Source organism: Curtobacterium sp. VKM Ac-2887 (assembly GCF_015350935.1).
GTDB lineage: Bacteria > Actinomycetota > Actinomycetes > Actinomycetales > Microbacteriaceae > Curtobacterium.
Genome location: NZ_JADKSB010000008.1, coordinates 1 through 228383 on the forward strand (window position 1 = coordinate 1; position 228383 = coordinate 228383).

The following is a 228383-nucleotide window of genomic DNA, read 5'->3' on the forward strand; positions in this document are numbered from 1 at the left end:
CTCCACACCGCACTCGGGGCGGCACCGCTGGTGCACTCGGACCAGGGCATCCACTACCAGCACCGGTCCTGGCGGTCACTGCTGGCAGCTGCCGGCGCGTCCCAGTCGATGTCGCGAAAGGGCAACTGCCACGACAACGCGATCATCGAGAACTTCTTCGGCCATCTGAAAGCCGAGATGTTCCACCCAACCCATTTCGACAGCATCACCACGCTCGACACCGCGATCCACGACTACATCACCTGGTGGAACACCGACCGCTCCCAGGCACGACTCGAGGGCATGAGCCCGGTTCAATACCGAGCTCACGCCCTCGCGGCCTAATCTGACTTCACGGTCCAACAAACTGGGACCAGTTCACCCGCACCGCGCCTCCAGGCCGCCGTTTGGTCTCGTCCACGGCGTCTGCTACTGTTCTCGAAGCCAAAGACCGCCGGATGTCGTGCTGCGTGCAGCATGACCGAAGGTCCTCACTCGTGAGGCATCCCGCGCAGGTGTTCCGAACCACTCCCACCATCTGGTGAGAGCAGCTCCGAGCCTCTGCGCCGGAGCTTTTTTCGTTCGTGGACCTGGGGCTACCGGCAAGAAACCCCAAGGAGAACCATGGCGAACAAGGAAGCTGCGGTCGCCGAGCTCACGGAGTCCTTCCGTAGCTCGAACGCCGTTCTGCTCACCGAGTACCGCGGTCTCACGGTCGCGCAGCTCAAGGAGCTCCGCAACTCGATCCGTGAGCACGCCACGTACGCCGTGGTGAAGAACACGCTGACCAAGATCGCGGCGAACAACGCCGGCATCTCCTCGTTCGACGAGGAACTCGCCGGTCCGTCCGCTCTCGCCTTCGTCCACGGTGACACCGTCGCCGTCGCGAAGTCGCTGCGTGCATTCGCCAAGGCGAACCCCGAGCTCGTGGTGAAGGGCGGTTACTTCGACGGTAACCCGCTCACCGCGACCGAGGTGGACAAGCTCGCCGACCTCGAGTCCCGTGAAGTTCTGCTCGGCAAGCTCGCCGGCGCCTTCAAGGCCTCGCTGTTCGGTGCTGCGTACCTGTTCCAGGCCCCCCTCTCGCAGGCCGTCCGCACCGTGGACGCCCTTCGCGAGAAGCAGGAGTCCGCGGCCTGATCAGGCTCGCGTTCCACAACCACACGTATTACTGAGTAGTAGGAGAAAATCATGGCGAAGCTTTCGCAGGACGAGCTCATCGAGGCCTTCAAGGAGCTCACGCTCATCGAGCTCTCGGACTTCGTGAAGAAGTTCGAAGAGGTCTTCGAGGTCACCGCTGCTGCCCCGGCCGCTGCTGCCGCTCCGGCCGCCGCTGCCCCGGCCGAGGCCGCTGAGGAGAAGACCGAGTTCGACGTCATCCTCAAGTCCGCTGGTGACAAGAAGATCCAGGTCATCAAGGAGGTCCGTGGCCTGACGTCGCTCGGCCTCGGTGAGGCCAAGGCGCTCGTCGAGACCGCCGACGCCAAGATCCTCGAGGGTACGAACAAGGAGACCGCCGAGAAGGCGAAGGCGACCCTCGAGGCCGCTGGCGCCACGATCGAGCTCGCGTAGTCTCGACCGTTCGGTTCACGAAGGCCGCTGCCCCTCGGGGTGGCGGCCTTCGTCGTTGCCGGGGGTGTGGTGCGTGCGTGCGTGGCCCGAGACTCGGGGTGAGCGACACTTCTCGCGACGAAGAAGCCGAGATCGGTCGCTCACCCCGAGTCTCGATCTGCCGGGCCCGAGACTCGGGGGATCAGACGATGATCCTGTGCTGGCGGAACAGGGCGCGGAGTCGGTCAGGATCGACGAGATGCCACCAGGTCGGACGGACGACACTCCGGACCCCGGGTACCGAACGGATCCGGTCCTCTCGGACCTTCTCGTGCCAGACGGCATCACCCGGGGCGCGGCCAGCGAGCATTCCCCGATCGGTGTACTTTTGCTTGCCGTCGAACTCGACGACGACGCCGGTGTCCTCGAACCAGAAGTCGACCCGGTCCACTGCGCCGCTCGTGTGCCGGAACTCGTGCTGCGCGGCCGGACGAGGGAACCCGAGTTCGACCATCCGTACCGCCGCGTACGACTCTCCGACCGACTCGTGCAGCGGGTCGAGCGCCTCGTAGACCGTTCGGCACCTGACGGATCCGCGTCTGGGGCGCATCGGGAGTGCTGCCTCGAAGTCTTCGACCGAGAGCGTTCCTCGGCGAACCGCGTCGTCGATCGCCACCGCCGCCACGGACGGCTCGAGGGTCGTGGCGAGGTCGACAGCGGTGCGCAGCGCACTGGTGAGCCGCACGCCGGCGAACGAGGACGGCCTCGTGCCGGTCTCCGGAGGACCAGCGTGCCGCACGAGGTGGGCTCGGTGTTCCGTCTTGCGCGTTGCACCGTCGGTCACGTGCACGCGTTGCGGGGGAGAACCGATGAGTGGCCAGCCGTACGCGATCGCGGCCGTCAGGTGGGAGAAGGCAGCGTCGTCACGGAGCTGCGGCACCAGAGCGCGTGCGATCAGGAGGTGTTGTTCGGTGCTGCTGACCTCCCGCCAGACCTGCGCGTCGACGTAGACGCCATCGGTGATCCGGACGAGCTGGCCCGCGCGGTGTCGCCGCTGGAGCAAGCGGGATCCGGTCGGGTCGAGACTCGTCGCTCGGAGAAGGCGCGTTCGTTCGGTCGTCATGGCTGGAGCCTCGCGGCCCGACGTGCGTCAGGTGCTCCGCGCGAGCCGGCCTGTGGAGAGTTCTTCGTGGCGGGGGAATGTGGACGAGACTCGGTGCTGCCCCCGCGATACTCGCGGTGAACGACACTTCTCGCTTGCCTGAGCGCGAGAAGTGTCGCTCAAACCGAGTCTCGGGGCTGGGCCGGGCGGTCAGCGCAAGGTGCTGTGACGGCGGCCGTAGGCCAGGTAGAGCACGGCGCCGACGACCATCCAGATGCCGAAGGCGATCCACGTCGTTGCGCCGAGGAACACCGCCAGGAGGACGCAGCTCAGGGCACCGAGGATCGGCACGACGGGGAACAGCGGGACGCGGTACGAGCGCTCGAGGTCGGGCTGCGAGCGACGGAGCACGATGACCGACACGTTGACGAGCGCGAACGCCACGAGGGTGCCGATGCTGGTGGCGTCGGCGAGCTCGCCCAGGGGGACCAGGGCGGCGACGATCGTGACCGCGATGCCGATGATCAACGTGTTCGCGATGGGGGTGCCGGTGCGCCGCGAGACCCGACCGAAGACCTTCGGGACCAGGCCGTCGCGGGCCATGGTGAGCAGGATCCGGGTCTGGCCGTAGAGCACCGTCAGCACGACGCTCGCGATCGCGACGACCGCGCCGATCGAGAACACCAGCGCGACGAGGGGCTGACCCGTGACGTCCACCACGATGCGGACGAGCGAGGCCTCGGAGGACGAGAAGTCGGTCCACGAACGGGCACCGATCGCGGCGATGGCGACGAGGATGTACAGCGCCGTGATGAGCGCGATCGAACCGATGATCGCCCGGGGGAGGTCGCGGCGGGGGTCCTTCGCCTCTTCGCCGGCGGTGGAGGCGGCGTCGAAACCGATGTACGAGAAGAAGAGCCTGGAGGCCGCAGCGGTCACCCCGGCGGCACCCATCGGTGCGAGCGGTTCGAAGTTCTGCGCCTGGAAGGCCGTGAAGGCGACGACCACGAAGAACACGAGGAGTGCGATCTTCACGACGACCATGACGGTGTTCACCCAGGCGCTCTCGCGGGCTCCGGGGATCAGGACCACGTTGTCGAGCAGGACCAGGACGGCCGCCGGCAGGTTCACGACGCCGCCGTCCCCCGGGGGCGCGGACAGTGCCGTCGGCAGGTGCAGCCCGAACACACGCAGGGTCTCGTCGACGTACTCGCTCGCGCCGACCGCGACCGCTGCCACCGAGACGGCGTACTCGAGGACGAGGCACCACCCGCAGACCCAGGCGATGCCCTCGCCCATCGTGGCGTAGGTGTAGGAGTAGCTCGACCCCGAGGTCGGGACGGCTCCGGCCATCTCGGCGTAGGACAGCGCCGAGAGCAGGGCCGCGATCCCGGCGACGACGAAGGAGATCCACACGGCCGGGCCCGCGAGCGGCACGGCCGTGCCGAGCACCACCAGGATGCCGGTCCCGAGGGTCGCGCCGACACTGATCATCGTCAGGTGCCAGACACCGAGCGACCGGCGGAGCGGTTCGCCGTTGACGCCGACGGCTGCCTCGGACTGCAGTTGCTCGATCGGCTTGCGGCGGGCGAGCTGCTGGCGGAGGGACGTGGGACGGGACGGCGCGGACGTCATGGGACCTCGGTGGTGCGGGGGCGGGGACGGCACATGCTCGCACGCCCCCTGAACGGGGTCAAATACGGCCGTCGGACTGCACCGCGGAACGGCGGTCGTCGAGCGCGCGCCGATGTCCGACCGCGGGGATACGGTTGCTGCATGAGCATGGGCGGCGGGATGCGCGGGGGCGGCGGTGGCGGTGGTCCGCGCGGCGGCGGCCGGATCTCCAGCGGTGACTTCCGTGCGCAGAAGGCCGCCAACGCCGAAGCGCCGAAGATCCCGCACCTGGTGAAGCGGATCGCCGGGCTGTTCGTCCCGCACCGGCGGTCGATCGTCCTGACGGTCGTCCTCGTGCTGATCGGCGCGGCGATCTCGGTGATCCCGCCGCTGTTGACGCAGCAGGCGTTCGACCGGGGCCTGTTCCCACCCTCCGGCAGCCCCGACGTCCCGGTGCTGGTCGAGCTCGTTTCGGCGATGGTGTTCCTCTGGATCGCGAGCGCCGGGGTGGGCGTCTGGCAGACCTACCTGACGGCGACGGTCGGCAACAAGGTCATGGGTGCCATGCGGATGCGCCTGTTCGGGCACCTGCAGCGCATGGAACTCGCGTTCTTCACGCGCACGAAGACCGGTGTCATCCAGTCCCGCCTGCAGAACGACGTCGGCGGCGTCGCGAGCGTGCTGAACAACACGATCTCGTCGGTGCTCGGCAACACCGTCACGGTCATCGCCGCCATCGTCGCCATGCTGTTGCTGAGCTGGCAGATGACCCTGGTCGCGGTCGTGCTGCTGCCGTTGCTCGTCATCGCGCAGCGTCGGGTCGGGCAGGTCCGTGCCCGCATCGCCGGGCAGACGCAGGAGTCGCTGTCCGACATGACGGCGATCACGCAAGAAGCACTGAGCGTCTCCGGCATCCTGCTGGCCAAGAGCTTCAACCAGCAGCGCAGTGAGACCCGCCGCTACGGAGACGAGAACCGCAACCAGATCCAGTTGCAGGTCCGCCAGCAGATGTCCGGGCAGTGGTTCTTCGCGATCGTGCAGATCTTCCTGTCGATCATCCCGGCGATCATCTACCTCGTCGCGGCCTGGCTGATCATCGGCGACGTCCCGATCACCGCCGGCACCATCGTCGCGTTCACGACGGTGCAGTCGCGCTTGCTGTTCCCGACGGTCGGACTGCTCCGGGTGGTGCTCGACCTGCAGACCTCCGGAGCGCTGTTCGCTCGGATCTTCGAGTACTTCGACCTGAAGCCCGCGATCACCGACTCGCCCACGGCGAAGCCCGTCGACGACACCATGGTCGGTCACGTCGCGTTCGACGACGTGACGTTCACGTACCCGGACGGCGAGGCCGACAAGCCGACGCTCCGCGGGGTCTCGTTCGACCTCCGACCCGGGCAGTTCGCCGCCTTCGTCGGGCCGTCGGGCGCGGGCAAGACCACCGTGTCGTACTTGGTGCCACGGTTGTACGAGGCGACCAAGGGTTCCGTGCGGTTCGCCGGACAGGACGTCCGCGACCTCGTGCACGAGGACCTCATGCGCCACGTGGGGATCGTCAGCCAGGAGACGTACCTGTTCCACGCGACGATCGGCGACAACCTGCGCTACGCCAAGCCGGACGCGACCGACGACGAGGTCGAACGGGCGGCACGCGCGGCGAACATCCACGACACGATCGCCTCGTTCCCGGACGGCTACGACACGGTCGTGGGGGAACGTGGTTACCGACTGTCCGGCGGCGAGAAGCAGCGGATCGCGATCGCGCGGGTGCTCCTGAAGGACCCTCCCGTGCTCGTGCTCGACGAGGCCACGAGCGCGCTCGACTCGATCTCGGAGCGCGTGGTGCAGACCGCGCTCGACACCGCAGCCGCGGGGCGCACCACCATCTCGATCGCGCACCGGCTGTCGACGATCCGGGACGCCGACGTCATCTTCGTGCTCGACCACGGGCGGATCGTCGAGCAGGGGACGCACGACGAACTCCTCGCGCTGGACGGCACCTACGCGCTCCTGCACCGGCAGCAGAACACCCCGGCGGACGCCGTCGGCCGCTGACCCCGCCGATCACGGCCACCGACCTGCGGGCGGGCGCGCCGATCGGACACGCGCCCCCAGACCGGACGGGAGGCCCGTGGCGGCCCCGCCACGGGCCTCCCGTCCGACACGGGGCACGACCAGGGCGAGGCGCACGTCACGACCCAGCAGAACGCGGTGTCGGCGTCCTAGACTCGGGCCCGTGCGTTACGCGAACTCCGTGGTCGACCTCGTCGGTGACACCCCGCTCGTCAAGCTCAACCGGGTCACCGAGGGCGTGCGCGCGACCGTCCTGGTGAAGGTGGAGTACCTCAACCCCGGCGGGTCGTCGAAGGACCGCATCGCCACGCGCATCATCGATGCTGCCGAGGCCTCTGGTGACCTCCGGCCAGGCGGGACGATCGTCGAACCCACGTCGGGCAACACCGGGGTCGGGCTGGCCCTCGTCGCCCAGCAGCGCGGTTACCGGTGCGTGTTCGTGCTGCCGGACAAGGTCGGCGAGGACAAGCGCAACGTCCTGACGGCGTACGGCGCCGAGATCGTCGTCACACCGACGGCAGTGGCGCCCGAGCACCCGGAGTCGTACTACTCGGTGTCCGACCGGCTCGTCCGCGAGATCCCCGGCGCTTACAAGCCGAACCAGTACGCGAACCCGAACGGCCCCCGCAGCCACTACGAGACCACCGGTCCGGAGATCTGGCGCGACACCGAGCAGCAGATCACCCACTTCGTCGCGGGCGTCGGGACGGGTGGCACCATCTCGGGCACCGGGCGCTTCCTGAAGGAGGCGTCCGACGGCCGTGTCCGCATCGTGGGGGCCGACCCCGAGGGTTCGGTCTACTCCGGCGGCACCGGCCGGCCGTACCTGGTCGAGGGTGTGGGCGAGGACTTCTGGCCGACCGCGTACGACCCCGAGGTGCCGGACGAGATCATCGCGGTGTCGGACGCCGACTCGTTCGCGATGACCCGCCGCCTGGCGCGGGAAGAGGGCCTGCTCGTGGGCGGGTCCAGCGGGATGGCGGTCGTCGCAGCGCTGCGGGCCGCCCGCGACCTGACCGAGGACGACGTCGTCGTGGTGCTGCTGCCCGACGGCGGTCGCGGCTACCTCGGCAAGATCTTCAACGACCGGTGGATGCGCTCGTACGGCTTCGCCGAGACCGACGAGGCCCGCACCGTCGGGTCGCTCATCGCCGGCAAGGACGGCCGTCTGCCCGACCTGGTGCACGCGCACCCGGCGGACACCGTGCGCGAGGTCGTCGACATCATGACCAAGTACGGGGTGTCCCAGATGCCCGTGCTCAGCGCGGAACCGCCGGTCGTCATCGGCGAGGTCATCGGGGCCGTCGCCGAGAAGGACCTGCTCGAACAGGTCTTCACCGGTGCCGCGAAGATGACGGACGCCCTGACCGGTTTCGTGGGCGAACCGCTCCCGTTGATCGGCGTGGGCGAGTCCGTGTCCGCAGCGCGTCGAGCCCTCGAGACGGTGGACGCCCTGCTCGTCGTCGAGGACGGCAAGCCGGTCACGGTCCTGACCCGCCACGACCTACTGACCTACCTCTCCGAGTAAGGAACGCAGCCAGCATGACCGAGTTCAGCACCCGCGCCGTCCACGCCGGCCAGGAGCCCGACGGCCCCACCGGCGCCGTCATCCCGCCGATCCACCTGACGTCCACCTACGTGCAGGACGGCATCGGCGGGATGCGGAACGGCTACGAGTACTCCCGTGCCGGCAACCCGACGCGCGACTCCCTGCAGACGCTGCTCGCCGACCTGGACGGCGGCGTGGCCGCGTACTCGTTCGCGTCCGGTCTCGCCGCCGAGGACGCCCTGCTCCGGGCGGCGCTCCGTCCCGGGGCCCGCGTCGTGATGGGGAACGACGTGTACGGCGGGACCCACCGTCTGGTCAGCCGACTGCACGTGCCGTGGGGCGTCGAGCTCGTCGTCGTCGACATGAGCGAGCTCGACCAGGTCCGGGCCGCGCTGCAGGGCGCCCCCGAGGACACCGTGCTCTGGGTCGAGACGCCGACCAACCCGCTCATGAAGATCGCCGACATCGCCGGACTCGCGACCCTCGGGCACGAGGCCGGTGCACTCGTCGTCGTGGACAACACCTTCGCGTCGCCGTACCTGCAGCAGCCGCTGTCGCTCGGTGCCGACGTCGTCGTGTACTCGACGACGAAGTACCTGGGTGGCCACTCCGACGTCGTCGGTGGGGCCGTCGTGCTCGCCGACCAGGAGCTCGCGGCGAAGGTGCAGTTCCTGCAGTTCGGCGCCGGTGCGATCTCGTCGCCGTTCGACGCCTTCCTGACCACCCGCGGCATCAAGACCCTGGCGGTCCGGATGGAGCGGCACTCCACGAACGCGCAGGCCGTCGCCGAGGCGCTCGTCGCAGCGCCGGGCATCGAGCGCGTCTACTACCCGGGGCTCACCGACCACCCGGGGCACGACATCGCCGCCCGCCAGATGCGCGGGTTCGGCGGGATGCTGTCCGTCGCACTGTCCGGCGGCCCGGACGCGGCCCGGCGCTTCGCGGAGTCCACGGAGCTGTTCGCGCTGGCCGAGTCGCTCGGGGGTGTGGAGTCGCTCATCGGGTACCCGAGCGAGATGACGCACGCCTCGGTGAAGGGCACGGAGCTCGCGGTGCCCGAGAACGTGGTGCGGCTGTCCGTCGGCATCGAGGGCGCGGGCGACCTGATCGCGGACCTGCAGCATGCGCTGACGCGCTGACGCGGACCTGCAGCAGGCGCTGACGCGCATCGCGCGTGGTCCGCGCCCCGCGTCGTCGGCGGTGTCGCCCCTCGCCCCTACGATGAGCGGGTGAGCACCACGGCGACGAGGACGGGCCTGCTGAGCGGCCGGTACGCCCTCGCGACGATCGGCATGGTCGCCATCGTGGGCGTCGCGGCGTTCCAGAACCTGGCGATGACGACGATCATGCCGGTGATCAGTCGCGACCTGGACGGCGAGGCCCTGTACGCCCTGGCCTTCGCGGCACCGCTCGCGGCCGGGGTGCCCGGCATGGTGCTCGCTGGCAACTGGACGGACCGCGCCGGCGGCCGGATCGTCGCCTGGGTCTCCGCGCTGCTGTTCGCCGTCGGGACCGCCGTGGTCATGCTCGCGCCGACGATGGAGGTCTTCCTAGTCGGTCGACTGGTCGAGGGCTTCGGCGCCGGCGCGATCGACGTCGTGCTGTACGTGCTCGTGGCCCGGATCTTCCCCGCCGAGCTGCACGGACCGGTGTTCGCCGGGTTCGCGGCCGCGTGGGTGGTCCCGGCGCTCATCGGCCCGGCGATCGCCGGCATCGTCACCGACACCTGGAACTGGCACTGGGTCTTCGCGGGTGCGCTCGTGATCGCCGTGGGAGCGTTCACCGTGCTCGTGCCGACGCTCGGGCGGCTGCAGGCACCGGCGGTCGAGCTGCGACCGCCGTGGCAGCGGACCCGGATCGGGTGGTCGGTCGCCGCGGCCGTGTCGATCCTGCTGCTGAACGTCGCGCCGGACCTGACCCCGTGGGGGATGGTGGCCGCGGTCGTGGTCGGCCTGGTCGGGACGTGGTTCGCGCTGCGCCCGCTGCTGCCGACCGGCACCTTCCGCGCCGCCGCGGGCCTGCCCTCGGTGGTGCTGCTGCGCGGGCTCGTGGCGGCGTCGTTCTTCGGCAGCGAGGCGTACGTGCCGTTCCTGCTGCAGGCGAAGCACGGTCTGTCCGCATCGGCAGCGGGGCTCGCGCTGACCGTCGCCGCGCTCAGCTGGGCGGCCTCGAGTTGGGCGCACGGTCGGCTGGGGGAGCAGCGCCTGACCGCACGTCGGACCTTCGGTGTCGGACTCGTGCTCGTCCTGGTGAGCCTGCTGGCGGCCTTCGCGGTGGCGACGCTCGACCTGCCGTGGTGGGTGCTCGTCGCCGGCTGGTTCGTCGGCGGCGCGGGAATGGGGGCGATCTACCCGCGGACGTCGATGCTCACCCTGCGGTTCTCGGGCGAGGGCGACGACGGCTTCGCGAGCTCGGCGCTCACCATCGCCGACGCCGCGGGCAGCGTCATCGGCCTGGCGGTCACCGGGCTGCTGTTCACCGCGACCGGCGGCGCCGAGGGCACGGTGTCCTTCCCGCTGGTCTTCGCGGCGATGATCTGCTTCGCCGCACTGGCGATCGCCGCGGTCCGGCGGCTCGGACCCGTCCCCGCGCCGGTGTCGTCGGCGTCGCCGGACCGCGCAGCCGGGTAGCGTGGCAGACCGGACCGAAGAGGAGACACCCGTGGTGCGCATCGTCGCTGCAGCCGTCGTCCTGACGGCCGCCCTCGCGTTGGCCGGCTGCCAGGGCACGACCTCCGCTGCGCCCACGCCGGTGCAGAGCACGGACCTGACCAGCTCCGACGGCGGGTTCGACAAACAGGCCGTCATCGGCGTCGTGCTGGTCGACGACGACGCGGCCCTGGGCGAGGACCTGCGGACCGGCCTGTCCGATGCCGGGTTCCGTCCCGACGTCCGGGTCGCACCCGCGTCCGGCGCGGCGGCGTCCCAGCGGACCGCGGTCGCCCAGCTCGTCCGCAAGGGCGCCAAGGCCCTGCTCGTGCACGCGGCTCGGCCGTCCGCGCTCACCGGGGTGATCCAGACCGCGCACGACGCCGGTGTCGTGGTGGTGTCCCTGGGCGATCCGCTGCCGGCGAGCGGTACCGGCGGCGACGGTGTGTCGGCCGACTACCGGGTGCCCGCAGCGGCGGACGACGCAGACCTGGCGGCCACCGCGGTCGAGGTCGTGCAGTCGTTGCAGCGCGGCGAGAAGCCGGAGACCGAACCGAGCGACGGCGAGTCGACCGACGCCGAGTGAGCCGAGGCGAGCCGCGCCAGCAGGCCGGTCAGCGCCGTGCCACCAGGCGGCTCAGCTCAGCTCCACCAGGCCGGGAACGACAGCGTGATCGTCTCGACCAGCGCCTTCCGCGACCGTCGGGGCCCGGCGAGCCACGCTTCGATCGCCCCGACGAAGCCCTGCGCGACGTAGCCGGCGGCCACGTCGTCGAGGAGCTCCGGGCGGCGGTCGGCGTCGAGTTCGCGGATGTGCAGGGCACTCGACTCGGTGAAGTGGCCCACGAGCAGCCGGTGCAGTGACGCGTCGTTCGGGTCCGGCAGTGCCTTGGCGTAGATGTCGCGGTGGGTGGTCACGTGCTCGACGACCGCGTTGATGCCCCGCCGTGTGATGGTCGCGAGCTCGGCCGCGTCGGCTCCGCGGGCGGCTGCGGCCCGTCGGTCGTCGGCGTCGTCCTGCCGGATGCGGTCGAGCTCCGGCGTCAGCACGTCGGCGAGCAGCGATCCGGGGGAGACCGCGTGCGAGTAGAACGTCGCGCGGTTGATGCCGGCGGCACGGGTGACGTCCGCGACGGTGATCTCGGAGACGGGGCGGTCGGCCGCCAGTCGCAGGATCGCTTCGCGCAGGGCGGCGGTCGTGTGCAGGATCCGGGCATCCACCATGACGCCCACCCCCTTCTGATCCGGTTCACCCGGAGGCCCCCGAGCAGTCCGACGGTACCGCATGGCACGGGATCGGCACGCTGACGGCGGGTGGCAACACGCGGGCAATCCGAGCCGACCGCGTCGGGAGCGCTCCTGCGGCCCGTAGGATGGTTCCGCGGACGAATCGATTCGATCGACGCCGCGATCACCTCCCCGCCCCTCACCGCCGAAGGACTCCTGCTCGTGACCGCGCCCGCCACCACCGGTTCGCTCCGGGTCGTCCTGCACCCCGGAGACTCCCTCTCCCGTGGGCAGCGACTCGTCTACGTCTTCGTCCTGGGCGCCCTGACGGCGCTCGGGCCGTTCACGATCGACCTGTACCTGCCGGCGTTCCCGGCGATCAAGGAGCAGTTCGGCGTCACCGACGGCGCCGTGCAGCTGACGCTCACGGCGACGACGCTCGGGTTCGCGTTCGGGCAGCTGCTCGTCGGTCCGTGGAGCGACAAGGTCGGCCGCCGGCTGCCGCTCATCATCGCGACGACGGTGCACATCGCCGCGTCGATCGGCGCGGCGACCGCTCCCGACATCGAGCTCCTCGCGGTGTTCCGCGTGCTCCAGGGCATGGGCGCGGCCGCCGGCGGTGTCGTCGCGATGGCCACCGTCCGCGACCTGTTCGGCGGCAAGCCGCTCGTCCGGATGCTGTCCCGCTTGGCGATGGTGAACGGGCTGGCGCCGATCCTCGCGCCGCTCATCGGCTCGCAGATGCTCCAGTTCACCAGCTGGCGTGGCATCTTCGTCTTCCTCGCCTGCTACGGCCTGGCCGTGGTGATCGCGTCGATCCTGCTCATCGTCGAGACCCTGCCCCCGGCCCGTCGTCGCGAGGCCGGGCACTCGACGATCGGTCAGCGGTACAAGGCGCTGTTCTCCGACCGGATCTTCGTTGGGGTCGCGCTCATCGGGGCGATGGTGTTCAGCGGGTTGTTCTCGTACCTCAGCTCGTCGCCGTTCCTGTTCCAGGGCGTCTACGGACTCGACGCCCAGCAGTACGGGCTGCTCTTCGCGGTGAACTCGGTGGGCGTCGTGCTCGGTGTGCAGATCTCCGCGCGGTTGGCGCAGCGCGTCGGGCCGCAGTGGATCCTGGCGTGCTCGACGGCGACGCTGTTCCTGGCGTCGATCGCGATCATCGTGCTCGACCAGCTCGGCGCGGGGCTCGTGGGCGTGCTCGTGCCCCTGTGGTTCTTCATCGCGGCGTGCGGGTTCTCGTTCCCCCTCGTCCAGGTCATCGGCCTGGCTGCGCACGGCAAGGAGGCCGGAACGGCGGCGTCGCTGCTCGGCGCCCTGAACTTCGGCGTCGCCGGCCTGATCTCGCCGATCGTCGGTTGGCTCGGCATCACCACCGCGACCCCGATGGCGATCGTGATGGCCTCGACCTCGGTGATGGCCATCCTGATCCTGTGGTTCGTGGTGCGGCCCCGGACGGTCCCCGAGCTCACGCACTGACGCGTTCTCCACAGCTGCCCGGATCAGCCGGACAGCGGCCCCCGCGCGTCCATAGGCTGTGCCCATGAGCGACGCGGTGGAGCAGGCACGGGCAGCGGCCGAGGCCGCCGGGCAGGCAGCGGACGAGGCACGCCGGCTGGCCGACGAAGCCGTGCAGCGGGCCGAGGAGCTCGCCGCCGCACTCGCCGGACAGGAGGCCCGGCTCGCCCCCGACGCGGAGCCCGCCTCCGCCACCCCACCGGCTCCAGAGCCCACCACCGCAGGACCCACCGCAGCCGTCCCGGACGACGCGACGGCGGCTCCCGACGCGGCCGTCCCGGCACCGGCGGACGCCCCGGCGGCCGGCACCGCGCCTCCCGGCAGTGGCGCAGCCCCGCTCGGGCCGGACGCCGTCGCCGCGATCCGCACCGGCTACACCGTCGAGGGGCAGGCGCTCGAACTCGGTGCCCTGGTGAACGGCGAGGCGCAGCCCGACGTCCAGGTCCGCATCCCGCTCGGCATGCTGAACCGGCACGGGCTGGTCGCCGGTGCGACCGGCACCGGCAAGACCCGCACGCTGCAGGTCCTCGCCGAACAGATCGCGGCGAACGGCGTGCCGGTCTTCGCGGCCGACATCAAGGGCGACCTGTCCGGGCTCGCGGTGGTCGGGCAGGGGAACGAGAAGCTGCTCGCGCGCACCGCGGGCATCGGCCAGCAGTGGCAGGGCGTCGCGAGCCAGGCGGAGCTCTTCTCACTCGGTGGCCAGGGCACGGGCGTGCCGATCCGCGCGACGGTGTCCGGGTTCGGGCCGTTGCTGCTGTCGAAGGTGCTCGGCCTGAACGACACCCAGGAGTCCTCGCTCGGACTGGTGTTCCACTACGCGGAGCAGGCCGGGTTGCCGCTCGTCGACCTGGCCGACCTGCGGAGCGTGCTGACGTTCTTGGTGGGCGACCAGGGCAAGGGCGAGCTCGCCGAGCTCGGTGGTCTGTCGAAGCAGACCGCCGGGGTGATCCTGCGCGAGCTCATCACGTTCGCCGACAAGGGTGCCGACCAGTTCTTCGGCGAGCCCGAGATCGACACGCAGGTGTTCCTGCGCACGGCGGCGGACGGCCGGGGGATCGTGAGCCTGCTCGAGGTCCCGGGCGTGCAGGACCAGCCCGAGGTCTTCTCGACGTTCCTGATGTGGCTCTTGGCCGACCTGTTCAACGAACTGCCAGAGGTGGGCGACCAGGACAAGCCGAAGCTCGTGTTCTTCTTCGACGAGGCGCACCTGCTGTTCAGCGGGGCGTCGAAGGACTTCACGGACCAGATCGTGCGGACCGTGCGGTTGATCCGGTCGAAGGGCGTCGGGATCTTCTTCGTGACCCAGACCCCGAAGGACGTGCCGAACGACGTCCTGGCGCAGCTCGGGTCGCGCATCCAGCACCAGCTGCGGGCGCACACCCCCGACGACGCGAAGGCGCTCCGGGCGACGGTGTCGACCTACCCGTCGAGCGACTACGACCTGGGCGAGGTACTGACTTCGCTGGCGACCGGCGAGGCGATCGTCACCGTCATGAACGAGAAGGGTGCGCCGACGCCGGTCGCGTGGACCCGGTTGCGCGCGCCGCAGGGATCGATGGACCCGATGCCCGCCGCCGAGATGCTGTCGCGGGTGCAGGCATCGCCGTTGCTCGCGACCTACGGCACCCGGGTGGACCCGGACTCGGCGCACGAGATGCTCGCGCGCCGGATGGAGGCAGCTGCTGCCGAGGCCGCGGCGGCGGACGCGCAGAAGGACGCAGCCATCGCGGCGGCCGAGGCCGAGAAGGAAGCCGCGCGGGCGGCGGCGACCGCGGCCAAGGAAGCCGCGGCGCGGGCCAAGCAGGAGGAACGCGAGCGGGCTGCTGCGCAGAAGGAGTACGAGCGGACGCAGCGCGAGTTCGAGAAGGCCGAGCGGGCTGCGGCGTCGCGGCGTTCGGGCCGGTCGGGGCGGAGCACGCGGGCGACGACCTCACGGAAGGCGGACGACCCGCTGTCGGACCTGCTCGGGTCACGGCTCGGCGGCACGATCGCGAAGGAGGTCGTGCAGGGGATCTTCTCGACGCTGCGCCGACGTCGGTGACGTCCAGCAGCTCCGAGCGTCAGCGACCGAGCAGACCGGTGAACTCGACGACGAGCAGACCCAGGACGACGAGTGCTGCCACGCCGCCGACGAGCAGGTAGGCCGGCCGCTGTTCGTACCAGGCGCGGCTCGAGGGGTAGCGCTTCGCGAAGACCCGGGCCGAGACCGGACGTGCCTCTTCCGTCACCTGGACGCCCAGGGCGTCGACGACCTGGGCGAGCCCGTCGTCGCCCCACACGTCGGCACGGATGCGGAACAGGTGCGCACCCGTCGCGTCGAACGCCACGAGTTCGCTCATGGTGCGGTCGACCGAGCTGCCGTAGGTGGTGGCGAGCACCAGACTGTGCACGCGGTCGCGGGGGATCCGACGGTGCGCGGTGACCACGCCCCGGATCGTCAGGCCGTCAGGGTCGATGCCGATGTACGCCGTGCTCAGTCGGACGAACACGACGCCCACGAGGACCGCCAGCGCGACGACCACGGTCGCGACCATCGCCCACGTCCGGAACGGGAACGACACCCAGACCAGGGCGACGGCGAGCGGCACGGCCGAGAACACGATGCTCAGCGCCGTCGAACGGACCAGGGACCGGCGGGGGCGGAGGACGACGTCGTACACGGTGGCACGCAGGTGCGGCGTCGCTGGCACCGTCATGTCCCCCATGCGCTTCTCCTGAACCCTCGGGTCTCCCGGGCACGCCGAATCGGCCGCCCTGCGAGCGACGCCCCTGCCGCTCGATGCACTGCGGTCGACTCGTCCCGGAGTCGTCCGCTCCGGCAAGCATAGGTGCACGACGGGGACCGGGGACAGCCCGTTCCACCCCGGATCGGCGTTTGACGGCCAGTCCTTGGCGAACAGGGGACAGGTGGGTCCGCCGCGTGGGGGACCGGCGACGAGGAACGCCGCGAACGAAGAAAGCCCCGCACCGGAGTGCGGGGCTTGCTCGGCGGAGAATGGGGGATTCGAACCCCCGAGGGCTTGCACCCAACACGCTTTCCAAGCGTGCGCCATAGGCCACTAGGCGAATTCTCCTTGTGCCGTCTCGCGACGGCGACACCCAATGGTACAGGTTCTCAGGGGTGCTCACGACCGTGTGTCGTCGAGGCGGGTGCTCCCAGTTGTCGTGACATGTCCGGCGACTACCCTGAGACGCGTGTCGACCCGCATCTACATCACGTCAGCAGAAGGGCACACGGGCAAGAGCACCGTCGCCCTCGGTGTCCTCGAGACCCTCGCGCGCTCCGTCGGCCGCGTCGGCGTGTTCCGCCCGGTCGCCCGCTCGGTCGCCGAACCCGACTACGTGCTCGAACTGCTGCTGCAGCACACCGCGGTCGGGATCTCGTACGACGACGCCGTGGGGGTCACCTACGACGACGTCCACGCGGATCCGGACGCCGCGCTCGGCACCATCGTGAACCGCTTCGCCCAGGTGGAGCGCCAGTGCGACGCGGTGGTCGTGCTCGGGTCCGACTACACCGACGTCGGCAGCCCCACCGAGCTGTCGTTCAACGCGAAGGTCGCCGCGAACCTCGGTGCCCCGGTGCTCCTCGTCCTCGGTGGTCGTGACGCCGCCGAGCGCGGTGCCCGCACACCCGAGGGGATGGCGCAGGTCGCGGACGTCACGACGAGCGAGCTCCGGGCGGCGCACGCGCAGCTGTTCGGCGTCGTCGTGAACCGCGCCGACCCGGAGGCCCTCGCCGCGATCGTGGCGAGTGTCGAGCGGGCCGTGCACGACGACCACCCGGACGTGCCCGTGTGGGCGATCCCGGAGGACCGCGTCCTCGTCGCCCCGACCGTCCGCGCGCTGCTGCAGGCGACCGACGCCACCCTGGTGCGCGGGGACGACGCCCTGCTCGACCGCGAGGCACTCGGCACCGTCGTCGCCGGCATGAGCATGGAGAACGTCCTGCCGCGCCTGATCGAGGGCGGCATCGTCGTGGTCCCCGGTGACCGCAGCGACGTGCTCATCGCGACCCTGCTGGCGAACCAGTCGGACACGTTCCCGAGCCTGGCCGGCGTGATCCTGAACGGCGGGTTCGAGACCGCACCGCAGATCTCCCGGCTGCTCGAGGGGCTGTCGAGCTCGCTGCCGATCGCGCAGAACGACCTGGGCACGTACGACACCGCCCTCCGCATCACGCAGACCCGCGGGCGCCTGGCGGCGGACTCGCCCCGCAAGGCCGACCTCGCGCTCGCCCTGTTCGAGCAGCACGTCGACGCCGAATCCCTGCGCGACCGTCTGCAGCTCACGCCGTCCGGCGTCGTCACGCCGCTCATGTTCGAGCACGGGCTGCTCGACCGGGCACGAGGGTACGGCAAGCACATCGTGCTGCCCGAGGGCGAGGACGACCGCATCCTCCGCGCGGCGTCGACGCTGCTCGCCCGCCAGGTCTGCGAGCTGACGATCCTCGGCGACCCCGTCGCGATCCGCACCCGCGCGACCGAGCTCGGACTCGACCTCGACGCCGCCCAGCTCGTGTCGCCGTTCGACCCCGAGCTCCGCGAACGCTTCGCCGAGGAGTACACCCGGCTCCGCGCACACAAGGGGATGTCGATCGAGCTCGCGCGCGACACCGTGACCGACGTCTCGTACTTCGGCACGATGATGGTCCAGCTCGGACTCGCCGACGGCATGGTCTCCGGTGCGAAGCACACCACCGCGCACACCATCCGGCCGTCCTTCGAGATCATCAAGACCCGTCCGGACACCTCGATCGTGTCGAGCGTGTTCCTGATGGCGCTCGCCGACCGGGTCCTGGTCTACGGCGACTGCGCGGTGATCCCGGACCCGACGAGCGAACAGCTCGCCGACATCGCGATCTCGTCGGCCGAGACGGCCACCCAGTTCGGCATCGACCCCCGCGTCGCGATGCTCAGCTACTCGACCGGCGACAGCGGCACCGGCGCCGACGTCGACAAGGTCCGCGCCGGCACCGCCTTCGTGCGCGAACGCCGTCCCGACCTGCTCGTCGAGGGCCCGATCCAGTACGACGCCGCTGCGGACCCGACGGTCGCGAGCACGAAGATGCCGGACTCCCCGGTGGCCGGCAAGGCGACCGTCTTCATCTTCCCCGACCTCAACACGGGCAACAACACGTACAAGGCCGTGCAGCGCTCCGCCGGAGCGGTCGCCATCGGGCCGGTCCTGCAGGGCCTGCGCAAGCCGATCAACGACCTCTCCCGCGGCGCCCTCGTCAGCGACATCGTGAACACCGTCGCGATCACCGCGATCCAGGCCGGCACCGCGTCCGACGCGGCCTGACCTGCGCGACGCACACCGCGCCTCCCGTCCGGCCGACCAGGCCATGAGCAGAAAGCGACACCACCCGTGACCGCAGCCCTCGTCGTGAACTCCGGATCGAGTTCGTTCAAGTACCAGCTCATCGAACTCGAGGGGGAGCGCACGCTCGCCTCCGGGCTCGTGGAGCGCATCGGCGAGTCGGCCGGCGCGTGGAGGCACACCAACGCGCTGACGGGGGAGTCGTCGTCGAACGACGCCGCGTCCGTGCCGGACCACGCCGCCGGGTTCCAAGCGATGATCGACGCGTTCGCCAAGGTCGGTCCGTCGTTCGACGAGCACCCGCCGGCCGTCGTCGGCCACCGCGTCGTGCACGGCGGCACCACCTTCGACCGCGCAACGGTGGTGACGGACGACGTCGAACGACAGATCGAGGCGCTGAACAGCCTCGCGCCGCTGCACAACCCGGCGAACCTCGAGGGGATCCGGGCCGCGAAGCAGGTGTTCTCCGACGTGCCGCACGTCGCCGTGTTCGACACCGCGTTCCACCAGACCATGCCGCCGCACGCGTACACGTACGCGATCCCGGCCGACCTGGCGGCGAAGTACTCCATCCGCCGCTACGGCATGCACGGCACGAGCCACAAGTACGTCTCCGAGCAGGCCGCGGTCTTTCTCGACCGCCCGCTGTCCGAGCTGAAGACCATCGTGCTGCACCTGGGCAACGGTGCCTCGGCCGCAGCGATCGACGGTGGGAAGTCGATCGAGACATCGATGGGCCTCACGCCACTCGAGGGCCTCGTCATGGGCACCCGCTCCGGCGACCTCGACCCCGCCGTCCTGCTGCACCTGCACCGCGAGGCCGGGCTGTCCTTCGACGAGCTCGACACCATGCTCAACAAGCAGTCCGGGCTGCTCGGCCTGACCGGCAACGGCGACATGCGCGACGTCCAGGACGCCGCCCTCAACGGCGACGAGGTCGCCGAAGCGGCGCTCGCCGTGTACCGCCACCGCATCCGTCGCTACGTCGGCGCCTACACGGCGCAGCTCGGCGGGCTCGACGCGGTGGTCTTCACCGCCGGCGTCGGCGAGAACAACGCGCTGCTGCGCCGGCGCGTGCTCGCCGGGCTCGAGCACCTGGGCATCGAGATCGATGCGGACCGCAACGAGCTGGGATCCCGGGAGGCCCGGGTCATCTCCACGGACACCTCACGTGTCGCGGTGCTCGTGATCCCGACGAACGAGGAACTGGAGATCGCCCGACAGTCGGCTGCGGTCGCGCTCTGACGCGGAGCGCGCTGCGCGGTGCGCGCTGCGCTGCCTGGCGCCAGCACGGTGCGGCCTGGCTGGGCTGGTGCGGGGTTGGTCGCTGGGTGCGCGCTTGTAGCGCGGCACGGAGCGTGCAAGCTCGCACGGGGTGTCGAGGTGTGCACGGTGCGGACGGGAGGCGCGGGGCGGGCTGGCGCCGTGCCTCCCGTCCGGCGCTGGGTCGCGGTCACCGCACGGTGTGGCCTGCGTGGGCTGGTGCGGGGTTGGTGGCTGGGTGCGCGCTTGCAGCGCGGCACCGGGCGTGCAAGCTCGCACGGAGTGACGAGGTGCGCACGGTGCGGACGGGGCGGACGGTGCGGACGGTGCGGACGGGAGGCGCGGGGCGGGCTGGCGCCGTGCCTCCCGTCCGGCGCTGGGTCGCGGTCACCACACGGTGCGGCCTGCGTGGGCTGGTGCGGGGTTGGTCGCTGGGTGCGCGCTTGTAGCGCGGCACGGAGCGTGCAAGCTCGCACGGGGTGACGAGGTGCGCACGGTGCGGACGGGGCGCGCGCCTCAGGACAGGGCGTCGAGGGCCGCGGGGATCGGCGTGTTCCCGCTCGTGACCTCGAACTGGACCCCGACGGCCGAGTCGTCGAGCAGCGCGTGCAGCACGACCGTGGCGACGTCGGCGCGGGGGATCGAGCCGCGCGGCACGGTGCGCCCGACGTCGACCGTTCCCTGCGGCGGCGTGTCGAGCAGGCCTCCCGGCCGCACGATCGTCCACCGCAGCCGTCGGGCGCGCAGGTTCGCGTCGGCCTCGGCCTTCGCCCGGAGGTAGACCTGGAACACGGCGGCGTCGTCCTTCGCAGGGACCACCGCGGCCTCGGCGTCGTAGGTGTCCGCCGCCATCGCCGACACCATCACGTACCGGTCGATGCCCGCGCGCTCCGCGGCGTCCGCGAGCAGGATCGCGCCGTCCCGGTCGACGGTGAGCTTGCGCTCCGCACCGCTGTTCGGCCCGGCGCCGGCGGCGAACACCACGGCGTCGACCCCGCGGAGGCGCAGTGCCAGGTCGTCGTCGCCGAGCTGTTCGAGGTCCGCGACGATCGCCGTGGCACCCTGCTGCTCCACGTCGGCGACGTGTGCGGGGTTGCGGACGATCGCGACGGCGTCGTGTCCGGCGTCGGTGATCTGGCGGGCGAGGAGCAGTGCGATCTGGCCGTGTCCTCCGGCGATGGCGATCTTCATGTGTCAATCCTGCCTGGTCGCATCCGGTAGAGTTGTCGGCGGCTCCTCACGTGACGCCATCCAGGTGAACTCCCCCAGGGCGGAAACGCAGCAAGGGTAGCCGGGCTCTGGCGGGTGCGTGAGGAGTCTTTTCGTCGTTCGAGGCAACGCGCACAGACCTGTGGAGGGGCACGCGGGTGTCGGTCGTCCCGGCTACCCTGGTCGCGTGGTCACCGCCCTGTATCGCCGTTACCGGCCCGAGAACTTCGCCGAGCTGATCGGGCAGTCGCAGGTCACCGACCCGCTCCGCACGGCGCTCCGCACCAACCGCGTCAACCACGCCTACCTGTTCAGCGGTCCGCGCGGCTGCGGCAAGACGACCTCGGCCCGCATCCTGGCGCGGTGCCTCAACTGCGCCGAGGGGCCGACCGACACTCCGTGCGGCGTCTGCCCGAGCTGTGTCGAGCTCGCCCGTGACGGCAGCGGTTCGCTCGACGTCATCGAGATCGACGCCGCGAGCCACAACGGTGTCGACGACGCGCGCGACCTCCGTGACCGCGCCGTGTTCGCCCCCGCGCGCGACCGCTACAAGATCTTCATCCTCGACGAAGCGCACATGGTCACCCCGCAGGGGTTCAACGCGCTGCTCAAGCTGGTCGAAGAGCCCCCGGAGCACGTCAAGTTCATCTTCGCGACGACCGAGCCGGAGAAGGTCATCGGCACCATCCGGTCGCGTACCCACCACTACCCGTTCCGGCTCGTGCCGCCCGCGGTCATGCTCGAGTACATCGAGCAGCTCTGCACGCAGGAGTCGGTGACGGTCGCACCCGGCGTCCTGCCCCTGGTCGTGCGCGCCGGCGGCGGTTCCGTCCGCGACACCCTGTCCCTGCTCGACCAGCTCATCGCCGGCAGCGAAGACGGCGCGATCGCCTACGAGCGCGCGGTCGCCCTGCTCGGCTACACCGATGCCGCGCTGCTCGACGACGTCGTGGACGCCCTCGCCGTGGCCGACCCGGCCTCGGCCTTCGCTGCGATCGACCGGGTCGTGCAGACCGGTCAGGACCCGCGTCGGTTCGTCGAGGACCTGCTCGAGCGCTTGCGCGACCTGATCGTCGTCGCGGCGACGAACGAGAGCGCCGCAGCGGTCCTGCGCGGTGTCTCGCCGGACGAGCTCGACACCATGACCCGGCAGGCCGGTGTCTTCGGTGCCACCGGGCTGTCCCGTGGCGCGGACATCGCGAACAAGGCGCTGACCGACATGACCGGAGCGACCTCGCCCCGGCTGCACCTCGAGCTCATGACGGCGCGCATGCTCGTGCCCGAGGCCGACGACACCCAGCGCGGTGCCCTCGCCCGGGTCGAGCGGCTCGAGCGCCGCGTCGGAGTCGGGGACGCCGGCGGCCACCAGGCGCCGTCCGGCGCGGTCGCGGCGCAGGGGTCGGCACAGCCGGCCGCCACCAGCACGGCGCCCGCACCGGCCCCGTCGTCGGCTGCGGCACCGCGTCGGCAGGAGCCCGCAGCGCAGCAGATCCCCGCCGCCCAGCAGGCCCCGGCCGTCCAGCAGGCCCCAGCGGCGCAGCAGGAGCCCGCCGCGGCGTCGGCGAACGCGGCTGCGGCGGCTCAGTCCGACGCCGGAAGTGCGGCACGTGACGCCGCAGCCTCCTGGGCTGCAGCCGTCCCGAGCGCTCCCGAGCCCGCTGCTCCGACCACCGAACAAGTCAGTGCTTCGTCCACGGGCCAGGGCACGACGATCGGTGACGAGCCGGCGGTCCGGACCGTCGGCGCCGTGGGCTTCCAGCAGATGCGCGACGCCTGGCCACAGATCGTCGAGCACGTGCAGCACGCCAAGCGGTCGGCGTGGTCGGTGGTCGTCACCGCACAGGTGACCGCGCTGCGCGACGACGTGCTGACCCTGACCTTCCCGAGCCAGCAGGACGTCGCTTCGTTCAAGGAGATGTCCGACCCCTCGGCCAGTGTGAGCGAACTGCTCCGCGCCGCGATCATGGACGTCATCGGGCTCCGCGTGAAGTTCGTCGCCCGCGGTCCCGGAGGCCCTGGTCAACAGCGCACCCCGGCCCCCACGCAGCAGCCGTTCGCGCCGGCCGGCCGTCCGGCGCCGACGAGCCAGCCCGCTGCGCAGCCGCAGGCGTCGTCGGCGCCGCAGTCCACCGGGCCCGCTCCGACGTCGGCCCCGGCCTCCGAGGCTGTTGCAGCCACCGGGGACGGTCCAGCCGCCCCTGCCGCGGCCGCCGCCTCCGCAGCGCCCGCCACGACGGCGGCAGCCGAAGCCGCGGCGTCCACGCCCGAGTCCGGTCCCGCCGCCACCGAGCCGGAGCCCCGCCCGGCGCAGGCAGCTGCTCCGGCGCAAGCACCCGCTCCGGCGCAGGCACCCGCTCCGGCGTCGGCACCCACTCCCACGGGGGCGCCGGCTGCGGAGCAGGCGCCGGCTCCCGCTGCTGCGTCGGCACCCGCTCCGACGCAGGCACCCGCTCCCGCGCAGGCGCCCGCACCGTCCGGCGCACCCGTCACCGACTGGGCGGTCGCGACGATCCCCGCGAGCGACCCCACCGCCGACGCCGTGCCCGAGTCCGTCGAACCCGGCTGGGCGGCTCCCTTCGGCACCGCTCCGGCTGCCGCGCCCGTCGCCCCGGCCGAGTCCGTCGACCCGCAGCAGCCCCGGTCCGAGGCACCCGCGCAACCCGCCGGTGCCACCGCACCGCAGGGGGTGCAGCCGACCGACGGTCAACCGCAGGCGGCGTCGTCGGCGGTCGCCGCGCCTCCCGGAGGACCCGTCGTACCGGGCGTGCCCGTCGACGACTACCCGCTGGACGACGAACCGTACGACGACGGCGCGCCGTTCCCGGACCCCGGTCACGGCCGATCCGCCGCAGCACCCGCGCAGGCGCCGGTCGCCCCGCGCGCGCAGACCGCTCCGCCGGCCGCACCGCGGACCGCGCCACCGGCACGTCGTGCGCCGGTCGCCGGTCGCTACGGTGAGGCCGTGGTGCGTGAGATCCTCAATGCCCAGTTCATCGAGGAGACCGCTCTCCACCAGGACGGTGCCTGATGTACGACGGGATCGTCCAGGACCTCATCGACGAGTTCGGTCGCCTGCCGGGCATCGGGCCGAAGTCGGCACAGCGCATCGCGTTCCACATCCTGCAGACCGAGTCGTTCGACCCGTCGCGGCTTTCCGAGCTGCTGGCGGACGTCAAGGAGCGCGTGCGCTTCTGCGAGATCTGCGGCAACGTCACCGAGAACGTCCAGTGCAGCATCTGCCGCGACCCGCGCCGGTCGCCGACCACGATCTGCGTGGTGGAAGAGGCGAAGGACGTCGCGGCGATCGAACGCACCCGTGAGTTCCGCGGGCTCTACCACGTGCTCGGTGGCGCGATCAGCCCGATCGACGGCATCGGCCCGGACGACCTGCGGATCCAGCAGCTCATGACGCGCCTGGCCGACGGCACGGTCGAAGAGGTCATCATCGCGACCGACCCCAACCTCGAGGGCGAGGCGACGGCGACCTACCTGAGCCGGCTGCTCGTCCCGATGGGCATCCGGACGACCCGGCTGGCCTCGGGCCTGCCGGTCGGCGGCGACCTCGAGTACGCCGACGAGGTCACGCTCGGCCGTGCGTTCGAGGGCCGTCGCGTCGTCGGCGGTTGAGCCCCACGCAGGATCGTTGCGTGTGGGGCGGCTCGCACGCAACATCCTCGAAACACCGACTACCATTGTGAGACCGCGTGACCTCGCGGTGTCGCCGTCTCCGGGAGTACCAGCCAGTGGCCTTGATCGTGCAGAAGTTCGGTGGATCCTCCGTCGCGGACGCCGAGAGCATCAAGCGCGTGGCGAAGCGGATCGTCGAGACGAAGAAGGCCGGAAACGACGTCGTCGTGGCGGTCTCGGCGATGGGCGACACCACCGACGAACTCGTCGACCTGGCGCACTCGGTCACCCCGATCCCCGCCGGCCGTGAACTCGACATGCTCCTGACCGCGGGGGAGCGCATCTCGATGGCGCTGCTCGCGATGGCGATCAAGAGCCTCGGGGTCGAAGCCTCGTCGTACACCGGCAGCCAGGCGGGCATGCTCACCGACGCGCAGCACGGCAAGGCGCGCATCGTCGACGTCACCCCGAAGCGCGTGCGCGAGGCGCTCGACTCCGGCCACGTCGCGATCGTCGCGGGGTTCCAGGGGTTCAACCGCACGACGGGCGAGATCACCACGCTCGGCCGGGGCGGCTCGGACACGACGGCCGTCGCCCTCGCCGCCGCGCTCGACGCCGACGTCTGCGAGATCTACACCGACGTCGACGGCATCTTCACCGCCGACCCTCGGGTCGTGCCGAAGGCCCGCAAGGTCGACCGCATCACGAGCGAGGAGATGCTCGAGCTCGCGGCGTCCGGCGCCAAGGTCCTCTACATCCGTGCCGTCGAGTACGCCCGCCGGCACGGCGTCACCCTGCACGTCCGGTCCTCGTTCAACAACACCGAGGGCACCATCGTCTACAACCCTGCCGAGGGGGAAACCGTGGAAGAACCGATCATCACCGGGATCGCCGGAGACCTCTCCGAGGGGAAGATCACCGTCGTGGGCGTCCCGGACCAGCCGGGCAAGGCCGCCGAGATCTTCACCAACGTCGCACGCGCCGGGGCGAACATCGACATGATCGTCCAGAACGTGTCGGCGGCGTCGACCGGGCGGACGGACATCTCGTTCACCCTGCCGAAGGACCAGGGCCAGACCGTGCTCACGGCGCTCGAGGTCGCGAAGTCCGACATCGGCTACGAGAGCATCCAGTACGACGACCAGATCGGCAAGCTCGCCCTGGTCGGTGCCGGCATGCGCACGAACGCCGGCGTCTCGGCGAAGCTCTTCCGCGCGCTGCACGACGCGTCGATCAACATCGAGATGATCTCCACCTCGGAGATCCGCATCTCGGTCGTCACCCGCGCCGACACCCTCAACGAGGCGATGCGGGTCGTGCACAACGCGTTCGACCTCGACGCCGAGGCCGAAGCCGTCGTCCACGCCGGCACCGGCCGCTGACCCACGCTGACCCGCTGAACCAGGAGCACCGCATGAGCACCCTCACCGTCGCCGTCGTCGGCGCCACCGGACAGGTCGGCGCCGTGATGCGTCGTCTGCTCGAAGAGCGCGCGTTCCCGGCCGACCAGGTCCGGTTCTTCGCGAGCGCCCGGTCCGCCGGCACGACCCTGCCGTTCCGCGGCGAGCAGATCGTGGTCGAGGACTCCGAGTTGGCCGACCCGTCGGGCATCGACATCGCCCTGTTCTCGGCTGGTGCGACCGCCTCGCGGGCCCTCGCGCCGAAGTTCGCCGCAGCCGGGGCACTCGTCGTCGACAACTCGAGCGCCTGGCGCATGGACCCCGAGGTCCCGCTCGTCGTGAGCGAGGTCAACCCGCACGCGATCGACCAGGCCCCCAAGGGGATCATCGCGAACCCCAACTGCACCACCATGGCGATCATGCCGGTGCTCAAGGTGCTGGACACCGAGGCCGGGCTCCGCCGTCTGGTCGCCACGACCTACCAGGCCGTCTCCGGCTCCGGGCTCGCCGGCGTGGAGGAACTGCTCGGCCAGGCGCGTGCCGCCCTCGAGCAGGACACCGCAGCGCTCACCCACGACGGTTCCGCGGTGACGTTCCCCGAGCCGGTCAAGTACGTCCGCCCGATCGCCTTCGACGTCGTGCCGCTCGCCGGCAGCATCGTCGAGGACGGCCTGGGGGAGACCGACGAAGAGAAGAAGCTCCGCAACGAGAGCCGCAAGATCCTCGAGCTCCCCGACCTGCTCGTCGCCGGCACGTGCGTGCGTGTGCCGGTCTTCACCGGCCACTCCATCTCGGTGCACGCCGAGTTCGAGCGTCCACTGTCGCCCGAGCGTGCGACCGAGATCCTGTCGAGCGCACCGGGCGTGGAGCTGTCGGACGTGCCGACGCCGCTGCAGGCCGCCGGTCAGGACCCCGCGTTCGTCGGGCGCATCCGTGCCGACCAGTCCGCGCCCGAGGGGCGTGGGCTCGCACTGTTCGTCAGCAACGACAACCTGCGGAAGGGTGCAGCGCTCAACGCGGTGCAGATCGCCGAGGCGATCGTCGCGCGTCGTACCGTCGCCGCGTAGCGGCAGAGTCGCCGCTCAGCGGCGCGGCCGCGCGCAGCGACTCGGTCACCGCGCGCGGCTGACCGGCCTGTCGGTCGACGCCGGTAGGATCGACGGGTGGCAGTGAAGCAGGTGGACCCGATCGATGTCGTCCTCGTCGGGGGAGGCATCATGAGCGCCACCCTCGGCGCGATCATCCACCGGCTCGAGCCTTCGTGGAAGATCCGCGTGTACGAGCGTCTCGGCGCCGTCGCGCAGGAGTCCTCGAACCCGTGGAACAACGCCGGCACCGGGCACTCCGCGCTCTGCGAGCTGAACTACACGCCCGAGCTCGCCGACGGTCGCGTCGAGATCGCGAAGGCCGTCACGGTCAACGAGCAGTTCCAGGTCTCGCGGCAGTTCTGGTCGCACCTGGTCGAGACCGGTACGCTGCCCGACCCGTCCAACTTCATCAACCCGACCCCGCACATCTCCTTCGTCTGGGGTGCGGACAACGTCGAGTACATGCGCAAGCGGTACGAGGCGATGCGGGGACACCCGCTGTTCGCCGGGATCGAGTTCTCCGACGACCCCGCTCAGATCCGCAAGTGGGCGCCCGCACTCATCCCCGGCCGCAAGAAGGACCAGCCGATCGCGGCGACCTACTCGGCGGCGGGCTCCGACGTCGACTTCGGGTCGCTCACCCGGCAGCTGTTCGACCAGCTCGAGCTCGACGGGCTCGAGTTCGAACCGAACCACCAGGTCAAGAACATCTCGCGGGGCAAGGACTTCGACGGCTGGGCGATCGACGTCCTGAACGAGGTCGGTCGGTCGACGCAGAAGATCGCCGCGAAGTTCGTCTTCGTCGGTGCCGGTGGTGGGGCCCTGCAGCTGCTGCAGAAGTCCGGCATCCCGGAGATCCGCGGGTACGGCGGCTTCCCGGTCTCCGGCGAGTTCCTGCGCACAGACGACCCCGAGGTCGTGCAGAAGCACGCAGCCAAGGTCTACGGCAAGGCCAGCGTGGGGGCGCCGCCGATGTCGGTGCCGCACCTGGACACCCGCATCGTCGACGGCAACGCGTCGCTGATGTTCGGGCCGTACGCCGGGTTCAGCCCGAAGTTCCTGAAGCAGGGGTCGATGCTCGACCTGTTCAAGTCGATCCGACCGCACAACCTGCGCCCGATGCTGAGCGTCGCGTTCTCGAACTTCGACCTGGTGCGCTACCTGATCGGCCAGCTGCTCGCCTCGAAGCAGACGAAGTTCGACGCGCTGCGCGACTTCATGCCGAGCGCCGAGCCCGAGAACTGGCACAAGATCATCGCGGGCCAGCGGGTGCAGGTCATCAAGCCGGACAAGGACAAGGGCGGGGTGCTGCAGTTCGGCACCGAGGTCATCACGGCTGCCGATGGTTCGATCGCCGGGCTCCTCGGAGCCTCGCCGGGGGCGTCGACCGCCGTGCCGATCATGCTCGGCCTGCTCCGGAAGTGCTTCCCCGACCGGTGGGACGGCTGGCAGGACGCGGTCCACGAGATGGTCCCGACCTACGGGCAGGACCTCGGTGACGACGCCGCCCTGGCCGACGACACCCTCGAGCGCACGGCGAAGGTGCTCGGCCTGCACCACTGACCAGCTCCGGCTTGCGGCCCGTTCGAACATGTGTTCGAATGACGGCATGCGGTGGAGTGGACAGGCGATCGATGCCGAGCAGAGCGACGCACTGCCGGGCATGGAGTCGAACAGCGGGTTCGTCCGGAGTGTGACGACGCCCGAGTTCGCGGGTGTCACGTTCCACGAGGTGCTGGCGAAGAGCGCGCTGAACCGGGTGCCGAGCGCCGACGGTTCCGGCACCTACGGGTGGACCATCAACCCGTACCGGGGGTGCAGTCACGCGTGCGTGTACTGCTTCGCGCGGCCGACGCACACCTACCTCGAGTTCGACGGCGGAGCCGACTTCGACCAGCAGATCGTCGTGAAGACGAACGTGGCCGACGTCCTGCGGCGTGAGCTCGGCAAGCCCACGTGGGACCGTCACCCGATCGCGCTCGGCACGAACACCGACCCGTACCAGCGTGCCGAGGGTCGGTACCGACTGATGCCCGGGGTGATCCAGGCGTTGGCAGACAGCCGCACACCGTTCAGCATCCTGACTAAGGGCACGCTGCTCCGGCGCGACCTGCCGCTCCTGGCCGAGGCGGCGAAGGTGGTGCCGGTCGACCTCGCGATGTCGATCGCCGTGTACGACGACGACCTGCAGCAGTCGGTGGAGCCCGGCACCCCCACGACGGCTGCGCGGCTCGCCACCGTGCGGGCGATCCGCGACGCCGGGCTCGACTGCACAGTGTTCCTCATGCCCGTGCTGCCGTACATCACCGACACCCGTGCACACCTCGACGACGCCGTCGGTCGGGCGGCGGCGGCCGGTGCCACGAGCGTCATGTACTCCGCGCTGCACCTGCGGCCGGGCGTGAAGCCGTGGTGGTTCGAGTGGCTCGGACGCGAACGGCCCGACCTGGTGGCGCGCTACCGGGCGATGTACCTCGACAACACCTTCGCGCCGAAGGACTACCGCCGCTGGCTGTCGGAGCGCATCCGACCGATCCTGGCGGCGCACGGCGTCGGCCTCGGGCGCGTGGACCCGGCGACGGGGTCGATGGGCTTCTCGGACCCCTCGACGGTGCCGCAGGAACAGTCGATCCCCACGACGTCGCCGCTCAAGCGCGCGGATCCGGGCTTCGACCGCCGTCTGCTCCGACCGGTCGCGCCGCAGACGTTGTTCTGAGCAACGAAGGTTGCGCGTTCGGGGGACATCGGTGCGTGGTGGGGGCCGGTATCATCGACCGGGTCGCCGAACGGACGCTGTTTCGGGGTACACGGTCAGCACCGAGGTGTTTGATCGTGGGCGGCATTCCCGCCACCCGGAAGGACCCATCTCGTGCTCGGCATCCCCACGCACCTCGCTCCGCGAGTGAACGCGTGGTCGACGGTGCGGGCCTTCCACGCCGGTGCGATCGGATCGTTGGTGGCGGCGGCGATCGCGCTGCTGCTGTACCGGCTGTCCGAGCCCGACGTGCAGGTGATCAGTGCGGTCCTGGCGCTCGTCCCGATGCTCGGCATGATCGGCGTGCACGTGCAGTTCGGCACCTGGCGCTCCGCGGTCGCGTTCCTGATCGTCGGCGGCGTCTGTGCGTGGTGGTTCGCGATGGTCGTGCAGCAGCAGGTCCCGTTGGGCTGGGTCACCTCGTACCTGCTGTCGTTGGCGGTCATCCCGCTCATCCTGGTCGGCGGTGCCGGCGCGGTGCCGAGCCGCGTCGTGCTGTGGTCCTTCCTCGGCTTCCTGACCGGACGGGTGGCGACGTGGATCGCGGTCGTCCAGGCCGACGGCCCACCGCGTCCGCTCGTGCTCGCCTGGGTGACGCTCGGCTTCGTGGTCGTCCTGGTGCTGTTCACGAGCCGGAGCACCGGTCGGTCGGAGCGGGTGCAGCCGGAGCTGCTGCGCTCGGCGCGTGAGGAGCACGTCTCCGCGTACCGTGCCGGGGTCGAGGCCGAGGCGGCTGCGATCCTGCACGACACCGTCCTGAACCACCTCAACGCGATCGCCCTGGCGCCCGACGGACCGATGGACCCGCACCTGGCACGGACCGTCGAAGCCGACGTCGCCGTCCTGACCGGCAAGGGGTGGCTGGCACCGGCCGCCCGGCAGCGACCGGGTGCAGCCGTCGACGCGTTCGCCGTCATGGTCGACGAGCACCGTGCGGCCGGTCTCGATGTCACGGTTTCCGGTGATCCGTCCGCCCTCGACCGGCTCGACCAGCGTGCCGTCACCGCGCTCGTCCGCGCCGTGGGGCAGTGTCTGGCCAACGTCCGCAAGCACGCCGGTGTCGACGCGGCCGAGGTCAGCGTCTTCGACGACGGTGCGTCGTGCACCGTGATGGTGGTCGACGACGGTCGCGGTTTCGACGAGGACTCCACGGGCTCCGACCGGATGGGCCTGCGTGGCTCGGTCCGCGACCGCATCGGGCGGGTGGGCGGCGACGTCCAGATCTGGTCGTCGCCCGGTTCGGGGACGAGCGTGATGATGACGGTGCCGTTCGGACCGGTCACCGCCACGACCGACGCCGTGGCCACCGACCACGTCGGCACCGTGGTCCCCGACGAGGTCGGCGGCGTGCACGGAGCCGACCGGTGAGCGCCACGACCGAGGCCCGTCGGACCGCGCAGCAGTACGACCCGCTCGGTGCGATGGGGTCGCGTCCGCTCGCGATCGGGCTCGGCGCCGCCAGCATCGTCTGGGCACTCCTGGTGTCCGTGTTCGACCGTGACGTCGTGGGCAGCCCCACCCTCAGCGCGCTCACCGTCATCCTGGTCGCGGCATCGGCAGCGGTCGTGTTCACCGCCTCGAGTCCGTTCCGCGCACCGTTCCCGCGGTGGGCGTTCGTCGCGCACGTCGGGCTGCTCGGCCTGGCGTCGGTGACGAGCGTCGCCGCGCAGTGGGGACCCGACCGCAGCGCCCTGAACGACTTCATGTCGCTCATCACGGCGACCGGCATCGTGATGGTCGCGCCGTACCGGCCCTGGACGGACCTGACCATCGGCGGCGCCCTGCTCGCCGTCGTCAACGCCGCGACCTGGGGCGTCGGTGCAGCGACGTTCCCGCACGAGATCCCCGTCGCCGTCGCGGCCTTCCTGGCGGCGGCACCGACCCTGGTGCTGACCGCTGCGTCGGCCGTCTTCGCGTGGACGTTCGCGGGTCTGGCCGAGCGGGTGCAGATCCGGGCTGGTTCCTACTCGGTCGAGCGTGCGGAGCGGGACGGCATCGCGGCGAGCGTGCAGCAGGACCGGTCGACGATCCTCGCCCGCGACGTCGCACCGTTCTTCGCCGAGCTGCGCACGCGCGAGGTCATCACCGATGCCGACCGCGAGCGGGCACGACTGATCGCCGACGGCATCCGCCGGGCGATGGTCGCCGACGCGGACCGCACCTGGTTCGAGCAGGCCGTGCGGGTCGAGGGCGGGGACGCCCCGGTCGTCGACGACCCGGACGGGCTCGCCGCGATGCTCGACGCCGACCAGCGCTCCGTGGTGCGGACGTTCCTGCGGGCCGCGTTCCGTGCCTCGACCGTCGACCCGGCCGGGTTCCGGGCAACGCTCCGACGCGCGGACGGGCAGGACGACGCGGCCACACGCGGCGATCCAGCGCGCACCGACCCGGCCCGCACCGACCCGGCCCGCACCGACCCGGCCCGCACCGACCCGGCCCGCACCGACCCCGCCCGCACCGACCCGGCCCGCGATGCCCGCGTGCTGCTCGAACTCGACCTCGCCGTGGCCGACTCCGACATCGGGATCCACCGCACCTTCGACCCCTACTTCGCCGTCCTCCGTGTGACGTTCCCCGACCTCGACGTCGCGGTTCGTCCGTCCGCCCTCGCACTAAGGTTCTCCTATGACCAGCACTGACCCGAACAGGCTCTCGGAGGGGTCCCCGTCCCTCCCGAACCCGGGGGCACGACGTGTGCGGTTGGCCATCCTCGACGACCACGAGGTGCTGCTGGACAGCCTGTCGAGCTGGATCGCGGTGAACGCGTTCGACTTCGACCTGGCCCTGACCGCGCACACCTGGCTCGAGATGGTCCACAGCGACAGCTTCCCGACTGACCTGGTGTTCCTCGACTTCCAGCTCAAGGAACCCGTCTCGATCGAGGCCCGTGTCCGCACCTGCCGTGCCGCCGGCGCGAAGGTGATCGTGCTCTCCAGCGTCGACAGCCGCGAGTCCCGCGATCGTGCCCTGGCAGCAGGCGCCGCGGCGTTCCTGTCGAAGTCCCTGCCGATGCGCGAGGTCATGGACGTCGCCCGCGAGATCATGGGCGTCGCACGCGAGACCCCGCAGCCGCGCGAGTGGCGTCCGCTGCCCACCGGAGCGGCCGCGCACCAGCGTCCGAAGCTCAGCCACGGCGAGGAAGAAGCGCTCCGGCTGTACGTGTCCGGCTACTCGACCAACGAGGTCGCCGCGCAGATGAACGTGCAGTACGAGACCGCGAAGACCTACCTGCGCCGGGTCCGCGAGAAGTACAGCAAGGTCGGCCGTCCCGCCTCGAAGAAGTCCGACCTGATCCGGCGGGCCGCCGAGGACGGGTTCCTCGCGTAGTGGCGAAGCTCTACTTCCGCTACGGCGCGATGAACAGCGGCAAGAGCACGGGGCTCCTGCAGGCTGCCTACAACTACGAAGAGCGCGGGCATCGGGTCCTGCTCGCGAAACCCGCGGTGGACACCAAGGGCGACCGTGAGATCGTGTCCCGCCTCGGCGTGACCCGCACCGTCGACCTGGTCTTCGCCCCCGACGCCGACGTCCGGTCCGCGGTCGCCGCGGCCGGCGCCGTCGACCCCGAGTCCGACCGCCTCGACGGCATGGTCCGCGCGGTCAGCTGCGTCCTGGTCGACGAGGCGCAGTTCCTCACTCCGCAGCAGGTCGACGACCTGCTCCGCATCGCGGTCCTCGACGAGATCCCGGTGATCACGTACGGCATCCGCACCGACTTCCGCACCGAGGCGTTCCCGGGCAGCGCCCGCCTGCTCGAGGTCGCGCACTCGCTCGAAGAGCTCAAGACGATCTGCCGCTGCGGTCGCAAGGCCGTCTTCAACGCCCGCACGGTCGACGGCCGGTTCGTTTTCGACGGCTCGCAGGTCGCCATCGACGGCGTCGACGTCGCCTACGAGTCGCTCTGCGCCAACTGCTACCTGACGGAGTCCGGCGGCCGGCTCGACGGCGCCTGAGCGGTCGCGCCCGCTGGCCGGTCACGACACCCCGCTCGGGTTCGTCGAGCGGTCGCGTCGCGTCGCCGGTGCGCCCGTCGGGCGACCGGACGCGACCAGTTCGCGAGGTGCGCGCGGCAGGTCGTGACCGCTCGGCGCTCGAGACGCGACCGCATACGGCCTGGAGGCGCGGTGCAGCCCCGCCACGGGCCTCCCGGCCGTCGCGCCTGACGTCCACGGCGCGCCGCATGCGTCCGCCGTTCGGTCGCGAACCGTCGCTTGTGCGACGTCCGGGCGACGCCTGGTGACCGGTCGGCCGGCGGACGACGGCGTGTCCTGACCGGTGGAGGAGGCGGTCTCGTCGTGGAATGCGTGCGCCGCGGAGCGCGTTGGTGACCACATGAGCGACGACACCCTGCGCCTGTCCGTCCTGGACCTGGCGACGCGCGAGTACGGCCAGTCCAACACCGAAGCCCTGCAGGGCTCGATCGACATGGCAGTCCACGCCGAGAAGCTCGGCTACGAGCGCTTCTGGGTCGCCGAGCACCACGGCATGCCCGGCATCACCTCGTCGGCCCCCGCGGTCCTGCTCAGCGCCGTCGGCGCGGCCACCTCGACCATCCGCATCGGCTCCGGCGGCGTCATGCTGCCGAACCACGCGCCCCTCGTCATCGCCGAGCAGTTCGGCACGCTCCGAGCCCTGTACGGCGACCGCGTCGACCTCGGGCTCGGCCGTGCGCCGGGCACCGACGGCGCGACCGCGATGGCGCTGCGCCGCACCGATCGGCTCGACGTCGACGACTTCCCCGACCGCCTCGCCGACCTGATCGGGTTCTTCACCGGCATGTCCTCGGACAACCCGTTGTCGGGCATCCGGGCGGTGCCGGGCTACGGCGACGTGCCGGAGTTCTGGCTGCTCGGGTCCTCCGGGTACAGCGCCCAGGTGGCCGGGGCGCTCGGCGTCTCGTTCGCCTTCGCCCACCACTTCGCGTCGGACAACACCGAGGCGGCGCTCGCGCTCTACCGCGATTCGTTCCGGCCCTCGCGGTTCCGCCAGACGCCGAACGCGCTCATCGGCGTGCAGGTCGTCACGGACGAGGACCCGGCCGTCGTCGACGAGCAGAGCGCTCCCGGGATGATCTCGTTCATCCGGATGCGACAGGGGGCGAAGCCCGAGCCGGTCTCGATGGACGAGGCCCGAGCGTACGAGTTCAACGACCTCGAGCGTCGGTTCATCGCCGCCCGCACCGAGCGTCAGGCCTACGGCACAGCGGACCAGGTCGCGGACAAGATCAACGCGCTCGTGGCGTCCACCGGGGCGAACGGCGTGATCGTCGCTCCGGGTGCTGCGCAGGCGCGGTACCGGCACCAGGCGCTCGACGTCGTGGCCGGGCTGCACGCCGCCGGGCGGCTCGTGCGCGCTGGCGCGTCGGCGTCGGTCTAGCTCGCTCGCTCGTTCGTTCGTTCGCTTGGTGAGCAGAAATGGTCGGGTCGCCGTCGGGCACCCGACCATTTCTGCTCACCGAGTGGAGCGGAGCCTCAGGTGAGCAGGCCCAGGCGCGTCGCTGCAGCCACGGCGCCGACCCGCGAACCGACGTCGAGCTTGCGGAACACGTTGTAGACGTGCCGCTTGACCGTGCCGATCGCGAGCTGCAGGTCCGCCGCGATCTCGGCGTTCGTGCGCGCAGCCGCCAGCAGCCGCAGGACCTCGAGCTCGCGGTCGCTGAGCGGTGATCCGGCACGAGCCTCGGTGACCAGGTCGACCGGGAACGTCACCGGCGCGGCGTCGGCGTGCGCGGCCCGGGCGATGCGGTCGACGAGCTCGCGGCTCGGGGTGTCCTTCGTCACGAAGTCGACCGCGCCGGCGTCGAGCAGCGTCCGGCGCAGGACAGCATCGCGGTGCATCGTGAGCACCACCACGCGGACGTCCGGACGAGTGCGGCGCACCGTGGCGATCGTGGTGCGCGCCGGCGGACCGTCGAGCTCGACGTCGAGGAGCAGGACATCGATGGCGGCAGCCTCGGGGGAGTCGAGGACGTCGGACGGACGCTCGCCGTGTGCGACCACGCGGATCGTGGGGACGGCGGCGAGGATCGTGGCCAGTCCTTCGCGGAACAGCTGGTGGTCGTCGACGATGGCGACGTGCGTGATGGTCACAGCACGCCCCTCGGGATCGTCAGGCGGACGGTGGTACCGGTGCCGGGTGTGCTGTCGACGTCGAGCCGCGCGCCGATGACCGCGGCTCGCTCGCGCATGGTCTGCTGACCGAGGCGCCCATCGGTGTCGGCGGCGGGGTCGAAGCCCGGTCCGTCGTCGGAGACCGTCACGACGAGGGCGGCCGGTGTCCACGCGAAGTGCACCTCGGCGGCGGAGTCCGCAGCGTGCTTCCGCCGGTTCGTGAGCGCCTCGAGCAGGATCGTGAGTGCTTCCTCGGCCTGCCAGTTCGGCAGGTGCTCGGGCGTGCCCGTGGTGCTGAACGACAAGCGGTCGTCGTCGGAGAACAGGTCCCTGGCGTGCCGGGCGAGCGCATCGTCGAGCAGGGCGGCGCCGACGCGGGCGTGCAGGCTCACCGCCAGGTCCTGCACGTCGCCGAGTGCTCCGCGCAGCAGCCGTGCGGCGTCGTCGAGCTGGTCGGCCCGTTCGCCGGCCGGGGGATCGGTCAGCAGCACCAGGTCGAGTCGCTGCAGCCCGGCGAGTATGCCGTGCGCCACGCGGTCGTGCAGGTCTCGCGCGATCTGCGTGCGGGAGTCCAGGTGCGCCGTCGTGACGCGCTGGCGCAGCGCCTCGGTGTAGGCGACGGCTCCGGCGGGGAACCGGCTCCAGATGCCGGCGTGGAGCGCCCTGGTGGCACGCAGGACCTCGGCGGTGGACTCCGCGCCGACCTCGTCCACGAAGAGCGGCAGGTAGGCGTCGAAGAGCATCTCCGCGGCGAGCATCGCGCCGGCGGGATGCTGGGACTGCTCGGCGTGCAGCGATCCGGTGGCCAGGTGCTCCGGATCGAGGTAGGCATTGCTCACGACGCTGTCCTCGGCACCGGTGGCGTAGCGCTCGTGCGCCTCGGCGATCATCGACGTCACGTTGTCGACGAGGTTCTGCGTGAGGACCGGGTCGTCGGCGAGCTCGGGGAACTGTGCGGCGATCCGTTCGAGGACCGGGCGGAGGTGGTCGGCGGGTGACATCGCTGTCGAGGCTATCCGCGTCGTCGCGGCCGGGGGAACGGCCGCCACGACATGTGTCGCAAGGTGGAGTGCCGAGCACCGACCACGGAAAAGCAGAAGGCCCCGGTTCCGGAGAACCAGGGCCTTCTTCGTACTGTCTCAACACAGTGTCGGGGTGACAGGATTTGAACCTGCGACCTCCTCGTCCCGAACGAGGCGCGCTACCAAGCTGCGCCACACCCCGCGGTGTGATCACTCCGTACCGGAGCAACCCGACAATACTATCCGATGATCCAGGGTGCTCACGACCATCCGGCGAACTCCCGGGCGCGTCGGCTCAGGAAGCCCGTGCAGTCAGGGTGACGACGACGGCTTCGGGCCGGCAGGCGAACCGCACCGGCGCGTAGATCGAGGTGCCGAGACCGGCCGAGACCTCGAGCCACGACCAGTGGTTCCGGTGCTCCCACTTGTGCAGTCCGCTGACGTACCGGCGGGGCAGGTCGCTGTTCGTGACGAGCGCACCGACGCCGGGCACCTGGATCTGGCCGCCGTGGGTGTGCCCGGCGAAGATGACGTCGGCGCCCTGGGTGACGAAGGCGTCGAGCACACGGCGGTAGGGCGCGTGCGTGACACCGATCGCGACGGGAGTGGGGCCGTCCTCGTCCTCTGACCAGGGCACCTCGCCGCGCATCTCGTCGACGTTCGTGGGGAGCAGGTCGAGGCGGTCCCAGTCGCGGTGGGCGTCCGAGGTGCCGAACAGCTCGAAGCGCGAGCCGCGGAGCTCGACGGCGTGGGCGTGGTCGTTCAGGTCGAGCCAACCGAGGGACTCGAAGAACGCCGTCTGCCGGTCGATGTCGAGTTCGACGGGCTTCGCTCCGCCGTGCATCCGGCTCGGACCGGAGAAGTACTGCAGCGGGTTGCGCGGCGACGGCCCGAAGAAGTCGTTCGACCCGTACGCGAAGACGCCGGGGACGCCGCGGAACGGCTCCAGCGCGTACTCCACGGCCGCGTTCGCCGTAGGGTGCCCGAGGTTGTCGCCGGTGTTGACGATGAAGTCCGGCTCGACCAGGGACAGGTCGCGCAGCCACTGCTGCTTGTCGGCCTGCCACGGGGCCATGTGGATGTCGGACAGGTGCAGGACGGTCACGTCACGTGACCCCGGCGGGAGGACCGGGACGGTCTCCCACCGGATCCCGAAGCGTCGGCGTTCGACCAGGGAACCCCAGGCGAACGAGGCGGCGCCGACGGCCGCTCCGGCTGCGAGGACCCCGAGGGCGGCGCGACCGCGCGTCACTTGCACTCCTTCGGCGCCTTGCCGTCCTTGTCGCCGTAGAGCTTGATCCGCACGTCGGTGTTCTTGTCGGCTGCGGCTCCGATCGCCGGGTCGACGGCTGCGACCTTGCAGGTCTTGTTGCCACCGCCCTTGGCGTAGTCGTCCGTCACGGCGACGTTGCCGAAACCGGCGTCGTTGAGGGCGGAGCGGGCATCACCGAGCGAGTCCCCACCGATCTCGGGAACGGTCCCCTGCGAGCCGTCCGACGTGTACACGGTGACGGCGGAACCCGACGACAGGAGCGAGCCCGCTGCCGGCGAGGTCGTCGTCACGGAGCCCGCCGCGCCGCCCCCGGTCTGCTGCCCGCCGTCGACGTACGAGAAACCGGCGCCGGAGATGGCGGCGCGGGCCTCGTCGGCGCTCTTGCCGCGGACGTCCGGGAGCGCCTTGGCGTTGCCGCGGAGCGCGGACGTGTTCGGGTCCGTGAACGGTCCCGCGGGGTAGACCGCGTTGATCGGGGTCATCGCCTGCCTCCACACGTCCGCACGGACGCCGGCGTAGGTGCCGTTCACGCCGTTGCTGTAGTGACGGAGGTTGTTGAGCTTGCCGTCGGTGTTGCCCTGCCAGTACGCCGTGGCGACGCGCGAGCTCGACCCGACGAGCCAGATCTGGTTCGCGGTGTCGGTCGTGCCGGTCTTCGCGAACAGCTGCGTGCCGTCCGGCGTCTGCGCCCCGCGTGCGGTTCCGCTGGTGATCGTGCCCTTCATGGCGTAGACGGCTGCGTGTGCGACCTCGGGGTCGATCGCCTGCTTGCAGTCCTTGGTCTGGCCGCCGAGCTGCTTGCCGGACGGCGCGGTGATCTGGTCGATGGCGATCGGCTTGCAGTAGATCCCGTTGTTGGCGACGGCAGCGTAGGCCGCGGCCATCGTCATCGGGGCGATGTCGTTGGTCCCGAGGACCGCGGACGGGTTGTACTGCAGCTCGCCGCCGTCGGCACGGTGCACGCCGAGGGACTCCGCGGTGTCGCGGATGTCGCAGAGGTCGAGCTTCTGCGCCATGTTCAGGAACGCGAGGTTGATCGACCCGGCGGTCGCAGCGGCGACGGTGTAGTTGCCGCTCTCGCCGGGGCTGTCGTTCTTCGGGTTGTAGTTGCCGGCCGTGATGGGTGCGCCACAAGCGGTCCACCCCGTCGACATGTTGCGTGGAGCGCCGCTCACGACCTCGTTCAGACCGTGGCCGGCCTTGAGCCATGCGAGCAGGGTGAAGAGCTTGTACGTCGAGCCGGTCTGGAACCCGCCGGAGTTGCCGTACTTGTAGTCCACGCTGTAGTTGATGGACGTCGACGTCGGGGCGGACTTCAGGGACTGGTCGTAGTCCTTGTTCTGCGCCATCGTCACGATGCGGCCGGAGCCGGCCTCGATCGAGTTGAGCGTCGCACCGAGCGCGAGGTTGGTCTCGGCCTTGTTGTCGTAGGTGTTGACGAGCTGCTTCTGCTCGGCGTTGAGGTCGATGTTCAGCGACGTCTGGACCTTGTAGCCGCCGTTCCGCCACGCGGTGTCGCGCGCCTTCTGCGACGAGCCGAGCTGGGACATCTCCTTCACGACCTTGACGGCGTAGTCGCAGAAGAACTGCGAACCGTCGCCGACAGATGCCCGGCAGCCCTGCGACGGCTCGGTCAGGTGGACGTAGTCCTTCGGGCTCGCCGCGATGGCCTGGTCGTACTCGGCCTTCGTCAGGTTCTCCTGCGCGTACATCGACTTGAGGATGACGTTGCGCCGGGCGACGTTCGCCTCGTACTTCTTCGGGTTCGACAGGTTGCGTGCCTCGGGGTACTGCACGATGGCCATGAGCGAGGCGGCCTCGGCCGGGGTCAGCTTCGTCGCGCTCTTGTTGTAGTAGTGCTGCGCGGCGGCCTGCACACCGTAGGTCTGGTCGCCGAAGTACGCGATGTTCAGGTAGGCGGTGAGGATCTCCTTCTTGGAGTACTTCTTCGCCAGCCCGATCGCGAGCTTCATCTCCTCGAGCTTGCGGGGGATGGTCTGCTCGACGGCCTCGTTGTAGGCCTTCTGCTGTTCCTTCTTGGTGGGGAGGTTCAGCGCTTCGTTCATCTTGATGTTGCGCACGAGCTGCATGGTCAACGTCGACCCACCGCCCGACTCGCCGAGCCCGCCGGCGACACTGCCGACGCCCGCGCGGATGAGCGAGGTCATGTCGACGCCACCGTGGCTGTAGAAGCGCTTGTCCTCGCCGTCGATGGCGGCGTTCTTCAGCTGCTCGCTGATCTGGTCGAACTTCAGTTCCTGCCGGTTCTGGTCGTAGACGGTCGCGAAGTGCACCGACTTGCCGCCCGAGTACGCGTACAGCTCGTTGCGCTGCGGCAGGTCACCGATCTCGATGTACTCCGGCAGGGACTCGAACACACCGATCGTCGACGTCGTCGTGACACCGGCGACCGCGATGGCCGGGGTGACCCCGATCGTGACCAGCAGGCCGGCGAGGGCACTGAACCCGACGAATCCGATGAAGGCGCCGACTGCTGAGACGGGCTTGGTCCGCGAGGCAGACGTCTTCTGGGCAGACATAGGATGCAGCCTAAACGACACCCACGACTGAAAGGCTGGCAAGGAACCGCATGACTCGCTGGGAGTACTTCACCACGCCCCTGATGATCCACAACACCACCGCCATCCTCAACAACTACGGGGACGAGGGCTGGGAGCTGGTCCAGATCGTCAGCGGCCCCGAGGGTGGGCTCGTCGCGTACCTCAAGCGCCCGAAGGCCGACGCATGAGCATCGCGGACCGCCTCGCCGAGCTGGGGCTGACCCTCCCGCCGGTCGCCGCCCCCGTCGCGGCGTACGTCCCCGCGGTCGTCACCGGCCACTACGTCTACACGGCCGGGCAACTGCCGTTCGTCGACGGCGCGCTGCCCGTCACCGGCAAGGTCGGGGCGTCGGTCGACGCCGAGACCGCCACCGCGCAGGCCCGCGTGGCAGCGCTCAACGCACTCGCCGCCGTCGAGTCGGTCGCCGGCTCGCTCGACCGCGTCGCCCGTGTCGTCAAGGTCACCGTGTTCGTCGCCTCGGAGCCGTCCTTCACGGGCCAGCCCGGGGTCGCGAACGGCGCCTCCACGCTGGTCGGCGAGGTCTTCGGCGACGCCGGCGTCCACGCGCGCAGCGCGGTGGGCGTGGCGGTGCTCCCGCTGGGCGCTCCTGTCGAGGTCGAGCTGGTGGTGGAGCTCACCGCCTGACGGCAGCGACCGACGGAACGAACGTGAGCAGGGCCTCCAGTCCGAGACGGACGGGAGGCCCTGCTTCCGTTACCGGGACTCCATGAGTTCCGCGATGGTCGCCATGATCGTCGGGTCGGCCAGCGTCGTCGTGTCGCCGATGCGGCGGCCCTCGGCCGCGTCGCGGAGCAGGCGCCGCATGATCTTGCCGGAGCGCGTCTTCGGCAGCTCGGGGACGATGACCACCTGGCGGGGCTTCGCGATCGCACCGATGCGCTTGCCCACCCAGTTGCGGAGTTCGGTCGACGCCGATTCGCGGTCGACGTCGGCGGCGGCTTCGGCGGTCAGGATGACGTACGCGACGACCGCCTGTCCGGTCGTCTCGTCGGCGGCCCCGACGACGGCGGCCTCGGCGACGCCCTCGTGCCCGACCAGTGCGGACTCGATCTCGGCCGTCGACAGGCGGTGGCCCGAGACGTTCATGACGTCGTCGACGCGGCCCTGGATCCAGATGTCGCCCTGGCCGTCGAGCCGTGCACCGTCGCCGGCGAAGTACCGGCCGGGGAACCGCGACCAGTACGTCTCGACGAAGCGGTCCGGGTCGCCCCAGATGCCGCGCGCCATCGACGGCCACGGTTCCGTGATCGTGAGGTAGCCGCTCTCGCCGGGATCGGCGCGGTTGCCGTCGTCGTCGACGATCTCGGCGACGATGCCGGGCAGCGGCGTCTGCGCGGCACCGGGCTTGAGCTTCGTGACGCCGGGCAGGGCGGAGATCATGATCGCGCCGGTCTCGGTCTGCCACCACGTGTCGACGATGGGCGTGCGGTCGTGGCCGATGACCTGGCGGTACCAGTTCCACGCCTCGGGGTTGATCGGTTCGCCGACGCTGCCGAGAAGACGGAGGGTCTCGAGACTGCGGGCCTCGGGGATCTCACGGCCGGCCTTCATCGCCGCACGGACCGCCGTCGGCGCGGTGTACAGGACGGTGACGCCGTAGGAGTCGACGATGTCCCACCAGCGGCCGGGCTTCGGCTCGTCGGGCGTGCCCTCGTAGAGCACCTGCGTCACGCCGTTCGCCAGGGGGCCGTAGACGACGTACGAGTGCCCGGTGATCCAGCCGATGTCGGCGGTGCACCAGTAGACGTCCTTCTCCGGGTGCATGTCGAACACGTTCTTGTGCGTGTACGCGGCCTGGGTCAGGTACCCGCCGGAGGTGTGCACGATCCCCTTCGGCTTCCCGGTCGTGCCCGAGGTGTACAGGATGAAGAGCGGGGTCTCGGCGGGGAACGCCTGCGGCTCGTGGGTGGCGTCCGCCTTCGCCAGTTCGTCGTGCCACCACAGGTCGCGGTCGTTCCAGGCGATCTCGTTGCCGCCGCGCTTGACGACCAGGACGTGCTCGACGCTGTCGGTGCCCTCGCCCTCGAGTGCCTCGTCGACCGCGGGCTTGAGCGCGGAGACCGCGCCGCGCCGCCAACCGCCGTCGGCCGTGACGACGAGCTTCGCGCCGGCGTCCTCGATGCGCGCACGGAGACTCTCGGCGCTGAACCCGCCGAACACGACGGAGTGCACGGCGCCGATGCGGGCGACGGCGAGCATCGTCACGACGGCCTCGGGGATGAGCGGCAGGTAGACGACGACGCGGTCGCCCTGCCCGACACCGAGGTCGGTGAGCATGTTCGCGGCGCGCTGCACGTCGGCGGTGAGTTCGGCGTAGGTGATGCGGCGGGTGTCGCCGGGTGCGCCCTCGAAGTGGATCGCCACCCGGTCGCCGTTGCCCGCGCGGACGTGCCGGTCGAGGCAGTTCTCGGCCACGTTGAGCGTGCCGTCGGCGAACCACTTCGCGAACGGGGCGCCGGACCAGTCGAGGGTCTGCGTGAACGGGGTGCGCCAGTCGAGCAGGCTGCGGGACTGCTCGGCCCAGAAGGCCTCGCGGTCGGCGGCGGCGGCCTCGTGCAGGTCCTCGTGCGCGACGGCGTCGGCGACGAACTCGGGTGTCGGCGGGAAGGTGGCGCCGTCGTCCTCGCGGTGGTCGGTCTGGGTCGGAGTGGACATCGATGTCCTTTCGCGTCGTTGCGTCCTCAGGGTGCGCCACGGAGACTACCCCTCGGCCGGTGCGCTGCGTGGTTCCGTGACCAGCGGCGGCCCGGGTGCGGGCCAGCCGGGCCGCGACGGTGGGGCCGGCGGTGTCCTCGTCGCGGCGGCACGTCGGGCGGGGTCGGCTGTCCCGGTCGCGGCGGCACGCCCGGCGGTCGTGTCGGGGGTTGCCCCGAGGGGCGGATCGTGGGGTACAGTAGTTCCTGCTGGACTCGTTTCCGGCGGCACCGAATCGGATTCCCCCCAATCCTTCGGTGTCCAGGCGGCACCAGTTCCCCCCAACCGGTGCCGCCTCTTCTTTTGTCCGGGTCCGGCTCGAGCGGTCAGCGCTCGCCGACCGCCGACGATCGGCGGCGATCCGCACGGGGAAGCCGGTCGAGTGGACAGACCGGTACATGCTCACGCATGGAACGGTCGGCGGGCTCGTAGCAATTGCTACTCCGTCTCGGCGCCCGCGATCGACGGGACCTGCTCGTGTGGTCTGCCGTCGCGCCGTGTCGGGCACTCCTCACTGAGTGGGGTACGGCTTTCCGTTTCGGGGGACAAATCGGTCCGTTGGTGCCATCGGCGCTTACCTCTCCACAGGCTGGTTGTGGCACCGGATGCCGAAAACGGCTCTCCTCCTACGCTCTGGCGTCATGCGCCGTCACCGTGCCACGCCGTCCCTGCCCGGGTCCGGGCCCTTCCTGCCGGGGGCCGGGCCGTCCCTGCCCGGGGCGGGGGCTCTTCCGCCGGGGGCTCGTCCGCCGGGGGCTGCCGCTGCCGCCCTTCGGCGCCGGACGCACGGTGTCGTCGAGTTCGAGGAACTCGCCGGGCTCGTGACGGACGCCCGGGTCACCGACGTCCTGGTCGTCGGCGGCGTCGGCACCTGGATCGACCGTGGTGGCGGACTCGAAACCGCCGCGCCGCGCCTGACCGAGACGCGCACCCGCGAGCTCGCCACGCGCCTGGTGGCGCTCGGCGGACGCCACGTCGACGAGACCACGCCGTGCGCCGACGTCCGCCACGGCGACGGGATCCGGGTGCACGTCGTGCTCGCCCCGGTCTCGGTGGGCGGCACGGCGATCTCGATCCGGCTCCCACACCCCGCCCGGCCGACCCTCGCCGCGCTCGAGCGCGCCGGCACCTTCGAGCACGTGCCGCGTTCCGTCGTCGAGGACGCCGTGCACCGGCGCCGCAACGTCCTCGTCACCGGCGCAACCGGCAGCGGCAAGACCACCCTGCTCGCCGCGATGCTCGGCGCCGTCCCGGCCGACGAGCGGATCGTCACGGTCGAGGACGTCGCCGAGCTGCGCATCGCCCATCCGCACGTGGTCGCACTCGAAGCGCGGCAGGCGAACGCCGAGGGCGTCGGCGCGCTCGGCCTCGACCGGCTCGTGCGTGAGGCCCTGCGGATGCGCCCGGACCGGATCGTCGTGGGGGAGTGCCGCGGTGCCGAGGTCCGCGAGCTCGTGTCCGCGCTGAACACGGGCCACGACGGGGGCGCCGGCACCGTGCACGCCAACGGTGTCGCGGACGTCGCCGCTCGGCTCGAGGCGCTCGGCGCCCTCGCCGGGCTCGGCGTCGAGGCGCTGGCCCGACAAGCGGTCAGCGCGTTCGACCTGGTGCTCCACGTCGAGCGTCGGGCAGGCGGACGACGGCTCGTCGCGGTGGGCGCGTTCCACGTCGGGTCGGACGGGAGGCTCGTGGTGCGCCCGGTGGACGGAGCACCGTGAGCACGGGGTCGCTCCTGGGGCGTCGGGCCCGGCGTCCTGTGCGGTTCGACCCGGCGCGCGTGGCCGGCACCCTCGACCGGGTCGCGACGCTCGTCGCCGCCGGGGTCCCGCCGCCGCGGGCCTGGGAACTCGTCGGCCGGCTCCCCGCAGGGACCGCTCCCGCGTCCGCGGACATCGCCGTCGTCCTGCGGGTCGCGGACCGGACCGGCGCCCCCGTCGCCGAGACGCTCGGGGCCCTCGCCGGAGCGCTCCGCCGATCGGCAGCGTCGGACCGGGCGATCCGGGTCGCCCTCGCCGGCCCGCGCACCAGCGCCCGCGTCGTCCTGGCGCTGCCGTTGTTCGGCCTCGGACTCGGGGCCACGTGGGGCTCCGGAGCGGTGCAGGTCCTCACGAGCTCACCGCTCGGCTGGGTCTGCTCGGCGCTCGCTGCCGTGCTCGTCCTGTCCGGGCGTGCCTGGACCGCGCGGCTCGTCCGGTCGGCGACGCCGGACGGACGCGTGCCCGGAATCGTCCTCGACGCCTGGGCGGTGGCCGTCGCGGGCGGCGGTTCGTGGATCGACGCCGGCGAGGCGGTCCGTCGTGCCGCCGACGGGATCGTCCCGCCGGCTGCCGACGTGGTCCGCCTCCGCGAGGTCCTCGACCTGGCCAGGCGAGCGGGCGTGCCCGCGGCGGGACTGCTGCGCCGCGCCGCCGAGGACGTCCGTGACGACGCTGCTGCCGCAGGCCTCACCGCGGCCGAGCGCCTGGCCGTCCGACTGGTGCTGCCGCTCGGTGTCTGCATCCTGCCCGCGTTCGTGCTCGTCGGGGTGGTCCCCGTCGTGGTCGGCGTCCTCTCCTCCACCGTCGTCGGTGCGCGATGACCTCTCCACAGATGCCGATCGAGGCCCTGATCGCCCGGTCGCCACGCGCCACGCTGGGATGACCGCAACAGAAGGGACGAACCCATGAGCACCACCTCGAACCGAATCCGTCGGGCCAACCGCGTCGTCGAGCGGCTCCGCGCCGTCGCACAGGACGACCAGGGGTCCGCGACCGCCGAGTACGCGGTCGTCATCCTCGCCGCCGTGGCGTTCGCCGGCGTGCTCGTCGCCGTCATGCGCTCGGGCGAGGTGCAGACCATCCTCACCGAGCTCGTCCGCGGTGCCCTCTCGCTGTGACCACGAGCGGCGCTCCGACCGGGGCTCCGACCGGGGATCGGTCACGGTCGAGTTCGCGGTCGTGCTGCCCGCCGTCGCGCTCGTCCTCACCCTGCTCGTCGCGGCCGTGCTGGTCGTCGACGGACAGGGACGCCTCCAGTCGGCCGCCGCGGCGGCTGCGCGGGGCGTCGGGCGTGGGGACGACGCCGTCGGACTCGCCGCCGCCGAGCAGATCGCGCCGGGATCCTCCGTCACGATCCGGCGTACCGACGACCTGGTCTGCGTCGACGCCACGCGCGGCGGCACCGGTCCGTTCTCGGCGCTGCCGCTCCGGGCGACGGCGTGTGCTGCGGCCGGGGGACGCTGACCCCGAGCGCGGTTCGGTGACCGTGCTCGTCGCCGCCGTCCTCGGCGTCGGGGTGCTCGTCGCGTCGTCGGCGCTCGCCGCCGCCGGACACCGCACGCAGGCGATCCGGGCGGGGGACGCCGCTGACGCCGCCGCGACCTCGGCCGCTGCGACGTCCATCGGACTCCTGACGGGGTCGCCGTGCGACGTCGCCGAGCGGGTCGCACGGGCGAACGGCTCGACCCTCGTGGCCTGCGACCTCGCTGCCGCGACGGCCCGGGTGCGGGTGGTCGTCGGCTCCGGACCGTTCGCCGTCGGCGCATCCGCGGTCGCCGGTCCGGCGGACGACCACCCCGACCACGGTGTGTATGGTGTGCCTGTCGGCCACCGGTCACCGATGTCCCGGGCGACCCGGACACGCTCGTGTCCAGGGCCGACCAGCACCACGGATCAAGGAGACACGTGCCAGGCACGAAGAAGCTCGTGATCGTCGAGAGCCCTGCGAAGGCGAAGACGATCGCGCAATACCTCGGTGACGGATACGAAGTCCAGGCCTCGGTCGGACACATCCGCGACCTCGTCGAGCCCAAGAACCTGCCGGCCGAGCTCAAGAAGGGCTCCCTCGGCAAGTTCTCGGTGGACGTCGACAACGGCTTCGAGCCGTACTACGTCGTGTCCGACGCCAAGAAGAAGACGGTCGCCGAGCTCAAGCGTGCGCTCAAGGATGCCGACGAGCTCTACCTCGCAACAGATGAAGACCGCGAGGGTGAAGCGATCGCCTGGCACCTGCTCCAGGTCCTCAAGCCGAAGGTCCCCGTCAAGCGGATGGTCTTCCACGAGATCACGAAGGAGGCGATCCAGCGTGCGCAGGAGGCCACCCGTGAGCTCGACACCGCCCTCGTCGACGCGCAGGAGACCCGCCGCATCCTCGACCGCCTCTACGGGTACGAGGTCTCGCCGGTCCTGTGGCGCAAGGTCGCTCCCGGCCTCTCCGCCGGTCGCGTGCAGTCCGCCGCGACCCGGCTCGTGGTCGACCGCGAACGCGAGCGTCTCGCCTTCGTCTCGGCCAACTACTGGGACCTCTCCGCTCGGTTCGAGAAGGCGGGGGAGTCCTCCTTCTCGGCGCGACTCGCCCGGATCCAGGGCACCCGCGTCGCCTCGGGGCGCGACTTCGACGACCGCGGTGCGCTCAGCGGTGACGTCGTGCGTCTGGACGAGGCCGCAGCCGCCTCGCTGACCACCGTGCTCGAGCGCGCCGGGGACGCCACCGTCCGCAGCGTCGACTCGAAGCCGTACACCCGCCGTCCGGCTGCACCGTTCACCACGTCGACCCTGCAGCAGGAGGCAGCGCGCAAGCTGCGTCTGTCGCCGCGGCAGACGGCGCGTGCGGCGCAGACGCTGTACGAGAACGGGTACATCACCTACATCCGTACCGACTCGGTCTCGCTCTCGAAGCAGGCGATCGACGCGGCCCGCAAGCAGGCGGCCGACCTGTACGGCGCCGCGACCGTGCCGGACAAGCCCCGTCTGTACGCGAGCAAGAGCAAGAACGCGCAAGAGGCGCACGAGGCGATCCGTCCCTCGGGCGACACCTTCCGCACCCCGCAGGAGCTCCAGGGCACGCTCACCGGTGTCGAGTGGCGGCTCTACGACCTCATCTGGAAGCGCACCGTCGCCTCCCAGATGGCGGACGCCAAGGGGTCGACCGCATCGATCGTGCTCGGCATCGCATCGACCGAGTCGGTCGAGGGCATCACGTCGACCGCGAACGGCACGGACGCCGAGTTCACCGCGTCCGGCACCGTCATCACCTTCCGCGGGTTCCTCAGCGCCTACGAAGAAGGCCGCGACGAGGACCGCCACGAGTCGAGCGAGCGTGCCGGTCAGGACGTCGCGCTGCCCGACGTCAAGCAGGGCGAGCACCTCGAGGTGCACGACGTGCTGGCGAAGGGGCACGACACGACGCCGCCGCCGCGCTTCACCGAGGCCAGCCTCATCAAGACGCTGGAAGAGCTCGGGATCGGGCGTCCGTCGACCTACCCGACGATCAGCCCGACGATCATCGACCGCGGCTACGTGTCCCTGCGCGGCACCCAGCTCGTGCCGAACTGGATCGCGTTCAGCGTGGTCCGGCTGCTCGAGGAGTACTTCGGCGAACTGGTGGAGTACGACTTCACCGCCGAGATGGAAGAGGACCTCGACCGGATCGCCCGCGGCGACGCCGACCGGGTCGACTGGCTCAAGGGCTTCTACTTCGGTGGCGGCGACGACGACCAGCGTGGCCTGCGGACCGTCATCGACAACCTCGGTGAGATCGACGCGCGTGAGATCAACTCGGTCGAGCTCGCACCGGGCCTCACCCTGCGGATCGGTCGCTACGGCCCCTACATCGAGGTGCCGAGCGACGACCCGGAGAAGCCGCGTCGCGTCAACGTCCCCGAGGACCTGGCACCCGACGAGCTGACCGTCGAGAAGGCCAAGGAACTCGTCGACGCCCCCGTCATCGGCGACCGCGTCGTGGGCATCAACCCGGACACGGGCAAGGAGGTCCTGGCGAAGGACGGCCGCTTCGGTCCCTACGTCACGGAGCGCACTCCGGAGCCCGAGCCCACCGTCGACCCGAAGACCGGCGAGGTCGTCGACGCCGCAGCCGCCGCCCCGGAGCCCGCAGCGGCCGAGGCCCCCGCCGAGACGACGACCGGCAAGAAGGCCCCGGCGAAGAAGGCCCCGGCGAAGAAGACGACGAAGAAGGCCGCGGCGCCCAAGGAACGGACCGCCTCGCTCTTCAAGTCGATGGACCCGGCGACCGTCGACCTCGAGACCGCGCTGAAGCTCCTCGACCTGCCCCGAGTGGTCGGACAGGACCCGGAGACCGGCAACGACATCACCGCGCAGAACGGTCGCTACGGCCCGTACTTGAAGAAGGGGACGGACACCCGGACGCTCCCGGGCGAGGACGCGATCTTCGACATCGACCTCCCCGGTGCACTCGAGATCTTCTCGCAGCCGAAGTACGGCGGCAACCGTGCCGCGAGCTCCGCGCTCAAGGAGTTCGAGGCGGACCCCGTGTCCGGCAAGCCGATCAAGATGAAGGACGGCCGGTTCGGCCCCTACGTCACCGACGGCGAGACGAACGCGACGATCCCGAAGGGCGAGGACGTCGAGGCGGTAGACCACGCCCGTGCGGTCCAGCTCATCGCGGACAAGCGCGCCAAGGGCCCCGTCAAGAAGAAGACGCCGGCCCGACGGGCACCGGCGAAGAAGAAGTGACCGGACGGTTCATCACGCTCGAGGGCGGCGACGGCGCGGGCAAGACGACCCAGGCCGAGCTGCTCTCGGCGTGGCTCGTCGAGCACGGCCGCACGGTTCTGCGCACCCGCGAGCCCGGCGGCACCGACCTGGGTCTCCGGATCCGTGAGATCGTGCTGCACGAGCGCGGGCACGTGTCGCCCCGCGCCGAGGCGCTGTTGTACGCGGCAGACCGGGCACACCACGTCGAGACAGTGGTTCGTCCCGCGATCGCCCGTGACGAGGTCGTGCTGCAGGACCGGTACATCGACTCGTCGGTCGCCTACCAGGGCGTCGCGCGCGGTCTGGGCTCCGAGCACATCCGCTCGGTGTCGGAATGGGCGGCGGACGGCCTGGCGCCGGACCTGACGATCCTGCTCGACCTCGACGTGACGGTCGGACGCGCCCGGGTCGCCGCGGCCCGTGGTGACACGTTCGACCGCCTGGAGTCCGAGGCCGAGGCGTTCCACGAGTCGGTGCGACGAGCGTTCCTGGACATGGCGGCGGCCGAACCCGACCGCTTCCTGGTGGTCGACGCCGGCGGCTCCACCGAGGACGTGCAGCGTGCGATCCGTGCCGCGGTCGCCCCACTCGTCGCGATCGACCCGGCATGACCGTGGTCGCCCGCGTGACGGTGGTCGCCCGCGTGACGGTGGTCGCTGACAGGATGGTCCCGTGAGCGTGTGGGACGGCCTGACCGGGCAGGAAGAAGCAGTCGCCTCCCTCCGGAACGCTGCGGAGTCGACCGACGGCACCGGCGGCATGACGCACTCGTGGCTGATCACGGGTCCCCCCGGGTCCGGACGGTCGAACGTGGCGACGGCGTTCGCGGCGGCCCTCGTGGGCAACGGTCCCGATGACGACCACACCCTGCAGCAGATCACCGCGAAGACCCACCCCGACGTGTCGGTCCTGACGACGCAGCGCGTGATCATCACCATCGACGAGATCCGGCAGCTCGTGACGTCGTCGTACTACTCACCCTCGGTCGGGCGGTACCGCATCGTCATCATCGAGGACGCCGACCGCATGACGGAACGCACCTCGAACCTGCTGCTCAAGGCGCTCGAAGAACCTCCTGAGCGCACGGTCTGGATCCTCTGCGCCCCGAGTGAAGCGGACCTGCTGCCCACCATCCGCTCGCGCGTCCGCTCTGTCCGCCTCCGGGTCCCCGGGATCGAGTCCGTCGCCGACCTGCTCGTCGCCCGCACCGGCATCGACCGTGCCCTCGCGATGGACGCAGCGCGGCAGGCACAGAGCCACATCGGCATGGCGCAACGCCTGGCGACGAGTGCGGACGCCCGCGATCGTCGCCGCCGCACCCTGACGACGGTGCTCGGCGTCCGGAGCGTCGGCGACGCCGTGATGGCCGCTGCCGACCTGCTCGCCGTCGCCGACGAAGACGCCAAGGCCATCACCCAGCAGCGCGACTCCGAGGAGCGCGACGCCGCACTGCGATCGCTCGGCATCGAACCCGGCGGCACGATCCCACCGGCCCTCCGCTCGCAGCTCCGGCTGCTGGAGGACGACCAGAAGCGCCGTGCGACCCGCAGCCTGCGCGACGGTCTCGACCGCATCCTGGTCGACGTGTCCTCGCTGTACCGCGACCTGCTCCTGCTCGGTCTCGGTGCCCCGGCGGAACCCGTCAACCTGGCGATGCGCGACCACCTCGACCAGGCCCTGCAGTCGGTCACGCCGGCCGCGGCGCTCGAGGTGCTCGACGCGATCGCCCTCGCCCGGCAGCGGATCGCCGCGAACGTGGCGGCGTTGCTCGCGCTCGAGGCGCTGCTCGTCACGATCGCCCGCGTCCGGCACTGACCGTGACGGACTCTCCCCGCGGCGAGTGGGGCATGGGACAATCACGGCATGCCCGACGCTGAACCCGGCCTGCGCGAACGGAAACGCCGCGCCACCCGCCGCGCCATCCAGGCGGCGGCGCTCCGCATCGCGATCGAGGACGGCCTCGGAGCGGTCACCGTGGACGAGATCTCGCGTCGAGCCGACGTCTCACCCCGCACGTTCTTCAACTACTTCCCGAGCAAGGAACAGGCGATCCTCGGGGACGACCCGGAGCTGCCCGACGACGCCGCGCTGCAGGAGTTCGTCGACGGCGGACCGGACGGCGACCTGCTGTCGGACCTCGGTGCACTGCTCGTGCACTCGACGCAGGAGCTCATCGAGGAACGTGGACTCATCGAGGAACGACAGCAGGTGCTCCGGGCGAACCCCGAGCTGTTCAGCCGGCGCATGGAGTCGATGAAGGAGTTCCAGGCCGAGATCCAGGCGGCGGTCACCCGGCGGCTCGAACGCGAGGACCCCGAGCTCGCTGCGGACCCCGATGCGCTCCGCCGTCGGGCGCGCCTGGCGTCGATCGTGGCGCTCGGTGCGCTCCGGCACGCTTGGTGGGAGTGGTCCGGGTCCGAGGCCGGTTCGCACCTGGTCGACGAGCTCCGCAGGTCCTTCGCCGAGCTCGGCGTGCTCGTTTCGCGTTCACTCGTCTGAGCCTGTATAGTCATTGATCGTGCCGCTCCGGGTTCGGAGCGAGCGCGCCGCCTTAGCTCAGTCGGTAGAGCGATTCACTCGTAATGAATAGGTCGTCGGTTCGATTCCGACAGGCGGCTCAGCACACATCCCCGGTCACGGACCTGCATCAGGTCCTGACCGGGGATTTTTCTGTTGGCGGAAAGCCGCACGCTTCGGCTGCAGGACAGACAGGGGCACGGGGCCCGGGATAGCGTGACGACGTCGCGGGGCTCCCTGCGGCGCAAGAACCACATCGCCCAGCCACCTCCGGCGGACGATCGATGGAGGCACCGTGCTCACCCGTGTGACGATGATCGTCCTCGTGGGTGCGGCGGCAGCGGCACTCGCCGTGAGCGCCGCCGCAGTTCCCGAATCCAGCCGCTCGGCGGCAGCCGCCGCGTCGCAGGGGCAGGGCGCGAACGCGACGCCACTGCGCGCGGACGGCCCGGCCGTGCGCTCCGACCCGACGATCGGCCGGGTGCCGACCTTCTCGGTCGACTTCGACACACCGGCAGCGGCGAACGGACCGTTCGCTGCGACCTACGCGCAGTCGTGGCAGCCGTACCCGGACGGCACCGGTGGACGGTACTGGTCGGGTTCGCAGGTCAGCGCGCACGACGGGTACATGGACGTCGCCCTGGACGGCGAGCACGGTGCGGCTGGCACCTTCGGCACCCCGGAGGATGCCTGGTCCCACGTGGGCGGGACGTTCAGCATCCGAGCGCGCGCGACCGGCGGCGCCGACAACGGCGTCGCGGTCATGCTGTGGCCGACGTCGGACGACTGGGGCGACGGCGAGGTCAACTTCCCCGAGGGCAACTTCGACAGCACGCCCCGCGTGTTCCACCATTCGATGGTCCCCGGTCACGAGAAGCGGTTCGACCACTACAACACCCGCGTGTCCTGGAGCTCGTGGCACACGTACACGATGGAGTGGATCCCGGGCCGAGCGGTCAACTACTACCTCGACGGCGAGCTGGTGTACACGGTCGCCCGGAACGTCCCGTCGTCCCCGCACCGCTACATGTTCCAGGTCGGCAACTGGGGTGACCCGGGCCACCTCGAGATCGACTGGGTCCGCACGTACGATCCTCGGTGACGGGTGCGGATCACCGCACGTTCTTCCCCGTTCTGGGGATTCCCGGAAGCGACGTCCATCGGCCACGATCGAGACCGAGCCCACTCCGCGCGTCGAAAGGTCGTCAGGTCGTCATGCTGTTGTCCCTCCTCTACATGAGTGCCGCTGACGAGCCCTTCGACCAGGAACGGCTGGACGCGCTGCTCGAGCACGCCAGGTCACGCAACGCCGCGTCCGGCCTGTCCGGTCTGCTCGTCTACAAGGACGGCCGCTTCATGCAGCTGTTGGAGGGCCCGGAGGACGCCGTGCTCGAGACCTACCAGCGCATCATCGACGACCCTCGCCACACCGACGTCGGCCTGCTCGTCGAGGAGCGCATCCACACGCCGCGCTTCGGCGAGTGGACGATGGCGTTCGACCGCGACGCGGAGACGCCGCTGCCGGACGGGTTCGACGCGTTCCTGGTCGACGGCGACAGCAGTGCGGACACGAGCAAGGCCCGCGCCCTGCTGCGGTGGTTCCGCAACCACCCGCTGGCGGCGCCGGACGCGGCGCTCGGCAAGCACCGCCGCTGAGGGCGTGTGTCGGCCTCAGGGCAGGTAGTACGTCGGGTTCGGCAGCTTGACGCTGCGGTCCGCCGAGCCCCCGAGCAGGTCGCTGTACTGGTCGCCGAAGTTCGCGACCACGTCGTACCGGCCGCCCGATCGTGACTCGATGTGCGCCCGGGTCTGCGACTTGTACTCGACGGTGGTGCACTTCGCCGTGGCGCAGGTGATGTACGACGGCTGCTGCGACGCCCCGACCCCGGTCCACTTCGTGTAGTACGTCTCGGTGCCGCGCGTCGTCGCCGAGAACTGCGGGTAGCCGACGCGCTGCAGGTTGTCGATGGTGGCCTTCTCCTGATCGGCGTTCCGGCCGGTCAGCCCGATGACCGTGCAGCCGGAACGCTGTGCGATCGACACGAGCGAGGTCATCGACGGGGTCGCGGGGAACCGTTCGTCCTGCACCCACTCGTCCTGCAGCGCGGGGTCGAAGACGAAGTGCATGTCCGCGACCTCCATGTCGTACGTCCACAGGGTGGTGTCGTCGGCGTCGAGCACGATCGCGGGGTTGCGGTGCAGCTTGCGGCCGACGGCGCACTGGGCGGCGACGACGGGGGCCTGCCGCCGGACGAGGGACCGCATCTCGCGGATGTACGGGGAGTCGGTGCGGTTCGCCAGGCCGGTGCCGGGGTCGCCGTAGTACGTGGCGATGGTCTTCTTGACGGAGTCGATGTTCGGGATGCCCTCACCGGACTGCGTCGCACCGGAGGAGCCGTCGGCCGCCATCGTGAACTGCGTCCGTGGGGACAGCCGGGGCTCGGAGACGCCGGGCAGGTCGGCCGAGGGCAGGGAGTAGGTGGGGTTCGGTAGCTTGAGGGACCGCTCGGCGTACCCGCCCTGCAGGTCGCTCCACTGGTCGCCGATGTTCAGCGTGATGTCGTAGCCGAGGTCCTGCTCGATGTGCTTGCGGGTCAGGGCCTTGTACTCGACGGTCGTGCAGCTCGCGGCGGCGCAGGTCACGTACGACGGCTGCTGCGAGGCGCCCTTGCCGGTCCACTTCGTGAAGAAGTGGTCCTCGGTGAAGGCGGTGTAGCCGACCTTCGACAGGTTCTGCACGGTCGCGGTCTTCTGGTCGTCGTTCCGGCCGGTCAGTCCGAAGACGGTGAAGCCCATCGCGGCGGCGCGGTTGACGAAGCCGACCATGGACGGGGTGGCGGCGAAGCGTTCGTCCTGCACCCACTCGTCCTGCCGTGCGGGGTCGAAGACGAAGTGCATGTCCGCGACCTCCATGTCGTACGTCCACAGGGTGGTGTCGTCGGCGTCGAGGACGATCGCGGGCTTCTCGCCGTGCTGGACGGCACGGTCGTGGATGCGCTGCAGCGACGCTCCCTGGCGGGCGACGATCGATCGCATCTCGCGGATGTAGGGGGAGTCGGTCCGGTTCGCCAGGCCCGTGCCGGGGTCGCCGTAGTAGGTGGCGATGGTCTTCTTGACGGAGTCGATGTTCGGGATGCCCTCGCCGCCCTGCGTCGCACCGGACGTGCCGTCGGCAGTCATCGTGAAGTGCGTCCGCGGCGTCAGGCCGGCGTCGGCCGAGTGCCCCGGTCCGTGTCCTGGGTCGCCCCACCCGTGTGCGCTGGCCGGACCGCCGACGAGGGTGGACGTGAGGACGATCGCGGCGCTGGTGGCGACGACGGAGAGGACGGAACGGCGCATGGAGGACCTGCACACCTTCGACTCGGGGAGGAGTGACCCCCGGATGGGGGATCTCGCAGCACGTTAGCTGGCAATCACCCGTGGAGTCCATACCAAAGTGCTGCGGCCAGTCCTGGTAGACATGGCCCCATGACGGTTCGCTGGGGAGTCATCGGCACGGGCGGCATCGCCCGGTCCTTCGTCGGCGACTGCGTCGCCGCGGGCATCGAGTTTACGGCGGTCGGCAGCCGCACCCGCGACGGTGCCGAGGCGTTCGCGGCGGAGTTCGGCATCCCACGGGCGCACGGCTCCTACGAGGACCTCGTCGCCGACGACACGGTCGACGCCGTGTACGTCGCGACCCCGCACGTCCGGCACGCCGAGGACGCCCTGCTCGCGATCCGCGCCGGCAAGCACGTCCTCGTCGAGAAGGCCTTCACGATGACGGCGGCCGAGGCGCGGACCGTGGTCGATGCCGCCCGTCGAGCCGGTGTCGCGGTGACCGAGGCGATGTGGACCCGGTTCCTGCCGCAGATGGCGATGATCCGCGAGGTCCTGGCCGAGGGGCGCATCGGCCGGCCGGTGCTCGTCGAGGCGACGCACCACCAGGCCCTGCCCACCGACCCGTCGCACCGGCTGCGCGATCCGGCCCTCGGCGGTGGAGCCCTGCTGGACCTGGGCGTGTACCCGGTGTCGTTCGCGGTGGACGTGCTCGGTGTGCCCACCTCGCTCGTCGCGGCCGGCACGCTGAGCGAGCAGGGCGTCGACACGCAGATGGGCATGGTCCTGACGCACGAGGGCGGCGCGCAGTCGATGGTGCACTTCGGGATGGACCTGCGCAGTCCGAACACCGCCTCGGTCATCGGGGAAGCGGGGCGCATCGACGTCGACTCGACCTGGTACACCCCGACCACCTGGCGGATCCGCGACCGCGACGGTGTCGTGGTCGAGGAGTTCGACGCGCGCGAGGAGCTCGCCGGCTACGGCCACGAGGCGCGCGCGTTCGAGGCGATGGTCACGTCCGGCGTGCACGAGGGCGGTCCGATGGACGCCGAACAGTCGGTCGCGATCATGGCCGTCATGGACGAGGCCCGCCGCCAGGTCGGCGTGCACTACCCCGCGGACGACGCCTCCACAGCGCCCTGATCCGGGTCGCGTCGTCCACATCGGGACGATCCGGCCTGGAGGCTCCTGCCGCAGTTCCGTAGAATCGGTCACGATGTCCGAGCAGCAGCCCACCCCGCCTTCCGTACCGGAGCGTGTCCGCGCCGCCGTCGCAGCCGCGCGCGCCTCCGCCGTGCGCCGCCCGGTGCCCTGGATCGCCGGTGGGCTCGCAGCCCTGCTCGTGATCGGTTCGGGCGGGGCCGTCGCGGTCGCCGCCGCGATGACACCGGACACGGGCACGACGGCCGCGCCGGCGACCACGTCGCGCGCGACCTCGACCCCGAGCCGGTCGACCGCCACCACGAAGCGACCGACGAGCACGCCGACACCCACCCCGGACGCCCGCGCCGTGCCGAGGGACCCGGCCGGCCCGTCCGCGCTGCGCACCTGCTCGATCGCCGGTGCGGCGTCGGCGAGCGGTCTCGGCGCGTTCGAGGGGTACGTCATGGACGCGAAGACCGGCGAGGTCCTGTTCTCGAAGGACGGCGACAAGGCCGCCCAGACCGGCAGCGTCATGAAGACCCTGACGACGGCGACGGCGCTCGCGGTGCTCGGCGGCGACCACCGCATCCCGACCACCGTCACACAGGAGTCCGGCGGGACCATCGCGCTGGTCGGGCACGGCGACGCCACGCTGTCCGCCGGCAACGGCACGGTCTACCCGGGGGCCCCGACGCTCGCGCAGCTCGCCCAGCAGGTCAAGGCGAAGGTCGGCAACACCCCCGTCACCACCATCGTGACCGATGACACGTACTGGAGCGACGCCGACGCGTGGGACCCCACGTGGCCGGTGTCCGAGCGCACCATCGGGTACCAGCCGAAGGTCACGGCGCTCATGGTCGACGGTGACCGGGCGAACCCGGCCGCGGCGACCTCGCCCCGGTCCGAGGACCCGGTCGGCCGTGCGGGCACCGCGTTCCGGACGGCACTGGCGAACGCCGGGGTCGCCGGGGCCGGGTCGGCACAGATCGTCAAGCGCGCCACGACCAGCACGAACACCATCGCGACGGTCTCGTCGCAGCCGGTGTCGACGCTGATCGGGCAGATGATCCCGAACTCGGACAACACCCTCGCCGAGATGCTCGCCCGGGTGTCGTCGAAGGAGTCCGGCTCGAACGGGTCGGCGGCCTCGCTGACCTCGGTGTACCAGTCGGCGCTCGGCTCCTACGGCGTCGACCCGGCCGGCATCGTCATCAAGGACGGCTCGGGCGAGAGCGCCGCCAACGCGGTGTCGCCGAACTTCGTCGCCCACCTCATGGTGCAGGTCGCCGCCGGTGCGAAGGGTCTCGGCACCCTCGCGAACGCCCTGCCCGTGTCGGGCCAGTCCGGCACCCTCGCCAGCCGCTTCACCGGCGCGAACGCCGTCGCCCGCGGCAAGGTGCACGCGAAGACCGGGTGGATCGACAGCGCGAACACCCTCGGCGGGTACATCGACGCCGCGGACGGATCGCGCCTGACCTTCGCGTTCTACGCCATCGGGTCGTCGCGCGCGGCCGCGCTGCCGGCGCTCGACGCGGTGACCGCTGCGGCCTACTCGTGCGGGAGCAAGCTCACCGACTCCTGAGTCACCGGGTGTTGGATGGGCCCATGGCACGGGCTCTCCTCATCGTCGACGTCCAGAACGACTTCACCGAGGGCGGTGCGCTCGGTGTCACCGGGGGCGCGGCCCTCGCGGAACGGATCAGCGCGTTCCTCGGCCGGCACGCCGAGGAGTACGACCTGATCGTCGGCTCCCGCGACTGGCACCACGGCGACGACGACAACGGCGGACACTTCGCCGGACCCGAGGGCCCCGACTTCGTCGACACGTGGCCCGTGCACTGCGTGGCCGGCACACCGGGCGCCGAGTACCACCCGGAGCTCGACACCGAGCCGATCGACGTCGACGTCTTCAAGGGCCAGGGCACGCCGGACTACTCGGCGTTCCAGGCCCGGACCGAGTCGGGCGTGCCGTTGCCGGAGATCCTGACCGAGCACCGGGTGCACTCCGTCGACATCGTCGGCATCGCCACCGACCACTGCGTCCGGGCCTCGGCCCTCGACGCCCGCGCTGCCGGCATCGACGTCGCGGTCTACGAGGACCTGGTGGCCGGCGTCGACGACGAGCGCAGCGCCCGCGCGCTCGACGACATCCGAGCGGCCGGCGGGCACGTCGACCGCAGCGACATGGACGAGGGGCTCGCGAACCCCGGAGGAGCACAGCTGTGACCGAGACCAGCACCGACACCAGCACCGACACGAGCACCACGACCGGCGACCTCACCACGACCGTGGGCGACGACCACGTCACCGTGCAGGGCGTGCCGACCGGCCTGTTCATCGGCGGGTCCTGGCGCCCGTCGACGAGCGGCGCGACGTTCGCCGTCCGCGACCCCTCGACCGGCGACGTCCTGGCCGAGGTCGCCGACGCCACCCCCGAGGACGGAATCGCCGCGCTCGACGCCGCGGTCGCCGCGCAGCAGGAGTGGGCGGCCACCGCACCGCGCCAGCGCTCCGACGTGCTGCGCCGCGCGTTCGACCTGGTGCGCGCGCACGAGGACGACCTGGCCGCCCTGATGACGCTCGAGATGGGCAAGCCCCTGGCCGAGGCCCGCGGCGAGGTGGTCTACGGCGGCGAGTTCCTCCGCTGGTTCTCGGAGGAGGCCGTCCGCATCGGCGGCGACTACCGCACCAACCCCGAGGGCACCGGTCGCGCGATCGTCCTGAAGCGTCCGGTCGGCCCGGTGTACGCGATCACCCCGTGGAACTTCCCCCTCGCCATGGCGACCCGGAAGATCGGCCCCGCACTGGCGGCCGGCTGCTCGGTCGTCGTGAAGCCGGCGGAGCTCACGCCGCTGACCACGCTGTTCCTGGTCGAGCTGTTCCGCCGTGCCGGGCTGCCGGACGGCGTGCTCAACGTGGTGCCGTCCCTCGACGCCAAGGGCCTGTCCGAGCCGATCATCGCCGACCGTCGCCTCCGCAAGCTCACCTTCACCGGATCGACGCCGGTCGGGTCCGCGCTCCTCAAGCAGGCGGCGGACAACGTGCTCAGGACGAGCATGGAGCTCGGCGGCAACGCCCCCTTGCTGGTGTTCGACGACGCCGACCTCGACGCCGCCGTCACCGCTGCGATGCTCGCGAAGTTCCGGAACGTCGGCGAGGCCTGCACGGCCGCCAACCGGTTCTTCGTGCAGGACGGCATCGCCGACGCGTTCGTGGCCGCCCTCACCGCGAAGGTCGACGCGCTCCGCATCGGCCGGGGCACCGAGGACGGCACGACGATGGGCCCGCTCATCGACGACCGTGCGGTGGACAAGGCCGCTGGACTCGTCGACGACGCGGTCACCCGCGGCGCACGGCTCGTCACCGGCGGACACCGCGTCGAGCGGCCCGGCACCTACTACGCGCCCACGGTGCTCGACGACGTCCAGCCGGGATCGGAGATCCTGACGACCGAGATCTTCGGACCGGTCGTGTCGATCACCCGCTTCGCGACCGAGGACGAGGGCATCCGGCTCGCCAACGACACCGAGTTCGGGCTCATCGCCTACGCGTTCACGACGGACTTCCCGCGCGGGCAGCGGCTCGCCGAACGCCTGGAGACCGGGATGCTCGGACTGAACACCGGCGTCGTGTCGAACGCAGCGTTCCCGTTCGGCGGGGTGAAGTCGTCCGGGCTCGGCCGCGAGGGCTCGCACGAGGGCATCGAGGAGTACCTCGAGACCGTGTACGTGCTCACCCCGGACCCGTTCGCCGCCTGAACGGGCCCGACGGCGGGGCTCAGACCAGCAGCTGGTGCTTCGCCAGGTCGCGGTAGAGCGGCGTCGACTCGACCAGCTCGGAGTGCGTGCCGGCGCCGACGACCCGGCCGTGCTCGAGCACGACGATGACGTCGGAGTCGACCACGGTGGACAGCCGGTGCGCGATGACGAGCAGGGTGCGGTCTTCGGCGACGGCGTCGATCGCCAGCCGCATCTTCTGCTCGTTCACGCCGTCGAGCGACGACGTCGACTCGTCGAGCAGCAGGATCGGGGGAGCGGCGAGCAGCGCGCGGGCGATGGCCAGCCGCTGACGCTCGCCGCCGGAGAGCATCACGCCGTCCTCGCCGACCTGGGCGTCGAGCCCACGCGGGTCGCGGTGCAGGACCTCGCCGAGGTTGACCGCCTCGAGCACGCGGACGCAGTCGTCCTCGGTCGCGTCCGGCGAACCGAGCAGCAGGTTGGCGCGGATGGTGCCGGCGAGCACCGGGGCGTCCTGCTCGACGTAGCCGATCTGGGCGCGGAGCTCCTGGCGGTCCATGCCCCGGACGTCGATGCCACCGAGCCGGATGACGCCCTCGGTCGGGTCGTAGAACCGCTCGATCAGGGCGAGGGTCGTCGACTTGCCAGCACCCGACGGACCCACGAGTGCGACCCGCGAGCCGCGGGGAACACGGAACGACACGTCGTGGAGCACCACGTCGTCGGCCGGACGCTCGTCGGCGAGCCGATCCGGGCCTCCCGGTCGATCCACCGCGCCGGACGCGACGGCGCCGTCCGGACCGGACGCATCCGCTGCAGCCGAGTACCGGAACGTGACGTGCTCGAACGTGATGGCGTCGTCGGAGGCCACCGCGGCGGCGGGGCGCGCAGCGGCGTCGTCCTGCGCCTCGGTCGGCAGGTGCAGGATCTCCTCGATCCGGCCGAGCGCACCGAGCGCCTGGGCGACCGCGACGGCCGCACCCATCGCCTGGCCGAGCGGCATGATCATCATGAAGAGCAGCAGGATGAACGTGATGAGCGTGGCGATGGTGATGGTGCCCGCGGCGACCTGGGCCCCGCCGACGCCGAGCACGGCGATGAACGCCACCTGCATGACGATGCTCGCGACCGGCACGACGAACGCGGACATCTTCGCGATGTCGAGGCCGCGCTGGTAGGCCTCGGTCGCGTGTCCGTCGACCTCGTGCACCTCGCGCTCGGTGGCACCGGCCGCGCGGATGGTGCGGACGGCGCCGATGCCGCGCTCGACGGCCGCGGTCAGGTCGCCGACCTTCTCCTGCGCACGCTTCGACGCGACCCGGATGCGCCGGCTCAGTCCGCCGACGACCACGATCGCGACCAGGACGATGACGACCACGATCACGAGCAGCAGCGGGTCGATGATCGCCATCGCGATGATCGCGCCGATGAAGGTCAGCGCGCCGCCGATCGACTCGATCAGGCCCTGGGTCAGGACGGCGCGCAGGAGCGTGGTGTCGCTGCCGACGCGGGACACCAGGTCGCCGGTGCGACGGGTGTCGAACTCCGAGATCGGCAGGTTGAGGATGCGGGCGATGAGCTTGCGGCGCGTGGAGAGCACGACGCCCTCGCCCGCACGCTGCAGCAGGAAGTGCTGCACACCGTTCAGGACGCCGGCGACCAGGACGAGCCCGACGAGCAGCCAGACGAGCGTGCTGAGCGTGTTGCCCTGCTGCACCGCCGTGACGACCTGGTTGACGAGCAGCGGCTGCGCGAGCGACGCCCCGGCGCCGAGGATGCTCAGCACGATGATGACGACCATCGCCGGCTTGTTCTCGAACAGGTAGGACAACAGGCGGCCGAAGGTGGCGCGGGGGCCGTCGGTCTTCTTGGGGCGCGCGAAGGGGAGACTCATCGTGTTCCTAGTTTCTGCCGTACTTCTTGTGCACTGCCTGTCGGCTGACACCGAGCAGGGTCGCGATCTCCTGCCACGACGCCCCGGCGTTGCGGGCGGCACGGGCAGCGAGCTCTTCGGTCCGGTCGAGTTCACGGCGGAGCTCGCGCACGTTGGCGAGGGCGGAGAACGGGTCGTCCCCGGAGGCTCCGGCCGCGAGGCTCGTGATGGTCGGTCGGTCCATGGCTGTCAACCTACATTGACGTGCCGACAACTGTCAACCTGAGTTGACGGACAGGGTTGCGCCGTGCGGTGGACGCGACGACGGACGGACGGGAGGCCCGGTGCCAGCTGGCACCGGGCCTCCCGTCCGTCCGTGGTGACGCCTCAGGCGTCGGTGAAGTCCTTGCTCTTCGTCTCACGGACGAAGAGCAGCGCGACGAGCGTCACGACGGCGGCGATCGTCAGGTACAGCCCGACCAGGAAGATGTTGCCGTCGGCCTGCCACAGCGCCAGGGCGATCGTCGGTGCGAGCGAGGCACCGAGGATCGACGCGACGTTGTACGCGATCGCCGAGCCGGTGTACCGGACGTTCGTCGGGAACAGCTCCGGCAGCAGCGCACCCATCGGCCCGAAGGTCAGCCCCATCAGGGACAGCCCGACGATCAGGAACGTCACCACCGTGATCGGACCCTGCGACGCCGCGAACCAGAACTGGAACGTCAGACCGAACAGCGCGATGCCGATCGTGGTCGGGATGAGGGTCTTCCGGCGCCCGAACTTGTCGGCCAGGATGCCGGCGATCGGGGTGAAGATGCCGAAGAACACGACGCCGATCATGAGCAGCGTCAGGAACTCACCGCGGCTGTAGCCGAGGCCGACCTTCGGGACGAGCGGACCGGCCTCGGCACCGGTGGTGCCGTACGACAGCGTGAACGTGGTCATGAAGTAGAAGAGGACGTACGTCGCGACCATGCCGAACGTGCCGACGATGAGCGCCTTCCACGAGGTGCGGAACACCCGGCCCAGCGGGATCTTCGCGACCGTGCCGGACTCCTGCACGCCGCGGAACACCGGCGACTCGACGAGCTTGAAGCGCACGTAGAGCCCGACGATGACCAGGACCGAGGAGAGCAGGAACGGGATGCGCCAGCCCCACGCCTGGAAGTCGGCGTTCGGGGTGCCGTCGGCACCGGCGGGCATCGCGGCGTTGATCGCGATGAACAGGCCGTTCGCGAGCAGGAAGCCGATCGGTGCGCCGAGCTGCGGCATCGAACCGAAGACGCCGCGCTTGCCCTTGGGGGCGTTCTCGGTGGCGAGCAGTGCCGCACCGGACCACTCGCCGCCGAGGCCGACGCCCTGGGCGAAGCGCATCACGGCGAGCAGGACCGGCGCCCACACGCCGATGGTGCTGAAGGTCGGCAGGCAGCCGATCAGGAACGTCGCGGTGCCCATGACGAGCAGCGACGCGACGAGGGTGGTCTTGCGGCCCACCCGGTCACCGAAGTGCCCGAAGACGATCGACCCGATCGGCCGCGCGAAGAAGGCGAGGGCGAACGTCACGAACGACGACAGCTGCGATGCCGTGGGGTCCTCGTTCGGGAAGAACAGCGTCGGGAAGACGAGGACCGCGGCCGTCGCGTAGACGTAGAAGTCGTAGAACTCGATCGAGGTGCCGACGAGGCTGGCGATGACGACGCGCGAGCGCGGGTTGCCTGCTGGTGCCGGAGCTGAGGTCGGGGTTGCTGGTGCCGGTGCGGCGGTCATGGGTGTCGTGTGGTCTTCCGTGGTGCGCGCTCCTGGCAGGGAGCACGGATACCCGAAACGGCGGACACCGATCGGTTCGCGCAGGGTGGCGCGGGCACCGATCGGGTGCGTTCGGTTGGTGGGGGACCGCTTGTGACGGAAGACAACATCGTACGACAGATGTCGCCCACCTGCGAATCAGCCCAGAGTCAGCTGGCGGCTCCTGCGCCGGCGCCCGCCCCGGCGCTGGCGCCGGCCTCGAGGTGCGCGGGCAGCTGGTGCCCCATCCGGTCGCGCTTGGTGTCGAGGTAGCCGGCGTTCTGCGCCGAGACGCCGACGACCAGCGGCACGAGCGACTCGACGGTGATGCCGTGCTCCTCGAGCTGGCGACGCTTCTCGGGGTTGTTCGAGAGCAGTCGCACGCGGGTGATCCCGAGTTCGGCGAGGATGCCCGCGGCGCCGCCGTACGCACGGGAGTCGGCCGGCAGCCCGAGCGCCAGGTTGGCGTCGAGCGTGTCGAGGCCGTCTTCCTGCAGGCGGTAGGCCTTGAGCTTGTTGATGAGCCCGATGCCGCGTCCTTCCTGCCCGCGCAGGTAGACCACCACTCCGCCCTCGGCAGCGATGGTGTCGAGCGCGGCGTCGAGCTGGGGCCCGCACTCGCACTTCAGCGAGCCGAACGCCTCGCCGGTCAGGCACTCGGAGTGCACGCGGACCAGGGCGCCGTCGGACGGGGCGGACCCGTCGGGCAGCGCGCCGATGATCGCGACGTGCTCCGCGCCGGTCACGAGGTCGCGGTAGGCGCGCATCTGGAACGTGCCGTGGGTGGTGGGGACGTTCGTCGACACCTCGAACTGGACGGGGCTGCCCGGGGTGGAGGAGGTCAGCGCGTCGGTCATGGGGTGCTCCGGTCGTTCGTGGGCCCGTCGTCTCCGAACCCGGGTGCTGCGTCGTGCTGCTGCGGTGTCTGCTGCTGTGGTGGCGCTGGCTGCGGCTGCGCTGTCGCGCTGCGTTGCGGTCGGGCTCGGACCAGCAGGTCAGGGCCCAGGCTGGTGGTCGATAGTACGTCCAACCGCCGACGCCCGGACATGCTTCCCACCCCGAGGTCGTCGAGGGCGACCCGGGGTCCACCGAGCAGGATCGGGGCGACGTACACGAGGTACTCGTCGACGAGCCCGGCGGCGATGAGCGCGGACGCGACGGTGGGGCCGCCCTCGACGAACACCGAGTGCACGCCGTGCCCACGCAGGGCGGCGAGCGACGCGGCGAGGTCGTGCCCCGGCAGCGTCACGAGCCCACGGGGGTGTCGACGGACCGCGGCGTCATCGGTGACGGCGCGGTCACCGAGCACGACCGCGAGCGGCTGGTCGGCGAGGAGTTCGCCCGCGTCACCCCGAGCGGTCAGGCTCGGGTCGTCGGCGAGCACGGTGCCGGTGCCGACCAGGATCGCGTCGTGCGCGGCACGCTGCTCGTGGACGTGCTGTCGGGCTGCGGCGCCGGTGATCCACTTGCTCGTCCCGTCGGCAGCCGCGGCGCGGCCGTCCAGGCTCGAGGCCCACTTCACGGTCACCCACGGGCGTCCGAGGCGGACCGACAGGAGCCACCGTTCGAGGAACGCCTCGGCCTCGTCGGCGAGCACACCGGACACGACGTCGACCCCGGCGGCGCGGAGTCGGTCGGCACCGCCGTGCACGTCCGCGCCCGGATCGTCGATCGCGTACACGACACGGGCGACCCCGGCCTCGATCAGGGCGACGGCGCAGGGGCCGGTGCGGCCGGTGTGGTTGCAGGGTTCGAGGGTGACGACGGCCGTCGCGCCGCGGAGCTGTGCCGGATCGACCTTCGCCATCGCGTCGACCTCGGCGTGCGGGGTTCCGGCGCCCTTGTGCCACCCTTCGGCGAGGACGTCGCCGGCGGGGGAGAGGATCACGGCGCCGACTCGTGCGTGGTCGCCCACGACGGGCCCGAGGGCCGCGAGTTCGAGCCCGCGGCGCATCGCCCGGACCTCGGTGGGTCGTGCCGTGTCGCTCACGGATCGAGCCTACCGGCGGTAGATCGGTGACGCGTCATCGTCGGGAACGCGGCGTCATGCGGGACTGGGTCACGAGGCGCTGCGTCATGCGGGACCGGGTCACGGAGCGCTGCGTCACGGAGCGTCGGGCCACGGGAGGTCCGATGCGAGCGCACCGTCGGCCCGGCGCAGAGCGGTCCAGGCGGTCGTCGGTCCGCCGTCGCGTCCGGGGATCCGGGCGGGCCCGACGCCGGTGAACGAGAACCCGGCGCTGCGGGCGACCGCGGCCGACGCCGTGTTGCCCTCGTAGCACTCCCAGTAGACGTCCGGAGCACCATCCTCGAACGCCCAGTCCACGACGAGCTCCACCGCATCGTGCATCAACCCGGCACCGCGGGCCGAGGGCGCCAGCCAGAAGCCGAGGTCGCGGCCGGCGGTGCGGTAGCCGATGATCCCCTCGAGCCAGGAGGACCCACTGCGACGGATCGCCCAGGTGTACTCGCGGTCCGACGCCCAGCCGGGGCCGACCAGGGCGTCGACGAAGGTCCGTGCGTCCTGTTCGCGGTACGGCGTGGGGATCGTCGTCCAGCGGACGATGTCCGGGTCTTGACAGGCGTCGGTGATCGCCGCGGTGTCCGCCCGGGTCGGGACGTCGAGTCGGACCCGAGCGGACTCCAGCGTGACCGGCAGCACGGTCAGCCGCGCGAGCGCGGGACGAACCCGATCCGGTCGTACACGCGCGCCAGGGTCTCCTGCGCGATGGACTCGGCACGGTCCGCGCCGACGGCGAGCAGCCGGTCGAGCTCCGCCGGGTCGTCGAGCAGCTCGAGCGTGCGGGTGCGCACCGGCTCGAGCTCGGCGACGACGGCGTCGGCGACCGCGCCCTTGAGGTCCCCGTAGCCCTTGCCCGCGAACGATGCCTCGAGCTCGGCGACGGGGGTCCGGCTGAAGGCGGACAGGATCGCGAGCAGGTTCGTCACGCCCGGCTTCGCCTGCCGGTCGGAGCGGATCTCGCGCTCGTCGTCGGTGACGGCCGACTTGATCTTCTTCGCGGTGCGCTTCGGGTCGTCGAGCAGCCGGATCAGGCCGCTGTCGGACGCCGCCGACTTGCTCATCTTGCTCGTCGGGTCCTGCAGGTCGTAGATGCGCGCCGTCTCGGTGCCGATCCGGGCCTCGGGCACGACGAACGTGTCGCCGAACCGCGAGTTGAAGCGTCCGGCGAGGTCGCGGGTGAGCTCGACGTGCTGGCGCTGGTCGTCGCCGACCGGCACGACCTTGGTGTCGTACAACAGGATGTCTGCGGCCATCAGGACCGGGTACGTGAAGAGCCCGACCGATGCGGCCTCGGACCCCTGCCGCGCCGACTTGTCCTTGAACTGGGTCATCCGGCTCGCCTCACCGAACCCGGTGAGGGTGTTGAGCACCCAGGCGAGCTCGGCGTGGGCCGGCACGTGCGACTGCACGAACAGCGTCGACTTCGTCGGGTCGATGCCCGACGCGATGTACTGCGCGGCCGTCGCCCGGGTGCTCGCGCGGAGCTCGGCCGGGTCCTGCGGTGAGGTGATCGCGTGCATGTCGACGACGCAGTAGATGGCGTCGAAGTCGTCCTGCAGGTCGCGCCACTGCATGAGCGCCCCGACGTAGTTGCCGAGGTGCAGCGAGCCGGCGGACGGCTGGATGCCCGAGAAGATGCGGGTCTTGGTCATGGTGGTGTTCCTGTGGGTCAGGTGGAGCGCAACGAGTGGGGATCAGAGTTCGTAGTCGACGACCACGGGGGCGTGGTCGGACCATCGCTGGTCGTACGCCGCGGCGCGGTCGACCGTGTACTCCGTGACCTTCGCCGCGAGGTCGGGCGTGGCCATCTGGTAGTCGATGCGCCAGCCGGTGTCGTTGTCGAACGCCTGGCCGCGCCAGGACCACCACGTGTACGGCCCCTCGACGTCGCCGGCCTGCGCACGCCCGACGTCCACCCAGCCGAGCCCCGGGCCCGTCGAGCCGTCAGCGCCCTCGACCGGTTCGCCGTCGGCACCGAAGAAGCGCGAGAAGTAGGCACGCTCGCGCGGCAGGAAGCCCGCTCGCTTGACGTTGCCCTTCCAGTTCTTGATGTCGCGCTGGTCGTGCCCGACGTTGAGGTCACCGACGACGACGGCGAGCGGGTTGTGCGCGCGGAGGGCGGGCAGCCGCTCGGTCATGGCGTCGAGGAACTTCCACTTCTCGTCCTGCTTGGGGGTGTCGACCTCGCCCGAGTGGACGTAGGTGGACACGACCGTGACCGTGGTGCCGCCGATCTCGTAGTCGGCTTCGAGCCAGCGGCCGGCGGAGTCGAACTCGTCCGGTCCGAGGGCGACGCGGTGGATCTGGGCCGAGTGCCTGGACGCGATCGCGACACCCGCCCGGCCCTTGGCGGTCGCGGGGTCGTGCACGATGTCCCACTCGTCGCCGAGCAGACCGGCCAGGTCCTCGCTCGACGCACGGACTTCCTGCAGGGCGAGCACGTCGACGTCGCGGGTGGCGAGCCAGTCGCCCATGCCCTTGCGGAAGGCGGCGCGGACGCCGTTCACGTTGACGGATGCGAGGCGCAGGCGTGTCATGCCGACCACCTTATCGGCGGGCGCCGACAGCCCCGGACCGCACCGGTTCGAGGTTCCACGACTCGCCGCGTGCCGTCCGCCGAGGTTCCACAGACCGACGTGGGGGACGCCGAGATGACGAGATTTCGGAACCTCGGGGGCGCGGGCCGGCCGTCGGATCCGCGCGATCAGGCCGCGTCGTGGTCCGTCTGCAGGAACTCGACCAGGCTGTCGGCGGTGGTCTCGGCGTCGTCGCCGGTCACGGTGAGGCTGACCTCATCACCGTTCTCGATGCCCAGGCCGAGCAGGGCGAGGATGCTGCCGGCGTTGCCGGACTTGTCGCCCTTGGCGATCGTGACCTGGTGGCCGGAGGCCGTCACGGTCTGGACGAAGAGGGACGCGGGGCGCGCGTGCAGGCCGGACGCGCTGGCGACGGTCACGGTGCGGGTGGCTTCGGACATCGATGTACTCCTGTCGATGGGTGGTGCGCTCATGCTAGCGAGCGCCGGATGGGCGGGTCGGGCGAGCGGTCAGGGTCGACCGGGCCAGAACACCTCGGTGCCGGCGGCCTCGACCTCGCGGACCAGGTCGAGGTTGACGGCGGGGTCGGTGATGATCGTGTCGATGGCGGCGAGGGGTGCGACGCGGCCGAACTCCTCGCGGCCGAACTTGGTGTGGTCGGCGAGCAGGATGCTGCGGCGGGCGGACTTGATCATCGCCGACTTCACCGCGGCCTCGGCCATGTTGTGGGTCGTCAGGCCGCGCTCCGGGGTGATCCCGTTGATGCTCACGAAGGCGACGTCGACGCTCACCATGCCGATGAGCTGGTGCGTCCACGTTCCGACGCCGGCCAGGGAGTCGCTGCGGATGTTGCCGCCGAGCAGGTGCAGGTCGATGCCCGGGCGGTTCGCGACGGCCATCGCGACAGGAAGGGAGTGCGTGACGACGGTGAGTCCGCGGTCGGTCGGCAGCATCTCGGCGAGGCAGATGGTGGAGGTGCCGGCGTCGATCATGATCGAGCCGTTCTCCGGCAGCTCCTCGAGCGCGGCCTCGGCGATGACCATCTTCTCGGCCTGGTTGATGCCGCCGCGGTCGCCGACGCCGGGGTGGATCGTGATGCGCTCGACCGGGATCGCGCCGCCGTGGGCGCGTCGGACCAACCCGCGGCGCTCGAGGCTCGTCAGGTCGCGGCGGATGGTCTCTGGCGTGACCTCGAGCAGCTCGGCGAGGTCCTTGACGTCGACCCGCCCCTGCGCGCGCGCCTGCTCGACGATGCGCTGGTGGCGTTCTGGTGCGTACATCGGACCTCGTCGTCTCCTGGTCGGAACGGAACGGACATGACCGGGCACGAACCTGACGGAACCGAGCCGGAGCGGCTGGCCGCCAGACGCAAACGGGCATCTGTTTCTGCATTTTTATCCCCGGATGTGTTTGTTTGTCAACGCGGATCGGGGTAGTGTGCTGCTCAGCCGCACCGGCGAGGTCCCGTCTCAGCCGTGCGCGCACCGAACGAACACCCCACCGCAAGCGCGTGTGAGATGAAGGAGTCTCGAATGTCCGAACTGCTCGGCACCGGCGTCGGTCGTGGCGTCGCCCACGGCCCCGTGCTCCGCATGGCGGACCCGCTCGGCGAACCGTCGAAGGACGCCCTGACCGGTTCGGCGGACGACGCGAAGCAGGCCGTGCACGACGCACTGGCCGCGGTGGCCGAGGACCTCAACAAGCGCGGACAGCTCGCCGGCGGCGACGCCCAGGCCGTGCTCGAGGCGCAGGCGCTCATGGCGCAGGACCCGACCCTCCTCGACGACGTGCACACGCGCATCGACGGCGGCACCAACGCGGAACGCGCCGTGTACGAGGCGTTCGCGCAGTTCCGCGACCTGCTCGTCGGCATGGGCGGCTACATGGGGGAGCGCGCAGCCGACCTCGACGACGTCGCCCAGCGCATCATCGCGAAGCTCCGCGGCGTGCACGCCCCCGGTGTCCCCGAGTCGGACACCCCGTTCGTCCTCGTCGCCCGTGACCTCGCTCCGGCCGACACCGCACTGCTGGACCTCGACAAGGTCCTCGCGCTGGTCACCCGCGACGGCGGCCCGACCTCGCACACCGCGATCCTCGCCCGCGCCAAGGGCATCACCGCGATCGTCGGCGTCACCGGTGCCGACGACCTGGCCGACGGGCAGCCGATCGTCGTCGACGCCGTCGCCGGCACCGTCGTCACCGACCCGTCCGAGGCCCTGGTGGCCGACGTCGAGCAGCGCATCGCCGACCGGCTCGCCGCGGCCGCTGCACCGCTCACCGCCGGTGCCCTGGCCGACGGCCACGTCGTGCCCCTGCTCGCGAACCTCGGCAGCCCCGCCGACGCCGCGGGCGCCGTTGCTCTCGGTGCGGAGGGCGTGGGGCTCTTCCGCACCGAGTTCCTCTTCCTCGACTCGCCGAAGGCGCCGACCGTCGACGAGCAGACCGAGTCCTACCGTCAGCTCCTCGCCGCCTTCCCGGGCAAGAAGGTCGTCGTCCGTGCGCTCGACGCCGGTGCCGACAAGCCGCTGCCGTTCCTCACCGACAAGGACGAGGAGAACCCGGCGCTCGGCCGTCGCGGGCTCCGTGCGCTGCGCAACCACCCCGAGGTGCTGCGCGACCAGCTCGTCGCACTGGCCCAGGCGGACGCCGCGACCGAGGCCGACCTCTGGGTCATGGCGCCGATGGTCGCCGACGCCGAGGAGACCGAGTACTTCGTCACCCTGGCCCGCGAGCTCGGCATCCGCACCGCCGGCGTGATGGCCGAGGTGCCGTCGCTCGCCCTGATGGCCGAACAGGTCTTCCAGAACGCGGACTTCGTGTCGATCGGCACGAACGACCTGACCCAGTACACGATGGCCGCCGACCGCATGCTCGGCACCGTCGCGTCGTACCAGGACCCGTGGCACCCCGCCGTCCTGCGCCTCGTCGCGCAGCTCGGAGCGGCCGGTGCCGACGCGGGCAAGCCCGTCGGCATCTGCGGTGAGGCCGCAGCCGACCCGCTGCTCGCCGTCGTGCTCGTCGGCCTCGGCGCCACCACCCTCTCCATGACCCCCGCGGCCCTGGCCGACGTGCGCGCCGAACTCGGTCAGCACACGCTCGAGCAGGCCCGCGAGATGGCCCAGGCGGCACTCGCCGCGTCCACGGCGGCGGCTGCGAAGTCCGCCGCGGCGGCCGCGCACGCCGTCTGAGCCGCACCATCCCCACCACCCCGTCCGCACCAGCAGCAGCTCCACCACACAGAAAGTCACCGCACATGACAACGTCGTCCGTTGCAGCGCCCGACGCACCCGCGAAGTCGCGGGGCGGCGCACGCGTCGCCGTTCAGAAGTTCGGCACGTTCCTCTCCGGCATGGTCATGCCCAACATCGCGATCTTCATCGCGTGGGGCATCATCACGGCCTTCTTCATCCCGGACGGCTGGACGCCGGTCGCCGCGCTCGGTGGATCCCGTGACGGCAGCGTCGTCGGTGTCGTCGGCCCGATCCTGACCTACCTCATCCCGCTCGCGATCGCGATCCAGGGTGGCCGGATGGTCTACGAGACCCGCGGTGCCGTCGTCGGGTCGATCTTCTCGATGGGCGTCATCCTCGGGTCCGACTCGACGATGATCCTCGGTGCGATGATCTGCGGGCCGCTCGGTGCGTACATCATCAAGCAGCTGGACCGTCTGTGGGACGGCAAGATCAAGCCGGGCTTCGAGATGCTGGTCAACAACTACGCCGCCGGCATCCTCGGGTTCGGGTTGTTCCTGGCCGGGTTCTTCTGGCTGTCGAAGGTCTTCACCGGGATCGCGACCGCACTCGGTGCGGCCGTCGAGTTCCTGATCAACCACTCCCTGCTCCCGCTCGCGAGCGTGTTCATCGAGCCGGCGAAGGTGTTCTTCCTGAACAACGCGATCAACCACGGCGTGCTCGACCAGCTCGGCGTGGACCAGGTCAAGGAGTCGGGCAAGTCGATCCTGTTCCTGCTCGAGGCGAACCCCGGCCCCGGCCTCGGCCTGCTGCTGGCGTTCACCATCTTCGGTGTCGGCATCGCCCGTTCGACCGCCCCCGGCGCGATCATCATCCAGTTCTTCGGCGGCATCCACGAGATCTACTTCCCGTACGTGCTGCAGAAGCCAGTCATGTTCATCGCGGTCATCCTCGGTGGCGGCACGGGCGTGCTGACGAACGTCATCTTCAACTCCGGCTTGACGGCACCTGCGTCCCCCGGATCGATCTTCGCGGTGTTCCTGAACACGCCGCGGGACAGTTTCCTCGGCGTCACCCTGTCGGTCGTCCTGTCCGCGGCAGTCACGTTCGCGGTCGCGTCGTTCTTCCTCCTCGCCACCCGCAAGCGTGACCGCGAGATGGGCAACGACGGGGACATGAGCGCCGCCATGGCGAAGCTCCAGGCGAACAAGGGCCGCGACGTGAACTCGGCGACCGCGGGTCTGCTCGGGAACAACGCCCCGGCCAACACCGAAGAGGCCGCCACGTCGGGCACCACCGCCACTGCGACGAGGGTCCAGAACCTGGTCTTCGCCTGCGACGCCGGCATGGGGTCGAGCGCCATGGGCGCCAGCGTCCTGCGCAACAAGATCAAGAAGGCGGGCATCGAAGGGGTCACGGTCACCAACAAGGCGATCGCGAACCTGTCCGGTGACGAGGACCTGATCATCACGCAGGAAGAACTGACGGACCGCGCCAAGCAGAAGAACCCGAACGCGCAGCACGTGTCGGTCGGCAACTTCATGAACGCGCCGCAGTACGACCAGGTCGTCGACCAGCTCAAGAACCAGTAACGCCACCACCAGTAACGAAGTGCAGTATCGGAGGGGACGGGGACATCCCCGTCCCCTCCGTCACGTCCTCGAACACCAAGGAGAACCACGATGCCCGTCCTGCAGGAGAGCCAGATCCGGATCCACACCGAGGACACCGCGCCGACCAAGTCGGAGGCGATGAAGGAGGCGGCCGAGATCCTCGAAGCTGCGGGCGCGGTCACCGCTGACTACTACCCGGCGATGCTCGAGCGTGAGAAGAGCGTTTCCACGTACATGGGCAACTTCCTCGCCATCCCGCACGGCACGAACGACGCGAAGGACGCCATCAAGTCGTCCGCGCTGTCGTTCATCCGCTACGCCAGCCCGATCGACTGGGACGGCAACCCCGTGCGCTTCGTCGTCGGCATCGCCGGCGTGAACAACGAGCACCTCGACATCCTGTCCAAGATCGCGATCGTGTTCTCCGACGAGGACGAGGTCCAGAAGCTCACCGACGCGGCCGACACCAGCGCGATCCTGTCGATCCTCGGCGAGGTCAACGAGTGAGCACCACCGATCGGGGCACCGCCGTCCACTTCGGTGCCGGCAACATCGGCCGCGGCTTCGTCGGCCTCCTCCTGCACGAAGCGGGCTACGAGGTCGTGTTCGCCGACGTCGCCGCGCCGCTCATCGACGCCCTCGCCGCCGCCGACTCGTACACCGTGCACGAGGTCGGCACCGGAGCGCAGGACCACGAGGTCACGAACTTCCGCGCCCTCAACAGCGCGCAGGACGAGGACGGCGTCGTCGCCGAGATCGCCACTGCCGCGATCGTCACCTGCGCGGTGGGCCCGAACGTCCTGAAGTTCATCGCCCCGGTGATCGCGCGGGCGCTGCAGCAGCGCGACGCGGACGCTGCGCCCATCGCCGTGATGGCGTGCGAGAACGCCCTGAACGCCACGGACCGTCTGCGCGAGTTCATCGTCGACGCGCTCCCGGCCGAGGGCCGTGACGCGGCACTCGCGAAGGCCGTCTTCGCGAACACCGCCGTCGACCGCATCGTGCCGGCCCAGCCCGAGGGCGCCGGACTCGACGTCACCGTCGAGACCTACTTCGAGTGGGCCATCGACCGCACGCCGTTCGGCGGCAACGAGCCGGAGATCCCCGGCGCGCACTACGTCGACGGCCTCGCCGCCTCGATCGAGCGCAAGCTCTTCACGGTGAACACCGGGCACGCCACCGTCGCGTACCACGGCTTCGTCGCCGGGGCCGACAAGATCTCCGACGCCATCGCGATCCCCGCGGTGCGCTCCGAGCTCGAGTCCGTCCTCGCCGAGACGAGCGACCTGCTCGTCCGCCGCCACGAACTCGACCCCGAGGTGCACCGCGCCTACGTCCAGGCGATCATCGCCCGGTTCGAGAACCCGCACCTGCCCGACACGGTGACACGCGTCGGCCGGCAGCCGCTCCGCAAGCTGTCGCGTGACGAGCGCTTCGTCTCGCCCGCCGCGGCGCTGGCCGAGGACGGCACCGAGCCGACCGCACTGCTCGACGCGATGGGCGCGGCGCTCCGCTTCGACGTCGCCGACGACGAGCAGAGCGTCGAGCTGCAGGCGTTGCTGGCCTCGGACGCGTCCGATGCCGACGTGGTGACGCAGGTCACCGGCCTCGCCGCGGAGCACCCGCTGCACGCAGCGTTCGCGGACCGGGTGCGTGTCGCGCGCGGCTGACGCTCTCGACGTGGCCCGGTGAAGACGGGAGGCCCGGTGCCAGCTGGCACCGGGCCTCCCGTCTTCACGTGGTCACCGCGACGGCCCCACCCGGATGGTGAGCCCGCCGTGGTCCACCGTCAGCCGCACCGCCACCACGGTGCCGAACGGGTCGCCGTCGAGCTGGACCTGCTCGGGCTGGTCCAGCTCGAGGTCGAGGACCCGTGCGCTCGTGTACCGAAGCGTCCGGGTGGCCGGGATGAGCCACGACAGGAACCGGCCGAACCCGGTCCGGTGGAAGAAGCGGTTCAGCGACAGGCCGTAGCCGACGCCGGCCCAGCCGACCGTCCGACCGGGGCGGAACGCGACCGCGTCGAGCACCCCGTCGTCCGGCTTCGCGGCGGGCAGCAGCAGGACGCCGGCGGTCAGGGTGCCGCAGTTGCCGACGATGACCGTGTGCGCCCGCATCGTCCGGGTGTCACCGTCGTCGAGGCGGTACCGCAGGTCGATCTGCCGGTTGCCGATCACGGACCGCATGATCGGGTCGGAGTACGCGAGCCACCCGAACCGCTTCTTCAGGCGTGCGTTGGTGTTGGCCGCCATGTTCGCGTCGAGGCCGATGCCCGCCATCACCAGGAAGGCGTGGCGCGTCGTCGTGCCCTGCGGGTCGGTGAGCTCGGCGAACGCGAGGTCGACCGGCCGATCGGTCCCACTGAAGGCGGCTCGGACCGACCCGGCGACGTCGTTCAGCGGGATGCGCAGGTTCCGGGCGTACAGGTTCCCGGTGCCGACGGGGAGCACAGCAAGGGGCACGCCGGAACCCTGCAGCACCTCGGCTGCGACGCGCAGCGTGCCGTCGCCGCCGACGACCAGGACGACGTCCGGCGCGCTGGCGAGTGCGTCGGTCGCGGCGGCGCGGCCGTCGTCGGACGCCGCGGTCTCGAACCAGGTCGTGGGAGCCCAGCCGCTCCGGTCCTCCTCAGCCGCGACGGTGTTGCGGAGCACCCGCAGGTCAACCTTGGACGGGTTGACGACGATCGCGGCGCGCGGCATGTGAGGACGATACCGAACAGCCGTCGTCGGCCGGAACGGACGGGTCCTGTCCGGTATCGGCTGATCCGGGCGAACCTGGGAGTCAGGACCTCGGAACACATGCGATCCGGACACACTCGGGACACGGTGAACGCCGGGTGTCTCCGATGCCCGATCGGCTCTTCGCCATCTCAGGCAGGGGCCTCCGTGGCCAGAACGCCCATCCTCCGTCCGCTCATCGTCGTCAGCACCGGGATCGGGTTGGCCGCAGCGCTCGCCCTCGGCGCCTCCTCAGCCGCGTCCGCCGCCACCATCATCGACGGCCCCGTCGGTCTCGGGACCGCAGCGAGCTACGGCGTCCTCGGCGCGCAGACCGTGACGAACACCGGGCCGACCGTGGTCAACGGTGACCTCGGCGTTTCGCCCGGTACCTCGATCACCGGCTTCGGCGGCACCGGCAACGGGACCGTGAACGGCACCGTGCACCAGACCGACGCGGCGGCCGCGTAGGCCCAGTCGGACACCACGACCGCCTACAACGTGGCCGCTTCGCTGACGCCGACGCAGACCGGCCTCCAGGAGCTCAACGGGCTCAGCCTCAGCCCGGGCGTCTACAACGGCGACACGCTGCAGCTCGCGAACACCGGCCAGCTCACCCTGGCCGGCAGCGCGGACTCCGTCTGGGTGTTCCAGGCCGCGTCGACCCTGACCATCGGGTCCGGCACGAGGATCGTCATCACCGGTGGCGCGAGTTCGTGCAACGTGTTCTGGCAGGTCGGCAGCTCAGCGACCATCGGCAGCGCCGCCCAGTTCCAGGGCACCGTCCTCGCCGACCAGTCCGTGACCGCCACGACGGGTGCGACGGTCGTGGGCCGACTGCTCGCCCGGAACGCAGCGGTGACGCTCGACGACAACACCATCACCCGGCCGACGAACTGCCCGGCTGCGGGGACGCCGTCCGAGAGCGTCGCACCGACGATCACCTCGGGCACCCCGACCGACGCGACCGCCGGCACGCCGTACTCGTTCCCCGTCACCGCGACGGGCAACCCGGCACCGACGTACTCCGATGGCGGAACCCTCCCGCCCGGACTCACGATCAACCCGGACACGGGCGTCATCTCCGGCACGCCGACCACGCCCGGCACCACGACGGTGACGATCACGGTGGACAACGGCACGGCACCGCCGGACACCGAGACCTACGTCGTGACCGTCCGTGCGCCGGCACCGACGCCCACGGCGACGCCGACCGCTTCGGCTCCCGTGCTCACCGCTCCCACGTCGACAGCACCCGCGGTACCGGTGGTCGGTGGAGGCGACAACGGCGGCGGTACGACCGAGCTGGCCTTCACCGGCAGCGACCCGACGATCCCGCTCGCCGCGGCAGGCGCGATGCTGCTCGGCGGCATCGCCGTGATGGTGCTCCGTGCACGGACCCTCCGCGCACGCCGCCGGCGGATCGGGGCGTAGCGTCGGCCGCATGACGAAGCACTGGGTGGCACCGCGGTTCGGCGGCAGCGAGGTCCTCGAGTTCGTGGACACCGAGGTCGCCGCACCCGGACCCGGTGAGGTCACCATCGCGGTCCGCGCCGCCGGCATGAACCCCGCCGACACGAAGCACACGCGGCAGGGCGACCCGGCCGACCTGCCCGTGCCCGTCGGCTACGAGGTCGCCGGCGTGCTCACCGCCCTCGGACCGGACACCACCATCGCCTCCGGCGGGGGAGCGGTCGGCGACGAGGTCCTGGCGTTCCGGATCGCCGGCGGTTGGTCGTCGTCCCTCACCGTCCCGGCCGCGGACGTCTTCGCGAAGCCCGTCGGGCTCGGCTTCCCCGAGGCGGCGAACCTGTTGCTCGCGGGCACCACCGCAGCCGACATGCTGCGCGTCACCCGTGCCGCGGGGCGCGACACCGTGCTGGTGCACGGTGCCTCCGGAGCAGTCGGCGTCAGCCTGCTGCAGCAGCTTCGCCTGCTCGGCGCGCGCGTCATCGGCACCGCCTCCGAGCGGGGTGCGGACGTCGTGCGACGCTTCGGCGGCGAGTGGGTCGCGTACGGCGACGGCCTGGAGGCACGGGTCCGGTCGCTCGCACCCTCCGGCATCGACGTGGCACTGGACTGCGTGGGCACCGACGAGGCCGTCGACGTCTCGCTCGCGGTGGTCGCGGACCGCGACCGGATCGTCACCATCGCCGCGCAGGCGCGCGCCGCCGAGGCGGGGTTCGCCGCCGTCGGTGGGGCGCAGCCAGCGAGCAAGGCGTTCCGCGACTCGGTGCGGCAGCGACTGATCGACCTGGCCGGGGCCGGACAGCTCGAGGTCCCGGTGGCGCGGACGTTCCCGCTCGCCGAGGCGAAGGCGGCCGCGGAGCTGCTGGAGTCCGGGCACCCCGGCGGCAAGCTGGCACTGCTGCCCTGAGTCGGTCGGAGCGCCGGTCGGAGCCCTGTCGGAGCGCAGTCGCTGCGCTGTCCTCCGCTGGGGGGACGCGTCCTGCCGCCGCCGCTGCCAGACTCGACGGTGATCGCAGTCGGCCTCGGAAGGAACGAACCAGTGAGTGACCAGTACCCGCCGCAGAACCCGTACGGCCAGCAGCCCGGACCGTACGGCCAGCAGCCCGGACCGTACGGACAGCAGCCCGGACCGTACGGCCAGCAGCCCGGACCGTACGGCCAGCAGCCGACCGGCCCGCGCCAGCCCCCGCTGTGGGCGCCCTGGTACGGGATCCCGTTCGTGCAGGCGTTCCCGCGGTTCTGGAAGAAGTACGTCCGGTTCGACGGCCGCGCAAGCCAGTCGGAGTTCTGGTTCTGGGCCCTCTGGTACGTCATCGGCTCGGCGGCCACCGGCATCGTCGGCGGGTTCTTCAACGTGCTGCCGTTCTTCGACGACGCGTCGAACGGGTTGAGCGGGCTCTGGGCCCTGGCCTGCGCTCTCGGCTTCATCGCCCTGACGGTGCGACGACTGCACGACGTGAACCTGAGCGGGTACTTCGCCTTCCTCTTCATCATCCCGCCGCTCGGCGTCCTGTTCTCGCTGATCGTCGGTCTGATGGGGTCGAACCCGCAGGGACAGCGGTACGACGAACCGCACCGCGGGTAGCGAGCGACGGCCGCGCGACGGTTCTGGTTGACTCGGACCCGACTACCAGCCAACGATCGAGGGGGACACCGTGAGTGACCAGTACCCGCAAAACCCGTCCGGCCAGCAGCCGGGCGGCCAGCCGAACCCGTACAACGGAACGCCGCAGTACGGCCAGCAGCCGGCGACCGGCCCGAACGGCGAGCCGCCGATCTGGGCCCCCTGGTACGGGATCTCCTTCGGCAAGGCCGTCGGACGCTTCTTCAAGAAGTACGCGACCTTCAGTGGCCGCGCGAGCCGCAGTGAGTTCTGGTGGTGGTACCTGGCGAACGCGATCGTCGGCATCGTCCTCGGCATCCTGTACGGCATCGGCTTCGCCACGTCGGAGCGCTCGACGGTGTCGATGTCGACCGCGACCTCGGCGAGCGTGCAGTCGACCGTCACCAGCCCGTCCGCGCTCTTCGTGATCGCCGGCATCCTGATCGGGCTCTGGAGCCTCGCGATCATCATCCCGACGCTCGCCCTCGGCTGGCGACGCCTGCACGACGCGAACCTGCCCGGTGCCCTGTGGATCATCGCGATCTTCGTCGGCATCGTCGGCATCGTGTTCGGCCTGCTGCCCTCGAACCCGCAGGGCGAGCGCTACGACCGACCGACCGGCGCTCGATGAGCAACGACACACCGCAGTGGGGCCAGCCCGGCGGCGACCAGCCGTCCGGGCAGCCTGACCCTGGGCAGCAGCAGCAGCCGCAGCCGCAGCAGCCGCAGCAGCCGCAGCAGCCGGGGTACGGGCAGCAGCCCGGTCCGTACGGCCAGCAGCCTGGTGCCTACGGGCAGCAGCCCGGTCCGTATGGCCAGCAGCCTGGTGCCTACGGGCAGCAGCCCGGGTACGGCCAGCAGCCTGGCCAGTACGGCCAGCAGCCCGGCTACGGCCAGCAGTACGCCGACCCGTACCCGCAGGCCGGTCCGCCGATCCCGGTCGGGCCCGACGGAGCTCCGCCGCTGTGGGCACCCTTCTACGGTGCAGGGTTCCTCGACGCCTTCACGCGCTTCTTCAAGAAGTACGCCCGGTTCGACGGACGCGCCAGCCGCAGTGAGTACTGGTACTGGGTCCTGGCGAACGCGATCGTGACCCTCGTTCTGTACGGCGGGTTCATCGCCGGCATCATCTCGTGGAGCGTCTCGGCCTCGACCACCGACGAGTACGGCTACACCCAGACCGAGGGTGCACCCCCGGCGTGGATCTTCATCCTGCTCGTCCTGTACGGCATCTGGTGGCTCGGGACCCTCATCCCGAACATCGCACTGGGGTGGCGCCGCGTGCACGACGCGAACCTCGCCGGTCCGCTCTGGCTCATCGGGATGTTCGTCGGCATCGCCGCGATCGTGTTCGGTTGCCTGCCGCCGAACCCGGCTGGTGCGCAGTACGACCGCCCCGACCAGGCGTAGCAACACTGAACGGCAGTCGGCCCGCACTGCGCGAAAGCGCGGTGCGGGCCGACTTTCGTCGTGCGGGGTGTCAGACCACGCGGAGTCGAGCCAGTGCACCGTCGACGACGAGGTCGCGCACGGTGACCGTGGGATCGGCGATCTGAAAGCGGAGCGCGCCGCCCGGCTGCTCGAACCACGGCTGCACGAAGCGGACGTTCACCATGAACGGGCGCTCGACCAGGTAGCGATGGGTCTCCGGGACGCCGGCGACGTGCGGCGGCAGCGACCGGCTCGGCAGCGGGGTGTCGAGCGGGTGCAGCAGGTAGCCGTCCGGACCACCGATGCGGTCGACGGGGACGCCCGCGGGGATCTGGATGGTCAACCCCTGTTCTCCGGCCTGCGACACCTGCTGCGCCAGCTGCGGGTACGTCGACGCCGCACGGTCACGGAGCCCGTCGAGCTCGTGCCGGGCGATGTCGCGCGGAGCCGGGAACGGCCGGTTCAGGAACCGACGGAGCATCTCGACCGCGTCCTCCTCGCCGCGCGCGGTGGCGAGACGACGGGCCGTGCCGTAGTCGACGACCTCGAGCGCGAACTCGTCGGACGCCTCGGCCGGGACCACGCGGAGCGCGCCCTCGACCGGCGGCTCGTGCAGGGTCTCTCCGGGGAGCTGCACGTAGCGGATCGTGTAGCCGAGCTGGTCGAGGATGGGGCGGGTGGCCGCGAACGTCATGGAGCGGAGCCTATCGGTGGAGTCGATGTCGAGTCTTGGACGACCCCGAGTGTCAGGCGCGGCCCCGCATGACGGCCTGCTTGACCTCGGAGATCGCCTTGGTCACCTGGATGCCACGGGGGCAGGCGTCGGTGCAGTTGAAGGTGGTCCGGCAGCGCCAGACCCCTTCCTTGTCGTTGAGGATGTCGAGGCGGACCTCGGCGGCATCGTCACGCGAGTCGAAGATGAAGCGGTGCGCGTTCACGATCGCGGCCGGGCCGAAGTACTGCCCGTCGGTCCAGAACACCGGGCACGACGAGGTGCACGCGGCGCAGAGGATGCACTTCGTGGTGTCGTCGAAGCGTGCGCGGTCGGCCACTGACTGGATGCGCTCCTTGCCCGGGGTGGGCGCCGTCTTCGGCTGCAGGAACGGCTGGACCTCGCGGAAGGACTTGAAGAACGGCTCCATGTCGACGACGAGGTCCTTCTCGAGCGGCAGGCCCTTGATCGCCTCGACGTAGATCGGCTTCGAGACGTCGAGGTCCTTGATCAGGGTCTTGCACGCCAGCCGGTTCCGGCCGTTGATGCGCATCGCGTCCGAGCCGCAGACCCCGTGGGCGCAGGAGCGTCGGAACGTCAGGGAGCCGTCCTGGTCCCACTTGATCTTGTGCAGGGCGTCGAGGATGCGGTCGGTCGGCAGCATCATGACGTCGAAGTCCTGCCAGCGCGGCTCGTCGTCGACGTCCGGGTCGAAGCGCCGGATGATGAGCGTGACGGAGAAGGACCCGGGAGGCGCGTCGGTGGTGTCGGTCCGGGGTGCGTCGGAGACCAGGGTGTCGGTCATCTCAGTACTTCCTCTCCATCGGCTGGTACCGGGTCACGACGACCGGCTTCCAGTCCAGCGTGATGTGGTCGTCGGCGAGTGACGAGTGCGGGTCGCCCGTCAGGTACGCCATCGTGTGCTGCATGTAGTTCTCGTCGTCGCGCTTCGGGTAGTCGTCGCGCATGTGGCCGCCGCGGCTCTCCTTGCGGTTGCGGGCCGAGTAGACGACCACCTCGGCCAGGTCGAGCAGGAACCCGAGCTCGACGGCCTCGAGCAGGTCGGTGTTGAACCGCTTGCCCTTGTCCTGCACGGAGACCTGCATGAAGCGGTTCCGGAGCGTGTGGATGGTCTCGGTGACGCGGGCGAGGGACTCGTCGGTGCGGAACACCTGGGCGTTCTTGTCCATCTCGTCCTGCAGCTCCTTGCGCAGGACGGCGATGCGCTCGGTGCCGGTCGAGGCGCGCAGCTGGTCGAGCATCGCCCGGACGCCGGCAGCGGGGTCTTCGGGCAGCGGGAGGAACTCGGCGGTCTTGACCCACTCGGCGGCGTTGTTGCCCGAGCGCTTGCCGAAGACGTTGATGTCGAGGAGCGAGTTCGTGCCGAGACGGTTCGAGCCGTGCACCGAGACGCAGGCGCACTCGCCGGCGGCGTAGAGGCCGGGGACGACGGTGGTGTTGTCGTAAAGCACCTGCGCGTCGGTGTTCGTCGGGATGCCACCCATCGCGTAGTGCGCGGTCGGCATCACCGGCACCGGCTCGACGACGGGGTCGACGCCGAGGTAGGTGCGGGCGAACTCCGTGATGTCCGGGAGCTTGGTCTCGAGGACCTCGGCACCGAGGTGCGTGCAGTCGAGCAGGACGTAGTCCTTGTTCGGGCCGGCACCGCGGCCCTCTGCAACCTCTTGCACCATGCACCGGGCGACGATGTCGCGTGGGGCGAGGTCCTTGATGGTGGGGGCGTAGCGCTCCATGAAGCGTTCACCAGAGGCGTTGCGCAGGATCGCACCCTCGCCACGAGCACCCTCGGTCAACAGGATGCCGAGGCCTGCGAGGCCGGTCGGGTGGAACTGGAAGAACTCCATGTCCTCGAGCGGCAGACCCGTGCGCCACACGATGCCGACGCCGTCGCCGGTCAGGGTGTGCGCGTTCGAGGTGGTCTTGTACATCTTGCCGAAGCCACCGGTCGCGAAGATCATCGCCTTGGCGTGGAACACGTGCAGCTCACCCGTGGCGAGCTCGAACGCGACGACGCCGGCCGGCTGCTTGCGCGTGACGCCGTCCTCGCCCACGACGTCGACCATGATGAGGTCGAGCGCGTAGAACTCGTTGTAGAACTCGACGCCGAGCTTGACGCAGTTCTGGAACAGCGTCTGCAGGATCATGTGGCCCGTGCGGTCAGCCGCGTAGCAAGCGCGACGGACCGGTGCCTTGCCGTGGTCGCGGGTGTGGCCGCCGAAGCGACGCTGGTCGATCTTGCCCTCGGGCGTGCGGTTGAACGGCAAGCCCATGTTCTCGAGGTCGATGACGGCGTCGATGGCTTCCTTCGCCAGGATCTCGGCGGCGTCCTGGTCGACCAGGTAGTCGCCGCCCTTGATCGTGTCGAAGGTGTGCCACTCCCACGAGTCCTCTTCGACGTTCGCGAGGGCCGCGGCCATCCCGCCCTGCGCCGCACCGGTGTGCGAGCGGGTCGGGTAGAGCTTCGAGATGACGGCCGTCTTCGCCTTCGGGCCGGCCTCGATCGCGGCACGCATGCCCGCGCCTCCTGCGCCGATGATGACGATGTCGAACTGGTGGTGGTGCACGGTGGTCTCGGTCACAGGGGTCTTTCCGTAGACGGTGGGAAGGCGGTCGGCAGCGGGGATGGTGCTACTGCGCCGGGCAGAAGGAGGGCAGGTCCGCGGCGGCTGCGCCGGCGGGGCACGGGTCGAACGTCCAGCAGACGAGCAGGCCGAGGACGATCAGCACGACGCACGCGATGAGGATCGCGGCGAGGAGCGTCTTCCGGATGCCCGGCTTCGACACGTAGTCGTTGACGATCGTGCGCATGCCGTTCGAGCCGTGGATGAGCGCCAGGACGAGCATGAGGGAGTCCCACACCTGCCAGAACGGGTTGGCCCACTTGCCGGCGACGAAGGCGAAGTCGATCTGCTTGACGCCCTCGCCCGCAACCATGTTGACGAAGAGGTGGCCGAAGATCAGCACGACGAGCAGGACGCCCGAGCCGCGCATGTAGATCCAGCCCCACTTCTCCCAGTTGGTGGAGCGGCGGGCGGCCGAGGCGGAACGGGGAGGTTCGACGATCTGCGTGGTCATCAGGTGCCCCTCTAGTTGAAGTCCGCGAAGAGGTTCATGAGCTGGCGGGGCAGGAAGCCCGCGATCGCGATCGCCCACAGGACGATGACGACCCAGAACATGGCCCGCTGGTACTTCGGCCCCTTGGACCAGAAGTCGACGAGGATGATCCGGAGCCCGTTGAACGCGTGGAACACGATGGCCATCACCAGGGCGATCTCGCCGATGTTCATGATCGGGGTCTTGTACGTGCCGATGACCGCGTTGTACGCCTCGGGTGAGAGGCGCACGAGTGCCGTGTCGAGGATGTGCACGAGCAGGAAGAAGTAGATCGCGACACCGGTGATCCGGTGCAGGACCCACGACCACATGCCGGTCGATCCGCGGTACAGCGTGCCCTCGAGCTTCCGAGAGGCGCGGGGCGCCTCGATCGTGACGTCGGGGACGGCGGTCGCCGTACCGCCGCCGGTGGGCTCAGCCATGAGCTCGTCCTTCCATAGGACGGGCTCGCCCGATCGGCGAGCCCTTGCCGTTCGTGTTCGTGTGGAACACGTCCCATCCTATGCGCGGGTGCTGACCTTCTCGTCCCGACCGGCCCGCAGGCCCCGACCCACGGGCGGCGCGCCGATGTTCCTGGCCGTGTCGTGGTGCCCCAGGAGCTGGTCGCCGACGGCCTCCCACGTGGTGCCCTCGACCCGGAGACGGCCCGCCGATCCCATCCGTTCCGCGAGTGCGCGGTCGTGGTGGAGCCGCAGGACCGCCTGTCGCAGGGCCTGTGGTGCGTCGGTGTCGTAGAGCTCGCCGTCGAGTCCGGGGGCGACGAGGTCGAGCGGACCACCCGACGCCGGCGCGATCACCGGCAGCCCCGAGGCGTGCGCTTCCTGGAGGGTCTGCCCGAAGGTCTCGGCCGGACCGGTGTGCACGAAGAGGTCGAGCGAGGCGTACGCGTCGGCGAGGGCGTCGCCGCGCAACGGTCCGGTGAAGGTGACGTCGAGGTGCCGCAGTCGCCGTTCGAGCAGCGCGCGGGACGGTCCACCGCCGGCCACGACGACGCGGATGCCGGGGATCCCGCCGAGCTCGGCGAGCCGTTCGACCTCCTTCTCCGGGGCCAGCCGTCCGACGTAGCCGACGATCGTCTCGCCGTGCGGCGCGATCCGGCGTCGGAGCGCTCGGACGTGGGCGGACTCCCGTCGGGCCGGGTGGAAGAGCTCGGTGTCGACCCCGCGCCCCCAGCGGGCGACGCGGGGGACCCCGTCCTCGGCGAGCATCGCGGCGGTCGCGCTCGACGGCGCGAGCGTCAGCGAGGCGCCGGCGTGGATGCGGCCGAGGATCCTGCGGACCAACGGGACGGTCGCCGTCAAGCCGTTGCGGCGGGCGAAACCGGCCACGTCGGTCTGGAAGACGGCGACGGAGGGGATGCCGAGCCTCCCGGCTGCCGTGATCGCGCGCCCGCCCAACAGGAACGGACTCGCGGCGTGGAGCACGTCGGCGCCGGAGGCGGCGAGGATCGTGTCGAGGACGGGGTGGGGGAGTGCGACGGGGAACTGCCGGTACGCGACGGCGGGGATCCGGTGCACGTCGAAGGAGCGGTAGCGCTCGACACTGCTGCGGGACCGGAACTGCGCGAGCCCCGGGGTGTCCGGTGCGATCACGACCGCGCGGTGGCCTCGGCGTTCCAGGTGGTCGAGGACCGCCAGGACGCTGGTGGTCACGCCGTTGAGGGTGGGCAGGAAGCTCTCGGTCACGACGGCGACGGTCCGGGGGGACGTGCCGTGCTCCACGCTGCGTGCGCTCATGGTGCTGCCCATGCTCCGGGCGTCACGTGACCCCGCGGGGCCGACGACGTGAACGGGGCGGAGGCGACGGGTGAACAACGCGACGCCGTCGCCGCGCGCACGCCGACGATGCCCTGCGGGAGCCCGCATGCGGGAATCGTGCGGAGACCACCCAGGATCCGCGCGGCAGGACCGGTACGGTGAGCGCGTGGCTGACGCTCTCGAAGACTTCTACGCGATCATCCCCGCAGGGGGCATCGGATCGCGCCTGTGGCCGCTGTCGCGCGCGGACGCACCCAAGTTCCTGCACGACCTGACCGGGTCCGGCACCTCGCTGCTCCGGCAGACCTGGGACCGGCTCGCCCCGCTCGCGGGCGAGCAGCGGATCATGGTCGTGACCGGACGGGCGCACCGCGTCGCCGTCGAGTCGCAACTGCCGGGGGTCGAGGACCACAACGTGGTGCTCGAGAGCGAGCCGAAGGACTCCACGGCGGCCATCGGCCTCGCCGCGGCGATCCTCGTGCGCCGCGAACCCGACGTCGTCATCGGCTCCTTCGCCGCCGACCACGTCATCGGTGACGCCCGCGGCTTCCGCCGTTCGGTGCGCGAGGCCGTCGCCGTCGCCCGCGCCGGGTACATCACCACCATCGGCATCACGCCGACCGAGCCCGCGATCGGCTTCGGGTACATCCACGCGCACGGCGACACCCTGGACATCGAGGGCGCACCGACCGCGCACGCCGTCCGGTCGTTCGTCGAGAAGCCCGACCTGGACACCGCACGCTCCTATGTCGAACAGGGCACGTACCTGTGGAACGCGGGCATGTTCATCGCCCGCGCCGACGTGCTGCTCGAGGAGATCGGCCGGAACAACCCGACGCTGCTGGCCGGCATCAACGAGCTGGCGGACGCCTGGGACACCTCGGCCCGCGGCGCGGTCGTCGACGCGGTGTGGCCCACGCTCGAGAAGATCGCGATCGACTACACGGTCGCCGAGCCTGCTGCCGCGGCCGGACGCATGGCGGTCGTGCCCGGTGACTTCGACTGGGACGACGTCGGCGACTTCGCCTCGCTCGCCAAGCTGCAGTCCGGTGGTCGTCCGAACAACCTCGCCGTGCTCGGTGACGGCGCCCGGATCCTCGCCGACTCGTCGAGCGGCATCGTGATCTCGCACAGCCAGCGGCTCATCTCGCTCATCGGGGTCGAGGACATCGTCGTCGTGGACACCCCCGATGCGCTGCTCGTGACGACCAGCGCGAACGCGCAGCGGGTCAAGGGCGTCGTGGATGCGCTCAAGATCAGCGGCCGCGGCGACGTCCTCTGACGACGTCGTCCCGGGCTCCCGTCCGGTGATGTGTCAGGTGTAGGGTCGCTGGGGAGCGACACGGGGGAGACACGGGGGCGATGGTGGACATCGAGTTCGACGCGGGGGACGCGTCAGCACTGGCAACGGCGGTACGGGCAGCAGCAGCGACCCTGCGCGGGCAGGGCGGGAGCCGTTCGGGAGCGGCGGGGTCGGCACTGGCGGACTTCGCAGGCTCGTACGCCGACCGGTTCCGTGACGCCGTCGTCATCGAGGCCGAGGATCGCGGCAAGCTCGTCGGGGTCCTGACCGACCTCGCGTCCGGCGTCGACCGAGCCGTCGAGCGCGCCGAGCAGGAGCGCGAGCGTGCCCGCGCGCACGCCGCCTGGAAGGTCCGAGAGTCCGAGCGTCAGCGGACGGCCGTTGATGCGCTCGCCGGACCGTTCTCCGGCGCGGCGGTCGATCTCTGGGGGACGTTGACCGACCGGGAGCCCTCGAACGAGCCGCTCACTCGACCAACCGTGGACGCCGAGTTCCGCGGCCGTGAACGTGCTCGGTACGGAGCGGGTGCGAGCCGGGGGAAGAGCTCCGCCGACCCGACGGCACTGCGCGCGTTCGTCTCGACGGTGGCAGGGCTCGACACCGCGGCCTCGGCTGAGGCGGCGCGAGTGCGTTCGGCCTGGTCGTCGTTCCGGTCCTCGTGCGCATGGGTGCAGGTCGACCGCGGCAGCATGCCGGCTGGGTTCGACCGGTACGTCGCGGAGAACGACGAGGACCGGTCCTGGATCGCCAAGACCGCCAAGGCGTTCGAGGATGCAGGCGGCGGCGCGCTCGCCGACGCCGTGCTCGACATCGCTGCCATGGGCCGGGCAGCGCCCGCGGTGCAGGGTCTGCTGGCGCCCGGACTGACGCCGACGCAGGTCGCAGCGAAGTGGGCGGCGCTCGGTCTGACCACGGCCGACGCCGATGCGCTCCGTGCGCTGCCGACGTCGGTGCTGTCCGAGCTCGGCAACCTGGAGGGCATCCCGTACTGGGCTCGGAGCACGGCAAACGTCGTGGTGTTGAACCAGCGATTGGGCGACGTCGAGCTCGAGATCGAGAGTCTTCTGGCGTCCGTGGCGTCCACGGGCGACGAGGGCGCCGCACGCGCGGCGGCACAGCGGATCGCGGCGCTGAAGAGCGAGTTGAAGTCGCTGCGCAACATCAACGCCGCCGTTCGCGAGGACCAGTTCGACGGCCCCCGCTATCTGATCTCGTTGACGGATGACCACCCCCCGCTTGCCGCAGTGTCGATCGGTGACCTCGACACGGCCGACTCCGTGACCTGGGCCGTGCCAGGCATGAACACGACGACCGCGGACATGACTTCGTGGACGACTGCGGCGCAGAACGTCTACGAGCAGCAGACGCGTCGTGGGGATGCCGCTGGTCGTGCCGTGGTTGCCTGGATCGGGTACGACGCTCCGACCCCAGCGGACGTCCTGCTCATGGGGAAGGCCGATCGTGGCGGCGAGAACCTCGCCGCGTCGATCCGCGGGTTGAACGCCGTGCGTGCAGGGCGGATGCCGGAGACGAACATCGTCGGGCACTCCTACGGAACGACCACTGCGGCGGTCGCGCTCTCGAAGCCGGGCGTCCACGTCGACCGGTTCGTGGCGCTCGGTTCGGCAGGGCTGCCGGATGACGTCCGTTCAGCCGACGACTTGCACGCCGGACGCGTCTACGCCGCGCAGGCAAAGGACGCGCCCGTGGGCAAAGTCGGCAAGGGCGACGAGTGGGCTTCCTTCGGGCGAGACCACAGCATCGGGCACCGCGTGGATCCTATGTCGGAGGCCTTCGGTGCGACGGTGTTCGGCGCCGACGGCACGACGGTGCAGGGCGGCGAGAAGCTGAACTCGGTCCTGCACCACGATCCACTGAACGGCGACCGGCGGGGGTATCTCGACCGTGGCACCGAGACGCTGCACAATGTCGGACTCGCGATCAACGGGCGGGATGACGAACTGACCCCGGCTCGAGCCAGGTGAACGCATGGAACGACTGAGGAGAACGATGATCGTCGCAACGCCCGTCCGACGCGTGGCAGGGAGCGCACTTGCGCTCGTGATGGTGATCGCAGTGCTCGCCGCTTGTGCCCGGCAGCCAGAGGAAAGGAAGTCCTCCGTGGACCCTGACACCGCGAAACAGCAGATGATCGATGCGATCGACGACGTCACGAAGCATCTGGGCGGCGTGTGGAAGCCTCGCACCGGCCCTGACGCTCCTGAGCACTGCGAGCTGCCTGACGGGACGCAGGGCGCCCACTGGGTGTACCTCACCGGCCGGACTTCAAGCGGCGACTCGGAGGACCCGGAATCTGACGCGAAGGCGACGCTCGCCCGCTGGAAGTCCCAGGGAATGAAGATCGAGCGCTGGGCTGACCCCGATGGGCCTGCGATCGTCGGCCGCGGAGGTGGTTCGATCGACTCCATCAACCTCTACGCGTTCCCGGGCAACTACACCGTCGAAGCCATCTCGCTGTGCTTCCCTGGTGACGCCGACAGCTTGTGACACGTGGACGGGCTGTGGGACGCAGCTTCGTCGGTTCTGTGCTCCTCGTCGGCATGCTGCTGGTGGGGGCGACCGGTTGCGACGCGCAGAGGACCGGCACCGGTGCATCTGAGTTGCGGGAGCCACAGGTGAGTGCGGACGCCGCGAAGCGACAGATGGTGGAAGCGGTCGACGATGCGACCGAGCGCCTCGGCGGCGATTGGAAAGCGCGCACCGGGCCGGACTACGCGGAGGATTGTGTCCTCGCGGACGGCGAGGCGGGCGCGCAGTGGCGCTACCTCACGGGGAGCACGCTGGCCGGGCGACCCCAGGCCGACGCCGCTCGGATGACCGAGCACTGGGAAGCGCAGGGGATGAAGGTCACCCGGCGTGATTCCAGTGACGGGCCCGCGAACTTCGGCGACGGCGCCGGCAAGGTGTCCTCGATCAGCGTCTACGCCTACTCGGGGAACTACACCGTCCAAGCCGTCTCGCTGTGCTTCCCGGGTGACGCCGACGAACTCTGATCTCCAGAGATCCGCCGGTCCGGCGACGTCCTGTAGCGCTCCACCGACAAACCCCTCGAACTGGGGGTCCGAGCGTGACCCCGCGTTACGAGCGCGTTTCGGCGCGGTCGCGATCCCGTAACTGATCCGTCCTGTGCTCAGAACGGGTCCTGTACCGGCCGGGCGGTCGTGTACTGTCGCCACGATCGCCCGGAACGCACGTGGTCCGGGCACGCTCCCCGGAGGAACCCACCCGTGACATCTCGTACCCGACGCGTCGTCCTCAGCGGCTTCGCGCTCCTCGGCACCGCCGCCGTCCTCGCAGGCTGCGCCTCGGCGCCGTCCGAAACGACGACCGCCAAGAAGACCGACTTCCGCCCCTGCATGGTCTCCGACGCCGGTGGCTTCGACGACAAGTCGTTCAACCAGCTCGGCTACGAGGGCATGAAGGACGCCGCCAAGGACCTCGGTGCCACCTACAAGGAAGCCGAGTCGAAGGACGCCACCGTCTACGACTCGAACATCCAGCAGCTCATCGGCCAGAACTGCAACCTCGTCGTGACCGTCGGCTTCAACCTCGCCGACGCCACGAAGAAGCAGGCCGCGGCGAACCCCGACACCGACTTCGCGATCATCGACGACAGCTCGATCGACGCGAAGAACGTCAAGCCGATCACGTTCGACACCTCGCAGGCCGCGTTCCTCGCCGGCTACGCAGCGGCGTCCTACTCGAAGACCGGCGTCGTCGGCACCTTCGGCGGCATGCAGATCCCGACCGTCACCATCTTCATGGACGGCTTCGCGGACGGCGTGAAGTACTACAACGAGCAGAAGGACAAGGACGTCCAGGTCAAGGGCTGGAACGTCGACACCGGCAAGGGCTCCTTCACCGGTGGCTTCGAGGCCGGCACGCAGGCCAAGTCGGTCGCGCAGACGCTCCTCGACCAGGACGCCGACGTGATCCTGCCCGTCGGCGGTCCGATCTACCAGTCCGCTGCCGAGGCCATCAAGGACGCCGACAACGGCTCCGTCCTGATCGGTGCGGACAGCGACCTCTACGAAGCCGACCCGCGCTACAAGGACATCGCCTTCACCTCGGTCGAGAAGGGCATGCGCCCGGCCGTGAAGGACGTCGTCGAGCAGGCGGCCGACAAGAAGTTCTCGAAAACCCCGTACGTGGGCACGCTCGAGAACGAGGGTGTCGGCATCGCGCCGTTCCACGACTACGAGTCCAAGGTCGACAAGGGCCTGCAGGGCGAACTGGACGACATCAAGGCCGGCATCATCGACGGCTCGATCAAGGTCAAGACCCAGTCCTAACCCGATGGACGCGGGCGGGGGATCTTCCCTCGCCCGCGTTCTCGTGCGCCCGCGTGGCGCGCGCGAGACAGAAATAGACTCCCGAACATGAAGCTCGAACTCCGCGGCATCACCAAGCGGTTCGGCGCCCTGGTCGCCAACGACCACATCTCGCTCACCGTCGAGCCGGGTGAGGTCCACTGCCTCCTGGGTGAGAACGGCGCCGGCAAGTCCACCCTGATGAACGTCCTCTACGGCCTGTACGACGCCGACGAGGGCGAGATCCTGCTCGACGACGTGGTCCAGGACTTCGACGGCCCCGGTGACGCCATGCGCGCCGGCATCGGCATGGTGCACCAGCACTTCATGCTCGTGCCCGTCTTCACCGTCGCCGAGAACGTCATGCTCGGTCAGGAGCAGACCACCTTCGGTGGACGGCTCGACCTGGCCGGCGCCCGCAAGCGGGTCAAGGAGATCTCCGACCGCTTCGGGTTCGACGTCGACCCCGACGCCAAGATCGAGGACCTGCCCGTCGGCGTCCAGCAGCGCGTCGAGATCATCAAGGCGCTCTCCCGCGACGCCTCCGTGCTGGTGTTCGACGAGCCGACGGCCGTCCTCACCCCGCAGGAGACCGACGAGCTGATGGGCATCATGCGGCAGCTCCGCGAGGCCGGCACCGCGATCGTCTTCATCACCCACAAGCTCCGCGAGGTCCGCGAGGTCGCCGACCGCATCACGGTGATCCGGCTCGGCAAGGTCGTCGGCGAGGCCTCGCCCGCGGCGACCAACAACGAGCTGGCCGCGATGATGGTCGGCCGTGCCGTCTCCCTCGTCGTCGACAAGACGCCGTCGACCGGCGGCGAGGACGCCCTGGTCGTCGAGGGCCTCACCGTGACCGACCCGTCCGGCATCGTGCTCGTCGACGACGTGTCGTTCTCGGTCCGTCGTGGCGAGGTCCTGGCGATCGCCGGGGTGCAGGGCAACGGGCAGACCGAGCTCACCGAGGCGATCCTCGGTCTCGAGCCCGTCCACGCCGGCCGCATCACGCTGGACGGCAAGGAGCTCACCGGCCGCAGCGTCAAGCAGGTGCTCGACGCCGGCGTCGGCTTCGTGCCCGAGGACCGCAAGGAGGACGGCCTGGTCGGCGAGTTCACGATCGCGGAGAACCTCATGCTCGACCGGTCCGACCACGACGCGTTCGTCCGCGCCGGCACCATCCGCGCCGCCGAGCGCGACGCCTTCGCCGACGAGAAGATCGCCGAGTTCGACATCCGCACGCCGGGCCGCGCGACCGCTGCCGGTCGGCTGTCCGGCGGCAACCAGCAGAAGATCGTCCTCGCCCGGGAGCTCAGCCGCGAGCTCCGGCTGTTCGTCGCCGCGCAGCCCACGCGCGGCATCGACGTCGGGTCGATCGAGTTCGTGCACAAGCGCATCGTCGCCACCCGCGACACCGGTGTGCCCGTCATCGTCGTCTCCACCGAGCTCGACGAGGTCGTGGCACTGGCCGACCGCATCGCCGTCATGTACCGCGGCGGCATCGTCGGGATCGTGCCGGCGACCACCCCGCGAGACGTCCTCGGCCTCATGATGGCCGGCGAGATCCCAGAAGGAACGGAGCTGGCCGCATGACCGGTTCGGCCGGCGAGATCCAAGCCACATCCACGACCGGAACGGAGCTGGCAGCGTGACCGCGCAGGACCCAGACAACACGCAGCCCACTGCCGGCACCGAGGCAGACGCCCCGCTCACCGACGACCGTCTGCAGGAGGCGCCGGAGACCCCGCACCTGATGACGGACTCGGCGGACGACACCGAGCGCCGCAACGGCGCCCCCGGCACCGACCGCTGGCACGCCGCGATGCAGAGCATCCTGAACGGATCCGTGCTCGTCACGGTCCTCGCGGTCGTCCTTGCCCTCGTCGCCTGCGGCATCCTCATCGCCCTGACCGACGAGAACGTCCGCGCCACGGCCGGCTACTTCTTCGCCCGTCCCGCCGACATGCTCCAGGCCATCGGCACCGCGGTCGGCGGCGCCTACGCCTCGCTGTTCCAGGGCTCGGTGGTCAACTTCGGCGCCACCAGCTTCCAGCAGGCGATCGCCCCGCTCACCCGGTCGATCGACTACGCGGTGCCGCTCGTCGTCGCCGGCCTCGGGATCGCGTTGTCCTTCCGCGCCGGGCTGTTCAACATCGGCGGCCAGGGCCAGATCCTGATGGGGGCCGCGGCCGCCGGCTGGGTCGGGTTCTCGTTCGACGGCCCTGCCGCGATCCACATCCCGCTCACGATCGTCGCCGGCATCGTCGGCGGTGCGGTCTGGGGCGGCATCGTCGGTGTCCTCAAGGCGCGCACGGGTGCGAACGAGGTGGTCGTCACGATCATGCTCAACTACGTCGCGCTCTACCTGGTCAGCTACCTGCTCCGGACTCCCGGTCTGCTCCAGGCTCCGGGCAGCAGCAACCCGATCTCCCCGGCAACGAAGGACAGCGCCCTCCTGCCGCAGCTCTTCGGCGTGCGGTACGGCGTGGACCTCGGCTTCATCGTCGCGATCATCGCGGTCGTCGTGGTCTGGTGGCTCGTCAACAAGTCGTCGCTCGGCTTCCGGTTCCGCACCATCGGTGAGAACCCCCGCGCCGCCCGCGTCGCCGGCATGAGCGTGCCGGCGCTGACGATATGGGTGATGGTCATCTCCGGTGCCCTCGTCGGCATCGCCGGCGCCTACCAGGTGCAGGGTGCGGTCACGACGGGCTTCACCTCGGGCATCGACGCCGGCATCGGCTTCGACGCGATCACCGTCGCGCTGCTCGGCCGCTCGAAGCCGTGGGGCGTGTTCTGGGCCGCGATCCTGTTCGGTGTGCTGAAGAACGGCGGCTACGCCATGCAGGCCGCCAACGGCATCCCGATCGACATCGTCGGTGTCATCCAGGCCCTCATCGTCCTGTTCATCGCGGCGCCGCCGCTCGTCCGCGCGATCTTCCGTATCCCGCAGCCGGGAGCCCGCCAGCGCACGAAGACGAGCAAGAACAGCAAGAAGGCGGTCGCCGCGTGAGCACCCTCAGCCCCACCGCGGCGCCCGCGTCGCCCCTGTCCGACCGTCCGGTCGAGACGACCCGCAGCTGGAAGCTCCCGATCGGGTACGCGGTGTTCACGCTGCTCGCGGTCGTGTTCTTCGTCCTGCTCAGCCGTGCCGGCACGACTACCTTCCGGCTCGCGAACGCCGGCGACTTCGTCGCGCTGCCGAACGTCCCGCTGTCGGCGGCACCGACCGGCTACGTCGTGGTCGTGCTCCTGGCGATCGCCACGGTCTACGCCTTCGTCGAGGTCCGTGCGTACCGGCACGTCCCGCTCTGGGTCACGTCGGTCTTCGCCATCGTCTTCGTCGTCGGCTTCCTGACGTGGGCAGCGGCCGGCGCCACGATCCCGCTGCCCGGCCTGCTGGTCGGCGCACTCGGGCTGAGCGTCCCGCTCGTGTTCGGTGCCCTCGGCGGCGTCATCTCCGAGCGGGTCGGCGTGGTCAACATCGCCATCGAGGGCCAGTTCCTCGCGGGCGCGTTCACCTCGGCGCTCATCGCGTCGCTCACCGGCTCCGCGTGGGTCGGACTCGTCGGTGCGCTCGTCGCCGGTGTGCTCGTCTCGTTCATCCTGGCCGCGTTCAGCATCAAGTACCTCGTCGACCAGGTCATCGTCGGTGTCGTCATCAACGCCCTCATCTCGGGGCTGACCGGCTTCCTGTACTCGCAGGTGCTGTCCCCGAACGAGACCACGCTCAACGTCGGCGTCCGGTTCCCGAAGTTCGAGATCCCGCTGCTCCACCAGATCCCGGTCATCGGTCCGGTGTTCTTCGAGCAGAGCGTCATCGTCTACCTGGCGTACGTGGCCGTCGCGGTCGTCACCTTCGGCCTGTTCAAGACCCGCTGGGGCCTGCGCCTCCGCGCGGTCGGCGAGCACCCGCAGGCGGCCGACACGGTGGGCATCAACGTCACGAGCACCCGGTTCTGGAACGTGTCGCTCGCCGGCGCGATCGCCGGCCTCGGCGGTGCGTACTTCACGCTCGACGCGGTCGGACCGTTCACGAAGGACATGACCGCGGGCGCCGGCTACATCGCCCTGGCCGCCGTCATCTTCGGCCGCTGGGACCCGATCAAGGCCACGCTGGCGGCGCTGCTGTTCGGCTTCGCGTCGAACTTGCAGAACACGCTCGGGGCGATCGACTCGCCCGTGCCGAGCGAGTTCCTGCTGATGCTGCCGTACGTGGTGACGATCTTCGCGGTGGCCGGCCTGGTCGGGCAGTCGCGCGGTCCCGCCGCGTCCGGCAAGCCGTACATCAAGAGCTGACGGCCAGGAGGCACGGCACATGACCGAAACGCACGCTGCGGACGACGGCACGGCCGCGTCCACCGACGCGATCGCCTGGACGGACCCGGCCACGGCCCTGCGCGCGGGAGGCGGCGACACCGCCGCCGACGGGGCGGACGCAGCCACGGGCCTCCCGGTCGACGTGGACTGGGGCGCTCTCCGCGACGCCGCCACGGCCGCGATGCGGCGTGCCTACGCGCCGTACTCGTCGTTCCCGGTGGGCGCCGCGGCGCTCACCGACGACGGCCGGATCGTCTCCGGCTGCAACGTCGAGAACGCGAGCTACGGGGTGACGCTCTGCGCGGAGTGCTCGCTCGTGTCGCAGCTGCACATGACCGGCGGCGGCAAGCTCGTCGCGTTCACGTGCGTCGACGGCGACGGGGCGACCCTGATGCCGTGCGGCCGCTGCCGCCAGCTGCTGTTCGAGCACTCGACCGAGGGCATGCTCCTCGAGACGGTCTCGGGCATCCGCACCATCGACGAGGTCCTGCCCGACGCGTTCGGGCCGCGCACCCTCGCCACCTACCAGCAGGAGCACTGATCCCCATGGCCGTCGAGCCGTTCGACACCGTCGACCTCATCCGTACGAAGCGATCCGGCGGCGCCCTGAGCACCGCCGAGGTCGACTGGCTCGTCGACGCGTACACGCGCGGCTACGTCGAGGACCCGCAGATGGCCGCCATGGCGATGGCGATCTTCCTGAACGGGATGGAGCGGCGCGAGGTCAAGGACCTCACGCTCGCGATGATCGCGTCCGGGGAGCGGATGTCGTTCGGGTCGCTCGGCAAGACGACCGTCGACAAGCACTCCACGGGCGGGGTCGGCGACAAGATCACGCTGCCGCTCGCACCGCTGGTGGCGTCGTTCGGCGTCGCGGTGCCGCAGCTGTCCGGCCGTGGCCTCGGCCACACCGGCGGGACGCTCGACAAGCTCGAGTCGATCCCCGGGTGGCAGGCTGCGCTGTCGAACGACCGGATGATGGAGATCCTGTCCGACGTCGGTGCGGTCATCTGCGCCGCCGGCTCGGGTCTCGCACCGGCCGACAAGAAGCTGTACGCCCTGCGCGACATCACCGGCACCGTCGAGTGCATCCCGCTCATCGCGTCGAGCATCATGTCGAAGAAGATCGCCGAGGGCACCGGTGCGCTCGTGCTCGACGTGAAGTTCGGCTCCGGTGCGTTCATGCCGACGTACGAGGCGTCGCGCGAGCTCGCGCAGACGATGGTCGACCTCGGGAACGACGCCGGGGTGAAGACCTCGGCGCTGCTGACCGACATGGAGGTCCCGCTCGGCCTGACGATCGGCAACGCACTCGAGGTGCGGGAGTCGGTCGAGGTGCTTGAGGGCGGCGGTCCGGCCGACGTCGTGGAGCTGACCGTGGCACTGGCCTCGGAGATGCTGACGCTCGCCGGGATGCCGGACGCCGATCCTGCGGCTGCACTGGCCGACGGCCGGGCGATGGACACCTGGCGTCGGATGATCTCCGCGCAGGGTGGGGACCCCTCCGCCGCGCTGCCGGTCGCCCGCGAGCAGCACGTCGTCACGGCGCCGTCGTCCGGTGTGCTGGCGCAGCAGGACGCCCTGCCGTTCGGCGTCTCGGCCTGGCGCCTCGGTGCCGGTCGTGCCCGCGCGCAGGACCCGGTGCAGGCCGGGGCGGGCATCGAGCTGCACGTCAAGCCCGGTGACACCGTGACCGAGGGGCAGCCGCTCTGGACGCTGCACACCGACGACGCCTCGCGGATCCCGCGGGCGCTCGAGTCGCTCGAGGGTGCGTGGTCGATCGGCTCGTCCGACGCTGCCGTGACGGCCCGCGGGCCGATCGTGCGGGAGCGCATCGCGGGCTGAACGCGACTGTCCGACCGACTGGAGGCTCTCTGCACACGTGTGGAGAGCCTCCAGTCGGTTCGTCCGTCTGTTGTGCACAGGTGCCTGCGCGCGGTCGGTGACCACCGATAGCCTGGACGCATGAGCGCCGACGCCCCGACCTACCGCCTGCCCGACGCCGGGGCGGTCATCAACGACCTGCCGAAGGTCTCGCTGCACGACCACCTCGACGGCGGCCTGCGCCCCGCGACGATCGTCGAGCTGGCTGGTGCTTCGGGTGTGACGCTGCCGACCACCGACCCGTCCGAGCTCGGGCAGTGGTTCGCCGACCAGTCGAACTCGGGCTCGCTCGTCGAGTACCTGAAGACGTTCGACGTCACCACCTCGGTCATGCAGACGGCTCCGCAGCTGCACCGCGTCGCGAAGGAGTTCGTCGAGGACCTGGTCGCCGACGGCGTCGTCTACGGCGAGGTCCGGTGGGCCCCGGAACAGCACCTGCAGGGCGGGCTGACGCTCGACGAGACGGTCGAGGCCGTGCAGGCCGGCATCGAGGAAGCGGTCGACGCCGCCGGCGGCAGCATCCGGGTCGGCCAGCTCGTCACCGCGATGCGCCACGCCGACCGCTCGCTCGAGATCGCCGAGCTCGCCGTCCGGCACCGTGACAACGGGGTGGTCGGCTTCGACATCGCCGGTGCCGAAGCCGGGTTCCCCGCCTCGAACCACCGTGCCGCGTTCGACTACCTCGCATCCGAGCTGTTCCCCGTCACCGTCCACGCGGGCGAAGCCGACGGACTCGCCTCGATCCGGTCCGCGCTCGTCGACGGCCGCGCGCTGCGCCTCGGGCACGGCGTCCGGATCTTCGAGGACGTCACCCTCTCCGACGCCGGTGACGGGTCGACGCTGGCCTCCCTCGGCGAGGTCGCGTCGTGGGTCCGCGACCGCGAGATCCCGCTCGAGGTCTCGCCGTCCTCCAACCTGCAGACCGGTGCGATCGCGGCCTGGGGTGACGACCTCGCCGACCACCCCTTCGACGTGCTCTACCAGCTCGGCTTCCGGGTCACGGTGAACACCGACAACCGCCTGATGAGCGGGACGTCGCTGTCGAAGGAACTCGCACTGCTCGCCGGCACGTTCGGCTACGACCTCGACGACCTGGCGGCGTTCCAGATCAACGCGGCGCTCGGTTCCTTCCTGCCGCTCGAGGACCGCGAGGAGATCATCGCGACCATCACCTCCGGGTACTCGGAGGCCTGACGCATGGGACTGCCGCCGCTGCCGGACGCCGCCGTGCTCCTCGGGGCCACCGCGCCCACCTGGCGTGACGCGATGCGCCTGGCCGGCGGCGCGCTCGTCGCGTCCGGGGCCGCGACCGACGAGTACACGGACGCCATGATCGGCATGGTCGAGGAACACGGGCCGTACATCGTGATCTCCCCGGGTCTGGCGTTCGCGCACGCCCGACCGGGTGGCGCGGTCCTGCGCGACGGGCTCGCCGTCGTGACCCTCGAGACACCGGTCGCGTTCGGCCACCCGCACAACGACCCGGTCCGCGTGGTCCTGGGGCTCGCGGTCGCCGGGGTCGGCACGCACCTCGAGTCCATCGGCGAGATCGCGAACCTGTTCAACGACCAGGCCGTCACGGGGCGGATCGCCGACGCGACGACGGCGGACGAGGTCCGCACGATCATGGGGGTGTCCGCGTGAAGATCGTGACCATCTGCGGCGCGGGCATCGGCTCGAGCGGCATCCTGAAGGTGAACGCCGAGAAGGCGTTGTCCGCCCTCGGCCTGCAGGCATCGGTCGTCGCAGCCGACGTGGCCTCGGTGCGCGACGTGTCCGACGACGCCAACGTGATCCTCACGAGCCAGGAGTTCGTCGAGGCGATCGGCGACACCTACGCCGAGGTCATCGTGATCCGGAACCACTTCGACCAGGGCGAGATCACGGCGGCGGTGGACCGGGCGCTCGGCGAGCACTGAGGCGGGTGCGGCGGCGGCCGCTGGGGCGGGAGCGGCGGCGGCCGCTGGGGCGGGAGCGGCGGCGGCCGCTGGGGCGGGAGCGGCGGCGGCCGCTGCGGCGGGCGTCGGCCCTTTAGAGTTGGGGCATGAGCACCGAGAACCCGCTGAACGACCCCGCTGCCGACCCGTTCGAGGTCGCGCGGGACGCCGCCGCCGTCATCGCCGCGAAGTCCGGCATCGAGCGGCACGACATCGCCCTGACCCTCGGCTCGGGCTGGGGCAAGGCCGCCGACATCATCGGTGAGACCGTGTCCGAGATCCCGGCGGACCAGGTCCCCGGGTTCAGCGCCTCGGCCGTGCCCGGACACTCCGGCACCATCCGGTCGATCCGCCTCGACGACGGCCGCCACGCGCTCGTCATCGGCGCACGCACGCACTACTACGAGGGCCACGGTGTCCGCCGGGTCGTGCACAGCGTCCGCACCGCCGCGGCCACGGGTGCCACGGTCATGGTGTTGACGAACGGTGCCGGTGGCATCAAGGAGCACTGGACGCCCGGCACGCCCGTGCTCATCAGCGACCACATCAACCTGACCGCCGACAGCCCGCTCGAGGGCGCGACGTTCATCGACCTCACCGACCTGTACTCGTCCCGGCTGCGTGACGTGGCGCGGTCGGTCGACCCGACCCTGGACGAGGGCGTCTACACGCAGTTCCGCGGCCCGCACTACGAGACCCCGGCAGAGGTCCAGATGGCCAAGGCCATCGGCGGACACATCGTCGGCATGTCCACCGCGCTCGAGGCCATCGCCGCCCGACAGGCCGGCATGGAGGTCCTCGGGTTCTCCCTCATCACGAACCTCGCCGCCGGCATCCAGAAGACGCCGCTGTCGCACACCGAGGTGCTCGAGGCCGGCAAGCAGGCCGAGCCCGTGATCGCGGACCTGCTCGCCCGCGTGGTGACCGCCCTCGGGCAGCCGGCGTCGTGAAGATCGACCTCGACCACGTGCTCGGGACCGCTCGGTCCTGGCTCGCGCAGGACCCGGATCCGCAGACCCGCGACGAGCTGACCGCCGCGATCGACGCCGCGTCCGACGGCTCCGGTCCGGCTGTGCAGGCCCTGGCCGCGCGGTTCGGCGGCCGGCTGCAGTTCGGTACTGCCGGACTCCGCGCCGAGCTCGGCTACGGCCCGCTCCGCATGAACCGGGTCGTCGTGTCGCAGGCCGCTGCCGGTCTCGCACGCTTCCTGATCGACACGGGCCGGTCGCGCAGCGTCGTGATCGGCTACGACGGCCGGGTGAACTCCGACGTCTTCGCGCGCGACTCCGCCGAGGTCATGCGTGGCCTCGGGCTCGAGGTCACGCTGCTGCCGGTCGCCCTGCCCACGCCGGTGCTCGCGTTCGCCGTGCGGCACCTCGACGTCGGCGCCGGGGTGATGGTCACCGCGAGCCACAACCCGCCCCGCGACAACGGGTACAAGGTCTACCTCGGACAGGACGACGACGGGTCGCAGATCGTGCCGCCGGTCGACGGCTCGATCGCTGCGGCCATCGAAGCCGTCGCTGCCGGGTCGATCACGGACCTGCCCCGGGGCACCGACTACACCGTCGCGTCGTCGGCGCTGCTCGACGCCTACGTGGCCGCGACGGCCGCCATCGTGCCGGCCCCGACCCTGGCGCCGCAGGAGCAGCCGAAGGTCGTCTACACGGCGATGCACGGTGTCGGGTGGGAGACCGCACGCGCGGTGTTCGCCGCCGCCGGGTTCGCATCGCCCGCGGTCGTGCCGGAGCAGATCGAGCCGGACGGAGCGTTCCCGACCGTGTCGTTCCCGAACCCCGAAGAGCCCGGCGCGATGGACCTGGCGATCGCCCGCGGGCTCGCCGTCGGCGCTGACCTCGTCATCGCGAACGACCCCGACGCCGACCGGCTCGCGCTCGCGATCCCCGCGGTCTCCGACTCCGGGGACCCGACCTACCGCCGCCTGTCCGGCAACGAGGTCGGGTGGCTGCTCGGGTGGCAGGCTGCCGTCCGTGCGTCGGAGACCGGCGCCACGGGCACCCTCGCGGCGTCGATCGTCTCGTCGCCGGCGCTGGCCCGCGTCGCCGCCCGCCACGGCCTGGAGTACCGCGACACCCTGACCGGCTTCAAGTGGGTCTCGCGGGTCCCCGGGCTGCTCTTCGGGTACGAAGAAGCCCTCGGCTACCTGGTGGACCCGTCGGTCGTGCGCGACAAGGACGGCATCTCGGCGGCACTGTCGCTGCTGTCGTTGGCGTCGGACCTGGCCGCTGCCGGATCGTCGATCGCCGGGCAGCTCGACGCCTTCGCTGCCGAGTTCGGGGCGTTCGCGTCGGGGCAGGTCGCGACCCGCGTTGACGACCTGTCCCGCATCGGCGAGATCATGGGCTCGCTCCGGTCCGCGCCGCCGTCGTCGCTCGGCGGACTGGAGGTCCGCACCGTGACGGACTACGTCGAGGGGGTGGAGGGCTTCCCGCCGTCGGACATCCTGCGGTACGACCTGACCGGTGACGCGCGCGTGATCGTCCGACCGAGCGGCACCGAGCCCAAGGTCAAGGTCTACATCGACACCGTCGCCGAGACCCCCGCCGAGGCCCAGCGCCTCGTCGACGCCCTCGCGGAGTCCGTCCGCCCCTTGGTCTCGTAGCGCCGCCGCCCGCCGCCCCCCTCGTTCGCGTCGCGCCCCGGTAGCGCTCGTTCGTGTTGCGCCCCGCTGCGGGCATCGCGCCCCGACTCTTCGGGGCGCGATGCCTGCAAGCGGGTGCGCTGCCCCGTGGCCTGTCCACAGATCGCGCAGACCCCGCTCGCGACGGACCGTGCGTCGCGATCATCGGAGCATGGAACACGAACCCATCTCGACCGTCGGCCTCGCGCAGGACCCCGGTCGTGCGTCGGCGATCCGTCGCGCAGCGGATGCCGGCGCCCTCGTCCGGGTGCACCGTGGCACGTACATCGGGTCGGGCGAGTGGGCGTCGATGACGGAACGCGAACGACATCGCATGCTCGTGCGGAGTGTGCTCGTGCGGAGTGTGCTCGCCGGCGGGACGGGCTCCGTCGTGGTGTCGCACCGGTCAGCGGTCGCCATGCTCGGACTGCCGTGGATCGGGGCGTTCGGCGAGCGTGTCACCGTGACCGACCCGTCCCGGGACCGGGGCCAGGTCAAGCGGAGCATCCAGCGCATCGGCAGCGCCGGCAGGCGACCGTCCTCCGTCGAGGTCGACGGTGTACCCGTCACGACGTTGACCGAAACCGCGGTCGACGTCGCCCTTCGCGAACACCCGTGGCGTGCCATCGTCGTGCTCGACGCCGTCCTGCGGCGCGGCGTCGAGCGGGCGACGATCCTCGAAGCGCTCGGCAGTCGCTGTGCTCGCGGGCATCGACGCGCACGGGAACTGGTCGAGTACGCGGATCCGCTCGCCGAGTCACCGGGGGAGAGCATCACACGGTGGGGTGCGCACGTGCTCGGCGCACCGGACCCGGTACTGCAGCAGGAGTTCCGGCACGACGGCCTGCTGCACGACCGGGTGGACCTGTGGTTCGCGGAAGCCGGGGTGATCGTCGAGTTCGACGGCCGGGTGAAGTACGACGACCCGCGGCGAGGACGCACAGCGGCAGACGCCCTGGTCGACGAGAAGCGCCGTGAGGACCGTCTCCGCCGCCGCCGTGGGGTCAACGGCTTCGCACGGGTGATGTGGTCGGACGCGATGCCCGCGGGGCAGCTCCCACGGATCCTGCACGACGCCGGGGTGCCGCTCGGTCCGAACTGGGGTACTGCCTGGCGTCATGCTGCGAGCCGCGCCCTCTGACGGTCATCGCGCCCCGAAGAGTCGGGGCGCGATGACCGCAGCGGGGCGCAACCCGAGCCGACGGCCCGCGACGGCCCGCGACTCCGCTCGCGCCTACGCCAGCTCGAGCAGCACGTGACCGGAGGAGACCGTCTGGCCGACCGGGGCGTTCAGCCCGGTGACGACGCCGTCCTTGTGGGCCTGCACGGGCTGCTCCATCTTCATGGCCTCGAGCACGACGAGCAGGTCGCCCTTCACCACGGTGTCACCCTCGGCGACCGCGAGCTTCACGACGGTCGCCTGCATCGGCGACGCGACGGACCCGCCGGACTTCGCGATGCCGCCCTTGACCGCCGACGAGCGGCGCTTCGGGGGAGCGGAGGGACCGGCCGGACGACGACCGGCGACACCGGCGGCGGCACCGCCACCGACGATCGACGGCATGGTGACCTCGATGCGCTTGCCCTGCACCTCGACGACGACCGAGTCGCGCGAAGCCGGTGCCGGCAGTTCTTCAGGAGAACCGCTCCACGCCGGGATCTCGTTGACGAAGTCGGTCTCGATCCACTGCGTGTACACGGAGAACGGCGAGGAGTCGTCCGTCGCGAACGCCGGGTCCGACACGACCGCACGGTGGAAGGGCAGCACGGTCGGCAGGCCGGTGACCTCGAACTCGGCCAGTGCACGACGCGAGCGTTCCAACGCCTCGGCGCGGGTGGCACCGGTGACGATGAGCTTCGCGAGCATGGAGTCGAACGAACCGGACACGACGTCGCCGCTCACGACTCCCGAGTCGACGCGGACGCCGGGGCCCGACGGCGCGTTGAACGCGTGTACGGGGCCTGGCGCGGGGAAGAAGTTGCGGCCCGGGTCCTCGCCGTTGATGCGGAACTCGAACGAGTGCCCGCGGGGCGTCGGGTCGGAGTAGTCGAGCACGCCGCCCTCGGCGATGCGGAACTGCTCGCGCACCAGGTCGATGCCGGTGACCTCTTCGGACACGCAGTGCTCGACCTGCAGGCGGGTGTTGACCTCGAGGAACGACACCGTGCCGTCGGCGCCGATCAGGAACTCGCACGTGCCGGCACCGACGTAGCCGACCTCGCGCAGGATCGCCTTCGACGACTCGTACAGTCGCTCCTGCTGCGCGTCCGTCAGGTAGGGCGCGGGTGCTTCCTCGACGAGCTTCTGGTGCCGGCGCTGCAGCGAGCAGTCACGCGTCGACACGACGACGACGTTGCCGTGCTCGTCCGCCAGGCACTGGGTCTCGACGTGGCGCGGCTTGTCGAGGTACTTCTCGACGAAGCACTCGCCCCGACCGAACGCAGCGATGGCTTCACGCGTCGCCGACTCGAACTGCGAGGCGACCTCGTCGCGCGTCCGTGCGACCTTCAGGCCACGGCCACCGCCGCCGAAGGCCGCCTTGATGGCGACCGGCAGGCCGACCTCGTCGGCGAACGCGATGACCTCGGAGGCGTCCTTGACGGGCTCGATGGTGCCGGGCGCGAGCGGCGCGCCGACCTTCTCGGCGACGTGCCGCGCGGAGACCTTGTCGCCGAGGCGCTCGATCGAGTCGGGCGACGGGCCGATCCAGGTCAGTCCGGCGTCGATGACGGCACGGGCGAAGTCGGCGTTCTCGGCAAGGAATCCGTAGCCCGGGTGCACGGCGTCTGCGCCGGACCGTCGGGCGACCGAGATGATCTTGTCGATGACGAGGTAGGTGTCGGCGCTCGTGGTGCCGTTCAGCGCGTAGGCCTCGTCGGCGAGGCGGGCGTGCAGGGCGTCACGGTCCTGGTCGGCGTAGACGGCGACCGATGCCTTGCCTGCGTCGCGGGCCGCGCGGATGATGCGGACGGCGATCTCGCCGCGGTTCGCGATGAGGACCTTGCTGATACGGGGCATGAGACATCAGCGTATTCGTGCAACGGGAGCACGAATTGACTGGCACCGACAAAGAACCGTGCCGAACAAGTGCGGATGTCTACAGTGACCAGAGCTCGTGCCAGCGGACACCGAAGCCGCGGAGCAGCATCGACCGCAGCACCGGCAGGGACAGCCCGACCACCGCGGACGGTGCCCCGTCGATGCGCGAGATGTACGCCGCCGCCCGCCCGTCGATGGTGAACGCCCCCGCGACCTCGAGCGGCTCGCCCGTCGCCACGTACGCGTCGATCTCCTCGGCGGACAGGTCGTCGGCGAACGTCAGCACGGCGCTGTCCACGGCGACCACGCGGTCGCCACCGGCGGCCAGGGCCGACCCGCCTGGAGCGACGTCCCCCAGCTCCGGCACGCCGGCAGGAGACGTCACCAGGCTGCGGACGGGAGGCACGGGGCGGGCCGCATCCGGGCCTCCCGTCCGTCCCGTGGCCGGGTCCAGGTCGCGGCGCCGGTCGTCGCGTCGTCGATCGATCACGCAGTGTCCACTCCACAGCGTCCCGCCGCCGGCGGCGAGCATCTGCCGCCAGCGTTCCCGGGCCACCGACGGGTCGTGCGGCTTGCCGTACAGGCGCCCGTCGACCTCGAAGGCGGAGTCGCCGCCGAACACGAAGCCGTCGACCGGCGACCCGGCGACGTCGGCGTCCGCGACGGCCGACGCCTTGGCGACGGCCAGCAGCGACACGAGCTCCGGGCCGGTCAGGTCACGGCCGAGCGCGGCGGCGGCCGCGGACGCCGCGGCGTCCTCGTCGACCCCGGGCGACACGAGCACGGGCTCGATCCCGGACTGGGCGAGGAGTGCTCGGCGGGCGGGGGATGTACTCGCGAGGTACAGACGCATGGGACCATCGAACCATGGGTGAATCTGTCGGAACGCTGCTCGAACTCGACGTCACCGGGATCGCCCACGGCGGCATCTCGGTGGCACGGCACGAAGGCCGGGTGGTCTTCGTCACGGACGCGATCCCCGGGGAGCGCGTCGTCGCCCGGGTGACCGAGGACCGGAAGAAGTCGTTCTGGCGCGCCGACACCGTCAGCGTCGTCACCCCGAGCGAGCACCGCGTCGACCACGTCTGGGCCGAGGCCGCGCTCGACCGCGACCCCGAGACGCGCCCGGGCGGTGCCGAGTTCGGCCACATCGCCCTCGCACACCAGCGCACGCTGAAGCACGACGTGCTCGTCGACTCGTTCTCGCGGTTCGCGCACACGGACCTGGCATCGGTGCTCGGCTCGGACGTCGTCGTCGAGGCCGCACCCGGTGACGACGCCGCGAACGGCCTCGGCTGGCGCACCCGGGTCCGGCTGCACGTCGACGAGCACGGCACCGCCGGCCCGTTCGCCGCGCGCTCGCACTCCGTCATCCCCGTCACCAGCCTGCCGCTCGCGAACGACGCCGTGCAGGAGAGCGCGCCGCTCGGCCGTGGCGTGATGCCCGGCTCGTCGGTCATCGACGTGCTGGCACCGAGCGGCTCCGAGGGGGCGCGCCTCGTCATCGACGAGCAGAAGCCCACCGTGGTGACCGAGGTCGTGGGGGAGCGCACCTTCGCGGTGGACGACAACGGCTTCTGGCAGGTGCACCGTGCCGCGGCGTCGGTGCTCACCGAGGCCGTGCAGGACCTGGTCGACCGCGACCGGCTCGACCCCGAGGGCACCCACCTGGACCTGTACGGCGGCGTCGGCCTGCTCGCCGCCGCACTCGGCGACCTCGTCGGGCCGAAGGCGCGCCTCACGAGCGTCGAGAGCGCCGCACGCGCGACCGAGCACGCGCAGGAGAACCTCGCCGAGTGGCTCGGCGCGCGCGCCGAGACCGGCCGGGTCGACCGCTGGCTCGCGAACACGGTGGCGAACGCCTCGCGCGCCGAGCAGGACCGGTTCCGCGCCGGCACGATCGTCCTCGACCCGCCGCGCGCCGGTGCCGGTCGTCAGGTCGTCGAGCAGATCGCGGCCCTGCACCCGTCGCAGGTCGTCTACGTCGCCTGTGACCCGGTCGCGCTCGCCCGCGACGTCGCGACGTTCGCCGACCTGGGGTACAAGCTCGAGGCGCTGCGGGCGTTCGACCTGTTCCCGCACACCCACCACATGGAGGCTGTGGCGCGCCTGACGCCCGCGCGCTGACGGGCAACCGGGCGGTTTCGTCCGCGTGGCGCGTCCGGTTTCCCCGGACCTGAGTCCAGCCTGGGTATCCTGGGCGCTGATGGCGATCCGGTTTCAGGGGCCGGGGACGCACATCGGAACGAGAGGCCACAGTGGGAGCAGGAACGACAACCGCAGCCGAGACGTCGGGCACGGCCACCAGGCCGGTCCGGGTCGCGATCGTGGACGACCACGAGTCCGTGCGACTCGGGATCCAGGCGGCGTGCCAGAACGAGGGCTTCGAGGTGGTGCTCACCGCCGCGAGCGTGCCCGAGTACGTCCAGAACCTCGACGGGCGCGAGGTCGACGTCGTCGTCCTCGACCTGTCCCTCGGAGACGGCTCGACCGTCACCGAGAACGTCAAGGGCGTGCAGGGGACCGGCTCCGCCGTGCTCGTGCACTCCATCGCGGACCGCGTCGCCAACGTCCGTGAGGCACTCGCAGCAGGGGCTGCCGGTGTCATCCCGAAGTCGTCCGCCACGAAGACGGTGATGGCAGCGGTCGCCACCGTCGCGCGTGGTGACGTGCTGAACAACCTCGAGTGGGCGAGCGCCATCGACGCCGACCGCGACTTCGCGAAGGCCCAGCTCGGCCGGCGCGAACGCGAGATCCTGCACCTGTACGCCTCGGGCCTGCCGCTCAAGCTGGCGGCGCAGCAACTCGGCATCGGGTACTCCACGGCTCGTGAGTACCTCGACCGCATCCGCGTGAAGTACGTCGAGGTCGGTCGCCCGGCCCCGACGAAGGTCGACCTCCTGCGGCGGGCGGTCGAGGACGGCATCCTCCCCGGGCTCGACTCGGGCATCGACCCCGACGGTGACGGTCGCTGAACACGATGGCGAGCGCGGCTGAGCCGGCGTCGCGCCGGGGGACCGGTCGGGGGAGCGTCCCGGGGACCGGTCGGGGGACCGGTCGGGGGACCGGTCGGCGGTTCGGCCGCGTCGCAGCAGGCTCGAGCCGTGCGCCTGCTGGCGACCCGGTCGGCTTCGGGGACGGAGCGCCCTTCGGTGCCGATCCGTCACGCAGCGTCCGCGCGTCGATCACGCAGGCGTCGGTGGAGCGTGCCTTCGCGATCCTGCTGGCGATGACCGCGGTCGGCCTCGGCGTCGTCGACACCCCGGCGGTCCTCGCCCAGTTGCCCTACCTCGACCCGTTCTGGGGCCCGGTCGTCGCGATCGCGCTCGGGGCGTCGTTCGTCCTCGTCGGGGTCTCGGCGTTCGTGCCGCGGGTGGCGCAGTTCGCGCAGATCCTGTGCGCCCTGCTCTTCCTGGTCGCGTTGACCACGTGGCCGCTCACGGTGCAGGACCCGATCCCGTCGACGCAGCAGCCGTGGCCGTGGTGGTTCTGCACCGTCGGCTCGACCGCGGCGGCCATGGGCTTCGCCACCTGGCGGGCGACGATCTACACCGCACTCGTTCCGGCGGTCTACGTCGTCCTCCGGCTCACCCCGGTCGGCGGCGACGCCGGGCTCGTCCGTGCGCTGCTCGACGGCGTGTACACGGCGCTGCTCAGCGGTGCGGTGCTCGTCATCGCCGTGGTCCTCCGCCGTGCCGCTTCGTCGGTCGACACGGCGCAGTCGACCGCGGTCCGCCGGTACTCGCACGCCATCCGCGAGCACGCGGTCGAGGTGGAGCGCGTGCAGGTCGACGCGATCGTGCACGACAGCGTGCTGACGACCCTGCTCTCCGCCGCGCGGGCCGACACGCTCGAGGCGAAGACCCTCGCCGCCCGCATGGCGCGGAACGCCATCGACCACCTCGAGGCCGCGGCAGCCGACGGCCCGGACGACGACACCCCGGTCTCGCTCGCCGACCTCCGCGCCCGCATCGGCGAGGCGATCGGTGCCCTCGCGGCACCCGTCCGGCTCGTCCCGGCGCCGACCGGCTCGGTCCGACTGCCGGCGTCGGTCGCCGACGCCCTCGCGTCAGCAGCACTGCAGGCGGCCGTCAACAGCGTCCAGCACGCCGGTGGGCCCGACGTCGCCCGGTGGGTCCGCGTCGAGCAGCACGACGACGGTGTGCACATCGAGGTCGGTGACGACGGTCGCGGCTTCGACGTCGCGACGATCCCGTCCGAACGACTCGGGGTGCGGCGGTCGATCATCGAGCGCGTCGCCGCCGTCGACGGCCGAGCCGAGGTGCACACCGCCTCGGGTGAGGGCACGCGCATCGAACTGACCTGGTCGCCCGTGACGCCCACGACGACGGGAGCCGCAGCGTGAAGGTCTCCCTGCCCGCGAGCATCGCGCTCGGCCTGGCGTCGCTGTTCTCCCTCTACCACCTGGTCCTCGCCGTCGCGTCGCTGCAGCGCGTGCAGGACGTCGGCCCCGTGATCGCCTGCATGGTCCTCTACGCCGCGGCCACCGGCACCGCGCTGTTCGTGCCCGGCAAGGTCCTGCCGGTCTGGACGGCGTGCTTCTCGCTCGCCACCGCGATCGTGATGCCGCTGGTCGCGGCACCCGTCGTCGACCTGTCGAGGCCGCCGGGGCCCGCCACGTGGTGGATCGCCGCCGTCGGCACCCTGATGGTCGTGCTCGTCGTGCGGGGACGCGGCCCGTTCGCCTGGGCAGGGGTCCTGTTCCTCGCCGTGTACACGGTCGCCTGGGCCGGTCTCGATGCGCTGGGCGCACTCGGGGTGCTCGGCAGCGTGGCCTGGGTGGCGATCGCGACGGTGTTCGCCATCGCCATGAACCGTGCCATCCGCAACACCCGCGAGCTCGTCCGTGCCGAGCAGGAGACCGCCGACTGGCAGGCGGCGCAGGACGCCCACGTCTTCGAACGGCAGTTCCGCCTGAGCCAGACCACGCGGATGGCCCTGCCGATGCTGCAGCGGATCATCGACTCGTGCGGTGACCTCGACGACGCGGACCGGGCCGAGTGCCTGCACCTCGAGCAGGCCATCCGTGACGAGATCCGCGGCCGTTCCCTGCTGTCCGAGGACGTCCGCGACGAGGTCATGCGCCTGCGCCGCCGGGGTGCGACGGTGCAGCTGCACGACGACGGCGGTCTCGACGAGCTCGAGGTCGACGACGTCCGCCGCATCCACGCCCGCATCGCCGAGGCGCTCCGCCAGGCCCGCGAGGCCGACAACGTCATCGTCCGCACCGTCAGCGAGGGGTCCGACTCCGCGGTGACGGTCGTCGGGCTCAAGCTCGACACGGCCGCGAGTGAGTCCGCGGCCCTCGGAGCGGGCATGGAGGACGACGACGGCGACGAGGACGACTCCGTGGCCCTCTGGCTCGAGATCCCCCGGCACGAGCCCGCCTGAGGCGCGCTGCGCCCGCTCGAGCTGGCACCCGCTGCGTGTGCATCTTCCGACGGACCACGAGGTGATCGACGCGTGGAACGTCGGAACATGCGCACGCATGCGGTGCGTACGCATGTTCCGACATTCCACGAGGTGATCGACGCGTGGAATGTCGCGAAAGTGGTGCGCGCGGCGGTGGACGCGGGGCGTGGCGGCCGGGAGGCGCGTGGCGGCGCCGCCACGGGCCTCCCGGCCGCAACGTGGTCGCGCCGGGCTGGCGCCGACGGCTGACGCGACAACACGGACGTCGTACGACGTCGGGGGCGTCGCTCGTGCGCGGGTGCAACTGTTGCCGGCGCCGGGGGACGACACTGTGGACGTCGTACGACGTCGAGGATGTCGTTCCGCATCAACGGCCGGCGCGAACGCCCCCGGAAACGGGGAACGGGCCGGTCGTATCCGACCGGCCCGTTCACGACCCGAGGCTGAGCGACAACCCGAATGTCGCCCTGCCTCGCAGCGGGCGGTGGCGTCGTACCCTAGTCGGCCACCGACCTGCGATGTTCTTCGTTGAAGGACACCGAACACCAGTAACTATGCCAACCCGCAACCCCGGTGTCAGTCGTCATTATGGGGGACAATTTCGGCATTTCCGGCCCGCTTCGGCGATTCGTGTCCCCCGTGCGAGGGGATACCGACCGGGAAGTGCAGCCTGCAACGTCCGCCTGGTCGGGGACCCCAGGGGTACAGCGGAGGCCAAGGTCCGTCAGCGGAGCGAACGGCCCCAGGCGCCGGGACCGTGGTCGAGCGGGCGACGCAGCCCGCGGGCCGAGGCCTGCCACCCGGTGCGCGGCTCGTCGACGACCTCGGCGCGACCGGCTGCTGCGGCCTCGTCGGCCTGGCGCTGCAGCACGGCGACGACCGCTGCGAGCTCCTCGGGGGTGGGCTCACCGGAGACCACCCGGACGTCGGCCACCGAGGCGGGCTCGTCCGAGGGGACCGGTGCTGCGTGACGACCCATCAGTGCGCACCCATCAGAGGGGGATGTTCCCGTGCTTCTTGGGGGGCAGCGTCGCACGCTTGCCACGCAGGGCACGCAGGGCCTTGATGACCGAGACGCGGGTGGCGTGCGGCTGGATGATGCCGTCGAGCTCACCGCGCTCGGCCGCCAGGTACGGCGACGCGACGTTGTAGGTGTACTCGTTCGCGAGCTTCGTGCGGACCGCTGCGACGTCCTCGCCGGACTCCTCGGCGCGCTTGATCTCGGCGCGGTACAGGATGTTGACGGCGCCTTGACCACCCATGACGGCGATCTCGGCGGTCGGCCAGGCGAGGTTGATGTCGGCGCCGAGCTGCTTCGACCCCATCACGATGTACGCGCCGCCGTAGGCCTTGCGCGTGATCACGGTGACGAGCGGGACGGTGGCCTCGGCGTAGGCGTACAGGAGCTTCGCGCCGCGGCGGATGACCCCGGTCCACTCCTGGTCGGTGCCGGGCAGGTAGCCGGGCACGTCCACCAGGGTCAGGATCGGGATGCCGAACGCGTCGCAGAACCGCACGAAGCGGGCTGCCTTCTCGCCGGCGTCGATGTTCAGCGTGCCGGCCATGGCCTGCGGCTGGTTCGCGATGATGCCGACGGTGCGGCCCTCGACCCGGCCGAAGCCGATCAGGATGTTCGGCGCGAAGAGCGGCTGGACCTCGAGGAACTCGCCGTCGTCGACGACGTGCTCGATGATCGTCGTGACGTCGTACGGCTGGTTCGTCGAGTCCGGGATCACGACGTCGAGCTCGTGGTCGGCGTCGGTGGTCTCGAGCTCGGGGGCGACGTCGTAGGCGGGGGCGTCGGACAGGTTGTTGTCCGGCAGGAACCCGATGAGCGAGCGGGCGTAGTCGAGCGCGTCGGTCTCGTCCTCGGCCAGGTAGTGGGCCACGCCGGAGACCGCGTTGTGGGTCTGCGCGCCGCCGAGCTCCTCGAAGCCGACGTCCTCGCCGGTGACGGTCTTGATGACGTCGGGGCCGGTGACGAACATGTGGCTGGTCTTGTCGACCATGATCACGAAGTCGGTGAGCGCGGGGGAGTACACCGCGCCGCCGGCCGCCGGGCCCATGATGATCGAGAGCTGCGGGATGACGCCGGACGCCTGGGTGTTGAGGCGGAAGATCTCGCCGTACTTGCCGAGCGCGACCACGCCTTCCTGGATCCGGGCCCCGCCGGAGTCGAGGATGCCGATGATCGGCACGCCCGTCTTCAGCGCGTGCTGCATCACCTTGATGATCTTCTCGCCGGCGACCTCGCCGAGCGAACCACCGAAGACGGTGAAGTCCTGCGCGTACACGGCGACGTTGCGGCCGTGGATCGTGCCGACGCCGGTGACGACCGCGTCGCCGTAGGGGCGCTTGGCGTCCATGCCGAACGAGGTGGTGCGGTGGCGGACGAACTCGTCGAACTCCACGAAGGAGTTCTCGTCGAGCAGCTGCTCGATGCGTTCGCGCGCGGTGCCCTTGCCCTTGGCGTGCTGCTTGGCGATCGCGGACTCGCCCGCGGCGGTCACGGCCTCGTGGTACCGCTCGCGGAGGTCGGCCAGTCGGCCTGCCGTCGTCGAGAGATCGGGGGTGTCTCCTGAAGTCACCCGCTCACCCTACCGGCGGCGGGGGCGGGGCCGGTTGGAGGACCCCCACGGTTCCTGCCCGTACATTTGCGTGCATGTCCACATCCCCGTCGTCGTCGTTCCCCGTCACCAGCGAGGCGGTCCGGTCGGCGGGCGCGACCCTCACCGTCCCCGACGAGACCGGCTCGACCAACGCCGACCTGCTCGCCGTGGCACCCGAGCAGCAGCACGGCAGCGTGGTCGCGACCCTCCACCAGACCGCGGGTCGCGGACGCCTCGACCGCACGTGGAGCGCACCGGCCGGCGAGGCGCTGGCCGCGAGCCTGCTCGTGCGCGCCGACCTCGCCGACGACGACCGTGGTTGGCTGCCCCTCGTCGCCGGGGCCGCCATGCGTGACGCGATCGCACGGGTGCTGCCCGCCGGCGCCGACGTCGCCGTCAAGTGGCCGAACGACGTCCAGGTCGCGGACGACAAGGTGTGCGGCATCCTCTGCCAGGTCGCCCCCGACGGCAGCATCGTGGTCGGCGCCGGCGTGAACCTCACGATCCCCGCCGACCGCCTGCCGACCCCGACGTCGACGTCGCTGCTCGTGGCGGGCGCGGTCCACGACGCCCCAGCGTTGGCCGACGCGGTCCTGTCCGCCTTCCGGGCAGCCGTCCTGGAGGCGGTGGCCGCCCTGGTCGCCGGTGGTCCCGCCGCCGAGTCGGTCCGGTCCCACGTCCGCGCCGCGTGCGGCACGATCGGTCGCCGCATCCGCCTCGAGCTGCCCGACGGCACCGTGGAAGAGGCCGACGCCACCGGCATCGACGACGCGGGCCGCATCACGATCCGGGATCGAGCGGGTGACTCCAGGGGCGTCGCCGTGGGGGACGTCACCCACCTGCGGTATGCATGACGGCATGACCGCCGAGCCGCCGCCCGAACGCGTCGTCGCTCGCCTGCGACCGCACGCTCGTCGGCTCGTGCGCCCGGCGGTGTTCGTCGTGCTGGTCATGGTCGCCGGCGGGTTCGGGTTCGGTGTGTTCCAGGCGCAGCTGGCGTGGCTGAACGCCGTCGTCGCCGGACTCGTCGTGGTGCTCGTGGTGTTCGGCGGCGCCGTGCCGCTGTTCCGCTGGATGTCCGAGCGGTACGTCGTCACGACCCGGCGGCTCGTCGTCGTGCACGGGCTCGGCACACGGACCCGGCAGGAGCTCCTGCACTCCCGCGGGTACGACGTGACGGTGCGCCGGCGCGGCCTCCAGGGGGTGTTCCGCTCCGGTGACGTCCTGGTGTTCCCGGGAGACGACCCCGCCGTGGTGCTCGCGGACGTCCCGCACGCCGACCTCGTGGTGGCCGTCCTGCACGACCTGGTCGAGGCGTACGAGGCCCGGCGACGCCACCGCGAGCCGGACTGGGACGAGATCGTCGGCGGCCCGGACCGACCGCCGTGGGGCGACGTCCGCGCCTGACGGAGCCACGACACCCGGGGCACCGCGGTGCTGGAACTCCCACGAGAAACCGGTACCTTCTTCGTCGTGCGTATCTCTGTCATCGGCTGCGGGTACCTCGGTGCCGTGCACGCCGCCTCCATGGCCAAGCTCGGACACGAGGTCGTCGCCGTCGACGTCGACCCGACCAAGATCGAGCGGCTCGCTGCCGGCGAAGCCCCCTTCTTCGAACCCGGGCTCCCGGAGATCCTGACCGAGGCGCTCGCCTCCGGCCGGATCCGCTTCACCACCGACATGGCCGAGGTCGCCGGTGCCCGCGTGCACTTCCTCGCCGTCGGCACCCCGCAGAGCCCGACCGGTGCCGCGGACATGACCTACGTGAACGCCGCGGTCGCCGCGCTCACGCCGTACCTGTCCGCCGGCGAGTTCGTCGTCGGCAAGTCGACCGTCCCGGTCGGCACGGCCGCTCGCCTCGCCGCCGAGGTGTCCGAGGCCGTGCCCGGGGCGACGCTCGTCTGGAACCCCGAGTTCCTGCGTGAGGGCTTCGCCGTGCAGGACACCATCAGCCCGGACCGCTTCGTCTACGGTGTGCCGGACGGTGACGCCGGGCAGGCCGCCGTCGACGCCCTCGACGAGGTCTACGCCGAGGCGCTCGCGTCCGGCACCCCCCGGCTCGTCGTGAACCTGCCCACCGCCGAGCTCGTCAAGATCAGCGCGAACGCGTTCCTCGCCACGAAGATCTCGTTCATCAACTCGATGGCCGAGATCGCCGAGGTTGCCGGCGCCGACGTCACCGCGCTCGCCGACGCCATCGGTCACGACGCCCGCATCGGCCGCAAGTTCCTGAACGCCGGCCTCGGCTTCGGCGGCGGCTGCCTGCCCAAGGACATCCGGGCGTTCCAGGCGCGGGCGAACGAGCTCGGCGTCGGGGAGTCCCTGGCGTTCCTGGCCGACGTCGACGCCACGAACCTGCGTCGTCGTGCGCACGTCGTCGAGCTGGCGCAGGAGCTGCTCGGCGGTGTCGTGACCGGCAAGCGCGTCGCGGTCCTCGGTCTGGCCTTCAAGCCGAACTCGGACGACGTCCGTGACTCGCCCGCCCTCGACATCGCCGCACGCCTGCACGAGCTCGGCGCCACGGTGTCGGCCTACGACCCCGAGGCCGTCGTCACCGCGCGTCGCGTGCACCCGCAGCTCGACTTCGTCGAGACGGCGGCGGACACGCTGTCCGGCGCGGACCTGGTCCTCGTGCTGACCGAGTGGACCGAGTTCCGCGAGCTCGACGCGACCACGGTGGCGTCCCTGGTGTCGAGCCCGGTCGTCATCGACGGCCGCAACTGCCTCGACCGCGACGCCTGGACCGCCGCCGGCTTCACGTACCGCGGCATGGGGCGCTAGCCGCGACCGACAGCAGGCCCGGTGCCGGTCCGTGGGACCGGCACCGGGCCTCCTGTGCGTCTGCCGCGTCGTCAGCCGATGGCTGCGCGCAGCACCGCCCGGTAGCGCTCGCCGATGCGCTCGGTGGAGAAGTCCGCCGCCGACACGACGGCCTGCTCCTGGTACCTCGCCCGTGCGGCGTCGTCGGTGAGCACGCGGCACAGGGCGTCGCGGAGGGCGTCGACGTCACCGGGGGCGACGAGGACGCCGGACACGTCGTCGTGCACGACGTCCCGGATGCCCGGCAGGTCGCTCGCGACGATCGCGGCGCCGACGGCAGCGGCCTCGAGCAGGGTGACCGGCAGCCCCTCTTGGTCGCCGTTCGCCGCCGGGATCGACGGCACCGCCACGACGGTGGCCGCAGCCAGGGTCTCGAGCACCTCGGTGCGCCCGCGCTGGCCCAGGAACGTCACCGGCAGTCCGGCGGCCTGTTGCTCGAGCTGCGCCCGGTAGGGGCCGTCCCCGACCACGGTGAGTCGCCACGGCACGTCGTCGCCGAGTCCCCGGAGCGCCTCGATCAGGTTGCCGAAGCCCTTCTTCTCGACGAGCCGGCCGACCGCCACCACGTGGTGCTCCTGCGCGGCGACGCGGGCGCGGGTGGCGCGGGCCGGACCGAGGTCGACGCCCATCGGGATGAGGGTGGAGCGCGCCTCGGACACGCCCCACTCGGTCAGGCGCTCGCGCATCTCGGAGTTGACGGTGGTGACGTGCGCCGAACGGCCGAAGACCCAGCGCTTCAGGCGGACCAGGGGAGCGGCGCGGAGCGCGTAGATGTCCCCGCCGTGAGTGGTGACGACGATGGGCACGCCCGGGGCCGCCAACGTCGCGACGAGTGCCTGCGGGATCGCCCAGTGCGCGTGGATGACGTCGGGCTTCGCGGAGCGGACCACGCGACGGATCGCGAACCACTGCGCGAGCACCAGGGCCGGCACCTGCACGATGCGCGAGCGGCGTTCCTTGAGGTTGTCGAGGATGGCGCCGTCGGCCAGGTCCTCGAACGCCTTCGGGAAGTACGGGAACCGCCGGACGCCGACGTCGCCGATGCGTTCGGTGGTGGCACCGCCGGGCACCCGCGGGGTGAGCACCATCGTGTCGAACTCGAGGGCCTCTTGGTGGGCGAGGTCGAGCACGAACGCCGGCACACCGTCGTCCGGGCGGGCCGGGAACGTCGATCCGAGGACGAGCAGGCGGGGGCGGGCAGAGGGGGTGGGGCGGGACATCGTGCCTTTCCGGGGGTCGCGGGGGACGGTCCGGTAGGCTCTCCACCCGTGCGCGTTCTGATCCACAATAGCGATTCGCCCCACAACCGCGGGGACCGGGCGATCCTCGCCGGCAACGTCGAGCTCGTCCGCCGACGGTGGCCCGACGCCGAGATCGTCTCGCTGTCGCAGTACCCCGAGCGGGACGCCGCGTGGTTCGGGATCCGGTTCCTGCCGGTGTCGCCGTACAGCACCGGCATCGGCGACCTGTTCGCCCTGCTGCGTGCCGCGCGCAGCGCCGACGTCGTCCTGTGGGGTGGCGGCGAGATCCTCAAGGACTACACGAACAAGCTCGGCCTCGTGTACTGGTTCGGCAAGATGCTGCTCGTCCGTGCGGTCAACAAGAACCTGGTCGGGGCCTTCCAGGGCATCGGTCCGACCACCGCAGGCGTCAGCAAGCGCCTGATCCGCGCCACCGTCGACCTGTGCCGCTCGTTCGCCGTCCGCGACGACGAGTCCCGCGAGAAGCTCCTGGCGTGGGGCGTGACGACGCCGATCGTGTCGTCCTTCGACCCGGCCGTCGTCGGCACCGTCACGGCGCCGGACGCCGGCGTGCTCGAGCGCCTGGAGCGCACCACGGGCCTCACCGCCGAGCGTCTCGACGGTTCGATCGGGTTCGGCGTCCGCCGCTGGTTCCACTACAAGCGCAGCGGCTGGATCCCGTTCCGCTTCCTGCCGAAGCGCTTCCGCCAGACCGGCGTCGACAGCGACCGCCTCGTCACCTACCGCCAGGCCGTCGCGGACCTGGCCGACCGTGTGATCGACCGCTGGGACGCCGACGTCGTGTTCTACCCGATGCACATGGAGGCCTCGGAGGGCGATGCCGCCTTCGCGCGCGAGGTCATCGCCCTCATGCAGCACGGCGACCGCACCCACGTGGTCGAGGCCGACGAGTTCTCGCCCGCCGAGTACGCCGGCCTGATGTCTCGCAGCCGCCTGTTCCTGGCGAGCCGCCTGCACTCCGCCATCGTCGCGACCATCGCGGGCGTCCCGGCCGCCGTGCTCTACTACGTCGACAAGGGCCGACTGTTCTTCGAGCAGATGGGCCAGCAGGAGTTCTCGAAGCCGATCGAGGCCGCGCTCGAACCCACGTTCGTCGACGACGTCACGGCACAGCTCGAGGCACTCGACGCGAACCGCGACGCGGTCCGCGAGCAGCTCGCCGACGGCGTCGCCCGGATGGCGACCGCCCTCGACGCCGACTTCGCCGAGGCCACCCGCCAGACCCGCTGACGTCCGGCGGGGCTACTCCGTCTTCTTGGCGAACGCGCGGAGGTTCGCGCCGTCCGCGCTGCGGTAGACGTCCTGGTCGCCGGGGAGCGTCCCACTGGCCGCCCACTGCCAGAAGCGCCATCCGGTCGACTTCCAGCTGGCCCCGAGGGTCCCGGGGCCGGAGAAGTCCTTGACCGGGTAGATCGCGACGAACAACGGGTTCTTCGAGAACCGGATGCTGTTGTTCGTGCAGCGCTTCCACCAGTCGGTCGTCGTGTAGATCGCCGGGTAGCGGTGCGTCTTCTTGTAGACGGTCGCCGAGAAGTCCGCGATCCACGACCGCATCTGCGGCCAGCTCTTGCCGTAGCAGACGCCCTGGGCCGCGGTGCCGTACTCGATGTCGAGCAGCGGGGGGAGCGTGACGCCGTCGGCCGTCCACTGCCCGCCGTGGGCGAAGAAGTAGTTCGCGGTCGCCGCGCCGCTGGCCTTGCTCGGCTGGGCGTACACGTAGCCGCCGCGGATGAAGCCGGCGTTCTTGGCGTTCCGGTACTGCGACGCGTACGTCGAGCTGACGTACGAGACGCCCTCGGTCGCCTTGATGTAGGCGAAGCGAGCGCCGAGCCCGTAGGCCGCCGTGAAGTCGACGTTCGGCTGCCAGGCGCTGACGTCCATGCCGTTGATCTTGCCCGTCGGGCGCTTCGCCGCGGCGGCGACCTTCGTGTTCGTGCCGAGGGGCGTCGGCCCGACGGGCAGGTCGGCGGCCACCCGGGTCTGCCCGGCGTGTGCTGCGATGCCGGCACCCATCACGTGGTTGCCGCTCGCGTCCATCTCGGCGACGGACGGCCCGGTCGTGGTCGTGCTCCCGGTCGCCGTCGTGCCCGCGCTGGTGCCGGCGCTCGGGCTGGTCGAGGCCGTCGCGGTGCCTGCTGTCTCGGACCACGCCGGACCGGCCACCAGTGTCATCGCCCCGGCCACCACCGTCGCCGTGCCCAGGCCGAGGAGTCTTCTGCTGGATCTGCGCATGCGTTCTCGTCTTCCTCGTCGAGATGCGTGGAGCCCTGTCGCCCACGTCGCGTCCGAGCCATGGTAGCCGCCGAGTCGCGGGGCCTGGCCGCTCAGCGCACGCTGGACTCGCGCACCGGCTGGACGGTCTCGACGGTGGGGATCGGCTCCCGCGAGGCGACCTCGGCGGCGGCGTGACGCTGCCGCTGGTTGAGGAAGTTCCGCTCGACCAGCCACCAGAAGCCGACGCAGAGTGCGATCGTCACGGGCACCACGACGACGACCATGACGAGGAACTGCCACTTCGTCGAGAGCCCCAGGGGCAGCAGGAGCAGGTTGCCGAACGCCAGCAAGGGGCTGTGGAAGAGGTAGACCGAGTACGAGACGAGTCCTGCGAGGACGAACGGCCTCCAGGCGAGGAACCGCGAGAACCAGGTGTGGTGGCCCGTGACGGCGGCCACGCCGAGCCACGTGAGGACAATCCCGGAGAGCACGCCGATGGCGATCTCCGACGGCCAGGTCTGCTGCTGGAAGTACAGACGACGCGAGGCGAACATCAGGACCATCGCCGCGGTCGCCGCGACGACGAGGGTGCCGGTCACCCAGCCGGTCCACCGCGGCGCGAGGAACCGGAGCCGTCCCTCGAGGTGCGCGTCGCGGGCCCGTACGGTGATCGCCGCCGCGAGCATGCCGATGGCGAAGAGTCCCACGAACCACGGGTGCATCGAGGCGTACCGGTTCTCGACGCCCATCCAGAGTCCGGCCGCGACGAGGACCGAGGTCGTCACCCATCCGCCGAGCAGGCGCCACATCGGCAGGATGAGCAGCGCCATGAGGAAGTAGATCTGCCACTCGATCGCGACGCTCCACATCGGCCCGTTGATCTTGCCGATGTACGTCGGGAAGAAGTCGTGCACCAGGAACAGGTGCGTCAGGAACGCGCCCCACCCCATCGGGAGCTTCGTGTCCCACTGCGTGCCGTTCGGGTTGTGCATCACCGGTACGAACAGGACCACCACGGCGAAGAGCACGAGCGCCGCCCAGTAGGGCGGGAGGATCCGTCGGGCACGTCGCCAGATGAACTTCCAGAAGCCGCCGGGCACGCGGTAGCCGTCGGAGCGGGTCATCACCGGCAGCATGAGCACGTAGCCGGACAGCACGATGAACAGTGGGACACCGAGGTAGCCCCACCCGATGATCGGACGCATCCAGGGCATGTCCGTCTTCGCGGCGTCGGTGAGGCCGGTGAACAGGTACGTGTGGTGGAACACGACGGCGAAGGCTGCGAGTCCTCGAAGCCCGTCGAGGTACGTGAACTCGAGTCGGGCGCTCTCCCGTGGCTGGTTGGGCAACGGCATCCTCGTGTCGGTGTTCGGTCGGTCGTGTCGGCGGCAAGTTTCGCACACACCGGAGCGGCTAGCATGACCTGAGCTCAGCAGCACCGGCAGGAGACCCGTTTGTCAGGAACCACCAGCGACGCCCCGGCCCCCGAGGGGAAGCGTCCGCCGTCCTGGCGACGGTTCCTCGTCAAGGCGGTCCCGATCGTCTTCTACGTGCTCCTCGCGGTCTTCCTCCTGCTCTACGTCCGCAGCGTCGACTGGGGCCAGCTCGCCGGCCTGGACTGGCAGTGGTCCTGGGTCGTCGTGGCGACGCTGATCAGCCTCGGGTTCCGCTACTGGGGCGTCGGCATCTGGTTCTACCTGCTGCGACGGCTCGGCGCGACCGGCCTCAAGGGCTCCGGCGTGACGCTCACCTACGTGTACGCCAAGTCCTGGATGGGCCGCTACATCCCCGGGGCCGCGACCTGGATCATCGGCAAGGTCTACTTCGCCTCGAAGCACGGTGTCTCGAAGGCCCGGCTCGGCGTCAGCGGCCTGCTCGAGGGTGCGCTGCAGATCGCCGCCACCCTGGCCCTGGCGCTCGTGCTGCTGCTCATCGACCCCCGCACGCACGCGCTCGACCCGTGGCTCATCGCGCTCATGGTCGCGGCGTTCGTCGGCTGTGTCGTCTGCCTGATCCCGCGGGTCTTCGTCTTCCTGATCGGCATCGCGCTGAAGATCCTGCGCCGCAAGCCGCTCGAGGCCGACGTCCGCCCGAACCTCGGCACGGTGCTCGGCGGCGCCGGGCTGTACGTCGCCGGTGCGATCCTGTCGGGCACCGCGTACTACTTCATCACGCTGGCGGTGTACCCGACGCTCCAGCTCAGTGACGCAGCGTTCGTGATCGGTGCCGCCAGCATGGCCTCGGCGATCAGCATGCTCGCCGTGTTCGCCCCCGGTGGCCTCGGCGTCCGCGAGGGCGTGCAGGCGCTGCTCCTCGCCATCGTGATGCCGGTGCCCATCGCCCTCGTCGTGGTCGTCGTCACCCGCGTCTGGAGCCTGGCGGTCGACGGGCTGTTCCTGCTCTGCGCCGCAGCACCGACCTGGTTCCGCCGCGGCCGCCCGACCGACGACCCGTCCGCGGTGGAGGGCAGCGCCCCCGCCGCGTGACGCCAGGTCACGACGCGGGCACGGCCACCCGACGGTCGGCGCGGGCGACCTGAACGACCGACGTGACCAGGCCGACGGCCACCAGCGCGACCACGACCACGAGCACCGCTGGCGGCACCGGCCCGATCTCGGAGTAGCGGAGCAGCCCGCGGCCCGTCACCGGGAACAGGGCGGCGTTCCAGAACCACGCCGACGCCACCGCGAACCCGTACACGCCCACGGCGGGCAGCAGGACGGCCAGGGCCACCGCGACCCACGAGCGTGCGCGTCCGGCGGGTACCAGGCGACGCCAGGCCAGAGCGCTCAGCACGATCAGGCACAGGATCGCGGGGAAGTAGTAGCGGCCCTGGGTGGCGGCGACCTCGGTCGTCCGGAGGTACGCGCCCGCGCTCGTCTCGTTCTGGATGCCGATGAGCAGTGCCGGGAACACCGCCAGGCACAGGGCAACCCGCAGGTCCGGGCCACGCCGGAACGCCCAGCCGACCAGGACGACCAGGACGATGATCGTCAGGACGGCGGTGAGCAGGTCGCCCATGCTCACCTGTGCCCGTGCACCGAAGCTGCCCCAGAACGTGCGTGCCAGGGTTCCCCAACTGACGTCGAGGAAGTGTCCCAGGGTCGGGTGCTCGCCCGGTGGGAAGTCCTTCGGCGGCCGCATGGACGCGTAGCCGTTCGGCTGGATCCGGCCGTAGGCGAACCAGTTGTGGACCCACCACCAGGCGCCGATGCCCCCAGAGACGGCCATCGCGACGACGGTGCGCACCACCCGTTGCCGCAGGGACAGCACCCCGGCACCGGCGAAGAGCACGACGACGGCGACGAACGGCACCGCGGGCAGACCAGTCCCCTTGATCCAGACCAGGGCACCGAGGACCGCCGCCAGGGCGATCGTGGTGCGCCACCGGGTGTCGCCGGTCAACAGCCGGGTGGCGAGCCAGACGACGACGCCGGCGACGAGCAGCACGGGGGCGTCGTTCGAGAACGATGACCCGATGGACGCGAGCTCGGGCGTCGCGAACACCGCGAGCCCGCCGACGAGCGCGGCGCGCGGGGAACGGGTCACCCGGCGGACGGATGCCCACGCGAGCAGGGGGAGTGCGGTGACGGCCAGGACGTCGGCGAGTCGGAGCGCGATGAACGCCCGGTCCCAGCGCAGGTCGCCGAAGTCCACGGCCCGGAGCACGGCGGCACCGGCGAGGTAGGCGGTCGGCGGGTGCTGGGTCATCTGGTTCACGGTCGCGGACGGTCCGGGAGCGTTCTGCAGCAGCTCGCTGACGGTCGACCACTGGCTGGACGGCTTCGTGGCCAGCTCGGTCTTCGCGGCCTCGACGGCGTTCGTGACGTGCAACGCACCGGGGGCGGCCCAGGCGTCGCCGAGTGCGACGTGCACGGCGGCGTCGATGTGGGCGGTCTCGTCCGGAGCCTGGAAGACCGGGACGACCAGCGCCCAGGCGACGAGCCACAGGCCGAAGGTGGCGGTGACGACCGCGATCGCCACACGCTCCCAGGGAGCGGTGCGGGGTGGCGCGGTGGTCGGGGTGCTGTCGCGGGTGCGGGTGGTGGTCTCGTGGGCCGTCACCCGATCGATCCTAGAGCGCGTCCTGACGTGCGACGTCGGCGGCCGCGGGCACCGTGGCGGTGCGTTCGGGGTGGTACACCCACACCTTGTAGAGCCAGAAGCGGAACACCGTGCCGAGCACGAGGCCGACGATGTTCGCGACGTTGTCGGCGAAGACCGAGGTGAGTCCCATCGCGTAGTGGGACACCCCGAGGCACGCGAGCGCGATGACCATGCCGCCGAGCGACACGACGACGAACTCGACGCCCTCCCGCGTCGCGACCGCACGGCGCTGCTCACGGAACGTCCAGTACCGGTTGCCCATCCAGTTCACGAAGATGGCGACCACGGTCGAGATGACCTTCGCCCAGAACGGCCCGGAGTGCACGTCGTCGGGGTTCAGGACGGTGATGCGCAGGACGTTGAACACCGTGGTGTCGACGACGAAGCCGACGGCGCCGACCACGCCGAAGCGTGCCAGCTGGGCAATGAGGCGCCGCACGTGCCCTCCAGGATCCGTAGAGTTGTCGCGGGTCGTGCACAGTGCGACCCGAACAGCGATTGTAGACAACGCGTTCACCCCGGTCGGTGTGAACGCCGGAAGGATCACACAGCATGGCGTTGCGCGTCGGGGTCATCGGCGGAGGACAGCTGGCACGGATGATGGTGCCGGCGGCCGTCGAGCTGGGGATCGACATCCGGGTGCTCGCCGAGGGGCCGGGCATGTCGGCCGCGATCGCCGCCACGGCCGAGGGCGACTACCACGACGTCGAGACCGTGCTGGCGTTCGCCCGCGAGGTCGACGTCGTCACGTTCGACCACGAGCACGTGCCGCAGGACGTCCTGCGCGCCCTGGTCGACGCCGGTGTGGCGGTCCGCCCCGGCCCGGGCCCGCTGGCCGTCGCGCAGGACAAGATCACGATGCGCTCGAAGCTCAGCGAACTCGGTCTCCCGGTGCCGGACTGGGCCGCGGTGCACGACCCCGACGAACTCCGAGCGTTCCTCGACGAGCACGGCGGCCGCGCGGTCGTGAAGACGCCCCGCGGTGGCTACGACGGCAAGGGCGTCCGGGTCGTGTCGGACCCCTCGGACGTCGACGACTGGTTCATCGCGGTCGCCGAGGCCGGCGGCGGGCAGGCGCTGCTCGCCGAGGAGCTCGTGCCGTTCACCCGCGAGCTCGCGCAGTCCGTCGCCCGTCGCCCCTCCGGCCAGGTCGTCGCGTGGCCGCTGGTCGAGACCGTGCAGCGCGACGGGGTCTGCGCCGAGGTCATCGCCCCCGCGCCCGACAGCGCCGGACGCATCGCCGACGTGACGGAGTCGATCGCGGTCCGCATCGCCGAGGAGCTCGGGGTCACCGGGGTCCTGGCCGTCGAGTTGTTCCAGACCGCCGACGAGCGCATCCTCATCAACGAACTCGCGATGCGACCGCACAACACCGGCCACTGGACGATCGACGGTGCGACGACGAGCCAGTTCGAGCAGCACCTGCGCGCCGTCCTCGACCTGCCGCTCGGTGCCACCGGGTCGTTCGCCCGGGCCGCCGTGATGGTCAACGTGCTCGGCGGACCGGCCGACGGCGACCTCGCCGCCCGCTACCCGGCCGCGCTCGAAGCGTTCCCCGAGGCGAAGTACCACTTCTACGGCAAGGCACCGCGCCCCGGTCGGAAGATCGGCCACGTCACGGTGATCGGCGACGACGTCGACGACGTCGTCTACCGGGCGCGCGCCGCGGCGGCGCACTTCGACGACTGACACCGGGTCCGTCGACCGGGCGGATGACGGACTGGGCCCACGCCGCCGGTAGCGGAGCGACGCGCAAGCGGTGGTCCGGCCGTGCCGGTGGGGGGAGGCCCGTGGCCACGCCACCACGGGCCTCCCGTCCGTCTGCGGGTCGCGTCCAGGGCGCAGGTGCGTCCCCAGGACTGCCGACACCCGCTCGGGTGGCACCCGCACTGGCGGGTGGTGACCGGCAGCGGCCCGTGTTCCCATGGACCGGTCAGGGGTCGACCGTCCGAGGAGTGTGTCCATGCGCCGCCGTCCGCGCCGTGCTGTCGTCTGCGGCACCGCCGTCGCACTCACCGCCCTCGCCGGCGCGCTGCTGGCGGTGAGCGGCGCGTCCGCTGCCACGTCCGCCCCGACGATCCGGTCCGCATCGGCTGCGTCGCTGTACGGTGCCGGTCCGTACCGGTCACCCACGAGCGAAGCAGCCAAGGCGGCCACCGCGCTCGCCACCGCGGACCCCGCCGGTGCCGCCGCAGCCTCGACGATCGCGCGGTACCCCGTCGCGACCTGGCTCGGCGAGTGGACCCAGGGCGCCCAGTTGACCAAGACGATCAGCGCTGCGGTCACCGGCGCCGACGACTCCGGCACCACCCCGGTGTTCGTGTTGTACGCGATCCCGGACCGGGACTGCGGCGGGTACTCCGCCGGCGGGTTCTCGGAATCCTCCTACGACGCCTGGGTCGACCAGGTGACCGCCGCGCTCACTGGGCACCGCGCCGCCGTGATCGTCGAGCCGGACTCCCTCGCGATGCTCAGCAACGCGAAGTGCAGCACCTCGCTCGACGACCAGCGCTACCGGATCCTCTCCCGCACCGTCGCCGGGCTCACCGCCGCCGGGGTGCCCGCGTACCTGGACGCCGGCAACTCGAACTGGGTGCCGCCGGCGACCATGGCGGCCCGGCTGGACAGCGCGGGCGTGCAGCAGGCCCGCGGGTTCTTCACGAACGTCGCCAACTACTACCCGACCGCCCAGGAGCAGGCCTACGCGCAGAAGGTGTCCGCTGCGACCGGTGGCTCGCACTACGTGATCGACACCTCGCGGAACGGACAGGGCTGGCGCGGGACCTGGTGCAACGGTCCCGGCGCCGGACTCGGCACCTCGCCCCGGGTCGTCGCCGACGGCACCGCACTCGACGCCCTGCTGTGGGTGAAGACCCCCGGCGCGAGCGACGGCACCTGCAACGGCGCCCCGGCCGCGGGCAAGTGGTGGTCCTCCTACGCCCAGGCCCTGGTCGCGAACGCCCGCCTCGGAGTCCCCGCGGCCGACCTCGCTCCGCAGGGATCGCTCGAGGTGGTCGCCGGCACCGGTGGTGGTGTCCGGGTCCGGGGTTGGGCCTTCGACGAGGACGACCCCACCCAGCCCGTCCGGGTCCGCGCCACGGTCGACGGCGTCGCCGCGGGAGCCGTGACCGCCGGACTCCGCCGCAGCGACGTCGACGCGGCCGCTGGTGTCGGGGCGACCCACGGCTTCGAGGCCGTCGTCCCCGCTGCTGCCGGCGCTCGCCGGGTCTGCGTGACCGCGGTCAACATCGGCGCCGGCTCGGACACCACGCTCGGGTGCGCCACCGTCCGCGCCTTCCGGCACGATCCGTACGGCTCCCTCGAGTCGGTGCAGGCGGTGTCCGGCGGTGTGGCCCTGCGCGGCTGGGCGTTCGACGGCGACGCCGTGACGACCGCGACCTCGGTGGTGGTCAGCGTCGACGGACGGCGGGTGCAGTCGTTGTCAGCGGGCCGGACGCGCGCCGACGTCGACCGGACCTGGGGTGCCGGTGCTGCGCACGGGTTCGCCGGTACGGTGTCCGTCACGGCGGGCAAGCACAAGGTCTGCGCGGTCGCCCGGAACGTGGGGCTCGGGGCGGACCGGCTCGTGGGTGCCTGCCGGACGGTGACGGTCGGGCGGCGCTGACGGTGCGGCGCTGACGGTGCGGCGCTGACGGTCCGGCGTGGCGAGGTCGCTCCGTGCGGGATGATGGGCGCATGCCGCGTGATCTCGTCCGCCGGGCCGCTCGCCGACTGCGCCGAGCCGTCATGGGCGCACCCGCCACCGCACCCGCCGCCACCGCACCCGGGCCGCGAGTCGCCGTGCCCGTGCCCACACCGCTGCCGGTCCTGGGCTACGTCGTCGCGGGCGGCGGCGGCGCGCACCCCGCGTCCGCCCACGTGCGGGTCGTCCGGCGGACCGAACACCTGGCCGCGAGCGGGACCGCGGGGGTCCGGCAGGTCGACCCCGGCGCGTTCGTCGACGGGACGGACACGACCCCGTACACCGCGGTCCTCGTCCAGCGGGACAACCTGCCGCGCAACGCGGTGCAGACGTTCCTCGACGTGGCCGCAGCACGGGGGATCCGCGTCGTCGCAGAGGTCGACGACGACTTCTTCACCGACTCCGGACGCGAGCGGTTGTCGCGGGCCGAGTACGACCCGGACCGCCTCGCCTCGATCGATGCACTGGTCCGCGGCGCCGACGTGGTCGTGGTGAGCACGCCGGAACTCGCCGACGTCGTGCGTCCGGTCGCGCGCGAGGTCACGGTGGTACCGAACGCCCTCGACCCCGGACTCTGGACACCCGGATCGACCGAGGACGACGACGAGCGCCCGCACGGCGAGCACCGGGTGCTCTACATGGGCACGCTCACCCACGCGGCCGACCTCGAACTGCTGCGCGACGTCTTCACCGACCTGGCCACCGCCGACGGCACACCGATCCGGCTCGAGGTCATCGGGGTCACCGACGAGGGCGGCGCCGACTGGTTCCGCCGTGTGGAGGTGCCGGACGGCCACTACCCGGCGTTCTCCCGCTGGCTCGTGGCGCACCGCGAGCGTTGGCGGGCCGGCGTCGCGCCCCTCCGCGACGAGGAGTTCAACCGCGCCAAGAGCGACCTGAAGTTCCTGGAGTACACCGCGCTCGGCCTGCCCGCGGTGGTCTCCGACCGGCCTTCGTACGCCGTGGCACGAGCCCACGGCGCCGTCGCGGTGCCGGACGACGTCGGGGCCTGGCGCGATGCGGTGCGCGCCGCCGTCGAGCGCGGGACGGCCGATGACCGGGCCGTCCGGTGGGTCACCGAGGAGCGCACGATCGGCCGCGACGACGACGCCTGGCGCCGCGTGCTGCTCGGCTAGGCTCGTCGCGTGACCGACACCGACGCACCCGTCCAGCCGCTCGTCTCGATCATCATGGGGTCGGACTCCGACTGGCCGACGATGCGTGCCGCGGCCGACATCCTCGCCGAGCTCGGCATCCCGTTCGAGGCGGACGTCGTGTCGGCGCACCGCACGCCCGACAAGATGACCCGGTTCGCCCGCGGCGCCGCCGAGCGTGGCATCCGCGTCGTGATCGCCGGTGCCGGTGGCGCCGCGCACCTGCCGGGCATGGTGGCGTCGATGACCACGCTGCCCGTGATCGGCGTCCCCGTGCAGCTCGCACGGCTCGACGGCCTCGACTCGCTGCTGTCGATCGTGCAGATGCCGGCCGGCATCCCGGTGGCGACGATGGCCATCAACGGTGCCGCGAACGCCGGACTGCTCGCCGCGCGGATCATCGGCACCTCGGAGCCCGCGGTCGCAGCTCGCCTGACCGACTACGCCGACGGCCTCGAGCGACTCGTCGAGGAGAAGGCTGCGCGTCTGCGCGACTCCCTCTAGGGACCCGCACGACGGCGTCTCCGCAGCAGACCGCAGCGACAGACGGCGTCTCCGCAGCACACCAGAGGCTGCTGCGCTCCTCCCCAGAACGGGGGACGCAACACGGTGCTGATCAGCACTTTCTCGGCGTGGACGGAACGTTCTGCAACCCCCGCGTACTGGGGATACGTCGGCGCTGTCAACCCCGCGCGCGGGCTGCACTTCGCAACTACGGTGAACGGCGGGTGGTCGAGATCCGGCCACCCGGCACCCACGGGAACGGGTGCGAACCGTCACGTCAGGGAGTGACAGCTCATGCAGCAACACGCAACCAAGCGGGCCGCGCTCACCGTCGTGCTCCTCGGCGCCGTGCTCGTCGCAGGACCGTTCGGGTCGGGGACCGCAGCGTCCGCCAGCTCGGCACCGACCGCGGACGTCGGGGCGTTCAAGCTCACCTTCCGCGAGAACTTCAACACCCCTGCGGCCGCCAACGGCGTGTTCGCGAAGACCTACGCGAAGTCGTGGCAGCCCTACCCGGACGGCACCGGGGGGATGTACTACTCGGGCGCGCAGATCAGCGCGCACGACGGGTACATGGACGTGAAGCTGGACGGCAAGCACGGCTCCGCCGGGACCTTCGGCACCCCGACCGGGGCATGGGGACACAAGGGCGGGAAGTTCATCGTCCGCGCCAAGGCCCTCGGCGGCAACGGGAACGGCGCGGCCTTCATGCTGTGGCCCTCGTCGGACAAGTGGTCGGACGGCGAGATCGACTACCCCGAGGCGAACTTCGACCAGAAGCCGATGCTGCACCACCACTCGATGACGCCCGGGCAAGAGGCCAACGCGACGAGCATGAGCACCGGCGTCACGTGGCGCTCCTGGCACACCTACTCGATCGACTGGGTGCCGGGGAAGTCCGTCAGCTACCGCCTCGACGGCAAGGTGATCAAGAAGATCACCAAGCACGTGCCGAAGACCGCGCACCGCTACATGTTCCAGGTGGGCAACTGGGGCGCCACCGGGCACCTGTGCATCGACTGGGTCGCCACCTACGCCTACAAGGGCTGACGCCCGAGGCGTCAGAGGTCGGCGTGCAGCTGCCAGGTCTCGGCGGCCGAGTCGCTCCAGTCATACATGCGGGCCCGGTCGGGTCCGGCGACGGCGAGCTGCCCGGCCAGCATGGGGTCGTTGACCACCTGGTAGACCGCCTGCGCGATCCGTTCCGGGTAGGAGTCCCGCGGGCTCCGTGCGACGGTCACGCCGGCGTCCGACGCGACTTCGGCCACGGCGGGGTCGTCGGAGTGGATGACCGGGGTCCCGAAGCTCATCGCCTCGATCACGGGTAGCCCGAACCCCTCGGCGAGGCTCGGGAACACGAACACCGTGGCTCGGTCGTAGACGACGGCGAGGTCGGCGTCGTCGATCCGTCCGAGCACCTTCACCCGGTCGCGGGCGAGCCCGGCGCGTTCGGCGGTGCCGTACACGTCGACGTCGCCCCAGCCGTCCGGGCCGGAGATGACGAGCGGGATGTCGGCGGGGGCGTCGGGGTGCGCGAGCGCCTCGATCAGGGACCCGAGCGCCTTGCGCGGTTCGAGCGTGCCGACGGCCAGTACGTAGCGGTCCGGCAGGCCGAGACGCTCGGCGCGCAGGTCGGCGTCGACGGGCAGCCGCAGCCGACCGCTCGGGGCGCCGCCGATGACCCGGAGTCGGTCGTCGAACCGGTGGATCTCGTTCAGCGCGCTCGCGACCGCGTGGGTGGGCACGACGACGGCATCGGCGTGCTTCCACGCGCGCTTCACCATCGCCTTGTGGAAGTGGACGCCGCGGGGCGTCAGGGTCTCGGGGTTCGTCCACGGCACGGTGTCGTGCACGGTGACGACGGTCTGCCGGCCCGGGTCCTGGAAGCGGTCGTGCTTGACCAGGGGAGCGAGGACGCTCGGCGCGTGCACCATGCCCTTCGCGATGCCACCGACGAAGCCGCCCTGCCACGCGAGCGAGAGTTCACGGCGGGCCAGCGGCAGACGCTGCAGGTCGGACAGACCGGGCAGCAGCGTGCGCAGGTGGGCCATCTCGTCGGAGCCGACCGCCGACACGACCCCGGCCACGTCGCAGCCGGTCGGCGCGTTGGCGACGAGGTGCCGGGCGAGCTCTTCGGCGTACCGCCCGATGCCGCCCGGAACGGGGGCGACGACCTGGTCGACGAGGACGTGGAGGGTGGTCATGGTGCTGGTCTCCTCGTCGTGGTGATGGGGCCGAGGACCGGCCCGGCGCCCGGCTGCCCGACCCTACCAGGGCGGGCGGGCCGGCCCCTGAGCGCCGCCGGCGGGGTGCGGCAGGGGACCGAGACGGGAGGCCCGGATCACGTCCGCGACGCGGCGGACGTGATCCGGGCCTCCCGGCCGACTGCCGTGCCTACGCCGTCAACGCTCCTGCGGCCACCGCGGCGCGCAGCGCCTCACGCCAGTCGCGCATCGGCGCGAGGCCGGCGCGCGACCAGCCGTCGTGTCCGAGCACGCTGTACGCCGGGCGCGGCGCCGGACGGACGAACGCCGCGCTGTCCGTCGGCAGGACGCGCTCGGGGTCGAGCCCGAGCTCGGAGTAGATGGCGCGGGTGAAGTCGAACCACGACCCCTGCCCGGCGTTCGTGCCGTGGTAGACGCCAGCGGGGGCGTCCCCGTCGACGAGCTCGACGATCCGCGCGGCGAGGTCGCCGGTCCACGTCGGCTGACCGACCTGGTCGGTGACGACGCTCACGGTGTCGTGCGAGCCGGCCAGCCGGAGCATCGTCGCGGCGAAGTTCGGCCCGTGCGCACCGTAGATCCAGGCGGTGCGGACGACGTACGACGTGTCCGGAGCGATCTCGCGCACGAACGCCTCGCCCGCGGCCTTGGTGCGGCCGTAGGCGTTGATCGGGTCGGTCGGCGCGTCCTCGGCGTACGGGGCGGTGCCGTTGCCGTCGAAGACGTAGTCCGTCGACACCGTGACGAGCTTCGCACCGTGGCGGACCGCGGCCTCGGCCAGGAGCTTCGGGCCGGTCGCGTTGACGGCGAAGGCGTCGTCCTCGTGGTCCTCGGCGTCGTCGACCTTCGTGTACGCGGCGGAGTTGATCACGACGTCGTGCCCGGCGACGGCGGCGTCCACCGCGGCCGGGTCGGTGATGTCGAGCTCGGCGCGCGAGCGTGCCGTGACGTCGCGGCCGGCGAGCGCGGCCTGGAGGTCACGGCCGAGCATGCCGGCGGCGCCGGTGATGAGGTACCTGGTCATGCGATCGCTGCGCGCTCCTTGAGCGGCTCCCACCACGAACGGTTGTCGCGGTACCACTGCACGACGTCGGCCAGGCCCTGCTCGAAGGGGACCTGCGGCTCGTAGCCGAGCTCGGCCTGGATCTTCGAGATGTCGACCGAGTAGCGCAGGTCGTGCCCGAGCCGGTCGGCGACGCGGTCGACGTACGACCAGTCCTTGCCGGTGGCGTCGAGCAGCAGCTGCGTGAGCTCCTTGTTGGTGAGCTCGGTGCCGCCACCGATGTTGTAGATCTCGCCGGCGCGGCCGCGGGTCAGGACCATCGCGATGCCGCGGGTGTGGTCGTCGACGTGCAGCCAGTCGCGGATGTTGTTGCCCTCGCCGTAGAGCGGGACGTGCACGTCGTCGATGAGGTTCGTGACGAACAGCGGGATGACCTTCTCGGGGAAGTGGTACGGCCCGTAGTTGTTCGAGCACCGCGTGATCGACAGGTTCAGCCCGTGGGTGCGGTGGTAGCTGCGGGCGAGCAGGTCGCTGCCGGCCTTCGACGCCGAGTACGGCGAGTTCGGTTCGAGCGGGCGCTCCTCGTCCCACGAACCCTCGCTGATGGAGCCGTAGACCTCGTCGGTGGAGACGTGCACGAAGCGCTCGGTGCCGTGGCGGAGCGCGGCGTCGAGCAGACGCTGGGTACCGACGACGTTCGTCTCGACGAAGATGCCGGAGTCGCGGACCGATCGGTCGACGTGGGACTCGGCGGCGAAGTGCACGATCGCGTCGACCGTGGGGACGACCTCGTCGAGCTTCGCGGCGTCGCGGATGTCGCCGTGCACGAAGGTGTAGCGGGGGGAGTCCGCGACCGGGGCGAGGTTCGCCTCGTTGCCGGAGTAGGTGAGGGCGTCGTAGACGACGACCTCGGCGCCCTCCAGGCCGGGGTAGGCGTCCTGCAGGGTGCGACGGACGAAGTTCGAGCCGATGAATCCGGCTCCGCCGGTGACGAGGATCTTCACGTGGTCTGGTTCCTTTGCGTTGCCGTTGGCGTTGGATCGACTGCTGATTCTAGGGTGTCGGCCGAACGGTCGTCGGGACCGTCCGTCGCGTCGCCGTCGGGACCGGTGACCGGGCCGTCGCCGGGGTCTGCCGGTCGGCGTCGTCGGCGGCGCCGGACGGACACGGACACGAGCACCGAGGCGGCGACGGCCACCAGGATCGCGCCGCCGGAGACCAGGCCGCCGATCGCTGCGCGGGGGACCGCGTAGTGCAGGCGGACGGTGTGCTGGCCCTTCGGCACCCAGACCGCGCCACCGGCGTTGTCCGCCGTGACGAGGTCGCTGGGTTCGCCGTCCACCGTGGCGCTCCAGCCGGGGCGCAGCACCGAGTCGGCCACGACGAGCCAGCCGCCCGCGGACGCGTCGACGTCCGCCACGGTCTCGTTCGTGTCGCCGTCCTGCAGATCGACGGCGGCGTCGCCGCCCCCGGCCGTGTGGTCGGGCGTGCGGTTCAGGACGACCGTGTCGTCGGGCAGTGACGGGTCCGCGAGCGTGCGGATCCGGTCGGCGGCCGTGGTCACGACCTGCTGGTCCGACGCCCACCGCACCCGGTCGAGCGCCGAGTCACGCTCGTAGACGGTGGCGTCGCCCGTGTGCACGACGGACACGCCGTCGCCGGAGACCGGTCGGGTGATGCTCATCACCGCGTGGCCGTCGTCGTCGGTGCCGATCGGCACGAGCTTCGACTGCCCAGTGATCGTGATGCGGACGTGCCACTTCGTGTCCGCGGGGATGTCCGAGCCGGGCAGGGCGATGTTCCGTCCGCCGCCGAGCGCCGGCACCCAGCTCTCGGTCTTCGCCAGCGTCTTGCCGGTGCCGTCGGCGATCACCGCGACCGTCATGGTCATGCCGCCCTTCGACGTCGTCAGCGCCGGGGGGCCGGTGATCGTGATGCCGTTGAGCGGTCCGCTGTTCGTCGCCGAGTCGACCGACGGGTTGTCCGCGGTGAGGTCGGACCACTTCGTCTGGGAGTCGCCGTCCTCGGTGGTCCCGGCGAGCGGTGCCGAGGGGTCGGCGACGAGGTACTTCGTCGCGACGCGGTCGAGGATCGGCGACTCGACGAGGGACGGGATCAGGTTGGGCGAGAAGCTCAGGTACGTGGCGGTGGGGTACGTGTCCGGGTCGAGCGACCGCATGAGCTGCTTCCACTCCTTGGTCTGGAACGCGTGCCCCGTGACCGAGCGGATCCCGTAGTACGTGGCCGAGCCGGGCAGCGTGGCACTGCCGGTGGTGGCGTAGCGCTCCTGGTCGGAGACGTTCTGCTGCAGGTACGCGAGCGCCGGCGTCGTCGGGTAGAAGGTCGAGAGCGACGCGATCGGCCACCACTTCTGCGTGGCCGAGATCGCGGGGACGACGACCATCGCGGCGATCGCCACGGCCACCAGGACGTGGACCACGCGCGACCGGAAGAACCAGGCGAGCAGCACGGCGACACCCACGGCGGCGCCGATGATGCCGACCGTCAGGGCCTCGACCTTGGTCTGGTGGACGTACTCGGTCGGGACCGCCTCGAGCGCGAGCATCGTCTGCAGCCCGATGGACAGCGTGAACAGCACGACGAGGACGATCGCGACGATCCGGCCGGTCCGGCGGAGCGGGCTCGCGGCACGGAAGCGGGCGAGTTCGTCACGCAGGGTCTCCGGCTCGACGACGCGACCGAAGCCGATGCCGGCGAGTGCCGCTGCGAAGAACCCGACGACCACGCGGGCGCGACCGATCGGGTTGCTGTCGAAGACGGGGAGTTCCCGGGCCGCGGCGAGGATCGGGCCGCCGAGGAACACGAGCACGACGCTGAAGGCCAGCATCGCGGCGACGATCGTCAGGACACCACGGGTGCGACGGCGGGCGAGGACGCCTCGGTCGGCCGACAGCTGGCTCGTGGCCGGACGGATGAGCACCGCGGCGGCGATGAGCACGACCGCGGCGATGCCGATGTAGGAGTACTCCTCGACCGGGTTGCGGTTGCTCCACGCGGCACCGGAGCTGCCGAGGAACGAGACGTCGGGGATCCACGACGTGACCATCGGCCGCGACCCGAGTCCGCTCCCGCCGTGCTGTCCACGGCCGCCGAAGTCGACGACGTTCGAGGCGCTGATCGCGAAGGGCAGGAGTTGCCACGCCGAGAGCAGCAGGCCGAAGACGATGCCGCCCACGGCGATCAGTCCGCTGAGGACCACGCCCCGCAGCGCACGGTGGGCGACGATCGTGCGGGCCAGGAAGAAGATCCCGCCGACGAAGAGGCCGTAGCCGACCACGGCGGGGAAGCCGCCGAGCAGCATCGAGGCCACGACGGCCCCGACGCCGATGACGTCGCGCGCCCGGAGCTCGACCGCGGCACGGTCGATGGCCCAGAAGAGCAGGGGGATGAACGCGGCGACGCGGGTCTGCGGCCAGTTCGACCACGCCACCATGAAGCCAGACGAGGCGAAGACCAGCGAGGCGATCGGCCAGGCGGCTCGTGGGACGCTCCACCGGCGCAGCAGGAGCGACATGCCGACGGTGACGGCCACGATCTCGAGCAGCTTCACCGCACCCGGCGCGTAGCTGAACGGCAGGATCCACCACGGCAGCGACAACGGCGACCACGCGCCGGAGTTCGGCACCCCGCCGAGTTCAACGCCACCGGCGACGAACGGGTTCCACGCGGCGAACACGCCCTCGTGTGCGCTCCGCACCAGCAGCGTGGTCTGCGGGAACACGCTGTCCAGCGTGTCGCTCGTCAGGATGTTGGTCGACCCCGTGGTGGTCTCGAAGGACTCACCCCACGGCGTGTACCGGTTGAGCAGGCCGGTGTTCAGGAAGGTGCCGTGGCCGATGAGCGCGGGCCCGATCGTGAACACCACGAACGCCACCAGTGCTGCCCATGCGACGATCTCCACCCATCCCTGGGGACGGCGGAGCCAGAGCGCGAAGCGGGTCCGTCGGTCGAGGCGGTCCGCCACGCGCTCAGTCGCCATACCGCTGCAGCTTCTGCAGGTCGAGCTGTTCCTCGGCCAGGGTGCGGTTCAGTCGCGTCAGGTCGGCGACGACCCCGATCACGACCGCCAACAGGGCGGTGATGAGCAGGACCACGCCGAGGATGATCGACTGCAGGTGGTTCCCGCCCGTGTGCATGGCGAGGAGCACCAGGTAGCGGACGAGCGGCCAGGCGCCGAGCGCACCGAGGATCGCGGCGACCCAGGCGAACAGCGCCATCGGGCGGTACATCAGGTACACGCGGGCGATGGCGGACCCGGACTGGAACATGTGCTGCCAGATGTTGCTGAACAGCCGCGACTCGCGGGTCTTCGGGTTCGTCGTGATCGGGATCGAGGCGATCGCCAGACGCTTGTACCCGGCCTGCACGATGGTCTCCATGCAGTAGCTGAAGCGCGTCACGATGTTCAGACGGATGAGCGAGTACTTGGAGTACGCACGGAAGCCGCTCGCCGCGTCGGGCAGGTCGAGTCCGGCTGCGCGCGACGCCACCCAGGAGCCGAAGCGCTGCATGAGCTTCTTGAACCCGGAGAAGTGCTCGATCGTGCGCGTCTGGCGGTCGCCGATGACGATCTCGGCTTCCTGGCGGAGGATCGGCTGCACGAGCTCGGCGATCTGCGCCTGGGGGTACTGGTTGTCGCCGTCGGTGTTCACGACGATGTCGGCGCCGTGGAGCAGGGCGTAGTCCACCCCGTCGCGGAACGACCGGGCGAGACCCATGTTCGTGGTGTGGTGCACGAAGTGCCGCACACCGTGCTCCTTCGCCACCTCGACGGTGCGGTCCGTGCTGCCGTCGTTGATGACGAGGACCTCGATCTCGTCGATGCCGTCGATCTGCCGTGGGATGGAGTCGAGGACGCTCGCGAGGGTGTTCTCCTCGTTGAGGCAGGGGATCTGGATGAAGAGCTTCACGGGTACGCAGTGTCTCGTTTCTGGGTTCCGGCAGGTGCGCGAGGCCAGGACAGCCTATGCGACCGCAGGGATCGGTGCAGGTCCGGCCTGCCGCCGGTGGGCGTCCGGGCGGCTTGGTAGGGTGCAGCAGTGCAGATCCGCGAACTCAAGATCCCCGGCGCGTGGGAGTTCACGCCCGTCCAGCACGGCGACGCACGAGGAGCCTTCCTCGAGGCGTACCGCGCCGACGTCCTCGAAGAGACGGTCGGCCACCCGCTGGACCTCCGCCAGGTGAACATGTCGATCTCGTCGGCCGGCGTCGCCCGCGGGATCCACTACGCCCTCGTCGCCCCGAGCCAGGCGAAGTACGTGACCGCCGTCCGCGGCGCCTTCATCGACTACATCGTCGACATCCGCGTCGGTTCGCCGACGTTCGGGCAGTGGGACTCGGTCCGCATCGACGACGTCGACCGCAAGGCCGTGTACCTGTCCGAGGGCCTCGGTCACGCGATCGTCGCGCTCGAGGACCAGTCGACCGTGAACTACCTGGTCAGCGCGCACTACGACCCCGAGCGCGAGAAGGGGATCACGATCCTCGACCCGACGGTCGGACTCGCGCTGCCGGACGGCATCGGCGACCCGGTGCTGTCCGAGAAGGACACCAGCGCCCCGACGCTCGAAGCGGCCGCGGCCGCCGGTCTGCTGCCGACGTACGAAGAGTGCGTCGCCTACACCGAGTCCCTCCGCACGACAAAGTAACGAAGTAAGGAAGCGATCCCGATGAAGGGCATCATCCTCGCCGGTGGATCCGGCACGCGCCTCTGGCCGATCACCAAGGGCATCAGCAAGCAGCTCATGCCGATCTACGACAAGCCGATGGTCTACTACCCGCTGTCGACGCTCATGATGGCCGGCATCCGCGAAGTGCTCGTCATCACGACGCCGGAGTACAACGAGCAGTTCAAGGCCCTGCTCGGCGACGGCTCCGCCCTCGGCATGGAGATCCAGTACGCCGTGCAGCCCTCCCCGGACGGGCTCGCGCAGGCGTTCGTCATCGGCGAGGACTTCATCGGTGACGACAGCGTCGCCCTCGTCCTCGGCGACAACATCTTCCACGGCACCGGCCTCGGCACGAGCCTGAAGAAGAACACCGAGGTCGCGGGTGCGACGATCTTCGCGTACCACGTGGCCGACCCGAAGGCCTACGGCGTCGTCGAGTTCGACGACGACTTCTCGGCCGTCTCCATCGAGGAGAAGCCGGCCGAGCCGAAGTCGAACTACGCCGTCCCCGGTCTGTACTTCTACGACAACAAGGTCATCGAGATCGCGAAGACGATCGAGCCGAGCGCCCGTGGCGAGCTCGAGATCTCGACGGTCAACGAGCGGTACCTCGAAGCCGGCGAGCTCGGCGTCCAGGTCCTCGACCGCGGCACGGCCTGGCTCGACACCGGCACGTTCGAGTCGATGATGCAGGCGTCCGAGTACGTGAAGGTCATCGAGGACCGTCAGGGCTTCAAGATCGGGTGCATCGAGGAGATCGCCTGGCGCAACGGCTGGATCGACGACGCGCAGCTCGCCGAGCTGGCCGCGCCGCTCGTCAAGGGCGGCTACGGCGTCTACCTGCAGCGTCTGCTCGGCTCCTGACCCGCACGTGACCCCCGGTCCTGGTTGGTTCGGTCGTCGTCGTCGCGGTACGACGGCGGCCGTCCAGCCCGACCAGGTGTCCCATCCCGTGCCCGCACCGGCGGCTGCCGTCGTCCGCGTATCCGGCTTCGACGGCCCGCTGCCGCACCTGGACCGCGACGTCACGGTCCTCATCACGACCCGGTCCGACCGGCACGACGAGGTCGACCGCCTGGTCACCGTCGCCCGTCAGGCCTTCGGCCCCGCTGCCGACGTCCGTGCGGTGAGCTACGTCGCCGACGCTTCGCCGCGTGACCCGTTCGACCGCGGACTGCCGTGGGTGCGCCCGGAACCGGTCGACGGCATCGGCTCGGCGATCAACGCCGGGGTCGCTGCCGGTGTGGGGCGGACGCTGGTGCTGCTCGACACCTCGGTGACGATCGACGCCGAGGGGCTCCTGGCGCTCGCGACGGCCGACTCGGTCGCCCAGGCCCGGGTGCTGCTGCCGGACGGCTCGGTCCGGTCCGGCGCTCGTCTCCTCCGCCCGGGTGCCCTGCCGTGGTCGGGGAGCAGCGCCGACGTCGACACCGTGTTCGCGGTGGACCAGCCGGTGCTCGCGGTGCCGGGCTCGTCCGTGGTGCCGGCACCGTGCCTCCCGGACGAACGCATGACGCTGACGGCCTGGACCCGCGCGGCCGCGGACGTGCACGGCGGGCCGGTGCGCGTGGTCGCGGCGGCGAGCCGTTCGGTGGAGCCCGGTCGCACGGTCGACGCCGCGACCGTCGACGCGTTCAGCGTGTGGCGCGACCGCGCGCCGGAGGCAGGGCGCGTCGTGGCCGGGCCGCCGCTGCCGCCGTGGGGGGCACGCCCCGTGTCGCCGACGACTCGATCGGCCGGCGACACCGAGGCCCTCGTCTGGTCGCTGAAGATCGCCGCGCCGGCCGGACCCGGGGGCGACGGCTGGGGCGACGTGCACTTCGCGGCCGAGCTGGCGGGTGCGCTCGAACGGCTCGGACAGCGTGTCCGGATCGACCGGCGCGACGCGCACGTGCGGGACGACGACGCCGCGGACGACGTGACCCTGGTGATCCGTGGGCTCGACCGCGTGCCGCCGAACCCCGCGTCGGTCAACCTGCTCTGGGTGATCAGCCACCCCGACGACGTGGCGGACACCGAGTTGCGGTCGTTCGACCGTGTGTTCGCGGCCGGCCCCGCGTGGGCGGCGGCGGCGTCCGCACGCTCCGGTGTGCCGGTCGCCCCGTTGCTGCAGGCGACGGACCCAGCCGTGTTCCGACCGGTCCCTGCGCAGGGTCCTGACGCTGGTCGCGTCGTGTTCGTCGGGTCGACCCGCGGTGTGGTCCGGCCCCTCGTGGCGGACGCCGTGGCGCTCGGCGCGGACCTCCGCGTGCACGGCCCGGGATGGGACGGTCTGGTGCCGGCCGGTTCGCTCGGCGAACCGTCACTGGCGCGCAGCGAGGTGGCGACCGCCTACGCCTCGGCGAGGGTGGTGCTCAACGACCACTGGGACGACATGGCGGCCGGCGGGTTCGTGTCCAACCGGGTGTTCGACGTCCTCGCCGCCGGCGGGGTCGTGGTCACCGACCCGGTGGAGGGGATCGCCGACGTCCTCGACGTCCCGACGCTCGCGGTCGCGCGGGGCCGTGGCGACCTGGCGGCGCTGCTCGCGCCGGACCGTGCGTGGCCGTCGGCCGCCGAGCGCGCCCGCGTGGCCGCCCGGGTCGCCGCTGACCACTCGTTCGACGCCCGGGCGCGCGTGCTGCTCGACGCCGCGTCGGCCGGCCTCCGGAAGCTGCGCGGCGCGGACTGATCGTCCGGGAGCACTGCGGGTCAGTCGACGCTCACGCGTTCGCCAAGGACCCGCGCTCGAGCTCGGCGACGAGCTGGTCGGGGTGTGCGAGGTCCATCGCGCGGGTGTTCACGTAGAGCAGGCGGTCGAACTGCACGAGCAGGCGGACGATGACGTCGTGCTCGAGCGCCACGAACGCCGCAGCCCGGTCGGCGTCGTCACCGAGGATGGCCAGCATGCTGTCGTTCAGGTCCTCCGACGCGGCGATCGCGTCGGCGAGCTCGTCGACGTTCTCCGCCGTGATCCGCACCTGCTCGACCGCGGGTCCGGTCTTCCGGAGGAACCCGATGGCCGTGTACGGGACGGCGTGCGCGAACACGTCGCCCGAGTAGAGCTCGTCCGCGTGGATCCGTGTCGAGATGAGGAACTCGCGGCGCAGCACACGCTCGAGCACCCACCGCAGGACGTTCTTGGTGTAGACGGCGACCTGGTACTTCGTGGGGATCCGCGCGTTCACCAGGTTGCGGATGTTGTAGGTGAAGACGTGCAGGGGTCGTGCGTACGGGTGCACGCGGCCGGTGGCGAGTTCGACGAACAGCAGGTCGTCGCCGAGCAGCTTGTAGCCGGCCGCCATCAGGGACATCGAGAGCGTCGTCTTGCCGGTGCCGCCGTACGCGGGCAGCAGGAAGCCCTTCTCGGTCGACGCGACCCCGCCCGCGTGCAGGAGCAGGACGTCCTCTTCGAGGAGCTTCGCGTAGACGATCGGCTCGAGCACCTGCGCCTGCAGGTACACACCGATGGCGTTCATGTAGACGCGGTCGACCGGGTGGTGGCGGAACCAGATCGAGACGTGGTCCGTGTCGATGCCCCGGACGATGTACGAGTAGCGGAACAGGCCCTTGAAGCGATCGGTGCGCACGATGTCGCCGGGCTCCGGCTTCGGTGGCCGCTTGGTGACGTGCACGTCGACGCGGAGCGACGCCGTCGTCGTGGTGCCGTCGTCTGAGATGCGCGCGTACTCGTTGTCGAAGTACCGACGCCAGCCGGCGTGCTCCGAGTGGAGGACGACGTCGAGGATGCCGTAGAAGCGGTAGGTCAGTGCGCTGCTGGAGCGCACGCGGTGCGGGGCCATGGTGTCCTTCCGTTCACGGCCCGTTCATCTTACGGGCGTCCGGCGGTCACTCCGGCGACACCGGGGATGATCACTTCCGTGTCACCCAGCGGGCGCGGACGGACAGGCCCGCGTGCAGGACGGCACGGAGCGGCCAGAGCCACCACGCGCGGTACTTGCGCGACAGGAACCGGTACGCGCTGCGGTGGTGCTCGATCTCCATCCGGCGCCGGTTCGACGACGTCGAGTGCGCCCCGGTGTGCGTGACCACGGCGCTCGGCACGTACACGTTCGCACGACCCGAGCGACCGACGCGCTGGCCCAGGTCGACGTCCTCGAAGTACATGAAGTACGACTCGTCGAAGCCGTCGAGCTGCCGGAACAGGTCGGTGCGGATGAGGAAGCACGCGCCGGACAGCCAACCGGCCTCGCGCTCGACGACCTGCGTGGTCGACCAGTACCGCTGGCTCCACGGGTTCGCCGGCCAGAACCGCGAGAACGCCGCGTGCCCGAGCCCGGTCCGGAGCGACGGCAGCTGGCGGGCGGACGGGTACGTCTCGCCCTGCTCGTCGAGGATCCGCGGTCCGAACGACCCGCCGGACGGCAGCCGGTCGGCGGCGCGCACGAGCTCGTCGACGGAGCCGGGTGCGAGCACGACGTCGGGGTTCGTGACGAGCAGGAACTCGGGGCGGACGTCGGGCAGGACGTCGTCGAGGGCGCTCAGCGCGGCGTCGATGCCCCCGCCGTAGCCGCGGTTGCCCCCGGAGGACACCACGACGGCACCGTAGGACTCGCCGATCGCCCGCAGCGCGTCGATGTCGGTCGAGCCGTTGTCCGCGATCACGACGGCGACGGGCTCCGACGACGCCGCTGCGACGCTCGCCAGGAACGGCCGGATGGTCTCGCCGGTGTTGTAGGTGACCGTCAGCACCGCGACGCGGATCACCGGAGACCCCCGACCGGAGCGACCCCGGCGACGGCCGAGTAGGCCTCGACGTGCACGGCTGCCGTGGCCTCCCACGTGAACGAGGCGGCCCGGGCCAGCGCGGCCGCCCGGTGCGACGCGACGAGCGACGGGTCGTCAAGCAGCCCCGTCATGGCGGACGCCAGTGCGGGGGCGGACGGCTCGGTGTACACGGCTGCGTCACCGCCGACCTCGGGCAGCGACAACCGGCGGGTGGTCAGGACGCACGCGCCGGAGGCCATCGCCTCGACCACCGGCAGGCCGAAGCCCTCGCCGAGGGAGGGGTAGACGACGAACTCCGCGCCGCCGAGGTAGCCCGCCAGGTCCTCGAGGGGAAGGTACCCGGCCTCGATCACGTGGTCGTCGGGCTGCAGGGCGTCGAGCCGGGCGATCGCGGACTCGTCCCAGCCCCGGGCACCGGAGAGCACCAGCCACGGCGTGTCGGTGCCCGCCGCCGTCCGCGCGGAGCGCACCGCGGCGTAGGCGTCGAGCAGTGCGGTGACGTTCTTCCGCGGTTCGATCGTGCCGAGGAACGCGATCCAGGGCGCGCCCTCGGGCAGCGTCGCCGCGATCCGGGCGTCCTCGACCTCGGCAGTGGACGGCTCGTGGAACACAGCACGGTCGACGCCGAGCGGTGCGACCCGGACGTCGGCGCGGATGCCGCTCACCACCCGTGCGGCCTCGGTCGCGGTGGCCGCACTCGGCACGATGACGACCGGGCGGGAGCGCAGGGACCGACGGCTCCACCAGGTGAAGAACGTGCGCTTCAGGCGGGAGTGCCACTCGGGGTTCGAGAAGAACGTGGCGTCGTGCAGCGTGACGACCGATCCGCCGCGCCACGCGAACGGGAACGTGTAGTGCGGGGAGTGCAGCACCCGCGCGCCGAGCCGACGGCCGAGCGCCGGCAGCCCGGTCTGCTCCCACAGGAACCGGAGCGGCACCGAGTCGGTCCAGCCCGGCGCGGTGTGCACGGTCGCGTGCGGCGCGACGGCTGCGAAGTGCGGAGCGTGCACGGGTCGGACCACCAGGTGAACGTCGAGCGCCGGGTCGGTCAGGTGCGACACGACCCCCTCGACGTAACGGCCCACACCACCGAGTTCGCGCGGTACCGCGGTCCCGTCGACGAGGACGGTGAGCTGCGGCACGCGTGGGTCCTTCCGGACGGGGACGCCGTGGTCGGGACCGTCGGCGGGGGAGTGGGAGTGGGAGTGGGCTCGGGAGAGACCAGGATAGCCCTCCGCGCTCATGCGCCCGGGTCCACGCTGCGGCGCGGGACGGACGCGCGCCGCGACTCGCGGAGCCGCCGCGCGAGGTGCGAGGGGAGCGCCCCGACGACGTCCGCGAACGCTGCCAGGACGAGCCGGGCCTCCCGTCGGGTGGAGGCGGACAGCAGCCCGCGCAGGCCGCGGAAGAGGGTGCGGGCACCGGCACGCAGGACGGTGGCCCACGGTGCGTGCCAGAGTGCGACGACCATCCGGTTCCGCGCGTTGCGGAACAGGAACAGGTCGCTCTGCACCCCGGACGACGCCGAGTGGTCGTGCTCGACGACCGCGTCGGCCGCGTGTTCCACGCGCCAGCCGCGTCGGCGGAGTCGCCACGCGAGTTCGGTGTCCTCGTAGTACATGAAGAGCGACTCGTCGAGCAGGCCGACGTCGTCGAGGGCGCTCCGCCGCAGGGCGGAGGCCCCGCCGGAGAACCCGAAGACATCGACGTCGGCGACCCGGTCGACGGGCGCGAACCAGTCGCGGTCCATGCCGTTGCCGGCGCGGTCGACGCGCACACCGGTCGAGTTCAGGCGCACCTCGCCGTCCGCCGACGGCGTCCAGAGGCGGCCGTCGTGGCCCCGCAGCACGCGCTGGCCGGGTGCGGGCGTCGCGTCGACCGGGAGGCCCGTCCAGCGTCCGGCGAGCACGATGCGGCCCGTCACGGCCGCGACCTCGGGCCCCGCCTGCGCCAGGTGGCCGCGGAGCGCCCGGACGAAGCCCGGCGCCGGGACGGCGTCGTTGTTGAGCAGGACGACGACGTCGGCGTCCGCGTGCCGGATGCCGGTGTTCGCGCCGGCCGCGAACCCGCCGTTGTGCTCCCGCGCGATCACGGTGACACCCGGCAGATCGCGACGGAGCTCGGCGATCGAGTCGTCCGACGACCCGTTGTCGACGACGACCACCTGGTCGGCCGCGCCGTCGGCGAGCACGGCGCGGACGGCCGCGGTCGTCAGGTCCGCGCGTTCCCAGTTGACGACGACGACCGCGGTGCGGGACGCATCGTCGACGGGCGTCAGTCGAGCTCCTCGATCGAGGGCTTCGCGTAGACACTGCCGACCGCGTCGCCGAACGAGGGGACCTCGAACGAGTCGCATTCGGGCAGGTCGTGCAGGTGCCGGCCGGCCGAGTCCATCATCGAGACGTTGATGAAGTACTTGCCGGTGCCGAAGTTCGTGTCCGCGATCCGCAGGCGGAGCTTCTTGCGGCCGTGCAGCGGCTCGAGGTGGATGCCCATGATGCCGGTCGTGGTGCCGTAGACGACCTGGCCGGACGTGTTGTTGACCTGGACGGCCGCTTCCCAGTCCTCGACGCCGTCGAGGTGCTCGAACTCCATGTCGACCAGCAGGTCGTCGCCGGGGGTGACCCCGTCGCGCGGTCCCTTGCCGTCGGCGTGCACCGACGCCTGCAGCACGGTGCCGCGACCGACCGCGACGTCGGCGCTGAGCTCCCCGGCACGACGTTCCTCGAGCACGTCGCGGAACAGGCTGACGGCACCGATCGGGTCGCCGTCGTGCAGGACCTTGCCCTTGTTCAGGAGCACGACGCGGTCGCACATGTCCTGCACCTGGCTGAGGGAGTGCGTGACGATGATGATCGTCTTGCCCTGCTCCTGGAACGAGCGGATGCGGTCGAGGCACTTGCGCTGGAACGCCTCGTCGCCGACGGCGAGCACCTCGTCGACCAGCAGGACGTCGGGGTCGGTGTGCACGGCCACCGCGAAGGCGAGTCGCACGTACATGCCGGACGAGTAGAACTTCACCTGGGTGTCGATGAAGTCGCCGATGCCCGAGAACGCCAGGATGTCGTCGAAGCGCTCCTCGGTCTCCTTGCGCGTCAGGCCGAGCAGGCTCGCGTTCAGGAAGACGTTCTCGCGGCCGGACAGGTCCGGGTGGAAGCCGGCGCCGAGCTCGAGCAGGGCTGCCAGGCGCCCGCGGCGCGACACCGTGCCGGAGGTCGGCTGGATGATGCCGCCGATCGCCTTGAGCAGGGTCGACTTGCCGGATCCGTTCTGGCCGATCAGCCCGACGGTGGTGCCGGCCTGGATCGACACGGTGACGTCGTCGAGCGCCCAGAAGTCCTGCCGGTGCTTGCGGCCGGCGCGACCGAGCGTGACGATCCGTTCGCGGATGGTGTTGTCCTTGCGGACGACGAAGCGCTTGCGGACGTGGTCGATGACGATGACGTCGGGGCGCTCGGCGGTGGCGCCGGACGTCGACGGGGCGACGGGGGTGCTGATGGCCATGGTCTAGAGCTCCTGCGCGAAGTTGCCCTGCAGGCGGGAGAAGACCCGCTGCGCGCCGATGAGGCAGAACAGCCCGATCACGAGGGCGATCCCGAGCCGCATCATCAGGTGCGGCGGGTAGTCGACGGGGGTCGGGTGGATCCAGATCGCGTTCTGGAGTCCGAGCACCGACAGGGTGAGCGGGTTGTTGGTGTAGATCGCCAGCAGCCACTGCACCTTCAGCTCGGCGACGACCATCGAGTACGAGTAGACGATCGGCGACGCCCAGAGGAGCACCATGAGCCCGACGTCGATGACGAACTGCACGTCGCGCAAGTACACGTTGAGCGCCGACAGCACGAGACCGATCGCGGCGCCGTAGACCAGGATCACCAGCAGTGACGGGATGAGGTAGATCAACCCCTCGTGCCAGGGGAAGACCCCGAGCACGATCGTCGCGGCGATGAGGATCGCGAACTGGATGAGGAAGTTGACCAGGGCCGCGCCGACGCTGGCGAGGGGGAAGACCTCGCGCGGCACGTAGACCTTCTTGATCAGCCCGCTGTTGCCGACGATCGACCCGGTCGACCCGGCGACGATCTCACTGAAGAGCGTGTAGGCGGTCAGGCCGGTGAAGACGTAGATGGCGAAGTTGTCGATCGCACGGGACGAGCCGAGGATCTTGCCCATCACGAAGTAGTAGATCATCAGCTGGGTCAGCGGGCGCACGAGCGTCCACACGAACCCGAGTGCCGAGTCCTTGTACCGCGCCTTCAGGTCGCGGCGGATGAGCATCCCGAGCATCTCGCGCTGTCCGAAGACGTCGCGGAGTTCTCGCCAGGTACCTCGGAAAGCGCTCGTCGGAGCGCCGATCACGACGAGGGGCTCCTTGGCGAGCGCCGCCATGCGGGCTTGATCGACCATACGTCTCTTCGTTCGGTGGGGGCGGGACCGGAACAGCATACTCACTGGACCGCTGAGGTCGGGGCGCGCACCGCCTGCCGGACGACACCCGTCGTCCGCCCCCGTGCGGGGGTGAAAGTGCGCGACAACAACCCTCAACCTTCACTTTCGGGTTACCGTTGACGCAACCCGGACCCTTGTCAACAACCACAGGACGGCCCGAAAGCATGCAGCTTGTTCCACGGTCGATCGCTGCGCTCGCGGTGGTCGGTGCTCTCAGTCTCTTCACGGCGGGGTGTTCTGCCGGCGACGATCCCGGCCCCTCGTCGAGCCCCTCGCGCACGGTCAGCCCCTCGCCCAGCGCGACGGGTCCGTCGTCCGTCCCCTCGTCGTCCGCGTCCGCGTCCTCGTCCTCGACTGCGGAGCCGTCCGACGACGACGTGCCCACGGCGTTCCCCGGCAGTGGGCAGACCCCCGAACCGGACACCGACCCCTCGGACTTCCCGGCCACGGCACTCGTGACGTTCTCCGGTTGGGACACCGCCAGCAAGACCCTGCAGGCGGGCGGCCTGGTCTCCGGCACGACGGACACCTCCGGCACGTGCACGTTCGTCGCCACCAAGGGCGGCACCACCCGCACACTGACGAGCAAGGCCGAGGCGAGTGCGTCCTCGGTGAACTGCGCGCAGGTGTCGTTCCCCGCGAACCAGGTGTCCACCGGGACCTGGTCCATCACCCTCGAGTACTCGGTCGGGTCGAAGTCGACCACGTCCGAACCGATGACGGCGGAGGTGCCGTGATGCGTTCCATCCTGACCGACGGCGATCGACGCCGTCCCCTGCGCTCGGTGCTCGGTATGGTCGCCGCACTCGCCATCGCGGTGAGCGGCCTGACCATCGGCACGATCGTGTCGGAGCGGACCACGACGGAGTCGGCGTCGGCCGCCGTCGCCGCGAACTTCGACCCCGGCAACATCATCAGCGACGCCAACTTCTACAACGGCGGCGCGATGAGCGGGTCGGCGGTGCAGTCGTTCCTGAACAGCGTCGCCCCGAACTGCACGCCGCGGTCCGGTGGCCCCGCCTGCCTGAAGAACTTCACGCAGAACATGAGCGCCATCGGCGCCGTCGCGAACCGGTGCTCGGCGATCCCGGGCGGCAACAAGTCGGCCGCGACGATCATCGCGCAGGTCGGTGCCGCGTGCGGGATCAGCCAGAAGGTGCTGCTCGTGCTGCTGCAGAAGGAGCAGGGCATCGTCGCGACGAGCTCGCCGACGAGCTACATGTACCTGCACGCCACGGGCTTCGCCTGCCCGGACACCGCTCCGTGCGACCCCGCGTACTACGGCTTCGGCCAGCAGGTGTACGCCGCGGCGTTGCAGTTCAAGCGCTACCAGGCCTCGCCGACGTCGTGGGCGTACCAGGCCGGTCGCAACAACGCGATCCTGTACAACCCCAACGCCGCGTGCGGCCGCAAGACGGTCAACATCAAGAACCAGGCGACCGCAGCCCTGTACATCTACACGCCGTACACCCCGAACAGTGCCGCGATGTCGAACCTCTACGGTTCCGGTGACTCCTGCTCGGCCTACGGCAACCGCAACTTCTGGCGCATGTACACCGACTGGTTCGGATCGCCCACGGGCGGGTCGTCGCCGATCGGGAGCGTCGACTCCCAGAGCGGCGCCGCCGGCGGCACCATCACGGTGCGCGGCTGGACGGCCGACCCGGACTCGACCGAGTCGATCAAGGCGCAGTTCTACGTCGACGGCGTCGGCAAGGCGTCGATCCGCGCCGACACCGTCCGCTCCGACCTGGCCTCGTTGCTCGGCGCGAACAACACGGCGCACGGCTTCCAGACGACGCTCTCGGGCATCGCACCCGGCAAGCACAACGTCTGCGTGTTCGGCATCAACGTCGGCGCGGGTGCGAACACGCTGCTCAACTGCGGGGACGTGACCGTGCCCGCCTCGGCCCCGGTCGGCAGCCTCGAGACCGTCACCGGCGGGACCGGCTCCATCGCCGTCAGCGGGTGGGCGCTCGACCGCGACTCGTCCGCAGCCACCGCGTACAAGGTGCAGGTGGACAGCGTCGGCGCGATCGCCGCGACCGCCGACGTCGTGCGCACCGACATCGCCGCGAAGTACCCGGGCGCCAGCTCCACCGTCGGGTTCTCGAAGACGATCCAGGACGTCGCCGCCGGTTCCCGCACGGTGTCGCTCTGGACCCAGGACAAGCCGGGCGCGACCTGGGTCAAGGTCGCCTCGAAGACGGTGACCGTCACCGCGGCGACCGGGGCCTCCGGTGCGGTGAAGGGTGCCTTCGAGTCAGCCACCGGCGGCGTCCGCTCGGTCGCGCTGAAGGGGTGGGCGATCGACCCGGACACGTTCGCACCGGTCAAGTACAAGATCCACGTCGACGGTGTCGGCGCGGCGGCCGGCAGCGCGAGCGCAGCCCGGAGCGACGTGGCGCAGTCGTACCCGAAGTGGGGCTCCGCGCACGGTCTGACGGCCACCCTCAACGACGTCGAGCCGGGTCGGCACACGATCACCGTGTGGTGGCAGGACCTGCCGAGCGGCACCTACGTCAGCGCAGGCTCGAAGACCGTGACGGTGGCCGCCCCGCCGTCGTCCGGCGCGACCGGCAAGACCGGTGCCGTCACCGGCGCGTTCGAGAAGGCGACCGCCGGCCCGAACACCGTCGCGCTCACGGGCTGGGCGATCGACCCGGACCGGTACGACCCGGTCAAGTACAAGATCCACCTCGACGGTGTCGGTGCCGCGGCGGGCAGCGCGAACGCGGCCCGCACGGACATCGGCGCCGCCAAGCCCGGCTGGGGGAACGACGTCGGGCTCGCGGTCACACTGACGGGCGTCAGCGCGGGCAGCCACACGGTCACGGTCTGGTACCAGGACCTGCCCGGCGGCAACTACGTCAGCTTCGGCACCCAGCGGGTGACGGTCCAGGACGCCGTGCCCGCACCGACGGGGAAGACCGGGGCCGTGTACGGCGCCTACGACACGGCGACCGGCGGCAAGGGCACGGTCGCGGTGAAGGGTTGGGCCATCGACCCCGACACGTTCGACCCCGTCCGGTACAAGATCCACGTCGACGGCGTCGGCGCTGCAGCGGGCAGCGCGAACGCGGTCCGCGCCGACGTCGAGAAGGTCCACCCGGGCTGGGGCTCCGACGTCGGACTCGCGGTCACGCTCACCGGCGTGAAGCCGGGCAAGCACGCCGTGCGGGTCTGGTACCAGGAGCTCCCGGGCGGCGTCTACAAGGACTTCGGCACGAAGACGGTCACCGTCTCGTAACGGGCCCACCAGACGGACGGGAGGCTCCCCACCGGCACTGCCCGGTGGGGACCCTCCCGTCCGTCTGCATCGCCGTCTCGGGCGCCCGGCCGGTCCCGTCGCCGGCCCTGGGTCGTCAGGCGCGTCGGCGGCCCGGCGTCGTCAGGCGCGTCGGCGGAGCGCGCGGGCGACGCCGCCGAGGCGGTCGAGGGCCCGGAACTCGGCGGAGTGGGTCAGCGTGTCGTACCGGGTCGCGATCGCGTCCCGTTCCGCCTCGGCGTCGTGCTGCGCCTGTTCGGCGTCCTTGCGTGCACGGTCGAGGACGGCGACCGCCTCTTCCGACACGATGAGTCGCCGGTTGATGTCCTCGACCCCCGCGCGGTGCACGTCGCGCTCCTGCTCGGTCGCACGGAGCAGCTCGCGCTGCTGCGCGGCCCAGCGGAGCAGCGGATCGACGGCGCCGGTCCGTGCCGAGGCGTGCGAGGTCGCCGCGTCGAGCAACGGGCCGACCTGCACGGCGCGGGCTGCGTAGGAGTGCCGTTCCAGCACGACGGCGCCCAGCCGCGCGACCAGGGCGTCCCGTTCGGCGGTCGACATCGCGATCGCACGTTCCAGGGACGGGGCGTCGGTGAAGACGGGGACGTCGGCCAGTCCGAGTTCGTCGAGGCCGAGGGCGCAGGAGGTGACCGGCAGCGCCCCGCACGCCAGTGACTCGTAGAGCCGCGAGTTGAGCGTGCCGAACTCCGCGGCGGGTGCGATGACGTCGTCGACGACGAACGCGGCTGCGCGGTAGACCTCGGGCAGCGCGAAGTACGACACCGCCGGTCGGAGCTCCACACCGGGGGCGGCGTCGACGTGCTCGACGTTCACGGCGAACCAGACGATCGGCTCGGGCGGGGCGACCTGCTGCAGCACGTCCTGCACACCGCGGCGCGCTCCCCAGAAGTTGACCGTCGTGACGGTGCGGCCGGTCCGCGACGGCGTCGTCCCGTCGGCGTCGGTGGTGAAGAGGTCGAGGTCGACGCCGATCGGCACCACCTCGACCGGCACGTCCACCACCCGGGCCAGTTCGTCGCGGGCGATCGTCGACGACGCCCACACCGCGTCGAACTCGGCCAGGTACGGCACCGACGCCCACTGCGCCGTCCAGTTCCGCACCCACGCGACGGTGGCGGTCCTCGCCGGCACGAGACCGGGGACGAACGACTCGATCATGCTGACGAGCACCGTCGTGTCCTCGGGGACGGTCTCGGCCCAGCGCCGGATCGGCCAGACGTCGACGCCCCAGCCCTCGGCCCGGAGCGCCCTGGCCAGACCGAGGGCGACGAACAGGTCGCCCTTGCCCTCGGTCGGGTCGTCGGTCGACACCGCGAAGCGGATCGTGCCCCTGGTCCCCGTCGCGTGGTCGCCGCGGGCGATCTCCTGGTACTCGGCTGCGAGGGGGGACGAGGCGGGGGAGGACGGGATCGCGGGGTGCATCACGGTGCCATTGTGCACGAAGCACACCCGACCTCCGCCGAGCGCCGTGCTGCGCCTTGTAGGGTGTTGTCGGTCGCCGGGCACCCCCGACGTCCGGATCACCGAACCGTGCCGCAGGCGCGGCATCAGCTGGAGGAACTCGTCGTGACAGAGCGCAAGCCAGGAGTCGTTTCCGTCGTCCTCGTGAACTACAAGGGCACCGACGACACCCTGACGAGCATCGCCGAGCTCCGCAAGCAGGACTGGCCGCAGGACCGGCTCGAGGTCATCGTCGTCGACAACGGCTCCGGCGCCGAGCACGTCGGGCGGCTGAAGGCCTCGGACCTCGACTTCACCTTCGTCGACTCCGGCCAGAACCTCGGCTTCACCGGCGGCTGCAACCTGGGCGTCGAGCACTCCTCGGGCGAGATCGTGGCGTTCCTGAACAACGACGCCCGCCCGGACACCGGCTGGGTGCGCGAGGCGATGGCCACGTTCGCGTCCGGCGCCGACATCGGTGCCGTGGCGTCGAAGGTCCTCGACTGGGAGGGCGTGAACATCGACTTCACCGAGGCCGCCATGACCTGGTACGGCATGGGCTACAAGCCGTTCGCCGGGTCGCCGGACACCGGCCGGTGGGAGAGCGAGACCGACGTCCTGTTCGGCACCGGTGCCGCGATGTTCATCCGCGCCGAGCTCTTCGAGCAGCTGGGCGGCTTCGACGACCGCTACTTCATGTTCTACGAGGACGTCGACCTCGGGTGGCGCCTCAACCTGCTCGGCTGGCGTTTCCGGTACCAGCCGAAGTCGGTGGCGTTCCACAAGCACCACGCTTCGATGAACAAGTTCGGCGACTTCCGAGAGACCTACCTGCTCGAGCGCAACGCCCTCTTCACGCTCTACAAGAACCTCGGCGACGAGCAGCTCGCCGCGGCCCTGCCCGGGTCGCTGGCGCTCGCGGTCCGCCGTGCCGTGGGTCGTGGCGAGCTCGACTCCACGTCGCTCGACCTGCGGAACCCCGGCGACGACAGCGTCCCGACCGTCCCGGTCCCGAAGACGAGCTTGGCCGGCGTCTACGGTGTCGACCAGTTCGTCGAGCAGCTGCCGTCGATGACCGAGTCGCGCCGCGAGATCCAGGCGAGCCGGGTCCGCAGCGACCGCGAGCTCCTCCGCCTGTTCGGCAACCGCGACGAGCCCGCGTACCCGATCGAGAACTACCTGGCCGGCTACGACAAGATCGTGCACTCGCTCGGGGTGCTCGAGGTCGGTGCGCGCCGTCGGATCCTCATCGTCACCGGTGACTCCATCGGCGAGAAGATGGCCGGCCCGGCGATCCGCGCGACCCAGATGGCGAAGCAGCTCGCGAACGAGCACGACGTGCGCGTGATCAGCCTCACCCGCTCGACGCAGATCGACCCGTCGTACGACGTCGTCACCGTCCCGCACCGTCACCCGCGCCAGATGGTCGAGCACGAGGCCTGGGCCGACGTGATCATCGTCCAGGGCCACGCGCTGCGCCTGTTCCCCGTCCTCGAGTCGACGCGCAAGATCCTGGTGGTCGACGTGTACGACCCGCTGCACCTCGAGCAGCTCGAGCAGGGCCGCAGCGACGACGTCGACCAGTGGAACCGGCAGATCCTCGACGCCTCGGACACGCTCAACCACCAGCTCGAACTCGGTGACTACTTCATCTGTGCATCCGAGCGGCAGCGCATGTTCTGGCTCGGGCAGCTCGCGGGCTCCGGTCGGGTGAACGCCCGCACGTACTCCCGCGACCCCGACCTCCGGTCGCTCATCGGTGTCGTGCCGTTCGGCCTGTCCTCGACGCCGCCGGTGCACGACCAGCCGCGGGTCAAGGGAGTCGTGCCGGGCATCGGCAAGAACGACAAGCTCGTCGTCTGGGGCGGTGGCATCTACGACTGGTTCGACCCGATCACGCTGGTGCAGGCGATCGGTCAGCTCGCCGAGCGGAAGCCGACCGTCAAGCTCTTCTTCATGGGCGTGCAGCACCCGAACCCGGACGTGCCCGAGATGGACATCGTCGCGAAGGTCCGTGCCGAGGCCGATGCCCTGGGACTCACCGGCAAGAACGTCTTCTTCAACGACGCGTGGATCCCGTACGAGGAACGTGGCGCCTACCTCCTCGAGGCCGACGCCGGCGTCTCGACGCACTACGAGCACCTCGAGACGACGTTCTCCTTCCGCACCCGGATCCTCGACTACCTGTGGGCGCGTCTGCCCATCGTGACGACCGCCGGTGACTCGTTCGGCGACCTCGTCGCCGCCGAGAAGCTCGGCATCGCCGTGCACGAGCAGGACATCGACACCCTCGCTGCCGCGCTCGAGACGGCTCTGTTCGACAAGAAGGCGCGCGCCGAGTTCATCGGCAACGTCGACCGCATCCGCGAGCAGTTCACGTGGGAGAACGTCCTCGCGCCGCTCGTCGAGTTCTGCCGGAACCCCGTCCGCGCCGCCGACAAGTCGGTGCGGGACACGGTGGCCGTGGCCGAGGCACACCAGATGCGGGTGCGGGTGCCGGAGCGCAAGAAGCTCTCGGGCGTCCGGTACGACGTCGGCCGTGCCGTGCACTACTTCCGGACCGAGGGCCCGCGCAGCGTCGCGGGCAAGATCAAGCGGCGCCTGACGAGCCGGTGACGACGACGGACGCCGCGGCCCTCGTCGTCGTGCCGACGTACGACGAGGCCGAGAACATCCGGTCCGTCGTCGCAGCCGTCCTGACGGCCGTGCCCCGCGCACACGTCCTCGTCGTCGACGACGGCAGCCCGGACGGCACGGGGGACATCGTGCGGTCGCTCGCGGCCGACGACCGGCGGGTGCACCTGCTGCAGCGCGCCGGCAAGGCCGGCCTCGGCACCGCCTACGTCGCGGGGTTCCGGTGGGGCCTGGAGCGCGGATACCCCTTGCTCGTCGAGATGGACGCCGACGGGTCGCACCCTGCCGACCGCCTGGCCGCGCTCATCGACGCCGTGGAGTCCGCGGACGACGTCCTGCTCGCGATCGGGTCGAGGTGGGTGCCCGGAGGGACGGTGGTCGACTGGCCGCTCCGCCGCCGGGTGCTGAGCCGCGGCGCCAACGCGTACGCCCGGCTGGTGCTCGGCCTGGACGTCCGTGACATCACCGCGGGGTTCCGCGTCTACCGCTCCCCGGCCATCGCCCGCATGGACCTCGGGTCGATCGACTCGAAGGGGTACTGCTTCCAGGTCGACATGACCCTGCGGGTGGACGCCCTGGGCGGCCGGGTGGTCGAGGTTCCGATCCGGTTCCGCGACCGCATGCACGGGGTCTCGAAGATGAGCCGGTCGATCGTCCTCGAGGCCATGCTCCGTGTCACGCAGTGGGGCCTGCAGCGCCGGCTGGGTCGTCGCACGCGTCCGTGACCACGTGGCGCGTGCGGGCGCTGCGGTTCAGGGGCGCGGCAGGTGCCGGCGCCACGAGCGCCGCCGGGCGGCGATCACGAGCACCGTCACGAAGACCATCAGGCCCGCGCCGTGCAGCAGGTAGCTCTCCGCCGTGCTCGTGACGGCCAGCAGCACCAGTACAGCGGCCGGCCACACGTACGCCACCCCCGGGAACGTCGTCGCGGTCACCCAGGCCCGCGCGAACGCCAGGAGCGCCGTCACGCCGAGGATGATCGTGCCGGCGAGCCCGATCTGCAGCCAGGCGTCGACGAAGGCGTTGAGCCCTGAGGGGAACCGCATCCCCGCCGGGTCGAGCAGGGTCACGTAGGGCACCACGGCTTCGCGCGGCCAGGTGCCGACCCATCCCCAGCCCTGGATCGGGTAGCGCTCGGTGAGCACGCGGATCTGCGACCACAGGTCGATGCGCGTGGCGGTGCCACCGGCGGCGCCGATCTCGGCCAGCAGTCGCCCGCGGGCGAGGACCGCGACGACGAGGGCCAGCAGGACGGCCGCGCCGAGGACACCGTTCACCACCGGGCGCGTCGCGGGTCTGGCGTGCCGGAGTGACCACAGCGCGAGCGCCGTGACGGCCAGGGCGATCATCGCGAGCCCGGTGATGGGGGACTGGACGAGCATCAGGGCGATGACGGCCAGGGCGGTGGAGCCGACGGCCCGCCAGACCGTGACGGAGCGGGTGAGGAACTCGACCACGAAGGTGACGAGCGCCATGGCAGCGATGAAGCCCATGAAGTTGCGGGTGCCGCCGATGCCCTGGATCGGGCCGCCGTAGGCGATGTCGCCGCGGATGCCGAACGCCGGGAACGGGACGTCGAGCACCAGGCCGGAGAGCACCTCGAGGCCGAGGGCGGTCACGAGGAGGATCCGGAACGCATCACCCGAGGCACGGATCACCTGGACCAGGTCGCGCCCGAGCGCCAGGTACAGCCCCAGGCCCATGAAGCACACGGTCGCGACGAGCCCCCGCAGCGCGACCCACGAGTACTCGCTCCAGAGCACGCTCAGCGCGCAGTACCCGACGAACGCCAGCAGGGACAGCGGCAGCACCCCGTGCCACTCGATCCGGTACCGCTGCCCGAGCAGGCTCAGGCCGGCGAGCACGAACAGCGTGACGAGCACCGCCCATGTGCCGGCAGTCCCGACCACGGCCCCGACGGTGGGCTGCCCGAACGCGAACAGCACGATGACCGTCGCGAGCGCCTGGCTGAACCGTCCGCCGGCGGAGAACCCGATCCAGGCGGAGAGGTAGCGGCGCGCGCGCACCCGCTTCGTCAGCCGTCCGTCCGTCACCCCACCATCTTGGTGCACGCACCTCGGTACCGGGCCATCGCGGAGCGTCGATATCGCTGATACGCGATGAACCGGCTACCGTCGACGGACCATGCAGCGCCCCGCGAGTCCGACCCACCGCCGTCTCGACGGCCTCCGCGTGGCCGCCGCCGCGGTCCTGGTCGGCGTCGCCACGACCGCGCTCGCCTGGTGGCGGCTCGGGCCGACGGCCCGCAGTACCGTGTGGGCGGAGGACGGCGGCCTGTTCCTGCGGGAACGCATCGCCCTCGGCCCCGTCGACTCCCTGCTGCACCCCTACGCCGGGTACCTGCACCTCGTGCCCCGGTTGCTCGTCGACGTCGCCTGGGCCCTGCCCGTCCAGGACTACGCCCGGGCACTGTCCGCCGGGGCCTGCGTCGTCGTCGGCGCGGTGAGCGTCACCGTGTTCCTGCTCGCGCGCGACGTCGTGCCGCAGTGGCCGCTCCGGGCCCTGCTCGCCGCGGTGCCGGCCCTGCTCCCGCTCGCGCCCTACGAGATCAGCGGGAACGCCGCGAACCTGCACTGGTACATGCTCTTCGCCGCCCCCTGGCTGTTCGCGTACCGCGCGCGGACGTGGTGGGCGTCCGGGACGGTCGCCGTCCTGACCGCCTTCGCGGTCCTCACCGAGCTGCAGACCGTGCTGTTCCTGCCGCTCCTGCTCCTCGCGTGGTTCCCCCTGCGGAACGGTCCGGGCGACCGGGCGTGGCCACGCGCGGTCCCGGTGACCATCGTCGCCCTGATCGGCGCCGGTGCGCAGGTGGGAACCGCCCTCACCGACCAGCGATCGCAGCCGCCGGGCAGACCGGCGTTCACCGACGTGGTCGCCGGGTGGCTGCTGCAGCCCGTCGCGGGGACCTGGACACCGGACGTCGGTGCTGCCGTCCGCGCCGTCGTGACCCACGGCTGGGGCGTCGTGCTCGTGCCCGTCCTGTTGGTCGCCGCCACGGTGGTGGTCGCGCTCGTCGTCGGGACGTGGCGCGCACGCTGGGTGATCGTCGCGCTCGCCGCGGTGTCCGGCGGCGTGTGGTGGGCTGCGCTGATCGCCAACGGGGGACAGGGCCAGGCGTGGGCGCACCCGATCCCGGCACTCGCAGCGGTCCCGCCGCTGCGCTACGCCGCGGCGTCGGGCATGCTCCTGCTGGCAGCGGTGGTCGTCGCGGCGAGCGTGCTCCTCGATGCACGTCCGGCGCAGCGGGGAGCGCGGCCGACGCGACGTGGGGCGCGGCCGGCAGGCGCCCTCCGCTTCGTCCGCGTGCTGGCGGGCTGGTCCGTGGTCGCCGTCCTGGTCGTCGCGGTGGTGGGCAACCTGGCCCCGGGAGCCACACGGCGCAGCGACGGCCCGGTCTGGGCGACGCAGGTCCCCGGCGCGGTCGCGGCGTGCGCGGGCGACCCGACGCGGGACGTCGAGATCCGGAAGGCGCCGTGGACGGCCAAGGTGCCGTGCTCGAGACTGCTCGAGCGGTGACCGCCCGGTGCGCCCGGGTCAGCGAACGGCCGGCAGCCGCCACTCCCGCCGTGCGGGCGGGGTGCGCGGGCCGTCGCCGGCCGACCGGGGTTCCTCGCTGACCAGGACGATGCGGGACTTGATCGCGATGAGCGCGAACAGGACCCAGTTGCCCTGGTACAGCAACCGCGACTCGGCGACGGACTGCACGAGCAGCGCCACGACGACGAGGAGCGGCAGGAGCGACACCGGGTCGAACGACCTGGGGGACCCTGCGGCGTCGTACCCGATCCTGGTCGCGGACGACCACGACCGGTCGAGTGTCGTCACGACGTAGAGGGCGAACAGGACCAACCCGATGATGCCGGTCTGCATCCACACGTCGAGGTACGCGTCGTGCGCCTGCAGGTACGTCACGCCCTTGCGGTGTGCGAGGTCGGCGAGCGTCGGGATGTCCGGCCACCAGTACCCGATCCACCCCCAGCCGACGACCGGGTGCTGGCCGATCAGTTCGAGCACGCGCTGCCAGATGTCCCCGCGGCCCGTCGCGTCCGCGCCCTTGCCGAGGAGCTCCGACACGGTCCCGCGTGCTGCGAACGCCCCGACGCCGACGACGACGGCACCGACCAGGGCGAGCAGGTAGCGCGGCGTCCGCTGTTCGGTGGGGACGCGACGGATCCAGAGTGCGACGAACAGTGCGGCGGCGACGACGAGCGCGGCGGCGAGGACCGTCGACGAGCGGGTGAGCACCAGGACCCCACCGGCCACGACCAACCAGCCGACGGCGCGGTTCCGGCTCATCCGACCCTCGGCGAACTGCAGGGCGATGGCGATCGCGGCGAGCAGGGTGACCATCGCCAGCAGGTTCGCGTTGCCCGGCAGCCCCTGGATGCGGCCGCCGGTCAGCAGCTCGGCGCGGGAGAAGTAGAAGGCGTCGGGGATGTCCCGGTCGCCGTAGTCGGTCCAGACCGGGACGATCGGGTGCCGGACGACGACGGCCACGACCGCCTCGAACAGCAGCGAGCCCATCAGCACCCAGCGGAACGCGAGGCTCATCGCGTCCAGGATCCGACGCCAGGTCAGGGTCGACGCGATCGCGAACGCCATCGCGGCGCAGATCACCTGCGCGGCGATGCTCGCGAGCGTCGCCGGGCGCCAGTGCGACCAGGCGACGGACACCAGGCACCAGGCGAGGAAGAACCAGAGCGCCCACGGCGTCCGGACCAGCGGTGGCTTCGCCCGGACCAGGATCGTCACGCCCCACGCTGCGACGAGGGCCCAGACCGCCGCGGCCCCGAACCAGGTCAGGGTGTTCGGGAAGGCGTCGCCGGCGAACAGGACGAAGAGGAGCGTCGCACCGAACGCGAACGCCTCGCGCTCGGGTACGGTCCCGCGCGAGAGCGGCCAGGTGTTCGTCACGACGTCAGGGTACGTGGTCATCCGCGTCCGTCCTTGCGGAAGGCAGCGAGCGCGCGGGCGATCTCGTCGCCGAGGTACGGCGCCAGGGTCGTCGCGAAGGTGTTCGTCAGGTGGGTGCGGTCCCGGTGCACGAGCACGCCGCCGATGACCGCCGGGCAGGTGGTGTCGGTGCAGTAGTACTGCGTCAGGTCGATCACCCGCGCCGTGCCGGGCATCCGGGCGGCGGCCTGCTCCGAGCCGTCGAACAGGCCGAGGCCGAACGAGCGGCTCGAGTCGCACGCGCTCGTCGTCGGGCCCGACATCTGGCCGACGCACGCCACCACGTCGGTCCGAGCGGTCGGGTTGTCGCGGAGCGCCAGGACCGGGATGCCGGCGTCGGCCGCCGCCTGCCACGCCGCCACCATGCCGTCGACGACGGTCTCGCTGTCCGACTGCCCGGGCACCGAGGCGACGGGACCGTTGCCGGTCGAGTGCGTGACGATCACGCCGTCCAGGTCGCCGTGCGCGCGCAGGTACGCCATCGCGTTCTGCTTCCAGGCGGTGCAGTCGTCGACCTGCTTCTCCGTGTTCGCCTTCTGCACCGCGGTGGTGAGGTAGCAGCTCTGGTGCCCGGCGACGTCGATGCGCCAGTTGTTCGCCTTCGCGATCGCCTCGTAGGTGTCCACGAAGACGTTGTTGTGCGAGTCGCCGATCGCGATGAGGTGCTCCGTGTACCCGGTCTTCGGGCCGAGTTCGCAGACGTTGAACGCACTCGAGTCGTTCGACCAGCACGCTCCGCGGTTCGAGTCGTCGTCGAGCGCGTTCGCGGCCGCGGGTACTCGCACGTCCGCCAGGGCGGGGTTCACGCACGGGTCGGACGACGAGATCAGTGCGGCGGCACCGAAGCAGCGCACGTCGCCGGTGCTCAGGCGCTGCTGGAACTCGGCCGCCTGCACCTGCTGGACGTGCAGCGCCGTCAGCGAGGCGGCCCCGAGGGCCACGACGAGCACGGTGCTCAGGGCGCCGTAGAGCGCGACCCGGCGCGGCCGCAGCGCGCGCACCCATCCGGAGAACCGGAGCGGCTCCTCGATGCACAGCGTGGTGACCGAGCCGACGAGCACGGCGCCGACGAGGATCGCGACCTTGTCCTTGGTCGTGAGCTCGTGGCGGAGCACGATCGGCAGGATGACGACGGCAGGCCAGTGCCACAGGTAGACGGCGTACGAGATCCGGCCCAGGAACCCGACGGGGGTGATCCTGCCGATGCGCTGCAGCCCCGAGTGCGCGCCGAACAGCACGACGAGCGTCGCCGACACGACCGGCAGCGCGGCGGCGATGCCGGGGAAGGGCGTGGACCCGGTGATCAGCACGAGCGACGCGACGAGCCCGGCCGCGCCGACCCACGCCCCCACAACCCGCACCGACCGAGCCGGTCCGGTGCGCGGCGCCGCCAGCGGGATGGTCGCCGCGAGCCCGCCGAGCGCGAACTCCCACGCCCGGGTCGCCGTCGAGAAGTACGCGACGCCCGAGGCGGTGTGGGTCTGGACGATGCTCCACGCCAGGGACAGGACCACGACGGCGCCGAGGAGCACCTGCGCGACGACGGCGGGGGAGACGCCGTCCCGACGTGCACGCCGAGCGACCCACAACGCGAGGAGCAGCAGGAGCGGGAGGGCGATGTAGAACTGCTCCTCGACCGACAGCGACCAGAAGTGCTGGAAGGGCGACGCCTGGTTGCCCTGCGCCAGGTAGTCGACCGAGTCGGCGGCCAGCTGCCAGTTCTGCACGTAGACCGTCGACGCGATGAGCTCACGGCCGTACTGGCCCCACAGCGCGCTCGGGACCCACACCAGCACGGCGGTCCCCGTCGCGGCGATCGTGAGGAAGGCCCCGGGGAGCAGCCGCTTCGCCCGCCGCGACCAGAACCCGGCGAGCCCGATCCGGCCGGTGGTGGTCAGCTCACGGAGCAGGTGTCCGGTGATCAGGAAGCCCGAGATCACGAAGAACACGTCGACGCCGACGAAGCCGCCCGGCAGCCGGTCGGGCCACAGGTGGTAGAGCACGACGGCGAGGACCGCGAACGCACGGAGCCCCTGGATGTCCCACCGCGTGGGGTCGGCCGTGCGGCGGGGGGAGGAACGCAGGGACCCTCGGGGCGGTGACTCCACCGTGCTTGCAGACATCGCGGAGATTCTAGTGTCGCGGGCCGCGCCGGTAGGCTCTCGCCCATGTTCCTCGGCATCACGAACACCCCCCGCGACTACGCCTGGGGGTCGGTCACCGCGATCCCGGAGCTCCTCGGTCGCACCGTCACCGGCGCCCCGCAGGCAGAGCTCTGGCTCGGCGCGCACCCGGGCAGCCCGAGCGTGGTCGTCAACCCGGCGATGGTCGGCGGTGCCGACACGCTGCTCGACTGGATCGCCGCCGAGCCGCAGGACGCCCTGGGCGGCGACCGCACCGGCCTGCCGTTCCTGCTGAAGGTGCTCGCAGCGGCGGCGCCCCTGTCGCTGCAGGCGCACCCGACACCGGAGCAGGCCGAGGCCGGCTTCGCGCGCGAGGAGCGCGAGGGCATCGCGATCGACGACCCGGCGCGCAACTACAAGGACCCCTTCCCGAAGCCCGAGCTCGTCGTCGCCCTGAGCGAGCGGTTCGAGGCCCTGAGCGGCTTCCGCCCGGTGGAGGACACCCTGGCCGAGGTGCGCGTGCTCGACGCCGGCAGCGGTCGGCTCGGCCCGCTCGAGGTGCACCTGCAGCACGGGCTCGAGGACACCGTCCGGTGGCTCGAGACGGCCGACGAGTCCGCGCTCGCCGTCGTGCAGGCCGCGAGCGACCTCGCCCTCGCCCTCGACGACGACGTCCTCACCCCGAACACGGCGACGGTCCGCGACCTGGCGACGAGCTGGCCGGGCGACCCCGGCATCGTCGTCTCCCTGCTCATGCACCGGGTGACGCTCACCGTGGGGCAGGCGATGTACCTGCCCGCCGGCAACATCCACGCCTACCTGGACGGCCTCGGCATCGAGCTGATGGCGCCGTCCGACAACGTGCTGCGCGGGGGACTGACGCCGAAGCACGTCGACGTGCCCGAACTCCTGCACGTGCTCGACTTCACGGCGTACCCGGCACCGGTCCTCGAGCCCGAGCGCCTGGCTCCCGGCGTGGACCGCTTCGCGCCGGAGGGCGTCGGGTTCGCGCTGCTGCGGGTCGACGGGGACGGACGACCGGTCGGACTGAGCACCGGCGGCGTGGCCCCGCTGACCGGACCGTCGATCGCGATCTGCACCGAGGGCGTCGTGACGCTCGTCGGCGCGACGTCCGCCACGCTGCTCCGCAAGGGCGAGTCCTGCTTCATCACGCCGGACGAGGGTGACGTCACGGTGGAGGCCGACTCGTCGAACGGCGTGACGTCCACGGTGTTCATCGCCACCGGTCGGTAGTCCGCAGTGACCCGGGCACCGGACCCCGGGCAGCACCGGACCGGCGCGGAGCCGCACGCCCTGGCGCGGTCCCGCACGCCCTGGCGCGGTCCCGCACGCTGCCACCGGGGCGCCGCGTCCGTCCGCTAGCGTGGCGACCATGAGTTGGCTGGTCACCGGCGGTGCCGGGTACATCGGGTCCCACGTCGTCCGAGCACTGCGCTCGGCCGGCATCGACACGGTCGCGTTCGACGACCTCTCGAGCGGCTTCCGCGCGTTCGTGCCGGACGACGTGCCGTTCGTCGAGGGCACGATCCTCGACGGCGAGCTCGTCGCCCGCACCCTGCGCGAGCACGACGTCACCGGCGTGGTGCACGTCGCGGGCTTCAAGTACGCCGGCGTCTCGGTCGAGCGTCCGCTGCACACCTACGAGCAGAACGTGACCGGGATGGCCACGCTGCTCCGCGCGATGGCCGAGAACGGCGTCACGAAGGCGGTCTTCTCCTCGAGCGCCGCGGTGTACGGCACCCCGGACGTCGACGTCGTCGTGGAGTCGACCCCGAAGGCGCCCGAATCGCCGTACGGCGAGTCGAAGCTCATCGGCGAGTGGCTGCTGCGCGACATGGAGGTCGCCGCCGGCTTCACGACGACCTCGCTCCGCTACTTCAACGTCGTCGGGTCCGGCGAGCCCGACCTGTACGACGCCAGCCCGCACAACCTGTTCCCGCTCGTGTTCGACGCACTGCTGGCCGGCCGTACGCCCCGCATCAACGGCGACGACTACGCCACCGAGGACGGCACCTGCGTCCGCGACTACATCCACGTCGCCGACCTCGCGCACTCGCACGCCGTCGCGGCGCAGAAGCTCGAGGCGGGAGAGCCGCTCGAGCAGGCGTACAACCTCGGCAGCGGCGACGGTGTGAGCGTCCGGCAGATCATGGACGCCATGGCGAAGGGCACCGGGATCGCCTTCGAGCCGGAGATCGCTCCCCGCCGGCCCGGTGACCCGGCGCGCATCGTGGCCACCGGCGAGGCCGCGACGCGCGACCTGGACTGGGCGATGCGCCACACCCTGGACGAGATGGTCACGAGTGCGTGGGAGGCCCGCCGCAGCGCCTCCTAGTGGCTGAGGACGTGTCAGTTGTCCCCCGAAACCCCGACAGACCGGGTGCGACACGCCCAGACGGGGGACATGACACGCCGAAGCGGTCGGTGCCTTCTATGATCCGCGACTTGACTCAGGCGAATGACACCGCTGTAATTACAGGCAACGACTTCAATCGTTGTGGTCCCGTTATCGAGACGTCAGGGGTGATCAGGGTGAACAGTTCCGACTTCCACGCCGGAGTTCCGGAGGACTGGCACGTCGACCCCGTGGCGCTCGGCGTCCCGGGTGTCCGACGGCCGGAGACGGACGACGAGGAGAACCCGCTCGCGTGGCAGGTCGACTCGCTGTGCGCGCAGACCGACCCGGAGGCGTTCTTCCCCGAGAAGGGCGGCTCCACGCGCGAAGCGAAGAAGATCTGCACCTCGTGCGAGGTGCGGGCGCACTGCCTCGAGTACGCGCTCGAGAACGACGAGCGCTTCGGCATCTGGGGCGGCCTGTCCGAGCGCGAGCGCCGCAAGCTCAGGAAGCGTGCCTAGGCACACACCACTTTCCTGGAGGCACGGATCGCCTCCGACGCGCACCGCGCGTTGATGGCCTCCACAGGTTCACGGCGCGCCGCCGTCCGCAGCGGACGCCGTGCCTCCAGACCGTAGAGTGACGCCCGTCATGCAGCCCAGAGTCACCGCGATCCTCGTCGCCGCCAACGGAGCGGCCCACCTCGACCGGACCCTGGACGCACTCGCGGCCCAGACCCGCCACCCGGAGAACCTGGTGGTCGTCGACGTCGGGTCGACCGACGGCTCCACCGCGGGCCTGTCCTTCGGCGGGTCCGCCGAGCTCCTGCGCCTGCCGGCCGGACGCCCCTTCGGCGAGGCCGTCGCCCGCGGGGAGCGCGAGGCTCCGCCCGCCGTCGCGGACGAGCCCGTCGACGAGTGGCTGTGGCTGCTCGGACACGACAACGCACCGTCGCCGACCGCGCTCGCCGACCTGCTCTCCGCCGTCGAGATCGCGCCGTCCGTCGTCGTCGCGGGTCCGAAGCTCGTCGCCGACGACGACCCTTCGCTCATCCGCGCGTTCGGCGAGAGCATGACGCGCTTCGGTCGCTCCATCGGCCTCGTGCAGGACGAGCTCGACCAGGGCCAGCACGACCGGCACACCGACGTACTCGGCGTCGCCGCCGGCGGCATGCTCGTGCGCCGCTCGGTGTGGACCGAGCTCGCCGGCTTCGACCCGGCGCTGCCCGACGTCGACGCCGCCCTCGACTTCTGCGTCCGGGTCCGCCTGGCCGGGCACCGCGTGGCCGTGGTCCCCGAGGCGAAGGTCACCACCGCCGGTCCGGTCGAGGAGTTCGGCCGCAAGCGCGTCTCCGAGGCCCGCCGTGTCCGCATGCACCGGCAGGCGCAGCTGCACCGCCGGATGACCTACGCGCCGGGTGGACTGCTCTGGCTGCACTGGCTCACCCTCGTCCCCTTCGCGGTCGGCCGGGCGATCGGCCACCTCGTCGCCAAGCACCCGGCGGCCGTCGTCCCCGAGCTCGCCGCGGCGTTCGCGGTGGCGTTCGGTGGTGGCACCGGTCGGGCGCGTCGGAACCTCGCCCGCACGAAGAAGCTCGGCTGGGCCGCCGTCGAACCGCTCCGGGTCAGCTGGCGTCGGGTGCACGAGCACCGGACCACCTCGCGGGACGTGGAACTCGCCCGGGTCGAGGACGCACCGATCGCACGGGCGTCGTTCCTCGGCGACGGCGGGATCTGGGTCGTGCTGGCCGCGGCGGTCCTGAGCGTCGTGACGCTCTACCCCCTGCTCGGCTCGCCGGCGCTGACCGGCGGCGGCCTGCTGCCCCTCAGCACGAGCGTCGGGCAGCTCTGGCAGAACGTCGGGTACGGCTGGCACTCGCTCGGCACCGGGTTCACCGGACCCTCCGATCCGTTCGCCGCCGTGCTGGCGGTCCTCGGTTCGATCGTGTTCTGGTCGCCCTCGACGTCCGTCGTGCTCGTGATGCTCGTCGCCTTCCCCGTGTCCGCCCTCGGCGCGTGGTTCGCCGTCCGCAAGGTGACCACCCGCAAGTGGGTGCCGGTGATCGGGGCCGCGCTGTACGCCATCGCGCCCTCGCTCGTCGGCGCGGTCACGACGGGTCACCTCGGTGCCGTCATCGCGCACCTGGTGCTGCCGTGGCTGTTCGTCGCCGTGCTCGAGGCACACCGCTCGTGGGCGTGGGCGTCCGGCGCCTCGCTGCTGTTCGCGGTCACGGCGGCCTCGGCGCCGTCGTTGCTGCCGGTCCTGCTGGTCGGGTGGCTCGTCGCGCTCGTCGTCGGGTGGCGCCGTGCACACCGTCGGGCCTTCATCCCGGTGCCGACCGCGGTGCTCTTCCTGCCGCTCGTCCTCGCCCAGGTCGCCCGCGGCAACGTCCTCGCCGTCTTCGCCGATCCCGGCGTCCCCTCGGCCACCCGGGCGCCGTCCGCGCTGCAGCTGGCCATCGGACAGCCGCTGCCGGACTGGAGCGGGTGGCTGCCCGCAACGTCCGGGCTCGCCGCCGTCGGCACGTGGCTGCCGATCGTGATGGCCGTCTTGGCCGTGCCGATCGCCGCCGCCGCGATCGGCGCGGTGCTCGGACACCGCTGGGCCGTCGCCGGCTCGGCGCTCGTCGTCGCACTGCTCGGCTTCGGCACGGCGTTCGCCGCCACCCACGTGACCGTCACCGGTGTCGGGTCGACCACCACCATCGTGTGGCCGGGCAGCGGCCTGTCGGTGTACTGGCTCGCGATCGTCGTGGCTGCCTGCATCGGGATCGACGTGCTGCCGAAGGCCGCACCGGTCACCGGGCTCGTCGCGACGGTGCTCGCCGGTGTGGCGGTGGCCCCCGCGTTCGCCGCGTTCTACCTCGGCAACGCCGCCATCCAGCCGACCACCGGCCGGGTGCTCAGCGCGTACGTGAACGCCGAGGCGCAGGCGAACCCCGACGTCGGCACGCTCGTCGTGGTGCCGCAGGACGACGGGTCGCTCGCGGTCGCGCTCGAACGCGGCCAGGGAGCCACCCTCGACGACCAGTCGACCCTCGACGCCACCGCCCTGCGGTTGAGCGAGTCCGGCGCCCGGCTGACGACGCTCGCCGGCAACCTGGCGAGCCGCAGCGGCTACGACCCCCGGCCGGCACTGCAGGAACTCGGCATCAGCTTCGTCCTGCTCGACGACGCCGGTGACGACCCCGAGGCGCAGACCGTGCACGACCGTGCCGCTGGCGCGATCGGGCAGAACGCGCTCTTCACGAGCATCGGTGAGACCACGAACGGCCAGCTGTTCCACTACGAGGGCGACGTCGACCGGACCACCACCGGGTCCGCCGCCGCCCGTGCCACGCACGTCCTGTACCTGGTCGTGCTCGGCGTGGTGTTCGGGGCGGCCGCCCTGCTCGCAGTGCCGACGGCCCCGCGCCGTCGCCGCGCCACCTCGAACGTCATCGAGGCCGAGGAACCCGCGACCACCTTCGACGAGGAGCGCGACGAATGAGCACCACCACCCGCTCCGTCCGACGCTGGGTCGTCCGCGGCACCGCGACCGCGATCGCCGTCGTCGTCGCTGCCGGCGCCGTCACGGCCGCGCACGCCTACGGCACCGCGGCCGAACCGGGTCGCCCGGCCGGCCGCACCGTCACCCCGGTGCCCGCCGACGCCGAGCGCGTCTGCGCCGGCAGCGCCCTGCGCCTGTCCGACGACTCCGGCAACGACGCCACCCAGGCGAGCACCGTCGGGTCGGCGACCGTGGCCACCGCGACGACCGGTTCGACCGTCGAGCGGACCTCGCTCGACCCGTCGTCCACCGGCGGCAGCGACCCGCGCCTGCTCACCGCCCCCGCGGGCGACACGACACCGCAGGTCGCGGGCAGCAGCTACCAGAGCGTCTCCAGCGGCGACCTGGTCGGTGCCGGTGCGGCGTCCTGCGACGACCCCTCGCAGTCGACCTGGCTCGTCGGCGGCTCGACCGAGACCGGGCGCACCAGCCTCGTCACCCTGTCGAACCCGACCGACGTGAACGCGACCGTCGACCTGGCGATCTACGACGGCACCGGCACGGTCAGCGCCCCCGGCACGACCGGCATCGTCGTCGCCCCCAACACCCAGAAGGTCGTCCCGTTGTCCGGCTTCGTGTCCGACCAGGGATCGACCGTCGTGCACGTCTCGTCCTCTGGCGGGCAGATCGTCGCCCACATGCAGGAGACCGTCGTGCGCACGTTGACCCCCGGCGGCTACGACATCGTCTCCGGCGGCGCCGCCCCCTCGCGGTCGCAGGTCATCCCCGGCGTCGTGCTCGCCGGCGCGCAGGAGGCGCAGCGCGGTGACGACACCGCGGACGCCGCCCCCGTCGTCCGGCTGTTCGTCCCCGGTACCCGGTCGGCACGCGTCACGCTCGGCATCAGCACGGCGGACGGCGGCGGCACGACCGTGAACGCCACTGCCGAGCCCGGGGTCGTGACCGACGTCGCGCTCGACGACTTCCCGGACGGCCGGTACTCGTTCACCGTCACGTCGACGCAACCGGTCGTCACCGGTGCCCGGACGACCTCGCCGACGGCCGACGGCAACAGCGACCTCGGCTGGTTCGCCTCGGCCGAGCCCCTGGGCGACCAGGTCATCACCGCGGTGGCACCGGGGGAGGGCGTCCGCCTGAACCTCGTCAACACCACGCGCGAGGACCGTTCGGTCACGATCCGCTCCGGCGACGAGGAGACCACGCTCCAGCTGCTGTCCGGCGTCACCGCGACCCTGCCGGTGCAGACGGCGAAGCAGCTCTCGATCTCCGGGGCCGAGGGCATCGTGGCGGGTGTGACCTACCGCGGGGACGACGGCATCGCCGGGTTCCCGATCCGACCGTCCACCCAGGTGTCCACGCCGGTGCGCGTCTACCCCTGACGACGAGGCCGGAGCGCCGCCGCCCGGCGCCGCGTCGTCACCAGTGGCGGTAGCGGTCCGGGGCGAGGTCCCACGGGTCCTTGCCGATCAGCTCGCCGACGGCCCGGAACACGGCCGTCTCGATGATGATCCGCCGGTCCGCGTCGTCCTTCTCGGGGCTGCGGTTCACCCGCTCGACGGGGATCCTGAACACGGTGACCCTGCGGGTGTCGCGGTCGATCCGCCACCGGGGCATCGCGTCGGGCAGGGTGGCGTCGGTCGGCATGTCGGCCACCTGGAACACCACGCCCGACAGTTCCTCGGGCCACAGCCCGATCAGGTAGTGGGCGCTGTCGCCGACGATGCGGTCGAAGGCCTCGGCGCGGGTCGTGATCGGCGCGAGTTCGGGACCGGTCACGCTCGACCGCCCGCCGCGTCCGTGCCGGGACCGGCCTCGACCGCGGTCGACGGGAGTGACGAGGCGGGGCTTGCGACGCATCCCCACATCGTACGCGCGCACCGGGTGCTCCCGGGCGCTCCGCTAGGCTCCGTGTCGACATGGACGTGAGGATCTGCAGCAAGGTCGCGTGCGCCGCGAGCGCTTCGGCGACCCTGACCTACGACTACGGGGACTCCATGGTCGTCGTCGGGCCGCTCTCCACGCGGGTCGAACCGCACGGCTACGACCTCTGCGCCCGGCACGCCGCCGGCCTGCGCGTCCCGCGCGGCTGGCAGGTGGTGCGGCGCGAGCCGCTGCAGCGCGAGACCGACTGACGGCTCGCGTCCGCGACGCACCAGCGGTGGTGGACGGGAGGCCCGTGGAACGTGACCGACGTCGGCTGGGGACCCGCGCCTCCCGGCATGGAAGACTGATGGGCATGCCCACCGAAGCCCAGACCGCAGCACCGTACCGCGTCGCCGACCTCTCGCTCGCCGAGGCGGGCCGTCACCAGATCCGCCTCGCCGAGAACGAGATGCCGGGCCTGATGGCCCTGCGCGAGGAGTTCGGTGCGTCGCAGCCGCTGGCCGGCGCGCGCATCGCTGGGTCGCTGCACATGACGGTGCAGACGGCCGTCCTGATCGAGACGCTCGTCGCCTTGGGTGCGCAGGTGCGGTGGGCGAGCTGCAACATCTTCTCCACGCAGGACGAAGCCGCCGCGGCGATCGCGGTCGGGCCGACCGGCACGCCGGACGCACCAGCCGGCGTCCCCGTGTTCGCGTGGAAGGGCGAGACGCTCGAGGAGTACTGGTGGTGCACCAGCCGCATCTTCGACTGGACCGCCGAATCCGCTGCCGTCGGAGCCGAGTGGGCCGGTCCGAACCTGATCCTGGACGACGGCGGTGACGCCACCATGCTCGTGCACACCGGAGCCGACGCCGAAGCCGCTGGTGCTGCGCCGGTCGCCGGTGCCGATGCGAGTGCCGAGTGGAAGATCGTGCTCGACACCGTCGCGGCGTCGCTCGAGACGTCCTCCGACCGCTGGACCCGCATCGCCGCGGACATCGAGGGCGTCACCGAGGAGACCACCACGGGCGTGCACCGCCTGTACGAGCTGTCGCGCAACGGACAGCTGCGGTTCCCCGCGATCAACGTGAACGACTCCGTGACGAAGTCGAAGTTCGACAACAAGTACGGCATCCGCCACTCCCTGCCCGACGGCCTCAACCGTGCGACCGACGTGCTGATGGGCGGCAAGGTCGCGTTCGTGGTCGGCTACGGCGACGTCGGCAAGGGTGCGGCGGAGGCACTGCGCGGCCAGGGCGCCCGCGTCATCGTCAGCGAGGTCGACCCGATCTGCGCGCTGCAGGCCGCGATGGACGGCTACCAGGTGGCCCGTCTGGCCGACGTCATCGAGACCGTCGACATGGTCATCACGTGCACGGGCAACCTCGGCGTCGTGGGCGTCGACGAGATGCTCGGCCTGAAGCACCTGGCGATCGTCGCCAACGTCGGCCACTTCGACAACGAGATCGACATGGCCGGGCTCGAGTCCCTGCCCGGTGTGGAGAAGGTCGAGATCAAGCCGCAGGTGCACGAGTGGCGCCTGCCGACCGGCCGCTCGATCCTGGTGCTGTCCGAGGGGCGGCTGATGAACCTCGGCAACGCCACCGGGCACCCGTCGTTCGTGATGAGCAACTCGTTCACGAACCAGGTCCTGGCGCAGATCGAGCTGCACACCCGTCGTGACGAGTACCCGACCGGGGTCTACGTGCTGCCGAAGCACCTGGACGAGAAGGTCGCACGCTTGCACCTCGGCGCCCTCGGGGTGGAGTTGACGACGCTGCGCCCGGAGCAGGCGGCGTACATCGGTGTGCCGGTCGAGGGCCCCTTCAAGCCCGAGCACTACCGGTACTGAGCCGGGGCGCGGCTCGCACCGCGCTAGCGCGGGAAGCCCGGGGGCCGCGCCGACGCTGACGCTCCAGCCTCGGTGAGCAACCCGACGCGGGAGCGCAGCGCCTGCACGTCCCGCCCACGGCGCAGCACGACGACCCCGGCGAGGAACACCTCGGCGGGCACCGGCGGCACCGGGTGGGCGAAGGGTGCGATGTCCGCGGCCAGCGCACGGGCGGCGGACTCCCGGAGTTCGGGGCGCATCACGGCGGCCCCGCGGAAGAACGCGCCGAGCCGGTTCTCGAGTCGCTGCGGCAGCGCCGAGACGTCCGCGACCGTGGCCCAGGCCGTCAGCTCGGGTGGCAGCAGCACCTGGGGGTCGCGCTGCTTCGGCAGCCGCTCGTGCTGCACCACAGTGCCGGCGAGCAGGTCCCCGAGGCGCCGCGGACGACTGCCGAACAACGCCACGAGCAGTGCCACCGACCCGAACGTCATCCACAGCTCGAACAGCCCGACGAGCGCGCGGGTGAAGGCGTGCCGGAAACCGATCGCACCGCCGTCGACCCGGACGACCCGCGTGCCGACGGCGTACCGGCCGACGCTGCGGCCCCGGGTCACCGTCTCGACGGCGGCCGGCACGAGCACGAGCACGGCGACGAACAGGGCGATGCTCAGCGCGGCGCCCCACGCCTCGTCGAGGCCGCTCGGCCACAGCCGGGACACCCCGAACAGCAGCAGCAGGTACAGGACGAGCAGGCACACCCCGTCGAGGAGCGCCGACGCCAACCGCAGGACGAGTCCGGCCGGCTGCACGTCGAGCGCGACCGCCTCGCCGACCACGAGCTCGTCGGCGGTCTCGTCCAGGGCGAGCGAGAACCGGGCATCGGCGAGGTCGCGCGGCGTGCGGGGCTTCGACATGGGATCATTCTGTCGGAAGTCGGCCGACACGAGGGGGAACACGTGGACCTGGACGCCTACGCCGAGGTGCACCGCGATCGGTGGCAGGAGCTCGACCGCCTCGCGCGCGCTCGGCACACCACCGGTGCCGACGTCGACCAGCTCGTCTCCGGCTACCAGGCCGCCGCGACGGACCTCGCCCGCATCCGCGGCGCCGCACCCCGCACCGCGACCGGCGACCGGCTGTCCCTCACCCTGTACCGCGCCCGCCTGCGCTTCACCGGCACCCCGGTCGACCCGCTCACCGCGGTCGCCCTGTTCTTCACCCGGCAGCTGCCCGCGGCGCTGTACCGGATCCGCTGGGTGACGATCTGGGTGGCGCTGGCCACCGTCGCGATCGGCGCGATCGTGGCCGTCTGGATCACGACGACACCGGGGGCGACGGCGACCTTCGGCACGCCGGAGGCGCTCCGCCAGTACGCCACGCAGGACTTCGTCGACTACTACTCCGACCACGGTCTCGGCGCGTTCACGGCGCAGGTGTGGACGAACAACGCCTACATCGCGGCCACCATGGTCGCGTTCGGCATCACGGGCGTCTTCGTGCCGTTCTCGATCATGCAGAACGCCGTCGGGCTCGGGGTCTCCGCGGCGATCATGCACTCGCAGGGCCGCCTGGCCGACTTCTTCCTCTACATCGCCCCGCACGGCCAGCTCGAGCTGTACTCGGTCTTCCTCGCCGGCGGGGCGGGCCTGATGATCTTCTGGTCGTGGGTCGCTCCGGGGCCGCACCGGACCCGTGCGCAGGCCCTCGCCGAGGACGGCCGAGCCCTCATCACGATCGCGGTCGGCCTGACGCTGACGCTGCTGCTGTCCGGCCTGGTCGAGGGCATCGTCACCCGTCAGGACTGGCCGTGGCCGGTCAAGATCGGCATCGGGACGATCGCCCTCGCTGCGGTCCTGGCCTACCAGTGGGTGCTCGGCGGTCGCGCGTACCGGGCCGGGGAGCGTGGCGACCTCGACGAGTTCGAGCGCGGCACGTCGGCCCTGGTCGCCGGGTAGCGTCCGCCCGGTTTCAGAGCCGGCCGGTCGCCTTCGCGCGCAGGTAGGCGTCGGCCACGAGCGGTGGGACGTCCTCCGGTGCGCCACGGACGACCTCGGCGCCACTCCGGCGTGCGACGTCGGCGACGCCGTCGGCATCGAGCAGGGTGCGTTCGGCGGCGGCCCGCCGGTACACGTCGCGCTCCGCGCCGGTGGGGAGGCCCGGCACACGTCCGCCCCGCGCCGTGCGGATCGCCGTGGCCGGGTCCACCCCGCCGCGCGCGGTCCGCTGCACCGCCGGGTCCTCGATGCTCGTCACCACGACGGCGTGCCGCCGGGTGAGCCGGGGCAGCACCGCCAGCAGGTCCCCGGAGGCGCCGACCGAGTCGAGGCTCGACGCCAGCACGACGAGCGCCCGTGAGGTCGTGATCGAGTCGACGAGCGCCGGCACGGCGGACCAGTCGGTCGCGGCGAGCCCGGGTTCCGCCATCGCGAGGGCCTCCCCGAAGCGCTGGACCACGTCGGTGCGGGTCGCCCCGTGCACACGGTCGTGGACGGTGTCGTCGAGGACCGCCAGGTCGACCCGGTCGCCGGCGGCCGCGGCCAGGGCACCGAGGAGCAGTGCGGACTCGATGAAGGTGTCGAGGCGCGGTTCGTCGGCCACCCGTCCGGCGCCGGCGCGTCCGGCGTCGACGACGACCACGACCCGACGGTCGCGCTCCGGGCGCCAGGTGCGGACCACGAGGTCCTGCCGTCGGGCGGTCGCTCGCCAGTCGATCGAGCGGACGTCGTCGCCCCGGACGTAGTCGCGCAGCGAGTCGAACTCGGTGCCGTGGCCGCGGAGCTGCAGGGTGGTCTCGCCGTCGAGTTCGCGCAACCGGGCCAGCCGTGACGGCAGGTGCCGTCGCGAGCGGAACGGCGGGGTGACGACGAGTTCGCCCGGCGCCGTGACGACCCGCTGCCGGGCGGCGAGACCGAGCGGACCGAACGCCCGGACCGCGACGCCGGCCGTGCGGCGTCGACCGCGGCGGAACGGGGTGAACCGCATGCGGGCGGTCCGTCGTTCGCCCGCGGGCACCGTCATCCGGACCCGGCGCGGCCGGTGTCCGGCCGAGGGCTCCCACATGTCGCGGACGATGCCCCGGAGCACCCGCCCGCCGTCGTTCGCGAGCACGAGCGTGCCGTCGGCGGTGCTGTCCCGGCGGGCCAGTCGCGGCATCCGCCGTTCGACCCGCACGCGTGCCAGGTCGGCGGCGAGCAGGACGTCGAGGGCCGCGGCGAGCAGCACGACGACGACCCACGCCAGGCCGGCCCACCCGCTGGCGAGCAGCACGGTGGGCACGACGGCGACGGCGAGCAGCGCGACGAACCGGCCGGAGACCGCCACTAGATCGGCACCCGCACCTGCTCGAGCACCTGCTGGAGCACCCCGTCTGCGCCGACGCCCTCGAGCTCGGCGTCGGCGGCCACCCGGAGCCGGTGCCGCCAGACCGGCAGGGCCATCGCCTGCACGTGGTCGGGCGTGATGGCGTCGTAGCCGGTGAGCCACGCCCAGGCCTTTGCGGCGGCGAGCAGGGCCGTCGCACCGCGCGGGCTGACCCCGACGCGGACGGACGGTGCCTGACGGGTGGCACGGGCGAGGTCGACGATGTACGCCAGCACGTCGTCACGAGCACCGACGGCCCGGACGGCGCGCTGCGCGGCGAGGACCTCGTCGACGCCGACCACGGGGGTGATGCCCGCCGACCGGACGTCCCGCGGCACGAAGCCGTCGGCGTGCCGGCGGAGGACCTGCCACTCGACGTCGCGCGGCGGGATGTCGAGCGTCAGCTTCACCAGGAAGCGGTCGAGCTGCGCCTCGGGGAGCGTGTACGTGCCCTCGAACTCGATCGGGTTCATGGTCGCGGCGACGAAGAACGGGTCGGGCAGCAGCCGGGCGTCGCCGTCCACGCTGACCTGGCGTTCCTCCATCGCCTCGAGCAGGGCGGACTGGGTCTTCGGGGGTGTGCGGTTCACCTCGTCGGCGAGCAGCACGTTCGTGAAGACGGGGCCCTCGCGGAACGGGAACGTGCCGGTGGAGGCGTCGTACACGAGCGAACCGGTCACGTCGCCGGGCATCAGGTCCGGCGTGAACTGGATCCGCTTCGTGTCGAGCGACATCGCGGCGGCCAGGCTGCGGACGAGCAGGGTCTTGGCGACGCCGGGCACGCCCTCGAGCAGCACGTGCCCCTGCGCCAGGAGTCCGACGATCATGCCGGACACCGCGCCCTCCTGTCCGACGACGGCCTTGGCGACCTCGGCCCGGACGCGCCCGAAGGCGTCGCGGAGCCCGGGGTCGTGCTGGTTCCGGTCGTGCGGGGCGCGGTCGCCCGGTGCGGGGTGCTGGTCGGGGGCAGCTGGCAGGTCGGTCACGGTCGTGCTCCTGGTCGGTCGTGGTCGGTGCTGGGACGGTCGCCCGAGGTGGATCGTCGGACGGCCCGTTCGAGGTCGTCGAGTGCCCTCGTGCCGTCGACGAGCGCGCGGTCGTCGGAGGTCGGACCGCCGACGAGGACGGCGCCGACGCGGTCGTGCGGGATGCCGGTGGCGCGGGCCGCTGCGCGGACGACGTCGTCGACGTGCGCGGACCGGGGGAGTCCGAGCAGCCGGCCGATCCGGCGCACCGCGGCGACGCGGAGGGTGTCCAGGGCGTGGGTGCGGTCGTGGGTGCGGGCGTACATCCGGGCCCGGCCCTCGGTGGTCTCGGCGGCGCGGACCACGACGGGCATCCGCTCGACGACGAGCGGCCCGAGACGTCGGCCCCGCCACACCGCGGCGGCGACGGCCACCAGGGCCAGCAGCGCGAGGCCGCTCGGCACCCACGGCGGTGCGAGCTCCCCGAGTGTCGGGGCTGCGTCGGGGGCGCCGACGGTCGGCGTGTACCAGGTGAGCCGGTCGTCCGAGCCGAGCAGGCCGAGGGCGAGTGCGGCGTTCCCGGCGGTCGTGATCGTGTCGTTGCGGAACGCCGACGTGGTGCCGACGAGGGTGACGTCACCGCCGGGCGTCGCCGCGCGGACCAGGCCCCAGGCGCGGTCCGCGCCGCTGCCGGACGGCGCGCAGCGGTCCGCGTCGGGGTCGTCGACCGTGTAGCCGTACCCGGCGGTGGACACCCGCGCAGCCGACGCCGCGGCCGGGATCGCACAGGACGCGGTGGACACGGTGTCGTCGCCCTCGGGCGCGGTGGCCGTGGTGACGTCGAGGCCGAACGACGCGAACGGCGTGGAGTCGACGCCCACCAGGACCACGTGGTCGGCGGTCCGGGCGAGGCGCTCGGCGACGCCTGGGTCGAGGACGCCGTCGGAGTCGTCGACGAACACCGTGCCACCGTCGATCCCGTCGGCCCGGTCGGTCACCCGGACGGAGGTGCCACGCTGCTCCAGGACACGGACCAGCGCGGCCGATCCGCTCGCGGTGGTCGAGGTGGGGTCGAGCGGCCGGCGGTCCGGTCCCTCGGCGCCCTGCACCACGGCGGTGAGCACGGCGAGCACGAGCCCGACGAGCACGATCGCGACCCAGAAGCCGACCCGGAACCGGCGGTCCTCTGGCTGGTCCGGCGACGGCGCACCCGTGCGCGGCGCGGCGGCGGTGGCAGTGCTGGCGGTCATGCCGCTACCACCGGCCCCGAGGACCTGGCCGGACGAGCCTGGCGCACGGCACGCTCGGTGTCGAGGACCCGGCGAGCGGTGCCCTCGTCGGCGTCGAGCCCGAGGTAGCGGACGGCGTCGAAGGCCGTCGCGGCGTCGTCGAGCGCCGCGGCCTCGGCGGGGAAGGGCACGGCTGCGCGGGCGGCGATGGTGCGTGCGGTGGCCCCGGGGACGTCCGGGACCAGGTCGCGCTCGCCGAGGCCGCGGGCGGTCGCACGGAAGCCGTCGAGGACCGCGGCCGACCAGTCGCCCCGGCGGATCGCGGACTGTGCGGCGTCGAGCAGTTCCCGGGCGGACCGGAGGTCGTCGTCGTCGAACACCCCGCCGGCGTCGTCCGCGCCGCTGCGTGCACGACGTCGGGGGAGCCCGCGGGCCACGACGACGAGCACGACGACGGCGACGAGCACCACGATCGCGATCACCAGGGCCGTGCGCGCCGCGACGGGGGAGTCGAGTCCGTCGGCGCGGAGCGACCCGAGCCAGTCCAGGAACGTCCGTGACGCCCGGTCCCACCACGTCACGTGCGCGCCGTCGTACGCGGGCCGGTCGAGTTCGCGTTCGAGCAGACGGCGGGCCTCGTCGGGGTCGACCGCGGTCATGCGGTCCCGTCCGGCGGGCGGTGCTGCCCCTGCTGCGGCGGGTGTTGCGGCCACGGTTGCTGCTGTCCGGGCCAGGGCTGCTGCGCCTGCTGCTGTCCGGGCCACGCCTGCGGGGGCTGCCCGGGCCACTGCGGCTGCTGCTGCGCCCACGGCTGCTGCTGCCCGGCCCACTGCTGCGGCGGCCACGGCGGTCGGGCGACAGGTGCGGACGGTGCGAACGGGTCGGCCGGCTGCCCCGTGTCGAGGTGCGAGGCGATGCGCTGGTCGAGGGCCTCGGTCCGGATCCGCCGGTCGATGGTGAGGAAGGTGACGACCGCCGCGCTCAGCACGTCGGTGACGCACTGCACCGCGATCGCGAGCAGGCTGCCGATGACGATCAGGACGAGGGCGCCCGCACCGATGCCCGAGGACGCGTCGGTCTGCCCGAGCGGGTCGAACACCCCGCCGACGAGCACGGCCCCGATGGTGAGCGGCGCCGTGGCGATCGACGCCGCGACCCCGAACATCACCTGCACGAGCAGCAGGATGCCGAAGGTCCGCCAGAACGCACCTCGGGTGAGCCGCCACGACTGCGCGGCGGCGGCGAAGACCGGTCGGCCCTCGAGCGCGATGGTCGGCACGGTGAAGGCGAAGCGGATGCCGAGCCACGTCAGCACGACACCGAAGCCGAGCACCATCACGAAGACCGCCAGGACGAACCACCCGGCGCCGGCGTCCCCGGCACCGAGCGCAGCGAAGAACCCGAAGAACACGACCGCGACGATGATCCCGACGACGAGTCCCGCGCCGATCTGCACGAACATCCACCCGACGACCGGCCACCGCCGCCCGGCGAGCAACGCCCAGAGACCCCGGAAGGTCGCGCGTCGGCCGAGCACCCGCTGGCCGGTGTCCGCGGCGACCGGTGCGACCAGGAAGCCGCGCCCGAGGTACGCCAGGAACGGCAGGCCGATCGTCAGCAGGATCCACAGCGTCACCGAGCCCGCGACGATCGTGTCGCCACCACCGCTGCCGTCGAACGCCGTCATCATCCGCGACTGCAGCGCCTGCTGGCCGAACGTGCTGACGAGGGTGGAGAGCAGCCCGAGCACACCGCTGAGCAGCACGCTCCAGAGCAGCAGGACGCGGGCGTTCCGGCGGAAGACCGCGAAGGCGCCGCCGAGCACGTCACCGAAGCCGAGCGGGCGCAGGGGGATCACCGGACGCGAGCCGGACGGCGGACGACCGCCGGGGGGTCGACCCGGCCCCGGGGCGGGCGGCGGCGGCGCGGAGAAGCGGGGCGGGCCTCCCGGCTGTCCCTGCCACGCGCCCTGCTGCCCGGCGCCCTGCTGCCCGGCACCCTGCTGCCCGGCCCCCTGCTGACCACCGCCAGGCGTCTGCCAATCGGACATGACCTCTGCCCCCTTCGTCGTGTCGGTCCGCGCTGCGACGCGCGGTCCACCTCCATCCTGGCGGAAAACGCCGCGTGACGGGGCCTCGGCTATCGTGTGGGGACACGTGCCGACCCGGCACCACCCGCACGCCACACGGAGTCCACATCACATGACACCGCGCATCCTCGTCGTCGACGACGACCAGGCCCTCGCCGAGATGATCGGCATCGTCCTCCGCTCGGAGGGCTACGAACCCGAGTTCAGCGCCGACGGCAACGACGCCGTCGACGCGTTCCACAGCACGAAGCCGGACCTCGTCCTGCTCGACGTGATGCTCCCGGGCATCGACGGCATCGAGGTCTGCAAGCGCATCCGTGCCGAGAGCGGTACGCCGATCATCATGCTCACCGCCAAGAGCGACACCGCCGACGTCGTCCTCGGCCTCGAGAACGGTGCCGACGACTACGTCGTCAAGCCGTTCAACCCGAAGGAGCTCGTCGCCCGCATCCGCACGCGGCTGCGGCCGAGCGCCACCGACGCCACGGTGCTGCACGTCGGTGACGTGACGGTCGACGTCGCCGGGCACGAGGTGCGCCGCGGTGACACCGTCATCGCGCTGACCCCGCTCGAGTTCGACCTGCTCCGCGCGCTCGCCGAGAAGCCGAACCAGGTCTTCACCCGCGAGATGCTGCTCGAGCAGGTCTGGGGCTACCACTACAAGGCCGACACCCGCCTGGTGAACGTGCACGTCCAGCGCCTGCGCGCGAAGATCGAGCACGACCCGGACAACCCGAAGACCGTCACCACGGTCCGCGGCGTCGGGTACCGGGCCGGAGGAGCCTGACCACCGTGCCGCCCGCCCCGCCCGCCGGTACCGCTCCCGGCACGGCAGCCGGTGCCACCCCCGGCACGGCCACCGTGTCGATCGGGGTGGTCGGCCGTGGCCGACGACGGATGCGCCGCTGGGTCCGCCGTGGCTGGCGGCCCGTCGCGTACGTGTGGCGTCGGTCCCTGATGTTCCGCTCGGTCGCCATCACCGTGATGACGACCGGACTGGCGGTCGGGATCATCGGCACCGCCGTCATGGTGAGCATCTCGACGAACGTCTACTCGCAGCGCCGCGACCAGATCGAGTCCGAGTCGGCCCGCGCGACCATCGTCGCGCAGGGGATCTTCGACGCCGCCACCGCGGCCGAGGACAACAACCAGTCCGAGCTCGAGACGCTGCAGAACGAGGCGCAGCAGGCGATCCTGTCGAACACGACGAGCCCCGGCGGCACGAGCATCGCGATCGAGCGGAGCCCGGACCAGTCCACCCCGCAGACGCTGCAGACCATCGCGAGCCAGGACTTCCCGGACGCCGTCATCACGGACGCCCTGCGCAAGGAGGTCGGCGCGAACACCGGCAAGCTCAGCCTGCAGCCGGTGCAGCTCGACGACGACGGCCGCCGCGTGCCCGGGTTGGCCGTCGGCTCCACGCTGCAGATCCCGAGTGCCGGCCAGTACGAGCTGTACCTGGTCTACGACCTGTCCGATGCCCAGCAGACCCTGGACTTCGTGTCGCAGACGCTCTCGATCGGCGGCGTCGCGCTCATGGTGCTCATCGCCCTGGTGACCTCGCTCGTCGTCCGGCTGGTCGTGGTCCCGATCCGCGAGGCGGCGGAGACGAGCCGCAAGATCGCCGCCGGACGCCTCGACGAACGCATCCCGGTGCGCGGCCAGGACGACCTGGCGACCCTCGCGCGGAGCTTCAACGGCATGGCCGAGGCCGTCAGCCGGCAGATCACCCAGCTCGCCGAGCTCTCCCGCGTGCAGCAGCGCTTCGTGTCGGACGTGTCCCACGAGCTGCGCACGCCGCTCACCACCATCCGGCTCGCCGGTGACATGCTCTTCGACTCCCGGCACGCGTTCGAGCCCTCGGTCGGGCGCTCGGCCGAGCTGCTGCACGCCCAGGTGGAGCGGTTCGAGCTGCTGCTCGCCGACCTGCTCGAGATCTCCCGCTACGACGCGCAGGCCGTGCAGCTCGACACCGAGCCGTCGGTGCCGGCGGCGCTCGCCGCGGACATCGTCGAGGAGTTCCGCCCCCTGGCCGAACGCGCCGGCATCGACCTGCAGCTCGCCACCCCCGGCGGCCACACCACGATGCGACTCGACGCCAAGCGCGTCCGCCGCATCCTGCGCAACCTGGTCGGCAACGCGATCGAGCACGGTGACGCCAAGCCCGTCCAGGTCGTCGTCGACAGCGACGCCCGCACGGTCGCCATCGCGGTGCGCGACCAGGGCGTCGGTATGCCGCCGGAGGACGCAGCACGGGTGTTCGACCGGTTCTGGCGCGCCGACCCGAGCCGCAAGCGCACCATCGGCGGCACCGGCCTGGGTCTCGCGATCAGCCTGGGCGACGCGAAGCTGCACGGCGGTCGGATCGACGTGTGGTCGCGCCCCGGTCAGGGGTCGACCTTCGTGCTGACCCTGCCCCGCAACGAACAGGTCACCGCCGCGACGTCGGCGATCCCGCTGCCCGAGCTCGACGAGTCGTACGACGGCCCCCGTGCCGTGCGAGAGGAGTCCTGATGCGCCCCCGTCTCCGTCCCCGCTTCCGGCACGTCGTCGCCGCGGCACTGGCGGCCGTCAGTGTGCTGGCGCTCACCGCCTGCGCCGCGATCCCCGTCGACGGCGCCGTCCGCACCGGGCAGACGATCAAGGACGAGTCGCTCTCCGGTGTCGACTTCCGGCCGGACAAGCCGATCACCGGCTCCGACCAGACGGCGATCCTGCGCGGGTTCATCGCGGCGGCCACCGGTGCGCAGGACAACTACGCCATCGCCCGGCAGTTCCTCGCCTCGGACTTCTCGCAGCAGTGGAACCCGCGGCAGGGCGTCACGATCCGCGACGGCAGCGGCACCGTCGAGCGCGCCGACGACCGCGAGCTGACGTACACGCTCACCGCGAGCGCGACGGTGGACTCCGAGGGGGAGTACACCCAGGCGGTCCGCCCGACCTCGTCCACCCTGACGTTCCAGTTCACCCGCGAGGACGGCGAGTGGCGCATCGCCTACGCCCCGGACGGCATCATCCTGTCCCCGGTGAGCTTCGACTCCGTCTTCCAGCAGCACGCCCTGTACTTCTACGACCCGACGTTCCGGTTCCTCGTGCCCGACGAGCGCTGGTTCCTCGCCCGCTCGTCCACCAGCACCCGCATCGCCAGCGCCCTGATGGCCGGTCCCGCCGACTGGCTGAAGGGCGCCGTGGTCTCGTCGTTCCCCGAGGGCACCCAGCTCTCCCTGAACGCGGTCACCATCGACAGCGGCACGGCACTCGTCGACCTGTCCAGCGACGCCCTGCGGGCCAGCACCGTCGACCGCGTCCGGATGCGCGAGCAGCTGAGCAAGTCGCTCGCCTCGGTCGCCACCATCTCGTCGGTGTCGATGACCATCGAGGGCGCGAGCCTGTCCGTCCCGGACTCGAGCGGGGCGAACGCGCAGCAGAACCCGGACGTCGACCCCCGCCCCCTCGTCGACGAGGACGGTGTGGTCGGCTACGCGGCCACGGGCACCGGCAAGGTCTCGAAGCTCGGCGGCGGCGTCGGCGACACCGTGGCCGGCCTCGACCCGACCTCGATCTCGCTGTCCGCCTCCGGCACCACGGCCGCCGTCGGCAACCGCGACGGTGCCGTCGTCGTCCGCGGCGACGACCACCTGCGCGTCGACGCCCGCGAGGACCTCGTCGCCCCCGCGATCGACGACCTCGGGTTCGTGTGGGTCGGCCAGTCGTCGGACACCCGCCGGATCACCGCCTACGGCCTCGGCGGCGACCCGCACCAGGTCGCGACGTCGTTGCCGCGCGGCGACCTCGTGTCGTTCCAGGTCTCCCGCGACTCGACCCGTGCACTCGCCCTGATCCAGACCGCCGACGGCCCCGGCCTGTACGTGATGGCGATCATCCGCGGGTCCGACCGGTCCCCGACGTCGTTCGGCGCGGCCGTCCGGGTGCAGGCGGCCACCGGCGACGCGGTCGGGGCGACGTGGGTGAACGACACCGACGTGGCCTCGGTCGGGCAGACCACGGCCGGGCCGAACGTCGTCCGGACCACCATCGGCGGGCAGTCGAGCACCCTGCCGAAGCCGGACGGGCGCGCGACCTCGATCAGCGGCGGGAGCGGTGGTGCGCTGCTGCTCCGGATGTCGAGCGGGTCGGTGCTGCAGTCCACCGGCGGCGGTTGGGACACGACCGGCGTGACCGCGGACGTGCTCGGCGTCCAGCGCTGACGTCGCGGTCACCCCTCCACACCCACCCCGGCCGGGAGGCCCGTCCACCGTCCGCACCGTCGGCTCACGCCCGCCCTCCGGTCGCCACCACACTCGTTGCATGCGCACCGAGGACCGGCCCACCGAGGACCGGTCCACGGCGGGCTCGCTCACCGAGGACCGGTCCACGGTGGACCCGCTCACGCCGTGGCGCGACGCGGTGCTCGCGGTGCTCGGCCTGTTCCTGCCGGTGGACTGCCTGGGCTGCGGACGCCCCGACCGTGCGCTCTGCCGGGCCTGCCGCGCCGCCCTGGCCGTACGCCCGCGTCGGGTCCGACTCGTCGCGGGCGTGCGGCTCGACGCCGCCTTCGAGTACGAGGGACTCGTCCGGACCCTGCTGCTCGAGCTGAAGCTCCGCGGTCGGGTGGACGTCGCACGACCGCTCGGCGCTCGCTTCGGCTCGCTCGTGCGTGCCGCGCTCGCCGAGGCACCCGTGGACACCGTCGTGCTGCGGGTCCCGCCGTCGCGGGCGGGGGCACGGCGTCGGGGGTTCGACCCCGTGGTGCTGCTGCTCGCCCGCGGCGGCGTCCGTGGCACCGGGCGGCTCCGACGGGTGCGGGTCCGGGGCGGACCGGCGAGCGGTGGGCCGGGCCAGAAGGAACGGACGGCGATCGAGCGGGTCGCCGCGACCGTCGGCACGCTGCGGGCGTGCGGGGTCGACGGGCGGGACGTCGTGCTGGTGGACGACGTCGTGACGACCGGCGTGACGATGGCCGAGGGGGTGCGGGCGGTCCGCGCCGCGGGCGGCCGGGTCGTCCGGTGCGTGGCCGTCGCGAGCGTCGAGGACTGACGGCTCGGTGAACACCGGGTGACCGCTGTGCGTCCGGTGGGTGTCCGGCAGACTCGCCGACGCACCGTGACGTGGGACCTGCGGCGGGTCTAGCCTCGCGGCAAGGCGTTCGGGTTCGCCGGATGGAGGCGACGCGCCGAAGCTCGATGGGAGCCGCGACATGGACGTGACGATCACAGGCCGGAACGTCGGGGTCACCGACCGATTCCGCACCTACGTCGAACAGAAGTCCGAGAAGATCGACGTGCTCGCTGACCGTGCGCTCGCCTTCGAGGTGCGCATCAGCCGCCACCACGAGAAGTCGGGCGGCAGCCAGGGCGAGGACCGCATCGAGCTGACGCTCATCGGTCCCGGGCCCCTCGTGCGGGCGGAGTCCGCGGCGTCCGACAAGTACGCCGCCTTCGACCTCGCCTTCGCCCGCATCATGGAACGGCTGCGTCGTGCTCGTGACCGGCGCAAGGTGCACCGTGGTCGTCACCGCCCGACCTCGGTGGCCGAGGCCGCAGGCAGTGGCTTCGACGGCATGGGGGTGGTCCCCGCTGACGGCCGCCTCATCGAGGACGTCGCCACCGGCGCGGTCACGGTCGTCGACGCCGACGCACCGGAGGACGAGGACGACGAGGTCTACAGCCCCGTGGTCATCCGGCACAAGGTCTTCGAGGCCGCCCCGATGACCGTCGACGACGCCCTGTACTTCATGGAGCTCGTCGGACACGACTTCTACCTGTTCGTGGACGCCGAGACCCACCGCCCGAGCGTCGTCTACCGACGCAAGGGCTGGGACTACGGCGTGATCGGCATCGACGACCAGACCGGTGCCGCGGCGTCGGTGGACGCCGAGCCGGCCGCCGCGCTCGCCTGACGCGATCGCTGCGGACACCTTCCGACCCGTGTGTGCGCGGTCCGTTCGCGGGCCGCGCACACCGCTGCCCCCACACCGACGCCCCTCACAGCGCACGGCACCGGGGGGTTGCTAGCATGACTGGTCGATCGGGCGCGCAGGTCGCGCACGACGACCCCGTAAGGAGCTCACGTGGCAAACGTGCTGGAGAAGGTCCTCCGCATCGGCGAAGGACGCACCGTCCGCCGGCTGAAGGCGTACGCCTCGGCGATCAACGACCTCGAGGACGACTTCTCGAGCCTCACCGACGAGGAACTCCAGGACGAGACGAAGGAGCTGCGCGAGCGGTACGCCAACGGCGAGACCCTCGACGACCTGCTCCCCGAGGCGTTCGCCGCCGTGCGGGAAGCAGCGAAGCGCACCCTCGGCATGCGGCACTTCGACGTGCAGCTCATGGGCGGGGCGGCCCTGCACCTCGGCAACATCGCCGAGATGAAGACCGGTGAGGGCAAGACCCTCGTCGCGACGACGGCGGCCTACCTCAACGCGATCCCGTCGCGTGGCGTGCACGTCATCACGGTCAACGACTACCTGGCGTCGTACCAGTCCGAGATCATGGGTCGCGTCTTCCGCGCCCTCGGCATGACGACCGGCTGCATCATCGCCAACCAGACGCCGGCCGAGCGCCGCGAGCAGTACGCCGCGGACATCACCTACGGCACGAACAACGAGTTCGGCTTCGACTACCTGCGCGACAACATGGCGTGGCAGGCCTCCGACATGGTGCAGCGCGGCCACTTCTTCGCCGTCGTCGACGAGGTCGACTCGATCCTCATCGACGAGGCCCGCACGCCGCTCATCATCTCCGGCCCGTCCTCGGGCGAGGCCAACCGGTGGTTCACGGAGTTCGCCTCGATCGCCAAGCGCCTGACCCCGGGCGAGGACTACGAGGTCGACGAGAAGAAGCGCACCGTCGGCGTGCTCGAGCCCGGCATCGAGAAGGTCGAGGACTACCTCGGCATCGACAACCTGTACGAGTCGGCGAACACCCCGCTCATCTCGTTCCTCAACAACTCCATCAAGGCCGTCGCCCTGTTCAAGCGCGACAAGGACTACGTCGTGATGAACGGCGAGGTGCTCATCGTCGACGAGCACACCGGCCGCATCCTGATGGGCCGTCGCTACAACGAGGGCATCCACCAGGCGATCGAGGCGAAGGAGAACGTCGAGGTCAAGGCGGAGAACCAGACCCTCGCCACGGTCACGCTGCAGAACTACTTCCGGCTGTACCAGAAGCTCTCCGGCATGACCGGTACCGCCGAGACCGAAGCGGCCGAGTTCATGTCGACCTACAAGCTCGGCGTGGTCCCGATCCCGACGAACAAGCCGATGCAGCGCATCGACCAGACCGACCTGGTCTACAAGAACGAGAAGTCCAAGTTCGAGCAGGTCGCCGAGGACATCGCCGAGCGCCACGAGCAGGGCCAGCCCGTCCTCGTCGGCACCACGAGCGTCGAGAAGTCCGAGTACCTGTCGAAGCTCCTCGCCAAGAAGGGCGTGAAGCACGAGGTCCTCAACGCGAAGAACCACGCGCGTGAAGCCGCGATCGTCGCCCAGGCCGGTCGCCTCGGCGCCGTCACCGTCGCGACGAACATGGCCGGCCGAGGCACCGACATCATGCTCGGCGGCAACTCCGAGTTCCTCGCGGTGCAGGAGATGCACGCCAAGGGCCTGTCGCCGACCGAGACCCCCGACGAGTACGAAGCCGAGTGGGACGAGGTCTTCGCCCGCGTCAAGGCCGAGGTCGAGGTCGAGGGTGACAAGGTCCGCGAGGCCGGTGGGCTCTACGTCCTCGGCACCGAGCGCCACGAGTCGCGCCGCATCGACAACCAGCTGCGCGGTCGTTCCGGTCGTCAGGGTGACCCGGGCGAGAGCCGCTTCTACCTGTCGCTCACCGACGACCTCATGCGCCTGTTCAACTCCGGTGCCGCCGAGAGCCTCATGGGCCGCTCGAACGTGCCGGACGACCTGGCGATCGAGAACAAGCTCGTCGGCCGTGCGATCCGTTCCGCCCAGGCACAGGTCGAGGGCCGGAACGCCGAGATCCGCAAGAACGTCCTGAAGTACGACGACGTCCTGAACCGGCAGCGCGAGGCGATCTACAGCGACCGCCGCCACATCCTCGAGGGTGACGACCTGCACGACCGCGCGCAGTCGTTCCTCAAGGCCGTCATCGACGACGTGATCGACACCCACACCGGTGAGGGCTCGCCGGACGACTGGGACCTCGACGCCATGTGGACCGAGCTCGGCACGCTCTACCCGATCTCGATCTCCATCGACGAGGTCATCACCGAGGCCGGCTCGAAGGGCAAGGCGTCGCGCGACTTCCTCGGTCGCGAGATCCTCTCCGACGCCAAGCTGGCGTACTCCACGCGTGAGGAGCTCCTCGGCGACGAGGCGATGCGCGAGCTCGAGCGTCGTGTCGTCCTGTCGGTGATCGACCGCCGCTGGCGCGACCACCTGTACGAGATGGACTACCTCAAGGACGGCATCGGCCTCCGCGCGATGGCGCAGCGTGACCCGCTCGTCGAGTACCAGCGCGAGGGCTACGCGCTGTTCCAGACGATGATGGGCCAGATCCGCGAAGAGTCGGTCGGCTACCTGTTCAACCTCGAGGTCCAGGTGCAGTCCGACGGCGAGAACGCCGTCATCGAGGCCAAGGGTCTCGGCGAGGACGAGGTCTCCGGCCTCGAGTACTCGGCACCGTCGATCGACGGCGAGGTCGAGGTGCGCGACGAGAAGGGCCGCCTCGAGCAGGCCGCCACGGCGCGTGCGCAGCAGGCCCAGGCCGAGGCCGAGGCAGCTGCCGAGCCCGAGCAGGGCTCCGCGTTCGGCAACGCAGCCACGGCCTCCGGCCAGGCTGCCGCGGCCGGCAACCGTGCCGAGCGCCGTCAGGCGTCGAAGAAGTAGTCCGCGTGCGCGTGAGCGCATCGTGAGCAGCAATGGTCGGGTCCCGCGTCGGGACCCGACCACTGCTGCTCACCAAGCGCACCGACCGGCGGACGGGAGGCCCGTGGCGACACCGCCACGGGCCTCCCGTCCTTGCCGCGCACCTACAGGACGCCGATCGCGGTCGCCCGCCACCTGCCGTCCCGCGTCTCCAACCGCATCGCCACGGCGCGTGCATGACTGCGCGTGTGCACGACGACGGTCGCCTCGGCGACGCCGTCGGCCGGTCGGCAGACGAGCACGCTGCCGACCCGCAGCACCGCTCGGCTCCGCGACCGTCGGCGCACCGAGCGCGCGTGCGCGGCCACGGCTGCACGTTGCTGCAGGTGTCGGTGCACGTCGTCGGTGATCCAGCGGGCGATGCTGTCGACCTCGCGGGCCCCGGTCAGGACTTCGGCGACGCACAGTCCCAGGGCGCGTGCGGTGTCCGCCGGGTCCGGTGGGTCGCTCGCCGGTTCCTGGACCGGTTGCGGTTCGACGATCGTGAGCGGCGGCGAGTGCGCCGTCGTCGTCGTGTGGTCGATCCGGCGTGCCTGCTCCGCCACCCCTGCCCCTTCCGTTGCTGGAGCGAGCGTATGGGGCGTGCAACATGAGAAATACAAAGCTGCTGGGCCTGTGGAGAGGACGACGTTGTCCACAAGTCGACGCACCTAGACTGGCTGGGTGTCGACCCTCAGTGACCTCGTCCTCGCGCAAGGCCGTTCCTCCGAAGCCGACGTGGAGTGGCTCCACCTGCTGGTAGGGGACTGGCAGCTCCTCGCCGACCTGTCCTTCGCCGACATGGTGCTGTGGGTGCCCACTGCCGAGGACGGATCGTTCGTCGCCGTGGCACACGCCCGACCGAGCTCCGCGGCCACGCTGTTCTACCGCGACATCGTCGGGCAGGAGATCCGCGAGGAGTGGCGCGGTCAGGTGACCGAGAGCTTCGCCGGCGCCCGCGTCGTCGACTCCGCCGAGCCCGACTGGTACGAGGACACCCCCACCCGGGTCCGTGCGATCCCGGTGCTGCGGCGCCTCAGCGCCAAGAGCGCAGAGACCACCGAGCGGCCGATCGCCGTCGTCACGCGGCACTCCAACCAGGACGAGATGCGGACGCCGAGCCGTCAGGAACTGAACTTCACCGCGAGTGCGAACGACCTGTTCGGCATGATCGCGACGGGCGACTTCCCGGACCTCGGCGCACCGGCCGGTCCGCGCCGCGGCGCCCCGCGCGCCAGTGACGGTCTGCTGCGCCTCGACACCGCCGGCATCGTGACGTTCGCCAGCCCGAACGGCCTGAGCGCCTTCAACCGGATGGGCTTCGAGGGAGAGCTCGAACGGAAGTCCCTCGCCGAGGTCACCACCGAGCTCATCGGCGCGCAGCTCGACGTCGACGAGTCCCTGCCCCTCGTCGTCACCGGTCGCGCTCCGTGGCGGGCTGACATCGAGTCGAAGGGCGTGACGGTGTCGCTGCGGTCGATCCCGCTCCGCGACCACGGCGACCGCATCGGTGCGATCGTGCTCTGCCGCGACGTGTCGGAGCTCCGGCACCAGGAGCGCGAGCTCATCACCAAGGACGCGACGATCCGCGAGATCCACCACCGCGTCAAGAACAACCTGCAGACGGTGGCGTCGTTGCTGCGCATCCAGGCTCGTCGGACGCACTCCGACGAGGCACGGACCTCGCTGCAGAACGCCATGCGCCGCGTGGCAGCCATCGCGGTCGTGCACGACACGCTGTCGAGCGGCCTGAGCCAGACGGTCGACTTCGACGACGTCTTCGACTCGGTGCTCAAGCTCGTCACCGAGGTCGCCGCGTCGCACAACACGACCGTGCACCCGAAGAAGACCGGCGAGTTCGGGGTGCTGCCGTCCGAGGCTGCCACGCCGCTCGCACTCGGGCTCACCGAGCTCGTCACGAACGCCGTCGAGCACGGGCTGGACGGGCGCGACGGTGAGGTCGAGATCGTCGCCCGCCGGTTCGACGACCACCTGGAGATCGAGGTCCGTGACAACGGCGTGGGTCTGCCCGAGGGGAAGGTCGGGTCGGGTCTCGGCACCCAGATCGTCCGCACGCTCATCCAGGGTGAGCTCGGCGGAACGATCGACTGGCACACCCTGACCGGCAGCGGCACCGAGGTGACGATCACCATCCCGTTCCGCTGGCTGACCGCTCCCGCCTAGCCCCCGCGCCGCGCCGCGCCCGCGGGAGTTGCGCCGTCGGGTCCGCGCCCGCGCGTGAGGTTCCGAGATCTGCGAATCTCGCGTGCGATCGCGGTGTGTTGCGGAACCGCCGTGATCAGCGCACGGCGTGTTGTGGAACCCGGGCGGCTGTCGGACGGGAGGCCCGTGGGCGCGTCGCCACGGGCCTCCCGTCCGTCGTTCGGTCGCGTCTCGGGCCGCGCCGAGGTTCCGAGATCTGCGCATCTCGGCGTGCGATCGCGCGTGTTGTGGAACCTCGACGGTCAGCGCGCGGCATGTTGTGGAACCCCGAGGACCAGCGCACGGCGTGCCGCCCCGCCCCGCGCCCCGCGCGCACGACGACGCCCGCCGCCCCTGAAGGGACGACGGGCGTCGGTGTGTCCTGCGGGAACCGGCCCGGGTCAGGAAGCGCGGCGGGCGCGGGCGGCGCGACGCTTCAGCGCACGACGCTCGTCCTCGCTGAGGCCACCCCAGACACCGGAGTCCTGGTTGTTCTCGAGTGCGTACTGCAGGCACATCTCGGTGACCGTGCAGCGCGCACAGACCGACTTGGCCTTCTCGATCTGATCGACGGCGGGCCCGGTGTTCCCGACGGGGAAGAAGAGCTCGGGGTCCGCGGTGAGGCAAGCTGCCTTGTCACGCCAGTCCATGTGTGGTGCTCCTTGATGTCGATGCTCGAACGGCAGGCCGGGGCCGGGGTTCGGGGGATCGGAACGCTGATCATGCATGAGGCATGAGGGGACAACTGTGGGGAGGAGTCCGCTGGAAGCGAGTCTGACGCCCGCGTGACGCTCGGGGGAGGAGCGACGAACCACGGGAGACGCACACCACATCGTGCCGTCCAAACGACCTCGAATATCGTTCCATACTGGTAGGGGCAAATCAAGGGTTCCGATGCTGGAGGATCACTGTGCACGATGACGACCCGACCGCGGTCGACCGTCCTGAGCGACGCTCACGCGCGCTGATCGGCCTGCTGGTGGTGGTCGGCCTCGAGTTCGCGGCGCTCGTCGTGGTCACGGTCGTCCTGGTCGTCGAGCTGATCGTCGCGCCGGCGTCGAGCCTGGCGTCCGGGATCGCCCTGACGATCCTGTCGGCCGTCGCGGCGCTCTGGCTCGGTGCGCTCCTGAACGGCCTGTGGAAGCGTCGCGCCTGGGTGCGGTCGGGGATCATCGTCTGGCAGGTCCTGCAGGGTGCGATCGCGATCGGCGCGTTCCAGGGTGTCTTCCGCGAGCCGGCGGTCGGCTGGGTCCTGCTGATCCCCGCCCTGCTCGGCATCACGTTCGTGCTGTCGCGGTCGGTGACGGCCGCGCTCGCGCGTCCGGCCGAGTAGACGCGACCGAAAGACGGACGGGAGGCCCGTGGCGACGCCGCCACGGGCCTCCCGTCCGTCTTGTGGTCCGGTCCTCAGACCAGGCCGAGCTTCTTCCGCAGGCTCGCCACGTGTCCGGTCGCCTTGACGTTGTAGAGCGGCAGCTGGACGCTGCCGTCCTCGTCGACCACGATCGTGGAGCGGATCGTGCCGGTCACGATCTTGCCGTAGTTGTTCTTCTCGCCCCACGCGGCGTAGGTCTTGTGCACCGCCAGGTCGGGGTCGCTCAGCAGCGGGAACGTGAGCGCCTGCTCGTGCTGGAACGTCTTGAGCTTCGCCTGCTCGTCCTTCGAGACGCCGAGGACCTCGTAGCCGGCTGCCTGCAGCGACGACATGTTGTCGCGGAAGTCGCAGGCCTCGGTGGTGCACCCCGGGGTGGACGCGGCCGGGTAGAAGTACACGATGACCTTCTTGCCCCGCAGTGCGGCGAGCGAGTGTTCGACGCCGTCCTGGTCCGGCAGCGTGAAGTCGGGGGCGGTGTCGCCGGCGGCGAGACGGTCGGTCATGGTGCTCCTGTTCGCTTGGTGCCCACGAGTGGTCGTGAGCGCGCAGAACCCATGCTATTGTTGATTCCCGTTGCGGCACGGAAGCCGGAACATGCACCTCTAGCTCAATTGGCAGAGCAACTGACTCTTAATCAGTGGGTTCTCGGTTCAAGTCCGAGGGGGTGCACCACAACCACGAAGGCCCCGACTCATCGAGTCGGGGCCTTCGTGCGTTCCGGGGGTGCGAACGCGTTCCGAGCGGGACACGCCCGAGGTGCTTTCGGCGGTCGGATTCAGTCGGCGGCGACGTCGACGATCCGTTCCGGGCCGACGACGAGGTCGACGGCGCCGGCGGAGGCCGCTGCGAGGTCGGCGGTCAGGGTCTCGAGCGCGTCGGCGGGCACCCAGACCTCGAACGTCGCCGCACGCCCGTAGACCGTCGCACCGAGGGTCGCGTGGTGGTGCCGGACCCAGTCGCGCAGGACGTTGTCGAGCCGGCCGGCCTCGGCGTGCGGGGCGTCGAAGTGCACCTGCGTGAGCGCCTCGCGCCGGACGAGCGCGGCGGTGTCGAGGGCCTCCGAGACCGAGGTCGAGTAGGCGCGGACGAGTCCGCCGGCGCCGAGCTTCACGCCGCCGAAGTAGCGCGTCACGACGGCGACCACGTCGGTGAGGGCGCGGCGGCGGAGCACCTCGAGCATCGGCACGCCAGCCGTACCCGACGGTTCTCCGTCGTCCGACGACCGGGCCTGGTCGCCGAGGGTGCCGGTGACCATCGCGGTGCAGTTGTGCCGGGCGTCCCAGTGGCGGCGTTTCACCTCGGCGATGACCCGCTCGGCGTCCGCGACGTCCGACACGGGGGCGACCGTGGTGATGAACCGCGACTTCGTGATGACGATCTCGTGCTCGACCGGGTCGGCGATCGTCGCGGGGAAGCTGCGGGCCATGCCCACGAGGCTAACGGCGTGCACCGTGTCCGCCGCGCTACGATGTCGTGCACGCACGGCTGGGGAGGAGTCCGACATGGAGACCGGTGATCCGAGGGGCGGGGTCCTGGAAGCCGCCGAACTCGCACGGCGCATCAACCTGCTGCTCGACTTCGAGGAGTCCCAGCGTGGCGCCCCGGTGCCGTTCGCCTCGATCGAGGAGTACGTCGCCGCCCACGGCGGTTCGCTCTCGCGAGCGAAGTGGACCTACATGCTCTCCGGTGACGGCCGACGCAACCGCGACACCGAGCTCCTGCGACTGCTCGCCGGGTTCTTCGAGGTCGACGAGCGCTTCCTGCTCGAGGACAGCGACGTCCCCGAGCGCATCGGCGCCCAGCTCGCCCTCGTCCGCTCCCTGCGCTCCGCCCGCGTGAGCGGGTTCGCTGCACGCACCTTCCCCGGCGAGCTCTCACCCGAGGCGCTGCGGCGCATCGCCGAGGTGCTCGAGGAGGAATCACAGCGCGGGAGCGTGGCGTGACCGACCCGCTGCTCGAGTCCTTCTGGGCACGCGGCGCGGTCGAGGGGTGGTCCGACGTCGACCAGGCCGTCGCCGCCGCAGCCGTCGTCGTGGACAAGCCCATCGTCGTCCGCGAAGAGGCGTTCCTGGCGACGGAACCCGTGTGCGGCTTCGTCGCGACGCTCGAGCACGCCCACCTGATCATGATCTCGCCGACCGCGTCGCCGACCTTCCGGGCGTTCGTCATCGGCCACGAGCTCGGCCACGTCCTGCACCGGCACCAGGAGCACGCCCCCCAGTCGGCCTACATCCGCGACGTCATCCCGGACCTGCCCGAGTACAAGGTCGAGCGGGCGCTGGCGCGGGGGATGTTCTCGAACGCGTACGAGCACGAGGCCGAGGTATTCGCCGACGCACTCGCGACGCTCATCCGGCGACACCGCGGCCGCCCGAGCGCCTTCCGCGGGGTCTTCGGGTGATCGTCGCCGTCGTCCAGGCGGTGCTGCTCATCGCCGGGACGATCGCGCTCTTCGTCCTGCAACGCAGACAGGACCGCACCCTGGCGGTGACCTTCCTGCTGTTCGCCGGCACCATCGTCACGAACGTCGACCCGCTGTACCGGTGGCTCGACCCACTGCTCGGCGGCTCGAACGTGGTGACCGTGGTCAGCGACTGCCTGATGGTCGCCGGCACGAGCACGCTGCTCTGGGGCGTGGCGAAGGCGGTCGGCGCGGCGCGGCCGTGGCTCCGGAACGCGATCGTGGTGTCGTGCGCCGCGGTGGTGGTCGTGGTGGTCGTCGCCTTCTCGGTGCTGGACAAGCCCGCCACCACGACGACGTTCATGCTCGACGCCGGGTCGCACCCGGCCGCGACCGTCTACTCGATCGCGCAGACGGTGTACCTCGGGGTGGCGCTCGGCGCGACGGGCCTCATCTGCGTCCTCCGCCTGCGCGAGGCCCGGACGACGACGGACCTGGTCGGGCTGTGGGTCCTGGTGCTCGGCGGCGTGCTGGGGGTCGTCCGGATGGTCGTCGTCGTGGTCATGGACCTGGCGCACGTCACGGGGGACCTCGACCGGATGCGCTCCCTCGCGCTGCCGTACGACGTCACGACGCCCGGCGCCGTGATCTGCGTCTCGACGGGGATGCTGCTGCTCGTCGTCGGACACCGGGTCTCGCGACGCCGACACACCCGGCGGGTCGACGCGGCGCTGCGGCGTCTCGCGCCGCTGCACGAGCGGATCGGTGCCGACAACGCCTACCCGTCGACCGAGGACCCCGCGACGCGGTTGAGCCGCGCGATCGTCGAGGTCAACGACGGGCTCCGGCGGACGCGTACGCCGTTGACCGATGCCGAGCGAGCCGTCCTCGCCGAGGCCGAGTCGGCGCTCGACTCCGCGTAGCCCGAAGGGGTGACTCGACGGTCTCCCGACGCCCGTGTAGGGTTTGTAGCAAGTGCTACAGATCCTGTGGCTCGTCGGTGGGACTCGGCCGCGTTGGGGGCGGCCGAGCACCACCGACACTCGTTGTCTAGACTCGGACGGTGCTCGTCTTCGCCGCAGTCGTCCTGTTCATCGGTGCCGTCTTCAACGTCGTCACCTGGCCGCGCTTCTTCCAGCGCGTCGCGAAGGACACCCGCGCGCGTGACGCCGCGGGCAAGCCGACGACGTTCTACACGGTGCACCTCGTGCTGCTGCTCATCGCGCTCGCCATCGCCGTGGCCGCGGTCGTCGCCGGGATCCTGCTGCTGGTCTGAGCTATTCGCCGTCGGGCGTCGCTTCAGCGCTGCTTCAGGACGGCACGGCAGGATCGTCGCCATGCGTGTCCTGGTGGTCGACGACGAGGTGCGGCTCGCCGACGGTGTCCGTCGCGGCCTCGAGGCCGAGGGGTGGGCGGTCGACGTCGCCCACGACGGCGTCGACGGCCTGTGGCACGCCCGCGAGTTCCGCTACGACGCGATCGTCCTCGACCTGATGATGCCGGGGATGAGCGGATGGGCGGTCTGCGCCCAGCTCCGGGCCGACCAGGACTGGACGCCGGTGCTCATGCTCACCGCCAAGGACGGCGAGTGGGACCAGGTCGAGGCCCTCGACGCCGGCGCCGACGACTACGTCACGAAGCCCTTCTCGCACCCGGTCCTCGTCGCCCGGCTGCGCGCGCTCGTCCGCCGCGGTGCTCGGGAACGCCCGGCGGTGCTGACCCTCGGCGACCTGGTCGTCGACCCGGCCGCACGGACGGTGACGCGTGCCGGGACCCCGGTCGACCTGACGAGCCGGGAGTTCGCGGTGCTCGAGTACCTCGCGCGGCGCTCCGGGCAGGTGTGCTCGAAGCGCGAGGTGATCGAGAACGTCTGGGACGTCGACTTCGAGGGCGACCCGAACATCGTCGAGGTGTACGTCGGGCACCTCCGGCGCAAGCTCGACCGGCCGTTCGGACGGACGTCACTCGAGACCGTCCGCGGTGCGGGCTACCGACTGGCGGCCGACGGTGGCTGACCGGGGGACGGGGCGCACGCGCCGCTTCCGGTCGGTGCGCGCGCGGACCACGCTCGGCGCCGGCGTGGTCGTGCTCGCCGCCCTGGTCGTCGGTGCCGTGGGGTTCGTCGTGGTGCTCCGCCTGGTGCTGTTCGACGGGGTACGGACGTCCGCCGAGGCCGGGCTCGAACAGGTGTCGTCACGGGTCGAGTCCGACGGTGCCGGTGCGGTGACCGACTACGAGGACGTCCTGGTGCAGGTGGTCGGTGCCGGCGGCTCGGTCCTCGCACACGGTGAGGACGCCGACGCTCCGGCCCTGTCGACCGCCGACGAGTCCCGGTGGTCGCACGACGGCGAACGCTGGCTGCTCGTCGCCGACGACGTCGACCTGCCCGGTGGGGGTGAGGCGACCCTGGTGTACGGCGTCTCCCTCGAGCAGACCGACACCGCCATCCGGACCGCCGTGGTGCTCCTCGCCGTCGGGGTGCCGGTGCTCGTCCTCGTGCTCGGGATCGTGACCTGGTCCGTGACCGGGCGGTCGTTGCGGCCGGTGGAACGGATGCGCACCGAGGTCGAGACGATCCGTGCCGCGCAGCCCGATGCCCGCGTGGTCGTGCCGGACACCGGCGACGAGATCGCCCGGCTCGCGACCACCATGAACGCGATGCTCGACCGGCTCGACCGATCCGCGGCGGGGCAGCGGCAGTTCGTGTCCGACGCCTCGCACGAGCTGCGGTCGCCGATCGCGTCCCTCCGCCAGCACGCCGAGGTCGCCGTCGCGTACCCGGACCGGACGGACGTGGCCGAGTTCTCCGACGTCGTGCGGTCCGAGGCCGTGCGCCTGCAGGACCTCGTCACCGGGCTGCTCGAGCTGTCACGGCTCGACGAGGGTGGCACGGGTGTCCGTCGTCCCGTGGACCTCGACGACCTCGCACTCGACGCCGTCGCCCGGGCCCGGGCCCGGGTGCCGGGTGGGGTGAGCGGCGACCGCGTGATCCGGGTCGACGGCTCCGGGATCTCCGCCGCACGCGTGCTCGGCGACGAACGGCTGCTCACCGGCGTGGTCCGGAACCTCGTCGACAACGCCGTCCGGCACGCGACGTCGCGCGTCGCAGTGGCCCTGGTCGAGCAGGACGGCGCCGCGGTGCTGACCGTGGACGACGACGGCTCCGGGATCCCGGCGGCCGAGCGCGACCGGGTGTTCGAGCGGTTCGTCCGGCTCGACGAGGCCCGCAGCCGCGACGCCGGTGGTGCCGGCCTCGGTCTGGCGATCGTGCGGGATGCCGTCCGGGCACACGGCGGCGAGGCGACGGTGGCGGACTCGCCGCTCGGCGGGGCGCGGTTCGTCGTGCGCATCGCACTCGGCGGCTGAACAGGCGGCTTCAGGTCTGCTTCAGCACCCCGCCGACATGCTCGTCCCATGACCTTCCGCACCCAGCTCCAGAAGCCCTCCGCCCGCCGTGTCGCCGCCCTCGCCGCCCTGCCCGTCGTGGCCGCGCTCGCCCTCACCGGCTGCTCCACCGACGGGTCGTCCGGCTCGGCGGCGTCGTCCTCGAACGGATCGGCCGCGACGGGCGCCACCACCGGCACGTCGGGTGGCGCGTCCGCGACCGCCGCCTCGGCCACGTCGAACGACGCCCTGCTCGCCGCCGTCGCGACCGCACGCGGGAGCGTCGGCTCCGGCACCGTCATCTCGGTCGAGCAGGAGCAGCGTGGCAGCGCGTACGAGGTCCTCGTCGTGACGAAGGACGGCGCCGAGCACGAGGTGCACACCGACGCCGCCGGCACCGGGGTGACCGGTACCCCGCATACCGAGACCGCGGACACCGACGACCGTGCCGAGCACGACCGGTTCGTCGCAGCGGCCGACCTCGACGTCACCAGGGCCGTCAGCGCCTTCGAGGACCTGCACGCCGGTGCGATCACCGAGCTCGGCCTCGACGACCACCTCGGCAAGGTGGTCTGGGAGGGTGACGTCGTCGACGGGTCCGGCACCAAGCACAGCGTCCGGATCGACGCCGGTTCGGGCGACGTCGTCACCGACCAGGTCGACACCGACGACTGATCCGACGAACGACCCGGCGACCGACCCGGCCGACGTCGGCGGTCAGCGGTAGACCTGTGGCATCCGACCTGGGCGTCGGCGACCTCGGGAGACACCATGACGGACCAGACCCCTCGCACCTACCCGCAGGGCGTGCCGAGCTGGATCGACGGACGACACCCGGACCCCGACGCCGCGCAGGCGTTCTACGGCGGTCTGTTCGGCTGGGACTTCGAGGAGCGCCTGCCGCCCGGGGCCCCCGGCTCGTACCGGATCGTGAGCATCGACGGACGAGAGGTCGGTGCGATCGCCTCGGGTGACGAGCCGGCGTCGTGGACGACGTACATCGCCGTGGACGACGCCGACGCGGTGGCCGCTCGAGTCGTCGAGCTCGGTGGCACCGCCGCTCCGGCGGAGGACGCCGGGCCGGGTGGCGCCGCGGGCCGCAGCGTCGACTGCGTCGATCCGCGCGGTGCGGCGTTCGGACTCTGGCAGGCGCGCGAGCGGCTCGGGTCCCAGCACATCAACGCCCCCGGTGGTTGGGTCTTCAGCGACCTCCGCTCGACCGAGCCGGAGCAGGCGATCTCGTTCTACGAGCAGCTGTTCGGCTGGCGGGTCTCCGGCATCGAGGAGGGCCCGAGCGCCATGGTCCGGCTGCCCGGCTACGGGGACCACCTCGCGGCCACCTCCGACCCCGACATCCGCGAACGGCAGGTCGGCGCACCGGAGGGCTTCGCGGACGTCATCGGCGCCCTCGCCCGACTCGACGACGGGCCGGACGACTGGCACGTGTCGTTCAGCGTGGCGGACCGTGATGCCGCCGCCGCACGGGCCGAGGAGCTCGGCGGCGCCGTGCTCGGTACCTGGCAGGGGCCGTGGACGCGTGCGGCCGAACTGCGGGACCCGCAGGGCGCCACGTTCCGCGTCACGCAGTTCGCCCCGGACGGCACTGCCTGAGCGGTCTCCGGGACGTCAGTGCGTCCGGAGCCCCTCGACCAGGATGTCGAGCAGGCGGTCGGTCTGTGAACCGTCCGCAGCGCCACGGGTCGTCAACAGGATCCCGACGAGCGCGGCGGTCACGTCGTCGGCGAGGACGTCCGCGCGGAGGGAGCGGTCCGCAGTGCCGCTGTCGAGGAACCGTTGGACCGCCGCGTTGACCCGATCACGGGTCCCCGCGGCTTCGGCGGTCTCACGGAGCGCGCCGGCTCGGACGGTCTCGGCGAGTCCGCGTTTGGTCGCCACGAACTCGGCGTACCGGCCGGCGAAGGCCCGGAGCGCCGAGGCGGCGGACGCCCCGTCGAGCAGGTCGTCGACCGTGCTCAGCGCGGCGTCGAGCTCGGCTCGGTAGACGGCGGCCACGAGGTCCTGACGCGTGGGGAAGTTCCGGTAGAGCGTCCCGATCCCGACACCTGCGGCCAACGCGATCGCGCCGAGGGACGTGTCCTCACCCTGGTGGGTGAAGGCGGCGCGGGCGGCACCGACGAGCCGTTCCCGGTTGCGCGCGGCGTCGGCCCGGGGTCGGCGGGGACCGGCATCCGGGGCGTCGGGCGTTGTGGTGGACAAAACGGAGGCTCCTCCGGTTAGGATCATCGAAGCGGAGGATCCTCCGCTTCGATCGAGGATACCGGAGACGACATGCACCACGACACGGAGCGCCCGGGTGGCGCGTACGACCTCGGCGGACGGACCGTCGCTCGGATCGGCTACGGCGCGATGGCGCTCGAACGCTTCGCCGAGGACCGCGCGGCCGGCGTCGCCCTGCTGCACCGGGCGCGCGAGCTCGGGGTGGATCACCTCGACACCGCGGAGTTCTACGGCGACGGTGTCGCGAACGACGTCATCCGGCGAGCGTTCGGCGCCTCGGACCAGGTGGTCGTCGTCAGCAAGATCGGTGCTGTCCGCGTCGACGCGCCGGTGCCGCTCGCACTGGCGCAACGCCCGGAGGAGCTGCGCGAACAGGTGCACGCGAACCTCCGGACCCTGGGCCGCGAGCGCATCGACGTCGTGAACCTGCGGCGCGCCGACACCGGACCCGGGTTGATCGCCGAGGGGGAGCAGCTCGTCGACCTGGACGACCAGCTCGCCGAGATGACGGCCATGCGGGACGAAGGGCTGATCGGGGCCATCGGACTCAGTGCCGTGTCCGAACCGGTCCTGCGCCGCGGTCTCGCCGCCGGCATCGTGTGCGTCCAGAACGCGTACTCGCTGGTGGCGCGGGAACACGAGGCGTTGTTCGACCTGGCCGTCCGGAACGGCGTCGCCTGGGTTCCGTTCTTCCCGCTCGGCGGCGCGTTCCCCGGTCTGCCGAAGGTCGCCGACGAACCCGTCGCGATCCGGATCGCTGCGGAGCTGCGGGTCACCGCGGCGCAGCTGGGCCTCGCGTGGCTGCTCGGCCGCGCGCCACAGGTCTTGCTCATCCCGGGGACGTCGAGCGTCGCCCACCTCGAGGAGAACGTCGCGGTGGGGTCCGTCCGGTTGTCGCCCGAGCAGCGCGGAGCACTCGACGGGGTGTGGGCTCGGCGTGCGGCGGAGAGCACCGACGCGCCGGCGTGGCCCTGAGTCGACTGGCCGGACCGGTCAGGACTCCGTGTGCAGCGGCGGTCCGAGCACCTTCTGGATCGCCAGCGCGGCGAGCTGCTCGTCCGAGGTGTCGAGCAGCACGCGGAACGTCTCCGGCTCCGTGACGAACTCGACGCAGACGGCATCCTCGTCGCACGGTCCGAGCCGCCACCCCGACACCGCGTCCATCGGCACCGAGACCCGCGCCTCGCGCTCGTAGTCGGTCTCGGCCTCCAGGCGGTCGGGGAACACCCGCAGGCGTCCGTACGCGCCTCGCCAGCTCAGCTGGAGATCGAGGGTGGGGGGAACAGACGCAGGGGAGACAGAGCGGTCCGGCACCCGCCGATCGTACCGACGGGAGCCGGACCCACTGCACTCGGCGCGCGACGTGCTGCGCACCGGGGACAGATCAGACGGTGTCGTCGGACCCCTTGTGCTCGCCGCCGTCCTCGCCGTCGCGACGGACCTGGTTCGCCGGGTCACGGACACCGATCGGGTACGGGCCGGTGACGCCCTGTCGGAGCGAGGCGATGCGCAGGATGCGGTCGCGCTGCAAGAACCAGCCGACGACGAGCAGCGGGATCACGATCACGAGGGACGCGATCGTGTAGGTGCCGACCGGGTAGTCGATCGCCATCAGCACGATGACCGACGCCAGGAACGCCAGGGTGAGCCACGCGGTCACCGGGGCGCCGGGCAGCTTGAAGGACGGCTCCTTCGCCAGTCCCTGCTTCGCCCACGACCGGAGCCGCATCTGACAGAGGATGATCGTGCCCCACGCCGTGATGATGCCGAGGCTCGCGATGTTCAGCGCGATCTCGAACGCCTGGCTCGGGACGAAGTAGTTCAGGACGACGCCGGCGACGGTGAAGCCGGCGGTGAGCAGGATGCCGGCGTACGGCACACCGCCCTTCGACATCTTGGTGGTCCACTTCGGCGCCGAGCCGTTCATGCCCATCGAGTGCAGGGCGCGACCGGTCGAGTACAGGCCGGCGTTGAGCGACGACAGTGCCGCCGTGAGCACGACGAAGTTCATGATGCCGCCGACGATCGACCCGACCTGCGGGTTGCCGAGCGACGAGAAGAACGTCACGAACGGGCTCTCGCCCTCCTTGTACGCCGTGTACGGCAGGAGCAGGGAGAGCAGGATGATCGACCCGACGTAGAAGACCGCGATGCGGAACACGACGGAGTTGATGGCGCGGGGGATGACCTTCTCGGTGTTCTGCGTCTCACCGGACGCGGTGCCGACGAGCTCGATCGCCGCGTACGCGAAGACGACACCCTGGATCACGATGACCGCGGGGAGCAGCCCGTTCGGGAACAGTCCGCCGTTGTCGCCCCAGATCGAGAAGCCCGTGCGGACGGCTTCGCCGCCGGCCTCGACCGGGAACGCGAAGACGAGCCAGATGATCGCGACGACGAGGAACGCGACGAGTGCGGCGACCTTGATGAGCGCGAACCAGAACTCGAGTTCGCCGAACACCTTGACCGCGACCATGTTGGCGGCGAGCACGACGACCAGGGCGATCAACGCGAGGAGCCACTGCGGTGCGGCGGTGAACGCGGACCAGTACTGCAGGTAGATCGCGACGGCGGTGGTGTCGACGATCGAGGTCATCGCCCAGTTCAGGAAGTACATCCAGCCGGCGGCGTAGGCGAACTTCTCGCCGTAGAACTCGCGGGCGTAGGAGATGAACGACCCCGACGACGGACGGTGCAGCACGAGCTCGCCGAGGGCGCGCAGGATGAAGAACGCGAAGATGCCGCAGATCAGGTAGGTCAGCGCGAGCGCGGGGCCCGCGGTGTGGAGTCGTCCACCCGCACCGAGGAAGAGTCCGGTACCGATGGCCCCACCGATCGCGATCATCTGCAGCTGCCGGGGCTTCAGACCGTGTTGGTAGCCCTCTTGCTCGTGCGAGAAGTCGTTCGCCGGAGCACGGTTCACGCCCGTGTCGTTCTGCGCTGTCATGCGCGCCAACCTACATGCGCACGGAACCGGGGCGGCACACAAACCTCCGAACGAGCTGATCTGTAACGAGACGGTCACGATCGCGATCCCCATGTGCGTGGGCGACACGCCGACGACGGGGTACAGCGGTGCCGGGATTCCGGCGGACGTCGATTGTGATCGGGGGACAAGACACCGTTAGGTTTGAACGTCCCCACAGGCCCGATGGTCGGGGACACGACGACCAGGACGCGTCCACGGCCAGCAGCGCCGGGGCCGTACGGTCGGCCGGACCGGGACCGCCCCGAGCGTGGTCCCTGCGTGCGTGATCGCTCGCCCTGCGCCGTTGCGCGGGGCTCGACGTGGCCGCGCGCACCGTCCCGGACGACCCGTCCGCAACCACACCGTCGCCGCACGCGCGCTCGTTCGCCGTGGCGACGCGAGGAGCCCAGTTGTCCATCGCACCACCCGAGAGCCGGCACACCCCGTCGCCGGACCCCACCGGCACGTCCCCGGACCCCACCACGTCGCCGGCGGTCAGCGTCCGCGACGTCTACAAGGTGTTCGGCCGTCGACCGGCCGAGGCCGTCCGCCGCCTCGCCGCCGGTGCCACCCGCGACGAGGTCCGCGAGCAGGGATCCGCCGCGGTCATCGACGCGTCCTTCGACGTCCGACCCGGCGAGATCTTCGTCGTCATGGGGCTGTCCGGCTCCGGCAAGTCGACCCTCATCCGGATGCTCAACGGCCTGCTCGAGCCCACCGCCGGCAGCGTCGAGATCGGCGGCCGCACGGTCACCGGCGCGACGCCGAAGGGGATCCGCGACATCCGCCGGTCCAGCGTGTCGATGGTGTTCCAGCACTTCGCCCTGCTGCCGCACCGCACCGTGCTCGAGAACGTCGCGTACGGCCTCGAGGTGAACGGCGTCGACAAGACGACGCGCCTCGCGAAGGCCCGTGAGGTCATCGACCTGGTCGGCCTGGACGTCTGGGCCGACGCGAAGCCCGACGAGCTGTCCGGCGGCATGCAGCAGCGCGTCGGCATCGCCCGCGCCCTCGCCGCCGAGACCGACGTCCTGCTCATGGACGAGGCGTTCAGCGCGCTCGACCCGCTCATCCGCCGCGAGATGCAGGAGCAGCTCGTCGACCTGCAGCAGCGGCTCGGCAAGACCATCGTCTTCATCACGCACGACCTCAACGAGGCGATGTTCCTCGGCGACCGGATCGCCGTGATGCGCGACGGCCGGATCGTGCAGATCGGGTCGCCGGAGGACATCCTCACCGACCCGGCGAACGACTACGTCGCCCAGTTCGTGCAGGACGTCGACCGTGCCCGTGTGCTCACCGCCGCGAGCGTCATGGAACCGGCCCGCGCCACCGTCCCGCTGACCGTGGGTCCTCGTGGCGCACTGCGCACCATGCGCGACCTGCAGACCGCCGCGCTCTTCGTCACCGGTCGTGGCCGGAAGCTCGAGGGCTGGGTCCGCGACCGGCACGTGATGCGCCAGGTGAAGGCCGGCGACACGAACCTCGACGCGATCGTGAACACCGAGTACGCCCGGGTCGCCCCCGACACCGCGCTGACCGACCTGTTCGAGCTCGCCGTCGAGTCACCCCTGCCGATCGCCGTGGTCGACGACGAGGAGCGCCTGCTCGGCGTCGTCCCGCGTGTGACCCTGCTGGCCGCGCTCGGCAACGTGCCGACCGCGACGATGCCGATCCCGGTGCTCGAGCCGGTCACCCGCATCTCCGACTCCGACATGGACTCGACCCTCGCCGCGACCGGCGAGACGCCTGCCCACACCGGCGAGCCCGCCATCGAAGGAGACCACGCATGATCACCCCCGGTACCAACTCCTTCGGTGACTTCCACCTGCCCCTCGGCACCTGGGTCGCCGCGGTCGTCGACTGGATCACGACCTACCTGTCCGGCTTCTTCGACGTCGTCCGCTACGTGTTCACGTGGATGGACGCGTGGATGGAGTACTTCCTGTCCACCCCGCCGTTCTGGGTCGTCGTCGCGGTCCTCGTCGTGCTGGCGTTCCTGGCGAAGGGCTGGAAGCTCGCGCTCGGCGCTGCCATCGGTCTGCTGTTCATCGTCAGCGTCGGGCAGTGGACGAACGCGATGAACACGCTCGCGCTCGTCGTGGTCGCCGCCGGCCTGGCCGTCGTCCTCAGCATCCCGCTCGGGGTGTGGGCCGCCCGGTCCGACGCCGCGAGCCGGATCATCCGCCCGGTCCTGGACTTCATGCAGACGACCCCGGCGTTCGTCTACCTAATCCCGGCGCTGCTGCTGTTCCGCGTTGGTGTCGTCCCCGGCATCGTCGCGACGATCGTCTTCGCGATGGCCCCCGGCGTCCGGCTCACCGAGCTCGGCATCCGCGGCGTCCCGAGCGAGGTCGTCGAGGCCGGTGCCGCCTTCGGGTCGAGCCCGTGGCGCATCCTCCGTCAGATCCAGCTGCCGTTGGCGAAGGCCAGCATCATGGCCGGCGTCAACCAGGTCATCATGCTGTCGCTGTCGATGGTCGTCATCGCCGGCATGGTCGGCGCCGGCGGCCTCGGCGAGCAGATCGTCGCCTCGCTGAACCGCATCGACGTCGGGCTCGGGGCCGAAGCCGGCCTGTCGGTCGTGGTCCTGGCGATCCTGCTGGACCGCCTGACCGCAGCGCTCGGCGGCGACGCGAGCGGTGCCGCCCGGCCGTGGAAGCGCAAGCGCAAGCCCACCGTGACCGCGACGCCGAACGCGGCGACCGCCCAGACCGCCGCCACCACCGAGGCAGCCCCGGCCGACCGCCGGCGCGAGCCGCAGACGACCAGCGCGTGAGGAAGGACCAGACCATGAAACGAACCAAGCGAACCAAGCGCACCCTCGCGGCGGCCGTCCTCGCCGTCGCCACCGCCGTCGGCCTGTCCGCCTGCATGCCGCCCGGCTACTACGGGGCCTCCGGCACCGTCGACAACGGCGACCAGAAGTCGATGCACGTCGTCGTCTTCAACGGTTGGGACGAGGACACCGCCGCCAGCTACCTCTGGAAGTACGTGTTGGAGCAGAAGGGCTACGACGTCCAGCTCACGAACTCCGACGTCGCACCCGCCTACACCGGCCTCGCGTCCGGCGACTACGACGTGGTGTTCGACACCTGGCTGCCGAACACGCACAAGGAGTACATGGACACCTACGGCAAGGACCTGACGGACCTCGGCGCCTGGAACGAGCAGGCGTCGCTGGAACTGGCGGTGCCGAAGTACTCGGACATCGACTCGATCGACGAGCTCAAGGCGCACGCGTCCGACTTCGGCAACAAGATCATCGGCATCGAGCCGGCCGCCGGTGAGACGAAGGTCGTGTCCGACCAGGTCATCCCGCAGTACGGCCTGGACGGCATGGACTTCATCACGAGTTCGACGCCGGCGATGCTCGCCGACCTCAAGGCCTCGATCGCGAAGAAGGAGGACGTCGTCGTGACGCTGTGGCGTCCGCACTGGGCGTACGACGCCTTCCCGATCAAGGACCTGAAGGACCCGAAGGGTGCGCTCGGCAAGAACGAGGAGATCCACACGATCGCCAAGAAGGACTTCGAGCAGGACTTCCCGCAGGCGTCGAAGTGGATGGAGGACTTCTCGATGGACTCCGACACCCTCTACTCGCTCGAGAACGCGCTCGTGAACAGCGGCGCGAAGGCCAGCGAGTACCCCGCGATCACGGAGAAGTGGGCTTCCGAGCACCAGGACTTCGTCGATTCGCTCACGTCCGGCAAGTAGTCAGCAGGTCGGACAGGAGGCCCGGTGCGCGTCGTGCGCACCGGGCCTCGGTCGCGTCCTGGGCCGGTTTTCTGAACGACGCCTGTCGTTTCGTTGCTTGCATGGAGGGATGGACATCCTCCTCCGACTCCTGGTCGCGATCGGGTTCGCCCTCCTCATCACTGCCGTCGCCGCGGTCGTCCTGCACCTGGTGCTGCGAACGGTCGCGCGACGGGAACGGTGGGCCGGCGTGCTCTCGCGCCGGGCGAAGCACCCGTTCCGCACCACCCTGCTCGTGGTCCTGCTCTGGATCGCGTTCACCTCGAGCGTCCCGCGCGACGCCGACGCGTACCCGTGGCGCGACGAGGTCGTGCACGGGTTCCTCATCGTCACGATCGCGGTGGGCTGCTGGCTGGCGTGCCAGATCGCGATCTTCCTCGAGGACCTCGGCCTGCACCGGTTCCGCATCGACGTCCCCGACAACCGGCAGGCCCGCCGCATCCGCACGCAGGTCCTCATCATCCGGCGGCTGACCGTCGCCGTGCTCGTCATCATCGCCGTCGGCGCGATCCTGCTCACCTTCGACGGGGTCGAGGCGGCGGGCGCGAGCGTGCTCGCGAGCGCCGGACTCATCTCGGTCGTCGCGGGTCTCGCGGCGCAGTCGACGCTCGGCAACGTCTTCGCGGGCATGCAGCTCGCGTTCTCCGGGTCGATCCGCGTCGACGACGTCGTCGTGGTCGAGCAGCAGTGGGGGCGGATCGAGGAGATCACCCTGACCTACGTGGTCGTGCACCTGTGGGACGACCGGCGCTTCGTGCTGCCGTCGACGTACTTCACGAGCACCCCGTTCGAGAACTGGACGCGCACGAACAGCGAACTGCTCGGTGCCGTCGAGATGGACCTGGACTGGCGGGTCCGTCCGGGGGAGATGCGCGAGGAACTCGACCGGATCCTCGACCGCACCGAGCTGTGGGACCGCCGCGTCAAGGTGCTGCAGGTCACCGATGCCGTGCAGGGGTACGTGCGGGTGCGGGTCCTCGCGACGTCGCACGACGCCCCGTCGCTGTTCGACCTGCGCTGCTACATCCGCGAGGAACTCGTCGAGTGGATCCAGCGCACCCACCCCGACGCCCTGCCGGTCCAGCGCGTGCTCATGGTCGACGAGACCGCACCGCGGCGGCGCACGGCGTCGACCGCTGCCGACTCGGCGCTGTTCGCGCCGGGGCAGGAGGACCGCGCGGCACTCTTCACCGGTCCGATCCAGACGTCCGACATCCCGCCTGCGGAGCGCTGACGGGCTCCGGACCCGACACGGGACGGACGGGAGGCCCGGTGCCAGCTGGCACCGGGCCTCCCGTCCGTCGTGTGGTCGCGGCCCGGAGCTACGGCTGGCGCGCCTTGACGGCGCGGTCGTCCTCGACCACCGTGCCGATCGCCACGATCGTGGTCGCGATCCACGCGACCCACGTCAGGGCGAGCCGCCAGTCGCGGGGTCCCTGGCGGGTGGTCTGGAGCACGCTGTAGCCGCTGATGAGCGAACTCCACACCGCACCGTTGAACATGAACTTGCGCACAGAGGCCTCCTGTCGTCGTACTGCCAACGCTACCGGTCAGTACATTGGAGCGCCGCCGGACACCCTGCCCGGCGCACTCGTGGAGGAACGCCCGTGCGTCAGGCCGTCATCGGAGCAGTGCTGCTCGTCATCGGCGCGGTGTGCGTCGCGCTCGGCCTGCTGCCGCTCGACGACCTCGGGGTCCTGGCCGAACGGGTCCTGCCTGTCCTCGGGTTCGTCCTCGGGCTGACGATCGTCGCCGAGCTCGCCGCGGACGCCGGGGTGTTCGACCGGCTCGCCGACGTCGCGGCACGTGTCGGCGGCGGACGCACCATCGGGCTGTGGGGCGCGGTCGTGGTCCTCGCCGTGCTCTGCACCGTGTTCCTGTCGATCGACACGACCGCGGTGCTGCTCACCCCGATCGTGATCTCACTGGCGCGCCGGGTCGGGCTGCCGCCGATGCCGTTCGCGCTCACCACCGTCTGGCTCGCGAACACCGCGTCCCTGCTGCTGCCGGTGTCGAACCTGACGAACCTGCTCGCCGTCGACCGGATGGGCCTCGGCGGCCCGCTGCCCTTCGCCGGGCTGATGGCCTGGCCGGCCGTCGCCGGGGTCGTCGTGCCGTGCGCCGTCCTGCTCGTGGTGTTCCGCGGCAAGCTCTTCGGGCGCTACACGCCGGTGTCGGTGCGCCGTCCGTCCGACCCGGTGTCGTTCTGGGCGGCGTCCGCTGTGCTCGTCGCGCTCGTGGTGGCGCTGACCGCCGGGGTGACGGTCTGGATCGCGGCCGTCGCCGGTGCCCTCGTGCTCGTCGTGGTCGCGGCGTTCCGGTCGCCCGCCGAGCTCCGGCCGTCGCGGGTGCCGTGGTCGACGCTGCTGTTCGCCGCCGGGCTCTTCGTCGTGGTCGAGACCCTGCACAGCACCGGGCTCACCGACCCGATCGTGCGGGCGCTCGGCGACGGCACCGGCACCGGGCCGCTCCTGCTGCTCGGCGCCGGGGGAGCGGTGGCGGCGAACGCGATCGACAACCTGCCCGCGTACCTGGTGCTCGAGCCCGCTGCCGGTCACGAGGCCGTGCGGTACGCGGCGCTCCTCATCGGCGTGAACGCCGGGTGCCTGGTGACGCCGTGGGCCTCCCTCGCCACCCTGCTGTGGCACGCACGGCTGTCGGCCGAGGGCGTGCACCTGTCGTGGGGCAAGTACATGCTGCTCGGGTGCATCGCGGCTCCGCTCACCGTGGTCGCCGGGGTGCTCGCGCTGGCGTTCTGACGTGGGGCCGCTGGGGTGCTCGCGCTCCGACGCGCGGTCGCGGTCAGAGCCAGTCGCGGGCCTTGAAGACGCGGTAGAGCACGAGCGACGACGCGACGATGAGCGCGAGCGAGACGTACAACCCGCTCCACGCACCCTCGCCCGGGAACGTCACGTTCTGTCCGAAGAAGCCGGTGATGGCGGTGGGGATCGCGATGATCGCGGCCCAGCTCGTCACCTTCTTCATCACGGTGTTCTGCCGGTTCGACGCCAGGTTGAGGTTCGTGTCGAGGACACTCGATACGGCGTCGCGCAGTTGCTCGACGGAGTCGGAGATCGACACCAGGTGGTCCTCGACGTCGCGGAAGTAGGGCCGGATGCCGTCCGAGATCGTCTCCGCGTCGCCGTGCAGCAGCGACGCGACGCTGTCGCGGGTCGGGACGACGAGCCGCCGCAGCACGCCGAGGGCCTTGCGGAGGCGGAACGACCGGCGTTGGATCTGCTGTTCGCGGGCGTTGCCCCGCTCGAACAGGTCGTCCTCGAGGTCGTCGATCCGTCGCTCGATGTCCTCCACGGTCTCGGTGGCGTGGTCGACGACGGCGTCGAGCAGCGCCCAGACGAGCCACGGCACACCGTGCTCGGCCACGTCCGCGTTCGCGTCGAGCCGGTGCTCCATCGCGGCGGTGTCGACGTCGGCCCCGTGGATGGTGACGAGGGCGTGCTCGGTGACGAACGCCTTCACCTCGTGGGTGACGAGCTCGCCGTCCTCGCCGAGACCGCCGACGTCGTAGACCACGAGGAACAGGCTGTCGCGGTACCGGTCGAGCTTCGGGCGCTGGCCCTGCTCGACGGCGTCCTCGACGGCGAGGGCGTGGATGCCGAGCTCCTGTTCGACCTGCACGAGGTCGTCGTGCACCGGGTCGGTGTAGTCGACCCAGACGAAGGTGTCCGCGTCGGCGACGAGGTCCGAGACCCGGTCGACCGGGAAGTCCCGTTCCGCCGCGTCGCCGTTCCGCCACGCCCGTGTCCTGACCATGCGCGTCAGCCTAGTGAGACGGCCGGCCCGGGGATCCCAGGCCGGCCGTCGTCGCGTGCGGTGGTGCGTCAGTAGGCGGAGACGAGCTTCCCGTCCTCGACCTTCAGGTACTGGTACACATCGAAGCTGTCCTCGCCGTGCTCCTCGTCCCCGAAGTACGAGGTGTAGTCGTACTCGACGACACCGTCCTTCGTGCTCTGCACCATGACCGTGCCCGAACCGGAGGCCTCGACCTCGACCTCGGGCATCGTCGTGACGTCGTAGCGCACGGCACCATCAGCGTCGTACGGGCCGTACCAGGGGCACCCGCTCAGCGCGCTGAGGTCGGTCTTCGTGGCGCAGTCGTCGATCAGGTCGGTCACGTACTGCTCGGCGTCCTGCTGCAGCGCCTTCGTGGCGGTGGGGGTGAAGTCGACGTACCCGGACGACGTCGCACCGACCGACACCTGCTCGGTGCCGCCGGTGAAGTACTTCGTCCCGCCGACCTGCACCTCGTAGGTGCCGGGGTAGGCGAGCGAGGTGAACCGGCCGTCGCTGATCTCACCGATCTCCTTGCCGCCGACCGTGACCGGGGCGCCCTCGAGCACCTCGGACGCGGTCAGGGTGACGGTCTGGGCGAGCGGCTCGGTGACGCGCCACTCGTCCTTCACCAGGAACGAGGTGCCGGTGCGCCGGAGGCTGACCTGGCCGGAGCGGTTCTTGCCGTCCTGGGTGTAGCTGACGGTGGCGAGGGCGCTGTCTCCGCTCGTCGAGACGCGGCCGACGCGGATGTCCGACGGGCGGTCCTTCGCGCTCTTCAGCACCGCGGTGTCGAGCATGGCGGCGTCGGACGGCACCTCGCTGAGTCGGGCGGCGGTGTCGGCGTCGCCGCTCGCGATGGCCTGCACGTAGGACTTCACGGTCGGCGCCGGGCCCCACACGTTGGCACGGAGCACACCGGTGGTGACGGCTCCCGCGATGACGACGACGACCACGGCGCCGCCGGCGATGAGCGAGCGGACCAGGACCTTCTTGGCGCGCGGCGACATCGGAGCGGGCGCGGGAGCGCCGCCGCCGACGAAGGGCTGTTCGGGCTGACCGGGGTGGCCGACGCCGGGCGTCGCCGCCCACGCTGCTGCTGCCGGGTCGCCCGCGGGCGCCGCCGACGGGAACGCCGGAGTCGCTGCCGGGAAGGTCGGTGCGGCCGCCGGGCGCGGGTCCGCTCCGACGAGGCGCGAGGTCCGCAGCACGACGCCACCGCCGAGGCGGGGGAGCAGCACGGGCGCGAGGTACCGTGCCACGGCCTCGATCGCGCCGCCCCACAGCGCGAACACGAGCGGAGTCCACGGTGCGATCCCGATCGAACCGGTCCCGCTGACGGCGCTGATGCCCGTCGCCTGGTAGGACACCAGCCCGGTGCCGAGCACGAAGAGCAGGAGCCCGAGGGCGAACCAGACGACCGGGGTCACGACCCAGTCCAGCGTGGTGCGGAACCGGTCGTTGCGGCGGACAGCGAGTGCGAGGCCCGCGACGACCGAGGTCACGACGACGAGCAGGACGACGAGCCAGGTCCAGCCGCCGGCGCCGCCGAAGACCGACGCCGTGCTGCCCGCCGAGCCGAAGCCGGACAGCCCGACGCCGCCGAGGAACCCGAGGGCGGTGAGGCCGACCGCGACGTTGCCGACGAGCACCGGCAGCGCTGCGCCCCACGAGGGCTGTGCGACCAGGGCGACGACGATGACGACGACCGTCACCAGCACGACGAGCACCGTGAGCTGCGACGCCGCGACGCGCAGCGTGCCGAGGACGCGACCGGCGAACACGTTCCGGCCGAGCAGGGCCGACGGGCGTGCGAGCACCGCGGCGAGTGCGCCGATCACGAAGGCCCCGAGGACGCTGCCGAGGCCGACCGCGTGCACGGGGTCGATGGAGGCGCCGGAGACGGCGGGGAACCGGATGGCGAGGATGCCCGCGGCGGCGTTGGTCAGCACCGTGGTCACCAGCCCGGACAGGACGGCGGTCAGCAGGATCGGGGTGCGCCCGAGGCCGCGGGTGCGGATGCGACGGGTGAGCACGACGGCCAGCACGACCTGCGCGGCGAGCACGAGCGCCGGGACGACCGCGAGCGCGCCCGACCCCGACCCGAGGAAGCCGATCGAGCCGGACAGGTGCAGGCGGCCGAGGTCGGCGAGGGCGACGAGCTGGGCGGGGGTGCCGAGCAGGACGCTGACCCCGGAAAGCAGCGACTGGACGTCGGGGGTGCTCCCGGCGCCGAGGTCGGTCCCGGTGCCCGTCGACCCCGACCCGACGGAACCGGATCCCGATCCGCCCGCTGCCAGCACGGCGACGGTGAGGAGCAGCGAGATCGCGGCGACCACGTAGGCGGCGACCCAGCCGCCGACGGCGGCGAGCACGGCGGCCAGCCAGTCACGGCCGGACACGGACCGCAGCAGGCGACCGAACGCATCCGACGGCTGCGGGCCGGGCTGCCCCGGCGGGACGGGCGGGACGGGCGGGTTCGGCGGGTTCTCGCTCATGGCTGGTGGGTCCTCTCCGACCGGGAGGCCGATGCCGCACGCCAGCACCCGTGTCCCCCCGACACGCACCCGCAGCGTACCGGAACCCGCCGATCCGCCGTGAATCCGCTGTCCGGGCGCTGGTAGGTTCCCACCGTGTCTGCGCCTTCTCGTTCCTCCACCAAGTACGCCTTCGTCGTCGCCTCGAACCGCCTGCCGGTGGACCGGGTCGTCGACCAGGACGGCAACGAGGGGTGGCGGCACTCGCCCGGTGGCCTCGTCACCGCCCTCGAGCCCGTGATGCGCGCGAACGACGGGGCCTGGGTCGGCTGGGTCGGCCAGCCCGAGGTCGAGGTCGAGCCGTTCGACAACGAGGGCATCCACATCGTGCCGGTCCCGTTGTCCGACGACGACGTCGAGGAGTACTACGAGGGCTTCAGCAACGACACCCTCTGGCCGCTGTACCACGACGTCATCGAGCACCCGAGCTACCACCGCGACTGGTGGAACGCCTACAAGCGCGTCAACGAGCGCTTCGCCGCCCAGATCGCCGAGATCACCGAGCAGGACGGCATCGTCTGGGTGCAGGACTACCAGCTGCAGCTCGTGCCGGCACTGCTCCGGGCCAAGCGTCCCGACCTGACGATCGGCTTCTTCAACCACATCCCGTTCCCGCCGGTCGGCATCTACGCCCAGCTGCCCTGGCGCGCGCAGATCCTCGACGGCCTGCTCGGCGCCGACGTCATCGGCTTCCAGCGCCACGACGACGCGAGCGACTTCCTCCGCGCGGTCCGTCACATCAAGGGCTACACGACGAAGGGGCAGACGATCGACGTCCCCGTCGACGACCCCGACGCACCGCGCAGCCGCAAGGGGATCACGGTCCGCCACGTCGAGGCCCGGCACTTCCCGATCTCGATCGACGCCGAGGCCTTCGAGGACATCGCGCGCCGTCCCGAGGTGCAGGAGCGTGCCCGCGAGATCCGCGAGAGCCTCGGCAACCCGAAGACGGTGCTGCTCGGGGTCGACCGCCTCGACTACACCAAGGGCATCCGGCACCGCATCAAGGCCTTCGGCGAGCTCGTCGAGGACGGCCGCATCAAGGTCGAGGACGCCGCCCTCATCCAGGTCGCGAGTCCGAGCCGCGAGCGCGTCGACACCTACGCCACCCTCCGCGACGAGATCGAGTTGAGCGTCGGCCGCATCAACGGCGACCTCGGGGTCATCGGCCACCAGCCGATCTCGTACCTGCACCACGGCTACCCGCGCGAGGAGATGGTGGCGCTCTACCTGGCCGCCGACATCATGCTCGTCACCGCACTGCGCGACGGCATGAACCTCGTCGCGAAGGAGTACGTCGCGGCCCGCTTCGACAGCGACGGGGTGCTCATCCTGTCCGAGTTCGCCGGTGCCGCCGACGAACTGAAGCAGGCCGTCATCGTCAACCCGCACGACATCGGCGCGCTGAAGGACAGCATCGAGCGCGCGATCGAGATGCCGCGCCGCGAGCGCTCGACACGCATGCGTGCGCTCCGGAAGCGGGTGCGTGACAACGACGTGGCGCGCTGGTCGCGCTCGTTCCTCGAGGCGCTCGACCGGCACGCGCCGCGGAACGCCCAGCTCGACCCGTCCGCCACCGACCCGGCGGACCGACACCGTGAGGCGCAGACCGACAACATGTCGATCTTCGACCAGGACGCCCAGTCCGCCAGGGCTGCCGAGGACACCCGGGAGGCACGTGATGACTGAGACCACCACCGACCAGACCGCCATCGACACGGCTCTCGAGACGCTCGCGGCTGCGCCGCGACTCATCGTCGCCCTCGACTTCGACGGCACGCTCGCGCCCTTCGCCGACGAGCCGTCGCAGGTCGGTGCTCTGCCGGGCTCGTGGGCAGCGGTCCTGACCCTGCACCGTGCGAAGGACACCGAGGTCGTGCTCGTCTCCGGTCGCCCGCTCGGCAGCCTCGCGGCCGTGTCGCACGCGCCGCAGGACATGGCGCTGGTCGGGTCGCACGGCGTCGAGTGGCGCGTGGACGGCCACGACGAGGCCGCCCTGACCGACGACGAGGTCGCCCGGGTCGCACGCATCGGTGCGGCGCTCGACGAGGTCGGCGCGCGGTACCCGGGCGTCGTCATCGAGCACAAGCCGGCCGGTCACGGCGTGCACACCCGTCGCGTGAGCGCCGAGGTCGCCGCGCAGGCGAACGCCGACGCGAGCCGTGCGGCGCACGAGGCCGACGCCGACGTGCTCGAGCGCGGTGGCAAGGACATCGTCGAGTTCGCCGTCCGGCACGTCACGAAGGGCGACGCGATCGCCCGGCTGCGCGAGCTCCACGGTGCCGACGCGGTGTTCTTCGCCGGTGACGACGTCACCGACGAGGACGGCTTCCGCGTGCTCGGTGACGGCGACGTCGGCGTGAAGGTGGGCCCGGGGGAGACCCGTGCCGGGTACCGCATCGCCGACCCGGCGGCCCTGACCGGCGTCCTGAAGCAGCTCGCGCGCCTGCGTGCGACGCGCTGACAGGGTGATCCGGGCCTCCCGTCCGCCACGCGGAAGCATGCGAACGCATGAAGGTGCGCGACTGGTATCCCAATCGGTCCTAGACTCGCTCCATGCCTGATATCGACGTCAAGCCGCGCAGCCGGGTCGTCACCGACGGGATCGAAGCAACCACCTCGCGTGGCATGCTGCGGGCCGTCGGTATGGGAGACGAGGACTGGAGCAAGCCGCAGATCGGCATCGCGTCCTCGTGGAACGAGATCACGCCCTGCAACCTCTCGCTCGACCGCCTCGCACAGGGCGCCAAGGAAGGCGTCCACTCCGGCGGCGGCTACCCGCTGCAGTTCGGCACCATCTCCGTCTCGGACGGCATCTCGATGGGCCACGAGGGCATGCACTTCTCGCTCGTCTCGCGCGAGGTCATCGCCGACAGCGTCGAGACCGTCGTCAACGCCGAGCGCCTCGACGGCACCGTCCTGCTCGCCGGCTGCGACAAGTCCCTGCCGGGCATGCTCATGGCCGCCGCGCGCCTCGACCTGGCGAGCGTGTTCCTGTACGCGGGCTCGGTCATGCCGGGCTACGTGAAGCAGGCCGACGGCACGATGAAGGAAGTCACGATCATCGACTCCTTCGAGGGCGTCGGCGCCTGCAAGGCCGGCACCATGTCCGAGGAAGAGCTGAAGAAGATCGAGTGCGCCATCGTCCCGGGCGAGGGCGCCTGCGGTGGCATGTACACGGCCAACACCATGGCGAGCGTGGCCGAGGCCCTCGGCATGTCGCTGCCGGGCTCCGCCGCCCCGCCGAGCGCCGACCGCCGCCGTGACTACTACGCGCACCGCTCCGGCGAGGCCGTGGTGAACATGCTCGAGCACGGGATCACCGCCCGCCAGATCCTGACGAAGGAAGCCTTCGAGAACGCGATCGCCGTGGCGATGGCCCTCGGCGGCTCCACCAACGTCATCCTGCACCTGCTCGCCATCGCCTACGAGGCCGAGGTCGAGCTGTCGCTGGACGACTTCAACCGCATCGGTTCGAAGGTCCCGCACCTGGCCGACATGAAGCCCTTCGGCAAGTACGTCATGGTCGACGTCGACCGCAACGGCGGCATCCCGGTGATCATGAAGGCGCTGCTCGACGCCGGCCTGCTGCACGGCGACTGCCTCACCGTCACGGGCAAGACCGTCGCCGAGAACCTGGCCGAGATCGACCCGCCGGCGCTCGACGGCGAGGTCTTCCGCACGCTCGACAACCCGATCCACGAGACCGGCGGCCTGACCGTCCTGCAGGGGACCTTCGCCCCCGAGGGTGCCGTGGTGAAGACCGCGGGCTTCGACGCCGAGGTGTTCGAGGGCCCCGCGCGGGTGTTCGACCGCGAGCGTGCCGCGATGGACGCCCTCACCGAGGGCAAGATCCAGAAGGGCGACGTCGTCGTCATCCGCTACGAGGGCCCCAAGGGCGGCCCGGGCATGCGCGAGATGCTCGCCATCACCGCAGCCATCAAGGGCGCGGGCCTCGGCAAGGATGTACTACTCTTGACCGACGGACGATTCTCAGGCGGCACAACCGGCCTGTGCATCGGCCACATCGCACCCGAGGCAGTGGACGCAGGTCCAGTTGCCTTCGTGCGCGATGGCGACCGCATCCGTGTCGACATCGCGGCTCGCTCGCTCGACCTACTGGTCGACCCGACCGAGCTGGAGGCCCGCCGTGACGGCTGGGCCCCGCTGCCCCCGCGCTACACCCGCGGAGTCCTCGCGAAGTACGCCAAGCTCGTGAAGTCCGCCGCCCAGGGCGCGGTCACGGGCTAGCGTTCGACACACGCACCATCGCCACCTCTCCAGGCAAGGACCACCTCATGCCCACGGAAGCAACTCCGCTGTCCGCGGCCGCCGGTGCACGCCGGTCGCCGGAGATCCTGACCGGCTCGGGAGCCGTCCTCCGGACGCTCGAGCACCTCGGGATCACCGACGTCTTCGGCCTGCCGGGCGGTGCCATCATCCCGTTCTACGACGAGCTCATGGCGTCGAAGACGATCCGCCACATCCTCGTCCGCCACGAGCAGGGCGCCGGCCACGCCGCCGAGGGCTACGCCTCGGCGTCCGGCAAGGTCGGTGTCGCCATCGCGACGTCCGGCCCCGGTGCGACGAACCTCGTCACGGCCATCGCCGACGCCTACATGGACTCGGTGCCCTTCATCGCGATCACTGGCCAGGTGTTCTCGACGCTGATGGGGACCGACGCGTTCCAGGAAGCCGACATCGTCGGCATCACGATGCCGATCACGAAGCACTCGTTCCTGGTCACGGACCCGGCCGATGTGCCGGCGACCCTGGCCGCGGCGCACCTCATCGCGACGACCGGTCGGCCCGGCCCCGTGCTGGTGGACATCACGAAGGACGCCCAGCAGAAGTCGGCGCCCTACGTCTGGCCGCCCAAGATCGACCTGCCCGGCTACCGACCGGTCACCAAGGCGCACGGCAAGCAGATCACCGCGGCCGCGCAGCTCCTGGCCGAGGCCGAGCGGCCGGTGCTCTACGTCGGCGGCGGCGTGATCCGCTCCCGCGCGACCGCCGAGCTGCTCCGCTTCGCCGAGGCGACGGGTGCGCCCGTCGTGACGACGCTGATGGCACGCGGTGCCTTCCCGGACTCGCACCCGCAGCACCTCGGCATGCCCGGCATGCACGGCACCGTCCCGGCGGTGCTCGGTCTGCAGGACAGCGACCTGATCATCGCGCTCGGTGCCCGCTTCGACGACCGCGTGACGGGCAAGGCCGACGAGTTCGCGCCGAACGCCAAGGTCGTGCACGTCGACATCGACCCGGCCGAGATCTCGAAGATCCGCTTCGCCGACGTCCCGATCGTGGGCGACGCCCGTGAGGTCCTGGTCGACCTGCTCGACGCGTGGGGCGGCATCGCCGTCGACGACCGCGCCGCGACGGCCGACTGGTGGACGAAGCTCCGCCAGCTCAAGGTCGACTTCCCGCTCGGGTACGCCGAGCCGACCGACGGGCTGCTCGCCCCGCAGGCCATCATCAAGCGCATCGGCGAGCTCTCCGGTCCCGAGGCCGTCTACGCCTCGGGTGTCGGGCAGCACCAGATGTGGTCGGCGCAGTTCATCAAGTACGAGCGCCCGAACGCCTGGCTGAACTCCGGCGGCGCGGGCACGATGGGCTACTCCGTCCCCGCCGCGATGGGCGCGAAGGTCGCCCAGCCGGACCGCGTGGTCTGGGCGATCGACGGCGACGGCTGCTTCCAGATGACGAACCAGGAACTCGCGACCTGCGTCATCAACGACATCCCGATCAAGGTCGCGATCATCAACAACTCGTCGCTCGGCATGGTGCGGCAATGGCAGACGCTGTTCTACGACGGCCGCCACTCGTTCACCGACCTCGAGACCGGCCACGACTCGCGCCGCGTGCCCGACTTCGTGAAGCTGGCGGACGCGTACGGTGCCCTCGGCATCCGCGTCGAGAAGGCCGACGAGGTCGACGCCGCCATCCAGCTCGCACTCGAGACGAACGACCGCCCCGTGGTGATCGACTTCGTCGTGAGCCGTGACTCGATGGTCTGGCCGATGGTCCCGCAGGGAGTCAGCAACTCGTCCATCGAGTACGCCCAGGCCCTCGCACCCACCTGGGACGACGAGGACGCCGACATGACGGGGGAAACCGCATGAGCCACGTCCTGTCCCTCCTCGTCGAGGACAAGCCCGGTCTGCTGACCCGCGTCGCGGGCCTGTTCGCCCGCCGCGGGTTCAACATCGAGTCGCTCGCCGTCGGCAACACCGAGGTCGACGGCCTCAGCCGGATCACCGTCGTCGTCGACGTCGAGGACCTCCCGCTCGAGCAGGTGACGAAGCAGCTCAACAAGCTCGTCAACGTCATCAAGATCGTCGAACTGGACTTCTCGCAGTCCGTCCAGCGCGAGCACATGCTCGTGAAGGTCCGCGTCGACAACCAGACACGCTCGGCCGTGCTCGAGGCAGTGAACCTGTTCCGCGCACAGGTCGTCGACGTCGCGAACGACTCGCTCATCGTCGAGGTGACCGGAGACCCCGGCAAGATCCAGGCGATCCTCCGCGTCCTCGAGCCCTACGGAATCAAGGAGCTCGCCCGTGCGGGACTCCTCGGCATGGGCCGCGGACCGAAGAGCATCACCGACCGGGTGCGCTGACCAGCGATCCGCCACCCCCACAATCCACCAGAACCAAGGAGACACACCCTCGTGACTGACATCGTGTACGACGCCGACGCCGACCTGACGCTCATCCAGGGCAAGAAGGTCGCCGTCATCGGGTACGGCTCGCAGGGCCACGCCCACGCCCTCAACCTCCGTGACTCGGGTGTCGAGGTCAAGATCGGCCTCAAGGAGGGCTCGAAGAGCCGTCAGAAGGCCGAAGAGGCCGGCTTCGAGGTCCTCACCCCGGCCGACGTCACCGCCTGGGCCGACGTCGTCGTCATCCTCGCGCCGGACCAGGTCCAGCGCATCGTCTACGCCGACGACATCCGTCCGAACCTCAAGCCGGGCGCCACGCTCGTCTTCGGCCACGGCTTCAACATCCGCTTCGGCTACATCGAGGCGCCCGAGGGCGTCGACGTGTCGCTCGTCGCCCCGAAGGGCCCGGGTCACACCGTCCGTCGCGAGTACGAGGCCGGCCGTGGCGTCCCCGTGATCGTCGCCGTCGAGGTCGACGCGTCGGGTTCCGCCTGGGACCTCGCCTGGTCGTACTCGAAGGCCATCGGTGGTCTGCGCTCCGGCGGCATCAAGACGACCTTCACCGAGGAGACCGAGACCGACCTGTTCGGCGAGCAGGCCGTCCTGTGCGGTGGCACCTCGCAGCTCATCCAGTACGGCTTCGAGACCCTGGTCGAGGCGGGCTACCAGCCGCAGATCGCGTACTTCGAGGTCCTGCACGAGCTCAAGCTGATCGTCGACCTGATCTGGGAGGGCGGCCTCACCAAGCAGCGCTGGTCGATCTCCGACACCGCCGAGTTCGGTGACTACGTCTCCGGCCCGCGCGTGATCTCGCCCGACGTCAAGGAGAACATGAAGGCGGTGCTCGCGGACATCCAGAACGGTGCCTTCGCGAAGCGCTTCATCGACGACCAGGACGCCGGCGCACCCGAGTTCAAGGCGCTGCGCGCCAAGGGCGAGGGCCACCCGATCGAGGCGACCGGCCGCGAGCTCCGCGCGCTCTTCGCGTGGAAGCAGAACGACGGCGACTACGTGGACGGCTCGGCAGCGCGGTAGTCTTCCGAGGAACACTCGATGACGAGGCGGCGGTGCAGCCCTTGCACCGCCGCCTCGCGACGTGACCCGAACGTTATGCAGCAGCTCTTCTCCAGCCCCGACGCCGTGGACCGGCGTCCCCTCGGCGTGCGCCCGGACGATGTGCGACAGCCGTCGTCCGCGGGCCGCACGAGCGGTCAGGGGCGGACCGACCAGCATGGGATGATCATCGGATGGCGGTGACGAAACGAGCGGTCCACATCGGCGCCGGCAAGATCGGGCGCGGGTTCGTGGGCCAGTTCCTCGTGGCGAGCGGCTACGAGCTCACCTTCGTCGACGTCGACGACCGTGTGGTGTCCGCGTTGAACGAAGCCGGACGCTTCGTGGTGCACGAGGTCGGCGAGATGCCGGTCGAGCACCTCGTCTACGGCTTCCGGGCGCTCAGCAGCAAGACCGATCGTGACCGCGTGATCCAGGCGATCGCCGAGGCGGACGTCGTGACGACCGCCGTCGGCGCCCGGACGCTCCCGCTCGTCGCACCGCTCATCGCCGAGGGACTCGCGGCACGTCCGCTCGAGCGCGGCGACGTCACGATCGTGGCGTGCGAGAACGCGTTCAACGCCACCGATTCGCTGCACGCGAGCATCCGGCGTGCGCCGGTGCTCGAGGACCGCGACATCGCCGCGGTCTTCGCGAACTGCGCCATCGACCGCATCGTCCCCGACCAGTCCGGCGTGCTCGGGCAGTCCGGCGGCCTCGACGTCGTGCTCGAGCCCTTCTACGAGTGGGTCATCGAGCGCACGCCGTTCCTCGGTTCCGACGCCGAACCCCCGACGATCGAGGGCGTCACCTGGGTCGACGACCTGCAGCCCTTCGTCGAGCGCAAGCTCTACACGGTGAACACCGCGCACGCGACGGCCGCCTACCACGGCTACGTCCGGGGCATCCGGCTCATCCGCGAAGCCCTCGAGGACGACGCCGTCCGTGCCGAGGTCGACGGCGTGCTCGCCGAGACCACCGCGCTGCTCGTCGCGAAGCACGGCTTCGACCCGGAGGACCACGCTCGGTACGTCGCGGCGAACCTGTCGCGCATCGCGAATCCACACCTCCCCGACACCACCGTGCGCGTCGGACGCAACCCGCTCCGCAAGCTCGGCCGACGCGAGCGCTTCGTGGGTCCCGCCGCGCAGCTCGCCGAACGCGGGTTGCCGGTCGAGCACCTGCTCGGGGCCGTCCGCGTCGCGCTCGCGTTCGACGACGAGAACGACCCGGAGTCGATCGAGCTGCACGCGCTGCTCCGCTCCGGCGCGACGGCGCACGCGCTCACCGAGATCCTCACCGGCCTGATGGAGAGCCACCCGCTCTTCCCCGCCGTGCGCGACGTCGTCGCCGAGGTGCTCGCGACGCAGCCCGCCGACGCCTGAGCGCACGTCCCACCGGGAACCCGTGGTCTCCCCGTGCGCCGGTCCCTCGTAGGATCGAGGCATGAACACGGCAGCATCCCCACCCGACGGGTCGGTCGACCCGGACGTGACGAACGCCGTCGACCACGACGACGAGGCGCTCAACTGGGGTGACGCCGACGACGCCACCCACGTCGACGCCGCGCACAACCCGGTCGCCGTCAAGGACCGTGGCGACCGCGACCCCGAGGCACCGGAGACCTCCGGCGCCCTCGTCGGGTTCGGCGTGTTCGGTGGGCTCTACCTGCTCTACACGGTCGCCTGGCTGCTGACGGCGTCGACCTCGTACGTCTCGGGTGTCGACACCGTCCTGACGGTCTTCGTCGAGGTGCTCCGGTTCCTCGCCATCCTCGCGCCGGCGCTGTGGTTCACGGTGGTGCTGTGGGCCGCCCGCGGCAGCCGGACCCGGACCCGACTGCTCTGGATGCTGCTCGGCGCCGTGGTGCTGTTCCCGTGGCCGTTCCTGCTGACGCGGAGCTTCGGGTGACCGCCGCGACGCCGGTCGGCCGCCGGTCGCGCGGTCCGGTCGTCGGCCGCATCGCGGTCTGGCTCGTGTTCGCCGTGCTGTTCGCCTACATGACGGTGCAGGCGGTGGGGAACCTCACGCAGATCTCGCAGCGGGTGGACGAGTTCAACGCGTTCCTCGCGACCACCTCCGGTGGCGAGTCGCTGCAGGCGAGCACGCCCTGGGCGTGGTTGGTCCTGGACATCCTGATCGCCCCGGTCGCGTTCGTGGTCGCCCTGGTGATCACGCGTCGTGCGCGGCTCGCGGTCACCCTCGCCGTCTTCGTCCTCGCCTTCGCGGCGGCGGGCGCCCTCTGGCTCGACCTGCAGCTGTTCGTGCCGAGCCTGCTGCAGTTCTAGGCGCCCGCGGTCGTAACGGGCCGCGCACGTCGATAGCATGGTGGGATACCAACCGTCTCTCGTGAGGAAACAGCAGCTGTGTCGAAGCCGGTCGTCCTGATCGCCGAAGAACTCTCGCCCGCCACGGTCGACGCCCTCGGGCCCGACTTCGAGATCCGGAACGTGGACGGCACCGACCGCCCCGCGCTCCTGTCGGCCCTCGCCGACGCGGATGCCGTGCTGGTGCGTTCCGCCACCAAGGTCGATGCCGAGGCGATCGCCGCGGCCCCGAACCTCAAGGTCGTCGCCCGTGCCGGTGTCGGCCTGGACAACGTCGACATCAAGGCGGCGACCACCGCCGGTGTCATGGTGGTGAACGCGCCGACGTCGAACATCATCTCCGCCGCCGAGCTCACCGTCGGGCACATCCTGTCGCTCGCCCGCCACATCCCGGCCGCGCACGCGTCGCTGGCCGCCGGTGCGTGGAAGCGCTCGTCGTACACCGGCGTCGAGCTCTACGAGAAGACCGTCGGCATCATCGGTCTCGGCCGCATCGGCGCGCTCATCACGCAGCGCCTGCAGGCCTTCGGCGTCCAGGTGATCGCGTACGACCCCTACGTCACGACGGCTCGCGCCCAGCAGCTCGGGGTCGAGCTCGTCTCCCTCGACGACCTGCTGCGGCGTGCCGACTTCGTCACGATCCACATGCCGCGCACCCCCGAGACCCTCGGCATGATCTCGGACGACCAGTTCGCGCTCATGAAGCCGACGGCGTTCGTCGTGAACGTCGCCCGCGGCGGCCTGATCGACGAGGACGCCCTGCACCGTGCACTGACCGCGAACACCATCGCGGGTGCCGGCCTCGACGTCTTCGTGTCGGAGCCCCCGAAGGACTCCCCGCTCGTCGCGCTGCCCAACGTCGTCGTCACGCCGCACCTGGGTGCCTCGACGGACGAAGCGCAGGAGAAGGCCGGCGTCTCGGTCGCCAAGTCGGTGCGTCTCGCGCTCGGCGGCGAGCTCGTGCCGGACGCGGTCAACGTCGCCGGCGGCGTCATCGACCCGTACGTCCGCCCCGGCATCCCGCTCGTCGAGAAGCTCGGCCAGGTCTTCACGGCCCTCGCCACGTCGCCCGTCACGAGCATCGACGTCGAGGTCCACGGCGAGCTCGCCGAGTACGACGTCAGCGTGCTCAAGCTCGCGGCGCTCAAGGGCGTCTTCACCGACGTCGTCAGCGACCAGGTCTCCTACGTCAACGCCCCGCTCATCGCGGAGCAGCGCGGTGTCACCGTGCGGCTCATCACCGAGACCGACAGCCCCGAGTACCGCAACGTGCTCACGATCCGCGGCGCCCAGTCCGACGGCCCCGCGATCAGCGTCTCCGGCACGCTCACCGGCCCCAAGCAGGTCGAGAAGCTGGTCGAGATCAACGGGCACGACGTCGAGGTCCCGCTCGACCGGCACCACGTCGTCATGGAGTACGTCGACCGCCCGGGCATCGTCGCGGTCTACGGCAAGGAGTTCGGCGAGGCCGGCATCAACATCGCGGCGATGCAGATCTCGCGCGAAGCCGCCGGCGGCCAGGCGCTCAGCGTCCTCACCGTCGACTCGCCGGTGCCCGCCGAGATCCTCGAGCACGTCGGCCGGGCGATCGACGCCTCCTCGCTCCGCGAGATCGACATCACGCTCTGATGGCCGTCCGGACGCTCCAGCTCGCGGTGATCCGCGGGGACGGCATCGGACCAGAGGTGGTCGACGAGGCCCTCAAGGTCCTGCACGCCGTGACCCCGGACGACCTCGTCATCGAGGAGACCCCGTTCTCCCTCGGTGCGACGCGCTACCTCGAGACCGGTGACATCCTCACCGAGGACGACATGTCCGCCATCGCGTCGCACGACGCGATCCTGCTCGGCGCCGTCGGCGGGGACCCCCGCGACCCCCGGCTCGCCGGCGGGATCATCGAGCGTGGGCTCCTGCTGAAGCTGCGCTTCGCGTTCGACCACTACGTCAACCTGCGACCGACCAAGGTCCACGACGCCGTTGCGACGCCGCTCGCCGACCCGGGCGCGGTGGACTTCGTCGTCGTGCGCGAGGGCACCGAGGGGCCGTACGTCGGCAACGGCGGCGCCATCCGCACGGGCACGCCGCAGGAGATCGCGACCGAGGTCTCGCTGAACACCGCGTTCGGTGTCGAGCGGGTCGTCCGCTACGCCTTCGACCTGGCGAACCGTCGGGCACGGAAGCACCTCACGCTCGTGCACAAGAGCAACGTCCTGGTGCACGCCGGAGCCCTGTGGCAGCGCACGGTCGCGGCCGTCGGCGCGGAGTTCCCGGACGTCACGGTGGACTACCAGCACGTCGATGCGGTCACCATCCACATGGTGCGGGATCCTGCTAGGTTCGACGTCATCGTCACCGACAACCTCTTCGGCGACATCATCACCGACCTGGCCGGCGCGATCAGCGGCGGCATCGGTCTGGCGGCCTCGGGCAACATCAACCCGGACGGCACCTTCCCCAGCATGTTCGAGCCGGTCCACGGCTCCGCGCCGGACATCGCGGGTCAGCAGAAGGCCGATCCCACGGCCGCCATCCTCTCCGTCGCCCTGCTGCTCGACCACATCGGTCGCAGCGACCTGGCGACGGCGGTGACGCGGGCCGTCGAGGCGGACCTGGCAGACCGGGGCACCACGCAGCGTCGCACGGCCGAGATCGGCGACGCCATCGCCGCCGCGGCCACGGCACGCACCACCACCGCCTGAGAAGGAGCCCTCCCCATGAGCACCGACACCGCCTTCGGACTCGAGTTCGCCACCACCCCGTCCGCGGACCGTCGTGCCGCAGCCGAGCGCGAGGAGATCCTCGCCGACCCGGGCTTCGGCAAGCACTTCACGGACCACATGGCCACCGTCGAGTGGACGCTCGACGGCGGTTGGCACGGTGCCTCGGTCCACCCCTACGGCCCGCTCTCGCTCGACCCGAGCGCCAGCGTGCTGCACTACGCGCAGGAGATCTTCGAGGGGCTCAAGGCGTACCGGCACGCGGACGGGTCGGTGTGGTCCTTCCGCCCGGACGCCAACGCCCGTCGGTTCCAGCGGTCGGCCCGTCGGCTGGCGTTGCCGGAACTGCCGGTCGAGGCCTTCGTCGAGTCGATCCGGCAGCTCGTGCAGACCGACGTCGACTGGGTGCCGTCCGCGCCCGAGACGAGCCTGTACCTCCGGCCGTTCATGATCGCGACCGAGTCGTTCCTGGGGGTGCGTGCCGCGCAGGCGGTGGCGTACCACTGCATCGCGAGCCCGGCCGGGGCGTACTTCGCCTCGGGCCCGAAGCCGGTCTCGATCTGGCTGTCGACCCAGTACGCCCGCGCAGGCAAGGGCGGGACCGGTGCCGCCAAGACCGGTGGCAACTACGCGTCGTCGCTGCTGCCACAGCAGGAGGCCTACGAGCACGGGTGCCAGCAGGTCATGTTCCTCGACTCGGTCGAGGGCAAGTACCTCGAAGAACTCGGCGGCATGAACGTCGTGCTCGTGAAGTCCGACGGCACGCTCGTCACGCCGGACTCCGACTCCATCCTCGAGGGCATCACGCGCGACTCGATCCTGCAGTTGGCAGAGGACCGCGGGCTCACGGTCGAGAAGCGCCGGGTGACCCTCGACGAATGGCGTGACGGTGTGGCCGACGGCTCCATCACCGAGGCGTTCGCCTGCGGGACGGCCGCCGTCGTGACCCCGATCGCGGAGCTCCGCGGCGAGGGCTTCACGATCGGTTCGCCGACCGAGGGCGCCGGGGAACTCACGATGTCCCTGCGCGACGAGCTCACCGACATCCAGTACGGCCGTCGTCCCGACCCGCACGGGTGGATGACGAAGCTGACCGACGCGTCCTGATCGACGTCCGAGCGTGGGTAGGGTCGAACGGTGAAGATCGCACGGTTCAGCAGCAAGGGTGAAGACCCCCGGTACGGCATCCTCGACGAGCGGCACCTGGTGGTGCTCGCCGGAGACCCGATGTACCAGGGGTTCGAGACCACGGGGGAGCGCGTCGCACTCGCCGACGTCAAGCTCCTCGCCCCCGTCATCCCGCGGTCGAAGGTGGTCGGGGTGGGGCTCAACTACCTCGAGCACGCCTCGGAGATGGACGAGCGCGCCGGCGACGACCCGGTGGTGTTCCTCAAGCCGAACACCTCGGTGATCGGACCCGACGAACCCATCCGTCTGCCGGCGGACATCGGCCGCGTCGATCACGAGGGCGAACTCGCCATCGTGATCGGATCGCTCGCCAAGAACGTCCGGCGCGAGGACTTCGCGAGCGTCGTGCTCGGGTACACGATCGCCAACGACGTGACCGCCCGCGACCTGCAGGCCCGCGACGGCCAGTGGACCCGTTCGAAGGGGTTCGACACCTTCTGCCCGCTCGGCCCCGTGATCGAGACCGAGATCGACCCGTCGGACATCCGCATCGAGACCCGCGTGGACGGCGACCTGCGCCAGGCGGGTTCGACGAACGAGATGGTGCACGACATCCCCTCGCTGGTCGAGTTCGTGTCGTCGATCTGGACCCTGCTGCCCGGTGACGTCATCCTGACCGGTACCCCCGCCGGGGTGGGCCAGATCCGCGACGGCGAGGTCGTCGAGGTCACGATCTCGGGCATCGGCACGCTCAAGAACCCGGTGATCGCGCGCCACTGACCCGGCTCGTCAGCCCACGGCCCGTTCCCCCTCGGGGGAGCGGGCCGTTCCGCGTTCGGGGCCGTTCCGGGCGACACGCCCGGGATGCGGCCTGGCTTGGCGCAGCCGTTCGTCCCTGCGTAAAGTAATCACTCGTTGCCACGGCGGCGGAGAACGGAACGGCTGAGACGGTCACTGGGTTTACCCGGGGATCTTGTCCGCCAGGGTTCTTCCCCGGGCAGCGGATTCACCAGCCTCTCTGGCGGAGCATCTTCGGGTGTCGAGCGGGGGAGTGCGTCTGGTCCTTGAGAACTCAACAGCGTGCACATTGTCAATGCCAATTTATTGATTGACCTCGTGCCTGGCCTTCCTTCGGGTTGGTTGGGTTTGAGACAATTCCTTTTGGATTGAAGATTGTCAGTAGACAGTCAACAGTCAGAATCAACTCGGTCTGACACTTTCGGGTGTTGGGTCTGTATTTTTTTACGGAGAGTTTGATCCTGGCTCAGGACGAACGCTGGCGGCGTGCTTAACACATG

Annotated in this window: 199 protein-coding genes, 4 tRNA genes, 1 other RNA gene and 2 pseudogenes; 135 read left to right on the plus strand and 71 right to left on the minus strand. The window is 71.2% G+C overall.

What is annotated here, in order from left to right; translation table 11 throughout:
• The 3 genes from ITJ69_RS10585 to rplL all read left to right on the plus strand — a co-directional run.
• Window positions 1-324, plus strand: a 324-nt coding sequence (locus ITJ69_RS10585; RefSeq protein ID WP_194672739.1) for an IS3 family transposase, incomplete at its 5' end; no start/stop codon positions are given.
• Window positions 325-603: 279 nt separating this feature from the next.
• Window positions 604-1119, plus strand: a complete 516-nt coding sequence (rplJ, locus tag ITJ69_RS10590; RefSeq protein ID WP_123292121.1) for a 50S ribosomal protein L10 — start codon at window positions 604-606, stop codon at window positions 1117-1119.
• A 51-nt stretch (window positions 1120-1170) separates the two neighbouring features.
• The gene (gene rplL / locus ITJ69_RS10595; RefSeq protein WP_194672740.1) at window positions 1171-1551 is read left to right on the plus strand and encodes a 50S ribosomal protein L7/L12; all 381 of its coding nucleotides are present in this window, start codon (window positions 1171-1173) and stop codon (window positions 1549-1551) included.
• A 181-nt stretch (window positions 1552-1732) separates the two neighbouring features.
• Here the strand turns inward: rplL and ITJ69_RS10600 are convergent, their stop codons facing one another.
• Together ITJ69_RS10600 and ITJ69_RS10605 are read right to left on the minus strand one after the other, a co-directional pair.
• Window positions 1733-2653 carry a hypothetical protein gene (locus ITJ69_RS10600; RefSeq protein WP_159573134.1) on the minus strand — a complete coding sequence of 307 codons (921 nt, stop codon included), beginning with the start codon at window positions 2651-2653 and terminating at the stop codon, window positions 1733-1735.
• Window positions 2654-2842: 189 nt separating this feature from the next.
• Complete coding sequence (locus ITJ69_RS10605; RefSeq protein ID WP_194672741.1) at window positions 2843-4267, minus strand: APC family permease; 1425 nt, start codon at window positions 4265-4267, stop codon at window positions 2843-2845.
• A gap of 159 nt (window positions 4268-4426) precedes the next feature.
• Here ITJ69_RS10605 and ITJ69_RS10610 point away from each other — a divergent pair, with 159 nt between their 5' ends.
• The 5 genes from ITJ69_RS10610 (at window position 4427) to ITJ69_RS10630 (ending at window position 11102) form a co-directional block, all read left to right on the plus strand.
• Entirely contained in the window at window positions 4427-6301 is a 1875-nt protein-coding gene (locus tag ITJ69_RS10610; RefSeq protein ID WP_159573170.1) for an ABC transporter ATP-binding protein, read from the plus strand.
• Window positions 6302-6482: 181 nt separating this feature from the next.
• On the plus strand, window positions 6483-7847 hold the full coding sequence (locus ITJ69_RS10615; RefSeq protein WP_194672742.1) for a cystathionine beta-synthase: 1365 nt from the start codon (window positions 6483-6485) through the stop codon (window positions 7845-7847).
• A gap of 14 nt (window positions 7848-7861) precedes the next feature.
• A complete protein-coding gene (locus ITJ69_RS10620; RefSeq protein WP_194672743.1) occupies window positions 7862-9007 on the plus strand; it encodes a cystathionine gamma-synthase in 1146 nt (381 codons plus the stop codon).
• A gap of 90 nt (window positions 9008-9097) precedes the next feature.
• Window positions 9098-10498 (plus strand): MFS transporter, encoded by a 1401-nt coding sequence (locus ITJ69_RS10625; protein ID WP_194672744.1) that lies wholly within the window; start codon window positions 9098-9100, stop codon window positions 10496-10498.
• Window positions 10499-10529: 31 nt separating this feature from the next.
• The gene (locus tag ITJ69_RS10630; RefSeq protein ID WP_159573138.1) at window positions 10530-11102 is read left to right on the plus strand and encodes a substrate-binding domain-containing protein; all 573 of its coding nucleotides are present in this window, start codon (window positions 10530-10532) and stop codon (window positions 11100-11102) included.
• 56 nt (window positions 11103-11158) lie between these two features.
• Here the strand turns inward: ITJ69_RS10630 and ITJ69_RS10635 are convergent, their stop codons facing one another.
• Window positions 11159-11740, minus strand: a complete 582-nt coding sequence (locus tag ITJ69_RS10635) for a TetR/AcrR family transcriptional regulator (protein ID WP_159573139.1) — start codon at window positions 11738-11740, stop codon at window positions 11159-11161.
• A 225-nt stretch (window positions 11741-11965) separates the two neighbouring features.
• On the opposite strand from ITJ69_RS10635, the gene ITJ69_RS10640 reads away from it, so the two are divergent.
• Together ITJ69_RS10640 and ITJ69_RS10645 are read left to right on the plus strand one after the other, a co-directional pair.
• Complete coding sequence (locus ITJ69_RS10640; RefSeq protein WP_111084464.1) at window positions 11966-13222, plus strand: multidrug effflux MFS transporter; 1257 nt, start codon at window positions 11966-11968, stop codon at window positions 13220-13222.
• A 64-nt stretch (window positions 13223-13286) separates the two neighbouring features.
• Window positions 13287-15305: a helicase HerA-like domain-containing protein gene (locus ITJ69_RS10645; RefSeq protein WP_194672745.1), complete on the plus strand. Its 2019-nt coding sequence runs from the start codon at window positions 13287-13289 to the stop codon at window positions 15303-15305.
• Between the two features lie 19 nt (window positions 15306-15324).
• Here ITJ69_RS10645 and ITJ69_RS10650 read toward each other — a convergent pair whose 3' ends face one another.
• Window positions 15325-15969 carry a hypothetical protein gene (locus ITJ69_RS10650; RefSeq protein WP_194672746.1) on the minus strand — a complete coding sequence of 215 codons (645 nt, stop codon included), beginning with the start codon at window positions 15967-15969 and terminating at the stop codon, window positions 15325-15327.
• Between the two features lie 284 nt (window positions 15970-16253).
• Window positions 16254-16338: transfer RNA gene (locus ITJ69_RS10655), tRNA-Ser, on the minus strand.
• Between the two features lie 121 nt (window positions 16339-16459).
• Between ITJ69_RS10655 and pta the strand changes: the two genes are divergently transcribed.
• The gene (pta, locus tag ITJ69_RS10660) at window positions 16460-18568 is read left to right on the plus strand and encodes a phosphate acetyltransferase (protein WP_159573142.1); all 2109 of its coding nucleotides are present in this window, start codon (window positions 16460-16462) and stop codon (window positions 18566-18568) included.
• A 66-nt stretch (window positions 18569-18634) separates the two neighbouring features.
• Window positions 18635-19831 (plus strand): acetate/propionate family kinase, encoded by a 1197-nt coding sequence (locus ITJ69_RS10665; RefSeq protein ID WP_194672747.1) that lies wholly within the window; start codon window positions 18635-18637, stop codon window positions 19829-19831.
• Window positions 19832-20365: 534 nt separating this feature from the next.
• Here the strand turns inward: ITJ69_RS10665 and ITJ69_RS10670 are convergent.
• The gene (locus tag ITJ69_RS10670; protein WP_123292136.1) at window positions 20366-21040 is read right to left on the minus strand and encodes an SDR family oxidoreductase; all 675 of its coding nucleotides are present in this window, start codon (window positions 21038-21040) and stop codon (window positions 20366-20368) included.
• A 37-nt stretch (window positions 21041-21077) separates the two neighbouring features.
• Between ITJ69_RS10670 and ffs the strand changes: the two genes are divergently transcribed.
• The 12 genes from ffs to ITJ69_RS10730 all read left to right on the plus strand — a co-directional run bounded on the left by ffs (window position 21078) and on the right by ITJ69_RS10730 (window position 35304).
• Window positions 21078-21174, plus strand: an RNA gene (gene ffs, locus ITJ69_RS10675) — signal recognition particle sRNA small type.
• Between the two features lie 71 nt (window positions 21175-21245).
• Window positions 21246-24086, plus strand: coding sequence for a DNA polymerase III subunit gamma and tau (locus ITJ69_RS10680; protein ID WP_194672748.1), 2841 nt, complete (start codon window positions 21246-21248; stop codon window positions 24084-24086).
• The gene (gene recR / locus ITJ69_RS10685) at window positions 24086-24685 is read left to right on the plus strand and encodes a recombination mediator RecR (protein ID WP_194672749.1); all 600 of its coding nucleotides are present in this window, start codon (window positions 24086-24088) and stop codon (window positions 24683-24685) included. Before ITJ69_RS10680 ends, recR begins: the two co-directional genes overlap by 1 nt.
• A gap of 116 nt (window positions 24686-24801) precedes the next feature.
• A complete protein-coding gene (locus ITJ69_RS10690) occupies window positions 24802-26067 on the plus strand; it encodes an aspartate kinase (protein WP_123292139.1) in 1266 nt (421 codons plus the stop codon).
• A gap of 32 nt (window positions 26068-26099) precedes the next feature.
• Window positions 26100-27152: an aspartate-semialdehyde dehydrogenase gene (locus tag ITJ69_RS10695; protein ID WP_123292140.1), complete on the plus strand. Its 1053-nt coding sequence runs from the start codon at window positions 26100-26102 to the stop codon at window positions 27150-27152.
• Between the two features lie 96 nt (window positions 27153-27248).
• On the plus strand, window positions 27249-28736 hold the full coding sequence (locus tag ITJ69_RS10700; protein ID WP_159573145.1) for a malate:quinone oxidoreductase: 1488 nt from the start codon (window positions 27249-27251) through the stop codon (window positions 28734-28736).
• 46 nt (window positions 28737-28782) lie between these two features.
• Window positions 28783-29889, plus strand: a complete 1107-nt coding sequence (locus ITJ69_RS10705) for an Rv2578c family radical SAM protein (RefSeq protein ID WP_159573146.1) — start codon at window positions 28783-28785, stop codon at window positions 29887-29889.
• 153 nt (window positions 29890-30042) lie between these two features.
• Window positions 30043-31296, plus strand: coding sequence for a sensor histidine kinase (locus ITJ69_RS10710; protein WP_194672750.1), 1254 nt, complete (start codon window positions 30043-30045; stop codon window positions 31294-31296).
• Window positions 31293-32567 carry a hypothetical protein gene (locus tag ITJ69_RS10715; RefSeq protein ID WP_194672822.1) on the plus strand — a complete coding sequence of 425 codons (1275 nt, stop codon included), beginning with the start codon at window positions 31293-31295 and terminating at the stop codon, window positions 32565-32567. Before ITJ69_RS10710 ends, ITJ69_RS10715 begins: the two co-directional genes overlap by 4 nt.
• Before the next feature lie 55 nt (window positions 32568-32622).
• Entirely contained in the window at window positions 32623-33255 is a 633-nt protein-coding gene (locus tag ITJ69_RS10720) for a response regulator transcription factor (RefSeq protein WP_111084224.1), read from the plus strand.
• Complete coding sequence (locus ITJ69_RS10725; protein WP_123292145.1) at window positions 33255-33881, plus strand: thymidine kinase; 627 nt, start codon at window positions 33255-33257, stop codon at window positions 33879-33881. The genes ITJ69_RS10720 and ITJ69_RS10725 overlap by 1 nt, the downstream gene beginning before the upstream one ends.
• A 379-nt stretch (window positions 33882-34260) precedes the next feature.
• Window positions 34261-35304: an LLM class flavin-dependent oxidoreductase gene (locus ITJ69_RS10730; protein WP_194672751.1), complete on the plus strand. Its 1044-nt coding sequence runs from the start codon at window positions 34261-34263 to the stop codon at window positions 35302-35304.
• A 95-nt stretch (window positions 35305-35399) separates the two neighbouring features.
• Here ITJ69_RS10730 and ITJ69_RS20965 read toward each other — a convergent pair whose 3' ends face one another.
• The 5 genes from ITJ69_RS20965 to ITJ69_RS10755 all read right to left on the minus strand — a co-directional run bounded on the left by ITJ69_RS20965 (window position 35400) and on the right by ITJ69_RS10755 (window position 40873).
• Complete coding sequence (locus tag ITJ69_RS20965) at window positions 35400-36017, minus strand: response regulator transcription factor (protein ID WP_159573150.1); 618 nt, start codon at window positions 36015-36017, stop codon at window positions 35400-35402.
• Window positions 36014-37039 carry a sensor histidine kinase gene (locus ITJ69_RS10740; RefSeq protein ID WP_159573151.1) on the minus strand — a complete coding sequence of 342 codons (1026 nt, stop codon included), beginning with the start codon at window positions 37037-37039 and terminating at the stop codon, window positions 36014-36016. Before ITJ69_RS10740 ends, ITJ69_RS20965 begins: the two co-directional genes overlap by 4 nt.
• Before the next feature lie 149 nt (window positions 37040-37188).
• Window positions 37189-37262 (minus strand) — tRNA-Pro (locus ITJ69_RS10745).
• A gap of 93 nt (window positions 37263-37355) precedes the next feature.
• A complete protein-coding gene (locus tag ITJ69_RS10750; RefSeq protein ID WP_194672752.1) occupies window positions 37356-38312 on the minus strand; it encodes a metallophosphoesterase in 957 nt (318 codons plus the stop codon).
• Window positions 38309-40873 (minus strand): transglycosylase domain-containing protein, encoded by a 2565-nt coding sequence (locus ITJ69_RS10755; RefSeq protein WP_194672753.1) that lies wholly within the window; start codon window positions 40871-40873, stop codon window positions 38309-38311. The genes ITJ69_RS10750 and ITJ69_RS10755 overlap by 4 nt, the downstream gene beginning before the upstream one ends.
• 50 nt (window positions 40874-40923) lie before the next feature.
• Between ITJ69_RS10755 and ITJ69_RS10760 the strand changes: the two genes are divergently transcribed.
• Both ITJ69_RS10760 and ITJ69_RS10765 read left to right on the plus strand, forming a co-directional pair.
• A complete protein-coding gene (locus tag ITJ69_RS10760) occupies window positions 40924-41082 on the plus strand; it encodes a DUF4177 domain-containing protein (protein ID WP_194672754.1) in 159 nt (52 codons plus the stop codon).
• On the plus strand, window positions 41079-41540 hold the full coding sequence (locus ITJ69_RS10765; protein ID WP_194672755.1) for a RidA family protein: 462 nt from the start codon (window positions 41079-41081) through the stop codon (window positions 41538-41540). Before ITJ69_RS10760 ends, ITJ69_RS10765 begins: the two co-directional genes overlap by 4 nt.
• A 69-nt stretch (window positions 41541-41609) precedes the next feature.
• Here ITJ69_RS10765 and acs read toward each other — a convergent pair whose 3' ends face one another.
• Complete coding sequence (gene acs, locus ITJ69_RS10770) at window positions 41610-43571, minus strand: acetate--CoA ligase (protein WP_194672756.1); 1962 nt, start codon at window positions 43569-43571, stop codon at window positions 41610-41612.
• Between the two features lie 680 nt (window positions 43572-44251).
• Here acs and ITJ69_RS10775 point away from each other — a divergent pair.
• The 12 genes from ITJ69_RS10775 to ITJ69_RS10830 all read left to right on the plus strand — a co-directional run bounded on the left by ITJ69_RS10775 (window position 44252) and on the right by ITJ69_RS10830 (window position 54274).
• Window positions 44252-45328: a CpaF family protein gene (locus tag ITJ69_RS10775; RefSeq protein WP_228505414.1), complete on the plus strand. Its 1077-nt coding sequence runs from the start codon at window positions 44252-44254 to the stop codon at window positions 45326-45328.
• On the plus strand, window positions 45325-46188 hold the full coding sequence (locus ITJ69_RS10780) for a type II secretion system F family protein (RefSeq protein ID WP_323743084.1): 864 nt from the start codon (window positions 45325-45327) through the stop codon (window positions 46186-46188). Before ITJ69_RS10775 ends, ITJ69_RS10780 begins: the two co-directional genes overlap by 4 nt.
• 84 nt (window positions 46189-46272) lie before the next feature.
• Window positions 46273-46485 (plus strand): DUF4244 domain-containing protein, encoded by a 213-nt coding sequence (locus tag ITJ69_RS10785; RefSeq protein WP_159573157.1) that lies wholly within the window; start codon window positions 46273-46275, stop codon window positions 46483-46485.
• Window positions 46469-46831, plus strand: coding sequence for a TadE family type IV pilus minor pilin (locus ITJ69_RS10790; protein ID WP_194646365.1), 363 nt, complete (start codon window positions 46469-46471; stop codon window positions 46829-46831). The genes ITJ69_RS10785 and ITJ69_RS10790 overlap by 17 nt, the downstream gene beginning before the upstream one ends.
• Window positions 46832-46847: 16 nt before the next feature.
• The gene (locus ITJ69_RS10795; RefSeq protein ID WP_194672757.1) at window positions 46848-47297 is read left to right on the plus strand and encodes a hypothetical protein; all 450 of its coding nucleotides are present in this window, start codon (window positions 46848-46850) and stop codon (window positions 47295-47297) included.
• Complete coding sequence (gene topA / locus ITJ69_RS10800; protein ID WP_194646363.1) at window positions 47273-50080, plus strand: type I DNA topoisomerase; 2808 nt, start codon at window positions 47273-47275, stop codon at window positions 50078-50080. Before ITJ69_RS10795 ends, topA begins: the two co-directional genes overlap by 25 nt.
• The gene (gene tmk / locus ITJ69_RS10805; RefSeq protein WP_159573160.1) at window positions 50077-50712 is read left to right on the plus strand and encodes a dTMP kinase; all 636 of its coding nucleotides are present in this window, start codon (window positions 50077-50079) and stop codon (window positions 50710-50712) included. The genes topA and tmk overlap by 4 nt, the downstream gene beginning before the upstream one ends.
• Window positions 50713-50773: 61 nt before the next feature.
• Window positions 50774-51916: a DNA polymerase III subunit delta' gene (locus ITJ69_RS10810; RefSeq protein ID WP_194646362.1), complete on the plus strand. Its 1143-nt coding sequence runs from the start codon at window positions 50774-50776 to the stop codon at window positions 51914-51916.
• 48 nt (window positions 51917-51964) lie between these two features.
• Window positions 51965-52600, plus strand: coding sequence for a TetR/AcrR family transcriptional regulator (locus tag ITJ69_RS10815; RefSeq protein WP_159573162.1), 636 nt, complete (start codon window positions 51965-51967; stop codon window positions 52598-52600).
• 46 nt (window positions 52601-52646) lie between these two features.
• Window positions 52647-52719: transfer RNA gene (locus ITJ69_RS10820), tRNA-Thr, on the plus strand.
• Between the two features lie 194 nt (window positions 52720-52913).
• Window positions 52914-53720, plus strand: a complete 807-nt coding sequence (locus tag ITJ69_RS10825) for a glycoside hydrolase family 16 protein (RefSeq protein ID WP_194672758.1) — start codon at window positions 52914-52916, stop codon at window positions 53718-53720.
• A 113-nt stretch (window positions 53721-53833) separates the two neighbouring features.
• Window positions 53834-54274, plus strand: coding sequence for a BLUF domain-containing protein (locus ITJ69_RS10830; RefSeq protein WP_123338900.1), 441 nt, complete (start codon window positions 53834-53836; stop codon window positions 54272-54274).
• A gap of 15 nt (window positions 54275-54289) precedes the next feature.
• On the opposite strand, the gene ITJ69_RS10835 is transcribed toward ITJ69_RS10830, so the two are convergent.
• Complete coding sequence (locus tag ITJ69_RS10835; RefSeq protein ID WP_194672759.1) at window positions 54290-55957, minus strand: HAD family acid phosphatase; 1668 nt, start codon at window positions 55955-55957, stop codon at window positions 54290-54292.
• Between the two features lie 129 nt (window positions 55958-56086).
• Here ITJ69_RS10835 and ITJ69_RS10840 point away from each other — a divergent pair, with 129 nt between their 5' ends.
• From ITJ69_RS10840 to ITJ69_RS10855, 4 genes are all read left to right on the plus strand, one after another.
• The gene (locus ITJ69_RS10840) at window positions 56087-57082 is read left to right on the plus strand and encodes a Gfo/Idh/MocA family protein (protein ID WP_159573046.1); all 996 of its coding nucleotides are present in this window, start codon (window positions 56087-56089) and stop codon (window positions 57080-57082) included.
• Window positions 57083-57155: 73 nt separating this feature from the next.
• On the plus strand, window positions 57156-58664 hold the full coding sequence (gene dacB, locus ITJ69_RS10845; protein ID WP_228505416.1) for a D-alanyl-D-alanine carboxypeptidase/D-alanyl-D-alanine-endopeptidase: 1509 nt from the start codon (window positions 57156-57158) through the stop codon (window positions 58662-58664).
• Window positions 58665-58687: 23 nt separating this feature from the next.
• Window positions 58688-59308 carry an isochorismatase family protein gene (locus ITJ69_RS10850; protein WP_131845653.1) on the plus strand — a complete coding sequence of 207 codons (621 nt, stop codon included), beginning with the start codon at window positions 58688-58690 and terminating at the stop codon, window positions 59306-59308.
• A 62-nt stretch (window positions 59309-59370) separates the two neighbouring features.
• Entirely contained in the window at window positions 59371-60840 is a 1470-nt protein-coding gene (locus ITJ69_RS10855; protein ID WP_416354933.1) for an NAD-dependent succinate-semialdehyde dehydrogenase, read from the plus strand.
• A gap of 19 nt (window positions 60841-60859) precedes the next feature.
• On the opposite strand, the gene ITJ69_RS10860 is transcribed toward ITJ69_RS10855, so the two are convergent.
• From ITJ69_RS10860 to ITJ69_RS10905, 10 genes and pseudogenes are all read right to left on the minus strand, one after another.
• Window positions 60860-62713, minus strand: coding sequence for an ABC transporter ATP-binding protein (locus tag ITJ69_RS10860; RefSeq protein WP_194672761.1), 1854 nt, complete (start codon window positions 62711-62713; stop codon window positions 60860-60862).
• Between the two features lie 7 nt (window positions 62714-62720).
• Window positions 62721-62936, minus strand: coding sequence for a helix-turn-helix domain-containing protein (locus ITJ69_RS10865; protein WP_123292166.1), 216 nt, complete (start codon window positions 62934-62936; stop codon window positions 62721-62723).
• A gap of 143 nt (window positions 62937-63079) precedes the next feature.
• Window positions 63080-64459 carry an MFS transporter gene (locus tag ITJ69_RS10870; protein ID WP_194672762.1) on the minus strand — a complete coding sequence of 460 codons (1380 nt, stop codon included), beginning with the start codon at window positions 64457-64459 and terminating at the stop codon, window positions 63080-63082.
• Between the two features lie 188 nt (window positions 64460-64647).
• Window positions 64648-65301, minus strand: a pseudogene (ribA, locus tag ITJ69_RS10875) (GTP cyclohydrolase II); the annotation flags it as partial.
• 29 nt (window positions 65302-65330) lie between these two features.
• Window positions 65331-66431, minus strand: a complete 1101-nt coding sequence (gene ribD, locus ITJ69_RS10880) for a bifunctional diaminohydroxyphosphoribosylaminopyrimidine deaminase/5-amino-6-(5-phosphoribosylamino)uracil reductase RibD (RefSeq protein ID WP_228505457.1) — start codon at window positions 66429-66431, stop codon at window positions 65331-65333.
• Window positions 66432-66581: 150 nt separating this feature from the next.
• A complete protein-coding gene (locus ITJ69_RS10885) occupies window positions 66582-67139 on the minus strand; it encodes a GNAT family N-acetyltransferase (protein ID WP_185094245.1) in 558 nt (185 codons plus the stop codon).
• Between the two features lie 2 nt (window positions 67140-67141).
• On the minus strand, window positions 67142-68152 hold the full coding sequence (gene trpS / locus ITJ69_RS10890; RefSeq protein WP_111084195.1) for a tryptophan--tRNA ligase: 1011 nt from the start codon (window positions 68150-68152) through the stop codon (window positions 67142-67144).
• A gap of 42 nt (window positions 68153-68194) precedes the next feature.
• Window positions 68195-69037 carry an exodeoxyribonuclease III gene (locus ITJ69_RS10895; RefSeq protein WP_123292347.1) on the minus strand — a complete coding sequence of 281 codons (843 nt, stop codon included), beginning with the start codon at window positions 69035-69037 and terminating at the stop codon, window positions 68195-68197.
• Between the two features lie 167 nt (window positions 69038-69204).
• A complete protein-coding gene (locus ITJ69_RS10900; RefSeq protein WP_111086640.1) occupies window positions 69205-69477 on the minus strand; it encodes an HPr family phosphocarrier protein in 273 nt (90 codons plus the stop codon).
• 69 nt (window positions 69478-69546) lie between these two features.
• Window positions 69547-70317 (minus strand): DeoR/GlpR family DNA-binding transcription regulator, encoded by a 771-nt coding sequence (locus ITJ69_RS10905; RefSeq protein WP_111086639.1) that lies wholly within the window; start codon window positions 70315-70317, stop codon window positions 69547-69549.
• A gap of 252 nt (window positions 70318-70569) precedes the next feature.
• Here ITJ69_RS10905 and ptsP point away from each other — a divergent pair, with 252 nt between their 5' ends.
• From ptsP to ITJ69_RS10925, 4 genes are all read left to right on the plus strand, one after another.
• Window positions 70570-72225 (plus strand): phosphoenolpyruvate--protein phosphotransferase, encoded by a 1656-nt coding sequence (gene ptsP / locus ITJ69_RS10910; RefSeq protein WP_194672764.1) that lies wholly within the window; start codon window positions 70570-70572, stop codon window positions 72223-72225.
• Window positions 72226-72290: 65 nt separating this feature from the next.
• Window positions 72291-73820: a PTS mannitol transporter subunit IICB gene (locus ITJ69_RS10915; protein ID WP_194672765.1), complete on the plus strand. Its 1530-nt coding sequence runs from the start codon at window positions 72291-72293 to the stop codon at window positions 73818-73820.
• 90 nt (window positions 73821-73910) lie between these two features.
• Window positions 73911-74348, plus strand: coding sequence for a PTS sugar transporter subunit IIA (locus ITJ69_RS10920; protein ID WP_027466426.1), 438 nt, complete (start codon window positions 73911-73913; stop codon window positions 74346-74348).
• Complete coding sequence (locus tag ITJ69_RS10925; RefSeq protein ID WP_194672766.1) at window positions 74345-75511, plus strand: mannitol-1-phosphate 5-dehydrogenase; 1167 nt, start codon at window positions 74345-74347, stop codon at window positions 75509-75511. Before ITJ69_RS10920 ends, ITJ69_RS10925 begins: the two co-directional genes overlap by 4 nt.
• A 72-nt stretch (window positions 75512-75583) precedes the next feature.
• Here the strand turns inward: ITJ69_RS10925 and ITJ69_RS10930 are convergent, their stop codons facing one another.
• Entirely contained in the window at window positions 75584-76543 is a 960-nt protein-coding gene (locus ITJ69_RS10930; protein ID WP_194672767.1) for a diacylglycerol/lipid kinase family protein, read from the minus strand.
• Window positions 76544-76729: 186 nt separating this feature from the next.
• Here ITJ69_RS10930 and ITJ69_RS20970 point away from each other — a divergent pair.
• The 6 genes and pseudogenes from ITJ69_RS20970 to ITJ69_RS10960 all read left to right on the plus strand — a co-directional run.
• A pseudogene (locus tag ITJ69_RS20970) lies at window positions 76730-77434 on the plus strand (ice-binding family protein); the annotation flags it as partial.
• Entirely contained in the window at window positions 77420-77995 is a 576-nt protein-coding gene (locus tag ITJ69_RS20975) for a putative Ig domain-containing protein (protein ID WP_323743086.1), read from the plus strand. The pseudogene ITJ69_RS20970 and the gene ITJ69_RS20975, both read left to right, overlap by 15 nt.
• 10 nt (window positions 77996-78005) lie before the next feature.
• A complete protein-coding gene (locus tag ITJ69_RS10945; RefSeq protein ID WP_194672770.1) occupies window positions 78006-78938 on the plus strand; it encodes an NADP-dependent oxidoreductase in 933 nt (310 codons plus the stop codon).
• Window positions 78939-79070: 132 nt separating this feature from the next.
• The gene (locus tag ITJ69_RS10950; protein WP_123672268.1) at window positions 79071-79616 is read left to right on the plus strand and encodes a DUF805 domain-containing protein; all 546 of its coding nucleotides are present in this window, start codon (window positions 79071-79073) and stop codon (window positions 79614-79616) included.
• Between the two features lie 70 nt (window positions 79617-79686).
• Complete coding sequence (locus tag ITJ69_RS10955) at window positions 79687-80265, plus strand: DUF805 domain-containing protein (RefSeq protein ID WP_194672771.1); 579 nt, start codon at window positions 79687-79689, stop codon at window positions 80263-80265.
• Window positions 80262-81044 carry a DUF805 domain-containing protein gene (locus ITJ69_RS10960; protein ID WP_194672772.1) on the plus strand — a complete coding sequence of 261 codons (783 nt, stop codon included), beginning with the start codon at window positions 80262-80264 and terminating at the stop codon, window positions 81042-81044. Before ITJ69_RS10955 ends, ITJ69_RS10960 begins: the two co-directional genes overlap by 4 nt.
• Before the next feature lie 70 nt (window positions 81045-81114).
• Here the strand turns inward: ITJ69_RS10960 and ITJ69_RS10965 are convergent, their stop codons facing one another.
• The 6 genes from ITJ69_RS10965 to ITJ69_RS10990 all read right to left on the minus strand — a co-directional run bounded on the left by ITJ69_RS10965 (window position 81115) and on the right by ITJ69_RS10990 (window position 86648).
• Window positions 81115-81759 carry a TNT domain-containing protein gene (locus ITJ69_RS10965; RefSeq protein ID WP_111086631.1) on the minus strand — a complete coding sequence of 215 codons (645 nt, stop codon included), beginning with the start codon at window positions 81757-81759 and terminating at the stop codon, window positions 81115-81117.
• Between the two features lie 52 nt (window positions 81760-81811).
• On the minus strand, window positions 81812-82582 hold the full coding sequence (locus ITJ69_RS10970) for a succinate dehydrogenase iron-sulfur subunit (protein ID WP_123292177.1): 771 nt from the start codon (window positions 82580-82582) through the stop codon (window positions 81812-81814).
• 1 nt (window position 82583) lies between these two features.
• A complete protein-coding gene (sdhA, locus tag ITJ69_RS10975; RefSeq protein ID WP_123338916.1) occupies window positions 82584-84377 on the minus strand; it encodes a succinate dehydrogenase flavoprotein subunit in 1794 nt (597 codons plus the stop codon).
• A gap of 49 nt (window positions 84378-84426) precedes the next feature.
• Window positions 84427-84873, minus strand: a complete 447-nt coding sequence (gene sdhD / locus ITJ69_RS10980) for a succinate dehydrogenase, hydrophobic membrane anchor protein (RefSeq protein WP_111086628.1) — start codon at window positions 84871-84873, stop codon at window positions 84427-84429.
• A gap of 11 nt (window positions 84874-84884) precedes the next feature.
• The gene (sdhC, locus tag ITJ69_RS10985) at window positions 84885-85334 is read right to left on the minus strand and encodes a succinate dehydrogenase, cytochrome b556 subunit (RefSeq protein ID WP_131881384.1); all 450 of its coding nucleotides are present in this window, start codon (window positions 85332-85334) and stop codon (window positions 84885-84887) included.
• Window positions 85335-85412: 78 nt separating this feature from the next.
• A complete protein-coding gene (locus ITJ69_RS10990) occupies window positions 85413-86648 on the minus strand; it encodes a glycosyltransferase family 4 protein (protein WP_228505418.1) in 1236 nt (411 codons plus the stop codon).
• A 187-nt stretch (window positions 86649-86835) separates the two neighbouring features.
• Between ITJ69_RS10990 and ITJ69_RS10995 the strand changes: the two genes are divergently transcribed.
• From ITJ69_RS10995 to ITJ69_RS11070, 16 genes are all read left to right on the plus strand, one after another.
• Window positions 86836-87951, plus strand: a complete 1116-nt coding sequence (locus ITJ69_RS10995; protein WP_123672266.1) for a mannose-1-phosphate guanylyltransferase — start codon at window positions 86836-86838, stop codon at window positions 87949-87951.
• 80 nt (window positions 87952-88031) lie between these two features.
• Window positions 88032-89957: an alpha/beta hydrolase gene (locus ITJ69_RS11000; protein WP_194672773.1), complete on the plus strand. Its 1926-nt coding sequence runs from the start codon at window positions 88032-88034 to the stop codon at window positions 89955-89957.
• Between the two features lie 4 nt (window positions 89958-89961).
• A complete protein-coding gene (locus ITJ69_RS11005) occupies window positions 89962-90480 on the plus strand; it encodes a hypothetical protein (RefSeq protein WP_228505420.1) in 519 nt (172 codons plus the stop codon).
• Between the two features lie 38 nt (window positions 90481-90518).
• On the plus strand, window positions 90519-90986 hold the full coding sequence (locus tag ITJ69_RS11010; RefSeq protein WP_159573031.1) for a hypothetical protein: 468 nt from the start codon (window positions 90519-90521) through the stop codon (window positions 90984-90986).
• Window positions 90987-91220: 234 nt separating this feature from the next.
• Entirely contained in the window at window positions 91221-92285 is a 1065-nt protein-coding gene (locus ITJ69_RS11015; protein WP_194672775.1) for a BMP family lipoprotein, read from the plus strand.
• 87 nt (window positions 92286-92372) lie between these two features.
• Window positions 92373-93893 carry an ABC transporter ATP-binding protein gene (locus ITJ69_RS11020; RefSeq protein ID WP_123292184.1) on the plus strand — a complete coding sequence of 507 codons (1521 nt, stop codon included), beginning with the start codon at window positions 92373-92375 and terminating at the stop codon, window positions 93891-93893.
• Between the two features lie 55 nt (window positions 93894-93948).
• Entirely contained in the window at window positions 93949-95310 is a 1362-nt protein-coding gene (locus ITJ69_RS11025) for an ABC transporter permease (protein ID WP_173169379.1), read from the plus strand.
• On the plus strand, window positions 95307-96596 hold the full coding sequence (locus ITJ69_RS11030) for an ABC transporter permease (protein ID WP_123338926.1): 1290 nt from the start codon (window positions 95307-95309) through the stop codon (window positions 96594-96596). Before ITJ69_RS11025 ends, ITJ69_RS11030 begins: the two co-directional genes overlap by 4 nt.
• A gap of 163 nt (window positions 96597-96759) precedes the next feature.
• A complete protein-coding gene (locus tag ITJ69_RS11035) occupies window positions 96760-97158 on the plus strand; it encodes a cytidine deaminase (protein ID WP_123339066.1) in 399 nt (132 codons plus the stop codon).
• Between the two features lie 5 nt (window positions 97159-97163).
• The gene (locus ITJ69_RS11040; RefSeq protein WP_194672776.1) at window positions 97164-98462 is read left to right on the plus strand and encodes a thymidine phosphorylase; all 1299 of its coding nucleotides are present in this window, start codon (window positions 97164-97166) and stop codon (window positions 98460-98462) included.
• Window positions 98463-98582: 120 nt separating this feature from the next.
• A complete protein-coding gene (locus tag ITJ69_RS11045) occupies window positions 98583-99695 on the plus strand; it encodes an adenosine deaminase (RefSeq protein WP_194672777.1) in 1113 nt (370 codons plus the stop codon).
• 3 nt (window positions 99696-99698) lie between these two features.
• Window positions 99699-100145, plus strand: coding sequence for a PTS sugar transporter subunit IIA (locus tag ITJ69_RS11050; RefSeq protein WP_123938688.1), 447 nt, complete (start codon window positions 99699-99701; stop codon window positions 100143-100145).
• Complete coding sequence (locus ITJ69_RS11055; protein WP_123292189.1) at window positions 100142-100420, plus strand: PTS sugar transporter subunit IIB; 279 nt, start codon at window positions 100142-100144, stop codon at window positions 100418-100420. Before ITJ69_RS11050 ends, ITJ69_RS11055 begins: the two co-directional genes overlap by 4 nt.
• Window positions 100421-100545: 125 nt before the next feature.
• The gene (locus ITJ69_RS11060) at window positions 100546-101388 is read left to right on the plus strand and encodes a purine-nucleoside phosphorylase (RefSeq protein WP_194672778.1); all 843 of its coding nucleotides are present in this window, start codon (window positions 100546-100548) and stop codon (window positions 101386-101388) included.
• Window positions 101385-103061 carry a phospho-sugar mutase gene (locus tag ITJ69_RS11065; RefSeq protein ID WP_194672779.1) on the plus strand — a complete coding sequence of 559 codons (1677 nt, stop codon included), beginning with the start codon at window positions 101385-101387 and terminating at the stop codon, window positions 103059-103061. Before ITJ69_RS11060 ends, ITJ69_RS11065 begins: the two co-directional genes overlap by 4 nt.
• 190 nt (window positions 103062-103251) lie before the next feature.
• Window positions 103252-104220: a hypothetical protein gene (locus ITJ69_RS11070; protein WP_159573025.1), complete on the plus strand. Its 969-nt coding sequence runs from the start codon at window positions 103252-103254 to the stop codon at window positions 104218-104220.
• Window positions 104221-104313: 93 nt separating this feature from the next.
• On the opposite strand, the gene ITJ69_RS11075 is transcribed toward ITJ69_RS11070, so the two are convergent.
• Window positions 104314-106098: an acetyl/propionyl/methylcrotonyl-CoA carboxylase subunit alpha gene (locus ITJ69_RS11075; RefSeq protein WP_111086611.1), complete on the minus strand. Its 1785-nt coding sequence runs from the start codon at window positions 106096-106098 to the stop codon at window positions 104314-104316.
• A 79-nt stretch (window positions 106099-106177) separates the two neighbouring features.
• Window positions 106178-106972 carry a Maf family protein gene (locus tag ITJ69_RS11080; protein ID WP_194672780.1) on the minus strand — a complete coding sequence of 265 codons (795 nt, stop codon included), beginning with the start codon at window positions 106970-106972 and terminating at the stop codon, window positions 106178-106180.
• A gap of 14 nt (window positions 106973-106986) precedes the next feature.
• On the opposite strand from ITJ69_RS11080, the gene ITJ69_RS11085 reads away from it, so the two are divergent.
• The 5 genes from ITJ69_RS11085 to ITJ69_RS20475 all read left to right on the plus strand — a co-directional run bounded on the left by ITJ69_RS11085 (window position 106987) and on the right by ITJ69_RS20475 (window position 111801).
• A complete protein-coding gene (locus ITJ69_RS11085; protein WP_194672781.1) occupies window positions 106987-108246 on the plus strand; it encodes a class I SAM-dependent RNA methyltransferase in 1260 nt (419 codons plus the stop codon).
• 131 nt (window positions 108247-108377) lie between these two features.
• Window positions 108378-109094 carry a response regulator transcription factor gene (locus tag ITJ69_RS11090; protein ID WP_111086608.1) on the plus strand — a complete coding sequence of 239 codons (717 nt, stop codon included), beginning with the start codon at window positions 108378-108380 and terminating at the stop codon, window positions 109092-109094.
• A 5-nt stretch (window positions 109095-109099) separates the two neighbouring features.
• On the plus strand, window positions 109100-110485 hold the full coding sequence (locus ITJ69_RS11095) for a sensor histidine kinase (RefSeq protein WP_194672782.1): 1386 nt from the start codon (window positions 109100-109102) through the stop codon (window positions 110483-110485).
• Window positions 110482-111531: a hypothetical protein gene (locus ITJ69_RS11100; RefSeq protein ID WP_159573020.1), complete on the plus strand. Its 1050-nt coding sequence runs from the start codon at window positions 110482-110484 to the stop codon at window positions 111529-111531. Before ITJ69_RS11095 ends, ITJ69_RS11100 begins: the two co-directional genes overlap by 4 nt.
• An 87-nt stretch (window positions 111532-111618) precedes the next feature.
• Entirely contained in the window at window positions 111619-111801 is a 183-nt protein-coding gene (locus ITJ69_RS20475; RefSeq protein WP_228505422.1) for a hypothetical protein, read from the plus strand.
• A 475-nt stretch (window positions 111802-112276) separates the two neighbouring features.
• On the opposite strand, the gene ITJ69_RS11105 is transcribed toward ITJ69_RS20475, so the two are convergent.
• On the minus strand, window positions 112277-112531 hold the full coding sequence (locus ITJ69_RS11105; protein ID WP_123292197.1) for an acyl-CoA carboxylase subunit epsilon: 255 nt from the start codon (window positions 112529-112531) through the stop codon (window positions 112277-112279).
• Window positions 112532-112544: 13 nt separating this feature from the next.
• On the minus strand, window positions 112545-114140 hold the full coding sequence (locus tag ITJ69_RS11110; RefSeq protein WP_123672255.1) for an acyl-CoA carboxylase subunit beta: 1596 nt from the start codon (window positions 114138-114140) through the stop codon (window positions 112545-112547).
• 74 nt (window positions 114141-114214) lie between these two features.
• Between ITJ69_RS11110 and ITJ69_RS11115 the strand changes: the two genes are divergently transcribed.
• The 3 genes from ITJ69_RS11115 (at window position 114215) to ITJ69_RS11125 (ending at window position 116942) form a co-directional block, all read left to right on the plus strand.
• Window positions 114215-115015, plus strand: a complete 801-nt coding sequence (locus ITJ69_RS11115; RefSeq protein WP_194672783.1) for a biotin--[acetyl-CoA-carboxylase] ligase — start codon at window positions 114215-114217, stop codon at window positions 115013-115015.
• Between the two features lie 4 nt (window positions 115016-115019).
• On the plus strand, window positions 115020-115568 hold the full coding sequence (locus ITJ69_RS11120) for a PH domain-containing protein (RefSeq protein WP_159573018.1): 549 nt from the start codon (window positions 115020-115022) through the stop codon (window positions 115566-115568).
• Window positions 115569-115634: 66 nt separating this feature from the next.
• A complete protein-coding gene (locus ITJ69_RS11125; protein ID WP_194672784.1) occupies window positions 115635-116942 on the plus strand; it encodes a UDP-glucose dehydrogenase family protein in 1308 nt (435 codons plus the stop codon).
• 71 nt (window positions 116943-117013) lie between these two features.
• Here ITJ69_RS11125 and ITJ69_RS11130 read toward each other — a convergent pair whose 3' ends face one another.
• The gene (locus tag ITJ69_RS11130; RefSeq protein ID WP_194672785.1) at window positions 117014-118201 is read right to left on the minus strand and encodes a glycosyltransferase family 4 protein; all 1188 of its coding nucleotides are present in this window, start codon (window positions 118199-118201) and stop codon (window positions 117014-117016) included.
• Between the two features lie 48 nt (window positions 118202-118249).
• Here ITJ69_RS11130 and ITJ69_RS11135 point away from each other — a divergent pair, with 48 nt between their 5' ends.
• Window positions 118250-119473, plus strand: coding sequence for a polysaccharide pyruvyl transferase family protein (locus ITJ69_RS11135; RefSeq protein WP_159573676.1), 1224 nt, complete (start codon window positions 118250-118252; stop codon window positions 119471-119473).
• Window positions 119474-119485: 12 nt separating this feature from the next.
• On the opposite strand, the gene ITJ69_RS11140 is transcribed toward ITJ69_RS11135, so the two are convergent.
• Window positions 119486-120475, minus strand: a complete 990-nt coding sequence (locus tag ITJ69_RS11140) for a GH25 family lysozyme (RefSeq protein ID WP_159573675.1) — start codon at window positions 120473-120475, stop codon at window positions 119486-119488.
• Window positions 120476-120567: 92 nt separating this feature from the next.
• Window positions 120568-121812 carry an acyltransferase family protein gene (locus ITJ69_RS11145; protein WP_228505424.1) on the minus strand — a complete coding sequence of 415 codons (1245 nt, stop codon included), beginning with the start codon at window positions 121810-121812 and terminating at the stop codon, window positions 120568-120570.
• A 99-nt stretch (window positions 121813-121911) separates the two neighbouring features.
• On the opposite strand from ITJ69_RS11145, the gene ITJ69_RS11150 reads away from it, so the two are divergent.
• Window positions 121912-122943 (plus strand): lysylphosphatidylglycerol synthase domain-containing protein, encoded by a 1032-nt coding sequence (locus ITJ69_RS11150; RefSeq protein ID WP_159573673.1) that lies wholly within the window; start codon window positions 121912-121914, stop codon window positions 122941-122943.
• A 7-nt stretch (window positions 122944-122950) separates the two neighbouring features.
• Here ITJ69_RS11150 and ITJ69_RS11155 read toward each other — a convergent pair whose 3' ends face one another.
• Window positions 122951-124522 (minus strand): DUF2142 domain-containing protein, encoded by a 1572-nt coding sequence (locus ITJ69_RS11155; RefSeq protein WP_159573672.1) that lies wholly within the window; start codon window positions 124520-124522, stop codon window positions 122951-122953.
• A 10-nt stretch (window positions 124523-124532) separates the two neighbouring features.
• Complete coding sequence (locus tag ITJ69_RS11160; protein WP_159573671.1) at window positions 124533-125003, minus strand: GtrA family protein; 471 nt, start codon at window positions 125001-125003, stop codon at window positions 124533-124535.
• A gap of 113 nt (window positions 125004-125116) precedes the next feature.
• Between ITJ69_RS11160 and ITJ69_RS11165 the strand changes: the two genes are divergently transcribed.
• The 5 genes from ITJ69_RS11165 (at window position 125117) to ITJ69_RS11185 (ending at window position 130975) form a co-directional block, all read left to right on the plus strand.
• Window positions 125117-126253, plus strand: a complete 1137-nt coding sequence (locus ITJ69_RS11165) for a 5-(carboxyamino)imidazole ribonucleotide synthase (protein ID WP_159573670.1) — start codon at window positions 125117-125119, stop codon at window positions 126251-126253.
• A 274-nt stretch (window positions 126254-126527) separates the two neighbouring features.
• Complete coding sequence (locus tag ITJ69_RS20480) at window positions 126528-128189, plus strand: glycoside hydrolase family 6 protein (RefSeq protein ID WP_200849241.1); 1662 nt, start codon at window positions 126528-126530, stop codon at window positions 128187-128189.
• A 71-nt stretch (window positions 128190-128260) separates the two neighbouring features.
• A complete protein-coding gene (locus ITJ69_RS11175) occupies window positions 128261-129403 on the plus strand; it encodes a hypothetical protein (protein ID WP_159573669.1) in 1143 nt (380 codons plus the stop codon).
• Between the two features lie 54 nt (window positions 129404-129457).
• The gene (purE, locus tag ITJ69_RS11180) at window positions 129458-129925 is read left to right on the plus strand and encodes a 5-(carboxyamino)imidazole ribonucleotide mutase (protein WP_228505476.1); all 468 of its coding nucleotides are present in this window, start codon (window positions 129458-129460) and stop codon (window positions 129923-129925) included.
• A gap of 294 nt (window positions 129926-130219) precedes the next feature.
• Window positions 130220-130975, plus strand: coding sequence for a glycoside hydrolase family 16 protein (locus ITJ69_RS11185; RefSeq protein WP_159573667.1), 756 nt, complete (start codon window positions 130220-130222; stop codon window positions 130973-130975).
• Between the two features lie 11 nt (window positions 130976-130986).
• Here the strand turns inward: ITJ69_RS11185 and ITJ69_RS11190 are convergent, their stop codons facing one another.
• The 5 genes from ITJ69_RS11190 to ITJ69_RS11210 all read right to left on the minus strand — a co-directional run bounded on the left by ITJ69_RS11190 (window position 130987) and on the right by ITJ69_RS11210 (window position 138081).
• Complete coding sequence (locus ITJ69_RS11190) at window positions 130987-132129, minus strand: glycosyltransferase family 4 protein (RefSeq protein WP_159573666.1); 1143 nt, start codon at window positions 132127-132129, stop codon at window positions 130987-130989.
• Between the two features lie 190 nt (window positions 132130-132319).
• Entirely contained in the window at window positions 132320-133171 is an 852-nt protein-coding gene (rfbD, locus tag ITJ69_RS11195; protein ID WP_159573665.1) for a dTDP-4-dehydrorhamnose reductase, read from the minus strand.
• Entirely contained in the window at window positions 133168-134154 is a 987-nt protein-coding gene (rfbB, locus tag ITJ69_RS11200; protein WP_159573664.1) for a dTDP-glucose 4,6-dehydratase, read from the minus strand. Before rfbB ends, rfbD begins: the two co-directional genes overlap by 4 nt.
• Window positions 134151-137150, minus strand: coding sequence for a hypothetical protein (locus ITJ69_RS11205; protein ID WP_194672786.1), 3000 nt, complete (start codon window positions 137148-137150; stop codon window positions 134151-134153). The genes rfbB and ITJ69_RS11205 overlap by 4 nt, the downstream gene beginning before the upstream one ends.
• Complete coding sequence (locus tag ITJ69_RS11210) at window positions 137140-138081, minus strand: glycosyltransferase family 2 protein (protein WP_138803750.1); 942 nt, start codon at window positions 138079-138081, stop codon at window positions 137140-137142. Before ITJ69_RS11210 ends, ITJ69_RS11205 begins: the two co-directional genes overlap by 11 nt.
• A 129-nt stretch (window positions 138082-138210) precedes the next feature.
• Here ITJ69_RS11210 and ITJ69_RS11215 point away from each other — a divergent pair, with 129 nt between their 5' ends.
• From ITJ69_RS11215 to ITJ69_RS11225, 3 genes are all read left to right on the plus strand, one after another.
• A complete protein-coding gene (locus tag ITJ69_RS11215; protein ID WP_159573662.1) occupies window positions 138211-138819 on the plus strand; it encodes a dTDP-4-dehydrorhamnose 3,5-epimerase family protein in 609 nt (202 codons plus the stop codon).
• Window positions 138820-138840: 21 nt separating this feature from the next.
• Window positions 138841-139704 (plus strand): glucose-1-phosphate thymidylyltransferase RfbA, encoded by an 864-nt coding sequence (gene rfbA, locus ITJ69_RS11220; protein ID WP_159573661.1) that lies wholly within the window; start codon window positions 138841-138843, stop codon window positions 139702-139704.
• An 88-nt stretch (window positions 139705-139792) separates the two neighbouring features.
• Window positions 139793-141511 carry a glycosyltransferase family protein gene (locus ITJ69_RS11225; RefSeq protein ID WP_194672787.1) on the plus strand — a complete coding sequence of 573 codons (1719 nt, stop codon included), beginning with the start codon at window positions 139793-139795 and terminating at the stop codon, window positions 141509-141511.
• Between the two features lie 31 nt (window positions 141512-141542).
• Here the strand turns inward: ITJ69_RS11225 and ITJ69_RS11230 are convergent, their stop codons facing one another.
• The 6 genes from ITJ69_RS11230 to ITJ69_RS11255 form a co-directional block, all read right to left on the minus strand.
• Window positions 141543-142622, minus strand: a complete 1080-nt coding sequence (locus ITJ69_RS11230) for a hypothetical protein (protein ID WP_159573659.1) — start codon at window positions 142620-142622, stop codon at window positions 141543-141545.
• A gap of 70 nt (window positions 142623-142692) precedes the next feature.
• Entirely contained in the window at window positions 142693-143547 is an 855-nt protein-coding gene (locus tag ITJ69_RS11235) for a glycosyltransferase family 2 protein (RefSeq protein WP_194646316.1), read from the minus strand.
• Window positions 143544-144710, minus strand: a complete 1167-nt coding sequence (locus ITJ69_RS11240; protein WP_323743085.1) for a glycosyltransferase family 1 protein — start codon at window positions 144708-144710, stop codon at window positions 143544-143546. The genes ITJ69_RS11235 and ITJ69_RS11240 overlap by 4 nt, the downstream gene beginning before the upstream one ends.
• A 98-nt stretch (window positions 144711-144808) precedes the next feature.
• Window positions 144809-145924 carry a glycosyltransferase family 2 protein gene (locus ITJ69_RS11245; RefSeq protein WP_159573656.1) on the minus strand — a complete coding sequence of 372 codons (1116 nt, stop codon included), beginning with the start codon at window positions 145922-145924 and terminating at the stop codon, window positions 144809-144811.
• On the minus strand, window positions 145843-147072 hold the full coding sequence (locus tag ITJ69_RS11250; protein ID WP_123338962.1) for an ABC transporter ATP-binding protein: 1230 nt from the start codon (window positions 147070-147072) through the stop codon (window positions 145843-145845). The genes ITJ69_RS11245 and ITJ69_RS11250 overlap by 82 nt, the downstream gene beginning before the upstream one ends.
• Window positions 147073-147075: 3 nt before the next feature.
• The gene (locus ITJ69_RS11255; protein WP_159573655.1) at window positions 147076-147975 is read right to left on the minus strand and encodes an ABC transporter permease; all 900 of its coding nucleotides are present in this window, start codon (window positions 147973-147975) and stop codon (window positions 147076-147078) included.
• A gap of 206 nt (window positions 147976-148181) precedes the next feature.
• Between ITJ69_RS11255 and ITJ69_RS11260 the strand changes: the two genes are divergently transcribed.
• Both ITJ69_RS11260 and ITJ69_RS11265 read left to right on the plus strand, forming a co-directional pair.
• The gene (locus ITJ69_RS11260; protein ID WP_194672789.1) at window positions 148182-148754 is read left to right on the plus strand and encodes a hypothetical protein; all 573 of its coding nucleotides are present in this window, start codon (window positions 148182-148184) and stop codon (window positions 148752-148754) included.
• A complete protein-coding gene (locus tag ITJ69_RS11265; RefSeq protein WP_194672790.1) occupies window positions 148754-151267 on the plus strand; it encodes a hypothetical protein in 2514 nt (837 codons plus the stop codon). The genes ITJ69_RS11260 and ITJ69_RS11265 overlap by 1 nt, the downstream gene beginning before the upstream one ends.
• Before the next feature lie 141 nt (window positions 151268-151408).
• On the opposite strand, the gene ITJ69_RS11270 is transcribed toward ITJ69_RS11265, so the two are convergent.
• Window positions 151409-152725, minus strand: a complete 1317-nt coding sequence (locus ITJ69_RS11270) for a glycosyltransferase (RefSeq protein ID WP_228505484.1) — start codon at window positions 152723-152725, stop codon at window positions 151409-151411.
• Between the two features lie 108 nt (window positions 152726-152833).
• Between ITJ69_RS11270 and ITJ69_RS11275 the strand changes: the two genes are divergently transcribed.
• Both ITJ69_RS11275 and ITJ69_RS11280 read left to right on the plus strand, forming a co-directional pair.
• Window positions 152834-155359, plus strand: coding sequence for a glycosyltransferase (locus ITJ69_RS11275; protein ID WP_416354932.1), 2526 nt, complete (start codon window positions 152834-152836; stop codon window positions 155357-155359).
• Window positions 155356-156102 (plus strand): polyprenol monophosphomannose synthase, encoded by a 747-nt coding sequence (locus tag ITJ69_RS11280; protein ID WP_194672793.1) that lies wholly within the window; start codon window positions 155356-155358, stop codon window positions 156100-156102. The genes ITJ69_RS11275 and ITJ69_RS11280 overlap by 4 nt, the downstream gene beginning before the upstream one ends.
• A gap of 27 nt (window positions 156103-156129) precedes the next feature.
• Here the strand turns inward: ITJ69_RS11280 and ITJ69_RS11285 are convergent, their stop codons facing one another.
• Window positions 156130-157431, minus strand: coding sequence for an exopolysaccharide production protein (locus tag ITJ69_RS11285; protein WP_159573834.1), 1302 nt, complete (start codon window positions 157429-157431; stop codon window positions 156130-156132).
• A gap of 91 nt (window positions 157432-157522) precedes the next feature.
• Between ITJ69_RS11285 and ITJ69_RS11290 the strand changes: the two genes are divergently transcribed.
• The gene (locus ITJ69_RS11290; RefSeq protein ID WP_159573835.1) at window positions 157523-158914 is read left to right on the plus strand and encodes a hypothetical protein; all 1392 of its coding nucleotides are present in this window, start codon (window positions 157523-157525) and stop codon (window positions 158912-158914) included.
• 18 nt (window positions 158915-158932) lie between these two features.
• Here the strand turns inward: ITJ69_RS11290 and ITJ69_RS11295 are convergent, their stop codons facing one another.
• Both ITJ69_RS11295 and ITJ69_RS11300 read right to left on the minus strand, forming a co-directional pair.
• The gene (locus tag ITJ69_RS11295) at window positions 158933-160333 is read right to left on the minus strand and encodes an O-antigen ligase family protein (RefSeq protein ID WP_194672794.1); all 1401 of its coding nucleotides are present in this window, start codon (window positions 160331-160333) and stop codon (window positions 158933-158935) included.
• Entirely contained in the window at window positions 160330-162474 is a 2145-nt protein-coding gene (locus ITJ69_RS11300; RefSeq protein ID WP_194646308.1) for an acyltransferase family protein, read from the minus strand. The genes ITJ69_RS11295 and ITJ69_RS11300 overlap by 4 nt, the downstream gene beginning before the upstream one ends.
• 45 nt (window positions 162475-162519) lie before the next feature.
• Between ITJ69_RS11300 and manA the strand changes: the two genes are divergently transcribed.
• The 5 genes from manA (at window position 162520) to ITJ69_RS11325 (ending at window position 169719) form a co-directional block, all read left to right on the plus strand.
• Window positions 162520-163728 (plus strand): mannose-6-phosphate isomerase, class I, encoded by a 1209-nt coding sequence (gene manA, locus ITJ69_RS11305; protein WP_194672795.1) that lies wholly within the window; start codon window positions 162520-162522, stop codon window positions 163726-163728.
• A gap of 139 nt (window positions 163729-163867) precedes the next feature.
• Entirely contained in the window at window positions 163868-164830 is a 963-nt protein-coding gene (gene galE / locus ITJ69_RS11310; protein ID WP_159573839.1) for a UDP-glucose 4-epimerase GalE, read from the plus strand.
• 188 nt (window positions 164831-165018) lie between these two features.
• Window positions 165019-165351 (plus strand): WhiB family transcriptional regulator, encoded by a 333-nt coding sequence (locus tag ITJ69_RS20980; RefSeq protein ID WP_374102056.1) that lies wholly within the window; start codon window positions 165019-165021, stop codon window positions 165349-165351.
• Window positions 165352-165481: 130 nt separating this feature from the next.
• Window positions 165482-168319: a glycosyltransferase gene (locus tag ITJ69_RS11320; RefSeq protein ID WP_194672796.1), complete on the plus strand. Its 2838-nt coding sequence runs from the start codon at window positions 165482-165484 to the stop codon at window positions 168317-168319.
• The gene (locus ITJ69_RS11325) at window positions 168316-169719 is read left to right on the plus strand and encodes a DUF5719 family protein (RefSeq protein WP_194672797.1); all 1404 of its coding nucleotides are present in this window, start codon (window positions 168316-168318) and stop codon (window positions 169717-169719) included. Before ITJ69_RS11320 ends, ITJ69_RS11325 begins: the two co-directional genes overlap by 4 nt.
• A gap of 37 nt (window positions 169720-169756) precedes the next feature.
• On the opposite strand, the gene ITJ69_RS11330 is transcribed toward ITJ69_RS11325, so the two are convergent.
• Window positions 169757-170197 carry a metallopeptidase family protein gene (locus ITJ69_RS11330; RefSeq protein ID WP_159573843.1) on the minus strand — a complete coding sequence of 147 codons (441 nt, stop codon included), beginning with the start codon at window positions 170195-170197 and terminating at the stop codon, window positions 169757-169759.
• A 59-nt stretch (window positions 170198-170256) separates the two neighbouring features.
• On the opposite strand from ITJ69_RS11330, the gene ITJ69_RS11335 reads away from it, so the two are divergent.
• Together ITJ69_RS11335 and ahcY are read left to right on the plus strand one after the other, a co-directional pair.
• On the plus strand, window positions 170257-170472 hold the full coding sequence (locus ITJ69_RS11335; RefSeq protein ID WP_111085977.1) for a DUF3499 family protein: 216 nt from the start codon (window positions 170257-170259) through the stop codon (window positions 170470-170472).
• Between the two features lie 104 nt (window positions 170473-170576).
• Window positions 170577-172055, plus strand: coding sequence for an adenosylhomocysteinase (ahcY, locus tag ITJ69_RS11340; RefSeq protein WP_194672798.1), 1479 nt, complete (start codon window positions 170577-170579; stop codon window positions 172053-172055).
• Between the two features lie 23 nt (window positions 172056-172078).
• Here the strand turns inward: ahcY and ITJ69_RS11345 are convergent, their stop codons facing one another.
• On the minus strand, window positions 172079-172948 hold the full coding sequence (locus tag ITJ69_RS11345; RefSeq protein ID WP_194672799.1) for an RDD family protein: 870 nt from the start codon (window positions 172946-172948) through the stop codon (window positions 172079-172081).
• A gap of 42 nt (window positions 172949-172990) precedes the next feature.
• Here ITJ69_RS11345 and ITJ69_RS11350 point away from each other — a divergent pair, with 42 nt between their 5' ends.
• Complete coding sequence (locus ITJ69_RS11350; RefSeq protein WP_111085975.1) at window positions 172991-173989, plus strand: stage II sporulation protein M; 999 nt, start codon at window positions 172991-172993, stop codon at window positions 173987-173989.
• A gap of 13 nt (window positions 173990-174002) precedes the next feature.
• Here ITJ69_RS11350 and ITJ69_RS11355 read toward each other — a convergent pair whose 3' ends face one another.
• From ITJ69_RS11355 to ITJ69_RS11375, 5 genes are read right to left on the minus strand one after another with little or no spacing between them, the layout of a single operon-like run.
• Window positions 174003-175355: a DUF58 domain-containing protein gene (locus ITJ69_RS11355; RefSeq protein WP_194672800.1), complete on the minus strand. Its 1353-nt coding sequence runs from the start codon at window positions 175353-175355 to the stop codon at window positions 174003-174005.
• Window positions 175355-176380: an AAA family ATPase gene (locus ITJ69_RS11360; protein WP_194672801.1), complete on the minus strand. Its 1026-nt coding sequence runs from the start codon at window positions 176378-176380 to the stop codon at window positions 175355-175357. Before ITJ69_RS11360 ends, ITJ69_RS11355 begins: the two co-directional genes overlap by 1 nt.
• Entirely contained in the window at window positions 176377-177609 is a 1233-nt protein-coding gene (locus ITJ69_RS11365; RefSeq protein ID WP_194672802.1) for a DUF4350 domain-containing protein, read from the minus strand. The genes ITJ69_RS11360 and ITJ69_RS11365 overlap by 4 nt, the downstream gene beginning before the upstream one ends.
• The gene (locus ITJ69_RS11370) at window positions 177606-178247 is read right to left on the minus strand and encodes a DUF4129 domain-containing protein (RefSeq protein WP_194672803.1); all 642 of its coding nucleotides are present in this window, start codon (window positions 178245-178247) and stop codon (window positions 177606-177608) included. The genes ITJ69_RS11365 and ITJ69_RS11370 overlap by 4 nt, the downstream gene beginning before the upstream one ends.
• Window positions 178244-179638: a glycerophosphoryl diester phosphodiesterase membrane domain-containing protein gene (locus tag ITJ69_RS11375; protein WP_194672804.1), complete on the minus strand. Its 1395-nt coding sequence runs from the start codon at window positions 179636-179638 to the stop codon at window positions 178244-178246. The genes ITJ69_RS11370 and ITJ69_RS11375 overlap by 4 nt, the downstream gene beginning before the upstream one ends.
• A 151-nt stretch (window positions 179639-179789) precedes the next feature.
• Between ITJ69_RS11375 and mtrA the strand changes: the two genes are divergently transcribed.
• The 6 genes from mtrA to secA all read left to right on the plus strand — a co-directional run bounded on the left by mtrA (window position 179790) and on the right by secA (window position 188528).
• Window positions 179790-180464, plus strand: a complete 675-nt coding sequence (gene mtrA / locus ITJ69_RS11380) for an MtrAB system response regulator MtrA (protein ID WP_123292246.1) — start codon at window positions 179790-179792, stop codon at window positions 180462-180464.
• Between the two features lie 5 nt (window positions 180465-180469).
• Entirely contained in the window at window positions 180470-182191 is a 1722-nt protein-coding gene (gene mtrB / locus ITJ69_RS11385; protein WP_243648968.1) for an MtrAB system histidine kinase MtrB, read from the plus strand.
• Window positions 182191-183885, plus strand: coding sequence for a GerMN domain-containing protein (locus ITJ69_RS11390; protein WP_123292247.1), 1695 nt, complete (start codon window positions 182191-182193; stop codon window positions 183883-183885). The genes mtrB and ITJ69_RS11390 overlap by 1 nt, the downstream gene beginning before the upstream one ends.
• Before the next feature lie 100 nt (window positions 183886-183985).
• The gene (locus ITJ69_RS11395; RefSeq protein WP_194672805.1) at window positions 183986-184714 is read left to right on the plus strand and encodes a ComF family protein; all 729 of its coding nucleotides are present in this window, start codon (window positions 183986-183988) and stop codon (window positions 184712-184714) included.
• 160 nt (window positions 184715-184874) lie between these two features.
• A complete protein-coding gene (gene hpf, locus ITJ69_RS11400) occupies window positions 184875-185576 on the plus strand; it encodes a ribosome hibernation-promoting factor, HPF/YfiA family (protein WP_123292249.1) in 702 nt (233 codons plus the stop codon).
• Between the two features lie 171 nt (window positions 185577-185747).
• A complete protein-coding gene (gene secA, locus ITJ69_RS11405) occupies window positions 185748-188528 on the plus strand; it encodes a preprotein translocase subunit SecA (RefSeq protein WP_123938737.1) in 2781 nt (926 codons plus the stop codon).
• A 143-nt stretch (window positions 188529-188671) separates the two neighbouring features.
• On the opposite strand, the gene ITJ69_RS11410 is transcribed toward secA, so the two are convergent.
• Window positions 188672-189112, minus strand: a complete 441-nt coding sequence (locus tag ITJ69_RS11410) for an Rv3235 family protein (protein ID WP_194672806.1) — start codon at window positions 189110-189112, stop codon at window positions 188672-188674.
• 118 nt (window positions 189113-189230) lie between these two features.
• Between ITJ69_RS11410 and ITJ69_RS11415 the strand changes: the two genes are divergently transcribed.
• A complete protein-coding gene (locus ITJ69_RS11415; protein ID WP_111085963.1) occupies window positions 189231-190730 on the plus strand; it encodes a sensor histidine kinase in 1500 nt (499 codons plus the stop codon).
• 419 nt (window positions 190731-191149) lie between these two features.
• Here the strand turns inward: ITJ69_RS11415 and ITJ69_RS11420 are convergent, their stop codons facing one another.
• Entirely contained in the window at window positions 191150-191398 is a 249-nt protein-coding gene (locus tag ITJ69_RS11420) for a WhiB family transcriptional regulator (RefSeq protein WP_017888820.1), read from the minus strand.
• Between the two features lie 260 nt (window positions 191399-191658).
• On the opposite strand from ITJ69_RS11420, the gene ITJ69_RS11425 reads away from it, so the two are divergent.
• A complete protein-coding gene (locus ITJ69_RS11425) occupies window positions 191659-192081 on the plus strand; it encodes a hypothetical protein (RefSeq protein WP_131881465.1) in 423 nt (140 codons plus the stop codon).
• Window positions 192082-192155: 74 nt separating this feature from the next.
• On the opposite strand, the gene bcp is transcribed toward ITJ69_RS11425, so the two are convergent.
• The gene (gene bcp / locus ITJ69_RS11430) at window positions 192156-192626 is read right to left on the minus strand and encodes a thioredoxin-dependent thiol peroxidase (RefSeq protein ID WP_159573932.1); all 471 of its coding nucleotides are present in this window, start codon (window positions 192624-192626) and stop codon (window positions 192156-192158) included.
• Window positions 192627-192719: 93 nt separating this feature from the next.
• Between bcp and ITJ69_RS11435 the strand changes: the two genes are divergently transcribed.
• A tRNA-Lys gene (locus tag ITJ69_RS11435) sits at window positions 192720-192795 on the plus strand.
• Between the two features lie 103 nt (window positions 192796-192898).
• Here the strand turns inward: ITJ69_RS11435 and ITJ69_RS11440 are convergent.
• A complete protein-coding gene (locus tag ITJ69_RS11440) occupies window positions 192899-193549 on the minus strand; it encodes a YigZ family protein (RefSeq protein ID WP_228505426.1) in 651 nt (216 codons plus the stop codon).
• 76 nt (window positions 193550-193625) lie between these two features.
• Here ITJ69_RS11440 and ITJ69_RS11445 point away from each other — a divergent pair, with 76 nt between their 5' ends.
• The 8 genes from ITJ69_RS11445 (at window position 193626) to ITJ69_RS11480 (ending at window position 199519) form a co-directional block, all read left to right on the plus strand.
• A complete protein-coding gene (locus tag ITJ69_RS11445) occupies window positions 193626-194066 on the plus strand; it encodes a hypothetical protein (RefSeq protein ID WP_194672807.1) in 441 nt (146 codons plus the stop codon).
• Window positions 194063-194524 carry an ImmA/IrrE family metallo-endopeptidase gene (locus tag ITJ69_RS11450; RefSeq protein ID WP_111085958.1) on the plus strand — a complete coding sequence of 154 codons (462 nt, stop codon included), beginning with the start codon at window positions 194063-194065 and terminating at the stop codon, window positions 194522-194524. Before ITJ69_RS11445 ends, ITJ69_RS11450 begins: the two co-directional genes overlap by 4 nt.
• Complete coding sequence (locus ITJ69_RS11455) at window positions 194521-195447, plus strand: hypothetical protein (protein ID WP_194672808.1); 927 nt, start codon at window positions 194521-194523, stop codon at window positions 195445-195447. Before ITJ69_RS11450 ends, ITJ69_RS11455 begins: the two co-directional genes overlap by 4 nt.
• 140 nt (window positions 195448-195587) lie before the next feature.
• Window positions 195588-195800 carry an SCO4848 family membrane protein gene (locus ITJ69_RS11460; protein ID WP_111085956.1) on the plus strand — a complete coding sequence of 71 codons (213 nt, stop codon included), beginning with the start codon at window positions 195588-195590 and terminating at the stop codon, window positions 195798-195800.
• A 61-nt stretch (window positions 195801-195861) separates the two neighbouring features.
• Window positions 195862-196539, plus strand: a complete 678-nt coding sequence (locus tag ITJ69_RS11465; protein ID WP_173169423.1) for a response regulator transcription factor — start codon at window positions 195862-195864, stop codon at window positions 196537-196539.
• A gap of 34 nt (window positions 196540-196573) precedes the next feature.
• On the plus strand, window positions 196574-197890 hold the full coding sequence (locus ITJ69_RS11470) for a sensor histidine kinase (protein WP_194672809.1): 1317 nt from the start codon (window positions 196574-196576) through the stop codon (window positions 197888-197890).
• A gap of 48 nt (window positions 197891-197938) precedes the next feature.
• Complete coding sequence (locus ITJ69_RS11475; protein ID WP_194672810.1) at window positions 197939-198583, plus strand: PepSY domain-containing protein; 645 nt, start codon at window positions 197939-197941, stop codon at window positions 198581-198583.
• A gap of 96 nt (window positions 198584-198679) precedes the next feature.
• The gene (locus ITJ69_RS11480) at window positions 198680-199519 is read left to right on the plus strand and encodes a VOC family protein (protein WP_194672811.1); all 840 of its coding nucleotides are present in this window, start codon (window positions 198680-198682) and stop codon (window positions 199517-199519) included.
• Window positions 199520-199534: 15 nt separating this feature from the next.
• On the opposite strand, the gene ITJ69_RS11485 is transcribed toward ITJ69_RS11480, so the two are convergent.
• Complete coding sequence (locus tag ITJ69_RS11485; protein WP_228505428.1) at window positions 199535-200125, minus strand: TetR/AcrR family transcriptional regulator; 591 nt, start codon at window positions 200123-200125, stop codon at window positions 199535-199537.
• Window positions 200126-200197: 72 nt separating this feature from the next.
• On the opposite strand from ITJ69_RS11485, the gene ITJ69_RS11490 reads away from it, so the two are divergent.
• Window positions 200198-201121: an aldo/keto reductase gene (locus tag ITJ69_RS11490; protein WP_194672812.1), complete on the plus strand. Its 924-nt coding sequence runs from the start codon at window positions 200198-200200 to the stop codon at window positions 201119-201121.
• Window positions 201122-201139: 18 nt separating this feature from the next.
• Here ITJ69_RS11490 and ITJ69_RS11495 read toward each other — a convergent pair whose 3' ends face one another.
• Both ITJ69_RS11495 and ITJ69_RS11500 read right to left on the minus strand, forming a co-directional pair.
• Window positions 201140-201373, minus strand: a complete 234-nt coding sequence (locus ITJ69_RS11495; RefSeq protein WP_228505429.1) for a hypothetical protein — start codon at window positions 201371-201373, stop codon at window positions 201140-201142.
• A 157-nt stretch (window positions 201374-201530) separates the two neighbouring features.
• Window positions 201531-203093, minus strand: a complete 1563-nt coding sequence (locus tag ITJ69_RS11500) for an amino acid permease (RefSeq protein WP_159573941.1) — start codon at window positions 203091-203093, stop codon at window positions 201531-201533.
• 539 nt (window positions 203094-203632) lie between these two features.
• On the opposite strand from ITJ69_RS11500, the gene ITJ69_RS11505 reads away from it, so the two are divergent.
• The 4 genes from ITJ69_RS11505 to ITJ69_RS11520 all read left to right on the plus strand — a co-directional run bounded on the left by ITJ69_RS11505 (window position 203633) and on the right by ITJ69_RS11520 (window position 208104).
• Window positions 203633-204907 (plus strand): quaternary amine ABC transporter ATP-binding protein, encoded by a 1275-nt coding sequence (locus ITJ69_RS11505; protein WP_131881502.1) that lies wholly within the window; start codon window positions 203633-203635, stop codon window positions 204905-204907.
• Window positions 204904-205893 (plus strand): ABC transporter permease, encoded by a 990-nt coding sequence (locus ITJ69_RS11510; RefSeq protein WP_194672813.1) that lies wholly within the window; start codon window positions 204904-204906, stop codon window positions 205891-205893. The genes ITJ69_RS11505 and ITJ69_RS11510 overlap by 4 nt, the downstream gene beginning before the upstream one ends.
• Before the next feature lie 14 nt (window positions 205894-205907).
• Entirely contained in the window at window positions 205908-206831 is a 924-nt protein-coding gene (locus tag ITJ69_RS11515; protein WP_159573942.1) for a glycine betaine ABC transporter substrate-binding protein, read from the plus strand.
• Between the two features lie 109 nt (window positions 206832-206940).
• On the plus strand, window positions 206941-208104 hold the full coding sequence (locus ITJ69_RS11520) for a mechanosensitive ion channel family protein (RefSeq protein ID WP_123338999.1): 1164 nt from the start codon (window positions 206941-206943) through the stop codon (window positions 208102-208104).
• Window positions 208105-208192: 88 nt separating this feature from the next.
• Here the strand turns inward: ITJ69_RS11520 and ITJ69_RS11525 are convergent, their stop codons facing one another.
• Entirely contained in the window at window positions 208193-208384 is a 192-nt protein-coding gene (locus ITJ69_RS11525) for a hypothetical protein (protein ID WP_111085947.1), read from the minus strand.
• Window positions 208385-208477: 93 nt separating this feature from the next.
• Between ITJ69_RS11525 and ITJ69_RS11530 the strand changes: the two genes are divergently transcribed.
• Window positions 208478-209629, plus strand: coding sequence for an SLC13 family permease (locus tag ITJ69_RS11530; RefSeq protein WP_159573943.1), 1152 nt, complete (start codon window positions 208478-208480; stop codon window positions 209627-209629).
• 43 nt (window positions 209630-209672) lie between these two features.
• Here ITJ69_RS11530 and ITJ69_RS11535 read toward each other — a convergent pair whose 3' ends face one another.
• Window positions 209673-210644 (minus strand): magnesium transporter CorA family protein, encoded by a 972-nt coding sequence (locus tag ITJ69_RS11535; protein ID WP_123292263.1) that lies wholly within the window; start codon window positions 210642-210644, stop codon window positions 209673-209675.
• 68 nt (window positions 210645-210712) lie between these two features.
• On the minus strand, window positions 210713-213160 hold the full coding sequence (locus ITJ69_RS11540) for a hypothetical protein (protein ID WP_194672814.1): 2448 nt from the start codon (window positions 213158-213160) through the stop codon (window positions 210713-210715).
• A gap of 135 nt (window positions 213161-213295) precedes the next feature.
• Here ITJ69_RS11540 and otsA point away from each other — a divergent pair, with 135 nt between their 5' ends.
• The 13 genes from otsA to ITJ69_RS11605 all read left to right on the plus strand — a co-directional run bounded on the left by otsA (window position 213296) and on the right by ITJ69_RS11605 (window position 227865).
• Entirely contained in the window at window positions 213296-214888 is a 1593-nt protein-coding gene (gene otsA, locus ITJ69_RS11545; RefSeq protein ID WP_123292265.1) for an alpha,alpha-trehalose-phosphate synthase (UDP-forming), read from the plus strand.
• The gene (gene otsB, locus ITJ69_RS11550) at window positions 214881-215663 is read left to right on the plus strand and encodes a trehalose-phosphatase (RefSeq protein ID WP_111085942.1); all 783 of its coding nucleotides are present in this window, start codon (window positions 214881-214883) and stop codon (window positions 215661-215663) included. The genes otsA and otsB overlap by 8 nt, the downstream gene beginning before the upstream one ends.
• 92 nt (window positions 215664-215755) lie before the next feature.
• Entirely contained in the window at window positions 215756-217450 is a 1695-nt protein-coding gene (ilvD, locus tag ITJ69_RS11555) for a dihydroxy-acid dehydratase (protein WP_123292267.1), read from the plus strand.
• A gap of 47 nt (window positions 217451-217497) precedes the next feature.
• Window positions 217498-219321, plus strand: coding sequence for an acetolactate synthase large subunit (locus ITJ69_RS11560; RefSeq protein ID WP_194672815.1), 1824 nt, complete (start codon window positions 217498-217500; stop codon window positions 219319-219321).
• A complete protein-coding gene (gene ilvN, locus ITJ69_RS11565; protein ID WP_022907763.1) occupies window positions 219318-219818 on the plus strand; it encodes an acetolactate synthase small subunit in 501 nt (166 codons plus the stop codon). The genes ITJ69_RS11560 and ilvN overlap by 4 nt, the downstream gene beginning before the upstream one ends.
• 51 nt (window positions 219819-219869) lie before the next feature.
• Window positions 219870-220895 (plus strand): ketol-acid reductoisomerase, encoded by a 1026-nt coding sequence (gene ilvC, locus ITJ69_RS11570; RefSeq protein WP_111085939.1) that lies wholly within the window; start codon window positions 219870-219872, stop codon window positions 220893-220895.
• A 212-nt stretch (window positions 220896-221107) separates the two neighbouring features.
• Window positions 221108-222298, plus strand: coding sequence for a mannitol-1-phosphate 5-dehydrogenase (locus tag ITJ69_RS11575; protein WP_123292269.1), 1191 nt, complete (start codon window positions 221108-221110; stop codon window positions 222296-222298).
• Window positions 222299-222359: 61 nt separating this feature from the next.
• Window positions 222360-222824 carry a hypothetical protein gene (locus ITJ69_RS11580; RefSeq protein ID WP_194672816.1) on the plus strand — a complete coding sequence of 155 codons (465 nt, stop codon included), beginning with the start codon at window positions 222360-222362 and terminating at the stop codon, window positions 222822-222824.
• Window positions 222821-223201, plus strand: a complete 381-nt coding sequence (locus ITJ69_RS11585) for a hypothetical protein (protein ID WP_123938752.1) — start codon at window positions 222821-222823, stop codon at window positions 223199-223201. The genes ITJ69_RS11580 and ITJ69_RS11585 overlap by 4 nt, the downstream gene beginning before the upstream one ends.
• A 78-nt stretch (window positions 223202-223279) precedes the next feature.
• On the plus strand, window positions 223280-224869 hold the full coding sequence (serA, locus tag ITJ69_RS11590) for a phosphoglycerate dehydrogenase (RefSeq protein ID WP_123938753.1): 1590 nt from the start codon (window positions 223280-223282) through the stop codon (window positions 224867-224869).
• Window positions 224869-225939 carry a 3-isopropylmalate dehydrogenase gene (locus ITJ69_RS11595; protein ID WP_123292273.1) on the plus strand — a complete coding sequence of 357 codons (1071 nt, stop codon included), beginning with the start codon at window positions 224869-224871 and terminating at the stop codon, window positions 225937-225939. The genes serA and ITJ69_RS11595 overlap by 1 nt, the downstream gene beginning before the upstream one ends.
• Before the next feature lie 15 nt (window positions 225940-225954).
• Entirely contained in the window at window positions 225955-227064 is a 1110-nt protein-coding gene (locus ITJ69_RS11600) for a branched-chain amino acid aminotransferase (RefSeq protein ID WP_133938877.1), read from the plus strand.
• A gap of 30 nt (window positions 227065-227094) precedes the next feature.
• The gene (locus tag ITJ69_RS11605) at window positions 227095-227865 is read left to right on the plus strand and encodes a fumarylacetoacetate hydrolase family protein (RefSeq protein ID WP_194672817.1); all 771 of its coding nucleotides are present in this window, start codon (window positions 227095-227097) and stop codon (window positions 227863-227865) included.
• Window positions 227866-228383: the final 518 nt, after the last annotated feature.

Coding starts and splice junctions, on each gene's coding strand:
- rplJ (WP_123292121.1), top strand. CDS start 604: ATGGCGAACAAGGAAGCTGCGGTCGCCGAGCTCACGGAGTCCTTCCGT.
- rplL (WP_194672740.1), top strand. CDS start 1,171: ATGGCGAAGCTTTCGCAGGACGAGCTCATCGAGGCCTTCAAGGAGCTC.
- ITJ69_RS10600 (WP_159573134.1), bottom strand. CDS start 2,653: ATGACGACCGAACGAACGCGCCTTCTCCGAGCGACGAGTCTCGACCCG.
- ITJ69_RS10605 (WP_194672741.1), bottom strand. CDS start 4,267: ATGACGTCCGCGCCGTCCCGTCCCACGTCCCTCCGCCAGCAGCTCGCC.
- ITJ69_RS10610 (WP_159573170.1), top strand. CDS start 4,427: ATGCGCGGGGGCGGCGGTGGCGGTGGTCCGCGCGGCGGCGGCCGGATC.
- ITJ69_RS10620 (WP_194672743.1), top strand. CDS start 7,862: ATGACCGAGTTCAGCACCCGCGCCGTCCACGCCGGCCAGGAGCCCGAC.
- ITJ69_RS10635 (WP_159573139.1), bottom strand. CDS start 11,740: ATGGTGGATGCCCGGATCCTGCACACGACCGCCGCCCTGCGCGAAGCG.
- ITJ69_RS10645 (WP_194672745.1), top strand. CDS start 13,287: ATGAGCGACGCGGTGGAGCAGGCACGGGCAGCGGCCGAGGCCGCCGGG.
- ITJ69_RS10650 (WP_194672746.1), bottom strand. CDS start 15,969: ATGGGGGACATGACGGTGCCAGCGACGCCGCACCTGCGTGCCACCGTG.
- ITJ69_RS10670 (WP_123292136.1), bottom strand. CDS start 21,040: ATGAAGATCGCCATCGCCGGAGGACACGGCCAGATCGCACTGCTCCTC.
- recR (WP_194672749.1), top strand. CDS start 24,086: ATGTACGACGGGATCGTCCAGGACCTCATCGACGAGTTCGGTCGCCTG.
- ITJ69_RS10695 (WP_123292140.1), top strand. CDS start 26,100: ATGAGCACCCTCACCGTCGCCGTCGTCGGCGCCACCGGACAGGTCGGC.
- ITJ69_RS10705 (WP_159573146.1), top strand. CDS start 28,783: ATGCGGTGGAGTGGACAGGCGATCGATGCCGAGCAGAGCGACGCACTG.
- ITJ69_RS10730 (WP_194672751.1), top strand. CDS start 34,261: ATGAGCGACGACACCCTGCGCCTGTCCGTCCTGGACCTGGCGACGCGC.
- ITJ69_RS10740 (WP_159573151.1), bottom strand. CDS start 37,039: ATGTCACCCGCCGACCACCTCCGCCCGGTCCTCGAACGGATCGCCGCA.
- ITJ69_RS10755 (WP_194672753.1), bottom strand. CDS start 40,873: ATGTCTGCCCAGAAGACGTCTGCCTCGCGGACCAAGCCCGTCTCAGCA.
- ITJ69_RS10760 (WP_194672754.1), top strand. CDS start 40,924: ATGACTCGCTGGGAGTACTTCACCACGCCCCTGATGATCCACAACACC.
- ITJ69_RS10765 (WP_194672755.1), top strand. CDS start 41,079: ATGAGCATCGCGGACCGCCTCGCCGAGCTGGGGCTGACCCTCCCGCCG.
- acs (WP_194672756.1), bottom strand. CDS start 43,571: ATGTCCACTCCGACCCAGACCGACCACCGCGAGGACGACGGCGCCACC.
- ITJ69_RS10775 (WP_228505414.1), top strand. CDS start 44,252: ATGCGCCGTCACCGTGCCACGCCGTCCCTGCCCGGGTCCGGGCCCTTC.
- ITJ69_RS10785 (WP_159573157.1), top strand. CDS start 46,273: ATGAGCACCACCTCGAACCGAATCCGTCGGGCCAACCGCGTCGTCGAG.
- ITJ69_RS10815 (WP_159573162.1), top strand. CDS start 51,965: ATGCCCGACGCTGAACCCGGCCTGCGCGAACGGAAACGCCGCGCCACC.
- ITJ69_RS10830 (WP_123338900.1), top strand. CDS start 53,834: ATGCTGTTGTCCCTCCTCTACATGAGTGCCGCTGACGAGCCCTTCGAC.
- ITJ69_RS10835 (WP_194672759.1), bottom strand. CDS start 55,957: ATGCGCCGTTCCGTCCTCTCCGTCGTCGCCACCAGCGCCGCGATCGTC.
- ITJ69_RS10840 (WP_159573046.1), top strand. CDS start 56,087: ATGACGGTTCGCTGGGGAGTCATCGGCACGGGCGGCATCGCCCGGTCC.
- dacB (WP_228505416.1), top strand. CDS start 57,156: ATGTCCGAGCAGCAGCCCACCCCGCCTTCCGTACCGGAGCGTGTCCGC.
- ITJ69_RS10850 (WP_131845653.1), top strand. CDS start 58,688: ATGGCACGGGCTCTCCTCATCGTCGACGTCCAGAACGACTTCACCGAG.
- ITJ69_RS10860 (WP_194672761.1), bottom strand. CDS start 62,713: ATGAGTCTCCCCTTCGCGCGCCCCAAGAAGACCGACGGCCCCCGCGCC.
- ITJ69_RS10865 (WP_123292166.1), bottom strand. CDS start 62,936: ATGGACCGACCGACCATCACGAGCCTCGCGGCCGGAGCCTCCGGGGAC.
- ITJ69_RS10870 (WP_194672762.1), bottom strand. CDS start 64,459: ATGACCGCCGCACCGGCACCAGCAACCCCGACCTCAGCTCCGGCACCA.
- ribD (WP_228505457.1), bottom strand. CDS start 66,431: ATGCGCCGCGGGCTCGAACTCGCGGCCCTCGGGCCCGTCGTGGGCGAC.
- trpS (WP_111084195.1), bottom strand. CDS start 68,152: ATGACCAAGACCCGCATCTTCTCGGGCATCCAGCCGTCCGCCGGCTCG.
- ITJ69_RS10895 (WP_123292347.1), bottom strand. CDS start 69,037: ATGACACGCCTGCGCCTCGCATCCGTCAACGTGAACGGCGTCCGCGCC.
- ITJ69_RS10900 (WP_111086640.1), bottom strand. CDS start 69,477: ATGTCCGAAGCCACCCGCACCGTGACCGTCGCCAGCGCGTCCGGCCTG.
- ITJ69_RS10905 (WP_111086639.1), bottom strand. CDS start 70,317: ATGTACGCACCAGAACGCCACCAGCGCATCGTCGAGCAGGCGCGCGCG.
- ptsP (WP_194672764.1), top strand. CDS start 70,570: ATGTCCGAACTGCTCGGCACCGGCGTCGGTCGTGGCGTCGCCCACGGC.
- ITJ69_RS10915 (WP_194672765.1), top strand. CDS start 72,291: ATGACAACGTCGTCCGTTGCAGCGCCCGACGCACCCGCGAAGTCGCGG.
- ITJ69_RS10920 (WP_027466426.1), top strand. CDS start 73,911: ATGCCCGTCCTGCAGGAGAGCCAGATCCGGATCCACACCGAGGACACC.
- ITJ69_RS10930 (WP_194672767.1), bottom strand. CDS start 76,543: ATGCCGCGCGCCGCGATCGTCGTCAACCCGTCCAAGGTTGACCTGCGG.
- ITJ69_RS10945 (WP_194672770.1), top strand. CDS start 78,006: ATGACGAAGCACTGGGTGGCACCGCGGTTCGGCGGCAGCGAGGTCCTC.
- ITJ69_RS10960 (WP_194672772.1), top strand. CDS start 80,262: ATGAGCAACGACACACCGCAGTGGGGCCAGCCCGGCGGCGACCAGCCG.
- ITJ69_RS10965 (WP_111086631.1), bottom strand. CDS start 81,759: ATGACGTTCGCGGCCACCCGCCCCATCCTCGACCAGCTCGGCTACACG.
- ITJ69_RS10970 (WP_123292177.1), bottom strand. CDS start 82,582: ATGACCGACACCCTGGTCTCCGACGCACCCCGGACCGACACCACCGAC.
- sdhD (WP_111086628.1), bottom strand. CDS start 84,873: ATGACCACGCAGATCGTCGAACCTCCCCGTTCCGCCTCGGCCGCCCGC.
- sdhC (WP_131881384.1), bottom strand. CDS start 85,334: ATGGCTGAGCCCACCGGCGGCGGTACGGCGACCGCCGTCCCCGACGTC.
- ITJ69_RS10990 (WP_228505418.1), bottom strand. CDS start 86,648: ATGAGCGCACGCAGCGTGGAGCACGGCACGTCCCCCCGGACCGTCGCC.
- ITJ69_RS11000 (WP_194672773.1), top strand. CDS start 88,032: ATGGTGGACATCGAGTTCGACGCGGGGGACGCGTCAGCACTGGCAACG.
- ITJ69_RS11005 (WP_228505420.1), top strand. CDS start 89,962: ATGGAACGACTGAGGAGAACGATGATCGTCGCAACGCCCGTCCGACGC.
- ITJ69_RS11020 (WP_123292184.1), top strand. CDS start 92,373: ATGAAGCTCGAACTCCGCGGCATCACCAAGCGGTTCGGCGCCCTGGTC.
- ITJ69_RS11040 (WP_194672776.1), top strand. CDS start 97,164: ATGGCCGTCGAGCCGTTCGACACCGTCGACCTCATCCGTACGAAGCGA.
- ITJ69_RS11045 (WP_194672777.1), top strand. CDS start 98,583: ATGAGCGCCGACGCCCCGACCTACCGCCTGCCCGACGCCGGGGCGGTC.
- ITJ69_RS11050 (WP_123938688.1), top strand. CDS start 99,699: ATGGGACTGCCGCCGCTGCCGGACGCCGCCGTGCTCCTCGGGGCCACC.
- ITJ69_RS11060 (WP_194672778.1), top strand. CDS start 100,546: ATGAGCACCGAGAACCCGCTGAACGACCCCGCTGCCGACCCGTTCGAG.
- ITJ69_RS11070 (WP_159573025.1), top strand. CDS start 103,252: ATGGAACACGAACCCATCTCGACCGTCGGCCTCGCGCAGGACCCCGGT.
- ITJ69_RS11075 (WP_111086611.1), bottom strand. CDS start 106,098: ATGCCCCGTATCAGCAAGGTCCTCATCGCGAACCGCGGCGAGATCGCC.
- ITJ69_RS11080 (WP_194672780.1), bottom strand. CDS start 106,972: ATGCGTCTGTACCTCGCGAGTACATCCCCCGCCCGCCGAGCACTCCTC.
- ITJ69_RS11085 (WP_194672781.1), top strand. CDS start 106,987: ATGGGTGAATCTGTCGGAACGCTGCTCGAACTCGACGTCACCGGGATC.
- ITJ69_RS11095 (WP_194672782.1), top strand. CDS start 109,100: ATGGCGAGCGCGGCTGAGCCGGCGTCGCGCCGGGGGACCGGTCGGGGG.
- ITJ69_RS20475 (WP_228505422.1), top strand. CDS start 111,619: ATGCGCACGCATGCGGTGCGTACGCATGTTCCGACATTCCACGAGGTG.
- ITJ69_RS11105 (WP_123292197.1), bottom strand. CDS start 112,531: ATGGGTCGTCACGCAGCACCGGTCCCCTCGGACGAGCCCGCCTCGGTG.
- ITJ69_RS11115 (WP_194672783.1), top strand. CDS start 114,215: ATGTCCACATCCCCGTCGTCGTCGTTCCCCGTCACCAGCGAGGCGGTC.
- ITJ69_RS11120 (WP_159573018.1), top strand. CDS start 115,020: ATGACCGCCGAGCCGCCGCCCGAACGCGTCGTCGCTCGCCTGCGACCG.
- ITJ69_RS11130 (WP_194672785.1), bottom strand. CDS start 118,201: ATGTCCCGCCCCACCCCCTCTGCCCGCCCCCGCCTGCTCGTCCTCGGA.
- ITJ69_RS11140 (WP_159573675.1), bottom strand. CDS start 120,475: ATGCGCAGATCCAGCAGAAGACTCCTCGGCCTGGGCACGGCGACGGTG.
- ITJ69_RS11145 (WP_228505424.1), bottom strand. CDS start 121,812: ATGCCGTTGCCCAACCAGCCACGGGAGAGCGCCCGACTCGAGTTCACG.
- ITJ69_RS11165 (WP_159573670.1), top strand. CDS start 125,117: ATGGCGTTGCGCGTCGGGGTCATCGGCGGAGGACAGCTGGCACGGATG.
- ITJ69_RS20480 (WP_200849241.1), top strand. CDS start 126,528: ATGCGCCGCCGTCCGCGCCGTGCTGTCGTCTGCGGCACCGCCGTCGCA.
- ITJ69_RS11175 (WP_159573669.1), top strand. CDS start 128,261: ATGCCGCGTGATCTCGTCCGCCGGGCCGCTCGCCGACTGCGCCGAGCC.
- purE (WP_228505476.1), top strand. CDS start 129,458: ATGGGGTCGGACTCCGACTGGCCGACGATGCGTGCCGCGGCCGACATC.
- ITJ69_RS11185 (WP_159573667.1), top strand. CDS start 130,220: ATGCAGCAACACGCAACCAAGCGGGCCGCGCTCACCGTCGTGCTCCTC.
- ITJ69_RS11190 (WP_159573666.1), bottom strand. CDS start 132,129: ATGACCACCCTCCACGTCCTCGTCGACCAGGTCGTCGCCCCCGTTCCG.
- rfbD (WP_159573665.1), bottom strand. CDS start 133,171: ATGACCAGGTACCTCATCACCGGCGCCGCCGGCATGCTCGGCCGTGAC.
- ITJ69_RS11205 (WP_194672786.1), bottom strand. CDS start 137,150: ATGGCGACTGAGCGCGTGGCGGACCGCCTCGACCGACGGACCCGCTTC.
- rfbA (WP_159573661.1), top strand. CDS start 138,841: ATGAAGGGCATCATCCTCGCCGGTGGATCCGGCACGCGCCTCTGGCCG.
- ITJ69_RS11230 (WP_159573659.1), bottom strand. CDS start 142,622: ATGGCCCCGCACCGCGTGCGCTCCAGCAGCGCACTGACCTACCGCTTC.
- ITJ69_RS11245 (WP_159573656.1), bottom strand. CDS start 145,924: ATGCGACTCGTTCGAGGTCCCCTCGTTCGGCGACGCGGTCGGCAGTGT.
- ITJ69_RS11250 (WP_123338962.1), bottom strand. CDS start 147,072: ATGGCCATCAGCACCCCCGTCGCCCCGTCGACGTCCGGCGCCACCGCC.
- ITJ69_RS11255 (WP_159573655.1), bottom strand. CDS start 147,975: ATGGTCGATCAAGCCCGCATGGCGGCGCTCGCCAAGGAGCCCCTCGTC.
- ITJ69_RS11260 (WP_194672789.1), top strand. CDS start 148,182: ATGCAGCTTGTTCCACGGTCGATCGCTGCGCTCGCGGTGGTCGGTGCT.
- ITJ69_RS11265 (WP_194672790.1), top strand. CDS start 148,754: ATGCGTTCCATCCTGACCGACGGCGATCGACGCCGTCCCCTGCGCTCG.
- ITJ69_RS11270 (WP_228505484.1), bottom strand. CDS start 152,725: ATGCACCCCGCGATCCCGTCCTCCCCCGCCTCGTCCCCCCTCGCAGCC.
- ITJ69_RS11290 (WP_159573835.1), top strand. CDS start 157,523: ATGCAGCGCCCCGCGAGTCCGACCCACCGCCGTCTCGACGGCCTCCGC.
- ITJ69_RS11295 (WP_194672794.1), bottom strand. CDS start 160,333: ATGACCACGTACCCTGACGTCGTGACGAACACCTGGCCGCTCTCGCGC.
- ITJ69_RS11300 (WP_194646308.1), bottom strand. CDS start 162,474: ATGTCTGCAAGCACGGTGGAGTCACCGCCCCGAGGGTCCCTGCGTTCC.
- manA (WP_194672795.1), top strand. CDS start 162,520: ATGTTCCTCGGCATCACGAACACCCCCCGCGACTACGCCTGGGGGTCG.
- galE (WP_159573839.1), top strand. CDS start 163,868: ATGAGTTGGCTGGTCACCGGCGGTGCCGGGTACATCGGGTCCCACGTC.
- ITJ69_RS11320 (WP_194672796.1), top strand. CDS start 165,482: ATGCAGCCCAGAGTCACCGCGATCCTCGTCGCCGCCAACGGAGCGGCC.
- ITJ69_RS11325 (WP_194672797.1), top strand. CDS start 168,316: ATGAGCACCACCACCCGCTCCGTCCGACGCTGGGTCGTCCGCGGCACC.
- ITJ69_RS11330 (WP_159573843.1), bottom strand. CDS start 170,197: ATGCGTCGCAAGCCCCGCCTCGTCACTCCCGTCGACCGCGGTCGAGGC.
- ITJ69_RS11335 (WP_111085977.1), top strand. CDS start 170,257: ATGGACGTGAGGATCTGCAGCAAGGTCGCGTGCGCCGCGAGCGCTTCG.
- ahcY (WP_194672798.1), top strand. CDS start 170,577: ATGCCCACCGAAGCCCAGACCGCAGCACCGTACCGCGTCGCCGACCTC.
- ITJ69_RS11345 (WP_194672799.1), bottom strand. CDS start 172,948: ATGTCGAAGCCCCGCACGCCGCGCGACCTCGCCGATGCCCGGTTCTCG.
- ITJ69_RS11365 (WP_194672802.1), bottom strand. CDS start 177,609: ATGACCGCCAGCACTGCCACCGCCGCCGCGCCGCGCACGGGTGCGCCG.
- ITJ69_RS11370 (WP_194672803.1), bottom strand. CDS start 178,247: ATGACCGCGGTCGACCCCGACGAGGCCCGCCGTCTGCTCGAACGCGAA.
- ITJ69_RS11375 (WP_194672804.1), bottom strand. CDS start 179,638: ATGTCCGATTGGCAGACGCCTGGCGGTGGTCAGCAGGGGGCCGGGCAG.
- mtrA (WP_123292246.1), top strand. CDS start 179,790: ATGACACCGCGCATCCTCGTCGTCGACGACGACCAGGCCCTCGCCGAG.
- ITJ69_RS11390 (WP_123292247.1), top strand. CDS start 182,191: ATGCGCCCCCGTCTCCGTCCCCGCTTCCGGCACGTCGTCGCCGCGGCA.
- ITJ69_RS11395 (WP_194672805.1), top strand. CDS start 183,986: ATGCGCACCGAGGACCGGCCCACCGAGGACCGGTCCACGGCGGGCTCG.
- hpf (WP_123292249.1), top strand. CDS start 184,875: ATGGACGTGACGATCACAGGCCGGAACGTCGGGGTCACCGACCGATTC.
- ITJ69_RS11420 (WP_017888820.1), bottom strand. CDS start 191,398: ATGGACTGGCGTGACAAGGCAGCTTGCCTCACCGCGGACCCCGAGCTC.
- bcp (WP_159573932.1), bottom strand. CDS start 192,626: ATGACCGACCGTCTCGCCGCCGGCGACACCGCCCCCGACTTCACGCTG.
- ITJ69_RS11440 (WP_228505426.1), bottom strand. CDS start 193,549: ATGGCCCGCAGCTTCCCCGCGACGATCGCCGACCCGGTCGAGCACGAG.
- ITJ69_RS11445 (WP_194672807.1), top strand. CDS start 193,626: ATGGAGACCGGTGATCCGAGGGGCGGGGTCCTGGAAGCCGCCGAACTC.
- ITJ69_RS11465 (WP_173169423.1), top strand. CDS start 195,862: ATGCGTGTCCTGGTGGTCGACGACGAGGTGCGGCTCGCCGACGGTGTC.
- ITJ69_RS11475 (WP_194672810.1), top strand. CDS start 197,939: ATGACCTTCCGCACCCAGCTCCAGAAGCCCTCCGCCCGCCGTGTCGCC.
- ITJ69_RS11480 (WP_194672811.1), top strand. CDS start 198,680: ATGACGGACCAGACCCCTCGCACCTACCCGCAGGGCGTGCCGAGCTGG.
- ITJ69_RS11490 (WP_194672812.1), top strand. CDS start 200,198: ATGCACCACGACACGGAGCGCCCGGGTGGCGCGTACGACCTCGGCGGA.
- ITJ69_RS11500 (WP_159573941.1), bottom strand. CDS start 203,093: ATGACAGCGCAGAACGACACGGGCGTGAACCGTGCTCCGGCGAACGAC.
- ITJ69_RS11510 (WP_194672813.1), top strand. CDS start 204,904: ATGATCACCCCCGGTACCAACTCCTTCGGTGACTTCCACCTGCCCCTC.
- ITJ69_RS11515 (WP_159573942.1), top strand. CDS start 205,908: ATGAAACGAACCAAGCGAACCAAGCGCACCCTCGCGGCGGCCGTCCTC.
- ITJ69_RS11520 (WP_123338999.1), top strand. CDS start 206,941: ATGGACATCCTCCTCCGACTCCTGGTCGCGATCGGGTTCGCCCTCCTC.
- ITJ69_RS11535 (WP_123292263.1), bottom strand. CDS start 210,644: ATGGTCAGGACACGGGCGTGGCGGAACGGCGACGCGGCGGAACGGGAC.
- ITJ69_RS11540 (WP_194672814.1), bottom strand. CDS start 213,160: ATGAGCGAGAACCCGCCGAACCCGCCCGTCCCGCCCGTCCCGCCGGGG.
- otsB (WP_111085942.1), top strand. CDS start 214,881: ATGACTGAGACCACCACCGACCAGACCGCCATCGACACGGCTCTCGAG.
- ilvD (WP_123292267.1), top strand. CDS start 215,756: ATGCCTGATATCGACGTCAAGCCGCGCAGCCGGGTCGTCACCGACGGG.
- ITJ69_RS11560 (WP_194672815.1), top strand. CDS start 217,498: ATGCCCACGGAAGCAACTCCGCTGTCCGCGGCCGCCGGTGCACGCCGG.
- ilvN (WP_022907763.1), top strand. CDS start 219,318: ATGAGCCACGTCCTGTCCCTCCTCGTCGAGGACAAGCCCGGTCTGCTG.
- ITJ69_RS11575 (WP_123292269.1), top strand. CDS start 221,108: ATGGCGGTGACGAAACGAGCGGTCCACATCGGCGCCGGCAAGATCGGG.
- ITJ69_RS11580 (WP_194672816.1), top strand. CDS start 222,360: ATGAACACGGCAGCATCCCCACCCGACGGGTCGGTCGACCCGGACGTG.
- ITJ69_RS11595 (WP_123292273.1), top strand. CDS start 224,869: ATGGCCGTCCGGACGCTCCAGCTCGCGGTGATCCGCGGGGACGGCATC.
- ITJ69_RS11600 (WP_133938877.1), top strand. CDS start 225,955: ATGAGCACCGACACCGCCTTCGGACTCGAGTTCGCCACCACCCCGTCC.